187 protein-coding genes, 8 tRNA genes, 2 rRNA genes and 2 riboswitches (1 of these 199 cut by a window edge) are annotated in these 230,686 nt (G+C 52.1%); of the genes, 123 read left to right on the top strand and 74 right to left on the bottom strand.

What is annotated here, in order from left to right:
- The 5 genes from ACQ9LF_RS00985 to ACQ9LF_RS00965 form a co-directional block, all read right to left on the bottom strand.
- A protein-coding gene (locus ACQ9LF_RS00985; protein ID WP_462487490.1) for a family 43 glycosylhydrolase crosses the window boundary here: on the bottom strand, positions 1-1,859 show its 5' portion. It extends 100 nt beyond the left edge of the window; only the first 1,859 of its 1,959 coding nucleotides appear in the window; the start codon lies at positions 1,857-1,859; its stop codon lies beyond the left edge, outside the window.
- Between the two features lie 169 nt (positions 1,860-2,028).
- Positions 2,029-2,583 carry an N-acetyltransferase family protein gene (locus ACQ9LF_RS00980; RefSeq protein WP_462487489.1) on the bottom strand — a complete coding sequence of 185 codons (555 nt, stop codon included), beginning with the start codon at positions 2,581-2,583 and terminating at the stop codon, positions 2,029-2,031.
- 343 nt (positions 2,584-2,926) lie between these two features.
- On the bottom strand, positions 2,927-3,079 hold the full coding sequence (locus ACQ9LF_RS00975) for a hypothetical protein (protein ID WP_462487488.1): 153 nt from the start codon (positions 3,077-3,079) through the stop codon (positions 2,927-2,929).
- Between the two features lie 7 nt (positions 3,080-3,086).
- The gene (locus ACQ9LF_RS00970; RefSeq protein WP_462487487.1) at positions 3,087-3,572 is read right to left on the bottom strand and encodes a hypothetical protein; all 486 of its coding nucleotides are present in this window, start codon (positions 3,570-3,572) and stop codon (positions 3,087-3,089) included.
- A 103-nt stretch (positions 3,573-3,675) separates the two neighbouring features.
- On the bottom strand, positions 3,676-4,965 hold the full coding sequence (locus ACQ9LF_RS00965; protein WP_462487486.1) for a lactate racemase domain-containing protein: 1,290 nt from the start codon (positions 4,963-4,965) through the stop codon (positions 3,676-3,678).
- 296 nt (positions 4,966-5,261) lie between these two features.
- Between ACQ9LF_RS00965 and ACQ9LF_RS00960 the strand changes: the two genes are divergently transcribed.
- On the top strand, positions 5,262-8,261 hold the full coding sequence (locus tag ACQ9LF_RS00960; protein WP_462487485.1) for a GH92 family glycosyl hydrolase: 3,000 nt from the start codon (positions 5,262-5,264) through the stop codon (positions 8,259-8,261).
- An 86-nt stretch (positions 8,262-8,347) separates the two neighbouring features.
- Here the strand turns inward: ACQ9LF_RS00960 and ACQ9LF_RS00955 are convergent.
- From ACQ9LF_RS00955 to iorA, 7 genes are all read right to left on the bottom strand, one after another.
- Positions 8,348-8,420: transfer RNA gene (locus tag ACQ9LF_RS00955), tRNA-Arg, on the bottom strand.
- A 65-nt stretch (positions 8,421-8,485) separates the two neighbouring features.
- Positions 8,486-9,793 (bottom strand): TRAP transporter large permease, encoded by a 1,308-nt coding sequence (locus ACQ9LF_RS00950; RefSeq protein ID WP_462487484.1) that lies wholly within the window; start codon positions 9,791-9,793, stop codon positions 8,486-8,488.
- Positions 9,790-10,299, bottom strand: a complete 510-nt coding sequence (locus ACQ9LF_RS00945) for a TRAP transporter small permease (RefSeq protein WP_462487483.1) — start codon at positions 10,297-10,299, stop codon at positions 9,790-9,792. Before ACQ9LF_RS00945 ends, ACQ9LF_RS00950 begins: the two co-directional genes overlap by 4 nt.
- 3 nt (positions 10,300-10,302) lie before the next feature.
- Entirely contained in the window at positions 10,303-11,367 is a 1,065-nt protein-coding gene (locus ACQ9LF_RS00940) for a TRAP transporter substrate-binding protein (RefSeq protein WP_462487482.1), read from the bottom strand.
- Positions 11,368-11,392: 25 nt separating this feature from the next.
- Positions 11,393-12,682 carry a phenylacetate--CoA ligase family protein gene (locus ACQ9LF_RS00935; protein ID WP_462487481.1) on the bottom strand — a complete coding sequence of 430 codons (1,290 nt, stop codon included), beginning with the start codon at positions 12,680-12,682 and terminating at the stop codon, positions 11,393-11,395.
- Entirely contained in the window at positions 12,679-13,260 is a 582-nt protein-coding gene (locus tag ACQ9LF_RS00930) for an indolepyruvate oxidoreductase subunit beta (RefSeq protein WP_462487480.1), read from the bottom strand. Before ACQ9LF_RS00930 ends, ACQ9LF_RS00935 begins: the two co-directional genes overlap by 4 nt.
- 2 nt (positions 13,261-13,262) lie before the next feature.
- A complete protein-coding gene (iorA, locus tag ACQ9LF_RS00925; RefSeq protein ID WP_462487479.1) occupies positions 13,263-15,020 on the bottom strand; it encodes an indolepyruvate ferredoxin oxidoreductase subunit alpha in 1,758 nt (585 codons plus the stop codon).
- A gap of 319 nt (positions 15,021-15,339) precedes the next feature.
- On the opposite strand from iorA, the gene ACQ9LF_RS00920 reads away from it, so the two are divergent.
- Entirely contained in the window at positions 15,340-16,632 is a 1,293-nt protein-coding gene (locus ACQ9LF_RS00920; RefSeq protein ID WP_462487478.1) for a 3-deoxy-D-manno-octulosonic acid transferase, read from the top strand.
- Positions 16,633-16,656: 24 nt separating this feature from the next.
- Here ACQ9LF_RS00920 and ACQ9LF_RS00915 read toward each other — a convergent pair whose 3' ends face one another.
- The 10 genes from ACQ9LF_RS00915 to ACQ9LF_RS00870 form a co-directional block, all read right to left on the bottom strand.
- Complete coding sequence (locus tag ACQ9LF_RS00915) at positions 16,657-17,841, bottom strand: glycosyltransferase family 4 protein (protein WP_462487477.1); 1,185 nt, start codon at positions 17,839-17,841, stop codon at positions 16,657-16,659.
- 4 nt (positions 17,842-17,845) lie between these two features.
- Complete coding sequence (gene truA, locus ACQ9LF_RS00910; protein ID WP_462487476.1) at positions 17,846-18,586, bottom strand: tRNA pseudouridine(38-40) synthase TruA; 741 nt, start codon at positions 18,584-18,586, stop codon at positions 17,846-17,848.
- Positions 18,587-18,649: 63 nt separating this feature from the next.
- Positions 18,650-19,654 (bottom strand): aspartate-semialdehyde dehydrogenase, encoded by a 1,005-nt coding sequence (locus ACQ9LF_RS00905; RefSeq protein ID WP_462487475.1) that lies wholly within the window; start codon positions 19,652-19,654, stop codon positions 18,650-18,652.
- Between the two features lie 178 nt (positions 19,655-19,832).
- A complete protein-coding gene (locus tag ACQ9LF_RS00900; RefSeq protein ID WP_462487474.1) occupies positions 19,833-20,162 on the bottom strand; it encodes a HepT-like ribonuclease domain-containing protein in 330 nt (109 codons plus the stop codon).
- Positions 20,159-20,449, bottom strand: coding sequence for a nucleotidyltransferase family protein (locus ACQ9LF_RS00895; RefSeq protein ID WP_462487473.1), 291 nt, complete (start codon positions 20,447-20,449; stop codon positions 20,159-20,161). Before ACQ9LF_RS00895 ends, ACQ9LF_RS00900 begins: the two co-directional genes overlap by 4 nt.
- Positions 20,450-20,547: 98 nt before the next feature.
- A complete protein-coding gene (locus ACQ9LF_RS00890) occupies positions 20,548-20,928 on the bottom strand; it encodes a RidA family protein (RefSeq protein WP_462487472.1) in 381 nt (126 codons plus the stop codon).
- A gap of 93 nt (positions 20,929-21,021) precedes the next feature.
- Positions 21,022-22,158 carry a phospho-N-acetylmuramoyl-pentapeptide-transferase gene (mraY, locus tag ACQ9LF_RS00885; protein ID WP_462487471.1) on the bottom strand — a complete coding sequence of 379 codons (1,137 nt, stop codon included), beginning with the start codon at positions 22,156-22,158 and terminating at the stop codon, positions 21,022-21,024.
- Between the two features lie 90 nt (positions 22,159-22,248).
- On the bottom strand, positions 22,249-23,625 hold the full coding sequence (locus ACQ9LF_RS00880; RefSeq protein WP_462487470.1) for a UDP-N-acetylmuramoyl-tripeptide--D-alanyl-D-alanine ligase: 1,377 nt from the start codon (positions 23,623-23,625) through the stop codon (positions 22,249-22,251).
- Positions 23,626-23,628: 3 nt separating this feature from the next.
- The gene (locus ACQ9LF_RS00875; RefSeq protein WP_462487469.1) at positions 23,629-24,558 is read right to left on the bottom strand and encodes an aldo/keto reductase; all 930 of its coding nucleotides are present in this window, start codon (positions 24,556-24,558) and stop codon (positions 23,629-23,631) included.
- Between the two features lie 23 nt (positions 24,559-24,581).
- Complete coding sequence (locus ACQ9LF_RS00870; protein ID WP_462487468.1) at positions 24,582-26,030, bottom strand: UDP-N-acetylmuramoyl-L-alanyl-D-glutamate--2,6-diaminopimelate ligase; 1,449 nt, start codon at positions 26,028-26,030, stop codon at positions 24,582-24,584.
- A gap of 204 nt (positions 26,031-26,234) precedes the next feature.
- Between ACQ9LF_RS00870 and ACQ9LF_RS00865 the strand changes: the two genes are divergently transcribed.
- The gene (locus ACQ9LF_RS00865) at positions 26,235-27,743 is read left to right on the top strand and encodes a transglutaminase-like domain-containing protein (RefSeq protein WP_462487467.1); all 1,509 of its coding nucleotides are present in this window, start codon (positions 26,235-26,237) and stop codon (positions 27,741-27,743) included.
- Entirely contained in the window at positions 27,740-28,162 is a 423-nt protein-coding gene (locus ACQ9LF_RS00860) for a CGGC domain-containing protein (protein ID WP_462487466.1), read from the top strand. The genes ACQ9LF_RS00865 and ACQ9LF_RS00860 overlap by 4 nt, the downstream gene beginning before the upstream one ends.
- Positions 28,163-28,169: 7 nt before the next feature.
- Here the strand turns inward: ACQ9LF_RS00860 and ACQ9LF_RS00855 are convergent, their stop codons facing one another.
- Complete coding sequence (locus tag ACQ9LF_RS00855; RefSeq protein WP_462487465.1) at positions 28,170-29,234, bottom strand: DUF4056 domain-containing protein; 1,065 nt, start codon at positions 29,232-29,234, stop codon at positions 28,170-28,172.
- A gap of 331 nt (positions 29,235-29,565) precedes the next feature.
- On the opposite strand from ACQ9LF_RS00855, the gene priA reads away from it, so the two are divergent.
- From priA to ACQ9LF_RS00830, 5 genes are all read left to right on the top strand, one after another.
- Positions 29,566-31,923 (top strand): replication restart helicase PriA, encoded by a 2,358-nt coding sequence (priA, locus tag ACQ9LF_RS00850; protein WP_462487464.1) that lies wholly within the window; start codon positions 29,566-29,568, stop codon positions 31,921-31,923.
- Positions 31,924-31,969: 46 nt separating this feature from the next.
- Positions 31,970-32,044, top strand: a tRNA-Pro gene (locus ACQ9LF_RS00845).
- 103 nt (positions 32,045-32,147) lie between these two features.
- On the top strand, positions 32,148-33,176 hold the full coding sequence (locus ACQ9LF_RS00840; RefSeq protein ID WP_462487463.1) for a LacI family DNA-binding transcriptional regulator: 1,029 nt from the start codon (positions 32,148-32,150) through the stop codon (positions 33,174-33,176).
- A 171-nt stretch (positions 33,177-33,347) separates the two neighbouring features.
- A complete protein-coding gene (locus ACQ9LF_RS00835; protein WP_462487462.1) occupies positions 33,348-33,992 on the top strand; it encodes a response regulator in 645 nt (214 codons plus the stop codon).
- Between the two features lie 510 nt (positions 33,993-34,502).
- The gene (locus tag ACQ9LF_RS00830) at positions 34,503-36,566 is read left to right on the top strand and encodes a PAS domain-containing hybrid sensor histidine kinase/response regulator (RefSeq protein ID WP_462487461.1); all 2,064 of its coding nucleotides are present in this window, start codon (positions 34,503-34,505) and stop codon (positions 36,564-36,566) included.
- Between the two features lie 21 nt (positions 36,567-36,587).
- Here the strand turns inward: ACQ9LF_RS00830 and ACQ9LF_RS00825 are convergent, their stop codons facing one another.
- The 15 genes from ACQ9LF_RS00825 to ACQ9LF_RS00755 form a co-directional block, all read right to left on the bottom strand.
- Complete coding sequence (locus ACQ9LF_RS00825) at positions 36,588-37,745, bottom strand: hypothetical protein (protein ID WP_462487460.1); 1,158 nt, start codon at positions 37,743-37,745, stop codon at positions 36,588-36,590.
- Positions 37,746-37,757: 12 nt separating this feature from the next.
- A complete protein-coding gene (locus ACQ9LF_RS00820; RefSeq protein WP_462487459.1) occupies positions 37,758-39,302 on the bottom strand; it encodes an Hsp70 family protein in 1,545 nt (514 codons plus the stop codon).
- A gap of 27 nt (positions 39,303-39,329) precedes the next feature.
- Positions 39,330-40,592, bottom strand: a complete 1,263-nt coding sequence (grpE, locus tag ACQ9LF_RS00815; RefSeq protein ID WP_462487458.1) for a nucleotide exchange factor GrpE — start codon at positions 40,590-40,592, stop codon at positions 39,330-39,332.
- A gap of 236 nt (positions 40,593-40,828) precedes the next feature.
- Positions 40,829-42,703, bottom strand: coding sequence for a tetratricopeptide repeat protein (locus ACQ9LF_RS00810; protein WP_462487457.1), 1,875 nt, complete (start codon positions 42,701-42,703; stop codon positions 40,829-40,831).
- Between the two features lie 76 nt (positions 42,704-42,779).
- The gene (locus ACQ9LF_RS00805; protein WP_462487456.1) at positions 42,780-43,412 is read right to left on the bottom strand and encodes a V-type ATP synthase subunit D; all 633 of its coding nucleotides are present in this window, start codon (positions 43,410-43,412) and stop codon (positions 42,780-42,782) included.
- A 3-nt stretch (positions 43,413-43,415) separates the two neighbouring features.
- A complete protein-coding gene (locus ACQ9LF_RS00800; protein WP_462487455.1) occupies positions 43,416-44,828 on the bottom strand; it encodes a V-type ATP synthase subunit B in 1,413 nt (470 codons plus the stop codon).
- Positions 44,829-44,845: 17 nt separating this feature from the next.
- A complete protein-coding gene (locus tag ACQ9LF_RS00795; protein WP_462487454.1) occupies positions 44,846-46,642 on the bottom strand; it encodes a V-type ATP synthase subunit A in 1,797 nt (598 codons plus the stop codon).
- Positions 46,643-46,733: 91 nt separating this feature from the next.
- Positions 46,734-47,051, bottom strand: a complete 318-nt coding sequence (locus ACQ9LF_RS00790) for a V-type ATP synthase subunit F (protein ID WP_462487453.1) — start codon at positions 47,049-47,051, stop codon at positions 46,734-46,736.
- 61 nt (positions 47,052-47,112) lie between these two features.
- On the bottom strand, positions 47,113-48,156 hold the full coding sequence (locus ACQ9LF_RS00785) for a V-type ATPase subunit (RefSeq protein WP_462487452.1): 1,044 nt from the start codon (positions 48,154-48,156) through the stop codon (positions 47,113-47,115).
- Between the two features lie 20 nt (positions 48,157-48,176).
- On the bottom strand, positions 48,177-48,767 hold the full coding sequence (locus tag ACQ9LF_RS00780) for a V-type ATP synthase subunit E (protein WP_462487451.1): 591 nt from the start codon (positions 48,765-48,767) through the stop codon (positions 48,177-48,179).
- Positions 48,768-48,803: 36 nt separating this feature from the next.
- Positions 48,804-49,301, bottom strand: a complete 498-nt coding sequence (locus ACQ9LF_RS00775; protein WP_462487450.1) for a V-type ATP synthase subunit K — start codon at positions 49,299-49,301, stop codon at positions 48,804-48,806.
- Between the two features lie 86 nt (positions 49,302-49,387).
- On the bottom strand, positions 49,388-51,361 hold the full coding sequence (locus ACQ9LF_RS00770) for a V-type ATP synthase subunit I (protein ID WP_462487449.1): 1,974 nt from the start codon (positions 51,359-51,361) through the stop codon (positions 49,388-49,390).
- 112 nt (positions 51,362-51,473) lie between these two features.
- Entirely contained in the window at positions 51,474-51,779 is a 306-nt protein-coding gene (locus ACQ9LF_RS00765; protein ID WP_462487448.1) for a hypothetical protein, read from the bottom strand.
- 138 nt (positions 51,780-51,917) lie between these two features.
- Positions 51,918-52,616: a cytidylate kinase-like family protein gene (locus ACQ9LF_RS00760; protein WP_462487447.1), complete on the bottom strand. Its 699-nt coding sequence runs from the start codon at positions 52,614-52,616 to the stop codon at positions 51,918-51,920.
- 115 nt (positions 52,617-52,731) lie between these two features.
- Positions 52,732-53,196: an NUDIX domain-containing protein gene (locus ACQ9LF_RS00755; RefSeq protein WP_462487446.1), complete on the bottom strand. Its 465-nt coding sequence runs from the start codon at positions 53,194-53,196 to the stop codon at positions 52,732-52,734.
- A gap of 125 nt (positions 53,197-53,321) precedes the next feature.
- Between ACQ9LF_RS00755 and waaC the strand changes: the two genes are divergently transcribed.
- Positions 53,322-54,365: a lipopolysaccharide heptosyltransferase I gene (gene waaC, locus ACQ9LF_RS00750; protein ID WP_462487445.1), complete on the top strand. Its 1,044-nt coding sequence runs from the start codon at positions 53,322-53,324 to the stop codon at positions 54,363-54,365.
- Positions 54,335-54,949, top strand: coding sequence for a DUF2062 domain-containing protein (locus ACQ9LF_RS00745; protein WP_462487444.1), 615 nt, complete (start codon positions 54,335-54,337; stop codon positions 54,947-54,949). The genes waaC and ACQ9LF_RS00745 overlap by 31 nt, the downstream gene beginning before the upstream one ends.
- A gap of 175 nt (positions 54,950-55,124) precedes the next feature.
- Here the strand turns inward: ACQ9LF_RS00745 and ACQ9LF_RS00740 are convergent, their stop codons facing one another.
- Complete coding sequence (locus tag ACQ9LF_RS00740) at positions 55,125-55,577, bottom strand: Clp protease N-terminal domain-containing protein (RefSeq protein WP_462487443.1); 453 nt, start codon at positions 55,575-55,577, stop codon at positions 55,125-55,127.
- A 304-nt stretch (positions 55,578-55,881) separates the two neighbouring features.
- Between ACQ9LF_RS00740 and tsaD the strand changes: the two genes are divergently transcribed.
- From tsaD to ACQ9LF_RS00480, 52 genes are all read left to right on the top strand, one after another.
- Positions 55,882-56,901 (top strand): tRNA (adenosine(37)-N6)-threonylcarbamoyltransferase complex transferase subunit TsaD, encoded by a 1,020-nt coding sequence (tsaD, locus tag ACQ9LF_RS00735; RefSeq protein ID WP_462487442.1) that lies wholly within the window; start codon positions 55,882-55,884, stop codon positions 56,899-56,901.
- Between the two features lie 403 nt (positions 56,902-57,304).
- Positions 57,305-59,290 (top strand): alpha-L-arabinofuranosidase C-terminal domain-containing protein, encoded by a 1,986-nt coding sequence (locus tag ACQ9LF_RS00730; RefSeq protein WP_462487441.1) that lies wholly within the window; start codon positions 57,305-57,307, stop codon positions 59,288-59,290.
- A 102-nt stretch (positions 59,291-59,392) separates the two neighbouring features.
- The gene (larB, locus tag ACQ9LF_RS00725; protein WP_462487440.1) at positions 59,393-60,163 is read left to right on the top strand and encodes a nickel pincer cofactor biosynthesis protein LarB; all 771 of its coding nucleotides are present in this window, start codon (positions 59,393-59,395) and stop codon (positions 60,161-60,163) included.
- Between the two features lie 163 nt (positions 60,164-60,326).
- Positions 60,327-61,196, top strand: a complete 870-nt coding sequence (locus tag ACQ9LF_RS00720) for an NAD(P)H-hydrate dehydratase (protein ID WP_462487439.1) — start codon at positions 60,327-60,329, stop codon at positions 61,194-61,196.
- Positions 61,197-61,551: 355 nt separating this feature from the next.
- Entirely contained in the window at positions 61,552-63,789 is a 2,238-nt protein-coding gene (locus tag ACQ9LF_RS00715) for a HEAT repeat domain-containing protein (RefSeq protein WP_462487438.1), read from the top strand.
- 338 nt (positions 63,790-64,127) lie between these two features.
- Positions 64,128-64,200, top strand: a tRNA-Thr gene (locus ACQ9LF_RS00710).
- Between the two features lie 130 nt (positions 64,201-64,330).
- Positions 64,331-65,557, top strand: coding sequence for an elongation factor Tu (gene tuf, locus ACQ9LF_RS00705; RefSeq protein ID WP_462487437.1), 1,227 nt, complete (start codon positions 64,331-64,333; stop codon positions 65,555-65,557).
- 103 nt (positions 65,558-65,660) lie between these two features.
- Positions 65,661-65,828 carry a 50S ribosomal protein L33 gene (gene rpmG, locus ACQ9LF_RS00700; protein ID WP_462487436.1) on the top strand — a complete coding sequence of 56 codons (168 nt, stop codon included), beginning with the start codon at positions 65,661-65,663 and terminating at the stop codon, positions 65,826-65,828.
- A 44-nt stretch (positions 65,829-65,872) separates the two neighbouring features.
- Positions 65,873-65,945 (top strand) — tRNA-Trp (locus ACQ9LF_RS00695).
- A gap of 92 nt (positions 65,946-66,037) precedes the next feature.
- Positions 66,038-66,424 (top strand): preprotein translocase subunit SecE, encoded by a 387-nt coding sequence (secE, locus tag ACQ9LF_RS00690; RefSeq protein ID WP_462487435.1) that lies wholly within the window; start codon positions 66,038-66,040, stop codon positions 66,422-66,424.
- Positions 66,425-66,459: 35 nt separating this feature from the next.
- Positions 66,460-66,999, top strand: a complete 540-nt coding sequence (gene nusG / locus ACQ9LF_RS00685) for a transcription termination/antitermination protein NusG (protein ID WP_462487434.1) — start codon at positions 66,460-66,462, stop codon at positions 66,997-66,999.
- A 121-nt stretch (positions 67,000-67,120) separates the two neighbouring features.
- Positions 67,121-67,546, top strand: a complete 426-nt coding sequence (gene rplK / locus ACQ9LF_RS00680) for a 50S ribosomal protein L11 (RefSeq protein WP_462487433.1) — start codon at positions 67,121-67,123, stop codon at positions 67,544-67,546.
- A 147-nt stretch (positions 67,547-67,693) separates the two neighbouring features.
- Positions 67,694-68,374 carry a 50S ribosomal protein L1 gene (gene rplA / locus ACQ9LF_RS00675; protein ID WP_462487432.1) on the top strand — a complete coding sequence of 227 codons (681 nt, stop codon included), beginning with the start codon at positions 67,694-67,696 and terminating at the stop codon, positions 68,372-68,374.
- A gap of 47 nt (positions 68,375-68,421) precedes the next feature.
- Positions 68,422-68,952 (top strand): 50S ribosomal protein L10, encoded by a 531-nt coding sequence (gene rplJ, locus ACQ9LF_RS00670; protein WP_462487431.1) that lies wholly within the window; start codon positions 68,422-68,424, stop codon positions 68,950-68,952.
- A 128-nt stretch (positions 68,953-69,080) separates the two neighbouring features.
- Positions 69,081-69,482, top strand: coding sequence for a 50S ribosomal protein L7/L12 (rplL, locus tag ACQ9LF_RS00665; RefSeq protein ID WP_462487430.1), 402 nt, complete (start codon positions 69,081-69,083; stop codon positions 69,480-69,482).
- 246 nt (positions 69,483-69,728) lie between these two features.
- Positions 69,729-73,496 carry a DNA-directed RNA polymerase subunit beta gene (gene rpoB / locus ACQ9LF_RS00660; RefSeq protein WP_462487429.1) on the top strand — a complete coding sequence of 1,256 codons (3,768 nt, stop codon included), beginning with the start codon at positions 69,729-69,731 and terminating at the stop codon, positions 73,494-73,496.
- 149 nt (positions 73,497-73,645) lie between these two features.
- Positions 73,646-77,914, top strand: a complete 4,269-nt coding sequence (gene rpoC / locus ACQ9LF_RS00655) for a DNA-directed RNA polymerase subunit beta' (RefSeq protein ID WP_462487428.1) — start codon at positions 73,646-73,648, stop codon at positions 77,912-77,914.
- A gap of 59 nt (positions 77,915-77,973) precedes the next feature.
- Complete coding sequence (rpsL, locus tag ACQ9LF_RS00650) at positions 77,974-78,342, top strand: 30S ribosomal protein S12 (protein WP_462487427.1); 369 nt, start codon at positions 77,974-77,976, stop codon at positions 78,340-78,342.
- Positions 78,343-78,429: 87 nt separating this feature from the next.
- Positions 78,430-78,909 carry a 30S ribosomal protein S7 gene (rpsG, locus tag ACQ9LF_RS00645; RefSeq protein ID WP_462487426.1) on the top strand — a complete coding sequence of 160 codons (480 nt, stop codon included), beginning with the start codon at positions 78,430-78,432 and terminating at the stop codon, positions 78,907-78,909.
- Between the two features lie 174 nt (positions 78,910-79,083).
- Positions 79,084-81,168: an elongation factor G gene (fusA, locus tag ACQ9LF_RS00640; RefSeq protein ID WP_462487425.1), complete on the top strand. Its 2,085-nt coding sequence runs from the start codon at positions 79,084-79,086 to the stop codon at positions 81,166-81,168.
- A gap of 438 nt (positions 81,169-81,606) precedes the next feature.
- Positions 81,607-81,918: a 30S ribosomal protein S10 gene (gene rpsJ, locus ACQ9LF_RS00635; protein ID WP_462487424.1), complete on the top strand. Its 312-nt coding sequence runs from the start codon at positions 81,607-81,609 to the stop codon at positions 81,916-81,918.
- 80 nt (positions 81,919-81,998) lie between these two features.
- The gene (rplC, locus tag ACQ9LF_RS00630; protein ID WP_462487423.1) at positions 81,999-82,646 is read left to right on the top strand and encodes a 50S ribosomal protein L3; all 648 of its coding nucleotides are present in this window, start codon (positions 81,999-82,001) and stop codon (positions 82,644-82,646) included.
- Positions 82,647-82,676: 30 nt separating this feature from the next.
- A complete protein-coding gene (gene rplD, locus ACQ9LF_RS00625; RefSeq protein WP_462487422.1) occupies positions 82,677-83,306 on the top strand; it encodes a 50S ribosomal protein L4 in 630 nt (209 codons plus the stop codon).
- 24 nt (positions 83,307-83,330) lie between these two features.
- A complete protein-coding gene (rplW, locus tag ACQ9LF_RS00620; protein WP_462487421.1) occupies positions 83,331-83,609 on the top strand; it encodes a 50S ribosomal protein L23 in 279 nt (92 codons plus the stop codon).
- Between the two features lie 39 nt (positions 83,610-83,648).
- Complete coding sequence (rplB, locus tag ACQ9LF_RS00615; protein WP_462487420.1) at positions 83,649-84,503, top strand: 50S ribosomal protein L2; 855 nt, start codon at positions 83,649-83,651, stop codon at positions 84,501-84,503.
- A 50-nt stretch (positions 84,504-84,553) separates the two neighbouring features.
- A complete protein-coding gene (gene rpsS, locus ACQ9LF_RS00610; RefSeq protein WP_462487419.1) occupies positions 84,554-84,832 on the top strand; it encodes a 30S ribosomal protein S19 in 279 nt (92 codons plus the stop codon).
- A 68-nt stretch (positions 84,833-84,900) separates the two neighbouring features.
- A complete protein-coding gene (gene rplV, locus ACQ9LF_RS00605) occupies positions 84,901-85,449 on the top strand; it encodes a 50S ribosomal protein L22 (RefSeq protein ID WP_462487418.1) in 549 nt (182 codons plus the stop codon).
- A gap of 20 nt (positions 85,450-85,469) precedes the next feature.
- Positions 85,470-86,270: a 30S ribosomal protein S3 gene (gene rpsC / locus ACQ9LF_RS00600; protein WP_462487417.1), complete on the top strand. Its 801-nt coding sequence runs from the start codon at positions 85,470-85,472 to the stop codon at positions 86,268-86,270.
- Between the two features lie 32 nt (positions 86,271-86,302).
- On the top strand, positions 86,303-86,725 hold the full coding sequence (gene rplP, locus ACQ9LF_RS00595) for a 50S ribosomal protein L16 (RefSeq protein ID WP_462487416.1): 423 nt from the start codon (positions 86,303-86,305) through the stop codon (positions 86,723-86,725).
- A gap of 12 nt (positions 86,726-86,737) precedes the next feature.
- Entirely contained in the window at positions 86,738-86,932 is a 195-nt protein-coding gene (gene rpmC, locus ACQ9LF_RS00590) for a 50S ribosomal protein L29 (protein ID WP_462487415.1), read from the top strand.
- A 58-nt stretch (positions 86,933-86,990) separates the two neighbouring features.
- The gene (gene rpsQ / locus ACQ9LF_RS00585) at positions 86,991-87,251 is read left to right on the top strand and encodes a 30S ribosomal protein S17 (RefSeq protein ID WP_462487414.1); all 261 of its coding nucleotides are present in this window, start codon (positions 86,991-86,993) and stop codon (positions 87,249-87,251) included.
- A gap of 10 nt (positions 87,252-87,261) precedes the next feature.
- Positions 87,262-87,651, top strand: a complete 390-nt coding sequence (gene rplN, locus ACQ9LF_RS00580; protein WP_462487413.1) for a 50S ribosomal protein L14 — start codon at positions 87,262-87,264, stop codon at positions 87,649-87,651.
- Between the two features lie 28 nt (positions 87,652-87,679).
- Positions 87,680-88,009 (top strand): 50S ribosomal protein L24, encoded by a 330-nt coding sequence (rplX, locus tag ACQ9LF_RS00575; RefSeq protein ID WP_462487715.1) that lies wholly within the window; start codon positions 87,680-87,682, stop codon positions 88,007-88,009.
- A 14-nt stretch (positions 88,010-88,023) separates the two neighbouring features.
- Positions 88,024-88,563, top strand: coding sequence for a 50S ribosomal protein L5 (gene rplE, locus ACQ9LF_RS00570; protein ID WP_462487412.1), 540 nt, complete (start codon positions 88,024-88,026; stop codon positions 88,561-88,563).
- 34 nt (positions 88,564-88,597) lie between these two features.
- Positions 88,598-88,783 (top strand): type Z 30S ribosomal protein S14, encoded by a 186-nt coding sequence (locus ACQ9LF_RS00565; protein WP_462487411.1) that lies wholly within the window; start codon positions 88,598-88,600, stop codon positions 88,781-88,783.
- A 45-nt stretch (positions 88,784-88,828) separates the two neighbouring features.
- Positions 88,829-89,227: a 30S ribosomal protein S8 gene (rpsH, locus tag ACQ9LF_RS00560; protein WP_462487410.1), complete on the top strand. Its 399-nt coding sequence runs from the start codon at positions 88,829-88,831 to the stop codon at positions 89,225-89,227.
- Complete coding sequence (gene rplF / locus ACQ9LF_RS00555; RefSeq protein WP_462487409.1) at positions 89,228-89,800, top strand: 50S ribosomal protein L6; 573 nt, start codon at positions 89,228-89,230, stop codon at positions 89,798-89,800.
- 70 nt (positions 89,801-89,870) lie between these two features.
- Positions 89,871-90,236: a 50S ribosomal protein L18 gene (rplR, locus tag ACQ9LF_RS00550; protein WP_462487408.1), complete on the top strand. Its 366-nt coding sequence runs from the start codon at positions 89,871-89,873 to the stop codon at positions 90,234-90,236.
- Positions 90,237-90,285: 49 nt separating this feature from the next.
- Positions 90,286-90,792, top strand: coding sequence for a 30S ribosomal protein S5 (gene rpsE / locus ACQ9LF_RS00545; RefSeq protein ID WP_462487407.1), 507 nt, complete (start codon positions 90,286-90,288; stop codon positions 90,790-90,792).
- Between the two features lie 20 nt (positions 90,793-90,812).
- Positions 90,813-91,262: a 50S ribosomal protein L15 gene (gene rplO / locus ACQ9LF_RS00540; RefSeq protein ID WP_462487406.1), complete on the top strand. Its 450-nt coding sequence runs from the start codon at positions 90,813-90,815 to the stop codon at positions 91,260-91,262.
- Positions 91,263-91,288: 26 nt separating this feature from the next.
- Positions 91,289-92,626: a preprotein translocase subunit SecY gene (secY, locus tag ACQ9LF_RS00535; RefSeq protein ID WP_462487405.1), complete on the top strand. Its 1,338-nt coding sequence runs from the start codon at positions 91,289-91,291 to the stop codon at positions 92,624-92,626.
- Positions 92,623-93,273 (top strand): adenylate kinase, encoded by a 651-nt coding sequence (locus ACQ9LF_RS00530; RefSeq protein ID WP_462487404.1) that lies wholly within the window; start codon positions 92,623-92,625, stop codon positions 93,271-93,273. Before secY ends, ACQ9LF_RS00530 begins: the two co-directional genes overlap by 4 nt.
- Before the next feature lie 10 nt (positions 93,274-93,283).
- Entirely contained in the window at positions 93,284-94,087 is an 804-nt protein-coding gene (map, locus tag ACQ9LF_RS00525; protein WP_462487403.1) for a type I methionyl aminopeptidase, read from the top strand.
- 8 nt (positions 94,088-94,095) lie between these two features.
- Positions 94,096-94,311 carry a translation initiation factor IF-1 gene (gene infA, locus ACQ9LF_RS00520; RefSeq protein ID WP_462487402.1) on the top strand — a complete coding sequence of 72 codons (216 nt, stop codon included), beginning with the start codon at positions 94,096-94,098 and terminating at the stop codon, positions 94,309-94,311.
- A gap of 28 nt (positions 94,312-94,339) precedes the next feature.
- Positions 94,340-94,456 (top strand): 50S ribosomal protein L36, encoded by a 117-nt coding sequence (gene rpmJ, locus ACQ9LF_RS00515; protein ID WP_462487401.1) that lies wholly within the window; start codon positions 94,340-94,342, stop codon positions 94,454-94,456.
- A 34-nt stretch (positions 94,457-94,490) separates the two neighbouring features.
- A complete protein-coding gene (rpsM, locus tag ACQ9LF_RS00510) occupies positions 94,491-94,874 on the top strand; it encodes a 30S ribosomal protein S13 (RefSeq protein ID WP_462487400.1) in 384 nt (127 codons plus the stop codon).
- A gap of 144 nt (positions 94,875-95,018) precedes the next feature.
- A complete protein-coding gene (gene rpsK, locus ACQ9LF_RS00505) occupies positions 95,019-95,399 on the top strand; it encodes a 30S ribosomal protein S11 (protein WP_462487399.1) in 381 nt (126 codons plus the stop codon).
- 46 nt (positions 95,400-95,445) lie between these two features.
- On the top strand, positions 95,446-96,078 hold the full coding sequence (gene rpsD / locus ACQ9LF_RS00500; RefSeq protein WP_462487398.1) for a 30S ribosomal protein S4: 633 nt from the start codon (positions 95,446-95,448) through the stop codon (positions 96,076-96,078).
- 113 nt (positions 96,079-96,191) lie between these two features.
- On the top strand, positions 96,192-97,190 hold the full coding sequence (locus tag ACQ9LF_RS00495) for a DNA-directed RNA polymerase subunit alpha (protein WP_462487397.1): 999 nt from the start codon (positions 96,192-96,194) through the stop codon (positions 97,188-97,190).
- Between the two features lie 45 nt (positions 97,191-97,235).
- Positions 97,236-97,697 (top strand): 50S ribosomal protein L17, encoded by a 462-nt coding sequence (gene rplQ / locus ACQ9LF_RS00490; RefSeq protein ID WP_462487396.1) that lies wholly within the window; start codon positions 97,236-97,238, stop codon positions 97,695-97,697.
- Positions 97,698-97,840: 143 nt separating this feature from the next.
- A complete protein-coding gene (locus ACQ9LF_RS00485) occupies positions 97,841-98,263 on the top strand; it encodes an HIT family protein (protein ID WP_462487395.1) in 423 nt (140 codons plus the stop codon).
- 54 nt (positions 98,264-98,317) lie between these two features.
- Positions 98,318-98,391, top strand: a tRNA-Met gene (locus ACQ9LF_RS00480).
- 440 nt (positions 98,392-98,831) lie between these two features.
- Here ACQ9LF_RS00480 and ACQ9LF_RS00475 read toward each other — a convergent pair.
- Positions 98,832-99,704 (bottom strand): trypsin-like serine peptidase, encoded by an 873-nt coding sequence (locus ACQ9LF_RS00475; protein ID WP_462487394.1) that lies wholly within the window; start codon positions 99,702-99,704, stop codon positions 98,832-98,834.
- 182 nt (positions 99,705-99,886) lie between these two features.
- Here ACQ9LF_RS00475 and ACQ9LF_RS00470 point away from each other — a divergent pair, with 182 nt between their 5' ends.
- Positions 99,887-100,765: an FHA domain-containing protein gene (locus ACQ9LF_RS00470; RefSeq protein ID WP_462487393.1), complete on the top strand. Its 879-nt coding sequence runs from the start codon at positions 99,887-99,889 to the stop codon at positions 100,763-100,765.
- 22 nt (positions 100,766-100,787) lie between these two features.
- Here the strand turns inward: ACQ9LF_RS00470 and ACQ9LF_RS00465 are convergent, their stop codons facing one another.
- Positions 100,788-101,345 (bottom strand): nucleoside deaminase, encoded by a 558-nt coding sequence (locus ACQ9LF_RS00465; protein WP_462487392.1) that lies wholly within the window; start codon positions 101,343-101,345, stop codon positions 100,788-100,790.
- A gap of 119 nt (positions 101,346-101,464) precedes the next feature.
- Complete coding sequence (locus tag ACQ9LF_RS00460) at positions 101,465-102,517, bottom strand: glycoside hydrolase family 5 protein (protein WP_462487391.1); 1,053 nt, start codon at positions 102,515-102,517, stop codon at positions 101,465-101,467.
- A gap of 428 nt (positions 102,518-102,945) precedes the next feature.
- Between ACQ9LF_RS00460 and ACQ9LF_RS00455 the strand changes: the two genes are divergently transcribed.
- On the top strand, positions 102,946-104,898 hold the full coding sequence (locus ACQ9LF_RS00455) for a sodium:solute symporter family transporter (RefSeq protein ID WP_462487390.1): 1,953 nt from the start codon (positions 102,946-102,948) through the stop codon (positions 104,896-104,898).
- Between the two features lie 35 nt (positions 104,899-104,933).
- Here ACQ9LF_RS00455 and ACQ9LF_RS00450 read toward each other — a convergent pair whose 3' ends face one another.
- The 5 genes from ACQ9LF_RS00450 to ACQ9LF_RS00430 all read right to left on the bottom strand — a co-directional run bounded on the left by ACQ9LF_RS00450 (position 104,934) and on the right by ACQ9LF_RS00430 (position 110,242).
- Positions 104,934-105,725, bottom strand: a complete 792-nt coding sequence (locus ACQ9LF_RS00450; protein WP_462487389.1) for a DUF1559 family PulG-like putative transporter — start codon at positions 105,723-105,725, stop codon at positions 104,934-104,936.
- Entirely contained in the window at positions 105,722-106,801 is a 1,080-nt protein-coding gene (locus ACQ9LF_RS00445) for a hypothetical protein (RefSeq protein ID WP_462487388.1), read from the bottom strand. The genes ACQ9LF_RS00450 and ACQ9LF_RS00445 overlap by 4 nt, the downstream gene beginning before the upstream one ends.
- A gap of 87 nt (positions 106,802-106,888) precedes the next feature.
- Complete coding sequence (locus ACQ9LF_RS00440; protein ID WP_462487387.1) at positions 106,889-107,716, bottom strand: PEP-CTERM sorting domain-containing protein; 828 nt, start codon at positions 107,714-107,716, stop codon at positions 106,889-106,891.
- 30 nt (positions 107,717-107,746) lie between these two features.
- The gene (locus ACQ9LF_RS00435; RefSeq protein ID WP_462487386.1) at positions 107,747-108,373 is read right to left on the bottom strand and encodes a PEP-CTERM sorting domain-containing protein; all 627 of its coding nucleotides are present in this window, start codon (positions 108,371-108,373) and stop codon (positions 107,747-107,749) included.
- A gap of 428 nt (positions 108,374-108,801) precedes the next feature.
- A riboswitch (cobalamin riboswitch) is annotated at positions 108,802-109,010 on the bottom strand.
- An 86-nt stretch (positions 109,011-109,096) separates the two neighbouring features.
- Positions 109,097-110,242 (bottom strand): GntR family transcriptional regulator, encoded by a 1,146-nt coding sequence (locus ACQ9LF_RS00430; RefSeq protein ID WP_462487385.1) that lies wholly within the window; start codon positions 110,240-110,242, stop codon positions 109,097-109,099.
- 673 nt (positions 110,243-110,915) lie between these two features.
- Between ACQ9LF_RS00430 and ACQ9LF_RS00425 the strand changes: the two genes are divergently transcribed.
- Both ACQ9LF_RS00425 and ACQ9LF_RS00420 read left to right on the top strand, forming a co-directional pair.
- Entirely contained in the window at positions 110,916-113,030 is a 2,115-nt protein-coding gene (locus tag ACQ9LF_RS00425) for a carbohydrate-binding protein (protein WP_462487384.1), read from the top strand.
- A gap of 353 nt (positions 113,031-113,383) precedes the next feature.
- A complete protein-coding gene (locus ACQ9LF_RS00420) occupies positions 113,384-116,887 on the top strand; it encodes a glycosyl hydrolase family 28-related protein (RefSeq protein WP_462487383.1) in 3,504 nt (1,167 codons plus the stop codon).
- A gap of 20 nt (positions 116,888-116,907) precedes the next feature.
- Here the strand turns inward: ACQ9LF_RS00420 and ACQ9LF_RS00415 are convergent, their stop codons facing one another.
- The 3 genes from ACQ9LF_RS00415 to ACQ9LF_RS00405 form a co-directional block, all read right to left on the bottom strand.
- Entirely contained in the window at positions 116,908-117,543 is a 636-nt protein-coding gene (locus tag ACQ9LF_RS00415; protein ID WP_462487714.1) for an HNH endonuclease, read from the bottom strand.
- A 210-nt stretch (positions 117,544-117,753) separates the two neighbouring features.
- Positions 117,754-117,960, bottom strand: coding sequence for a cold-shock protein (locus ACQ9LF_RS00410; RefSeq protein ID WP_462487382.1), 207 nt, complete (start codon positions 117,958-117,960; stop codon positions 117,754-117,756).
- 74 nt (positions 117,961-118,034) lie between these two features.
- Complete coding sequence (locus ACQ9LF_RS00405) at positions 118,035-118,337, bottom strand: HU family DNA-binding protein (RefSeq protein ID WP_462487381.1); 303 nt, start codon at positions 118,335-118,337, stop codon at positions 118,035-118,037.
- A gap of 656 nt (positions 118,338-118,993) precedes the next feature.
- Between ACQ9LF_RS00405 and lepB (ACQ9LF_RS00400) the strand changes: the two genes are divergently transcribed.
- The 3 genes from lepB (ACQ9LF_RS00400) to ACQ9LF_RS00390 all read left to right on the top strand — a co-directional run bounded on the left by lepB (ACQ9LF_RS00400) (position 118,994) and on the right by ACQ9LF_RS00390 (position 122,469).
- Entirely contained in the window at positions 118,994-120,601 is a 1,608-nt protein-coding gene (gene lepB / locus ACQ9LF_RS00400) for a signal peptidase I (protein WP_462487380.1), read from the top strand.
- Positions 120,602-120,605: 4 nt separating this feature from the next.
- The gene (gene lepB, locus ACQ9LF_RS00395; RefSeq protein WP_462487379.1) at positions 120,606-122,120 is read left to right on the top strand and encodes a signal peptidase I; all 1,515 of its coding nucleotides are present in this window, start codon (positions 120,606-120,608) and stop codon (positions 122,118-122,120) included.
- Between the two features lie 263 nt (positions 122,121-122,383).
- Positions 122,384-122,469, top strand: a tRNA-Leu gene (locus tag ACQ9LF_RS00390).
- 47 nt (positions 122,470-122,516) lie between these two features.
- Here ACQ9LF_RS00390 and ACQ9LF_RS00385 read toward each other — a convergent pair.
- Positions 122,517-124,004 (bottom strand): sigma-54-dependent transcriptional regulator, encoded by a 1,488-nt coding sequence (locus ACQ9LF_RS00385; RefSeq protein WP_462487378.1) that lies wholly within the window; start codon positions 124,002-124,004, stop codon positions 122,517-122,519.
- Positions 124,005-124,325: 321 nt separating this feature from the next.
- Between ACQ9LF_RS00385 and ACQ9LF_RS00380 the strand changes: the two genes are divergently transcribed.
- The 8 genes from ACQ9LF_RS00380 (at position 124,326) to ACQ9LF_RS00345 (ending at position 137,727) form a co-directional block, all read left to right on the top strand.
- A complete protein-coding gene (locus tag ACQ9LF_RS00380) occupies positions 124,326-127,550 on the top strand; it encodes a BadF/BadG/BcrA/BcrD ATPase family protein (RefSeq protein WP_462487377.1) in 3,225 nt (1,074 codons plus the stop codon).
- The gene (locus ACQ9LF_RS00375) at positions 127,447-128,817 is read left to right on the top strand and encodes a hypothetical protein (RefSeq protein WP_462487376.1); all 1,371 of its coding nucleotides are present in this window, start codon (positions 127,447-127,449) and stop codon (positions 128,815-128,817) included. The genes ACQ9LF_RS00380 and ACQ9LF_RS00375 overlap by 104 nt, the downstream gene beginning before the upstream one ends.
- Before the next feature lie 435 nt (positions 128,818-129,252).
- Positions 129,253-129,513 carry a hypothetical protein gene (locus tag ACQ9LF_RS00370; RefSeq protein WP_462487375.1) on the top strand — a complete coding sequence of 87 codons (261 nt, stop codon included), beginning with the start codon at positions 129,253-129,255 and terminating at the stop codon, positions 129,511-129,513.
- Positions 129,514-129,573: 60 nt separating this feature from the next.
- Complete coding sequence (locus ACQ9LF_RS00365) at positions 129,574-130,119, top strand: hypothetical protein (protein WP_462487374.1); 546 nt, start codon at positions 129,574-129,576, stop codon at positions 130,117-130,119.
- A gap of 2 nt (positions 130,120-130,121) precedes the next feature.
- Positions 130,122-131,195: an alpha/beta hydrolase gene (locus ACQ9LF_RS00360; RefSeq protein WP_462487373.1), complete on the top strand. Its 1,074-nt coding sequence runs from the start codon at positions 130,122-130,124 to the stop codon at positions 131,193-131,195.
- A 12-nt stretch (positions 131,196-131,207) separates the two neighbouring features.
- On the top strand, positions 131,208-131,510 hold the full coding sequence (locus ACQ9LF_RS00355; protein WP_462487372.1) for a hypothetical protein: 303 nt from the start codon (positions 131,208-131,210) through the stop codon (positions 131,508-131,510).
- 15 nt (positions 131,511-131,525) lie between these two features.
- Complete coding sequence (locus ACQ9LF_RS00350; protein WP_462487371.1) at positions 131,526-134,921, top strand: acyl-[ACP]--phospholipid O-acyltransferase; 3,396 nt, start codon at positions 131,526-131,528, stop codon at positions 134,919-134,921.
- Positions 134,922-134,934: 13 nt separating this feature from the next.
- Positions 134,935-137,727 carry a DUF2339 domain-containing protein gene (locus tag ACQ9LF_RS00345; RefSeq protein WP_462487370.1) on the top strand — a complete coding sequence of 931 codons (2,793 nt, stop codon included), beginning with the start codon at positions 134,935-134,937 and terminating at the stop codon, positions 137,725-137,727.
- A 102-nt stretch (positions 137,728-137,829) separates the two neighbouring features.
- On the opposite strand, the gene ACQ9LF_RS00340 is transcribed toward ACQ9LF_RS00345, so the two are convergent.
- The 3 genes from ACQ9LF_RS00340 to miaA form a co-directional block, all read right to left on the bottom strand.
- The gene (locus tag ACQ9LF_RS00340) at positions 137,830-139,092 is read right to left on the bottom strand and encodes a PP2C family protein-serine/threonine phosphatase (protein ID WP_462487369.1); all 1,263 of its coding nucleotides are present in this window, start codon (positions 139,090-139,092) and stop codon (positions 137,830-137,832) included.
- 438 nt (positions 139,093-139,530) lie between these two features.
- Entirely contained in the window at positions 139,531-140,697 is a 1,167-nt protein-coding gene (locus tag ACQ9LF_RS00335) for a phosphodiester glycosidase family protein (protein WP_462487368.1), read from the bottom strand.
- A 22-nt stretch (positions 140,698-140,719) separates the two neighbouring features.
- On the bottom strand, positions 140,720-141,670 hold the full coding sequence (gene miaA, locus ACQ9LF_RS00330; protein ID WP_462487367.1) for a tRNA (adenosine(37)-N6)-dimethylallyltransferase MiaA: 951 nt from the start codon (positions 141,668-141,670) through the stop codon (positions 140,720-140,722).
- A 241-nt stretch (positions 141,671-141,911) separates the two neighbouring features.
- Between miaA and ACQ9LF_RS00325 the strand changes: the two genes are divergently transcribed.
- The 10 genes from ACQ9LF_RS00325 (at position 141,912) to ACQ9LF_RS00280 (ending at position 158,183) form a co-directional block, all read left to right on the top strand.
- Positions 141,912-142,802, top strand: a complete 891-nt coding sequence (locus tag ACQ9LF_RS00325) for a polyprenyl synthetase family protein (RefSeq protein WP_462487366.1) — start codon at positions 141,912-141,914, stop codon at positions 142,800-142,802.
- A 49-nt stretch (positions 142,803-142,851) separates the two neighbouring features.
- Positions 142,852-143,736, top strand: coding sequence for a metallophosphoesterase (locus ACQ9LF_RS00320; RefSeq protein WP_462487365.1), 885 nt, complete (start codon positions 142,852-142,854; stop codon positions 143,734-143,736).
- Between the two features lie 6 nt (positions 143,737-143,742).
- Positions 143,743-145,680: a 1-deoxy-D-xylulose-5-phosphate synthase gene (gene dxs, locus ACQ9LF_RS00315; RefSeq protein ID WP_462487364.1), complete on the top strand. Its 1,938-nt coding sequence runs from the start codon at positions 143,743-143,745 to the stop codon at positions 145,678-145,680.
- Between the two features lie 266 nt (positions 145,681-145,946).
- Positions 145,947-146,798 carry an NAD(+)/NADH kinase gene (locus ACQ9LF_RS00310; RefSeq protein ID WP_462487363.1) on the top strand — a complete coding sequence of 284 codons (852 nt, stop codon included), beginning with the start codon at positions 145,947-145,949 and terminating at the stop codon, positions 146,796-146,798.
- 56 nt (positions 146,799-146,854) lie between these two features.
- A complete protein-coding gene (locus ACQ9LF_RS00305) occupies positions 146,855-148,198 on the top strand; it encodes a hypothetical protein (RefSeq protein ID WP_462487362.1) in 1,344 nt (447 codons plus the stop codon).
- A 49-nt stretch (positions 148,199-148,247) separates the two neighbouring features.
- Positions 148,248-150,227, top strand: coding sequence for an ATP-dependent DNA helicase (locus ACQ9LF_RS00300; protein WP_462487361.1), 1,980 nt, complete (start codon positions 148,248-148,250; stop codon positions 150,225-150,227).
- Positions 150,228-150,369: 142 nt separating this feature from the next.
- Positions 150,370-153,300, top strand: coding sequence for a glycoside hydrolase family 2 TIM barrel-domain containing protein (locus ACQ9LF_RS00295; protein WP_462487360.1), 2,931 nt, complete (start codon positions 150,370-150,372; stop codon positions 153,298-153,300).
- A gap of 172 nt (positions 153,301-153,472) precedes the next feature.
- Complete coding sequence (gene metH / locus ACQ9LF_RS00290) at positions 153,473-156,841, top strand: methionine synthase (protein WP_462487359.1); 3,369 nt, start codon at positions 153,473-153,475, stop codon at positions 156,839-156,841.
- 12 nt (positions 156,842-156,853) lie between these two features.
- Positions 156,854-157,015 carry a rubredoxin gene (gene rd, locus ACQ9LF_RS00285; RefSeq protein WP_462487358.1) on the top strand — a complete coding sequence of 54 codons (162 nt, stop codon included), beginning with the start codon at positions 156,854-156,856 and terminating at the stop codon, positions 157,013-157,015.
- A gap of 100 nt (positions 157,016-157,115) precedes the next feature.
- Entirely contained in the window at positions 157,116-158,183 is a 1,068-nt protein-coding gene (locus tag ACQ9LF_RS00280) for a glycosyltransferase family protein (RefSeq protein WP_462487357.1), read from the top strand.
- Between the two features lie 324 nt (positions 158,184-158,507).
- On the opposite strand, the gene ACQ9LF_RS00275 is transcribed toward ACQ9LF_RS00280, so the two are convergent.
- Together ACQ9LF_RS00275 and ACQ9LF_RS00270 are read right to left on the bottom strand one after the other, a co-directional pair.
- Positions 158,508-159,950 (bottom strand): discoidin domain-containing protein, encoded by a 1,443-nt coding sequence (locus tag ACQ9LF_RS00275; protein WP_462487356.1) that lies wholly within the window; start codon positions 159,948-159,950, stop codon positions 158,508-158,510.
- 85 nt (positions 159,951-160,035) lie between these two features.
- On the bottom strand, positions 160,036-160,686 hold the full coding sequence (locus tag ACQ9LF_RS00270) for a hypothetical protein (protein WP_462487355.1): 651 nt from the start codon (positions 160,684-160,686) through the stop codon (positions 160,036-160,038).
- 785 nt (positions 160,687-161,471) lie between these two features.
- Here ACQ9LF_RS00270 and ACQ9LF_RS00265 point away from each other — a divergent pair.
- A complete protein-coding gene (locus tag ACQ9LF_RS00265) occupies positions 161,472-162,848 on the top strand; it encodes a hypothetical protein (RefSeq protein ID WP_462487354.1) in 1,377 nt (458 codons plus the stop codon).
- 272 nt (positions 162,849-163,120) lie between these two features.
- Here ACQ9LF_RS00265 and ACQ9LF_RS00260 read toward each other — a convergent pair whose 3' ends face one another.
- Complete coding sequence (locus tag ACQ9LF_RS00260; protein WP_462487353.1) at positions 163,121-163,840, bottom strand: superoxide dismutase; 720 nt, start codon at positions 163,838-163,840, stop codon at positions 163,121-163,123.
- Positions 163,841-164,128: 288 nt separating this feature from the next.
- A riboswitch (cobalamin riboswitch) is annotated at positions 164,129-164,330 on the top strand.
- 167 nt (positions 164,331-164,497) lie between these two features.
- Here ACQ9LF_RS00260 and ACQ9LF_RS00255 point away from each other — a divergent pair.
- The 15 genes from ACQ9LF_RS00255 (at position 164,498) to rrf (ending at position 180,148) form a co-directional block, all read left to right on the top strand.
- On the top strand, positions 164,498-166,669 hold the full coding sequence (locus tag ACQ9LF_RS00255) for a ribonucleoside triphosphate reductase (RefSeq protein ID WP_462487352.1): 2,172 nt from the start codon (positions 164,498-164,500) through the stop codon (positions 166,667-166,669).
- A complete protein-coding gene (locus ACQ9LF_RS00250; protein ID WP_462487351.1) occupies positions 166,666-167,274 on the top strand; it encodes an anaerobic ribonucleoside-triphosphate reductase activating protein in 609 nt (202 codons plus the stop codon). The genes ACQ9LF_RS00255 and ACQ9LF_RS00250 overlap by 4 nt, the downstream gene beginning before the upstream one ends.
- Positions 167,275-167,305: 31 nt before the next feature.
- Positions 167,306-167,872 (top strand): dCTP deaminase, encoded by a 567-nt coding sequence (gene dcd, locus ACQ9LF_RS00245; RefSeq protein ID WP_462487350.1) that lies wholly within the window; start codon positions 167,306-167,308, stop codon positions 167,870-167,872.
- Positions 167,873-168,127: 255 nt separating this feature from the next.
- Positions 168,128-169,105, top strand: a complete 978-nt coding sequence (locus ACQ9LF_RS00240; protein WP_462487349.1) for a bifunctional riboflavin kinase/FAD synthetase — start codon at positions 168,128-168,130, stop codon at positions 169,103-169,105.
- A 54-nt stretch (positions 169,106-169,159) separates the two neighbouring features.
- Positions 169,160-169,639, top strand: a complete 480-nt coding sequence (locus ACQ9LF_RS00235; protein ID WP_462487348.1) for an NfeD family protein — start codon at positions 169,160-169,162, stop codon at positions 169,637-169,639.
- Positions 169,636-170,598, top strand: a complete 963-nt coding sequence (locus ACQ9LF_RS00230) for an SPFH domain-containing protein (protein WP_462487347.1) — start codon at positions 169,636-169,638, stop codon at positions 170,596-170,598. The genes ACQ9LF_RS00235 and ACQ9LF_RS00230 overlap by 4 nt, the downstream gene beginning before the upstream one ends.
- A gap of 386 nt (positions 170,599-170,984) precedes the next feature.
- A complete protein-coding gene (locus tag ACQ9LF_RS00225) occupies positions 170,985-171,662 on the top strand; it encodes a hypothetical protein (RefSeq protein WP_462487346.1) in 678 nt (225 codons plus the stop codon).
- Between the two features lie 393 nt (positions 171,663-172,055).
- Positions 172,056-172,697: a hypothetical protein gene (locus ACQ9LF_RS00220; protein WP_462487345.1), complete on the top strand. Its 642-nt coding sequence runs from the start codon at positions 172,056-172,058 to the stop codon at positions 172,695-172,697.
- A gap of 341 nt (positions 172,698-173,038) precedes the next feature.
- A complete protein-coding gene (locus ACQ9LF_RS00215; RefSeq protein ID WP_462487344.1) occupies positions 173,039-173,728 on the top strand; it encodes a hypothetical protein in 690 nt (229 codons plus the stop codon).
- A 304-nt stretch (positions 173,729-174,032) separates the two neighbouring features.
- Positions 174,033-174,704, top strand: a complete 672-nt coding sequence (locus ACQ9LF_RS00210; RefSeq protein ID WP_462487343.1) for a hypothetical protein — start codon at positions 174,033-174,035, stop codon at positions 174,702-174,704.
- 310 nt (positions 174,705-175,014) lie between these two features.
- Complete coding sequence (locus ACQ9LF_RS00205) at positions 175,015-175,722, top strand: hypothetical protein (protein ID WP_462487342.1); 708 nt, start codon at positions 175,015-175,017, stop codon at positions 175,720-175,722.
- Positions 175,723-176,544: 822 nt separating this feature from the next.
- Positions 176,545-176,618: transfer RNA gene (locus ACQ9LF_RS00200), tRNA-Ile, on the top strand.
- Between the two features lie 64 nt (positions 176,619-176,682).
- Positions 176,683-176,755, top strand: a tRNA-Ala gene (locus ACQ9LF_RS00195).
- Positions 176,756-176,992: 237 nt separating this feature from the next.
- Positions 176,993-179,927, top strand: a 23S ribosomal RNA gene (locus ACQ9LF_RS00190).
- Between the two features lie 113 nt (positions 179,928-180,040).
- A 5S ribosomal RNA gene (gene rrf, locus ACQ9LF_RS00185) occupies positions 180,041-180,148 on the top strand.
- A 455-nt stretch (positions 180,149-180,603) separates the two neighbouring features.
- Here the strand turns inward: rrf and ACQ9LF_RS00180 are convergent.
- Positions 180,604-181,605 (bottom strand): DUF547 domain-containing protein, encoded by a 1,002-nt coding sequence (locus tag ACQ9LF_RS00180; RefSeq protein WP_462487341.1) that lies wholly within the window; start codon positions 181,603-181,605, stop codon positions 180,604-180,606.
- Between the two features lie 441 nt (positions 181,606-182,046).
- Here ACQ9LF_RS00180 and ACQ9LF_RS00175 point away from each other — a divergent pair, with 441 nt between their 5' ends.
- From ACQ9LF_RS00175 to ACQ9LF_RS00135, 9 genes are all read left to right on the top strand, one after another.
- Positions 182,047-183,189 carry a hypothetical protein gene (locus ACQ9LF_RS00175; RefSeq protein ID WP_462487340.1) on the top strand — a complete coding sequence of 381 codons (1,143 nt, stop codon included), beginning with the start codon at positions 182,047-182,049 and terminating at the stop codon, positions 183,187-183,189.
- An 87-nt stretch (positions 183,190-183,276) separates the two neighbouring features.
- Positions 183,277-185,064: an ABC transporter substrate-binding protein gene (locus ACQ9LF_RS00170; RefSeq protein WP_462487339.1), complete on the top strand. Its 1,788-nt coding sequence runs from the start codon at positions 183,277-183,279 to the stop codon at positions 185,062-185,064.
- Between the two features lies 1 nt (position 185,065).
- Positions 185,066-186,883 (top strand): ABC transporter substrate-binding protein, encoded by a 1,818-nt coding sequence (locus tag ACQ9LF_RS00165; protein ID WP_462487338.1) that lies wholly within the window; start codon positions 185,066-185,068, stop codon positions 186,881-186,883.
- Positions 186,880-188,040: an ABC transporter permease gene (locus ACQ9LF_RS00160; protein WP_462487337.1), complete on the top strand. Its 1,161-nt coding sequence runs from the start codon at positions 186,880-186,882 to the stop codon at positions 188,038-188,040. The genes ACQ9LF_RS00165 and ACQ9LF_RS00160 overlap by 4 nt, the downstream gene beginning before the upstream one ends.
- Before the next feature lie 62 nt (positions 188,041-188,102).
- Positions 188,103-189,086: an ABC transporter permease gene (locus tag ACQ9LF_RS00155; RefSeq protein ID WP_462487336.1), complete on the top strand. Its 984-nt coding sequence runs from the start codon at positions 188,103-188,105 to the stop codon at positions 189,084-189,086.
- Positions 189,087-189,090: 4 nt separating this feature from the next.
- A complete protein-coding gene (locus ACQ9LF_RS00150; RefSeq protein WP_462487335.1) occupies positions 189,091-190,083 on the top strand; it encodes an ABC transporter ATP-binding protein in 993 nt (330 codons plus the stop codon).
- 29 nt (positions 190,084-190,112) lie between these two features.
- Positions 190,113-191,096 carry an ABC transporter ATP-binding protein gene (locus ACQ9LF_RS00145; RefSeq protein ID WP_462487334.1) on the top strand — a complete coding sequence of 328 codons (984 nt, stop codon included), beginning with the start codon at positions 190,113-190,115 and terminating at the stop codon, positions 191,094-191,096.
- Positions 191,097-191,176: 80 nt separating this feature from the next.
- Positions 191,177-191,548 (top strand): STAS domain-containing protein, encoded by a 372-nt coding sequence (locus ACQ9LF_RS00140; RefSeq protein WP_462487333.1) that lies wholly within the window; start codon positions 191,177-191,179, stop codon positions 191,546-191,548.
- A gap of 48 nt (positions 191,549-191,596) precedes the next feature.
- Complete coding sequence (locus ACQ9LF_RS00135; RefSeq protein ID WP_462487332.1) at positions 191,597-192,046, top strand: ACT domain-containing protein; 450 nt, start codon at positions 191,597-191,599, stop codon at positions 192,044-192,046.
- Between the two features lie 79 nt (positions 192,047-192,125).
- Here ACQ9LF_RS00135 and ACQ9LF_RS00130 read toward each other — a convergent pair whose 3' ends face one another.
- The 8 genes from ACQ9LF_RS00130 to ACQ9LF_RS00095 all read right to left on the bottom strand — a co-directional run bounded on the left by ACQ9LF_RS00130 (position 192,126) and on the right by ACQ9LF_RS00095 (position 206,711).
- Positions 192,126-192,923: a biotin--[acetyl-CoA-carboxylase] ligase gene (locus tag ACQ9LF_RS00130; protein WP_462487331.1), complete on the bottom strand. Its 798-nt coding sequence runs from the start codon at positions 192,921-192,923 to the stop codon at positions 192,126-192,128.
- A gap of 21 nt (positions 192,924-192,944) precedes the next feature.
- The gene (gene nadC, locus ACQ9LF_RS00125; RefSeq protein ID WP_462487330.1) at positions 192,945-193,838 is read right to left on the bottom strand and encodes a carboxylating nicotinate-nucleotide diphosphorylase; all 894 of its coding nucleotides are present in this window, start codon (positions 193,836-193,838) and stop codon (positions 192,945-192,947) included.
- 3 nt (positions 193,839-193,841) lie between these two features.
- Entirely contained in the window at positions 193,842-195,890 is a 2,049-nt protein-coding gene (gene uvrB / locus ACQ9LF_RS00120) for an excinuclease ABC subunit UvrB (protein WP_462487329.1), read from the bottom strand.
- Positions 195,891-196,163: 273 nt separating this feature from the next.
- Complete coding sequence (locus tag ACQ9LF_RS00115) at positions 196,164-199,751, bottom strand: glycosyl hydrolase (RefSeq protein ID WP_462487328.1); 3,588 nt, start codon at positions 199,749-199,751, stop codon at positions 196,164-196,166.
- A gap of 410 nt (positions 199,752-200,161) precedes the next feature.
- Complete coding sequence (locus ACQ9LF_RS00110) at positions 200,162-202,141, bottom strand: LamG-like jellyroll fold domain-containing protein (protein ID WP_462487327.1); 1,980 nt, start codon at positions 202,139-202,141, stop codon at positions 200,162-200,164.
- 32 nt (positions 202,142-202,173) lie between these two features.
- Entirely contained in the window at positions 202,174-204,924 is a 2,751-nt protein-coding gene (locus ACQ9LF_RS00105; protein WP_462487326.1) for a glycoside hydrolase family 76 protein, read from the bottom strand.
- A gap of 156 nt (positions 204,925-205,080) precedes the next feature.
- Positions 205,081-206,385, bottom strand: coding sequence for an MFS transporter (locus ACQ9LF_RS00100; protein ID WP_462487325.1), 1,305 nt, complete (start codon positions 206,383-206,385; stop codon positions 205,081-205,083).
- A gap of 116 nt (positions 206,386-206,501) precedes the next feature.
- Positions 206,502-206,711 carry a hypothetical protein gene (locus tag ACQ9LF_RS00095; protein WP_462487324.1) on the bottom strand — a complete coding sequence of 70 codons (210 nt, stop codon included), beginning with the start codon at positions 206,709-206,711 and terminating at the stop codon, positions 206,502-206,504.
- Between the two features lie 136 nt (positions 206,712-206,847).
- Here ACQ9LF_RS00095 and ACQ9LF_RS00090 point away from each other — a divergent pair, with 136 nt between their 5' ends.
- Entirely contained in the window at positions 206,848-208,203 is a 1,356-nt protein-coding gene (locus ACQ9LF_RS00090; protein WP_462487323.1) for an excinuclease ABC subunit UvrC, read from the top strand.
- Between the two features lie 272 nt (positions 208,204-208,475).
- Here the strand turns inward: ACQ9LF_RS00090 and ACQ9LF_RS00085 are convergent, their stop codons facing one another.
- Complete coding sequence (locus tag ACQ9LF_RS00085) at positions 208,476-209,429, bottom strand: 1-phosphofructokinase family hexose kinase (RefSeq protein ID WP_462487322.1); 954 nt, start codon at positions 209,427-209,429, stop codon at positions 208,476-208,478.
- A gap of 234 nt (positions 209,430-209,663) precedes the next feature.
- On the opposite strand from ACQ9LF_RS00085, the gene ACQ9LF_RS00080 reads away from it, so the two are divergent.
- The gene (locus ACQ9LF_RS00080; protein WP_462487321.1) at positions 209,664-212,261 is read left to right on the top strand and encodes a C10 family peptidase; all 2,598 of its coding nucleotides are present in this window, start codon (positions 209,664-209,666) and stop codon (positions 212,259-212,261) included.
- On the opposite strand, the gene ACQ9LF_RS00075 is transcribed toward ACQ9LF_RS00080, so the two are convergent.
- Positions 212,262-213,743 carry a sulfatase gene (locus ACQ9LF_RS00075; RefSeq protein ID WP_462487320.1) on the bottom strand — a complete coding sequence of 494 codons (1,482 nt, stop codon included), beginning with the start codon at positions 213,741-213,743 and terminating at the stop codon, positions 212,262-212,264.
- Positions 213,744-213,899: 156 nt separating this feature from the next.
- On the opposite strand from ACQ9LF_RS00075, the gene ACQ9LF_RS00070 reads away from it, so the two are divergent.
- Genes ACQ9LF_RS00070 through tsaE form a run of 5 tightly spaced genes read left to right on the top strand, consistent with a single transcriptional unit; the run spans position 213,900 to position 218,208 of the window.
- On the top strand, positions 213,900-214,850 hold the full coding sequence (locus ACQ9LF_RS00070; protein ID WP_462487319.1) for a lysophospholipid acyltransferase family protein: 951 nt from the start codon (positions 213,900-213,902) through the stop codon (positions 214,848-214,850).
- A 58-nt stretch (positions 214,851-214,908) separates the two neighbouring features.
- Positions 214,909-216,306, top strand: coding sequence for an argininosuccinate lyase (gene argH / locus ACQ9LF_RS00065; protein ID WP_462487318.1), 1,398 nt, complete (start codon positions 214,909-214,911; stop codon positions 216,304-216,306).
- Between the two features lie 60 nt (positions 216,307-216,366).
- Positions 216,367-216,726: a four helix bundle protein gene (locus ACQ9LF_RS00060; protein WP_462487317.1), complete on the top strand. Its 360-nt coding sequence runs from the start codon at positions 216,367-216,369 to the stop codon at positions 216,724-216,726.
- A gap of 20 nt (positions 216,727-216,746) precedes the next feature.
- Positions 216,747-217,664 carry a thiamine-phosphate kinase gene (thiL, locus tag ACQ9LF_RS00055; protein ID WP_462487316.1) on the top strand — a complete coding sequence of 306 codons (918 nt, stop codon included), beginning with the start codon at positions 216,747-216,749 and terminating at the stop codon, positions 217,662-217,664.
- A 52-nt stretch (positions 217,665-217,716) separates the two neighbouring features.
- On the top strand, positions 217,717-218,208 hold the full coding sequence (gene tsaE, locus ACQ9LF_RS00050; RefSeq protein WP_462487315.1) for a tRNA (adenosine(37)-N6)-threonylcarbamoyltransferase complex ATPase subunit type 1 TsaE: 492 nt from the start codon (positions 217,717-217,719) through the stop codon (positions 218,206-218,208).
- 89 nt (positions 218,209-218,297) lie between these two features.
- Here tsaE and ACQ9LF_RS00045 read toward each other — a convergent pair whose 3' ends face one another.
- From ACQ9LF_RS00045 to ACQ9LF_RS00030, 4 genes are all read right to left on the bottom strand, one after another.
- The gene (locus tag ACQ9LF_RS00045; RefSeq protein WP_462487314.1) at positions 218,298-219,326 is read right to left on the bottom strand and encodes a hypothetical protein; all 1,029 of its coding nucleotides are present in this window, start codon (positions 219,324-219,326) and stop codon (positions 218,298-218,300) included.
- A 4-nt stretch (positions 219,327-219,330) separates the two neighbouring features.
- Positions 219,331-219,849: a hypothetical protein gene (locus tag ACQ9LF_RS00040; protein WP_462487313.1), complete on the bottom strand. Its 519-nt coding sequence runs from the start codon at positions 219,847-219,849 to the stop codon at positions 219,331-219,333.
- Positions 219,846-220,382 (bottom strand): RNA polymerase sigma factor, encoded by a 537-nt coding sequence (locus ACQ9LF_RS00035; protein ID WP_462487312.1) that lies wholly within the window; start codon positions 220,380-220,382, stop codon positions 219,846-219,848. The genes ACQ9LF_RS00040 and ACQ9LF_RS00035 overlap by 4 nt, the downstream gene beginning before the upstream one ends.
- Positions 220,383-220,471: 89 nt before the next feature.
- Positions 220,472-220,849 (bottom strand): hypothetical protein, encoded by a 378-nt coding sequence (locus tag ACQ9LF_RS00030; protein ID WP_462487311.1) that lies wholly within the window; start codon positions 220,847-220,849, stop codon positions 220,472-220,474.
- 275 nt (positions 220,850-221,124) lie between these two features.
- On the opposite strand from ACQ9LF_RS00030, the gene ACQ9LF_RS00025 reads away from it, so the two are divergent.
- Complete coding sequence (locus tag ACQ9LF_RS00025) at positions 221,125-222,894, top strand: ASKHA domain-containing protein (protein ID WP_462487310.1); 1,770 nt, start codon at positions 221,125-221,127, stop codon at positions 222,892-222,894.
- Positions 222,895-222,997: 103 nt separating this feature from the next.
- Here ACQ9LF_RS00025 and ACQ9LF_RS00020 read toward each other — a convergent pair whose 3' ends face one another.
- A complete protein-coding gene (locus ACQ9LF_RS00020; protein ID WP_462487309.1) occupies positions 222,998-223,963 on the bottom strand; it encodes a hypothetical protein in 966 nt (321 codons plus the stop codon).
- 385 nt (positions 223,964-224,348) lie between these two features.
- Here ACQ9LF_RS00020 and ACQ9LF_RS00015 point away from each other — a divergent pair, with 385 nt between their 5' ends.
- Together ACQ9LF_RS00015 and ACQ9LF_RS00010 are read left to right on the top strand one after the other, a co-directional pair.
- A complete protein-coding gene (locus ACQ9LF_RS00015; protein ID WP_462487713.1) occupies positions 224,349-227,054 on the top strand; it encodes a glycoside hydrolase family 2 protein in 2,706 nt (901 codons plus the stop codon).
- A 112-nt stretch (positions 227,055-227,166) separates the two neighbouring features.
- Positions 227,167-228,423 (top strand): hypothetical protein, encoded by a 1,257-nt coding sequence (locus tag ACQ9LF_RS00010; RefSeq protein WP_462487308.1) that lies wholly within the window; start codon positions 227,167-227,169, stop codon positions 228,421-228,423.
- 82 nt (positions 228,424-228,505) lie between these two features.
- On the opposite strand, the gene ACQ9LF_RS00005 is transcribed toward ACQ9LF_RS00010, so the two are convergent.
- On the bottom strand, positions 228,506-230,641 hold the full coding sequence (locus ACQ9LF_RS00005; protein WP_462487307.1) for a LamG domain-containing protein: 2,136 nt from the start codon (positions 230,639-230,641) through the stop codon (positions 228,506-228,508).
- Positions 230,642-230,686 lie beyond the last annotated feature (45 nt).

Genomic DNA, 230,686 nt, shown 5'->3' with positions numbered 1-230,686 from the left:
AGGGGGGTGGCGGTCAGCCAGGCATCAGCCAAAGTCAGCAAGTCCCTCTGGCCTACCTCGTTATCCCGGTCGAAGTCCGACCGCAGATGATCTCCCAGCCAGACCGGTCCGACGCCGGTGTCGGTCTGCATAATGGGCCTGATGGCGTCCCCGTCATAACTGATTTTTTCGATTGCCACCGAACGGGATCCGGAATAGGGGCCGCTGTCCAGCCGCTTGTTCCATCGGTGATATACGATATACCACTCATCCAATGCGCCATTGTACATCAAGGAATGATGCCCCGGCCCCTTAAACCAGCCCTGACTGGACAGGATTTTGCCGCGGTAAGTCCACGGGCCGATCGGTGTGCTTGAGGTGCAGTAATGGACGGAGTATGTGTCGTTATTCCAGCTTCCATGGCTGTAGGACAGATAATAGACTCCCCTGCGATAGTGCATAAAGACGCCTTCGGTGAAGTAGGGCGGGTTGGTTACGGGAATCTCGCGGGCCAGGCTCATCATGTCGGCATTGAGTTCAAACACCCGCAGCCGTGAACCTGCACTGCCGCCGGCGTATAAATATGAAATACCCGTGGCCGGATCGGTGAAGACCATTGGATCAATGGCTTCAAAATTTGCGGCGTTATTGTCCGACAGCAGTGCCGAGCCTTTGTCGGTGAAGGGGCCGATGGGCGACAGCCCGGTTGCCACGCCAATATGGGAGGGTTTTGGGCCGACAGAGTAGTAGAAATAGTACCGTCCATTTTTGCGGACCATGGCCGGTGCCCAGGCATGTTTGCCGGCGGGAATCCAGGGAATCTGGTCGAAATTCAAAATCGCACTATACGACTGCCAGTTCACCAGATTCGACGAGGAATAAGCGTAAAAGCGGCGGTAATGTCCGCTGGTCGGATAAATCCAGGCCTTATCGTCAACCAGCAGAATATGCGGGTCAGCGGCGTCCATAATAGGATTGTTGTCTTTTGAGGGCTTGGGCATCATCAGAAACTGGCTGACCGGCAGTGCTGTATCGGAAATTCGGACTTCATCGATGTATCCATAGGCACGGTCGGTACGAACACCGTTGTACATGCCTCTTGCGACCGACCAGGCCCCGGTGTGCCAGTCGGTGCCGCCGGCAGTGCCTCTGGTCAATGCACGATTGGGGCTGCCGCTGAGGGTCATATCGGTTTGAGCCACCAGAAGCGGATCGGTTCCGGCACTGATGTCGGCCAGATAAAGCTTCAGCACTGCTCCGTCATTCACGGCGGCGATATAATACCAGTGTCCTGTTTTCCCATCCGGATCCGTACTCCAATCAAAGCCGCAGATCATGCCCGCAGGTGAAGCGGCCCGATGCACATAACCGCTGACATCTACAAAGACGATGGCCACGCTCTGATCCGGACAGATCTGTAGATACAGGGCAGCCAGCTTGGAATCGGACGCAGCAACCCCTTTGGCGTCACGTCCGACGATGGTACGGTATCCGCCGTTTTCGGGCTTGAAAAAGGCCTCGATGGTGAACTGGGAAGGGGTGACGGCTTCGATATCGATGCCCGATGGATTGCTGCCGGGGCCCTGAGATGTTGTTTTGGAGCGTGTCTGCAGGGAAGGGGCAGAGCCTGTATTCTTAATACTGTATGCATTGAGGGCAGAAGTCTGACAGACCGGATTGTACGCGGTTTGGCTTGTGTAACGAAATCCTTCCTGCCCGTCGGCGGTGCCTGGGTCCAGGTGGTTGCCATGGCCCGAACTGTCGGCAGCGCCAAAAGGCTTGGTAATGACGCCGCCGTGCGGTCCTTGTTCGAAACGCCAGTATGCGAGGGTGGCTGCCTGGGCCTGGATGAAGCAAAATCCAGCAATCCAACAAACCATCCAGGACACAAGGATATTAGATTTTCTCAATACTGGCCTGTTCGGCATAAAAACCCCGGCTTATACAGTAAATTGACTCCATAATACGCATAGAAACAGGATTTGTCCTGTCCCAATAGGTATTATACAAAATGGGGTATATGAGGGCCACACGAAATTTTCCGAGAGGCTATTTGACGAATTTATACATCAAAATCGCGTCGATAAACTGGCCATCTGCGGATCGGGTGGCTTTGGTCAGGCGAGCTTCTTCCTGAAAGCCTGTTTTTTCATACAGCAGGCGGGCAATCCGGTTGTCGGCCGGCACAGTCAGTGTCAGCATCTCGAGGGTTGGATGGTTCCTTGCCCAGCCGATCAGAGAGTACATCAGTGCACTGCCGATACCCTGGCCGCGGTACTCTGCCAGGACACTGACGCCCACCCGGCCTGAGTAGGTACCGGCCGCTTGTCGATCACAGGAAATCTCAGCGATGCCGACAACCTTGTCATCCAGCCATGCCGTCAGCAGCAAGCCGTTGTTGGCGGTTTGATAGCGATTCAGCCGCCGCCACAGGGCATCCATGGTAAAGGACTCCGGCGATTCATCATAAACCGCCAGCATCTCGGTGTCCTGTGCAAAAACGGCGGCAAAGAACTCCATCACCTCCGCGGTATCCTGGCCAACCGCTGGACGGACCAAGAGGACCTCGCCATTTTTCAATATGTGGGTTCGACTGTTTGCCATAGCTGTATTCTTGATTGTGCTGTTCATCGTTCTTTTTCCCGTAAAAGAGAAAGGCCTTTCAGAACTGTCCTGCTCTGAAAGGCCTTTTAGTGTTTAACTACTTTATTGTCCTGATATCAGAGCGGTTTTCTCCCGTAAGAAATAGCCAGTACCGAAGCAAGTACCAGCGCCTTGGAGCGCAGGATCATTGCCGCGGCCTTGCCGCTTTGTGCTCTGAACAAATTGGAACAATATGCACGATTCATAATCTATCTAATTATGTCGGAAAACCAGGTGTCAAGTCAAACAAAATTTCCAAAAATAGGTGCAGGTGTTAAAATAGGGAAATCGAGCCTGGCGTCTATTACTGTCCGTTACCTAAATGGCTTGAGTTCCGGTGTTCTTTATCATCGAACAATACTGTTTCTATGGCACCCAGCAGGAAAATCAGGTACCCGAATAATTCGGTGATTTCCTCGATGACACGTTTGTAATCGCGGTGGTAGTCGTTACCCATGACTAATTCAAGGAACCGACCGTGTCCAACTAATTGAGCGATTAAGGCGATAACGATAAAGCCTGCCCACAAAACTCCAAATGGTGCTGTGCGAACAAAATAATCCGACCTGCGGGCCAAGGGTAGCTTGATGACGCCAGCCATAGAATACGGCAAACCCCAGCAGACATGCTGCAGGGATTTCCCATTGGATAACCGGGATTTGATCAAAAATGCCGTCCATTTCACGGATTGCAGCAATAGCAGAGATAATGCTGAACTGCGTAAACAGGCATCGCATCGGGCGTTCTTTCCATGCTCCGATGCCGAAGATAATTGCCGCTTGTCCCATCAGGGCTAACTGTAGCCATTCGATGGGGCCATTCTCCGAGAAAAGTACAAAATCTCCCGGCTCCAGCAGGTGCGGCAAAGATGCCAAACCGGCCAGCATCCCAAGGGTATAAAAAGAAAACCGTGCAAGCGTCTGCACGGCTAATCTATGTTTATTGGGCATATTGGTGTTCCTTACATAATATAGATTGCCCTATTTAATAGAAAATGAACACGCTGTCAAGAGGTGAGGTTGATAATGAGGAAGTGGTTGCGGTTATGCTATATCAGGAATGTCTTTTGATGGCGATTTTGTTGGCGCCATCGACGACCAGGATTCGGACGTGAGGATTGTCCTGAATCCATGCGTCCACGAGGTGCTGGGGGTGGTGTGTCGGGTGCATGTGGGCAGCGAGAATTTGGTTGTCGGTCAATTCGGAATAGACCCATAGCCTTTGTAATCGCTGGATGAGTTTAGCGAAACGATAGGGTTTGTGGCTGAACAATTTATACCGGCCCTGAACCGCTTGATATATCTGATCGAAAGGCAAGGTCAGCAGGTTCCAGAAATGCTCCATGGAATTGGCGGGACCGATGCCGTGACGGCAGGCGGAGCAGAACAGGATTTGGCCGCCGTCCATAACGGCCTGTTCAGTCAGTTCGAGGGCACGCTGGGCGATATACAGATCCATATCATTGGGATGGCCGCCGGGGCTGACAATCAGTCGTTCGACAGGATGGATCAGGTGCAGATTGAATTGGTCTGCTTGGGCGAAGGCTTTGGCGCAGACCTGGCGGATTGGCCCCAAAGCCGCCCATTGAATGGCCCCATGTGAACTGATGATTGTCAGTGCATCCACAGGCCTTGCCTGTACGATCAGCTCCATGGCCTCGATTTGGTCGGCAGCCAGGGGTTGATTTTGCTGTGCAGGGTCGGGGTGATAGGGATGGGCACAAAACCTGCTGGCGGCATCCAGCGACAGGCTGTGATTGCCGCGTGCGGTTTCCTCGTCGCACAGGCCTGGCACAAAATTCTTGACCGGATTGGAATAGCCTGCAAAGTAATGTGGTTTTACGTCACTGAGGACGAGAAATATCTCTGTGTCCTGGATGGCGGCATTGCAGCGGACGACAGTGCCGCGCTGCGTGGTGCCGATGTCGAGAAAGTCTGCGTGCTGGCAGTCATGGACCATGATGTCGCAGGAGAATAGGCCGGCGGTCTGGCATATCCGACGAAGCTGGTCACACAAGCCCAGATTGCCCTGAGTCCGAGCCGGATGGGTGCCCGTACACAGGATGAAACGGATGGAAGCGGCCTTGTGGAGCAGCGGGGCAAGGGCGGTGAGACAATCGACGATCGGCAGATCGCGTGTCGCATCCGGCAGCAGAATGCAAAGCCTGCGGTTGTGTATGCGATTCTGAAACGAGATGGAATAGCTCTGGATTGCTGCCGACAAGAGTTCCTGATTCCGGCCGGGGTGAGTGTGCTGTCTGCGGGGAACAATCCAACCCGCACAATTTTGATCGGGTATGTTCAGCGGCAGTGTGGTCTGCCCATAATGAAGCTCTGTTTGCATCTGCGATTTACTCCGGATACCGAGGATTATGAATTCAAATGATATCGGGTCTTTCTTCGGCAGGCAATGAAATTAAGCATCGGATGTTACAAAAGGGGGGCATTGGGTACAATAATACCATTTACGAAAAGGGTTTATCTGTTAGAATCGTAAAAAATGGAATGGATGCCAAGTCCATCGGGTTCAATTATCCTATCCTACAAATAGAAGCTCAGTCACATGACAGGTAAAGCGTTAAATTGCATGAAACACAGAGCAATAGAACAGAGAATTCATAGAATTGCGAGGAAATCAAGATGACAAGCCAACATTTTCGAAACGCAGCAGTACTGGTCCTGGCGGTGGCGTTTGCTTTGGCCGGCAGACCCGTTTGGGGCCAATCCGCCGACACCGTCGTTCAAGAAGCTGCCAAAGCCTATCCGCTTGCGGCCAAAGTCAATCCCTTGATTGGCACTGGCGGCCACGGTCACACCTATCCGGGTGCCTGTGTGCCGTTTGGGATGGTGCAGCTTAGTCCCGATACCGGAACCGACGGCTGGGACTGGTGCTCGGGCTATCATTACAGTGATCACTCCATCATGGGATTCAGTCATACCCATTTGGACGGAACAGGCTGTGCCGACCTGGGCGATTTTTTGTTTATGCCGACCACCGGGGAACTGCAGTTTGAACCCGGTTCCAAGCGGAATCCCGACGAAGGATACCGCTCGCGGTTTTCGCATGAGCAGGAACAGGCCTGTGCAGGCTACTACGGTGTTTATCTGAAAGATTATGATATCGCTGTGAAGTTGACCGCGACCCGCAGAGTGGGTGTCCATCAGTATACTTTCCCCGCCACTCAAGAGGCAAATGTGATTATGGACCTGGGCCATGCCATCGGCGGCTCGACAATTCGTGAAAGCAGGGCACAGATCGTCGGCGACCGTGAAGTCCGCGGCTATGTTCGCAAAAGCGGCTGGTCTCCGGATCGGTTTCTGTATTTTGTCGCGAGGTTCTCACAGCCGTTTGTCAAGAGCGGTATTGTCGTCAATCACAAACTCGATGAATCCGCCAAACAGGCCGAAGGCAAAGACATCCAGTGCTATGTCCGCTTCGATACTACCCGGCAGCGTGTTGTGGTAGTCAAGGTAGCGCTTTCGGCAGTCAGCTGGGAGGGGGCGGCGAAGAACATGGATGCCGAATGTCCCGGCTGGGATTTCCAGCAGGTGTGCAATGGGGCCATGGAAAGCTGGAACAGACAGTTGTCCAAGATTACGGTGGATGGCGGCCCGGCAGCCAATCAGACGGTCTTTTATACAGCATTGTATCACAGCTGTCTGGCGCCGAATTTGTTTACCGATGTGGACGGCCAGTATCGCGGCATGGACAAGAAAATCCACAAAGCCGAGAATTTTGAAAATTACACGGTGTTTTCTCTGTGGGATACGTTTCGGGCCGCTCATCCGCTGTTTACCCTGATCGAACAAAAACGGACCAACGATTTTATTAATTCCCTGCTGGGCAAATATGAACAGCGGGGTATTCTGCCGTTCTGGGAACTGGCTTCCGACGAAACCTGGTGTATGATTGGGTATCACTCGATTCCGGTGATCGCCGACGCCTATGCCAAAGGGCTTCGCGGTTACGATGTGAAGAAGGCCTTTACTGCCATGAAGCACAGTGCCATGCAGGACCACCAGGGTCTGGATGAATATAAACAGCTCGGATATATTTCGCTGAGCGACGATTCGCAGTCGGTTTCCCGGACGGCGGAATATGCCTATGATGACTGGTGTATTGCCCTGATGGCCAAAGAGCTGGGCAGCCAGGAGGATTATGACTTGTTCACGCGTCGATCACAGCAGTATCGAAATCTGTTTGATCGATCGGTGGGATTTATTCGGGGCAAGACGAGAGACGGAGCCTGGAAGGCGGACTTTAACCCCGACCATTTGCCTGCGGACGGGGCCAGTGAATACACCGAAGGCAATTCATGGCATTATACCTGGTTTGCACCGCACGATGTCGAAGGTCTGATCGAGCTGATGTACGGCGATGCGGCATTTATCAAAAAAATGGATGAACTGTTTGTCCGGCAGGGACGGGAACATGCCGATGTCAGCGGCCTGATTGGTCAATATGCCCACGGTAACGAACCCTGTCACAATTATGCCTATTTATATGTCTATGCCGGCGTTCCCTGGAAGACGCAGGAAAAGGTGTCTCAAATCGTCAGGAGCCTTTACACCGACAAACCGGACGGTCTGTGCGGCAATAACGACTGCGGTCAGATGTCGGCCTGGTATGTCTTTAGTGCGTTGGGTTTCTATCCGGTCTGCCCCGGCCAGCCGATGTATGTGTTTGGTACGCCGCTGTTTCCGTCTGCTGTGCTGAATCTTGAAAATGGCAAGACCTTCAAGGTGATTGCCGAAGGTGTCTCCGATAAGAATATCTATATTCAGTCTGCCACGCTGAACGGCAAAGCGTACACCAAGACCTATATCCAGCATGCCGATATTATCCAGGGTGGTACACTGGTCTTGACGATGGGGTCAGAGCCGAATAAGCAATGGGGCTCGGATAAGGCGGACCGGCCGTATTCCGTTCCGGGCAAACGGCTGACACTGATGCCGTATCCGGCCGGTTCTCAGCAGGTCTTCCTTGATACCATGACGGTTGAATTCAAGTGCGATGATGAAGGTGCCCGAATGTATTATACCGTCGATGGCAGTGAGCCGGATGTCTCCTCATTGCTTTATACTAAACCGATTGAAGTGAATCAGACAACAACCATCAAAGTCCGGGCATTCAAAGACGGATGCTGGCCCAGCAGTGTACTCAGTACGACGCTGACTAAAAAGACCCTGAATCCTGCTGTTGAAGTCAGCGGTCTTGAGAATGGTTTAAATTATGTTCTTTATGTCGGCAATTTCCGCCGGACGACGGAGTTTGCCAAATCGGAACCGAAAGAACGCGGCCAGTGTGCCAGCTTTGATCTCGCTGTTGCCAAACGCGGCGATGGATTTGGATTGGAATTTACGGGTTTTTACTATGCTCCGGAGGATGGTTTCTACCAATTCTGGACACGGTCTGACGACGGCAGCCGCCTGTTTGTCGGTTCGGAACTGGTGGTTGACAGCGATGGCCCGCATAGCGCCCAGTTTGCCAGCGGCTTTATTGCGTTGAAAAAAGGATACCACCCTATCAAGGTGCTGTATTTTGAAGGTTCGGTGGATGAAGTTCTGGAAGTCTATGTTACCCGCCCCGGCGGTCAGCGTGAACTGATCCAAAGCAAAGACCTGTTTCGCCAGAAATAATTAAACCGGCTATTTATTATGATCCTGCGAGAAGCGTGCTGACACGTTTCCCGCAGGATTTTTTGTTGGTCAGCAAATAAAAATCACGTCCCCGACAGGAGTCGAACCTGTAACCTTTGGCTCCGGAGGCCAACGCGCTATCCATTGCGCTACGGGGACTGCACAAGCCCAGTATTATCTCTGATATCGCGAATTTGTCCAGTCTTTTTTGCTGTGGGATTGTGTTATCGCAATAATCCCGGCAGCCAGGTGATAACCTGGGGAAAGAGTAACAGCAGGCAGATGCAGAGGATATAGGCCGGGACGAAAAGGCAGACTCCTTTAAAGACATCTTTCATCGGGATTTCTTTGGCGGAGCCGGCCACGACAAAGGTTGTTGCTCCCACCGGGGGAGTAATTGCCCCCAAAGTGGTAATAACGGTTATGGTTACACCAAACCACAGAGGGTCATAGCCCAATTTGTCCACCACCAGCGGATAAAAGATAGGCAGTGTTACTAATAGCATAGCCAGGGCATCCATAATTGTTCCGCCGAGAACATAAAGAGCAAAGATGATAAGCAGGATCATCGCTTTGGGTACCGGTAAATCTCCAATGTTGGATGCCAGTGCATGGGGGATGCCGGTTTTGGTGAGAAATTTGCCGAAAATCATGGCCCCTGCGACGATGGTGATGACCATGCATGAGGCCTTGAGTGTATCGCGAATGGCGTTGAGAAAATTCTTCCAGGACAGCTTTCTCTGGAGCAATCCAAGGACAATAGCGAGAAAAGCTCCGGCGGCGCCGGCTTCAGCGGCGGTAAAATAGCCGAAAAACAGGCCCAGAATGACCAGTAAAAACAAAAGGATGGTTTCGTATGCGCCTGCAAGCGAGATGATTCGGTCTTTCCAGCTGGCTTTGGGGCCGGTGGGACCCCAGGCCGGGCACAATAGACAGATGACGATGACGGTGGCCATCAGGAGCACTGTCAGCAGCAATCCTGCCCCAATGCCTCCGTAAAAGAGTTTTTCAATGGATTGTTCGGTGGACAGGCCAATGATAATCAATACGACGCTGGGGGGGATGACCACGCCCAGCGTTGAACCGCTGGCCACAGCACCGGCAGAGAGCCTGGGGTTGTAGCCGAACTTTTTCATCTCCGGCAGGGCGACGGTGGACATCGTGGCCGCGGTGGCGGTGTTGGAGCCGCAGATGGTGGCGAAGGCCGAGCAGGCGGCGATGGTTGCCATGGCCAGACCGCCGCGAATATGGCCGACCCAGTTATAGGCGGCGTGATAGAGTTTTTCATTGACGCCGGAGTAAAAGACAATCTGCCCCATCAGGGTAAACAGAGGGATCACCGTCAGGCCGTACATGGAGAAGGTGGTCCAGAGGGTCTGTCCGGTCATGTGGGCGGCAGCATCAACACTGCTGAGAGCGGCATAGCCGAGAAAACCAACGACCGCCATTGCAAAACCGACGGGGGCTCCCATCAGAAACAGACTCAGCAGCAGGGCGGCGATGCCGAGGATGCCTATCGAGGTATCGGTCATGGCTGCTGCTCCTGTCCTGAGGCAAGCCCTTTGAGCAGTTCGACCAGAAAGACAAACGCCAGCAGGGCAAATCCCGCGGCGACGCCATAGGTAAACGGATAGTAAATCATACGCAGGGTTTCGGTGACTTCGCCGGTCCTGCAGAGCGTGTTGGCGATTTTGCAGACCTGCCAGCAGGCCAGAATCGAAAACGCCATGCACATCAGACGGTTGATTATGTCCAGAAGTTGTTGGATTCGCTGCGGGAACAGGTTGGTCAGAATATCCACCGCCAGGTGGTCTTTTTTGCTCTGGGTGTAACCCAGGGCGCAAGCGACGACCAGCGAGCCGAATAGCCCCATCAATTCAAAGACTCCCGGCAGGGGTTTGCAGTGGGGCAGTTTTCGCATGACGATGTCGATGCAGGTCATCAGCATCATTGCCATGAGAAACACTGCGGCGATAGCCATCAGAAGCTTTTGCAGCAGCAGTTCCAGTCGTGTCAGAAAAGGCAGGATCCCGGTCATCGTTTAATGCTGCGAAAAGGTTGCGATGGATGCTTTGAGATCATCAATGATTTCTTCCGCGGGAAGCCCGGCAGCTTTGGCCTGTTTAATCCAGTCATCTACATTGGATTCCAGCAGAGCATTCCACTGGGCCTTTTCTTCGTCAGACAGCTCAATGACTTCGACGTTCTGTTCGGCTTTGGACCAGTCGATGGATTCCTTCACATGAGCGTCCATGTATTCCCCGGTCCAAAGGCACTGTTCAACGGCCAGTTCCTCAAAGACTGTTTTGACGTCCTGGGGCAGGGCGTCCCATTTTTTCTGATTCATGACGACAGCAAACGGATAGATATTGGTTTCGGTCAAGGTGATGTATTTGCATAATTCGGCGAATTTGAAATCCTTCATCACTTCGACGGAAGAAAAGAGTCCCTGAACGACGCCTTTTTGCAGGGCTTCGGGTGTGGACGACATCGGCATCCCAACCTGGTTGGCGCCCCATGCCTTGAGAATCTGGGCTGCTTCCCCGCTGGCACGCAGGTCCATGCCTTTGATATCGGCCAGGGTGCGGACAGGCTTTTTGGACATGATATTGGTCGGAGCGGTGGTGAACATGGTCAGCACTTTGACATCCGCAAATTCTTTGGGCTGATATTTACTGTACAGATCCCACAGGGCCTGGCTGCCGACTTTGGCACTGGGGATTCCCAGCGGCAAAGCGGCGGCGTTGGTCACCATAAAGCGTCCGGGCTGGTAGGCCATACACAAGCAGCCGATATCAGCCTGACCGCTGATGACGCCATCCATCATTTCCTTGGCATCCAGCAGCGAACCGCCGGGGAAGGTCTGGATGGCCACTTTGCCATGGGTGCGTTTTTCGACCTCGGTTTTCCAGCGTTCCATCTGGACGCATGGGAATGTCGGAGCCGGCGGGAAATTGGCATAGGTCAGCTTGATTACCTCGGAGGAGGGCGTCTTTGCAGAGTCGGCAGGAGCCTGCGTTTCTGACTGCGGCTGGGTTTTCCTGCAGCCGGCGTACAACAGTGCCAATATGACAGCCAATGTCATCATGAGCGATTGCTTTTTCATATTTATGCCTCCTTTAAAGTATGGGTTAGCGGATCGTGCCGTCTTTATCCTTGTAAAAGACGCGTTTGGCCTTGCCTTCCTGACGCGGCAGGGCACCAATGGGATAGACATCACCCCGCGGGCTGAAGCCCAGGGCTTCTTTGAGCACTTTTTCGACCATATAGCCAGTGACCGTGGATGCAGCCTCGACGTTGATAACCACATCCTGAATGCCGTCTTTATCTTCGATGATAATCTGATAATTGGACCCGACACCGGGAATCTGCATCAGGGCCTGCTCGACCTGTTTGGGGAAGAAGTTGACCCCCTTGATGATGAGCATGTCGTCAACCCGCCCGGTAATCGGATTCAGACGGACATGGGTGCGTCCGCAGGCACAGCGCTGCCGACTTTTGACACTGGTCAGGTCGCCGGTGCGGAATCGAATGACCGGCAGAGCCTGTCGGGTCAGTGATGTGATGACCAGTTCACCTTCCTGGCCATCGGGGACGGGGGTTTCGGTCTGCGGCTGGAGGATTTCGAGGATGTAATGATCTTCCCAGACGTGGATGCCGTCATGGGCGGAGCAGTCCATCCCGAGTGTGCCGACGCCGCCGGTTTCGGTCATGCCGTAGATGTCAAACACATCGATGCCCAGTCCGCTTCGCATCTTGGTCTTGAGCGAATCGGAAAAGATTTCGGCGCCAAAGATGCCGATTTCCAGTTTGGGCAGGCGTTCTTTCATCTCCTGGAGGACTTCCATGATGCGGATGCCGTAGCTGACCACGCCGGTCAGGACACGTGTGCCGAAATCCCTGGCCAGGCGAATCTGGCGGGCGGTATTGCCTGCCCCGGCAGGGATGACAAACAGCCCCGCAGCGCGGGCACCGTGATACATCCCGAAACCGCCGTTGAACAGTCCGAAGGACGGGGTAATCTGAGTCGGGTCGCCGGCTCGGGCCCCGGCCATACGGTAACAGCGAGCCATGCATTCGCCCCATTGTGCCAGGTCGGCCTGCGTATAGGGCATAACGACGGGTGTGCCCGTGGAGCCGCTGGACATGTGCATTTCGGCCAGCGTGTCGGCTGCAACACAGCACATGCCCAGGGGGTAGTGGACCCGAAAGGATTCCTTATTCATCATCGGCAGCTTGCCGATGTCCTCGACACCGCGGATATCCTCCGGGTGAACCCCGCGGGTCTGGAATGCAGCTCGGAGAACGGGGTTTTGCGTATAGACGTACCGGGCAATCGTTTTCAGCCGTTCGGACTGCATCGCCCGAAGCTGATCCAGGGATGCGGTTTCGAGTTCCGGCTGAAAAAACAATCCGCTCATACCATTTTTCTCCCTTCCTCAAAGGCCTTGAGGTTCAAGTCGACATATTGTGATTTGACACACGCACTGATGGCTTTGTGCCAGGCTTCCAGCGGTAAATCCAGCCCGGTTGAGAGGGCACCAAGCAGCACCACATTGGCTGTGCGAATATTGCCCAGTTCCACGGCTTTTTTGGAGGCATCAAAATAAATCAGCCTCGGGTACTGGTCGCGGAGTTTCTGTTCCACGTTGTCCGGATACTTGGCAGCCCCCATGGATACGGTGACGGGAATAATCTGCTGAGCATTGACGACGGCCAGTGCCCCCGGTGCCAGATAATCCGCGTAACGCAGGCCTTCGGCCTGTTCGAGGGCACACAGCACCTGGGCGGTTCCTTTGGCGATGATGGGGCTGTAGACCGTTTTGCCGTACCGAATCTGGCCAATGACCGAACCGCCTCGCTGGGCCATGCCGTGTACTTCATTGGTTTTGACATCAAAGCCGGCATTCATCGCCGTCTGGGCGATAATTTCGCTGGCCAGCAGGATGCCCTGCCCGCCGACGCCGGCCAATACCACACTGACTATCTGTGAGCTCATCGCTATTTTTTCTCCTCGGAAAGATTGACAATTGCCTCAAACGGACAGACCTGCTGGCACAAACCACAGCCGTAGCAGAGATGCTGGTTGATGACGGGTTTTTTGCCGGCGCCGTCAATGGCGGGGCAGCCCAGTTTCAAACAGGCCCTGCACGCCTTGCATTTATCTTCGAGGATGGTGCGTATCCCGCCGACGCGCTTGCCTTCCCAGAGCGGACAGGCCGCCCGGGAGACGATCAATGACGGCTCAGGGGTATCCAGTTCCCGTGCCAGGACTTCCTGGGTTGCTTTGGTCTGATAGGGATTGACGGTAAAGACCCGCTTGATGCCGCAGGCCCGGGCAATGTCTTCAATGGAAGCTTCTATCGTCGGTTCCCCCATCAGGGTCCTTCCGGTGCCGGGATTGTCCTGGTGGCCGGTCATGGCCGTGGTGCGGTTGTCCACCACAATCAGCGTGGATGAGCCTCGGTTGTAGGCGATATCCAGCAGGCCGGTGATGCCGGAATGGAAGAAGGTCGAATCGCCGACCATGCCGACGACCTTGCGTTTCTCGCCGGCCTTGTCCAGACCCTGGGCCATCGAAATACCGCCGCCCATGCACAGGATGATATCCAGTCGATTGAGCGGCTTAAAGGTGCCCAGGCTGTAGCAGCCGATGTCGCCGGTGACGATGACATCGTGTTTGCCCAGCGCGTAGAAGATGCCGCGATGCGGACACCCCGGGCACAGTACCGGCGGACGGGCCGGCAGGTCTTTGGCGTATTTGGGTTCAGGAATGGGAGCGATTGTCCGGCCTTCCATGTTGGCCCGACAGGCCTCCAGCGTGGTGATGGATAGTTCACCGATGTTGGGAATCACATCGTGTCCCCTGCACGCAATGCCCAGAGCCTTGACGTGTTCTTCGAGGAAATCGTCCAGCTCTTCGACAATCAGCAGGTCTTTGACGCCGGCGGCAAACTGTTTGAACAGCTCATCCGGATAGGGATAGGCAAAGCCCAGCTTCAGCACAGAGGCTTCCGGCCAGACCTCGCGGACATAGTGATAAACGACGCTGTGGGTGATAATACCCAGCGATTTGTCTCGCCATTCGATGCGATTGGCCTTGGATTGGACTGCAGCGGCCTGCAGGTCGTGGAGGCGTTTCTCGACGGTCTTGCGCATTTCTCTGGCCCACAGCGGCACGGGCACAAAACGAGCCGGGTTTTTCTCCAGTCCAATCGTTCGCGGATTGGTTTGCCGCGGACTGAACTTGACAATACTGCGGGAATGACTGACCCGTGTGGTAGTGCGTAAAATCACAGGGGTCTTGAATTGTTCGGACAGTTCGATGCCCAGTTTTACAAAATCGAGGGCTTCCTGACTGTCGGCCGGCTCCAGCACGGGAATCTTGGCAAACCTGGCATAGTTTCGGGTATCCTGTTCGTTTTGAGACGAATGCATCCCCGGATCATCGGCTACGACAATCACCATGCCGCCTTCAACCCCCAGATAACTAAGGGTCATTAACGGGTCGGCAGCCACATTGAGGCCGACGTGTTTCATCGTCACAATGGTTCTTGCCCCGGCACACGATGCTGCTGCGGCTACCTCGAATGCCACTTTTTCATTGGGTGACCACTCGCAATAAATATCTGATTTATACTGCACCGCATTCTCGAGAATTTCTGTTGACGGGGTTCCCGGATACCCCGTGGCCACAGTGACTCCCGCTTCGTAAGCACCGCGGGCGATGGCCTGATTTCCACTTAATAAATGACTCAATGGACTTACCTCCGCTACGGGTCATTCCTGTTGTCTCAATGGCGACAATACAAAGCCATTATGTACCTATAAGAAGAAACAATTGTACTAAAAACTCTTGTGGAATAAAAGCTCTTTATTCACATTTATTATTCGATACGATGTATCTTTAATTGTAGAAGGCAGTTCGATTGTGCAGACACGTTACGGATAAACAAGGGATTTCCCCGTGATTATTTGGCTTTCATTCTTGCATTTTCCGGGTATAGTTTTGCTTTTACAAATCGTGTCTGGACCGGTATGATAACGCCGGACTGGAGTTGCGTTTTAAGGAATGAAAATGGTGAGTTTCTTAATTAATATCGCGTATTTTATCGGGCTTATTTTGTATAGCCCGGTGATTCTGTATCGTATGATTGCCCAGAAGCGTTATCGGTACGGCTGGGCTCAGCGTCTGGGCAGGATATATCGCAAATACCCCGACAGGAAATGCATCTGGATTCATGCTGTCAGTGTCGGCGAAGTGAATGCCACGCGGACGCTGGTGGAAGGTCTCAAGGCTGCTTTGCCGGACTATGAAATGGTGATGAGTGCCACAACTGACACAGGACTTGCCCGGGCTTGTACCCTGTACGATAAGCAGCATTCGGTGTTTTATTTTCCATTCGATTTGTCGTGGATTATGAAGCGGGCTTTTGACAATCTCCATCCGGATATTATTCTTTTGATGGAGCTGGAGGTCTGGCCCAATCTGGTCGCTGTGGCGGAACAGCGCAAGGTTCCAGTGGTTGTAGTCAATGGTCGGATAAGCGATAAAAGCTTTCCAAAATATCTGAAAATTCGCAAGCTACTTGCCCCCATGTTCCGCAAGGTATCCCTCGTGCTGGCTCAGACGCAGGAATATGCCTCGCGATTTATTGCCCTGGGGTGTAATCCGGAACGGGTGATTGTGACCAGCTCGCTGAAATATGATACTGCCCAGACAGAGGGTGTCGTGGCCGGGGCGGACAGACTGGCTGAGCAGATTCGTCTGGGGACAGACCGATTGTGGACGCTGGGCGGGACTGGGCCGGGAGAAGAACAGATCGCCCTGGAGGTTTTTGCCCGTCTCAAGAAAGAGGCGTCGTTTGAGGATTTGCGGCTGGCGATTGTACCCCGCAAGCCGGAGCGGTTTAATGAGGTGGCCAATCTGATTGAGCAATCCGGGTTTACATTTATCCGTTACAGCCGGCTCAAAGAACATAATGGCATCGCGGACATCAAGCCGATGATTATTCTGGGCGATACGATGGGTGATCTCAAGAGATTCTATGGGCTTTCGACGCTGGTCTTTGTGGGGCGATCCCTGTGTCCATTGGGCGGGTCGGATATGATGGAACCGGTTGCACTTGGTAAATGCACGATGTTTGGACCGCACACGTTCAATTTCAGGCAAACCGTGGAGGTCCTTCTGGCCGGCAATGGTGCCCTGGAAGTACAGGATGCCGAACAATTGTATGATATCACACGCAAGTGTCTGACCAATCCCGATTTTGCCGCAGCGATTGCTGCCGCAGGACAAAAAATCATCCGTCAAAATCAGGGTGCAACGCAAAAGAGTGTTCATGCCATCCTGTCGCTGATTCAGTCGTGACGGAGGATGTTCTGCAGGCAGATATTATCGGCCGGACATAAGCTGCTGATACACGGCTTCGATGGTATTGACCATAGTTTCGGGAGCAAATTTCTCGATAACGCTGTGTTGGCCGTTTTGACCAAGACGCTGTCGCAGGGAAGGAGCTTCAATCAGTTTTGCACAGGCCTCCACCAGACCGTCAATGTCCTGAGGCTCAATCAGGAAGCCGGTGGAAGGATTGACCACTTCTTTGGCACCGTCGATATCGAAACTGACCACCGGTTTGGCACACAGCATTGCCTGGGGCAGGACTCGGGCCAGCCCTTCCCGCAGTGAACAATGTACCAGAATATCCGAAGCGTGAATAGCCAAGGGAATCTGTTCAGGCTGGAGCAGGCCGGTCAATTTTATGCGATAGCCCAGACTGGCCATGCGGATTTGCTTTTTGATGCGTTCGGTCAGGGCGCCATCGCCAACAAACAGCCAGCAGCAGTCTTTGTATCGAGCTGCCAGCCGTTTGGCGGATTCGATGATATACTCATGGCCCTTCAGTTCGGCCAGCCGGGCAACGGTGATGATGACGATGGCCTGATCACTGATGCCGTATTTGCGGCGGAAAGCCTTGATGTCTTCCTCGGCTGGTTTTTGCAGAAAAGCATCTTCATCAATCGCCGAATAGGCGGTGGTGTAAGGCTTGTTGCGACCGATGCCGGCGGCACGCGATTTTTCGGTCATGACATTGGCGACGGTGATAAAGGCATCGGTGCATTGGGCGGCGGATTGTTCTGCCAGGATATAGATACGATTGAGCAGACGGCTTTGGTAGTCATGAAAGGCCAGTCCGTGAATCGTGTGAACGATATAGGGTTTTCGGGGGCCAGACCCCAGTTGGCCTTTGAGGGCGTGTCCCGCCCAGCGGCCCAGAATGCCTGCTTTGGCCGAATGTGTATGAATGATATCGGGCTGAAGTTTTCGCAGCAGGCTTTTAAGCTGCAGATAGGTCAGGATGTCCTTGCCCGGCAGGATAGCCCGCCGCATGGAATCCAGGACGATGACTTCATAGCCGGCGTCCTGGGTCCAGTTAAACAGCCCTCCCTCCGGTCCCAGCGCCGGACCGGTGATGAGTGTGACCTCATGGCCTCGCTGAGCCAGCAGGCGGCAGGTGATCAGGGTGTTCTCCTGTGCACCACCCAGAACGAGTCGGGTTATAATGTGTACAATTCGCATACGCTTAGTAATAAATTTCCATTAAACATAAACCGCAGGCCGGGGCGATGGGGCCTGCCTGGGCCCGGTTTTGAGCGGCCAGAATCCGATGCATATCCGCTGGGGTCCATCGCCCGCGGCCGACTTCGACCAGCGTGCCGACGATATTGCGTACCATATTGTACAGGAATCCGTCGGCCTGGACATCGAAATAAATGAATTCACCTTCGCATTGGACGTTACATCTCAGGATCGTTCGCACGGAACTGAGCCGCTGGTCGCCGGCAGAGGCAAACGACTTGAAATCATGTGTTCCGACCAGCACTGCGGCGGCCTCAGCCATGGCGGCCACATCGAGCAGTCCGGGACGATGCCAGCAATAGCGGATGCGCAGCACAGGCCGAATCGGGCCGGTATAAAGGGTATAACGATAGATTTTGCTTTGGGTGTCGCTGATGGGATCAAAGGACTCTGGTACCTCCACCGCCTGAAGAATGGCGATGTCGTCCGGCAGCAGATCATTTAATGCCCGCACCAGATTTTCGGTTGGAACGGGACTGTCGATGGTAAATGCCGCAACCTGTCCCAGCGCGTGAACGCCCGCATCCGTGCGCGAGGAACCCTGCAGCTCGACGGTGATGCCGGTCAGTTTTTCGATAGCCTGACAAAGGGTACCCTGAATCGTCGGCATTCCGGGCTGAGCAGCCCAGCCGTGGTAGCCGGTCCCATCGTATTGGATTACCAGTTTGATTTTGCGTATGGCCATATCGTTGCACAAAGAAAAGGCCGGGACAAGCCCGGCCTTTGAATTGCTCTGATGACTGTTGGGTTACAGCAGCTTTTCCGCAATCTGGATGGCATTCAATGCCGCCCCTTTGCGAATCTGGTCGCCGGATACCCAGAGATTGATTCCGCGATTGTCCGGAATCGATTCATCCTGACGGATGCGGCCAACATAGATGTCGTCCTTGCCTGCCGCATCGATTGCCGGCATCGGGAAGCGATTCTTCTCCCGATCATCGATGATGCTGACACCCGGAGCGGTGCTCAGCAGGTCTTTGACCTGCTCAGGCGTAATCGGATCGGTGAATTCCAGATTGATGCTTTCGCTGTGTGCCCGCAGAACCGGCACCCGCACGCAGGTCGCGGTGATGGCAATGCTCTGGCAATTGAAAATCTTGCGTGTTTCCTTGACCATCTTGACTTCTTCTTCATTATACCCGTTGGGGCCGATCTTGGAGTCGTGGCAGTACAGGTTGAAGGCCAGCTGATATTTGAGGTTCTTGGTTGTTACGGGTTTGCCGGCCAGCACTTCCTTGGCTTGTTCAATCAGCTCCAGCATCGCCGATTGCCCGGCACCGCTGGCGGCCTGATAGGTGCTGACGACCATGCGTTTGATGGGATTGGCTTTATGCAGCGGCCACATCGGGACATTGGCAATAATGGTCGAGCAATTGGGATTGGCGATAATTCCTTTATGTTTTTTAATCATTTCCGGATTGACTTCGGGAATCACCAGCGGCACTTCCGGGTCCATCCGAAAAGCCGAGGAGTTATCGATGACCACCGCACCCGCCTTGGCCGCCGCAGGGGCGAAATCTTTGCTGCGCTGACCGCCCGCTGAAAACAGGGCAATGTCGATACCCTTAAAGCTGTTTTCGGTAAGCAGTTCAACCTTATATGTATTACCCTTGAATGTGATGGTCTTGCCGACAGACCGTTCGCTGGCTAAGCAGACCAGCTTGTCCACCGGAAAGTTCCGCTGTTCAAGGATATTTAAAAATTCCTGTCCGACTGCGCCGGTTACACCGGCAATCGCAACTTTCGCACCCATTTTGGTGTACTCCAAAAAAAGTTAGGTTTCTTACCATATTTCCAAAGCGAGTTACTATACTGGTTTCGGTTGGAAAATGCAAGGCGGACGAATAGTTTTTATTAAAGGATATAGCCCGTAAGAAAATACATGTATATATTGGGGAAACCTTGAGTTATGATGCTTGCTGCTTGACAGCTTATTTCATTATCTCAGCAATTGTTTTTTTTAAGATAGGCAATTCTTTGTTTAAAATAGTCCAGACTCGTTCAATATCCACGCCAAGATAATCATGCACAAGGATATTACGAAAGCCGGCAATTTTATACCAGTCGATAGAGGGATGATTTTCTTTTGTTTTATCCGAGAGTCGTTGCGTGGATTCGGCCATAACCTGCAAATTTCGCAATACTCCATCCTGAACCAGAGTTGAGCTTAGAAACGCATCTTTTGTCATTCCAGCCGTATAGGATTCGATCCGGCCAATACACTCGGAGATGTGAATTAAATAGAGCCGATCATCTTTCATAACGGCTTGGCTTCCTGTATGACTTTACTGCGAATGTACCAGTGAAGCCCTTGCTCGGTAACAATATCTACTTTTCTTTGCAGTAAAGCCTGCAAATCCATCGAAAGCCCACCTAAATCAAATAAGCTTCTTCCCTCCTCCAGATCAACCAGAAAATCAATATCGCTGTCGGCATCGGCCTCCCCCCGAGCCACTGAACCAAATACTCTGACATTAAAAGCCCCATATTGGGCGGCTAAAGTCAGAATCTGATTCCGTTGTTGTTGTAGCAAATCAGCAATTCCCATGATTTTCTATCCATATACAGTCTTGATATGCTCAATATTATATCCAAAACCTTACGATTTGTAAAGAAGGGCACTTAGAGCATATCTGTTTTATGCAATTATTTCATTGCAATGACCTGGATTTCGACACGGGCGCCGAGGGGTAGGGCGGCGACTTGAAAAGTACTGCGAGCGGGGTAGGGTTCGCTGAAGAATGTCTTATACACTTCATTGACCTGGGCAAAATCGCCTATATCAGTAAGAAAAATCTGGACTTGTACGACATTCTGGAGGGTCAATTCTGCCGCGGTGAGCAGGGCGGTGATGTTTTTGAGGACCTGCTGGGTCTGTTCTTTGATGCCGCCATAAACCAATTGTCCAGTGGTCGGGTCAAGCCCAAGCTGGCCGGAGGCAAAAAACAGATTATTAGCCATGACGGCCTGGCTATAGGGGCCGACGGCTTTGGGGGCCGATTGCGATACAATCACTTTTTTTTCCATAGCATTTCTCCTGTAAAGTCTGTGCGCAGTATGCAGTATCTTGGGATAGCTTTAGTCAGACGTCAAGAGAAAACCGGCTTGTCGGATTCGGAATTACCGGAGTTTCAGGGTTCCTAATGCAATTACGGCAAAGGCGATAGACAGCAGCCAGAATCGGACCACCACCTGGGGTTCGGACCACCCGGCCAGGTGAAAATGATGATGGATTGGAGCACATCGGAAGATGCGTTTACCGCCGGTGTAGCGGAAATACCACACCTGCATCATGACGCTGGCCATTTCCATCATAAATACGCCGCCGATGACCAGCAGCAGAATTTCGTTGCGGGTGACAATCGCTCCATAGCCCAACGCCGCTCCCAAGGGCAAAGAGCCGACATCGCCCATAAACACGGAAGCCGGATGGCAATTGTACCACAAAAAGCCCAGAATCGCGCCGGTCAAAGCCCCGAAGAAGATACATAATTCTCCCGATTGGGGGATATGGGGCAGCAGCAGATAGCTGGCCCAGCTAATCTGGCTGGTCCGGCCCATCATTTCTGAGGCGATATAGCAGAGGATGACCAAGGTCGTCGAAGCAACCCCCAGGCAGCCGGATGCCAGCCCATCCATGCCATCGGTCAGGTTGACGGCGTTGCTGGTGGCGGAGATATACAGGATACTGATAATGACAAATATCCAGGTGGCCAGGGGGATGCCGTACTTATAGAACGGCAGCCATAGCATCTTGGCGTCTTCGATATTCCGGAAATCGGAATAGAGAAAATAGGCAACAAGCATGGAGCCGCCGAATTGAAATACCAGTTTTTCCCACGGTTTGAGGCCGTCGCGGCTGTGCTGGCGGGTTTTGCTGGTCAGTTTCAGCCAGTCGTCGGCCCCGCCCACCCCGCCAAACCAGATTAAAATAAACAACGCCTTGTGGATAAAGGGGTTATTCAGTTTTGCCCAGAGTATCGTAGCGGCAGCGATTGCCGTCAGGATAATAATACCGCCCATGGTGGGGGTGTTGGCTCGTTCCCGCATCAATTCATTCAAGGCTGCATGGTGGAATTCCGGTCGGTCGCCGATTTTCATTCGCATCAGCCAGCGAATGGTTCTGGGGGCCATCAGCACTGCGATGGCAAACGCGGTTATGGCGGCCAGAATTGCCCGAAACAGCACATCATCCCAGGCATAAAAACCCACATAGGTCAACAGCTCTTTATAGTGAGAACAAAGATGGTAAATCAATGGATTGGTCCTTTTTTATAATCATATCGGGTTATCATTCAATGTTGGATCCTCTTGACCGTACCTGTGATACTCTCTGCCGATATGGTTTCAGATAAAAAGTTTCCTTAATTGTTCAACCGCTTTTTCCATTCCCGCCGATCGGGAACCCTTGACTAATACTATATCGGCAGGCCGGATAAACTCGTGCAGATTATCGCAAAGCAATTGCGTATCTGAGAAGGATTTGCACCGTGCCGGATTAAGGCCGGCTTGAGTGGCACCGGCAATAATATCGGACGCAAACGGGCCTGCTGCTGCAAGAAATTGGACTCCGCCCTGGACAGCTTTCTGGCCCAGTTCGTAGTGAAATTTCTGAGATGCCGGTCCCAGTTCCGCCATGCACCCGGCCACGAAGACGGCTCGTCGGTGATCGATTTGTGACAAGGTACTCAGACAGTCGAGGGCATTGTCCATCGAGGCCGGATTGGCATTATAGCAGTCCACAATGACTTTGATGGGGCCTATGGTCTCAATATTCATTCGCATGGCAACCGGCTCAATGTCCTTAATGGCATCTGCAAAGTCCGATAACGACAGTCCCAGGGTTTTGCAGATCGCCCAGGCAGCCAGGGTATTCATCAGGTTGGCTCGACTCGGCATAGGCACTTTGATCGGCAGGCCTTCGATGGTTAATTCACCCCAGTTGCCCTGCGTTTTAAGGTTTTGCCCCTGGAAATCACAGGCCGGCCCCGTCCCAAACATCAAAAAGGGACGGTTGAGGCTCATGGTGTAGCAGATGATTTCCGGCTGATCCCCGTTGACAATAAACAGTCCGCCCGGCGTCAGTCCCTCACTGATGGATAGCTTTTCGCGGATGATGTGATCAACCGATCCAAAGCCTTCCAGGTGTGCTGCGGCGACACAGGTGACTATGGCAATATCCGGACGGGCGATGCGTGTGAGGTATCCGATTTCGCCGGGATGATTGGTTCCCAGCTCCAGCAGCAGGATCTGATGTTCGGGTCTGGCGGACAAAATAGTCAATGGCAGGCCAATATGATTATTAAAACTCTTGGTGGCCTGATGACAGGGGAAGAATTTACTCAACACGTGATGGGTAATATGCCGTGTGGTGGTTTTGCCGGCCGAACCCGTAATGGCGATGACTTTGGCCGGCAATTGGTTGCGATACCATGCTGCCAGTTGACCTAAGGCCTTAATCGTGTCGTCAACGATTAACAGGCGGTCTTTTTGGGCCGGCGGCAAGTCGATGTCTTGCTGTACCACCGCACAGGCCGCGCCCTTGTCAAAGGCCTGACCCACATAATGATGCCCGTCGAAATTGGGCCCGGAGATGGCAAAAAAACACTCTCCGGGGCGAATGGTTCGTGTATCCGTACAGATGGCGTTGATGGTGGTATCGACGCTGCGATCTGAACTGCTGCGGGCATTTAAAACAGTCTTAAGCGATGAAAAGGTAATCATGGATTATACCGTCTGCTTGTGTGGAATTGATGGCGTGGCAGTGCGACGGGGTGTTGCCCGAACTCTCGCGGCGAAATCGTCCATTTCCGCGATGCTTTCAAAGCCTACGGTCATCACATCCACGCAGTCAAGATGCAATACAAAGTCGATGGATTTGTTTTTTTTCTCTTCGTCGTTGCGGAATCTGCCTTCGCCCATGATTTTCATTCCGACGACGCCTTTGCCGTTCTGGTGGGCCAATTGAAGGACAGGAACGACTTTATCCGGCGTGTCATCCATGGACTGGCCGTAGGGATTGATGCGTGTATGAATCGAATCGACCCATGGTTCAATGGCAGCGAGCTTGAGGGCGTCCAGTGAGTGGCATGATACCCCATGAGCCCGAATAAGGCCTTTTTTCTTCAGAGCGGCCATAAGGTTCATCTGCTTTTCAAATTTCGTGGTCCAGGCCTTGTCGGTCATGCAGTGAATCAGCAGCAAGTCGATATAGTCGGTTTGGATTTCCTTTAAAAACCGCTCAACCACCACATCGGCGTCCGGACGCTCGGTTTCCGGGATGCCATTGGGCATAAACCAGATTTTGGTTACCAGGGAATATTTCTCACGTTTAATGCCTTTTAAAGCAGGGACTACATAGGGATGACTGCCATACAGGTCGGCCATATCATACCATCGCACGCCGCGTTCATAACTGGTGCGGATGAGCTTCTCAAATTCTTCTTTACCCAGCCGGGTCTGATTGGACTGGCGATTGAATCCTCGCATACCAGTCCCCAGACCCACCCGGCTGAATTTCAGGCCGGTCTTGCCCAGAGGGACGATCTCATAGGGGTCAAACGTGCTGTCTGATGGGGTTGCATGGGACTTGGAGCACCCCAGCAGCAGGCCCCCGGCTACGGCCAGTCCGCCCTGGATAAATTGTCGTCTTTGCATATTCATCATAACCCCTTGGGGATTTATAAAATCAGATTTAATAATTCCTCTGCCGTTTCCTGATCGCTGAAATGGCTTTTGGTAGTACCAATGATTTGATACGTTTCGTGGCCTTTTCCGGCAATTAAAATTATATCTTCGCGTTTGGCGTTGGAAATAGCAAGTCCAATTGCTTTTTTTCGGTCAGGTTCTACTAACACTTTGTTTGTAGATAGACTTGAAAAACCAGCCAGAATATCCTGAATAATCTGATTGGGATCTTCAGTTCGTGGATTATCACTGGTAACAATCACCAGATCACTGAGTTTTTCGGCCACCGCCGCCATGCGAGGGCGTTTGGTTTTGTCGCGGTCGCCGCCGCAGCCGAAGACGGTGATTAACTTCTTTTTGCACAATGGCTTAAGCGTGTTTAATACATTCCATAGGGCGTCGTCAGTATGGGCGTAATCGACAAATACGCTGATGCCGGCTTTTTGTGCGGCTTGGCTTTGTACCGGTTCCAGTCGGCCGGGGACGTTTTTCAGTGCTGATAAGCCCTTTGCGATGGTTCCCAGATCAAACCCTGCCGCCAGACAAAGCCCCGCGGCGGCAAGATGATTGCTGATGTTGTGCCGGCCGGGCAGGGGAGTAAACACTTTTTCTTTATAGTTGTTAAACACTATCGAAAATTCACTGCCTGCGGTATTCATCGATTCAATTTCAGCATAGATATCGGCAGGCTCCTGAACGGAATACCATAGTGTGCGAACACGACATTTCTCGGCAATCTTTTGGGAATATTCGGACTGGGCATTCAAAATAGCGATGGCATGAGTCGGTAAATCAGTGAACAGTTTTGTTTTGGCGGCCAGATACTGATCCATGGTCTTGTGGTAATCCAGATGATCCCCAGTGAGATTGGTAAATGCCGCGGCGGTAAAATGAATGCCAGCCAGTCGTTTCTGATCGAGAGCATGGCTGCTGGCCTCAATCATCATAAATTTGGCGCCGTCGTTCACCATCTCTCTGGCGGCCTGGGCGATGGTAATCGGGTCGGGTGTGGTCATCACGGATTCCGCGGAATGCCGTCCGGTGGAGGTGATTATGGTGCCAATGAGTCCGGATTTAAACCCTGCCTGCTCGATGACGGAGCGGACTAAAAAGCTGGTTGTGGTTTTGCCATTAGTCCCTGTTACAGCTAAGTTTACAAGCTTTGCATTGGGGTCTCCCTGGGCGGCCTGTGCTAATAATCCCAAGGCATGAGCGCTATCGGTTACCAGGACGACTTTGGCCTGTTTGCAATCGAGTGCCTTTTGGCAGACGATGTATTCGGCCCCATTTTGAATGGCTTGGGGGATGAAGTGATGTCCGTCCACATGGGTTCCCGGGACGGCCACAAATACATCTCCGGGGGTAATCTGGCGGGAATCCGAACATACCCGGATGCGTTGCTTTGAAGCTGTCAAAATAGCCAAAAGCTGCGTCAATGTCATTATTATTGTCCTTAAACAATAGTATTTGTGAAATAATTGGGTTACTCTATAGTCTATCTGAGTGGGGATGGACTTTCATTTGCCCCACATGCCATAGTACGGTATAATGGCCTAAGCTAGTTTGTTTTCAATACTAATAAGTAATAGCAATATTTTCGGCGTTTTGAATCGTAGAACCTGAGAAAAATAGGAAAGGATGTCCGGATGAACAGGTGCTTCACTATTTTAACTGTCTTGGCAAGCCTGGTCAGCGGTTCATATTTGTTTGCTGCCACCGAAGAAGTAGAATACATGGCGATCCTGATGGATGGTAAAAAGATCGGCCATGCAATCCATACCCGTCGGGTTGAAGCCTCTCGCGTAACAACGATTGAACAGATGAATCTGTTGATCGGCAGGGGGGCGGCAGCCATTCAGTTTACCGGTATCGAGACCAGTGTCGAAAATACCGCCGGCAAACCCGTGGCTTTCGAGATGGTGCAAAATATCAGTGGAATGGAGCAGCGGCGAAAAGGCACGATCAATTCTGGCAAAGTCAAGATGACCATTCAAAATGGCCCGTCTATGGAGCAAAAGGTGTTTGCCTATCCGCAGGGGGCGTTGATGGCTGAGGGGATGCGGCTGCTGCAGCTGCAAATGGGGCTGCAGCCGGGGCTGAAATATGAGACCCGGATATTCCGTCCGGATATGGATCAGGCATTGCCGGCTCAAGTTGAGGTGGGGCCTAAAACGCGGGTCGATTTGTTCGGCAGGGTGTTGGATTTGACCGAAGTCAAAGTCAGTATGCAGGTTGGTGAGCAGGTGATTGCTGTGACCAGTTATGTGGATGAGACGATGAAGGCTCTCAAAAGCATCGTGCCGATGATGGGGATGCAGCTGGAGATGATAGCCTGTGATAAGGCGTTCGCGTTGAGCCAGGATAGTGTGGTGGATTTTCTGGATAAGTTATGCGTGGTCAGTCCCGTGGCACTGACGGACAGGGATTTAGACGGTCCGATTATCTATGAACTCACTGCTACGACAGACAAGCCTCTGATTCTGCCTACGACCAGCACGCAGACGGTGAAAGAGATTGCCCCCGGGCGTTTCCAGGTTACGATTCAGCCGGTCAAGCCTCAAGATGGGGTCAAGTATCCTTCAGAGAGCAAAGATGCCCAAATCAGGAAAATGATGGATCCGGCCGAGTATCTGCAGTCCAAAGATGCAAAGATTCTGGACCTGGTCAAGTATGCTGTAACCAGTACGGATGATGCGGCCAAGGCGGTTTTCCAGATTGAAAATTTTGTGAAGGGCTACATCACCAAAAAAGATCTGTCGGTGGGTTATGCCTCGGCAGCGGAAGTTGCCCAGACCCGCCAGGGCGATTGTTCGGAACATGCTGTTCTTGCCGCGGCGATGTGTCGGGCCGTGGGGATTCCCGCCCGTGTGGTTTGCGGTGTGGTGTATGTCGAGGCCCTCGGTGACAAGAAGAATGTATTTGGCGGCCACATGTGGGCCGAGGCGTATATCGGCGATACATGGATTCCGCTGGATCCGACGCGGGCGCCTCATGGTTTTTCAGCCGGACATATTGCCCTGGCCTGCGGCAATGGCGAGCCGATGGATTTTTTCTCGATGGTCAATACGCTGGGCTGTTTCAAGATTGATAAAGTCGTTTTGCCCTCGCAGGCAGCTCGTCCTGCTGCCAGCCAGCCCCAGCCAGGTGTCCAATGATAGACCTTGCCTCCAAAGAGTACCTGGTTATTGTCCAGTGTGAGATTGTCAAACAGCGCTGTCCGGGGTATTTATGCGAGAAGGCCTGGCATGAGCGGACGGGTGGATTTGCTGTGTATCCCAAAGATCGATCGTACCGTGTGATTCATCTGACCTGCGGCGGGTGCTGCGGGAGGGGGCTGCATCGCAAATTGACACTGCTGAAGCGTACCCTCAAGAAAAAGGAAAATATCGACAAAGACAAAATCATTGTCCAGCTTTCTTCCTGCATCACCAAAGACAATTATCATGCTCCGCCCTGTCCGCATCGGGATTATATCCGGGCGCTGGTGTCCAAAATCGGAATCGATTATCTGGAAGATACCGTCATCAGCAAGACCGCTCAGGGGCGTCGTGAAGCAGGGATTTATTCCTGCTAACTGTGGTTTATAACCGGGGCACGTCAACCTCGGGACCGTATTTTTCTTTGGCTTGCTCCCGGATATACTGAAGGATGACCGGGAAATCGCTTTCGGGATACAGACGGGTTCCGGTTCCGTCTGGATAGATGATGGCCAGAATCGGAATGCGTTCTTTTTCTGAGGGTTTCATGTCCACTTCAAACGCGAAACCCCATTGGGATGCAAAATTCAGATTCGGCACCGGATACGACAGCGGTTCGGTTTCGGTACAAATACCGGGAATCAGCCACGGCGTGATAAAACCATCGTCTTGCCCGGTGTCGAAATTTCTCTTGTTCATCCGGATCAGAAAATAGAAGTCGTTGTGAAACCATTTTTTCCTGACGGTTCGTTCGGCCAGTTCTGCCACGGCTGCAGGCTGCACGCAAAGCTCCTGCATCTGGCGATTAATCAGGTTGGTTAATGCCGTATCAAAATCCTGGTGAGTATCTTCGAGGGCCTGAGCGGCAAGCCGTATTCCCAGCAGGTCTGAATAGGTGTCTTCCCACGAAAACGAAGACGGATGTTCCGGCAGAAAGGCAACCGAGGCAAAACCAAACCAGGTGACTATTTCGTGCCAGACGGTGCTGGTATGTGCCAGATACTGTGCCAGTCGGATGGATACGGAGTCAACCATGGGTTTTTTCTGGTCCGGGCTGAGAGTGGCCCACTGTTCCGGATAGTGGATAGTAATGGTGTAAATGGAAGGCTCGATCATCTGAAATGAGAAACCAGACTGGCCTTCCGTCAAATGGTGGTGTACGATGTCATGGAGATAGCGGGTCCGATCGGCAGACTCGCGCAGGTGGGCGATATCGATAAAGCCGCCGCGGCAGGTATAAACCATCCCATTGTGTTCGGACCAGCCGCTGTTGTATTGATGGTGTCCCAATTGATCCGGCTCTGGAAAATTCATCCCGAGCGGGCAGCCAAAAAATGCTCCTACCCGCTGGCTGAGTTGAGGGGTTGTGCGGCATCCTGTGATGGCCGGACCTGCAGCCGCCAGGAGTAGAATCAGATAAAACCTTGTGTTAAAACAGAGTAAAGGCATTCGCGGCTCGCTGAGACTCCAAATCCTTCTTGTTGTATTGGCAATGGATTTCGGATATTATACTTTCAGATATGAAAACGCTGCAAATCAACCTGTGGGCACCGTTGTCCACGGCTTATTGGCGATACGTTTCATTCTAAATGTATCCATCTAAATGAAATACAGAGTATTGTCAAGCGTGATTTCGGTCTCGTATCATAATATGCTTTATACTGAGCTGAGGTGAAATTGTCCGCCTGAGGCGCGGCTAAGTACGGTTTCCATGTGTTCTGTAGCTATTTTCGCGGCACACTGATACTGGTTAAGGATAAATCCTGATTGCTGGGTACAGATGAAAAAGACGATCACACAAAGTTTATTCGAAGAGATGAATCGAGCAGAATTGCCGCCGGGGCATGTGATTCGTGTGGCTGTGGATACGGGGGCCGATAGCGAATTCGATTACCTGCTGCCGGAGAACCTGGGGATGGTGATGGAAGGGCAGCGGGTCGAGGTCCCGTTTGGCAAGCATAACAAACGGGTTCCGGCCTTTGTGCTGGGTGTGCTGACCGATGCGGAAGCGATCCATAAGGCCAGGCAGTTTCATCTCAAACAGGTGCAGAAAATTATAGATGCGGCGCCGTTATTGGATAGCCAGTTGATGTCGCTGGCTCGCTGGATTGCGGAGTATTATGTCTGTCCGCTGGGTCAGGTTCTGGCCTCGATCATTCCGGCGGCGGTCAAACACGATGCCGGGGCAAAGACCGAGCAATTTATTTACTTATCCGCACAAGCGGGTCAGGTTGGTGCCCAGGTCAAAAGCACCAAGCAGCGTGCGATTCTCGAGATTCTGCAAACGCTGGAGGCCTTTGATGAATCACGGGGGGTGGAAAAAAAATCCCTGTTGCGTCAGGGCCAGTGCGGGCCAGTGCCGCTTAAACAGCTCATTCGCAGAGGTCTTGTCTGTGTTGCGGCGCGTCGGGTGATTGGGGCACTGCCTGCGGTTCCTCAGGCACTGATGTCGGGCAGCAGGCCGGTGGTTCTCAACGCCGGCCAGCAGCGGGCTGTGGAGCATTTGACAGCGCAGCTTCAATCGAATACGTTTGGCGTAACACTGCTGCATGGGGTTACTGACAGCGGCAAAACGGAGGTGTATATTCGCGCTATCGAGGTCTGTCTGCGGCAGGGTAAACAGGCCATCGTGCTGCTGCCTGAAATTGCCCTGACGGCTCAGATGGTGGAGCGGTTTCGGCAGCGGTTTGAAAAAGTGGCTGTGCTGCATTCCGGCCTGAATCAATCGCAGCGCAATGCCCAGTGGCAAATGATTAAAAGCGGCGATGCCGATGTGGTAATCGGTGCCCGGTCGGCGATTTTTGCACCGCTGTCGAAGGTCGGGCTGATTGTTGTTGATGAAGAGCACGAACCGGGTTACAAGCAGGACACCGTGCCGCGTTATCATGGCCGCGATGTGGCGATCAAGCGGGCCCAGCTGGCCGGTGCGCATTGCCTTCTGGGTTCGGCGACCCCGTCGCTTGAAACCTTGTCCAATTGCCGGACAAAACCGTTTTATACCCTGATGGAGCTGCCCGAACGTGTGACCGGGATGCCGATGCCGGAAATGAAGCTGGTGGATATGACGCTGGCGTTTCAGGGAAGGGGGCAAAAAGGTCCGCATATCCTGAGTCCTCTGCTTATTGAGCAGCTTGAAAAGACGCTGGATCAAGGCCAGCAGGCGATTTTGCTGCTGAACCGTCGGGGATACAGCAATTTTGTCTATTGCCCAAGCTGTCGTCATACCCTGCACTGTATGAATTGCGATGTGACACTGACATTTCACAAGCGTGCTCATCTGGACAAGACCGAGGATACTGCTGTGGGGACGCATATTCAGGGCGGCTATGCGATATGCCATTATTGTTTGTCCAAGACGATGGTCCCCAAAAAATGTCCGCTCTGTCAGCATACGATGACCATGATTGGGCTGGGTTCTCAGCGACTGGAGGAAGAATTGCTGGCGTGCCTGCCGCAGGCCCGGATCAAACGTGTGGACAGTGACTCCATGAACGGGCAGGATTATTACAGCGTGCTCGATGAGTTTGCCGCAGGCAAGATTGACATTCTGACCGGCACCCAGATGCTGGCCAAAGGGCTGCATTTTCCGAATGTGACGCTGGTGGGTATTGTCAGTGCGGATACAGCTCTGACGTTGCCGGATTTTCGAGCCAATGAACGGACGTTCCAGCTTATCAGCCAGGTGGCCGGTCGGGCGGGGCGGGGGGATAAACCGGGGCTGGTGATTGTGCAGACCTATCTGCCGGATGCCCCCGTGATACGCTATGCGCTGCGCTATGATTTTCAAGGGTTTGTAAAAGAGGAGCTTGAACATCGAAAAATGTGTTATCTGCCGCCATTCTGGAGGATGGGGATAATTCATATCAGAGATACGGTTTACGATCGTCTCGAAGCGGCTGCCCGGGTGCTTCGAGAACGGATTGACGCGACTATCCAGCGTTTGGGCCTGGAAATCCGGCTTCGGGGTCCGATGCCGGCCACGATCAGCCGGATTCAGCGGTTTCACCGGTTCCAGATTATCCTTCAGGCCCCCACGGCGGGGGATTTACAGCGGCTTTTTGCGGATTTACGTACGCAGGCGGCTATCCGTCCGGCGGTGCAGATTTATTATGATGTGGACCCAATTCACGTTTTGTAGCTTGCTTTTTTTGGAAAAGTGTGTATAGTAATCAACTTTCACAGCCCGGAGAATAGCTCAGCTTGGCTAGAGCGCTGCGTTCGGGACGCAGAGGTCGCAGGTTCAAATCCTGTTTCTCCGAGTACCGGTAAGGCCGGTTTTGCATAGTGTATGCTCGATGGGGTCGGACACCAGACAGCTTTTGTTGCATTGTGCGCGAAATCTATCAGGCGGGAGAATGAGCTATGAGGATCGTTGATATCGCAGCCGCAGCAGGAGTGTCCCCTTCCACCGTATCACGCGTTATTCATGGCGGTAAACATATTTCCCCTGCTACCGCAGAACTGGTTCGACACATCATCAGGCAAATGGGATATTGTCCCGGTTCGAGCTGGAAGGTATCCAATCCGTCATCTGGTACTCCATGCCTTGAGGTATTGCCTCGAAGGCAAGTTCTGGTACTGAGCTTTTCCTGTCAGTCCTGGCTGGATTCGATCTGTTGTCTGGATAACCTTAATTGCCTGTCTGCAGCGATGGAGCATCAGGGACTGGGTATGAATTTTCTGCATTGGCCGAATAGGTGCTGTTTGCCGTCGGATCTATGCGAGCATACGGATGGGTTTGTTTTGCTGCAGGGACCGCCGTCTTTGCCATTATGGCGTCAGATTCATTCCAAGCCTGTGGTTTCGCTGTTTAGCCATTCGACAACTCCCGGCGATCACATTCTCGTGGGGCATTATCAGGCCGGGCATCTGGCTGGCGAGTATTTCTGCCAAAAGGGAGTGAAACGGGTTGTGTTGATGACGCCGGCGGATCCACCTGTGTATGCCAGGCAGCAGGCGGAGGGACTTCAGATTGTGTGTCGGCAGGAGCAAATGCCGTTTGAAGAATGTCTTCTTGTCCCTCCGGCACAAGAGATTCCGCTGGGTCCTGTCGCAGCTGAATGTATGGTGGTGCAGGCGATGGAAAAGCTGATGGAAGAGACTTCTTTTCCGATGGGAGTCTTTATGCCTTCCTGCAGCCTGACTGCTTTGGCCTATCGTTATCTCCAGACCCGGGGGATTGTGCCGGGCAAAGAGGTGCGGTTTATTTGTCTGGGGTATCAGATTCCCGCGATATTAGGATTGTCTCCCAGGCCGGCGTATATCGACATTGGTTTGCCGGAGATTGCAGAAAAAATTGCCCAGTTGTTGATTTTACGGATAAAAAACCCTCACATTGGTCGTGCGTTGCAGATTTCTGTTCGACCCCATATCGTGCCTGACGAAAATTGATGTAAGTCTATATTTAGAATAGACATAAAGTGTTGTGGGTTAACCTGTCAAGTCATCTGGATTGCCCCTGTGTTTCTCTTTTTTGCCGTTTCTTTGAAAAATAGGTTTGCCTATGTTGCTATTTGGGATTATCATTGATAAATAATAATAACATTATCGAGGTCAAAAACGATGATGAAAGTACTCTTAGTTGATGATCATGAGATAATGCGGGAAGGTATTTGTGCCCTGCTTAGGAAGCACGATGATTTGGAGGTGGTTGGTCAGGCAGCAGATGGGCGTATGGCGTTGGAGCTGGTCAATCAACTCAAGCCTGATGTGGTGATTATGGACATCGGCATGCCGAATCTCAACGGGATCGAGGCAACCCGGCAAATGGTGATGGAGCATCCGCATATCAAAGTGATGGCGCTATCAACACATTCCGACGGTGCGATTGTAGCTAAAATGATTAAAGCCGGCGCGACAGGTTATATGCTGAAGGAGTCTGCTTTCTCCGAGCTGATGGACGGTTTGCGTACGATGGCTGATGGCAAGACCTATCTGTGCACCAAAATTGCCAAGGTTGTGTTTGCAGATTACATCAATCTGTTGACCAATCCCAAGGCCGATACCCCGGACGGCCTGACCAGCCGGGAGCGCGAAGTGCTGCAATTGGTTGCCGAAGGGCATACCACCAAAGAAATCGCCCGCGTGCTTCATCTCAGTCCCAAGACGGTGGATTCCCATCGTGAGCATATTATGGAAAAACTCGGCATTCGGAATGTGGCGGGACTGACTAAATATGCAATCCGGGAAGGGTTAACGGGCGTCTGAGACGCATTTGTTAGTGAAGTTAATTTTGTGTTAGAAATAAAATAACCAGCGTCTTGCCGGTTATGAAAAGGAAGGTTTTTTCACGCCTAAGTTGCGGTGAGTGCCCATTTGCAGGATTTTTTAGGGGGATTTCTGGATAAAAAATCCGTATTTTCCCGATTAAGGCCTGAAGCAGATTCTGCCGATAGACTGTTTTATGAATTCGAATCGATCAGGCCTGTCAGGTAAGGCCGACTGAGTTGACTTTGAAATCTCCTTTTTGAGGTTTACAGTTTACGTTCGTGTGGATCGGAGCCGGCTTAAATAACCGGCTCGGTCTGCTTGTGTTTGTACTGTGCTAATGTCCTTGTCGGTCCAGGCAGATGTGAATCATCTCGATTCAGGGCTTCCAGGCTAATGATGATTCGGGATGCGACCACCGATCGAGTTTCTGTGCTTTCCGGAATTGACGAGATTGTGTGGCCGTCCAGAACCTGTACCAGAAACCTGTGTCTCAGGAGTCATGCAACAATGGGTCAACAGCCAATTAGTGAAAAAGACTGTACAGACAACAACAGCCTTGCGGCGGTGCTGGAAGAGAATCTTCAGCTCAAACGAAGACTCCATCAGCTCCAGCAGGAATTTTTTACTATTTTTGATTCCGTTCCGGCGATGATTTGGTACCGTGACCGGACCGGAAGGATTCTTCGTGCCAACCGCTGTGCTGCAGCATCGGTCGGGATGACCGTTCAGGATTTGAGCGGGAAAAATTATTATGAACTGTTTCCAGAGGGGGCGGACAAGGCCCTTGAAAAAGACCTTCGGGTGATTCTCACCGGCCAGCCGATCCGCGGGGCGGTACGGCAATACGAGACGGCACAGGGACAGGTCCGGTGGGCTTTGGCGGACCGAATTCCCTATTATGATGAGCAGGGCAATATTGCCGGAGTGATGGTTTTTGCTCAGGACATTACCGAACGCAAACTGGCCGAAGAATCCCTGCTCAAGGCCAAGAATGAAATCGAGAAGGCCAATCAGCAGCTTCGGGCCGCGGCCGAGAAATCCGCTATTCTGGCCGAAGAGGCGATGCTGGCCAATCGGGCCAAAAGCGATTTTCTGGCCAATATGAGTCATGAGCTGCGAACGCCGATGAATGCCATTATCGGATTTGCTGAAATCCTCCTGTCGGAATCCTTATCCGAAGAGCAGAATCATTATGTCAGAACCATTCATCGCTCTGCGAAAAATCTGCTGGAATTGATCAACGATATTCTGGATTTTTCAAAGATTGAAGCTGGCAAGCTCCATATCGAAATTGAAGCCTGCAAGGTGGATGAAATCCTGGCAGAGATTCGTGATCTGCTTGAAATGACTGCGGTCAAGAAGGGGCTTGAGCTGTGCATTGACAAAGATGGATCGGTTCCAGATACATTTTTCTGCGACCCGATGCGTCTGCGGCAATGTCTGCTGAACCTGTTGAGCAATGCCATCAAATTTACGGACCGCGGACGTGTTCGCTTATCGGTTTCAATTCGTGAAATCTCCGGACAGAAACGCATCTGTTTTGCGGTGGAGGATACCGGAATCGGTATTCCGCTGGATCGCCAGAAAACCCTGTTCGAGTCGTTTGTGCAGGCGGATGCGAAAACCGATCGCAAATATGGCGGAACCGGCCTTGGCCTGGCCATTACCAAACGTCTGTGCAGCCTGCTGGGCGGTTATGTCCAATTGCACAGCCAGCCGGGGCAGGGATCTGTTTTTACGATTGTACTGCCGTTTGCGGCCAGTCAGCAGGACATGCTCAATGCCATTCAGCAGAACAACCACAGCAAGGTATCCCCCCAGCGATCCAGGCGGACTCGTGATGTGAAACTTCTGGTGATTGAAGATAAGATTCCCAGTCAGCTGGCGATGAATCTGATTCTCCGCCGACAGGGGATTGATGTTCGGGTGGTTCCCTCGGAGCCGCAGCGGATTCAGCGTGCCCTGGAAGACCGACCTGACCTGATTTTGCTGGATATGCAAATCACTCATTCGGATCCCATTGAGCTGGTTCATTCCTTTCAGCGGCAGGGCGTTACGGCCCCGGTGATTGCATTGACAGACGAGAACTCCGACGTGGCGCATCTGCAATTCAAAGCTGCCGGCTGCAGGGAATGTCTGGTCAAGCCCGTGACTCGTATCGAACTGTTCCAGACGATTCAGCACTATGCTTCGCATGCCCATCCAGATCCCTGTCGGCCGGACAACGCCGATATCGTGGCTTCGGGGCTGGCATCGGAACTGTCCACCGAATTGAATGCGCTGCTGAACAAATTGCCTGAATTGCTGCAGGTTATTCCCGAACTGCTCAATCAGTCCGATCGACAGACTCTCAAGCGTGTGGCCCATCTTCTGGCTGAAATCGGGTCTGCGGCTTCTTTGGCCGAGTTAACCGAGAGAGCGACGGTGCTGGATAACATCATTGATGCCGATGTTCCGGATAAGGCCGCAATCGATCAAATCATTGAAGACATCAAAGCGGTCTGCAGGCAGACAGATTCGCAGGATGGGGTAGAGATGCTCAACCTGTCGGAAGCGGATAAACCTCGCTAATCCGGCGGTTTGTGTACCGGCCTAACCTTCTTGGCAGGCCTTGCTTTCGGTCAGTAAGCGGGTGCGGACTTCGGTCAGGTAGGACAGCATTTTGTCGGCCTGCTGGCGGATTTTGGCATCGGGATGATTGACTCGACTGTTCCATTTGCGGTATTCTTCAGTCAGTCGCTTGAGTATTTCGTCCACAGGCAGGGTTGGGTCAATTCCCAATACACATGCCGGATCCGGATTTTCCTGGGCTTCCAGAGGCAGATATTTCTGGTAAATGGCCTGAAATCGGTCGGGGGGCAATTCCAGATGATCCGACAGACGCTTGAGCCAGTCCTGAAGCTGGCGGCGGACCGGCTGTGCAGCGGCGGCAATTTTGACACATATTTCCATCAGGCCAAATCGAAAATTCGTGTCGGCTCGCTGAAGCAGAATTTCGCAGGCCTTCTCCGCAGCCTGTTCCGGTGTGTCCGAGGGGATGATTTTGTGCACATCAATCGTAAAATTGGCCGTCGCATGATTGACGCAGGAATGGATCCAGTTTTCGATCAGGGTCTGCTGTTGGGAATTGGGCTGATTTCCCGCGGCCTGATGGAGCAGGATATACCCGCTGGCCAGAAGCTGCTCAATTCGTTTTTCAAAATCCAGATATCCTTCTGCGGCGGCAACAAAGTAGCTCAGAGTGGTTTTGGCCACAGCCAGTTCCCGTCCTGTTCCGACCTGGCTGATGCGGGTGGTGAATTGCAACAGACGCTGGCCGCGTTTGGGGAATCGCAGCACATCGCATCGCAGCTCCAGCACGGTTCTCCATTGCGGCAGAATGGCATCGCGTCCGGGGATGATTCCATTGTGCGTCTGGAAATAAAATTCCATCCCTTCGGTCCGCCGCATATTCGGTTGGGTACAAAAAATCCGAAGCGGTTCCAGCAGCCCTTCGGTGATATCCGTAATCTCCACCGAGACATTCGTATCGCACGCATCGCAGGGGGTGGTAATCCGCCCCCGCATGGCCACCGTGAAGACATCCATATCTGTGCCATCGACACATTTGCCCAGCAGTTCCACCTGCGTTTCAAAATGATAGGGGTCGAGTCTTTTCAAACCGGGCAGAAGGCTGCGCAGCCGCGGAATGCCCCATATCAGGGATGCGGTAATCGTCGCAGTCAGAATGATAATCGCCGCGGTATTCATAGTGCATGCCGACTATTGAACCTTCATATTTTGCAGGGCCTGGGCCTGCTGATGAACATGACTCTGCGATAATTCTCCGTCTTTGCCGACGCAAAATTCCACTTCGAGCTTTCGGCCGGATTCCTGATCTTCAAATTCGCAATGCATACGCTGGTTGGTGTCGTAGCTGTATTCCACCCGAATGGGCCTGCCTGCAGGACGCCCGCCGGGCAGTTCAAAAATCTCAGTGGCAATCTTGTTGACAAAGTCGGGGTCTTCGTCTTCGCCCTGGGTAATCATCACCTGCAGTTCGGTCTGATTGTCCGCCATCGTATAAAATGTCTGGGTGGTCGAACAGGGCAGAGGCGTGTTTTTCTTGAGCAGAATGGTATTGCGAACCACATGCCGACCGGTCTGTTCATCCAGCGGTGCACAGATTGTCCCATAGCTGTGATTGCAGACATCTCTGAGCTTGACATCCCGCAGACCGCCGGCAATGCCCTGGGGCACGGCTTCGGGTTTCTCTCGCAGCATGGTCAGGCCGGCATGAATCGAAGCCCCGAGGGCGACGCATTCATCGACATTGACCGCCACTTCCGGAGCAAAGCCGAATTTCTCGGTTAATCGCCGCTGAACCATGGGAATCCGGGTCGATCCGCCGACCAGCAGAATCTTATGGATATCCTTGGGTTTGGATTGGGCCTCATCCAGGGCCACATCAATCAGCATCTCCGTGCGGGCAATCAGCGGCTCTATGGCTTTTTCAAATTGGTCGCGTGTGATTTCAATGCGGACGCTGCCATTGGCTCCATACAGTACTTTCTTGGCACTATTCCGGCGTGACAGGGTCTTTTTGACATCTTCCGCCTCGTCTTCAAATTTGGCCATATCCTGGTCGTTTTGAATCAGCTTGGTGCCGCACTGCTTCTGATATTCCTGTTCGAACAGTTCGATAATTTTGTGGTCAAAATCGATGCCGCCCAGGGCATGGTCGCCCTGGCTGCACAAGATTTTCATATTTTTCCCGTTGACGTCCAGAATGGTAACATCAAAGGTACCGCCGCCCAGATCATACACCAGAACGCGTCCGCTGATATCGTGGCTGGCGGCATAAAACAAGGCTGCCGCTACGGGTTCATTGACAATCCCGATGACGTTCAGCCCGGCCAGTGTGCCGGCATCCATGGTTGCTTTGCGGCGGGTTTCGTCAAAGTGAGCAGGAACAGAGATGACCACATCGGTAATAGGCCCATGTTCCTTTTCGGCATCTTGCTTGAGTTTTTTCAAAATCAGGCTGGAGATTTCCTGCGGCGTCCAGGTATGGTTGTCGATCACTTTGGTCCAGTCGGTTCCCATATGGCGTTTGACAAAACGCACGGCCCGATCGCTGTTGATCTGCCGACTATTGATGGCTTCGATTCCGACTCGCACGCCCCCTTCGTCCTCATCAAAATACACGGCCGAGGCCGTAATACGCTCGCCTTCACTGTTGGGGATTATTTCCGGGCGACCGATAGGATTCAGTATCGCAATCGCTGAGAATGTGGTTCCAAGGTCGATTCCAACAAATTTTGTCATGAGTACACTCCAGTATTGTCAGCCAGGCTATTCAAACAGCTTGACCTGGGCACACCGTACAATTTTCACTTCTTCATCACTAATCAGATATTGATACCCTGGCCGCAGAACACGTGCGATAGTGCCGCTGCGTTCCGGCTGGGAATTGGGTTCTTTGTCATGAATGGCCTCGGCGTAGCGTTCAAGGCCCTTGTAATCGGCCCCGATGTCCGGTTCGAATTGTTCTACGCCGCTGGATTCCAGTGCAAATGTCAATTCATCTCGAATTTCCTCCAGGGATTGAATCTCTTTGTTCTGTTGTCGGGCAATCCGAATACGGTCAGAAATGTTATCAATGCAGCGAATGATACGAAGGCAGAAACGGCGAATCAGCATCCAGTCATAACCGTCCTGCAGCTTTTTCATCTGATCCTGCTGTTTGGCGGCAAACTGGCGAATGGCCGAGACTTCTTCCGTGAGTTCCGATAAGCTGTTCAACACCGGCTCGGTGGTCATCATCAGCGATTCGGCCGACAATGCGTCCCGCTGGGGAGCTGCTGTTGCCAAACCGGATGAATGAGTGGATAACCCGGCCGTTTTACGTGCAGAGCGAATGGATTCAAAATAACCGACGCTTTGCGGAGAAGCCAGCGTTTCGGAGTCCGGCGAGGGGGCATTCTCCGGGCTGATTTCAAGCTTGGGGGTGTCTGCCGTCGGAGAAGGCAGCGTCTTGGTCGTTTTTAAAGGCTCAGCAGTTTTTTGCGATTTGGACACTGGAGTTGGGTCAGCAGGGGGGGCATCCTGTTCCTCTGTTTTGCCAGGCAAGACCAGCTTGACAAGCCAAACCAGGGCAATGGCGATCAAGATTAATATCCCCGCTCCCAGGCAAACCGAGGAAGCGACAATGATCATTTCCCGCGTTTCACGATCGCGGCGGAACTGATCAACCTTATCCTGCCAACCCGGCCCATACATGACCTCGGCCAGCTCTTCAGGAACCGTTTTGCTGCCGTTGGCCAAATGAACCATATCAATGGCAAGCTGCTTATCCTGATTTTGTTCGAGCTGCCGCTGTATTTCCGGTCCCCCATAAATGCCCTGGCCCCAGGGGGTATCATTTTTCTGTTCCGGCTTGAGGGCATTCCATTGCTGATAACTCTGGAGATACTGGTCTGTTTTATCCTGTATCTGGCTTTGCCAGATGCGGATTTGTTCCTGCTGGCGAGCCTGGTTGCTTAAGACAGACCAAAGCCCCACCGCCCCCGGCACGGCAAGCAAAATCGCCCAAATCAGCAATCCTTTTTTACTCATAGGCTATCTTCAGAGTATTTCAGCTCAAATGGCTTTAATGTCTTTTGAGATTACACGGTATCTGTAAAAAGCTTACGTAACGCCAATATATCGGTCAAATCAAGCGTGAGGATAAGAAGGATATTTGGTCAAAAAAGAACGCTGGTGGGCAGGACAGCCGTCCCGGAGCAATATAAGGTCCGATAACTGAAACAGGTCAATCTTTCTAAAACCCTGCGTTATCGGACATGCAAGGCCTATTCCGAAGCGGGCAGGGTATTTAGAAGCTTTTGGGCTTGTTCGGCCCAGAGTGTCCCGGGATGTTGGGTGGTCAGTTGGTTTAGCAAAGCACGGGCCTCGCTCAGAGCTGCCTTTTTGGCATCGGATTGGTTTTGCGTATTTTTCCAGATGCTGATTTTAATAACACCCATTTCATACAGGGCCTGAATCGCAGCATCAGATGTGGGGAATGTCTCGGTAATCTCCTTTAATTTCTGGAATTTTAATGCGCTATCCGGGACAATCAAGGCCTGGGCTAACAGGACATTGTCGCGTAAAGGGTCGGAGATATCGGTTGCCGCCAGCAAAGAGACCAGTTTGCCGTCATAGTCAAGACGATAGGGGTTCAACATCACAAATTCTGCAAGACGCTGTTTGGATTGGGGGGTTGTCCCCTGATTTTCACGGCTGATTAACAGACGCAATCGTTTCAGGCGGAACGTTAAATCCCGCAGTTTCGAGGCTGTCATAATGGTTTTGGCCGGCTGATTAAACGCACTAAACAGACCCGAAGGGGGGCTGGCCGGCTGGCTCTCATTTTTCTGAATTTCTGATGCGATTAAGGAAATGGCTACATCACATAGTTCTTCGGCCTTGTCGAATTTTCCTCGCCCCGCCTCGTGCATGGCAATGCGCCAGCGGGCTTCGAGGGCCTCCGGACTGGACGGGAAGGCGTCATAGAGCTTCTGCCAGATCAGGATGTTTTCATAATACGGATAATCGCTGTAAAAACGCAGGATTTCAGTTTGCCCGAACTGGCGAATATTGGGGGACATTTCCAGCAGTAACGCCTTATTGTATAAGACGATAGGCATCCGAGCGCTTTTGGGCCATTTATCGATAAACCGTTCATATTGTCGAAGCAGCATCTGGCGTTTAGACTGGTACAAAAACGCTTCCGGCAGCTTTTTCTGGATCCACTGTGGCCAGTTTCCATAGACCAGCTGATTTTGGATATCGGTCTTTAGTTTCTCACGCAATTGCAGGGATTCGGCAGGGTAGAAATGGCCCTGAAGCCAGCTTCGAGTGGAGTCATCCTGCATGATTTCATCGAGGGTTTCCGTTAGCGAATGGTCACGGAATTCATCGACTTCCTCAGGGCTTGATCCGGCGACATAAAGCTGATAATCCAGCTCTGAAAATCCGATTTTGTCGTAAAACAGCCATGAGGCCAGTGCCAGCAGCAGCAGGCTGGTCAACCAAACGCCTCCGGGTTTATAGCGGTTGTAATGTCCGATAATCAGAATCACGGCCGCCATAAAGAGGCCCGTCAGCCAGGCATACAGCCAGGGGGCATAAGAAAAGCCCCAGCGAATGGGATCAACGCTTTGATAGCCTCCCCAAATGGCCCAGTAGGCCACCTGCGGTGCCATACATAAGGCCACGGAAATGAATCGGGAGCGGAATCGCAGCGGTCTGCATGCTACGGCAATACAGCTTACCAGCAGAAATACCCCAAACAATCCGAGTCGGGATACCAGCATCACCGACAGAATCATGGGGATACTGTAGCGAAAACTCAAAAGCTGGCTGGTGAGAACCGGTACGGTAGCCTGAATACCCATCAGGATGCCCAGGACTACGATTTGCCATGGATATTCGTAGATGCTCAAGGGCAAATCGACAAACCGCCCGATATTCCAGAATTCAGGTCGGAAAAGCCCCAGCAAACTAACGGATAATTCCTCGCCAATCAACAACCTGCTCCAAAAAAAGCAGGTTGCCAGATAGACAGCGATGGACAGCCCCCAACACAAGTGCACATTGGTGTGACTGTAGTGCAAAGCAGGCCCGGCCGTCATAAACGACTTCGACGGGACGATCTGAGGTTTACTTGAACCGTTTTCTGCCATTACAGTAAAAAGCCGGTTTTGAGGACCGGCTTTGTCTTTTTGAGTTATTTAGGCCGACGGATGCCAGCCGACTGGATCAGGCACTTTCACCGCGAATCATGGCGGCTATTTTCATCAGGCGACTGATATTATCGCGTTCGGCCTCGCTGAGTTTACGATAAATAAATTTAATCTGTTCACCCAGTTCCGGAATAACAACATGTTCCAGCACATTGACGCGACGACGGGTACTCATCAGTTCCGTTGCCAGCAGCTGGGCCTGTTTTTCTTTTTCGGCCAGTTCCATCAGGCTGTCAAAGGCCCGGTTCAGCGCTCGCAGAGCGATATCCAGCTCGCCGCTGGTGCTGCCGAAACCATAGGCTATGATATCGCCTTCGAGCTGCTTGGTCAATAGGGGGACCCGAACGCTCATAATGCTGGCGAAGGAGAGGGCCAGACTGAATTTCGCCGTAGGGACTTCCATAGCCGCTCGAATCTGCTCCGGTTCCATGGTGGCCCGAGCCATCATAAAGCGGCGTGTGGTTTCCAGCAGTTCCTGCTCGACTTTTTGTCGCAATCCCTTCAAAGCTCGGGCGATATTGACCAGTTGGCGGCAAATTTCATCGCGTTTCTGACTGAGCAGTTTATGGCCGCGGACCGCCAGGGCCTGACGACGACGCAGGCCCAGCAATTCCATACGTGTTGCATTGACCGTCTGATTTGATGCCATGGATTAGGACTCCACCGCAGCGGTTTGCTCGGACTTCTTCTGACGGAATCGGGGCATATATTTCTCGATCAGTTTGCTGTCGATACGCTTGAGTTCAACGTTGTCAAACATACTGAGCAATTCCCATCCCAGGTCCAGGGTTTGCTCAATGGTACGATTTTCATAATACCCCTGCGAAATATACCGCCGTTCGAACTGGTTGGCGAAGGTCATAAATTTCTGGTCTTCCGCCGATAATGCGGCCTCGCCCAGAATCGTCGCCAGTTCCTGTGCTTCTTTACCGCGGGCATACGCCGCATAAAGCTGGTTATACAGGTCGGCATGATCCTCGCGGGTTTTGTTTGGCCCAATCCCCTTGTCTTTCAGACGCGACAGGCTCGGCAAGCAATCCACCGGCGGGGCGACGGCCTTACGGTGCAGCGAGCGGCCCAGAATAATCTGGCCTTCGGTAATGTAGCCGGTCAAATCCGGTACGGGGTGGGTCTTGTCGTCTTCCGGCATGGTCAGCACAGGGACCATGGTAATCGAGCCTTTTTTGCCTTTAATGCGGCCGGCCCGTTCATAAATCGTGGCCAGGTCGGTATACAAATACCCCGGATACCCGCGACGGCCAGGTACTTCCTTGCGGGCAGCGCTGATTTCACGCAGCGCTTCGCAGTAGTTGGTCATATCGTTGAGGACCACCAGCACGTGCATATCTTCCTCGAAGGCCAGATACTCGGCACAGGTCAGGGCAACGCGCGGCGTGGCGATACGTTCAATGGCCGGGTCGTTGGCCAGATTGATAAACAGCACGGCACGCTCAATAGCCCCGGTGTTGGTCAGGTCATTAATGAAAAACTGAGCGGCTTCAAACGTGATTCCCATGGCCGCAAATACCACGGCGAACTGTTCCCCCTTGCCGCGGACAGTGGCCTGACGGCAAAGCTGAGCAGTGATTTCATCGTGAGGCAGGCCGGAGCCTGAAAACACCGGCAGCTTCTGGCCGCGGACCAGCGGGTTTAAGCCGTCGATCGTGCTGATGCCGGTCTGGATGAATTCGTTCGGATAGTCGCGGGCATAGGGATTAATCGGGTTGCCGTTGATATTGAGTTTCTTTTTGGGCAGGATGGCCGGGCCATTGTCCTTGGGCACACCGACACCGCTGAAGACACGTCCCAGCATTTCTCGGGAAACCGACAATTCCATCGGTTTGCCCAGAAAACGGACGGTGGTTTGGCTGACATTGATGCCTTCGGTGCCTTCAAAGACCTGGACCAGAACCTTGTCGTTCTGGACCTGCAAAATCTGGCCGTGACGTACCGTACCGTCGCCCAGTTCAATATCCACAATATGTCCGTATTTGGCCATCTCGACGCCTTCAACCAGCATCAGCGGCCCGTAAATTTCAGAAACCGTTTTATATTCTTTTAGCATAGCTTACTCCCGCAGGGTCATTGAATTGATGCGGCTGATTCAACGGCAGAACCGCCATAAAGGCTTTTGATCTGCTGGTCAATTTTATCTTTGATTGCGTGTATTTTCTCTTTTTCAGCATAGTCGATATATTTGCAGCGAGCGATATCTTCCCGAACCGACAGCTTGAAGATATCGGCCGGATCCACGCCGTTTTCGATGGCTGTCAGACCCTGCTGATGGAAATGCAGAATCAGCGAGATCATATCGTACTGCTTGTCGATGGGGGTGTAGGTATCGACCTTGTGGAACGCGTTCTGGTGCAGGAAATCTTCGCGGATGCTTTTGGCGGTTTCCAGGGTCATCCGTTCATTGGGACCGATGGACTCGGCACCGACCAGGCGAACGATTTCAATCAACTGGGATTCCCGTTCCAGCAGTTCCACGGCCTGCTGCATCATCTCTGCAAAATGCTGGCCCTTGGCGGCATCTTCAAAGCAGCCGGGCATATATTGCTTATAAAACGAATAACTGGTCAGCCAGTCGATGGCAGGGAAGTGACGCTGCTGGGCCAGACGGGCCATCAATGACCAGAACACCTTGACCACATGCAGGGTTGCCTGAACCACCGAGTCGGACAGGTCGCCGCCGGGCGGGCTGACGGCCCCGATAATCGACAGGGCCCCTTCCCGCTGCGGACCGCCCAGACACACCACGCGGCCGGCACGTTCATAGAAGGATGCGATACGAGCACCCAGGTAGGCCGGATAACCTTCTTCGGCGGGCATTTCTTCCAGACGCGTGGAGATTTCACGCATGGCTTCGGCCCAGCGGCTGGTACTGTCGGCCATCAGCGCCACCGAATATCCCATATCGCGGAAATACTCGGCCAGTGTGATGCCTGTATAAACCGAGGCCTCACGAGCCGCCACAGGCATATCGGAGGTATTGGCCAGCAGCACCACCCGCTTCATCAGCGGTTCACCGCTGTGCGGGTCTTTCAGTTCGGGGAATTCCTTGAGCACGTCCGTCATTTCGTTGCCGCGTTCGCCGCAGCCGACATAGACGACCACATCCGCATCGACCCATTTGGCCAGCTGGTGCTGAACGACGGTCTTACCGGTACCGAACGGTCCGGGTACACAGGCCGTGCCGCCCTTGGCAATCGGGAAGAACGCATCGATTACACGCTGACCGGTTGTCAGAATCTCGTTGGGATTTAACCGCTGATGAACCCGACGCGGCTGGCGCACGGGCCATTTCTGCATCAGCTTCAGTTCGCTCTTGCCGTCCTTGCCGTTGACATAGCCAATGACTTCATCGACCGTGAAATCGCCTTCCTTGAGGCCTTCCAGCGTGCCGGCAATACCCGGGGGGACCATAATTTTATGCAGGACCAGCGTGGTTTCCTGGACTTCACCGATGATATCTCCGGCAGCAACCTGGGCACCATTCTGGGCGACGGGCTTAAAATGCCATTTGACATCCCGACGCAAACCGGGAATGGCGCTGCCGCGAAGAATAAAGCTGCCCTGCTCCCTGGCCAGCGCATCCAGGGGACGCTGAATGCCATCATAAATACTGGAAATCAACCCCGGCCCCAGTTCCACACTCAGCGGGGCGCCGGTATTGACGACTTTTTCGCCTGGCCCAATACCCACCGTATCTTCATATACCTGGATACTGGCCCGGTCTCCGTGCAATTCCACGATTTCGCCGATCAGGTTGTCGTTACCGACGCGGACGACGTCATACATTCGCGCGCCAAGCATGCCTTCGGCCACCACGACCGGCCCGGCGACTTTAATGATTTTTCCGTTTTGTGCCTCGGCCATTTGTCTAACCTTATGAGTGAATAATTTACCGTTTATCGTTCTTTATCAGGGTCGGAAAACGCCCTCAAGCAGGCGAATTCCGCATAGAGCATTAGTGCAGAATATCGATACCCGTTGCGACTTTCAGCAGCCGGCCCAGGGATTCGGTCGCCACCCCCGACGGTTCGGTGGTGAACGGCACAATCACGACACAGGGCGTTGCTTTTTTCTGAGTGGTATCAAATACAGCCTGAGCATGGCCGGCGATATTTTCGGCGACGACGACCAGGGAGTATTTCTGTTTCAATATCTGTTGGGCTGTCTGAGCGACCTTCTCAGCCTCGGGTTCGGTCGCAAAGGTATCCAGACCCAGTGCCGAAAACGGCATCACAAAATCTGCACTTCCCAAGACAGCTACTTTTCCATCCATACTGTTTTTACTCGTTCTGGAGTGAGCCGCGGCCCACTCGTGATTCGTTCTGTTTTAGTGATTATCCGTGCCAGGTACCAAGCCGATCCAGAATCAGTTTGGCCGACAGCGAATTCTTCTTTCCCATCAAAACCATCCGCACGGCACGTATTTCGGCTTCCTTCATCAGACAGTAAGCGATGACCGGCTGCGGACCGGCGGCAATCTCCCGGGTGCTTTTCAAAAAGCCCATCAGGTAATCCTCACACTGCTGCTCCAGTTTCAGAAAAGACTGTTCTGAACGCAGATAACGCACGCTTTCTTCCACCACATCATAATAGGGGGTCGCAAAAAACAGACTGCCAAGAGATTCATACGGCGCCGACAGCCCCTGAATGAATTTATCCATATCCACAAAACCGCCGGGGAAGAAGAAATCCCGTTCCTCTCGTTGGGCGACTTTAAGCCGCAGCAGCGTGCGCAGGTTATACAAATCCACCTGGATCCGGGACAATGATAAAAGGAAGATGTTGTTAAGCTCCGTGGCCCGTTGGATGCGCCACAGGTACTCCGCCCGGTCGATGCCGTAATCAATCCGGCGTATGTCCTTGTTCTCGTAGTACCCCAAAATGGCTGCCTCGACGGCGTCCTGCAGGTACTCCGGCAGACGTTCATAATTTTCCTGCTGGAGAATATCCTCGAATTCCTCAGCCGGGACGCTGCCTTCATTGCTGTAATCCAGGCCCAGCGGTTTTTCCATCACCAGCCGGCGGATCGCCAGACGCATATTGGCATAGTCTTCCCTCGCCCGCAGCAACTGGACCAGCGATTCATCCAGCATCAGGTCTGCAAACATCGCCCGCACGGCCGTCCGCCGCTCCATGAGCATCTGTTCAATCTGGACGTCGGAGCTGTTGGCTGCAATGGCATATTCGGTGGCACTGAGCTGCTCGGCGGCGGCATTGAAATCCGGCGCGTTGGCCATATCCGACAGCAGCCCGCGCGACAGCATGGACAATTCCATCGCCCGCACCCGGGCCGTGGGATACATATAGTCCCAGTTCTCTGTCCCGACCGGCGGATACCGGTAAAAATCACTGATTGTCAAATCCTCTTGAAGGCTCATTGTGTTTTCGCTTGCCCCGATTATTTGAATAATTCGGCGGTTAACTGCATTTCCATCGCATCACGAAGCTGGGCCACCAGTACGTCCACGCTGGCATTGATCCGAACCTTGCCGCTGGACAGAATGAAGCCGCCGGAGATATCTTCCCGAGTCGGGCTCAGACGTAAATGCCCTTTGCCCTGTCCGGCCAGTTCTCCATTGATGCGGTTGAGAAAGTCCTGGTTAATCCGGCTTTCGTGACGGCCGACGATGACTTCTTCCTGGCCGGTCTGAACCGACTTGTGAAGCAGTCGCTTCATCAGCTCCAGATACTCCCCGTCGGGCATCTGCTCAATGCGCTGCTTGACCCGTGCAAAAAGCTCATCCAGAACCTGAGCCTTGGCGGCCAGCAGTTCGCGGGCATTCTGCATTCGGGCGGCGGCCAGCATGCGGGCCAGCTTGTCCTGACCTGCGGCCTCGGCAGCCTTGCGGGTTTCCTCCGCAAAGATGCCCAGTTCCTGGTCCAGCCGCTGTTTTTCCTTGTCGGCAGCCTCCCGGGCGGCGGCCAGGATCTTGTCCGCCTCGGCCTTAGCCTGCGATATGATCTTTTGTACTACCTGTTCGGCGTTCATAATAGACCTTGTATTAAAGGGCAGATGGATTCGTGATTAGGCGCCGACTTTGATGCCCAGCATCAGCGTCAGCAGCGAAATCAGGAAGCCCAGAATCGCGTACAGCTCGATCATGGCGGCAAACACGACACCGGCCTTGAACGCCAGTTCCGGACGTTTGGCGGCCATCATGATACCCGCGGCACCGGTTCTGCCCTGGTGAATGGCGCTGAGCATGCCCGCAACCGCGACCGGCAGACAGGCGGCCAGAATCTGAAGACCCTGAGCCCACGTCACGGCATACACGGCATCAAATCCGGCGAAGATATTGAGCTTAATCATCACAAACAGCCCAACGACAAAGCCGTAAATACCCTGGGTACTGGGCAGTACGACCAGCAGCATCAGAATACCATACCGTTCGGGTTTTTCGCTCAGAACCGCAGTCGCGCTTTTACTGGCTACGCCAAGACCTATGGAAGAGCCGATACCAGACAGAAACACCGCTATTGCCATACCTGTTAACGCGAATACCAAACCCATGCTTTCCAACATACTCTAAATCCTTTCTTCTTTTATAAGCTCGTGTATATCTTTGCTTGTCTGTTTAATTTTTATCCGCCCTCGACGGATCGATCGTTTTATTTAACCTGAATATGCTTATACTCTTTATGCAGCGGGGCAAAGTCGCGGCCGCCGCCAACGAAAAATTTCGGGAAAAACTCCACAAACTGCAACCGCATCGTATGGACAAACGCGCCCAGTACCGACAGGGCTACATTAAACAAATGTCCACCCACAAACACGACCGCTCCCAGCAGCCAGCCGACATAGGGCACATCGGCGACCAGCTTGACTAAGACATTGATTGCCATTCCAAAACCCGAACCGACCATACCAAGCGCCATCAGACGGGCATAGCTAAGAACGTCGCCCATATAAAAGACGGTGCTGAACAGCTGATATACTCCCAGTCCAATTCGACCGCCCCAGCCAATCCCGCGGGCAGTGAACAGTAAAATTGCCACCGACGTGCAAATTGCGATAATACCGCACGGTTTTGCTAAAAACGCCGGCAACATACCTCCTTTGGAAAGTCCCAGGCACAGCAGGGCGTTCAGATGGATAATCCAGGTCAACTGATCCCAGATGGCTGCGGCAATATCTTTTTTCGCCAGGTTAGCAAAGAAAGCGATAAACAAACCAAACTGAATTTGAAGATACCCAATACCCAACGACAGCAGGAAGAAGGTCATCGGCTGTGTCATCGGGTCAAAGAGCATCAGTTTTTCACGAATACCGTTTAACACGGTTCTTAAAGCCTGTCCTTCCGGGATCAGCGAGGTGATGGAATCCCCAAACCAGCTTCCGGTAATGGCCCCGGCCAGTGTCGTGGTGATACCGCAGACCAAAAGCATCCACAACATCTTTTTGTCACCCTGAGCCTTCCAGACGGCCCAGGCTAATATGGCAACCAGAATCAGGCCATAGCCGCCATCGGCCATGCATAATCCAAAGAATATTGCGAAAAACGGAGCCAGAAACACCGTTGGGTCTATCGAAGAGGGGATTGGCATGCCATACAGCCGTGTGACCGTTTCAAACGGACGGACATACTTGGCATTTTCAATTTCTACCGGGATTTCTTCCCCCTCGGCTGGTTCAATCGGAGCAATATCGGCACCGTCAAACGGCTCAAGCAGTTTGACTAATTGCGGATAATCTTTCTTTTTTACCCAGCCTTCAAAGAAAATGGTTGAATCGGTTGCCGGAGCGGTGGATTGAGTCTGTTTGCGAACCAGAAAATTATGATAATGATCTGCCAGAATTTCCAATTTCAGTCGTTCGGTTGCGATTTCTGTTGCGGTTTTAAAGGCATCTGCCAGTTGGTGTTCGATTTCAGTGATGCGGTGTTGACGCTGGGTAATATTGTCTGCGATGGTCCCTTTAAGCCCCTCGAAGCTGGCGGGTTCAAATTCAAAGGACCGCAGCGCTTTCTGCACATCCTGGGCGACTTCTTTCATACAGAAGACCAGGCAGGGTTGCGCGGTAATGCTGCCGCCGACGGTCTGAACAGCCGCCTGGAATTCTTCAAGTTTTGCGACCGCTCCAGCACAATGCTGTCGGGGCAATATCCCGATGAAGCAGGTCGCGGTTTCCAGGGAGCCGAGCTGTTCGACAGGGGTTTGTAACTCCTTCCAGGGAGAGAGTTTCTGAATTTCTGAATGAAGCGAATCCAGTTGGCTCTGAAATTTATCAATCGCATTCTGTGTGCGTTCGGCTTTATCCAGTAAAATTAAGGCCGAAGACCCCAGCACGATTTCAGTATAGGTCTTTTTATCGATTTCAATCAGAGGTCGCAGGGCCGAACGTCCATCCTTTTGTGTGGCAAAAGGCTTTAAAAACGCAATGGCCTTATCCAGCCGGGCCACCAGGTCTTCAATGTCCTTGGGCCGCTTGGTTTCCATTTCCAGTTCGGGCCATTCTTTGCTGACCATGGCCCGTTCCGCATTGAGAATTTCGATGATGCCGGCATCCTGCAGGACAGACACTATTTGTCCCGCCTGGCTGCGGTGTGCCGCAATCATCACTTTTTGCATGGGGGCTATCGCCATTGTCTATCCCCGTCGTAACCTCGATTCATTTCGAAAACAGGGAATAACCCCTGTTTTATCAATCATTTACGTTGTGCTGTGTGCCGGAATTACAGAATCACAGAAAGTGGTGTTAATTCCACAGCGAGGCCAAAACCTTCCCGGCCAGCTCGTCAATCTTGCTTCGACTGGTGCTCAGCAGAGCATCGCGCTGCTTTTTGCCTTCGGCGGCCAGAGCTTCGACTTCTTTGCGGCCTTGCTGCTGGGCCGCATCGACGGCCTGCTGGATGGCTTTTAGGCGTTGCTCCTGAGCCTGGCGAAGCATATCCGACCGCTGTCGTCTGGTTTGGTCGGCAAGCTCGGTCGCATCCCGTTTGGCTTTGTCCACGATCTCTTTGGCTTGCTGTTCAGCTTCTTTTATTTGTTTGATTAGTTCCATTCCCTAAATCCGGCTTTAATGACTTTTTCCAGACTAAACCTTTTGTTGTTCAAAAAAGAACATTATAGGCTTCGTTGAATACAAGTCCACAAAAAATCACAAATTTATTGTTCAATTTTGCGACAAATTTGTCGCCCGTTATTTCTTCGGGGCCTGTTTTGGAATCAGATTCTTTTGTTCCATAGCGAACAAGACCAGCTCGACCAATTGTTCCTTGCTAAAGACGGAGTTATCGACCAAAAGGTTAAAGGCGGGCAGGCGAGAATTCTGCTTTTCATACATTTCGCGCAGATATTGCCGCTGGCTGTCGATTTCATCAATCCGTGCAGAGGCTTGCTCTTTGCTTAATTGTTCCCGCAGGCAGACCCGGGCGATACGCCATTCCTTGGGTGCCTCAATACGTATGCTCAGACCATTTTCAAGATCTGCTGTGGCTGCCGTGCCGCCCTGTCCGATAATCACGGCATGGCCTTCAAATGCAACGGTGCGCACCATAGCAGTAATGCTTTTGCGAATTTCATAGCCGTCGGGGATATTACTTTTGAGCAAGCCCCGCAGGAAATCTTTGAGCAGACTGGGCTTTGCGACCCGTTCTTTTTCGAGGATTTCCTCGGCCAGGCCGATATCCTGGGCAAGTTGTTTGAGCAATTCTTTATGGTAGAGCTTCCACTTTTTTTCGTCGCAGCGTTCATTGAGCCGTTCGATGAGCAAATTGGCAAACTCCAGCCCGTCGCAGCCGTATTGACGGGAAACGGTAACATAGGGACCGGGTTCTTTCTTTTTGACAATGTCGTCGAGATGTTCCCGGAGATAGGCAGAAATTGATGGCTTATCCATAAGCATATTCCCAATAAGGACCTCTACGTTTGCCTCGACTGCAAAGCAGGCTTTCTACTGAATCGCGTAAAGACTACCGGTTTTTACTGTTATTGTCAATAGAATCTTGCCGGATTTATTTGGGGTTTTCCGGGTGTACGGACAGGAGTTTTTGAGTGGCTATGGCAACGATGTCAGCATGGTCAAAAGCCATCTCCGGCAATTGCCGGACAGCAAACCAGTCTGCCTGATGGGCATCGTCGCCGGCACAGGGCCGCTGGTCGGTCTGACTGATTCCCCAATAGACGACCGTTAGCAGTCTTCCGCGGGGGTCTCTGCCGATGGTGCCGATCGTACAAAGCTGCTGCAAATCGATTCCAACGAGACCTGTTTCCTCTTTTAATTCGCGTGCCGCTGCGTCGTGCAGTTCCTCGTCCAGTTCCAGAAATCCGCCGGGCAAGGCCCATTTTCCCCGAAAAGGCTCGCGTCCCCGCTGAATGAGCAAAATCTCCCAGCCCTGCGGTCTTTGCCGAAAAACGGCCGCATCGACAGTAACCATCGGGCGGGGCCAATCATAGATATAGGTTCCTTTCACAGCCATCGCATTCTCCACAATCGTTGTTTTGTCTTATTGTTGTTCCAATTTCAAAGAAATACAACTGTTGTCTTTACATTTTTATTGGTTATCGTTTACAATACGACCCTTTTAATAAGATAATGTGACACATGGCACAACAAACAGACTATCGGAATATTTTGATCATTAAACCGTCAGCGCTGGGCGATCTGGTATTTGCTCTGCCGGCCCTGGCCACACTGCGTGCGTCATTTCCCCAGGCCCGGATCAGTTGGCTGGTTCGAAATGAGTTTGCACCACTGCTGGAGTGCGTAAGGGGGCTGGATGAAATGGTCCTGTTTGACCGCAAGCTGCTCGGACAATGGTTGTATTCCAGACAGGCCTTCGCGGAATTCAGGTCTTTTTTGAAACGGCTGCGCAAGAGTCGGTTTGATTTGGTTGTGGATCTGCAGGGGTTGTTTCGTACGGCTTTTTTTGCCTGGCAGACCGGATGTCCTCGGCGGTTTGGGATGAGCCAGACCCGGGAAGGGGCATCGCTTTTTTATACCCGTCGAGTGTTGCCGCCGGAGACGTCCATCCATCTGGTGGATTATTATAACAAGATTGTGTCGGAAGCGGGGGCTGGGGTTGTTCGTACAGACTATCCGATAGTCCCGCCAGCCCAGGCGGTCGAGTCGGTCCGGGGCAAGCTGGCTGCTGCGGGGCTGGCTGATAAGTCCTATGCTGTGCTGATTTTAGGGTCTGCCCATGTCAGTAAATGCTGGCCGGTGGAACGATTTGCAGCCACAGCCCGGAGGCTGGCTGCGGAATACGGATTTGCGATAGTTGCAGCCGGCTCCAGGTCGGAACAATCGCTGGCTCAGGCCGTACAACAGAAAGCACAGATGCCGATGGTGTCGCTGGCCGGACAAACTTCAATCCCGGAACTGGTGGCGTTGCTCAAAGGAGCTGGACTGGTCTTATCCAACGATACCGGTCCGGGCCATATTGCTGCGGCGATGGACGTGCCGACGGTAATCATTTTTGGACATACCAATCCCGCACGGGTGGGGCCGTATGGCAAACCCGGCTGGGTGGCGGCAGTGAATGCCTTTGGAAGAGGGCCGGCGATTGAAAATCATGACCCGGCTTACTGCATTACTCAGGTGACCGAATCGATGGTGTGGGACGCGATAAACAGGGTGTTACCATAGCGATGCAAAAATCCAAAATCAAACTTCGAAGCAGACCTTTTCTGCAGCAGTTATTTCGTCCCGCGGTTCGATTTGTGAAGTTCCGCATTCTGCATGTGGACGATACCCCGGATCGGATTGCGCGGGGTGTGGCGATTGGTCTGGTGGTGGCGTTCAGTCCGTTTCTGGGTTTTCACATGATCATTGCGCTGTCTATCGCGACCCTGCTGAAAGCCAACAAGGCCCTGGCGGTTGCGATGGTCTGGCTGAGCAATCCACTGACGCTGCTGCCGGTGTATCTGCCGTCGTATCTGCTGGGGCGTCTGTTGGTCGGCTGGGCGCACCCGGCCTCGAGGATTGACCCGGCCCAGGTGGACGATTTGCTGTCGAGCATCTTTTCACTCAATGCCTTTATGACGCGTGCTCATACGGCAGCATTCTGGCAGGAGGTGGCCAAGGTTTTCGGCAAGATTGGGCTGGAGGTGACCGTCGGCGGTTTTGTGCTGGGTATGCTGGCGGCGATGTTGGGGTATGTTGCAACCTATCAGCTGGTCGTTCGGTATCGGGCAGTCAAAGGCAAGCGGCGTTTTCGACAGAATCAGTAAGCGATTGACACAGACAAAGGGAAAATCATGTTTTTATTCACACCCAAATCGGTTTTGATACTGCTTATTGTGACCGCCATTATTGTGTATTTCTATTCACGAAAAAAATAAGCCCTTTGACCCCGTGTGGGGTAAAGGGCTTGGGCATTATTTTGTCCGGCCAAACCAGGACGGCTCAATATCCGTCGCGATTGAGCACATGCAGCACACTTTTACGGACCTCCTCGAGTTTAAGTCCCATATTCCGCAGGACCTGTGCGCCGGTGCCTTCATTTTCATACAGCAGCCCCAGCAGCAAATGTTCAGAGCCGATGGTCGAATGTTTCAGATAGCGGGCTTCCTGAACCGCATCTTTCAACACATTTTGTGAATGTCGGGTAAAGGGCAGGGTTTCATAATTGCCGTCTTCCGGGCCGGAGCCGTGTCGGACCAATTGTTTGACTTGTTCTTTGACATGCGGCAGATCCACATTGAGCTGGCTGAGGACACTGGCAGCACAGCCATCTTTGACTTCAATGAGACCCAACAGAATATGTTCGGTTCCGATGTGGTCATGACGTAATTTTTGTGCTTCCTGGCGAGCTCGTTCCAAAACGCTTTGTGCATGTTCTGAGTAGTGTTCAAACATGAATTCTCTCCTATAATTGCTGGATGCGTTACTTTTTCCCCGTCAGGGAACTAAAATTTTATACTCGTTTTGTCTGATTTTGTTCGAGGTCAGTCAGACGGTCTTGACCACGCCGTTCAGTCGGGCGGGAATGTACCACGGCAGGGGGGCTTTGTCCACTTGATTTGAAAATTTTTTGCCGGACCTGAAAAAAAGAAGTTTTTGACCACAAAATTGCATCTATCGGTCTTTTTTTGTATGATGCGTATCTGAACAGAAATAACATAATATTGATAAGCAATATCCGGCACAGAAAATGGATAAAATGGTAACGATATTAGGCATAGAGACCAGTTGCGACGAAACCGCCGCAGCGGTGGTTCGCAACGGCAAAGAAATCCTGTCCTCGGTGGTGGCCTCACAGGTCAAGTTGCATGAAAAATACGGCGGTGTCGTGCCGGAAATCGCATCGCGGGCGCATCTGGAAAAGATTCTGCCGGTGGTGCGCGAGGCCATGGAACAAGCCCACGTCGGCCCGGAAGACCTGTCGGCGGTGGCGATTGCCAATCAGCCGGGACTGGCAATTGCCCTGATGGTAGGGGTCACTGCGGCCAAGACGCTGGCCTTTGGCTGGAATAAGCCGCTGGTGGCGATTAATCATCTCCACGCCCACCTGCAATCCGCCCTGATATCGGCAGAACACATCCAATTACCCGCAGTGGCCCTGATTGTGTCCGGCGGACATACCAGCCTGTATGAGGCCCAGTCTGCCCTGGAGCTGAAGCTGCTGGGGTCAACCATAGACGACGCGGCAGGCGAGGCCTTCGATAAGGTGGCAACGATCCTGAACCTGCCGTACCCGGGCGGCCCGAATATCGAAAAGACCGCCCGACAGGGTAATCCCAGGGCGATTGATTTTCCGCGGTCGCTGCTGGATGGCCAGTCGCTGGATTTCTCGTTTAGCGGGCTTAAGACCGCTGTGCTGTATTATTGTCAGGGACAGGATATGAGCGGTCAGAACCGCGTTGCCACGATGAGTCCGCAGGAAATCGCCGACGTTGCCGCCTCGTTTCAGCAGGCGGTGATCGACACGCTTGTTATCAAGACCCGCCGGGCCGCCAAACAGATTGGTGCCAAGACCGTCCTGATGGGCGGGGGAGTGGCAGCTAACTCGACCCTGCGTGAGGCGATGCAGCAGATGTGCGACAAACACCGCCTGACCCTGCTGGTGGCTCCCAAGCCCTTATGCACTGACAACGCGGCCATGGTGGCCTCGCTGGCCTATTACAAATACCAGGCCGGGCAGTTCGCAGGCCTCGACCTCGAACCTCTGGCAACCAGTTAAACGATAGTCCCCGTAAACCCGGTGCAAAGGCAGAGTTTTGTTGCACCTTTTTCACAGGTTTTGCAAAAATGCCAACGATAGACAGGGAGTGTAGCTTGGCATCGTTGATGAGGATGGATTATTATGATAATAATCCATAGATGCCAAGGCGTTTTGGCGTCGTTGAGAGATTGAGCTGAAAATCCAACGATGCCAAAAAGCCCAACGGTGCCAACCTTTACTCCCCCCCCTAAAACGTGGCATCTTTGCCAAAAGTCGTTCCGTTTTCACAATAAACTCGGGCTGTAAGGGTTCCGCTGGAACGGATGTTTCTGGTTTAGGATGGACATGGAAGGGCAAATGCAGTATAGTACAGTACAGTTTATGGATAGATTACCTAACGCATAGATTCAGGGAGTTTACTATGAAACATGGAGTCATTCTGTCGGGTTTAGTGGGGATATTTATTCTGTTTTCTGCGGCTGGCATCTGTCAGACCACCTTTACCATTTCCGCAGACAAGCCCGGCCCGCAGATTTCCCCGACGATGTGGGGGATTTTCTTTGAGGACATCAATTTCAACGGCGACGGCGGCCTGTATGCTGAGCTGGTGAAAAATCGCTCGTTCGAATTTCCCAAGACGATGATGGGCTGGCGACCGATTCAGGGCGGACAAGCGGCAGGCAAATGGACTATTGCCGAAGGCCAGGACCCGCTGAATGCGGCGAATCCGAACTATCTGCGTCTGGACGTCCAGAATCCCGGTGAAGGTTTCGGTATGGCGAATGAAGGCTTCCGTGGTATAGGGATTAACAAGGGAGACAAATACTACTTTTCGGTGTTTGCCCGCTCTGCTTCGGGGATGTCGCTGAAGGTGGAAGTGGTTGCCGCCGACGGCAGAAAGCTGCTGGAAGGGACCCTCGACAATATTACCGGCGGCTGGAAGAATTATCACTGCCTGATGACGGCAACCGAGACCGATGCCAAAGCGACTTTGAACCTGCTGGCAACGAAGGCCGGGACGGTGGATTTGGATATGATTTCGCTGTTTCCGGAGAATTCAGCACAACAGATGGCGGGTCGGCCTGTGCCGGGACTTCGCAAGGATGTGGTTGCGATGCTGGCAGCCCTGAAGCCCGGGATTTTCCGTTTCCCCGGCGGATGCATTGTGGAAGGACGCGACCTGGACACTCGCTATCAGTGGAAAAACACCATCGGTGATATCAACGAACGCAAGCTGATTATCAACCGCTGGAATACCGAATTCAAGCATCGCCCGACGCCGGATTATTTTCAATCGTTTGGGCTGGGTTTCTATGAATATTTTCTGCTCAGCGAGCAAATCGGGGCCGAGCCGCTGCCGATTCTGAATTGTGGTATGGCCTGCCAGTTCAACACGGGTCAGCTTGTTCCGATGGACCAGCTTCAGCCCTATGTGCAGGATGCACTGGATTTGATCGAGTTTGCCAATGGCCCGACCGATAGTGAATGGGGCAAAAAGCGGGCGGCGATGGGACACCCCGAACCGTTCAAGATGAAGTATCTGGGCGTGGGCAATGAGCAGTGGGGGCCGCAGTATGTCGAGCGGTATAAGGTTTTTGCCAAGGCCCTCAAAGAGAAATATCCTGAAATTCAACTGATTGCTGCCACCGGCTCTGATCCGGCGATTTTTCCCAATGGCGATAATGAGGTGAAGTATTTGTGGGGACAGTGGCGTCTGCTTAAGCCGGATATTGTGGATGAGCATTTCTATCGCAAGCATACCTGGTTTTCCGAGAATGCCTCCCGGTATGACAGCTACGCCCGCCATGAGCCCAAGGTCTTTGTGGGTGAGTATGCCGCGATGAGCCACGGCGTCGGCAATCCGGACAATCGCAATAATCTGGAATGCGCCCTGGCCGAAGCGGCCTTTATGACCGGGCTGGAACGCAATGCCGATGTGGTGGTGATGACGGCCTATGCTCCGCTGGCGGGGCATCTGGATGCCTGGCAGTGGAAACCCAATTTAATCTGGTTTGACAATCTGACGGTGTACGGCACACCCAACTATTATGTGCAGAAGCTGTTCAGCACCAATCGCGGCGATAGTGTGATGCCGGTTAAGCTGGATTCGACCGAAGGCACGCTGTTTGTCACGGCCTGTCGGGATAAAGCTGCTGGCCAGGTGATTATCAAGGTGGTCAATATTGCCGGCCAGCCGATGGAAGCAACGGTCGATTTGCAGGGTGTCGGGCTTGTTGACAGTCAGGGTCAGGTGACGGTTCTGGCCGGTCAGCCGGCGGATGAAAACTCCGTTGAGGCTCCGACCAAAGTTGCGCCCGTCAGCGACACCATGACCCATGCCGGGTCCAGGTTCACCTATACCTTCAAGCCCTATTCTTTGACAGTGCTGCGGCTGACAGTCAAATAGCCGCTATCGGATTATTCGTTTAACGATTGACGATTGGCGCTGGCCGAGGTACGATTGATGTCAAATCAATCAGAACTCGAATAGCGTTAATCGTCTTTTTTTATGGATCGCAAGCAGCTTGCACAGATATTGGAAGATGTCAAGGCCGGACGGCTGGATGTTCATGCGGCGGTGGAGATGCTCCGTCATTTGCCGTATGAGCCGATGGGATTTGCCTGTCTGGATCATCATCGTCAGATTCGCTGTGGATTTCCGGAAGTGATTTACTGTCCGGGCAAGACGCCCGAACAGACGGCCCGGATTTTCGAGACACTGGCCAAAAAGGGTAACAATATCATCGCCACCCGTGCCCAGCGGTCGTTTTATGACCAGGTGCAGTCGGCGACGACGCTGTCCCTGCGATATGAACCTGCCGCACGGATGATTATCCTCGAACAGGCTCCCCTGCAGACCACGACCGGCTATATTGCGATTGTTACGGCCGGTACGGCGGATTTGCCCGTGGCGGCGGAGGCCGAGTGGACTGCCCGGATGCTGGGCCAGCAGGTTAAGACGATATGTGATGTGGGAGTGGCGGGGCTGCATCGGCTGCTGGAGCATATCCCGACATTGCAGCAGGCGGCGGTGGTGATTGTGATTGCCGGGATGGAAGGGGCGCTGGCCAGTGTGGTTGGCGGCCTGGTCGATTGCCCGGTGATTGCAGTGCCTACCAGCGTGGGCTATGGGGCAAGCTTCGACGGTCTGGCAGCACTGCTGGCCATGCTCAACAGTTGTGCCTCCGGTGTGACCGTCGTCAATATCGACAACGGCTTCGGCGCTGCGTACTCCGCCAGTTTGATTAACATGAAAATCGAAAGGACGCTGAGTCGATAAAAACCACAGATTTCCCAGATTGCGCACAAGACAAAGTTTACACTCTCTTTATTGTTCGTAATTCATGGATTATGTGGGGGCCGAAAGCGATTTGGCAAGATAGACGTGTCTGGCAATGAACGGCAATAACCGGCAAGAGTAACCGCCCAGGGACACCATGTTTATGCAGAAAATCACAGCAATTCCAAAATTAACTCCCCGGCCTGCGGATGGGCATAAGGGGCTGTTTGGCAAGATTCTGATTGTTGGTGGGGCAGTGGGGTTTTCGGGGGCGGCGGCCCTGGCGGGCAGGGCGGCCCTGCGCAGCGGGGCGGGTCTGGTGCGGGTGGCTGTGCCGGAGCCGATTCTGCCGGTGGTGGCTTCGCTGGAACCCTGCTATACGACGATTCCGCTGGCAGCGGATGTGGATGGGCGAATAGCCTCCGAAGCGGCGGGAGTCGTTCTTCGACAGGCTGGACAAAATGACGTGACGGCCTTTGGTCCGGGGGCAGGGCTTGCGCCGGGGGTGTCGGATGTCCTGGGGGAACTTATGCAAATGGATAATCTACGTCTGGTTGTGGATGCAGACGGTCTCAATACGTTGGCTGGACTGGGTAAAAGCTGGGTGCAGAAGAAAAAGGCATCGATGATTTTGACTCCGCACCCCGGCGAGATGGCCCGGCTGTGGAAATCCCTGTTCCGCACGGCAATGCCGGCCTGTCGGACAGAGCAGGCAGTCGCGGTTGCCGATGTAACCAGCAGTATCGTTGTTCTAAAAGGGGCTGGGACAGTGGTAACTGATGGCAAGCAAGTCTATATCAATACCACCGGTAATCCCGGGATGGCGACGGCGGGGGCGGGCGATGTGCTGACGGGGGTGATAGCGGCCCTGGCCGGACAGGGACTCAATGATTTCGATGCAGCCGTTCTGGGGGTGTATCTACATGGCCTGGCGGGGGACATTGCAGTGCAGGATATCGGGCAAGTCAGCCTGATAGCGACCGATTTGATTGAGGGGTTGCCCAAAGCATTCCTGAAAACAGAGCGGTCTTGACCATAAAATCGTGCTGGGTCTGTTTTTTCAGCAACAAAAGCCCATGGGGAATAGTCTAATTGAGTGTGTAAATGTGGCGGCAGTACGATTTGGATAAGAACAAACGGCATTTCAAGCAGTAGAAGTACACAGGGAAAATCTGTGTATAAACGCCGAATCCAAGCGTATTCGTCCCCAATCCCTCTGCATACTGCAATTTCTTGCAGTAATTGTTTGACGGGGTTAAACCCTTGACATAATATGTACGATTTACGGCGTCAGCCAGCAAAAGATAAAGCGGCTGATGCCGGCGTATGTGAGAGTGATAGAAGTTGTTTTGTTGCAATGATTTAATATTCTAAAGCAGGAGAATCCTTTGCAGGGCTGTAAAGGTCTGATAATCAGGATGTGCTTGCTGGCAGGCTTGATCTGCTCGGCTGGTTTTGCGCAAACCACCGAGGAAGATTTGTTTGTGGATAATCTCAACGAAGTGATTGTCGAGAATGAAAATGCCCGGCAATTACGAATTTACAGTGATGCCCTGATGCAGGGTGTCAGCGATACGATCCGCCTGGATGCGGCGATGGGGCTGCTGATTCGCAAAGACAAGGAATCTCGCGATGTGCTGATTGAGGCTCTCGGGGCCAAAGACAATATCCCGGCGCGGATGGCGGTTTGTCGGGCGTTGATTAAGGGACGCAGTCTTGGTGCAGCGGTGGGGTCGCTGGACATGTTTTTAGTCCCGTTGATCGATACATTGAAAAGTACCGACGTTGCGCTGGCTCGTCTGGGGGCTGAGGCATTGCTGGTGTATCGGTTTGACCAGGTGGGCACCCCGCTGTTCGATCTGGTCCGTTCGACGACGGCCGAGAAGCAGGCCCGCCTGAGCGGGATTTATGCCCTTCAGCTTCGGACCGAACCCGAAGCCCTGCGGTATTTGATTCAACTGCTCGACGACACCGACCCCGAAATTGTACGCGGGGCGGAGCTGGCGCTGCAGGAAGTATTTGGCGTGCCGGTGGGGACAGGAAAACAGGTCTGGGAGAAAATCCTTCAGGAAATCAATCAGAAAGATCCCGCGGATATTCGTCGGGAACGTCTGCTTCGTCAAGAAACCCGTCTGCGTGAGGTTCAGGCCGAGCGTGACCGCTGGCAGAGATTGTACCTGACTGCCCTTGATAAGGAGTTTGAGCTGGTAGAAGCAGCGGCCAAGACCCCGTATTTACTGGATAAGCTGAGTTCGGATTTACCCGCGATTCGCCTGTGGGCTTTGGATAAAGTCCAGCGATTTCAAACCGATGCTGCGGCAGGATTACGTGACAGGCTCTTGCAGATGTTGGCCGATGAAAACCGTCAGGTTAGGCTTGCCACTGCGAAAGTCTGGAGTACGATGAGTGCCCTGAATCCTGCAGAAAGGCTGATGGAAAGGTATAAAGAGGAGACGGATCCACAAGTGGCTGTGGCGCTTTTTGAAGCCCTCGGTGAAGCCTGCTTTTTTGCCTTTTCGCCGGGTTCAAAAGTGGTATTGTCGCCGGAATTCAAGACCCAGACGATGCTGATTGCCGATAGTTATGCCTCTAAAGATGATCCGGAAATGGCTAAAAAAGGCGCAGAAGTCTTGCGTAAGCTGCTGGAATTGGATGGTTTGACGCCCAAGGAGGCAACGAAATATCTGGAGACCATTAAGAATCGATATTTGCAGGAGACGGACAAAAAGGGTCCGGTTCGCGGGGATTTGCTGGCCATTATGGCACGGCTTTGCAATCAAGGGAGTCAAAAGGCAATAGCAGTCAAACTGTATCGACAAATATTTGAGGATGTATTACGCAATCACGACGAAAATAGTCTTGTTCGGCAGGCTGCAGCGGCGGGAATGGTCAGTGTGGATCCCACGGCAGCGATGAAGTTATTCCGCGAATTGAATATCAATACTGATAATAGCCCGACGGTGCGATTGATCGTGATTAATCAGGCCGGTCAGAATGGGACTATTGAAGATTTGGCATGGTTGACCGGCCAGTTGGGTTTGAATGGTGAGGGGGAATTGGCATGGACAGCAATCGTCGAGATTCTAAAACGGCAGGATGCAAAGGTGATTGCGGAGTGGTCGGATCGTCTTGCGCAGAATCCTTCCGTCGGGGACCAGATACGGGAGGTGCTGGAGTTGGCCGAGCAGAAAGCTGAGGCACAGAAGGAAGGGGATTTGTTGTGCGATTTGCAGGTTCGACTGCTGAAATGGCATCTTGGCAAAGGGTCTTATGAACATGTCGCTGCCTATCGCGAGAAACTGCTGCTCAATACTATGGCCAACAATGACATTAAAAAGGATGCGATTGTTCAAACTAATGCCTATGCAGTAGAAGCCTATCTTCAATTGCGACAATATTCAAAAACTGCCGATGTGGTCAGTGGGATGTTGCGTGATAATACGTTGAACGATAAATCTGAAATAGTGGACATGATAAATTCCTATTTTGTCTCTGAAAAGATTGCAACTGACGATAAATCCAGTTTGTTGAATTCTCTGCTGGAGATATCCATTACTTCACGGCAACGATGGTGGCAAGACAGGTTGGAACAATGGCGGGGGCTGATCGCTTTAAAGTCGACTTAATCGGTCCGTTAAGCAGTGTGCAGCACGTCGAATATGATTTTTGTCTTGTGGATAAGATATAGAGGGAATGTGTGGTCTATTGTTAGTTGAGTTATGTTGTCTGGTATTAGGGGTATAAGAGGGTAAAAAATTAATAATTTTTGGTTTTTTTGTGATTTTTCTGATTGCAGTTCGGCGTTGAGGTTTATATACTCTTTCCTTTACTATAGAGGCGGCACAGGGAGTCCCTGTTTTCATGATTGCGGTCTACCGAGGCGGCAGGGAGGACGGTGTCGTTATTTGGCTGGTTGTCGGCGGCAGACTGAAGCCTGCCGGTCAACTCACAATGGATGTGAATTGCTGCTGTAGCTCAGTCGGTAGAGCGCGTCCTTGGTAAGGACGAGGTCATGGGTTCAAATCCCATCAGCAGCTAAAGTAAATTGGCGTGTCTGGGCGGCTCTGTGAGGCCATGACGAGGTCGCTCAGAATAACGAGAAACGTAAACAGCGAATATATTAGAACATTGTAACCAGAACCAGGAATATCAGGAGGTTATTAACAGATGGCTAAAGACGTATTTGTAAGAAAGAAACCTCACGTAAACGTCGGAACAATCGGTCACGTGGACCATGGTAAGACGACTCTGACTGCTGCGATCACGAAGGTGGCCAGCCTGATGGGTTTGTCGAAGTTTAAATCTTATGATGATATCGCCAAGGCGTCCGAATCTCAGGGCCGCCGCGATGATTCGAAGATTTTGACGATTGCGACAGCTCACGTGGAATATGAATCCGACACGCGTCACTATGCACACGTCGATTGCCCCGGTCACGCCGACTATGTGAAGAACATGATTACCGGTGCTGCCCAGATGGACGGTGCGATTCTGGTGATCAGTGCTTACGATGGTCCGATGCCTCAGACCCGTGAACACATCCTGCTGGCCCGTCAGGTGAACGTGCCCAAGATTGTGGTCTTCCTGAACAAAGTCGATTTGGTTGATGATCCGGAACTGATTGACCTGGTTGAAATGGAAGTTCGTGACTTGTTGAACAAGTATAATTTCCCCGGCGACGAGACCCCGATTGTCCGCGGTTCGGCCGTGAAGGCGATGAAGGCAGAGTCAGCCGATGATCCGGCCTGCGAGCCCCTTAAGCAGCTCTTGAAGGTTTTGGATGAATATGTTCCGGTTCCGGAGCGTGAAGTTGACAAGCCCTTCCTGATGCCGATTGAAGACGTGTTCAGCATCAAAGGCCGCGGTACTGTGGGTACGGGTCGTATCGAACGCGGCGTGGTGAAAGTGGGCGACGAAGTTGAAATCATTGGTCTGGTGGAAGAGACCCGCAAGACGACCGTGACCGGTGTTGAGATGTTCAACAAGACGCTGAATGAAGGTCAGGCCGGTGATAACGTCGGCGTGCTTCTGCGTGGCGTTGAAAAGAAAGACCTCGAACGCGGTATGGTTCTTGCCAAACCCGGTTCGATTACACCGCACACCAAGTTTGTCGGTGAAGTGTATGTGCTGACCAAGGAAGAGGGTGGTCGTCATACCCCGTTCTTCCCGGGCTATCGTCCGCAGTTCTTCTTCCGGACGACCGACGTTACCGGTTCGATTACCGCCATTCGTAGCCGTGAAGGCAAGGCCGCCGAAATGTGTATGCCCGGCGACAACATCGAAATGGAAGTGGAAATCGGTTCCAAGATCGCGATGGAAGAAGGTCTTCGGTTTGCAATTCGCGAAGGCGGCAGAACTGTCGGCGCCGGCGTTGTGACCAAGATTCTTGCATAATTGAACGACAAGACCCTGGGGCGTCGAGAGTCTCGACGCCCCATTTTATCCCTTTCGGGACATGTGGACCGTGCGGGATAGTCTTTTAGAGAGGCATAGCATAATGGCAAAGATGCAAAAACGAGAATGGGTGTGGCTTGAGTGCAAAGACTGCGGCGATCGCAATTATCGCACGCCGGTCAATGTGCAGGGCGGCACGCCGAAGATCGAGCTGGTAAAATACTGCAAACGCGAACGGAAACGAACCGTTCATAAGATCCGCAGGAAGTAACCGCATCACCGTGCGATTCCGGTAACGAAGTGGTTATCGGATATAGGTCAGTAGCTCAATTGGCAGAGCAGCGGTCTCCAAAACCGCAGGTTGGGGGTTCGACTCCCTCCTGACCTGGTGAGACAGTTGAGCTGCCATCTGGGGATTTGCAGCAGATGGGCTGGATTCGGCTGAAACGGAACAAAAACGGTTAAGGGTAGAATACGACGATGAAGAATCTGAATATATACAAGCGCGGTCAGGCGAAAAATACACGTCTGTGGACGGGGATATCCGCGTTTGTGATCTGCGCTTATGGATGTTTTGTGCTTCACCAGAAACTGGCGACACTGAATAATATTTGGGTGGAGACACTGATTCCATTTGGGCTTTGTGCCGTATTGGGGGGGACGATTGCCTGGCTGATGAATAAGCCCTCGGTCGCGGACTTTCTGATTTCTTCGGAAGGGGAGATCAAGAAAGTCAGCTGGTCCACCCGCAAAGAGCTTATCAGTTCCACCACGGTGGTGATTGTTGTGATGCTGGCAATCTCGATTTTCCTGTATCTGGTGGATATGGGATTTGTTTGGACGTTTGATAAGATCGGGCTTTATTAATCGGAACGATCCCTGCAGGAACGCCAAGGAATATTATGTATTGGTACGTATTACGAGTTGCATCCAATAAGGAAGAACAGGTTCGGGATACTCTGGCCCGCAAAATGGAAGTGGACGGGATCAAGAGTGTGGGGCGGATCATGGTGCCCACCGAGCAGATCAAGCGCATTCGCGGCGGCAAGCAGCGTGTGATCAAGCGGAAGCTGTATCCGGGCTATGTATTTATGGAATTGGAACCCAAAGAGGACGGCAAGATTCCGGATGATGTCTGGTTTATCATCAAGGAAACCGGCGGTGTGGGTGATTTCATCGGTACCGAAGGAATTCCGACTCCGATGCGCGATACCGATGTGGCCAAGATGCTTAAGGAGGCCGAAAAGCCTGAAGATGCGCCCAATATCAAGGTGGAATTTGCCAAGGGGGATGTGGTCAAAATTCGTGAGGGGGCGTTTGAGAATTTTGAAGGGGTTGTGGATTCGATTGATACCGAGCGTGGTGTGGTGCGAGTCATAGTTACCATATTTGGCCGCAGTACCCCGCTGGATATTGAATACTGGCAAATAGAGAAAGTATAACCTGCCCCACGGATAGAAAGGTTTTACAAGCCCGGAAGCAGGGGCGGGTTAGGCGGCAGTGTTTCGCCGGAATAAACGAAACAATTAAGTTTGATTCAGAATAAAGAAGTAAGGACCTACTATGGCCAAAGAACTGGTAAAAGTGATTAAGCTGCAGGCACCCGGCGGCAAGGCAACGCCGGCGCCTCCGATCGGCCCTGCGCTGGGTCAGCACGGTGTCAACATCGGTCAGTTTGTATCTCAGTTTAATGAGCGTACCCGTGAGTTGAACGGAACGGTCGTTCCGGTTGAAATTTCCGTTTACAGCGACCGGAGCTTTGAGTTCATCGTAAAAAGCCCGCCGGCGTCGGTACTTCTGAAAATGGAAGCCGGGATTGCCCAGGGCAGCGGTGTACCCAACAAGGAAAAAGTTGGCAAGGTGACCAAGGCTCAGATTCGCAAGATTGCCCAGACCAAGTTTCAGGATTTGAATGCCTATGATCTGGACCATGCGGATCGGATTATCATGGGGACCGCCCGCAGTATGGGCATTGATGTGGTGGATTAACCGAATGTAAAGAGGATTCCGTGTCGGCCGACAGCCCCGTAAAGGCTTGGGTCTGACTGTGCCGGCACAGAATCCTGGTAAACAAATACGCTCACCACGGCGAAACAGTGGAAGCGAAATAAACCGTAATGATTCGCGAGGATAATCATGCAGAAACGAAGCAAGCGTTATACTAACGATGCGAAAAAGGCGGTGCAGGAGCCGTTGAGCCTGCCCCAGGCCGTCAAAAAACTCAAGTCATTTGCGACCACCAAATTTGATCAGTCGGTGGATATTGCTATCCATCTGGGGATTGACTCCAAGATGGCTGACCAGGGGATTCGCGGAGCCATCAGTCTGCCTCATGGTATCGGCAAGGCCCGCCGTGTGATTGCCTTCTGTGAAGACAGTGAAGCCGAAGCCGCCAAAAAGGCCGGTGCCATTGATGCCGGTGCCGATGAGCTGATCAAGAAAGTCAGCGACGGCTGGACGGACTTCGATGTCGCGATTGCATCCCCGAAAATCATGGGCAAAGCCGGCAAACTGGGTAAGGTGCTGGGGCCTCAGGGCAAAATGCCATCTCCGAAAAATGGGACTGTGACCGCGGATGTCATTACTGCGATCAAGGAGTTTGCGGCTGGCAAGGTTGAATTCCGCAATGATGCCGGCGGCAATGTGCATGCGGTGGTCGGCAAGCTGAGTTTTGAAGAAGCCAAGTTGGCCGAGAATATTCAGGCTTTTATTGACCATATCAAACGGATGCGGCCTTCGTCGGTCAAAGGGGCGTATATCAAGAAGATCAGCCTTTCGGCGACCATGAGCCCCGCCGTCCTGCTGGAAAACGTATAAATTCAGACAACCCGGCCATTGGCCTATTCTCAATAAAGAGGTGAACTATGAGTTATGCAGTAAAAGGATTAGTTCAGAACGAATATACCAAGCGATTTCACGGTGTGAATTCGTTTATCGTGCTTCAGACCATCGGCATCAACGGCATTGACAATAACAAGATGCGCGGCGATCTGAAGAAAAAAGGCGTGAAGATGATGGTTGTCAAAAACAGCCTGATGCGTCGTGCCCTGGAATCGCTGGGACATCCCAAAGGCGGTCAGTTATTTGACAGCGGTCCCTGTACGGTTGCTTTTGGCGGGGACAGCATTGTCGATGTCGCCAAAACGCTGGAAACGTGGCTTCAGAAGAATAAGATGCTGACCATTAAAGGCGCGTATGTTGAAGGCGAGGTTCTGAATGCTGCGGCGACCAAGGGATTGTCCAAGATGCCGACCCGGGCGGAACTGCAGGCCCGAATTGTTCAGATTACCAAGACGCCCGGTGCTACCATCGCCGGCTGTCTGGCGGGTCCTGGCAGTGTTATCGCCGGCTGCGTGAAAACGCTGATCGAAAAGAAAGAGAAAGAAGCGGCATAATATCCCTTTACAGAAGTATCCAAACAGAAATTGAATGCGGTTATCGAGGTTGTCCCGCAGCAGCGGGTTAAAAGGGACGGCGGAGTCCCCACTACCCCGAAACCATAGACCTACAGGAGTAAGTGAAAATGTCTCGTGAGTTTAGCGAACAAATCAAACAGTTGGGCGACCAGATTGTTGCCTTGACCCTGATGCAGGCCAAAGAACTGGCTGACTATCTCAAAGAAGTGCATGGTATCGAACCGGCAGCCGGCGGTGCCGTGATGGTTGCTGGCCCGGCCGCTGCAGGAGGCGGTGAGGCTGCCGCTGCTGCGGAAAAGACCAGCTTTACGGTTATTTTGAAGACCGCAGGCGACAAGAAGATTCAGGTCATTAAAGAAGTCCGCGCATTGACCAATCTGGGGCTGAAGGAAGCCAAGGATCTGGTTGATGGTGCTCCCAAGCCGGTCAAGGAAAATGTCAGCAAAGAAGAAGCCGAAGCCGCCAAGAAACAGTTGGAAGAGGCCGGTGCAGTGGTTGAAATTCAGTAAATCCAGAGTACTTTGATTCGGTTTGAAACGTTGTAGTGAGGCGAATAGAATTGGCCTTGGAATGGTTTTCAAAACCGGTTGAAAAAAAATTGAACATGTAATGAATCCTGCGGCAGGCGAACCTTGAAAACAAGGTTCGCCTGGCCGAAAGGATTTTGTTTGTTGATGCAATAATATCGGACGTGATGACTCCAGCTTTATGTGGAGTCATATATCAAGGCAATAAAGCCAACGGAGAGTTGTCGAATGACATCATTAAACATCCGTCATTTTCGTAATTTCGGCAAAATTGGCGATGCAGTTGAGGTTCCGAACCTGATTGAGGTTCAGCTTGCCAGTTACGAGCGGTTCCTGCAACAGGATCAGCCGTGGGATGCCCGCCCTAACAAGGGCCTGGAGGCCTTATTCCGTGAAGTGTTCCCGATTGTCAGCTATGACAAGACGATGGAACTGGAATATTTGGGCTATGAATTGGAGCCACCGCGTTATAGTATCGAACAATGCCGGGAATTGCGGTTGACCTACGGGTATCCGCTGAAGGTGCATTGTCGGCTGAAGCGAAAGGATATGGAAGATATCGCAGAGCAGGCCATCTATCTGGGAGAGATTCCGGTGATGATTGGCGGCGGCGAGTTTATAATTAACGGGGCCGAGCGTGTGATCGTGAATCAGCTGCACCGCAGCCCCGGCGTGGATTTTGTGATTGACAGCAAAGACGGCGACCGGATTCTGCATGGGGCCAGGATTATTCCCGAACGCGGCAGCTGGATTGAGATGTCGGTCACTCGCAAAGATGTCCTGGTGATTCGTATTGATCAATCCAGCAAGATTCCTGCCACGACGTTTTTGCGTGCGATGAGTCCGGACTATGGGCGGACGGATGTGCTGCTGCGGCTGTTTTACCCGACCCAGAGCGTCAAGACCAAAAAGCTGGAGCCGACGATGTGGGCGGTTGGCCCGATTGTGGATACTGAAACCGGTGAAATTCTGGTGGAAGCGGGTGCCCAGCTGGGAGATGCGGTGGGCCGGATTCAGGCCAGCGGACTGGACAGTGTGGAGGTGATTACTGAAGTTGGCGACGCCCTGATTTTGAATACCCTTGCCGACGACGGCTGCGAGGGCCACGAAGAGGCGCTGATGAAGATTTATGCCCGGCTGCGTCCCGGCAACCCGGCTAACCTCGAAAAAGCCAAGCTGTTGTTCGAAGAGAAATTTTACGACCTGAACCGGTATCGTCTGGGGGCGGTTGGGCGGTTTAGATTGAACCGCAAATTCGGGCTGAATGTGAATGAAAACGAAATGTCGCTGAAGCCTGAAGATTTTCTTTATACGATGAAATATATTCTGGGGCTGCGCAATAACCAGGGCGATCTGGATGATATCGATCATTTGGGCAATCGCCGTCTGCGTACGATTGATGAGCTGGCTGCTGCGGAAATCCGCAAGGGATTACTGAAGCTTCGCCGGACAGTCCAGGAGCGGATGAGCTCCAAAAGCCCCGACGAAGTGGCTCGGATTGCCGACCTGGTCAACAGCAAGAGTGTCTCGTCCAGCATCGAATTTTTCTTTGGTCGCGGCGAGCTGAGCCAGGTTGTGGACCAGACAAACTCGTTAAGTCAGTTGACCCATGAACGTCGTTTGAGTGCTTTGGGGCCTGGCGGTTTGAACCGCAAGCGTGCCGGCTTTGAAGTTCGCGACGTCCATATCAGCCATTATGGGCGTGTCTGCCCGATTGAGACGCCGGAAGGCACCAATATTGGTCTGATTGTGTCGTTGGGGATATTCTCCAAGGTGGATGAATATGGTTTTCTGGTCACGCCGTACCGGAAGGTCAAAGATAAAAAAGTGCTCGATGAAATTGTGTATATGCGAGCCGACGAGGAAATGAAGTCGGTTTTTGCTCCGCCGAGCATGATTGATCCGGCCACACAGACCCTGCGTGACGGGATGGTGCTGGCCCGGAAAAACGGCGAACTGACCCAGGTTGACAGTTCGGAAGTGCAGTATGTGGACGTATCCCCCAAGCAGATGGTGGGTGTTTCTGCAGCGCTGATTCCGTTTTTGGAGCATGATGATGCCAACCGCGCTCTGATGGGGTCCAACATGCAGCGTCAATCGGTTCCGCTGCTTAAGACGGAAATTCCGCTGGTGGGAACGGGAATGGAAGAACCGGTTGCCCGCAATTCCAGCATGGTGGTTCGGGCTCGCAAAGATGGGACTGTAACCGCGGTTGATGCCACGCACATTGTGATCGACGGTGCGGATGAATATGAACTGCTGAAATTTAAAGGTCTTAACGAACGGACCTGTCTGAATCAGACGCCGATTGTGACGCTGGGCCAGAAGGTCAAGAAGGGCCAGGTGATTGCCGACGGCGGTGCCAGTCAGAACGGCGTTCTGGCTCTGGGGCGCAATGTGCTGGTGGCGTTTGTGCCGTTTGACGGGTATAACTTTGAAGATGCTATTTTGATCAGTGAAAGGCTCGTCAAGGACGATGTCTTCACCAGTATTCATATTGACGAATTCAGCGTGGAAGTGCGTGAAACCAAGCTGGGTCGCGAAGAATTTACACGGGATATCCCCAACGTCAGCGAAAAGGCGCTGCGGAATCTGGATGAGAACGGTATCGTGCGGGAGGGGACCCGCGTGGCCCCGGGCGATATCCTGGTCGGCAAGGTCTCGCCCAAGAGCAAGACGGAACTGACCCCGGAAGAAAAACTGCTGCATGCGATTTTCGGCCGGGCCGGCGAAGATGTCAAGAACGATTCGCTGGAAGTGCCCAGCGGCTATGAAGGTGTGGTGATCAAAACCCGCCGCTTCATGCGGAAGGGGGCCGGCACCGAAGAACAGCGCAAGGCCTATAAAGATCAGATCAAGAAATACGAACAGGAAATGATTGTCAAAGAATGCACCCTGTTCAAAGATATGATGGCGCAGATTCACAATGAGCTGGGCCTGGATGTAGTTGACCCCAATACCCGCCAAAAGGTTGGTGCCAGCGATGATATCGCCGTGATTTACGAACAGATCGAAACGTTCGATATCAACTGGGTTAAGCCGGCCCAGATGCGTGAGGCGGCTCAGAAGATCGTTGATTTGTTCTGGCCGCGGCTTCTTCAGCTTCAGGACGAAAAGAAGCGTGAACTGGAACGGATGAAGCATGGTGACGAACTGCCCAGCGGGGTACTGGAAATGGTCAAGGTCTATATTGCGACCAAACGGACCCTGTCGGTTGGCGATAAGATGGCGGGTCGTCACGGTAACAAAGGTGTTATTGCCAAGATTATGCCCGAAGAGGATATGCCGTTCCTGGAAGACGGGACGCCGGTGGATATCTGTCTGAATCCGCTGGGTGTACCCAGCCGTATGAACGTCGGTCAGATTCTGGAAACACACCTGGGCTGGGCAGCCAAAGTGCTGGGCTTTAATGCCATTACGCCGGTGTTTGACGGGGCCACTGAAGAAGACATCATCAATCTGACGCGTGAAGCCAATGAGCATGTGGCCAGACGGATGAAGGAACTGGAAGCCCAAAAACAGGTTCCTCCGGCCAAAGAAATCTTCGCCCAGGTTCCGCTGGACAGCCTCAAGTCGCGGATTTACGACGGGCGTACCGGCGAGCCCTTTGATCAGAATGTTACGGTTGGCTATATGTATATGTTGAAACTGCACCACCTTGTGGATGACAAGATTCACGCTCGCTCGACAGGGCCCTATAGTCTGATCACCCAGCAGCCGCTGGGCGGCAAGGCCCGTACCGGTGGTCAGCGTTTTGGGGAAATGGAAGTGTGGGCGCTGGAAGCCTACGGCGCTGCCTATACGCTGCAGGAATTGCTGACGGTCAAGAGCGATGACATTGAAGGCCGCACCAAGATTTACGAGTCGATGGTTAAAGGCACCAATACGCTGGAGGCCGGCACTCCGATTTCGTTTGATGTGTTGTGTAATGAAATTCGGGGTCTGGGTTTGAACATCCAGCTGGAAAAGAAACGAGTTGGCATGCCTCAGCTGTAAATGCGGCTGTCTGGTGAGTGGAAAAAAGAAGACGTGCATCCCATGTGTTTCAGCCGGGCCAGAGCCTGGAAGGTCTGACATGTTGGCAGGCCGCCACAGCTCCGGCAGATGAAATTAAGGGAATACAATAGATTGGAGTTGGTCCTGATATGGTGGAATCGATTTACGATCGAATAAATGATTACGGTTCGGTGAAGATTACGCTGGCAAGCCCCAATGATATTCGCAGTTGGTCATTTGGCGAGGTCAAGAAGCCAGAAACGATTAACTATCGAACGTATCGTCCGGAAAAGGACGGGTTGTTCTGTGAGCGTATCTTTGGCCCGGAACGCGACTGGGAGTGCGCCTGCGGCAAATACAAAGGCACCAAATTTAAAGGGATTATTTGTGATCGCTGCGGTGTGAAAGTGACCCACAGCCGTGTCCGTCGGAAACGCATGGGGCACATCAATCTGGCCGCTCCGGTGGTGCATATCTGGTTTTTTAAGGCGATGCCCAGCCGTCTGAGCACCCTGCTTGGGATGAAGACCTCGGATATCGAAAAGATCGTTTATTTCCAGGATTACGTTGTGGTCGATCCCGGCCAGAGTCCGCTGAAGCTGCGGCAACTGCTGACGGAAGATGAATACCGCGAGGCAATCAACAAATATGGTCCTTGTTTTAAGGCCTCGATGGGCGCGGAGGCGATCAAAGAACTGCTCAGCAAGCTGGATCTGAATTCGCTGGCGGTTGAGCTTCGAACCCAGATTACCGAGACCAGCAGCAAGCAGAAAATCAAAGACCTCAGCAAACGGCTCAAACTGGTCAACAGCATCCGGAACAGTGAAAACAAGGCTGAATGGATGGTTCAGGATGTAATTCCGGTGATTCCGCCGGATTTACGGCCTCTGGTGATGCTGGAAAGCGGCAATTTCGCCACCAGCGATCTGAACGACCTGTATCGCCGGATCATCAACCGTAACAATCGTCTCAAGAAGCTGATAGACCTAAATGCCCCGGAAGTCATTATCCGCAACGAAAAGCGCATGCTCCAGCAGGCGGTGGATTCGCTGTTTGATAATGGTCGTTGCCGTCGTCCGGTTCTGGGCAGCAATAACCGCCCCCTCAAGAGCCTGACAGATATGATCAAAGGCAAGCAGGGGCGTTTCCGCGAAAACCTGCTGGGCAAGCGTGTGGACTATTCCGCCCGGTCGGTTATTGTTGTGGGGCCACACCTGAAATTGTATCAGTGCGGTCTGCCCAAGCGCATCGCACTGGAACTGTTCCAGCCGTTTATTATTCGCAAGCTCAAAGACCGTGGCTATGCTGATACCATCAAGAGTGCCAAGCGGATGCTGGAGCGGCGGGAAGAACACGTCTGGGATATCCTGGAAGAAGTGATTCATCAGCACCCGGTGCTGTTGAACCGTGCTCCGACCCTGCACCGAATGGGTATTCAGGCATTTGAACCGGTGCTGGTGGAAGGGAATGCGATCATGCTGCATCCGCTGGTCTGTCATGGCTTTAATGCCGACTTTGACGGTGACCAAATGGCTGTTCACCTGCCGCTGAGCATTGAAGCGCAGGTTGAGACGCATACCCTGATTCTGGCGACCAACAACATTTTCTCGCCGGCCAGCGGTTCACCCATGCTGGGACCGTCCCAGGATATGGTTCTGGGTAATTTTTATATTACGCATATTGCCGACAAGCAGCCGGGTGAAGGAATGGTGTTCCGCGATATCAATGAAGCGATTACCGCGCTGGATATGGGTAAGGTTGCCATTCATGCCAAAGTCAAGGTCCGGATTCCCGAAGGCAAGAAGGTGCTGGGTGAAAACGGGGTTGAAAAAGGCCCTGTGATTACGACCACGCCAGGCCGGTGTTTGTTTAATGATATTCTCGATGCACGGATGCCGTTCTATAACATGACCCTCGACAAGAAGAAGCTGGGGAATGTCATCCAGGATTGTTATGAATATGCCGGCGCCAAGGCCACCCTGGAGCTGCTGGATAACATGAAGGAACTGGGCTTTAAGCGGGCGACGCTGTCGGGGATGAGTTTTGGTCTGATTGACCTGCGAATTCCGCCGGAAAAACATAGTATTATCGAGATGACCCAGAAAAAGTGCGACAAGATCGTCAAGAATTTCCAGATGGGTGTGTTGACCGAAGGCGAACGCTACAATCAGATTATCGATGCCTGGACCCATGCCCGTGTGGCCGTGACCAACGCGATGATGAACGCGATGAAAAATGATACCCGCAACGGCAAGCCCTATCTGAACCCCATCTGGGTGATGAGGCATTCAGGGGCCCGCGGCAGTATCGACCAGATTCAGCAGTTGGCGGGTATGCGTGCGTTGATGGCCAAGCCCAGCGGTGAAATTATTGAAACGCCCATTAAATCGAACTTCCGCGAAGGCCTCAATGTGCTGGAGTATTTCAGTTCGACACACGGTGCCCGCAAGGGACTGGCCGATACGGCATTGAAGACGGCAGACTCCGGTTATCTGACTCGTAAACTGGCGGATGTTGCTCAAAATGTGATGATCAGCGAGCAGGACTGCGGTACCCTGCAGGGGATTACCAAGAGCACTGTGTACAAGGGCGAGACCGTTGATATTGCTCTGAAAAATCTGATTGTCGGCAGAACGGCCCGAGACAATATCCGCAATCCGATTACCGATGAGATGATTGTTCGTGAAAACGAAGTGATTACTCCGGAAGCAGCGGATAAGATCGAGCAGCTCGGACTGGATGCCATTCGTGTCCGCAGTCCGCTGACCTGCGAGAGCAAGGTTGGCGTCTGTGCCAAATGTTACGGTTGGGACCTGAGTACCGGCATGATGGCCGAAGAAGGCCTGGCCGCCGGGATTATTGCGGCTCAATCCATCGGCGAACCCGGTACACAGTTAACCATGAGAACGTTCCATACCGGCGGTATTGCTGCGGTATCGCTGATCGAAACCGATCAGAAGGCAACCCGTGACGGTGTGGTGAAATATATCGAATTAAATGTTGTCGAAGCCGACCATCAGGGAACACTGCAGCGAATTGCACTGCGACGCAATGGTGAAATGGCTCTGGTGGATGACAAAGGACGTGAACTGGAACGGTTCAAAGTACCCTATGGCGGGATCGTGGTGGTCGAAGACGGCCAAAAGGTCAAACGCGGCGACCGGCTGTACGCCTGGGACCCGCACCGCGTTCCTATTCTGGCGGAAGTTCCGGGTTTTGTTCGTCTGGTGGATGTTATCGAAGGCGAGACTATGCGTGTGGACGAAGAGCGCAAGGGTCAGCGTGGTCGACCGGTGGTCATCGAACACAAAGGCGACAAACATCCGCAGGTCATTATCGAAGACGGCGAAGGCAAAATTCTGGATGTTCACTATCTGCCGGCCAAGGCCCGTATTGAAGTGGACGAAGGACAACAGGTTAGTGCCGGTGCACTGCTGGCCCGGTTGCCCCGCGGCGGAGGCGGCACACAGGACATTACCGGCGGTCTGCCGCGTGTGACCGAAATCTTTGAGGCACGCAAGCCCAAAGATCCGGCTGCGATGGCGGAAATTTCCGGTATCGTCGAGCTTAAGAGTGATAAACGCCGCGGCAAGATGACGATTATCGTTCGTAATGAAAGCGGTATGGAAAAGGAACATCACGTGCCGCGTGACCGCCACCTGAACTTCCATACCGGAGACCGAGTGGAAGCGGGAGATGCGCTGACCGATGGGCCGCTGGTGCCGCACGATATTTTGCGAATTAAGGGAGAAGAAGCCCTGCAGCGGTATCTGCTTCGCGAAATTCAGAATGTCTATCGTGCCCAGAGTGTGACGATTAACGATAAGCATGTTGAGATTATTCTGTCTCAGATGATGAATAAGGTGGAAATTGAAACGGTCGGCGATAGCCAGTTCCTGCCCGGTGAGGTGGTGGATAAACTGGATTTCCGTAAAGCAAATGCGGAACTGTCCAACAGCCTGCGGATCAGTGAGCCGGGGGATACGGACCTGAAAGTCGGCCAGCTGGTGACCAAGGAACAGCTCGAAGCGGCCAATGAAAAGGTCGAGATGTTGGGTGGAACCCCTGCCAAAGGCAAGAAGCCCAGACCTGCAACGGCAACAACGCTGCTGTTGGGTATCACCAAGGCCTCACTGCAGTCGGACAGCTTTATTTCAGCGGCCAGCTTCCAGGAAACAACAAAAGTCTTGACGGAAGCGGCATTGTCAGGTAAAATCGATGATTTGCTGGGTTTGAAAGAAAATGTCATTCTGGGACACTTGATTCCGGCCGGCACGGCGTTCAAGAAATATTTGGATGCCAGGGTCAAGCACTTGGGCGAACCTCCGGTGCCCAAGCAGCTTGAAGAATTGCGTCAGGCCAAGGAAGCCGAGGCCGCTGCAGATAAGGCGGTGAAAGCGGCGCTGGGGCTTGAATAGGATGGCAAAAGTGTATAACTTGTTTATTTGCAAGCGCTTAACAAAGGTTTGGAGAATTTATGCCGACAATTAATCAGTTAGTTCGTAATGGCCGTAAACAGACGGGCAAAAAAAGAGTTTCGGATATTTCCGGAAGCCCCCAAAAGCGCGGCGTGTGTCTGATTGTCAGAACTCAGACCCCCAAAAAGCCCAACTCGGCGTTACGAAAAATCGCCCGTGTGCGATTAACCAATGGGACCGAAGTGACCGCTTACATTCCGGGTATCGATCACAACCTGCAGGAACACAGTACGGTGATGATACGTGGTGGTCGTGTGCGTGACCTGCCAGGCGTTCGTTATCATATTGTTCGCGGAACGCTGGATACCGCCGGTGTCAACGGACGCAAACAAGGCCGCAGTAAGTATGGCGCCAAAAAAGGTAAGTAAGGATTTGTTCTGTATTCGATGATATGGATACAGATAAGCCATAAAATAGAGCCTGTGAAACCTTAACTACGATAGCAAGGTGTTTGAATGGGAAGAAAAAAATTTGTAGAAGCAGATAGTCGATATTTAATGCCGGATCACCGGTATCAGAGCAAGCTGGTATCGAAATTTATCAATTGCATGATGTGGGACGGCAAGAAGAGCCGTTCACAGCAGGTGTTTTATGAGGCGATGGATATCATTGCCAAGCAAGTCACTGACAATACGCCAATCGAAGTGTTTGAGACGGCCATTGAGAACGTCAAGCCGATGCTGGAAGTTCGCAGCAAGCGTGTCGGTGGTGCCAGTTATCAGGTTCCAATGCAGGTGCGTCCCAAGCGTCAACAGTCGCTGGCTTTTCGCTGGATTCTGGCGGCGGCCCGCGGCAAGAAAGGCAAGCCGATGGCACAGCGTCTGGCTTCCGAACTGCTGGATGCATTCAAGCGTGAAGGCGCTGCAATGACCACACGGGAGAATGTCCACCGTATGGCCGAAGCCAATAAGGCCTTTGCGCATTTTGCCTGGTAATCAAGGGTTTGAAAAATCCTGCCACGGTCGGCATCAGCAACCGTGGCAGTTTTTTATATAGAGACAGCCAGTCCGACCTAGACATGCGAGTCATCGTATGTCGGCTGCGGGCACGGCTGTTTTCGTTTTATTGCGGCAAGAGGATTATCCCGTATTTCAATCACTGAATGACTTATGGCAGAGGATCTGACAAAGGTAAGAAACATTGGCATCATGGCCCACATCGACGCGGGCAAGACCACCGTTTCGGAACGCATTCTGTACTTTAGCGGCAAGACATATAAAATCGGTGAAGTACATGACGGTACGGCCGTGATGGATTATCTGGAAGAAGAACAGCAGCGAGGGATTACAATCACCTCGGCTGCAACCAAATGTCCGTGGAAAGGATACGATGTCAATCTGATTGACACTCCCGGCCATGTGGATTTTACCGCCGAAGTCGAGCGATCATTACGAGTGCTGGATGGGGCGATTGCGGTGTTTGATGCGTCCGAAGGGGTGCAGGCTCAATCGGAAACCGTCTGGCGCCAGGGGCAGAAGTATCATCTGTCCTGTCTGATCTTTATCAACAAGATGGACAAAATCGGTGCTGATTTTGAGATGTGCATGAAAAGCATCCGAGAGAAGCTGGTGGCCCATCCGGTTGCGGTGCAGTTGCCCATCGGACAGGAATCGTCTTTTCAGGGGATGGTGGATCTCATTACCATGAAGGCGGTTTATTTCAAGCAGGAAGAGAAGGCGGCCAGCTTCTGGGAGGAGGAGATTCCGGCGGAATGGGCCTCTCAGGCGGCTGACTTGCGCCATACGATGCTCGAGGCTGTTGCTGAGTTTGATGAAGAATTGCTGGACCTGTATCTGCATGACAAGCCCATTCCGGAAGAGGTGATTCGCAGGGCGATTCGCAAGGGGACGGTAGCCAATAAAATCAATCCGGTTTTGGTTGGGTCTGCGCTGAAGAATATGGGGGTTCGACGGTTGCTGGATGCGGTGGTCTATTATCTGCCGTCGCCGCTGGATCGCCCGCCAGCGGTGGGATTTAAGGGGGGGAACAAGAATCAGCAGATTGAAGTGGTCTGTGATCCTCATAAACCACTGGTTGCTTTGGCGTTTAAGGTGGTCAGCGATAAACACGGGGATTTATATTTTCTGCGAATCTATCAGGGAACCTTGTCCAAGGGTGTCCGCGTTTATAACCCCAATCGCAAAACCAAGGAAAATATCACACGATTGTTTCACATGCACGCTGCGGACAGATTTCTTATCGACAGTGCCGGGGCGGGCGATATTGTGGCTGCCCTTGGCTTGAAAGATACCTTGACTGGCGACACCCTGTGTGACAGCAAGGAAGATATCATGCTGGAGACGATTACCTTCCCGGAGACGGTGATCAGTATGTCAATTGAACCGGTTTCGGCGGCCGAACGGAACAAACTGGGCGAGGCGTTGAATACCCTTCGCAAAGAAGATCCGACGTTCAAATATAAGTATGATGCCGAAACAGGGCAAACGATTATTAGCGGTATGGGAGAATTGCATTTAGAGATTCTCCAGAATAGATTAATCCGAGACCTCGGGGTCAAAGTACGGGTTGGTAAGCCCCGTGTTGCGTACAAAGAAGCGATTCTCAAAGCGGCAGAGGGTGAAGGCAAGTTTATCCGTCAAACAGGTGGGCGTGGTCAATACGGCCATGTTGTCATTCGGATTGAGCCATTATTTGCCGAGGATGGTCATTACGCTAAAGAAAATGAATTTGAAAATGCGATCATTGGTGGTTCAATACCCAAGGAATATATTCCCGCTATCGAAAATGGAGTGATGGAGGGTCTAAGCAGCGGCAGTCTTGCAGGGTATCCTGTTGTCGGTGTGAAGGTAACGCTGCTGGATGGCTCGTTTCATACGGTGGATTCCTCTGAACTTGCCTTTGAACAAGCTGCGATTATTGCATTACGGGATTTACTGCCGAAGGCTGATCCGGTAATACTGGAGCCAGTAATGCGGGTACAAGTGATTGTGCCTGAGCAGTATTTTGGTGCAGTGCAGGGTAATTTGGTGTCCAAACGTGGTGAAATCACCAATTCCCATGTCCATGGTGGGGTGCGGGTTATCGATGCCAAGGTTCCCCTGGGTGAGATGTTTGGGTATTCCAGCCAGATTCGCAGTGCAACGGCGGGGCGTGGCACCTTTACGATGGAGCCGTTAAACTATGAACGTGTGCCACAGCAAGTTTCTGAAAAAATTCTTATGGGAAGCTATTGACAAAGCAGCTGGACTATAGTATAGTCCCCGTTTCCGGCCGAGCGAGCACGATGATAATGGATTCTGTGCGATTCGAGTTGGGCTGTCATCTCAGAGCGAGATTTTAAGGACGGCAATGAATGCCCGAAAGGGCAAAAGAGCCAAAATAGTCCTGCATAACGACTTACAGCAAGTGGTGTGCAGCAGGTACCACGACTGATTTTGGCATTCCGGTGGTTTTATAGACCTGCCGGAAATATTGAAGGTAAGGCGAATCTGATGCCTTTCCTGCCTATTAAAAAAAGAAAAAAAGGAAGCGATCCAGAGCACGATTCAGTCTGATTCTATCTGGATAGAAAAATCCTGTTTTTTTCTTGTGTTTTTTGTGTGAAATTGTTATTCTTCTAAACTTTCTATATTTTGGTAGTAGATACTGTAAGTACAGATTAAGGGTTAACCATGACGGAAACCGAACGCATCAGAATAAGAATGGAAGCCTATGATCACAGGGCTTTGGACAGCTCGGCCAAGGAGATTGTCGAGCAGGCCCGTCGTACCAACGCACGGGTGAGTGGTCCAGTTCCGCTGCCGACACGTATCGAACGTTATACGGTATTGCGGAGTCCTCATATCGACAAAAAGTCGCGTGAACAGTTCGAAATGAGGACGCACAAGCGTTTGATTGACATTTATGATGCGAATGCCCGCACGGTCGAGGCTCTCAACAGGCTGGTCGTCCCCGCGGGTGTTTTTGTTAAGATTAAAGCGTAGTCCGATAATCAGGCCGTGCTTAATCGTAATTTTGGATAAAAATCGGGAACAGTAAGAGTAGGACTCGAAGGAAATAGACCATGGTAATGTTGCTGGGAAAAAAGATCGGCATGACACAGGTGTATGATGATGCCGGTCGCATGACAGCGGTGACGGTGATTCAGGCTGGTCCCTGCACTGTGATGCAGGTAAAAAAGCCGGAAACCGATGGATACACTGCAATACAGCTCGGATTTGATGACAAAAAGCCTTGTCGGGTACGCAAACCTGAAGAAGGGCATGCCAAAAAGGCCAATACGGTGGCCAAACGGTTTGTGCGGGAATGGCGGATGGACGGCGAAGAGCCGAAATTTAATCCCGGCGATCAGGTGGATGTGAACCTCTTTGAGGGGGTAACCTATGTCGACGTGACCGGTACCAGTAAAGGTAAAGGCTACCAGGGTGTGATGAAGCGTCATGGCTTTGGTGGTTTTCCGGCCTCACACGGTACAGAACGTAAGCACCGGGCCGGCGGTTCTATTGCCAGCCATGCCACCAACCGCGGTAACAGCGGTAAGCCCAAACGCGGCAAACGGATGAGCGGCCGGATGGGGAATGAACGGGTAACCGTGAAAAATCATAAACTGATTTCTATCGATCCGGAGAATCACCTGCTGGTGGTTAAGGGGAATATTCCCGGTGCCAACGGCAGCTATGTAGAAGTCCGGACAGCGAAAACGAAAAAGTAAGATGGCAGCAGATTCCGACTGGAACATAATATGATTGACATTGCAGTATATAATCGAGATGGTAAAGAAGTCGAAAGCCTGAAGGTGGACGAAAGCGTGTTTGGTGGTGTGGTTCGTCATGCCCTGATCAAGCAGGCGGTGGTGATGTATCAGGCCAACAAGCGGATTGGTACCGCTGCAACCAAGCAGAAAAGTCTGGTCGAAGGGTCGACCCGCAAGCTGTATAAACAGAAGGGGACCGGTAATGCCCGTATGGGTCAGGTTCGGACGCCCTCGCGAGTCGGCGGCGGTGTCGCATTCGGCAAAAAGATGCGTGATTTCAGCAAAGATATGCCCAAAAAGCAGCGTCGCCTGGCCTGCGATTCGGCGATTCTGGCCAAGCTGCAGGGGGGGCATGTCGTGGTGGTTGATGAGCTGAATTTTGACGCTCCCAAAACCAAAGAGTTTGCCCGTGTGCTGGGGAATTTAAAGATTAATCGCAGCTGCCTGGTTGCCGTCAAGGATCGCAATGAGAATTTGATCAAATCGGTTCGGAACGTCCCGAAGGTGGAACTGATGCAGGTTGCGGACTTGAATGCGGGAAGCATATGCAACCGGGTCAAGATGCTGTTTACCAAAGACGCATTTTTGACGCTGTTAAACCGGGAACAAAATAATTAATTTCGTACGCAGGTGGTATCCAAGATGAACGAATACAATGTAATAGTCAGGCCGATTGTGACCGAGCAGGGGATGCATTTTGCCAATGCCAAAAATGCCTATTCCTTTGAGGTGCACAAGGATGCCAACAAGATTCAGATACGGGATGCGGTTGAAAAGCTGTATAACGTTAAAGTGCTGAATGTCCGCACGGCCAATGTCAGAGGCAAAGTTCGCCGCAGAGGTCGGTTTTTCGGAACGACACGGAGCTGGAAAAAGGCCGTGGTGGTTCTGCATAAAGACAACCGAATCGATTTGTTCTAAAGATAACGCGAATCTAAAGCAGGAAATTGAGAAAAGATTATGGCAATCAAGATTTATAAACCCACGAGCAACGGACGGCGTAACTCCTCCGTGATCGATTACAAGGCGGTCCTGACGAACACCGAGCCGGAGAAGAGCTTGTGTGTGCGTATCAAAAAAAGCGGCGGCCGGAATCATCATGGCGTTACAACCGTTCGGTTCCGCGGCGGCGGCTATCGACGAATCTATCGCATTATTGATTTCCGTCGTGATAAAGATGGTGTCGTCGGCAAGGTCATGAGCATCGAATATGATCCCAACCGCAACTGCTTTATTTCGCTGATTCAATACAGTGACGGCGAGAAGCGGTATATCCTGGCTCCTGAAGGTCTCAAGCCGGGCATGACGGTGGAAAGCGGTGTCAATATTGAAGCCAAAGTCGGAAATTGTCTTCCGCTGTATGCCATCCCGGTTGGTGTGGAAATTCACAATATCGAAATGAATGCCGGTCAGGGCGGCAAGCTGGTTCGTACTGCCGGCGGGGTTGCCCGCCTGATGGCTAAAGAAGGCGATTGGGCTACGGTTGTTCTTCCCAGCGGTGAAATGCGTGTTATCCGCAAGGAATGCCGTGCGACCATTGGCCAGCTGAGCAACTCGGATTATCAGAATGTCAGCATCGGCAAGGCAGGCCGTTCACGTCATATGGGGATCCGTCCCCATGTCCGCGGCAAGGCACAGAACCCTGTGTCTCACCCGATGGGCGGTGGTGAAGGTCGATCCAATGGCGGTCGTCATCCCTGTTCTCCGACCGGTGTTCCGGCCAAGGGCGGCAAGACGCGGAATCCCAGAAAGGTTTCGAATAATCGCATCATTCGCCGTCGCAAGAACAATCGCGGAATTCAGCTGGTTCTCTAACGTCAAATAGCAAGAGCAGAAATTCTTAGGAAATAGATAGAGGAAAGTCAATGGGACGTTCTCAGAAAAAAGGGCCTTTTGTGGATGAAAAGCTGTATCTGAAAGTCCAGAAACAGATACAGAGCGGCAAAAAAGAACCGATTAAAACATGGGCCCGCGCCTGCACCATTATTCCGGAGTTTGTGGGATATACCTTTATGGTTCACAACGGCAAGATGTTCCACAAAGTATTTATTACGGAAGATATGGTAGGACATAAGCTTGGTGAATTTTCGCTGACTCGCACCTTCCGCGGACATTCAGGCAATAAGGCGGAAGCCAAGGCGTAAAGCGTCATCGACGGAGAAATCAAGGCTAATCAGCTAATCATGGCTGAGCGTTTAGAGGTTAAATAACGATGTTAAGTTCGAAGAAATTTACAAAACTGGCACAGCAGCGAAGCGTAAGCGTACAAACACTGGCCGATCATCTGGTTCGCGGCGGGATGGATAAGGATGCGGCGGTGGCAGCCGTGAAGAACTGGCAGAAAGGTCTATTTACGCCCAAGCCCGGCAAGCAGGATGTGGAACGTCTGGCGAGTGCACTGGGTGTGCATGTCAACGAGATTTCCGAATGGAAGTCCTCTTACAATTATGCCCCGATGTCGCCCCGCAAGGTTCGCCTGGTGACCTCCTTGATTCGCGGTCGTGATGTGCAGGATGCGATTGACATCCTGACCTTCACGCGTAAACGGGCTGCCGAAGCGGTGTGCAAGACACTCAAGGCTGCGATTGCCAATGCAGATGAAAGCGAAGCAGATATGGATAACCTGGTGGTTTCAGAAGTTCGGGTCGATGGGGCCGGCAGACGCATCGGCACCAAGGGATTCAGAGCCAAAGACCGCGGTCGGGCCCATGCGATTCGCAAAGAAGCCAGTCATATACATGTTACAGTCTCAGAATTTTAATTCATAATAACGGGTAATATATGGGTCAGAAGACATCACCAGTCGGGTTCAGAACGGGCATAACGCTCGGATGGCAGAGTACATGGTTTGCACCAAAAGCCAACTACGGCGAGTTTCTTATTGAAGATTATAAGATTCGCGAGTTTGTTGACAAGAAGTTCAATCGACAGCCGCCTTATGCAGCGGTTTCCAAGACGGAAATTGCCCGGACCCGTAACGAGGTGAAAATTACGCTGCATACCGCTCGTCCGGGTATGGTCATTGGTCCCCGCGGCGCCGAAGTGGATAAACTTCGCGAGGAGCTGGAAAATCTCATTGATCGCAAAGTCAGTGTCAATGTCATCGAAATCAAGGAACCCGCTCTGGATTCCAAATTGGTTGCCGAAGGGATTTCGGAGCAGTTAAAGAAGCGTGCTTCATTCCGCCGTGTGATGAAAATGGCTTGTGAGAATGCCATGAATGCCGGGGCCAAGGGAGTGAAGATTATTATCAGCGGTCGTTTGGGCGGTGCTGAAATCGCTCGCAGCGAAGCCCAGAAAATGGGTTCTATTCCGCTGCAGACCCTGGATGCCAATGTGGATTACGGTGTGGCCACCGCGGTGACTACCTATGGCAGTATCGGGATTAAGGTGTGGATTTACAAAGGCAAATTTGGTGAAGAACTGACACCGGTATCGCGGCCTGCAGAGCGTCGTCGCCCGCAGCGGACCAAGAGTCGCAAGAGTCGTCAGGATGTCGCATCCACCCGCACTCCCGCAGGCCAGGAAGAAACCGACTTTGCGGATACCGGCGATCAGGAACAGAGCACAGAAAACAGCTAATCGCAACACAGATACGATAGAGGGAAGTAGTTATGGCTTTAATGCCCAAAAGAGTAAAATATCGCAAACAAATGCGCGGCAGGATGCGCGGCAATGCGTGTCGATGCAATTATGTTGCCTTCGGAGAATACGGCCTGCAGGCAGTGGAAGGCAGCTGGATTACCGGCCGGCAAATTGAGGCTGGTCGTATCGCAGCGACCCATTTTTTGCATCGTGAAGGCAAAGTGTATATTCGGATATTCCCCAACCATTCCTATACGGCCAAGCCCCTCGAAACCCGTATGGGTAAGGGTAAAGCCGAAGTCGAAGGCTGGGTGGCCCGAGTCAAACCCGGAACCGTGATGTTTGAAATCGGCGGCGTGGATGAGCAGGTAGCCAAGCTTGCATTGCTCCGCGTGGCGCACAAGATGCCTATTAAATGCCGTCTGGTTACTCGGCGGCATGCGCTCGGATAAGAAAGGAATACTATGAAGTCTTCGCAAATCCGCGATCTGAGAAACGATGAACGCCAGGAAAAGCTCCAGGAGCTCAACCGGAAGCTGTACGAGCTTCGCTGTCAGGCGGTGACAGAGAATCTTCCCAACCGTCACGCGATTCGCAATATTCGCAGGGACATTGCCCGCATCAAGACGTTTATCCGGCAGGATCAAATTAAAGGTTGAAAGACAACTAACTCATTTCGCCTAAGTGCTGGCGGACCAGGTGATACAAAGGTTGAACATGGAAAAAGAAAAAGTCAAAACACAACGTGCCGTGGTCATCGGCAAAAGCACCGACAAGACCATTAAGGTTCAGATTGATTTCCTGGCGCGTCATCCGAAATATGGAAAGTATCTTCGTCGTCGAACACGGCTGGCCGTTCATGATCCCAAGAACCTGGCCGGGGTTGGCGATGTGGTGGAAATTACAGAGTGCAGGCCCATCAGCAAGAATAAAAGCTGGCGTCTGCTGAACGTGGTTCAAAAGGCTGTCGTAGAATAAAGGGTGAGCCGTGATACAGCAAGAAACAATGTTGGAAATCGCCGATAACAGCGGTGTTAAAGAAGCGCAGTGTATTCGCGTTCTCGGCAAGAGCAGCGCACGAAAAGGCAAATATACCCGGGTTACCGCAACAGTCGGTGATATCGTCTGTGTGGCAATCAAGAAGTACCTGCCAAGCTGTCAGTTGGATCGGAAGAAAGTGTATAAATGCGTTATTGTCCGCACGAAATTCCCGGTACGCCGGCCCGACGGCAGCTATGTCCGCTTTGATACCAATGCAGCGGTCATTATCGATGCGGAAAAGAATCCGATTGGAACACGTATTTTCGGTGCGGTGCCGAGAGAGCTGCGTGACAAGAACTTTATGAAAATTATTTCGCTGGCCAGTGAAGTAGTCTAAGGCCTCTGTCAGGATATCAGATATGGCAATGCATGTTAAAAAAGGCGATACAGTACAAGTGATTTCCGGAGACAGTCGGGGTGTAACCGGTAAAATCCTGCGGGTAATTCCAGACAAAGGTCGTGTGGTCGTGGAAGGGGTGAACCTGGCTTACAAGCATGTTCGACCCTCCCAAAAGAATCCGCAGGGTGGCCGTATTCGTGTGGAAAAACCCATTCACATCAGCAATGTCCTGCCGCTGGACCCCAAAACCGGCAAAGGCACGCGGGTTCGCATGGCGGTGGATGGCAAAGCCAAGAAACGTGTCTCCAAGGCCGGCAACGAAATCAGTGTTGTGACCAAGGCAAAGAAAAAGTAACGAGAAGGTAAACTATGGCTCGCTTAAAAGATTTATATAAAAGCAAGATAGCCGCATCTCTTAAAGAGAAGTATGGCTATTCAACCGTGATGGCGGTTCCCCGGCTTCAGAAGATTGTTGTTTCCATGGGTTTGGGCAAGGCCATCCAGGACAAAAAGTATCTGGACCTTGCGATCAAAGACCTGACGACGATAACCGGCCAGAAGCCCCAGGTGTGTAAAGCCAAAAAGAGCGTGTCGAATTTCAAGGTACGCGAAGGCGACAAGACCGGTCTGAAGGTGACGCTCCGCAAGGATCGTATGTACGAGTTCCTGGATCGCCTGATCAACCTTGCGATTCCGCGAGTCAAGGACTTTCGCGGGTTGAACCCCAATGGTTTTGATGGCATGGGAAACTATTCGATGGGGCTGGATGAACAAAGCGTTTTTCCGGAAATTGACCCGGCCAAGATTGAACATCAGCAGGGGATGAACATTACCTTTGTGACCAGTGCGAAAACAAATGAGGAAGGCCGGGAACTGCTGCGGTTGTTTGGAATGCCGTTCAAGTCCTGATCCGGAAATTAAGAGACGATAATTGGAGTAAAGTATGGCAACCAAGGCATGGGTAAACAAAGCCGCAAAGAAACCAAAATATAAAAGCCGCGCCTATACACGCTGTCAGATTTGCGGGCGTGCCCGGGCGGTATACAGAAAATTCAAAATCTGCCGCGTCTGCTTCCGCAAGATGGCAAACGAAGGCAAGATACCTGGCGTTAAAAAGGCCAGCTGGTAACCCAAAACATTAACCTAACAGTAACAACCGTTTGGAGTAGATTGAATGAGTCTGAGTGATCCGATTGCGGATATGCTGACAAGAATCCGGAATGCCGGCAGAGTCGGCCGTCAGGAAGTCAAAGTGCCCAGCAGCAAGGTCTGCCTGGGAGTTGCTTCCGTGTTGAAAGAGGAAGGCTTCATCAGCGATTTTGACCGGATTGATGACGGGAAGCAGGGTTTGCTGCGAATTCGCCTGAAATATGCACCCAGCGGCGATCATCTGATCAGCGAGATCAAGCGGGTTAGCAAGCCCGGTCGCAGAATCTACTGCAGCGTGGATGAGTTGCCCAAAGTGCTTGGTGGGCTGGGAATATCGATTGTGTCCACCAGCAAAGGAATCTTAAGCAATAGAGGATGCCGCAGAGAAAACGTCGGCGGCGAAATTATTTGTACGGTGAGCTAAATGAGTCGCATAGGAAAAAAACCAATACTGGTTCCGGCTGGCGTCAAGATTGAACACAGCGGGACATCGTTCAAGGCTACCGGCCCCAAGGGAACATTGCAGATGACCCTGCATCCGGATATTGCAGTCCGTGTTGAAAACAACCAGATTGTCGTATCCAATGACGACGTGAATAATCGTCAGAAAAAGGCGTTGCATGGGACCACCCGGGCACTGATCCAGAACATGATCATTGGCGTGACCAAAGGGTATCAGCGTGACATGCAGATTTTCGGTACCGGCTATAACGTCAAAGAGCAGGGCGGCAAACTGATTCTGGCCGTCGGGTACTGCAATACGGTGGAAGTGCCGATTCCCAAGAGTGTCAAGGTGGAAATTAAGGTGGCGGCGACCAAGGGAAATGAAACTCCGGCGGTCTTTACCGTCAGCAGTGCCGACAAGCATGCTCTCGGACAGTTTACGGCGAATGTGCGTCGTGTACGTCCTCCTGAGCCATATCAGGGCAAGGGTATTCGTTATGCGGATGAGCATGTGGTTCGCAAAGAAGGCAAGGCACTGGCTTCCGGTGGGTAAGCCACGGGTACAGATGACAGGAGTGATTCACGGCCTGACAGCCGCTTGAAATAATAGAGGAAATATTGATATGCTCAGAGATCGAATTCAACATACAAAAATCCGGCGTAACTGGCGGTCCCGGTCAAAAGTATTTGGTATGCCCGAGCGTCCGCGTCTGGTGGTTTTTCGTTCCAGCCGGCACATTTACGCTCAGATTATTGATGATGTTGCTGGAGTAACCCTGGCCTCGGCAAGCACCCTGGCCAAAGGGGTTAAGGAAACGCTTAAAAAAACCGGGAATAAAGATGCCGCCGCCGCAGTCGGGTCGGCACTGGCCAAACGTGCGATGGAAGTCGGCATCAAGGCAGTGTGTTTTGACCGGAACGGATATAAGTATCATGGACGTGTGAAGTCCCTGGCCGATGCGGCTCGCAAGGCGGGACTGGCGTTTTAATCGGATGAAAAATAAACCATAGACAGGTTTTTGATAACGGAGAGCAAAGTTGGCTGAGGAAGCAATCAGAACAGAAATGCACGGCGAGCAGCCGCTGGAAGAGACAGTGGTTAAGGTCTATCGTAACGCCAAGGTTGTCAAAGGCGGCAGACGCTTCAGCTTCGCGGCTCTGGTCGTAGTCGGGGATCGTAATGGAACCGTTGGGTATGGCTATGCCAAGGCGAATGAAGTGCCCCCGGCCGTAGAAAAGGCGATCAAAGACGCCAAGAAGAATCTGAAGAAAATAACCGTGGTGAATGATACCCTGCCGCATGAGGTCCGAGGCAAATGCCGTGCGACGGATATCATTATGCTGCCGGCCGGACCGGGAACCGGTGTGATTGCCGGGTCCAGCGCCCGAGCGATGCTGGAATTGGCTGGCATCCGCAATGTGCTGACCAAGGTGTACGGCAGTCGTTCGCCCAAAAATGTAGTGAAAGCAGTTATGGCCGGACTGGTCAAGCTCCAGAACAAAGAAACAATCGAAGCTCTTCGTGGCGTACAGATTGAAGCTTAAAAAAGGACGTGAGTGCGATTATGTATATGCATGAAATTACTGCAATAGCCGGAGCGCATAAGAAACGCAAACGGGTTGGACGCGGCAAAGGCAGCGGACATGGAAAGACCTGCGGACGCGGTCACAAAGGCGACAGAAGCCGTTCCGGATTCTCTCTGCCGCTGACGTACGAAGGTGGACAGATGCCCCTGTTCCGTCGCCTGCCCAAGCGTGGGTTTAACAATGCCAATTTTACGACACGTTATGAAGTGGTGAATGTATCGCAGCTGGAACGAGTGTTTGAAGATGGTGCGGTGGTGGGCGTTCAGGAATTGTATGTTGCCGGGCTGCTCGACAGCCAGACCAGCCGCGTGAAGATCCTGGGCGATGGCGAATTGACCAAAAAATTAAACGTATCGGCCCATAAGTTCAGCAAGAGTGCCGAGCAAAAAATATCCGGCTGCGGTGGTACGATTAAAGTCGTAGCCTGAGAATCATAACGGAAAAGGATTTTCAGATGCTGGGAACATTTATCAATATCTTCAAGATACCGGATCTCAGGAACAAGATTTTGTTCACGGTGGCTTTGCTGTGCATTTATCGAATCGGTTTCTATATCCCGGTTCCGGGTTTTAATCAGCTCGCCACGGAAGCCCAACAGGAGGGGGATAGTCCTCTGAGTCGAGCGACGGATTATCTGGAAATGTTTACCGGCGGCACGCTGAGCCGAAGCAGTCTGTTTGGCCTTGGCATTATGCCGTATATCTCGTCATCCATTATTCTGATGCTGCTGGGCGAGGTTATTCCCTCCCTTCGCAAGCTCAGGCAGGAGGGGGCGACCGGCTACAAAAAAATCCAGGAATATACCCGCTATCTGACGGTGCCCCTGTGTGTCCTTCAGGCGATGATGTATATGCGAATGTCGTCTTTGGATATTTTTACGGGCATGAAAACGCAGGCGATCCTGATGGGCATTGTCGGCATGACGGCCGGCACGATGTTTCTGATGTGGCTGGGGGAACAAATTGATGAGTACGGCATCGGAAACGGGATCAGTCTGTTGATTATGGCCGGCATTCTGGCTCGTTTTCCCAAGGCCGTTATTGATGTCTGGAAGAACACCACGTTCCAAATCGGCGGATCGCCCAGCCAGTATGGGCCGGGTACCATTATCTTTCTGATTGCGGCATTTATTTTTGTGGTTGCCGGCGCTATTTTGATTACCCAGGGCCAGCGGCGAATTCCGATTCAGCAAGCCAAGCAGATGCGCGGGCACCGCATGTATGGTGGTCAGCGTCATTACCTGCCGCTGCGGGTCAACCACGGCGGTGTAATGCCCATTATCTTTGCCTCCAGCTTGATGATGTTTCCACAGATCATTTTGGGACAGATTATGAACCATTTCCCCAATCTGTTTACCAATACCTTGTATAATGCGTTTAACCCGACCGCGTATACATACAATGTGGTCTATATTATTATGATTTTTGTCTTTGCGTTTTTCTGGACAACCGTCCAGTTCCAGCCCAAAGACATGGCCAAAAATCTTCGTGATCGCGGCAGCTTTATTCCCGGTCTTCGTCCGGGCCAGCGGACAGCGGAATATCTTGAAACGGTGATGATTCGGATCACGTTCTTTGGGGCGGCGTTTCTTGCGATTATCGCCGTCATTCCGAGTGTGGTTTCGGGGATGCTGGGTGTCAATTATATCGTTACGTCCTATCTGGGCGGTACGGGGTTGTTGATTGTCGTCAGTGTGTCGCTGGATCTTGTCCAGCGGATCGAAGCGAACCTCTTGATGCGCAACTATGAAGGCTTTACGGATGCTGGGCGAATCAAAGGAGCATACCGATGAGACTGATTCTGCTCGGACCTCCCGGTGCCGGCAAGGGTACCCAGTGCAAACGCATCATTGACAAGTATAAGATAGCTCATTTGTCCAGCGGTGATATTCTTCGTGCGGAGCGGGCTGCGGGAAGTGAATTGGGTAAAAAGGCCCAAAGTTATATGGATTCCGGAGCGCTGGTTCCGGATGATTTGATCATTGATATGATGGTCAAAGCCATGACCGGTGCATCGAAAGGGTATGTCCTGGACGGCTTTCCTCGCACGACGGTTCAGGCCGAAGGGCTGGATAAGGCTCTGGCCAAAGCTGGCGAAAAGATTAATGCGATTGTGAATCTGATTGTGGACGACGCGTTGATTCTGCCGCGGATGACCGGCCGGCGCAGTTGTCCCAAGTGTGGAGCGGTGTACCATATTCAAACCCTTAAGCCCAAAATCGAAGGCAAATGTGACAAGGGATGTGGGGATTTGGTCCAGCGTGCCGATGATACGCCTGAAGTAGTGGGCAATCGGTTAAAAACGTATCACCAGCAAACGGCTGCCGTGGTGGGGTATTATCAATCCAAAGGCGCCACCATTCTGGACATTGATGCGGCACAGGAAATTGATCAGGTGACCCAGGCAATTTTCCAGAAGCTGGATACACTGAAGAAATAGGTCGTTGCTCATGGCGATAACGCTGCGAAGCAGCCGTGAAATAGAAATGATTCGCAAGGCCTGTGTGGTGGTTGCGAAGGTTCTTTTAAAATTGCAGGAATATGCCAGGCCGGGTATGTCTACCGCCCAACTGGATGAGCTGGCTCTGGAAATGACTGCGGCCGCGGGTGCAAAGGCCCTGTTTAAAGGGGTTCCTTGCCCGTATGGCGGCAGGGCGTTTCCGGGTGCGATTTGTGCCTCGCTCAATGAGCAGCTTGTTCATGGGATTCCCTCGCCGAAAGTGATTTTGCGGCAGGGTGATATCCTCAGTGTGGATTTCGGCGTCAAGCTGGATGGGTATTGCGGCGATGCGGCAGTGACTTTCGGGATCGGTGCGATTACTCCGCAAAAGCAGAGGCTGATTGATACGACCCGAAGGATGCTCGATATTGCCATCGAACAGTCTGCTCCGGGTGTCAAATGGAGTACCGTCGCTGCCCAAATGGAAGAGTGTGCCCGGAAGGCCGGATTTTCAGTTGTTCGAGATTTCGTCGGGCATGGGATCGGCACCGAAATGCATGAGGATCCCAAGGTTCCTAATTTTGTCAGCAAGGACCTGCTGCGGCACGATATTCTGCTTCAGGAAGGCATGGTCCTGGCGGTTGAACCGATGGTGAATGCCGGGAAATATGCCGTGCGTACCCTGTCGGATGGATGGACGGTAGTGACCAGCGATGGGAGCTGTTCGGCTCATTATGAGCATACCATTGCTATAACCAAACATGGTTGTGACGTTTTAACCGACGCCACAGAAGTCTATAAGACCAGTAATTAAAAGGTATTATGTCGAAAGAAGATGCTATCAGGCTCGAGGCCAAGGTGATTGATGCTTTGCCCAACGCGATGTTCCGGGTGGAGCTGGAAAACGGCCATCGAATCCTGGCGCATGTGTCTGGAAAAATGCGAATGCATTTTATTCGTATTCTCCCGGGTGATAAGGTCACAGTTGAAATGAGTCCTTATGATTTGACCCGAGGACGAATTATTTTAAGAAGCTAATTGATACTGATGGAACTACGGTGAGATTATGAAAGTACGAAGCTCCGTAAAACGAATTTGCGAAAACTGTAAACTGATTCGGCGTAAAGGCGTCCTGCGGGTGATATGCTCAACCAATCCGCGTCATAAGCAGCGCCAGGGCTGATTGTTGGAAAACCCTTAGAAACTCAGGAGATGATATGCCTCGTATTGTTGGTGTGGATATACCGAATGATAAGCCCGCTTGGGTATCGCTGGCTTATATCCATGGGATCGGCTACTTTTTAGCCAAAAAGATTCTCAAGGAAGCAAACATTGACCCCCAGGTTCGTGCAGGAAAGCTGACCGAAGACGAAGTCAGCCGTATCAGTCAGATTATCGACCGGGATTATCTCGTCGAGGGTCAGTTGCGGCGTCAGGTGGCTCAGGATATCGCGCGGCTGCGTGAAATCAACTGCTACCGGGGCATCCGTCATAAACGGGGACTTCCAGTCCGCGGCCAGCAGACTCAGAGTAATGCCAGAACCCGTAAGGGCAAACGCAAAACTGTGGCCGGAAAGAAAAGCGTCAAGGAAATGCGTTAGTAGTTTGGCTGCCTGAGGCCTGGCTGTTCAGCCGGGCCGGATGAGCAGGGCCGAAGACTGCGTGTTCGATGGAGCCGGTACAGAGGTACAAAATAAACGGCGAACAAATCAAACAAACGAAAACGATTTGGGATTGCAAGCGAAATGGCTAAAGGCGTTAAAAAGAAAGTTAAAAAGAGTGTTGTTCGTGGTATCGTTCATATTAAGGCAAGTTTCAATAACACTCTGATATCGATTACCGATGCAGATGGTGCGGCGATCTGTCAGGATTCCGGCGGATCGGTTGGCTTTAAAGGCTCACGCAAGAGTACTCCTTTTGCGGCTCAGAAAGCTGCCGAGAAATGTGCGAAAAATGCGATGCGTGTCGGACTTCGGGAGGTGGAAATTCGTGTCAAGGGTCCTGGTGCCGGCCGCGAATCTGCCATTTCCGCCATCCAGCAGGCTGGCCTTCGGATTTCGTCCATCGAAGACGTAACCCCGATACCGCACAATGGATGCAGGCCTCCGAAACGCCGCAGAGTATAAACACGATTATAAACGTAACAGATTAAGATAAGGAATACGAGCGAATATGGGACGTTATCTTCAACCGTCATGCCGGCTTTGCCGTCGAGAAGGAATGAAACTGCTGCTGAAGGGTACCCGGTGCGAAACCGCCAAGTGTGCCATTGAAAAGCGTCAGAAAAGTATGGCTCCCGGCCAGCACGGCTGGCGGAAAGGCCGTGGCAGTGATTATGCGGTTCGGCTCCGTGAAAAACAGAAGCTCAAACGCTACTATGGCCTGCTTGATACGCAGTTTATGAAATTCTTCGACATGGCTCTCAAGGGGAAAGGCGACACCGGTAAGCGTCTGCTGGAACTGCTTGAACGCCGGTTGGACAATGTGGTTTATAAACTGAACTTTGCTCCATCCCGCAAAGCCGCCCGTATATTGATTTCGCATGGTCATATTTATTTGAATGGCCGTCGCGTGGATATTCCCAGCATTTTGGTTAAAGTCGGCGACAAGATTACACTGAAGAATTCCGAAAAGACCCGCAAGCTGGTCAAGGCTCAGCTCGAAAGCAATCCCAATTATGCCGTGCAGGGGTGGCTTCAGTTTGATGCATCCAAGCCCATGGCGACGGTTGTCGCGCTGCCGACTCGGGATGATGTCCAGCTGGCGGTAGAAGAACAGCTCGTTGTTGAATTCTGTTCACGATAAGTGTTAATGTAATAGAGAGAAAGTCACAGCGGACGGATACCGGATAGCGTATTGGATTTTGCCTGCCTTTTCAATCGCTGAGAACATCTGTCCTTGTGGGAGGCTAAGAAATTATGAGAATAACCTGGAGAGGTTTGGAACTACCGACTCGTATTGTTCGTGACGAACAGGTTTCCAACGATCGGTATGGAAAATTTGTTGTGGAACCGTTTGAACGCGGTTTCGGGACGACTATCGGCAATAGTCTTCGCCGTGTGCTATTGTCTTCGCTGGAAGGCTGTGCCGTCGAGTGGATTAAAATTGCGGGTGCCGACCATGAATTTACCACCCTCAAAGGCGTGATGGAAGACGTTACCGATATCGTTCTGAATGTCAAGCAGATTATTGTCCGGATGCAGGGCGATGCCCCCCGAACCGTCAAGCTGTCTGCAGACAAGGTCGGCCCGGTTACAGCCGGGATGATTCAATGCGATTCGTCGGTTGAGATTCTCAATCCTGATCTGGTGATTGCCACGCTGACTGAGGATGTCAAGTTTGAGATGGAGCTGGGCATCGGCATCGGTCGCGGATACTCAACCGCTGCGGAAAGGATCGCCCAGAAGGATCGGTTTGACCAGCAGTTGGGGCTGATTGAAGTGGATGCGATTTATTCACCGGTTCTGCGAGTGCGGTATAAAACGGAAGATACCCGTGTTGGCCAGAGAACAAACTACGATAAGCTGATTCTGGAAATCTGGACCGATGGGACTGTCGCCCCGCAAATTGCTTTGGTGGAAGCATCCAAGATTTTGCGGAAATACATTAATCCGTTTGTGCAGTATTCCGAGCTTGAAGAAGAAACGGTCGAACAGGAAGCGGCTGCAACGGAAACGGGCAAGGCGGCTGTCGATGAAGAGCTGGCTGCCAAGTTGGCCATGCCGATTGAACAGTTGAACTTGACGGTTCGGTCCAGCAACTGTCTGGAATCCAACAATATCCAAACTGTGGGCCAGTTGGTCAGCATGGCCGAAGCGGATCTGCTGAAGATTCGCAGCTTCGGCAAAACAAGCCTGCGTGAAGTCCGACAGAAACTCGCAGACCTGGGCTTGTCACTTGGAATGCAGGTCCATTAACATAAGATTAAGTAGAAGCTAACCGTAAATTAAGGGTAATTGAATATGCGTCATTTAAGAGCCAGAAGACGTCTGAATCGGACCAGTGAACACCGCAAAGCGATGTTGCGTAATATGACGGCGTCGCTGTTTGAACACGGAACCATTTCGACGACGATTCAAAAAGCCAAGGAAGTGCAGCGTTTTGCCGAAAAATTGATTACCACAGCCAAGGCAGGGACCTTACATGCTCGTCGTCAGGCAATTGCCACGCTGAATAATCGTGCTATCTATGTCGAGGAAGATGGCCAGAATGTCCGCAAGGGCACCGTCATCGGCAAGCTGTTCAGCGATATTGCTCCGCAGTATCTGGATCGTCCCGGAGGCTATACTCGTATTATCAAGTTGCCCAAGACTCGTTTGGGTGATAATGGCCAGTTGGTTCTGCTGCAGTTAGTCGGCCAGGAAAAGAAAGACGAAGCACCGGCCCCCGAGAAAAAGGCCAAGAAAGCCCAAAAGGCTGAGTAGCCCCTTATCCCGGTATTCAAAGCCCGATGAACTGGTTTTCATCGGGCTTTTTTTATTGGGCTGGCCGATTGATAGTGATAAAATCATGTTCGGTGATAGTCAGAATAAGATTGGCATGACATTAATTCTGGAGATTCAATCCCATGATGCAGACAGATTGTATTTTTTGTAAAATTGTGGCTGGGCAGATCCCTTGTTACAAAGTCTTTGAAAATGACGGTGCATTAGCATTTCTTGACATTGGTCCCATTAGTACCGGGCACACGCTGCTGATTCCCAAGACCCATGTGGACCGCATCGATCAATGCCCACCGGAGCTTTTGGCTAAGATAGTCCAAGTCTTGCCGATGCTTGCCAAGGCTGTTGCCACGGCGGTGGATGCTCCGGCTTTTAACATCCTTTGCAATAACGGTTCCGCGGCTGGACAGGTTGTCAGGCACCTGCATTTTCACATTATTCCGCGACACGAAAAAGACGGCGTATTGACTCAGTGGCCGGCCTTTAAATATCCCGAAGGCCAAGCCGCAATGCTGTGTCAAAAAATGATTGAAAACTTGAAAAAATAACCGACAAAGGGTTGCGTATTCGTGGGTTCTGTGTTACATTAATACATTCCTGAACGCGGGGTAGAGCAGTCTGGTAGCTCGTCGGGCTCATAACCCGGAGGTCAGTGGTTCGAATCCACTCCCCGCCAATGCATAAATCACGTAGGGACAAGTGGTTATGCTTGTCCCTTTTTTGTGCGCCAACTCGCCTTTGGCCGGACCTGCTCATCAATCTCATCTTGTGTTATTGTAAGCAAAGTGGATAATCCAGCTCTTGAGGATTGAGAAATTCATGCATACAGAGTCAAAATGGTCTGCCCCCTTATAATTGTGCCATTGATAAGCTTAAGATTGCTCTGTAACTGAGCCCGGAATTACAGGAAAATTCGGATGAAGAAAAATCGGTTTACAGAAGAGCAGATTATGCGGATCTTGCGGCTGGCCTGGGTGGCGGACATAGGGCACCTCTTTCACAGATTGTCCACCCCGGCCCAGATGAGACTTGTGTTGCGGCCAAGTCCAGCGATATCAATTCCTGATCTGTTCGCGATTGCAGAAGTATCCTGGTCGATTGGGGCAGGACATTGACTTATTGTGAAAAGGTATTCATTTGGCGGATCATGTCTGCAATGATGTCCCGGTTGACACTGATACGCGGCCCTGCGGTGCCTGAGGTAAACAGCCCAGCCAGATACCACTGGCCTGAGGTGTCTTGAATAAACCACGGTGCTCCGGAATTGCCCTCATTGCCGCAGGCCTCATAGCGAATATAATCGCCTTTATCGACAGGGTCATATCCGAAGACCAGCATCGGCATGGTTTTTTTATAGAGCACAGCTCCAGCGATGATATTGCGTCCCCAGTGCAGTGTCCCTGGTGCGCGAATCCGCTGGATCTGCTTGCGTTCGGTTTCGGTGCATTCCCCCCAGGGTTTGGGATAGCGTTCTATCTTGCCGAAAGAACCGATAGTAACCACTTTCCCGACTTCATCGAATTGATTGTACAACGGGATGGGTTTCCCAATCCTGGCGTCAATCATGATATTCGGGTCAGCAGGGCTGGTCATGATGACCCGGCATACCATAATATCGCGTGTATGATCATGGCGTTCATCCACAATAATATAGTCTCTGTCCGGAAGCCCATGCCCATGTCGTTTGAGTTTATAATTTACCGGCCATTGGGGATGACTGCCTTGGATAATCTGTTTCCAGTGGGCCGCGGTGATAATATAGTTGGGTGCAATAACCGTCGCAGTGGCAAACCATTGTTGTGACAGTGGCCATTCGATACCCACAAGACTTTCCACGGGTGGGTGCGGAGAAAACCCCTTTGGGCCGCTGGTGATAAAGCTGATATCATTGGGGTCAGTGCCAAGGATTTCATTTGGCTGATACTGAAGTCCGGTTGCTGTGCAAGACATTAGCAGTAACGAAAAACAAAGGTATTTTCTGGTGGACATCGTTTATCCTGTTCATTGACAAATAGAGTACGGTAGTCGGCTGTTGATGTTTCATAGCGTATTATATCTTTAGGATTCAAAAAGCAAAGAGCAATGGGCAAGTTGACTTTTTTTTTACAGGGGATTACAATAATGAGGTTGAGACTGACGTGATTAGACACCGGGGGGGTGGGAGAACAGGTATGCGGCTATTTGTAAGTCTTGGTGGCAGCTCGATTAACGAATTGAAATTCGACCGTGGACCAATTTATATTGGCCGACAGACCGGCAGTCAGGTTTTTCTCCCTGATGCGAAGGTGTCCCGTCAGCATGCGGTGATTTACACCACCCGAGATGGAACCTGGATTATTGAAGATCTGGGATCCGCCAACAAAACCTATCTGAATCAGACGGCAATTCATAAAAGTGAACTGAAAAATGCCGATACAATTCAAATTGCCGATTTTATCATCCGGGTCAGCCTCGAAGAGGATGATGTTGATGTCAACAAGATCACCCAAATGGAAGACACCGTGGTGGGGGATCAAATTCGCAAAGACTTGCATACCGTGGAACGTAATGCAGATGCTGGCGACGCTCCTCCAATTAAATTTCCTGCCAAACGCATCAAACAATTTTGCCAGGCAATGGATAAAATCACATCCGCAAAAGGCTTACAGCAATTGTATGTGACATTGAGCGACTTGCTGTTAGGGCAATTTCAGGCGGCAAATGTCTGGATTGGGTTGAGTAAAATTCCGAATGGGCCGATGGAAGTGCAGGGCGGACGGAAGATTAATACCGAAATTCTGCAGCGTGCTGATCTGGCAATCCCGGCCAGCCTCAATGAGGTTCAGGAAAAACATATTCCACTGCTGGTTCACCAGCTTCCCAAGCAGATTACCAATCGTGGGATACGGTCCGTGATTATCTCGCCGATTATATTTGAAAACAACTGTTTTGGAGTGGTTTATCTGGAGAACTCAATTGAGCATTCTCATTATACTCTGGCAGAGCTGGATTACCTGCTGATCATTACGACGTTTATCGGGTGTTATATCTCAAAAATGGATAAGCGATAAAGAGGTGTATCTTTCATCTATATTAGTATCGCGTGCCTCCTTGTGCATGGTAGCGCGATAAAATCGCTGCGGCCTGGGGGCGAAGAATGTCGCAGGTGGTTTCGATGCCTCGTTTTTGGAGTTCGTTAATCCAGTTAACTGGTTTTGCTCCTTCATCAAAGCCGATGGCCTCGGCATCCTCCCCGCGGGCACCACAAACCAGCGATTTGACCCCAGACCAGGGAATCGCCCCCAGACACATCGCACAGGGCTGACAACTGGTAATAAGCTGATAGGTTCCCCGACTGCCCAGGTCGTGTGTGTCCAGAGCTTTTTGAGCCAGGGCGATGGCGACCATTTCTGCATGGGCGAGGCTGCATTTGCCGGGTACTACAAGGTTCACGCCTGCGGAGATGAGAGTGCCGCTGGAGTGGTCAAAAATAGCGGCACCGAAGGGACCTCCTGTCTGATGCTCGACATTTAGTGAAGACAGGGTGATTGCCAGCTTCATTCGATGTTCAAGGTCAGCAAAAACCTTGGGTTCTCCGGCAAGAAAGGCCCCGACCCAATCGGGCAATGTCAGCATAAAGGAGTATGTCATATCTGCTTTGTTTGTAAAGAGTTATGATTTAAATGAATCCGGACCTAAATAACCAGGTTCCCTGTGCTTAGCGTAGCATGAAAACCGGATGTGTACAACAGGGATTTTCCGGGCAACGGTTAGTATTTCTGAAGAAGTTCCAGCATTTTTCGGTCGAGTTTATGCCCGTGGAAATCCTCATACTGGACATCTTCCCGCCCGCTGTCAAGGATTCCAAACTCGCCGCGGAAATTCCATAAAGCCCATCCCAAATTGGCTTTCCGATAATTCTTCAGGCAATCTTCCATCCAGCTTAATGTGACCTCGTGCGGGGTTTTATTGTACGAACCCCATTCGCCAACCATGGCCCCCACGCCAGTGGCCTTAAAATCTGCCCAGGGTTTGACATGGCGCTGCCAGAGGATAGAAGCGTCCATATCTTTTTGCGGCCAGGTGGGCAAAGGCCAGCTTTGGGAATCCACCCAATTCGCCTTGTAATGCGTCAAAGTCATCGGTTGGTAGCCGCGTGTGGCCTGGGCGATTTTGAGGTCAACCAGTTCTTTACAGGGTTTGTTGCCCCAGTCAAGGCCGTCAATGATAATAAGACGGTTTGGGTCTTCTTTTCGGATAGCCTCCACAAGCATGTGAATGACCGCGGCATGGGTATTGGGGTCAACACCGGCTGGCTCGTTGAGCAGGTTAAAGCTTAAGTTTTTGTTGGGTATATCTTTATAGCGTTTTGCAAACGCTGCCCAATGCATCGCACAAACCTTCTGGGCCTCTGGATCGGTCCAGAGACTTTTGGCTTCCGGGGGATTGGCGACGGTATAGCCGGGTGCACGATGAAAATTGATGCATACATGGATGTTGTATTGCTGTCCCCAGGCAACGGCCTGGTCGATTTCTTTGAGCACCTTTTCGTTTAGTTTTGTCCAATCATTATCTACAATCCATTGGCGATAGTCCATTGGGAGGCGGACAAAGTTAAAACCCAGCTCTGAAATCCAGCGAAAATCCTCTTGCTCAAAGGGTTTCTCCTGCCAGTTTTGCATGAATTTATTGAGCAAATTGAAGCCTCTCCAGCGGGGCAAGTTGTCCCATGAGGCCTCGGGCAGTGCGGTGGCATGGATGTCAGTTGTGCACAAAAAGAGAATTATCAATACTGATAAGGCAAAGGCTCCTGTTTTGAACATCTCGAATCTCCTTTTAGATGTTTTGTTATCGCACGAATTGCTGGATTTGTGCTTTCTTTATTTATAACGTCTGATGGATCCGGAAAATAACAGATGAAAAAGAATGATATGACCTAAAATCAGACAAATCAATACCGGAAAATCAAAAGTGCCGACTTTTTGTCTTGCAATAGGTTCGCTGGAAATATACAAATGCATATAAGATACAACTGTTTTCATATAACAATATATTGTAAAAACATATTGGGGTGAATTGGGGAAATGTACCGTTAAAGTGTTGTCCTGATATCGACGAGGCTTTCGTCAGCCAGGTTTTGATTGTGCAGGTTTGAAAAGGAATAAAGCCAAAAGACCTCAGGTAGCGATGGGGGGGCAATGTGATACAGGTCCGCGATCAGCGAAATGAAGCCTAAGAATAAAGGGATTGTATGCAGACTCTCTCCACGGGAGATTATTGGTTTATTGCAGTATATCTTGTTGGGCTGATTGGAATTAGCCTGTATCTGAAAAAGCGGGCATCGTCCAGCGTGGAGAATTATTTGATTGGGGGGCGGCAGTTACCCTGGTGGGCGCTGGGGGTGTCCGGCATGGCCAGTTTTTTTGATATGACCGGGACGATGATTATTGTTTCGTTTTTATATATGCTCGGGCCGCGCGGGCTGTATATTGAATTTCGCGGTGGAGCGGTCCTGGTGCTGGCAGTGATGATGCTGTGGACAGGCAAGTGGCATCGCCGTTCAGGGGTGTTGACCCATGCGGAGTGGATGATTTACCGGTTTGGAGATACGTTTGGGGGGCGTTTTGCGCGGCTTGCGGCGGCAGTGGCGGCGATTGCCTCGGCAGTGGGGCTGATTGCTTATCTGATCAAAGGGGCCGGGCTGTTTTTGTCGCTGTATATTCCGTTTTCACCGCTGGTCTGCGCCATGCTCATGATTGGTGTAGCAACGCTTTATACCCTGATATCCGGTTTTTATGGTGTCGTTTATATAGACCTGTTTCAGTCGGTCCTGATTCTGACGGCAGTGGTGGTGGTTTCTGTGATGACGGTGATGAAAATCTCCAGTTCTGACCAGCTTGCAACACTGGCCTATGAAGTGACTGGCCAGAAGGACTGGATGAGCTCCTCCTGCAGTTGGCTGACGACGATGCCCAGGGGCTATGAGCAGTATCGCTATCTGATGGCGTTTGCATTGGTGTACCTGCTGCGGAATGTCTTTTTCGGTTTGGGAACCGGCGGCGAACCCCGCTATTTCGGTGCCCGCAGTGATAAGGAATGCTGCAAGCTGACATTTTTCTGGATATGTTTGATGATGATTCGATGGCCGATGATGATGGCGTTTGCAGTCCTGGGGCTGTATATGATCAAGGATCTATTTCCCAATCAGACGGTGCTGGCGGAGGCAGCCGCTCTGATTAAGGCGCATGATGCATCCCTTGCCAAACCCCAATGGGAAGATTTCATTGCCGGGATGATTCATTCCCCGAGGGCTTATTCTCCGGAGTTGATGGAAGGGCTGCAGCAGCTTTTGGGAGAAGACTGGGCAACCAAACTGCAGTTATTGAGCTTTGACGGGACAATTAATCCGGAACGAATTGTCCCGGCGGTTATTTTGTACAGCATCCCGGTGGGATTGCGGGGTATTATTATCGTTGCCCTGGTGGCGGCGGGGCTATCGACTTTTGGTTCGATTGTGATTATGGCGGTGGGATTTTTTGCCAGGGATGTGTACCAGGGACAGATTCACCCCAAAGCGACACATCAAGAACTGATTTTTGTGAGCTGGCTGTTCGGGGCCGGACTGGTTGCGGTTAGTTTCCTGTTTGGCTACTCGGTCAAGAATATCAATGATATCTGGGACTGGTTTATTATGGCGCTGGGCGGAGGGCTGATGATGCCGACGATTTTGCGATTTTACTGGTGGCGGTTTAATGGCGGCGGGTTTGCCATCGGGACGATTGTCGGGATTCTGGCGGCGATTTTACAGCGACTGTATATGCCGGAGATGGATCCGAGGCTTCAGTTCGTGGTTATGGCCTCGATTGGCCTGATAGCCTCGGTTGTCGGGGCGTATCTAACAGAGCCGACGGATCGGGCGGTACTGGAGCATTTCTACCGCACCACTCGTCCGTTTGGGCTATGGCGACCATTCCGGGAACTGCTGGCCCCGGAGGTGCGTGTCAAAATGGCACTGGAGCACAAACGGGATGTCCGGGCCTTGCCATTTGCACTGGGCTGGCAGATTACGCTGTTTCTGCTGCCGATGCAACTGCTGATTAAGAGCTACCAGGCGTTCGGGATTACGCTGGTCATTTTTGGGGTGTCGCTGGCCGGCTTGTATTTCACCTGGCTGCGGCATATCGGGGAACAAGCGGACAAGTAATCTATATGGCTTGTGAGGCGTGCGAACGGAACAGCTTATTTCAAGTCATACAGACTGTTGTCTGGTGAGAGAAATCCAATCTGGATGCGATTACAGGCATTGTATGCATCCAGTGTCTGTCGGCCAATCGGATCGGTATTGTTGTATAACGTGCTCCAGGGCTGGGCGTGCCCGTCGCAGAACGCGACGTTCGTTTTGCCGCGATGGCGAAATCCCTGGGTGCCTGCGACTCGGCCCGGGTCACTGAAGCTGGCATCGCGCGGGTTGGAAAAAGGAGCCCGCATAAACTTGTTTGCACCGGAACTGAATTCACCATCTCCAAAAAGGGCTGTTCGTGCAGGGCTGGCAACCTCGGTCGTTCGAGCGGAATTGACTGGGGTGATAGTCTCATTCATTCCGATATAGCTGGTGTTATAATTATAGCCGGTGTAAGGGTCTGCAAACCAGTTGTCCTCACGTTTGAATACGGGGCACTGCTGCACTTTTTCCGTGGTATGAGCCATCCATAACAGGCCCGGCTCTACGCATTCGACGGCAGGATTCTGCCCCCAGTCCTTCCAGGTTGTGAAATCCCAACAGTAATAATAGCGTATCTGACGGATTTTCACCGTGTAATACGCCAACGGGTAATGGTCCTTGTATAGACTGGCGTACTGATGAGCAGCGATCGCCATTTGCCGGAGATTATTGAGACAATAGACGCTCTGGGCCTGTTGGCGGGCTGCCCGCAATGACGGCAGAACAATCAAAAGCATGCCGGCTATCACGGCCATCACTGTCAGCAGTTCGATCAGTGTAAATGCGCGATTCCGGACTGACGATTTCATCGCTGACAATCCCATGTACATTCCAGCCAGTGACAGGCCATGGTTGCCAAATCGTCCAGAGAGGTTGATTGATTCCATCGCAACGCCAGCAAGTGGAGATCATGCAGATTGACTGTACAATCCTGGTTCAGGTCACCTTTGGGAAACGGATGTTTCCAGTCTCCACAGGCACTGACATCGGAAACGGCATCGATGTCCGCGGAACCGCCGCCAGGTTTGTCGTCGATGCGCACATAGCGAATCCACTTCAGTCCGGTTTCTGGATCTTGGGGGAGCGTTTCAAACAGACCGATATCATACCCCGTTCCGCCGGCGGAATGGCCGTAATATCGGCACTGTTGGGCCAGAGAAAACCCGTCAAAGCTGGCAAAAGACAATGATGGGTCCAGGGGAAATGTCGGATTAGTCGGTTTGCCCCACCACTGATTCCAGAGGCCCAGATCAGGGTCTGGATGATTGGGGTCATATATCCGTCCGAGTGTGGGGGCAAACGCATCACAGAAGGGGCCATCAGGATCATGACTGCTAAGCCGGATAAAATGTGTGTTGCCGGCCATAAATTCCGGATCGGTTGTGAAGCTGTACCATGTCTGCCCATCCTGGCTGACGGATACAATTCCCGGTTCGGTAAAGCCCGCCGGCCCGATAGTCGTCAGGTCCGGATTTCCATTGCTCCAGCCGGCTCCGCTTCCAATAACCTGGAAGGAGTTACCAAAGACGATGAAATCAATACCGTAGGGATTGTTCAGGTCATCGCGAACGGGATGGTTGAAGGCCAGGATGAGATATCCTTTTTCGCCCAGGAATGTCAGTTCGTGTGCACGGAAAGCCGGATAGATTGGGTTGACTGGCACCGGTTTATCTTCGGGAATGTACCAGTCGTCGCCGGTGGTATCGACTGTTGGCCGGCCGAGGGCGTTATAGGGATTGTTGAAGGTCTGGCCGGACAACCAGTCTTTTGCCGAGCCGACCGGAAAATAGTCAATGACCTCCACTGCAAAATCGTTGGCATCAAAGACATAATCGGCATATCCATCAGCCTGACAAATGGATACCGGCAGCAGTAAAATTGCCATACTTCCAAATAAAGCAACAGATTTCATGGGTCCTCCGAAAACGAATGCCGCGGACCCGATTTCAAGGTCCGCGGCGGTGTTGATGAGTTAACGTTTTTTTCTGATCAGCAGTCCACCCAGGCCCAGCAGCAGTATCTCTGCAGGCTCCGGGACCACATGGACAACGCCGATCCCAAGACCCGCAGGCAGTCTGAAATCAAAGCCTCCGGTGCCGGTTGTCAGCCAGTTATCCAGAATCGGATTACCGAGGCTGTCGAGAAAAGAACCGTTGCCGGGGATATCCACCAACCGCACATACTGAATATTGCTGAGGTTGATTAGTCCTGCCGTTACCCAATAATGGTTAAGCAGATCATCCAAATCAAAAGGGGTTCCATAGCCGGCAGCATGTTTTCCGGCTAGATTATATACATTGGTCATGTCGTACCCGGCAAACGCTCCACTGCCGGCCAAAGCGGCGGTATTGGTCGATATCGATGGGAATCGTGCAAAATGGATTCCATCTGTCGATACTTCGACATAGGCCAGTTCGGCAAACAGCCCGTTGGCACCACCGAATGTAAATCCATTTTCGAAAACGGCAAAGTCGGCACCAATATCGTTTCGGATGCCGGTTGGAAAAGTGACGGTGATATACCCGGGTGAGTCGCCGTTGGCAATTTGACCGGCATCGAGATCGCCCAGACAGTTATAACCTGTGGTTGAAATGGCAGTGCTGCCGCGAGGTGCAAAATAGGTTTTTTCGGCTACAATCTTGTTTGCCCATTCAATAAATAAGGGGCTGTCCTTTGGTATAGCGGCATCGATAGGATGAGTTGTGTCCGTCGGGCCTGAATAAACGCCTGCATACAAGACTGTATTCAGAGCCAAAACGGTGATAAACAAGCTGCTCCATGGTGAAACAAACTTCAACATAAAAATCTCCTGATAAGCGAAAGTGTTAGATTAGCGTTTTTTCAATAGTAGTCCGCCCAGGCCCAGCAACAGCAAGGTTGCCGGCTCGGGGATGTTTGCAAACGGCACATTCAGCGGGTAGTCGTCCCACGTTTTTCCATCGGGATAGTTGCCAAACCATAGGATTGCGTTAATTCCATACAGGTATCCGTTCTGAAGCAATTGCTCGTTATAACCGGCCATATTCGCATCCCATTGTCCCAGTTTTGTCCAGTCACTGCTTATGGCACCCCACAGGGCATACGGATCGGGGGTACTGGCCAGGTTCCAGCTGCCTTCTTCGGTGTGTCGATGAAATTCGGTCCCATCAAAGTAGGCAATGTTGTACAGAAAGGCGCCGCCATAACCCGAGGTGACGGTAAAAATGCCAGCATTGTGAAATGCGTTGAGCATGTCGGATTCATACGCCGTGCCGTCCCAGCGAAAACCAAAAGCATGAGATTCGGTGTGATATGGTCCGCCCATAAAATTCCAGTCCACCACCAGCAGGGTTTCATGGATACCGCTGCCTGCCCAGGCGTCCACCTCAATCCAGGCATTTTGGAAAAAATAAGGAGTAGCTGTTGACAGGCTGCCGAGATACAATACGATCAAAATACAAGATAGATTTTTCATCATGAGTCTCCTCAAGTCGTTTGATTTCATTTTAGTTTAATCATATTGAAACGATGTTGCCGTAAGGGATATCGAACATACTCCTTTCCGACGCCGTATTTTGTTGCTCTTTTGGCCCCGATGCGGACAGACCGACTCTGTTGTATTGTGAATTCACGAGTTTTTGATACAATGAAAAGGGTCAAAAAAACCTTCGGGTCTCTTCAGGGCGTTGGTGCTACAACTGCCGGCGCCTTTGATTATTCAGTTATAGTGTTCCGGGGTCATTCAACGGTGCTTTATCCCGATTTGACCGGGCTGTACCGATAAAATAAAAAACCGCTGTTCGTATGCAGAGAACAACGGTTATAATGAATTTCAGCCATATTCCTTGCGGTTCTGACAAACCGGAGGAACAGTGATTCATTGCTGTTCTTGACGCGAGAACACAATTCTAATTTCCTTACACGCACAGATGTTCTGACTGTCGTTCTGCCGGACAGCGCCTTCCCATCGGTTAAGACAGTGGCACAGGCTGCCGGGTTCCCGGACAAAGCCGGGATGAACGATCACAGCGGCGCGACCGTTGCGGATTTTCACCGCATTCCCTTTGCGTATAATACATCCTGGATTGTTAAAGAGCGGGCATAGAATAGCACTGAGAATCTATCCCGTCAACGGGAAAATGAAAAGAGCACAATAGCGTTATTGGCTGTACTGATTTAATCGTATTATGCTGAGGAGCACTTATTTACTGCCGCAGGATTGCCGGATAATCAGTTCGGTCTTAACCATGATGTCGCGTGCGGGTGTCTGGCTGTGTTCGATTCGGTCAATCATGGTTCGGACGGATTCGTGAGCCAGAGCCTCGGCCGGCTGGCGAATGGTCGTCAGCGGAACCGGCAGCAGTTTATTCATCGGCAGGTCGTCAAACCCGACGATTCGAACATCTTGGGGGACTTTAAGCCCATGACGCAGACAATACAGCATGACGTCGGCAGCGGTGGAATCATTTACACAGACAAATGCCTCCGTTTTCCCGGATTTGACCAGCTCGAGTATGTTTTGCCCCTCGATACAGTTGCCTTCCAGCAGGCGTTTGCTGTCGAAGCTGTGAAACTGGCGGGGCTGGACGTGTAGGCCCTGTTCTTCCATGGCTGCTCGAAAGCCCCGCATGCGGTCGTTAATTGCGGTGGTCAGGGCTGGGCCGCAGACAAAATCAATTTTTCTGCATCCGAGTTTGAGCAGGTGATTCGTCAATACCAGGGAAGATTGTTCATTATTAATGCCAACGATATCGTACTTGCTGCGATGATAACTGTCGCTAATGTCGCGATCCAGCAGAACCAGCGCAATTCCGGCCTTGTCAAATGCATTGGCCAATTCTTCATTGATGGACATTTTGTCCGACACTTCCAGGGGGGTAAAAAAGACCCCGGCGACATGTGAGTCAATGAGCCGCTGGGCGATTTTTTTAGAGTATTCAATGTAGTCTGTATCTTTATACTCTGGTATATCATTCAGCAACAGGGAGTAACCATGCTGGCTGGCCACTTTCAATATTTCCGGTACCATTACACCGAAGATCGTGGTCATGGTATCTGTGTGGGGGCGGATCTGCCAGTGAACCAGAATACCAAAGGTTTTGTGCTCATGAACGGCGGCTTGTTTGACAAAAGTGCCTTGTCCCTGGTGGCGAACAATCAATCCTTTTTCCTGAATATCACGCATCGCTCTGCTGATGGTTGGGCGAGAGGTTTTAAAAAATTCTGCAAGTTCATTTTCTGTCGGGAGTTTTTGGCCGGGTTTATAGACGCCTTTGAGAATATCACTGCAAATCTTATCATAAATCGTCTTATGTTTGATTGACCGTTGTGGCTGTTTGGAATCCATAGAGGAGATGCTCCCGAAGAAAGCACGCGTGGTACTGGTTATTGAATCAGGTTGTTTTTAATGTCCTTGAGCACTTGTAATCACTTTATATATAACATTTAAGCGTCCATTGTATCAATGCATCTGATTTTATCAATTATAAGTATTGACATATTTGCTACAGAAGCTGTTGTTTTTGCAAGGATTTTGAGGTCTTCCATTTCTCATCTCATAAAACAAGTCCGAGAAAATAATACTATGTCAATGGCAAAACAACAAAAAACAGGCTTTTCAGTGCGTCTTTAACTTCTTTTTATCGTGTCTTAAAAAGAGTATAAGTCTTTGTTCTATATAGACATATATGATATTTGCTGAGAGTGTTGATGGTTTTGAAAGAACGAAATGTAAATACAAACTTTAATTTAATTGAGTTTTTCTGTAATATATGTATTGACATATTGCGATACAGACAATAGAATATGGGTATCGTGGAGGTGTGTTGTGACGAGATTTGTCAAAGACAGCAATGCGATCATCAAGACATATCGGGCCGGCCTTGGAAGGCGGGGGGAACGGCTTGGTACAGGGATCATGTTTGGCCTGCCTTGTGTGAAACCCATTCCCAATGCGTTGGATGCCGCAGTATGCGCGGCCGTTCTATATTAACCATTACCAGGTTTAGGAGAAGTATGGGATGAAAAACAAAAACCAAAAGCAATGTAAAACATGGGACTTGATTGAAAGGGTGGTCAGTATGAAACAAGCGGGGATGATCGTTCTTTTGTGTTGTCTGACAATGTCAGTTCAGGCAATCGATGTTCACTGGCAGCCGCCGGCGGATCCAAACCGGATTGCGGGGACTCCTGAATTATGGTCCAAAGGTGTAAACTGGTCCACAGGTATTGCCCCTAATGCTGCCGATCAGGTCGTTTGGATGGCAACCGCCAACAGCGCTCCGTGTCTGCTGGATAGTGGTACCTGGCAAATCAACCAGCTTAAGCTGGGCGAAGGCGGCGATCAGAGCAATAACGGCCATCTGATTGTTAAAGGCATCCTCGATACCAATCTGTCGGGAAACTGGCAGGGGATAGGAGCCTGGGGCAACCAGGTCGGAGTGCTTGAAATTGATGGCGGCCAGTTTAACACCTATCGCGGAGGCCATATGTGGATTGGCAACCAGGGTTATGGGACCGTCATCATCCGAAATGGCGGTCAGTTGAATGTCGGCATCGGTGGTGATGCCCAGATAGGGCATGGTTGGGACGGCACCACTGGTGTGGGGCGAACCTTTATTTATGATGGCCTTTTGACTGTCAATAACTGGACCACAGGTTCGGTCCACCCCAACACGCCTTCTTTTATTGATATTAGCCGCGGGACTCTGAGCATTCAGGGATATCGCATTTCTCCCGGCTGGAACGATGGCGCTGCGGTTGACCGTATGGCTGAGCAGGGACGAATTACCGGCTTCCGGGAAGCCAAATTTGATAAAAAAATCAATATCGATAATCCGGGTACAGACCGTCAGAATGATGTGATTAACAATGTTGTCATTAAGTGGAACGGCAGCCGGACCCTGGTGACAGCGATTCATCCCCAGCAGCCGGTGCCATATTTTAATGATATCGTAGTGGCAGGAGACATTGAATTTGCATGGAACAATTGGGATCCCAACATGCCTGGCGATCCGATTTCAGTGGATATCTGGTTGGGTACCGAGCCCAATAAGCTCAGTCCCCACTATGCCAAAGTCGTTTCTGCGATGGATGTGACCGGACAAGCCCGTTCTTCCAAAGTGATTAAACTCACCGCCCCCGGTCAATATTTCTGGCAGGTGGATACGACCAATGGCCCGGGTTCCTTTCACGAGGGCGATCTGTTCTGGTTTGAAGTGGTTTCTTACAGAGCTCCGGAACTCAAGGGGGCTGACAGCGTTATTACCACTTTGGATCTGCTGCCGGCGACGATATCCGGAACCGTTGACACGTTTGGTACACCGTTGACGGGGGTGGACTTTGCTCTGCTGGCTGATGATATCCATTTCCCGGCAGGGGCCCATGTCGAATTAACCAATACAACGACTAATCTGCAGAACCCGACGGCCATGCTGACAGCCGACAAGCCGGGGATTTATAAAGTCAAACTGACCATTACCGATGGCATGACCACCATTGAAAAACTAATTGAAGTCTATATTTATGCTGATGCCTGTCAGGCCAAGAAGGATTCTCCCAGCGGCTGGGCGGCCAATTATTATGATCGTGACGGTGATTGCGATGTGGATGTGGCGGATTTTGCCGTGTTTGCACGCGAATGGCTCAATGACACCACGATGAAGGCACAGGAAACCCGGCCCAGAAACGTTGTGTATATTCCTCAGAGTGCCTTTGATAACCGGATAGAAGCCGAATCTGTCAATCCGGATGCGGTTTCCAATGCTCCGGTTACCGATGAAAACGGTGTTCGGATTGTCAATGAAGGCGGGGCCAGCGGCGGCGGCAAGGCCCTGGGCTGGACTGGTAACGGCACATGGGCCGAATATCAGATCACAGTGCCTGCGGCCGGTGTGTATGATGTTGTGTACAGTATTTGCACCCCTCAGACCACGACTGTCCTGAATTTCGGTGACGGAACTACCGTGAACCTTTATGGCTCGGTGGGGCCTCTGCCCAGCTTCGGCGGATGGGGCAACTATGGCATCTCCATGCAGAAGGGGGCGTTGTTGTTCCCGGCAGCCGGAACCTATACGGTTCGAATTACCTGGACGAATGAAGCCAATCTTGACTGGTTTACGCTGCTCAAACAATAAAGGCAGCCAGGCCAGATCGCATCAAATTACTCTCCGCTGCGCCGGTGCTCCCGGCGCAGCGGATGTCTTGAAATCAACGATATGGCGGTATTCGTAACACGTCACTTGATCAGACACAGCGGTGAAAGACAGGCATAATCAAAGAGTGCCCGAACAGAGATACCCAACGGGTATGCTTCTTCCGCAACGGCCACAGGCCGTTTAATGCCACGTGTACTCACGGGGTTATGTGACCCGACGCAGCCGCGGTAAAAGAGATAGTGATGGAACCTGGCGGCCCAAAGCTCTTTTGCCGCGACCAAACGGGGAATTTCAAATAGAATCAGTATCAACGTTTTTTGACCGGGATCACGATGCAAATACGCCAGAGAGGACCTAAAAACATCAATCAGATTGTTGTGATCTGTATGCTTTTCAGTACCGGGACCGTGTTCCTGCAGGCGGCAACGACCACGACCTGGAATCCTGCGGCCAATCCTGCCGGCTCAGGACGCTGGGTTGAAAAAGCCAACTGGCCCGGCACCATTCCCGACGGGGGACCGCAGGGAGACTACAAATGTGTATTCAATGTCAACGGTGCCAGAGAATGTCTGATTGATACGGTCATCACCGTATCCCAGGTTGTGCAGGGAGATAACGGCCCCGGCGGTGTGGTGCGAATTGTCAATGGCGGCAATCTGACCGCGGGCTGTATTCCCTCTGGCGGGACCAACTGGACTGGCGTTGGTTACAATCGAAACGCTACGATGATTATCGAAGCCGGCGGTGTGCTGTCCTGTCCGGACCACCTCTGGGTGGGGTTGATTTCTCCAGCGGTTGGGACACTGATTATTGAAGGAGGCACGGTAAACGTCCAGGGGATGTTCGGGGCCGGCTGGAATTCGACAGGAATAGGTTATGTCAAAGTCAACGCCGGCCTGCTGAATCTCAACGGCTGGCATGACAGCCAGTCCATTGGGATTGGCTCGAATATGGATATTGAGCAAGGAACCGTTCAGATTTCCGGCGACAGAACCACCAGCATTCTGGCGATGATTGCAGACAAGAGAATCACGGCCTATGGCGGCAAGGGCAAGGTGGTTTATGATTACAATATCATCACCCCCGGAAAAACAACCCTGAGAGCGCTGCCTCCGGTGACAGGTGATTTGAACCAGGATTTCGGTGTGGACCTCGCCGATTTGGCGATATTAGCCGATAGCTGGCTGAATGAGGACTGTGCCGGCATCGCCAATCTGGATACGATATGCAGAGTGGATCTTGGGGATTTCAATATACTGGCGGGCAACTGGCTGGGTGGAATGGTGACGGATTGGCACATTGCCCAGACGGAATTTCCGACCGATGACGGGATTGTGACTCCGTTTTATGCCAATCATTGGGGTATCGTGGGTGATGGCCAGACCGATGTGACCGAGGCGATTCAAAAAGCGATGGTGGCTCTGAGCAATCTGAGCGGCGGAACCCTGTTTTTGCCGTCCGGCAGATACAAAGTATGCGGTAATCTGACTATTCCCTCGGGTGTCATTCTTCGCGGTGACTGGCAGATTCCGGACCCTGCCGGCCCTGTTACAGGTACGATCCTGATGGCCTATGCTGGCCGTGGGCAAAATGACGATGAGGGGGCTCCCTTCATTGGTCTGAGCAATTGTGCCGGCGTCAAAGGGCTGACTATCTGGTATCCCGAACAGACGGCTGACCAGATTCAGCCATATCCGCCTGCCATTCGCCGCCTGGACGGCAGCAATCACACTGTCGAAAATGTAACCTTTGTCAATGCCTATATCGGTTTCAGCTCCTACGAAAATCGTCACATTACCGCCAGCCCGTTCCTGCGTCACATTTACGGCACTCCCCTGAAGACCGGTATTGAATTGGACTGCCTGGCGGATGTGGGCCGAATTGAAACGGTCCATTTTTCACCGGATTACTGGGCACATTCAGGCCTTCCCAATGCACCAACTGACAACCGACATGCCCAGTGGCTCTATGGAAACGCCACAGGCATTGTTTTGGGCCGCATCGACTGGTCTTATGCCGCGTATGTCACCGTAGAAGGTTATTATCAGGGCCTGCTGCTGCATCCTTCACGTAATCAGGACGATTCCGGCAGTGTGCCGAATGGCCAGTGTTATGCCTTTGATCTGAAACACTGCCGAACCGGTGTATATGTCGAGGCAATCGCTTCGGTAGGCTTTATGTTTACCCGATTCAACATCGACCAGGTGCAAACGGGCCTGCATTTTGCGACTACCGCCAATGGTCAGGCTCTGCTGCATACCTGTCAGATCAATGCATTGAACTATGCCTTGGATAACATTGGTTCCGCAAAGATACAGGCGATAAACTGCACGTTCCGGGAAGGCGAAATCAGGGCCGATGGGGGATATTTGTCTATCATCAATTCCGACTTAACGGATGCTGCAGGATCCCACATCACGGTTAATGCTGCCGTCCGGGGGGTAACCCTGCAGGGCAATCGGTTTTCCCGGCCCGCTCAGATTACAGACAACACCGCTTATCCGGTTTTGGTTGACCCTGCACCCGTGACAGTCACTCCCTTGCCGGCGTATGATTTCAAAAAGCCCGCACAGGCTCATACTGCTGCCAAACCCGTGCTGTATGTGGTGACAGAGCCTCCGTACCATGCCCCGGCGGACCTGTCTTCGGATGCCACGCCGGCATTTCAGGCGGCCTTGAATGATGCCGGTGCCAATGGCGGCGGTATTGTGTTTGTCCCCGGCGGAGATTATCGTCTGGATGGGACGCTGATAGTACCCACCGGGGTGGAACTGCGAGGTATCCATGATCTGGCCTTCAGTCCCAGTGCCCGCGGCAGTGTGCTCAATACCTATTACGGCAAATATGATGAGAATGGCACGCCATTTATCCAAATCCAGCCGCACGCCGGAATTCGCGGTCTGACGATTCACCATGCGGGTCAGATTTACGATTTCGCTGATCCTGTGAATTACGGCATGACGCCTTATCCGTATATGATTCGCGGACTTGGAGAAGAAGTGTACGTGATCAGCATTGCTGCCACCATTCCATGGCAATTACTGGATCTGGCGACCTATCCATGTGACCGCCATTATGTTGACTGTGTTGTGGGGACTGCGTTGAAAACCGGCGTCCATGTTGGGGGCGGTGCAAAGGATGGACGGATTCAAAATTGCCAGTTCAATCCCTCGGCCTATGTCTTCCAGCGTTCCTTGTATCCAAGTATCCCCTCCAGCGGTGATATTGGTGGGGTATATCAGATTGCCTGGCGACAGGCCATTCCCTATCTGATTGGACATGTCAGCGGTCAGGTGCTGCATCAAAACTTTGTCTTTGGCGGGTGGCGAGGTGCCAATCTGGTGAACGAAAATGGTCATGGTCCTTCCGGATATTGTCTGGGGCTGGGAATTGATCAATGCACGACTTCGATTTGCGTGGATGATGTTGGCGACGATGGACTGGATATGATTAATTCGCAGATTGTTACCGTCGATTACACACATGGCAGCTATCTCGAAACCAATCTGCCCGCGGATGATACCTTCCGGATGTTTGGGACCTGCTGCTGGGGCGGCAGTGAAAAAGGCATTCGCATCCACCGCGGCCATGTGGAATTGCAGTTATGCCAGATTGACAGTTGGGGCTGGGTGGTCGATACGACTTATACTATCGGTTCAGGTGGAAACCTGCGAACCATCGGCAGCAATATGACTCAGGACGTTGATACACTCATTCAGCTTGACCCCAACGGGACCATTGAGGTAATCGCCAATATGATCAAGATTGCCAGTTCGGGAATGCCGATTGACAATGGATCCAACTTAAAATCGCGAGGCAATCTTCGGATTCGCTAACCTCAATCGGCAGGGCGTCATCAGGTCAATTCCACAGACCAGTACGCATGGTCGAGGAATTGCTTCCAGCTTTTATAGCGTTCATGGCTTAGATGAATATGCAGGACAGGATTGCGTTTTGGCTTGACAGGTTTTTGAATGAGAGTCATATGGGCCTGTTCAGGGGTACGTCCGCCTTTCTTGGCGTTACATTTGGTGCAGGCACAGACGATATTTTCCCAGGCATTGCCGCCGCCGAGTGTTCGCGGCACCACGTGATCCAGTGACAGTTCACTGGTGGGGAATTTCTTGCCGCAGTACTGGCATCGGTTGCCGTCACGGGCAAAAATATTGCGACGATTGAATTTGACGGTTTGTCGAGGCAGCCTGTCGTAAAACAGCAATCGGATCACCCGCGGCACAGCAATATCAAAATTGACTGCCGAAACCCAGTCGTATTTGTGGGCTTCAAAGGTCTGTCGATAAGAGGATAATTCCCGCCAGGAATTGAAGTCATAATTTTCCCACGTCCCATCGTCACAGGACACAATCTCCGCCAGCTCCCGGACAACCAGGGACAATGCCCGGCGGAGTCCTATGACCCGGAAGGCCATATAGTGCTTATTTAAAACAAGCACTTGTGAGTCCAGAATTTGGCTTGATTGTGCTGAAAACATGCCAAGCTCCGATATCCCATAACGGTCGATCGATTCGACCCACCAAGTACCATACCACATAGGATACACTTGAGCAAGTGGCAAATCAGCACAAACGCGGTGAATTGTATGTTAATTTGAACCCAAAATGGATGTAAATAGTGTAAAAATAAGAATTGGGTACAAAATCTCCCCAGATTTCTTGCACGACGCGGAAATCAATCCCAATATTTAGGGTCTGATTTTCTTGACGTTTTGAGCTCGCGGCCCTTTTTCGCCGCTGACAATATCAAATAAGACTCGCTCTCCCTCGTCGAGACAGCGAATGGCCGGGTCGGCGAAGCTGGTGTAATGAACAAAAATGTCCTCACCCTTTTCATTGAGAACAAAGCCATACCCCTTCTTCTTATCATACCATTTGACCGTACCTTCAGCCATGGTCCTCTCCACTAAACAATAAACAAGACATAATTTAGATAAAATTGATCCGAAAAGATCGGGTGAAATACCTGTTATTCTGTTACTTTTTCGTCCGGACAGAGTTTTTCTTTCATCAGCCGGCCCATTTTGAATTTGACGCTGCGTTTGGATGGGACTTGAACCCGTTCCAGTGTTTTGGGGTTTTGGGCCACGCGACTGGAACGCGTGCGGGTCTCGAAGATTCCGAAATCGCGGAATTCGAGGCGATTGTCCTGAGCCAGTTCCCCGACGATTTCGTCAAGGAAAGACTGGATGATGCGCTTGACCAGAACACGCTTGGCCTGCGAGGTCTCAGCAATCCGGTCAATTAACTCTTTTTTGGTGATGGTTGCCATTCGGATACCCTCACGAAGTATAAACCTGAGATTAATAATATAAACAATAGCAATAAATTGAAGGCGTATCCGCCAAAGAGCCTTTTGGGCTAAAAACCTAACCTGTGAATAAAATATATATAATATCTTTATTTGGCCAGACGGAAAAACCCGAAGCTTTAATGGGTTGATAATTCACTTTTATAACCGCTTCCGCCTGCACCTGATAATCCTATTTTTGGATATACCCGACTGATTTAGGGCATTCTCGCATCCGGCATCGCAACGAATCGAGCCTGTTTTATGGGGGCTTTATGACTTCTGCGACACCTGACGCAAATCACTATACAGAATAGACTTCGAACCGGCAAGCAATTTTTTGGAAAAAATTTTATCGATTTGGATATCGGCTGTCGGGAGTGTTTTAGGGGGCCGTTTTGAGTATGAATTTGGGTAAAAGGGGAGGGCGGTCGTTATTGGGAACTATTATTTTGACTGGGATTTGTACAAAATGAAACAGAATGACTTGACCATCTGTGGTCGGAATAGGATAATGTTCTGTTCTATCTGTATTTTGCAGATTTTTCGTTTAGGCGGACGATGTCGTTGTCGGCAGGGAGAAGTTGTCCCAGTCCGGTGCCGTCGTAGCTGAGCAAAAGTGATATGCGGATGAGCCTATGGAAAAAAACGTCCGGAAATATATCGTCAGCGGCAATGCGAAAGTCGATGCGGTCTATCATAATTTGGAATGGATAATCACGGCACTGGCCGGGACGCTGGTGTTTATTGTCTTTGTCATGCAGGTCTATCGTATTCCCACCGGCAGTATGGCCGAAACGCTTCGCGGTTCCCATTTCCGTTTGCGTTGTTCGGAATGCGGCTATCGTTATGATTATGAGTTTTATCCCAGCGGCTACAAGATGGCGGAGAATACTGTTCCACGTCAGGATTTGCCGGTCATCCCGCTGTTTCCACGCTGTCCCAGTTGCGGCTGGTATGAAGACAGCGGCCAGCCCAGCAAGGTTGATGGCCAGTTTTATACTGCGGACGGCAAGCCTGCTCCCAAACGTGCCGTCTCACGCGGCGACCAGATTTTTGTACTGAAATGTATTTACCAGTTTTTTGAGCCCAAACGCTGGGATGTCATTGTCTTTAAAAATCCGATTCAGCCGGAGATCAACTATATCAAACGTCTGATAGGGCTGCCCGGGGAGCGAGTGGAGATTATCGATGGTGATATTTATATCAACGACCAGATTGCCCGCAAGCCTGCCAAAGTCCAGGAAGAACTCTGGATGCCGATTTACAATAATGATTACCAGCCTGTCCGTACGGAGGGGACACGTTTTAATGGTCGGCGTTGGGAGCAACCGTTTGAACCGGTGGATCAGGGCTGGAGTCTGAATGCCGATGGACCGATGGTCTTCTCTCTGACCGGGGGCGACCGGAATGCGATGCGGGCCCTGCGATACAATCCGGCCAAGGGCAATGATTTTAAGGCCGTTTATGGCTATGACCCCTCGCAGCTGATACCCGCGATGGCCGTGTGCAGTGACCTGATGCTGTCTTATTATGTTGCTGTTGGGGCCGACAGCGGGATGGGGGTGGTTCTCGGCAAATATGGCATCCGTTACCAGGGCCTGGTGGATTCCAGCGGTCAAATGACGATCAGCCGAATCGGGTCCGATGGCACCAAAGAGCAATTGGCTGCCGGAGCCGTTCGTTCAGCAACTGCAGATCCCTGGGTATTGCTGCGATTTGCAAACGTCGATCATAAACTCATTCTCGAATATGGTGCCGATACACTGGAGTATGACCTGGGTGTAGGGCGAGACGATGCGGGGACGAACCGCCAGGCCAGCCCGACTGCCGAGATTATCGGTTATGGCCATGCTCAGCTTCGACATATCAAGCTCATGCGGGATATTTACTACACCGGTGCTGAAGACAAACGTGTGATGCGGGCGTATGAAGGCAAGCCGCTGGACCTGCAAAAGGATGAGTTTTTCGTTTGCGGCGACAACAGCCCCAACAGTTATGATGCCCGCATGTGGAAAGAGCCGACCCGGGCCAATCCCGGACGGACTTACCGTGACGGGATTGTGCCGCGAGATTATCTTGTGGGCAAGGCATTTTTTGTTCATTTCCCGGGCAATTGGCGATTTGAACGGCAGGGCTGGCGTATCATCCCGTATCTGGACGGTCCGCCGGAACCGGATGGAATGAAAATCATTTACGGCAGCGACCGTTTTTCTGCAAAACCATCAAACCCGAGGAATCCGTAATCGTATGGATGAAATCGAGCAGCAGCAACAGCAGACTGAGCCGTCCCAGCAGGAATATGTCCCCCGGCGAAGTGCGACACTGGAAGGAATAATCAACACCCTGGAATGGCTGTTGGTGGCGCTGATTCTGGCGTTGGTCTTTCGAGCTTTTGGGGTCGAGGCTTTTCAGATACCCACCGGCAGTATGGCCGAAACCCTTAAGGGGGCACACTATCACCTTCGCTGTATGCGTTGCGGCTATCCTTATGATGTCGGAGGAGATACCTCGCTGTACAATCGACCGCAGTGCTCCAGTTGCGGGTATTATCAGCCCGCTACGGCCCTTGGACGCCAGCAGAATGGCGACCGTATATTTGTCCTCAAGAGTATATACCAGTATGTGCCGCCACGGCGCTGGGATGTCGTCGTGTTCAAAAACCCGACCAATCCGGCGATTAATTATATTAAACGGTTGATTGCCCTGCCCGGCGAGACGGTTCAGTTGATTGACGGAGATGTGTTCATCAACGGCCAGATCCAGCGCAAGCCCGCCAAAGTTCAGCAGGAACTCTGGATGCCGATTTATGATAATGATTATCAGCCGTTTGGTGCTGCTGCCGGGCCGGCCGGTCAGACCGCTGCGGCCGATGCCCTCAATCGGATATGGCGGCAGCCCTTTGAAAACGAGCCGAATACCGACAGCCGATGGAGCCTGAATGCCAACGGTCCGGCAGTGTTTAGTCTGGATGAGGACAACACGCGGGACCACTGGCTGCTGTATAACAGCGATGTCGGCAATGATTTTCATTCCACCTATGCCTATAACAGCGACATGCTGCGGCGAGGACAGCCTGTCTGCAGCGACCTGATGATGCGGTTTTATGTCCGCCCGGAATCCAGCGGCTGCGTGGGAGCATCACTCGAAAAATATGGTGTGCATTATATTGGGCGAGTTGATTTTGCTGGTATGCTCATTCTCCAGCGGCGGCAGGGGACACGAATCGACGAATTGGCTCGCATGCCGATACGTCCCGCCTCCAATGACCGGCTGATGATTTTCGAATTTGCCAACGTGGACCATCGATTGGTATTGCGGTATGGCGAAAATCGACTGAGTTTCGACCTGCCGGTCAGGCTCGCACCCAAACGAAACGCATCCGCACAGCCGCAAGTCCGTCTCCTTGGCCGGGGACGGATACAGATCAGTCACCTGGGATTATTCCGCGATACCTATTATATCTCCCAGGCGACACTGCGAGCTAATGAGCGAGATCCATTCAAGCTGGAAAAAGACGAATTTTTCGTCTGTGGCGACAACAGTCCTAACAGCCTCGATGCCCGGCTCTGGTCGGAAGAAGGCAAGGGGATTACCAACCAGCCGGCCTACCGGATGGGTGTTGTGCCAATGGAGTATATGCTGGGCAAGGCGTTTTTGGTGTACTGGTCGGATGCTTACAGTCCGATGCCCAATATGCTGCCAGTGATTCCCAATATTGACCGGATCAAAGTTATCTTCGGCGGCTCTGATGAGGTGTATTGAATGGACTTCTGGGGCTTGCCCGGGATTGTTTGATCCGTTGGTTCTTCTTGAGATGAAGTCGCAGGCTGATAGTGCGAGGATAGGATTTGTATTGAAGTATTCTGAGGTTGCCTGAGCAGGCTGGATGGCGGCGAATAAATATAAATAAAGCTGTAAAATATCGCAAATCAGTTCAGGCTTTGGGTAAATCCTCCGCTTTTGGTTGGATTTTTGATAAAAACACTTGACGGCCAGTACGAAATGGCTATGATAGCTTTTCCTTTGCGGATGTGGCGGAATTGGCAGACGCGCAGGCTTCAGGTGCCTGTGGGCTTAAATGCTCGTGGAGGTTCAACTCCTCTCATCCGCATTCCTTTTTTTTGGAATGCTATCCAATTCAACTGACACGCTAAATTATCACGTCTGCTCGATTCGTTTTTTGGCGGTGCGCCAGTCGATACCTGTAATCCGGGCGACATCCTGATAGGATGGATATTTTGTGTACAGCCATTTGCAATACTGGTTTAACAGCTCATCCGCGGAATAATTCGCCTGCTGAACCCCATTGAGAAAGCTCTGAATCTGTGTCGATGGCTTAGGGACCTGCGGCTGGTAGTCTTCCTTGAGAATGACCCGGCGGATGCACTGGGCCAGCTCGCGGACATTACCCGGCCACGAGTAGTCTTTGCCCAGTCGTTTCTGAATTACATCCAGCACCTTCTCGGTCAGCTCCGGAATATCCTGTCCAGTGATAAGGACACTGAAATGTTTGACCAGCTCAGTCAGTTCGTCGGGATTTTCCTCGATCCGCTGGGCCAGACTGGGCATTTGAATACAGTCGGCGCAGAGTCGGTAATAAAAATCCTCCCGAAATGCCCCTGTGCGTCGCAGTTCTTCCGTTGGCCGATTGGTTGCCGCCAGGACACGCCCAAAGAACCGCCTCGGTTTGTGGCTGCCGACTGGGGTAAAGGTTCGTTCTTCAAGTACTTTGAGGAGCTTGACCTGGACATAGGGGGCGACTTCGCTGATTTCATCCAGAAAAATTGTCCCGTGAGGCCTGCACAGGCCGAATAAGCCGTCGTGATCAGTAACCGCTCCGGTAAATGCCCCTCGGGTATGGCCGAATAGCTCACTTTCCAGCAGTGTTGGAGCGTATTGACTGAGATTGGCGGCAACAAACAGGTTTGTAAAGCTGTATTGGAAGGCATTGGCGGCGGTGTCAAAAGGAATCCAGCCGCTTTTGCCGATGGCTGCTGCGGCTGCACCTTTACCCGAGCCGGTGGGGCCTTCAATTAAGGTCGCAAAATCCTCCATTTTATCCCAAAGATACCGCTCATAGCCGCGGATATCCTGTGTGAAGATATTATTCCATAAATCCATGCGAAGCTTGCGCATGGAGGCACTTTGTCCGACCAGGCCGTGATTGATAAAATAAAATGCCCGCCGGATCTGGTAAAATAGGGCAAATGAACGAGCCTGTTGCGGCGGTGTGAATCCCCGCGCCGCGAGATGCTCAAATGTTTTGGCGGCAAACGATACCGGCAGCGATTTTTCAGGATTTTTTTCTTGTTTGCGAATAAGGGTGTCAAAATCCAGAGCAAATCGATGGAATATCTCAAATAAAAAGACATATTTCATCAATTCCCGATCTTCTGGATTAAAATGGTCGATGGAGGCGGCTTGTCCCGAAATCTGGTGGTCCAGCTCGGCCAGCTTGCTGTGGACCTTATGAATCACGGCAGGCACAATCTGCGGCCACGACAGGCCTTTGGTATCGTTTTCGGTCAGCCCCACGATTTGCCGGTCCAGGAATTCTCGCTTTTCGCTGAATGGATTGGTATAGGACGCATCGGCGATCGTCTGAAAAAACACCCGGTTGGCCTGAGATATCTTGATATATTTCATACATTAAATGTATATTTGATATTCATAAAATGCAATCTAAAAATTTCTTTCTGGCTGTATTTAACCGTGGGAGTTGTAGTATGTCTATAAATATTAAGGAATTATGATTATTCCGCTTGCTGGCACGTGATTTGATAAACCTATTCATCGTGGCAACAAGACGAGTTGGTAGAGAAGACGGAGAATAGGCTTGTCATTTTTAAATATGCAACATTATTCCAGTTGTATCTGGAAGTTTTGGATGCGGTTTTGTATGATAACGCCAATTAAGACCCAACAGAACGACGTGACCCCATTATTGTGGTCTATGGAAGGTGCCTTATGATTCAATCGAGGGTAGAAAACGGATTATTTGCAGGATTCGATATTGGCAGCGAGGCCGTTCATTACGCCGTGCTGAACTGCCGGCAGGAAGTTGTTTATTCCCCGACGCCGATTAAGCATTTCGCCAATCCCATTGCTGCCCTCCGGCAGGCCTGGCAGGATATCTGTGCTCAGATGGAACCGAGCCGGATTATCAACACCGCCTTTACCGGCAGCGGGGCACTCTTATTGAAGGATGCGATTGCGGGGATCACGTTTGATTATGAAAGTGTGGCCATTCCGTATGGGGCGACAGTGATTGCCCCCCAGACGGCGTATATCTTTCATATCGGCGCCAAGGATGCCTATTTCTTTCATCTGAAGACTATTCAGGGCCGGATGACGATAATCGAATGCCGTCCCAGCAGCAAGTGCGGCGGAGGCTCCGGAACCCTGCTGGCCAAACAATGCAAACGGCTTTTGGATGCTGAAGTAGGGGAGCAGGAAGAATCCAACCCGCAGGCCCGATATGCTCGGATGTATGCCCTGGCCGAAGAAAAAGCCCGCCAGGCCCAGGCCCCCAGCGAATTTCTGGCCCGATGCGGGATTGTGATTCAGTCTGACTTGATTCACAAGCAAAACGAAGGTGTCCATAAAGAAGACAATCTCGCCGGTTTGTTCCGAACCACGGCACGCAATTACATGATAGACGTCTTGGGCAATCGCCAGCTGATTCCGCAGCAGGCCATCGGAACCGGTGGGGTCTTCCATAATTTGCTGATTAAGGCTGAACTGGAAAAGGCTATTGGCCTGACGATTCAGCGGCCCGAGTATTTTGAAAATATCGGGGCAATCGGCATTGCCCGCAAAGGCATGGACGCATTGCAATACTATGTGCTGGACGTCAAGGATCTGGATGCGGTTGCCGAACAGGGCCGTAATCGCCGCAGTTTTGCCCCGGCGCTGAGTTCCCATCTGCATCTGATTCACGAAGTCTCTCCCGCTGCCGATCAGCCGATTGCCTCGGGAACCGAAGTGGTTATCGGTATTGATGGCGGCAGTACTACGACCAAATGTGCAATGGTTCGGCTTGACGGTACGCTGCTGGATAAATTGTATATCAAGACCAACGGTGACCCGGAACATTCGCTGAAAGAGGTTCTGCGTTATCTGAGCCGGCACCGTGACCGCGTCATTGTGCGGGGCATCGGCGCCACAGGCTCGGCCCGAAAACTCTACGAAAAGCTTCTGCTTAGCCGCAAGAAGGCTGACCAGATTCGCCAACAGGGCAAGATTCCCGCGGATCGCATTACCGACGAGATTACCTGTCATGCCCTCGGTGTCCGTCACTACGACAAGCGTGTTGATACGATTTTTGAAATCGGCGGCCAGGACATGAAATATACGGTCTTCAACAAAGACGGCAGTGTCCGCGATGCCAAGATGAATTTCAGTTGTCAGGCCGGCTGCGGCCAGACGCTCGAGAACATGGCCGATTTAATTGGTCTGGATGTTCGAACGACCCTGCAGGAGTATGCCCTGCGGGCCACGCGGGTTCCGATTATTGATTCGACCTGCGGGGTATTCATGGAAATGGATGAGACTCGGCTGATTTCCGAAGGCTTTACCAAGGAAGAAATCGCCGCCGCAATCGTTCGCGGGACCGCGGCCAGTTATTATCATAAATTCGTCGGCGGAGCCCAGAACACCGGCTTGGTCTGTTCAGCTCAGGGCGGGCCGGCACTGGGTAAGGCGTTTCTGGCGGCGCTGGCACAGGTGGCCAACAAGGAGATCTATGCCTATCCGCACCGTGAAATATTCGGGGCCTGGGGGGCGGCGCTGGATGTGCTGTCTCATATTCATCAGATGAGCCGGAACGGTGTTGCCTGTGATACGGCGTTTCGCGGATGGGACCTGGTGACAATGGAATTCTGCAAATCGCGTCGGAAATGCAAAGAGGTTGTGGACCGAAGCTGCGATATGCGGGATTGTGTTCTGGATGTATTTTCCATTGATAATGAAACAATTCTCAGCGGCGGATTCTGCCCCAAAGGCAATTCGGAAAACCGTGAAAAACCGCGAACCAATTATGTCGATGTCTTTCATTCGATTTTCGACACACATTTCCGCCGATATGGTCTTCTGCTGGCTGATCTTGACGGCAAATCCGCCCCGGATAAAACCGTGGGTATCCGCCGGGCGACGTCAACCATTGCCGAAAAAGGCATCTGGTCTGCGGCGCTGCTGGCTCGGCTCGGTTTTGTGCCGGTGGCGTCCCCGGTCAGCAATCCAGCGATTGCCCGGCAGGGTGTGGACCATTCCAAGACCGATTTCTGCATTGCCCGCAAGCTGGTGACCGGCCACGCTATGCTGCTGATGAATCATCCCGGGATTCGCTATCAGTTTAACCCGACTTTTGTCGAGCATTTTCAGAAGGACAGTATTTCGCTGAAATACTGCATCTACACAGAATCCGAGGCGTTTATTCTGAACGATGACTTGTCGATAGACCCGCAAAAACAGTTTAGTCCGGTGTTGCAGTTCAACAGCGGTCCTATCCTGGTGGAAAATATCGACAAGGACCTGCGCAGCAAAGGTTATCGGTTCTCGCGGCGTCAGATCCGCGACGCCATTGAAGCTGCTGACGCCGCGGAAAAAGCATTTCTTGAAGACCTCTACGCTCGCGGCGACAGCTTTCTTGAAAAAACCAAAGATCGTATCGCTTATCTGGGCATTGGACGGGATTATGTGGTGCTGGACCCGGAAGCCAGTTCCTATGCCGGGGCCATGTTTTCGCAGACACGAGGGCTGGATTTTATCCCGCAGATTTTCCTGCGGCATCGTTTTGCGGCCCTGAGCCAGGACTTGAAACAGACCGAATACTGGTGCGAAAGCATTGACATTTTGCGTGCCCACCGGTATGTGGCGTCGCGGTCGGGATTATATCCGATTCGTCTGATGAATTTCGGCTGCGGCCCGGACAGCATGAAAATCTATCAGGAAGAACGCATTCATCTGGCTGACGGCAAGCCGATGCTGACATTGTTAACCGATGCACAGACCAACAATGCCCCGTTCCTAACCCGAACCGAAGCCTTTGAGCGTGTGGTGCATTGCCATTATCTTAAGGAGCATGGACATGACCGAAATAACGACCCCCAATTGCATCGCAGGACGGACATGGTTGATCCCCTTCATGGGAATCGGCAGCCGCGTCGCGGCAGCGTGCCTGCGTCATTTTAATATTGAAGCCATTGTGCTGCCGACTAATACCCGGCAAGGTTATGAACTTGCCCGCAAGCATATTCACACCGAAGTCTGCCACCCCCTCAAGGGTGTGGTAGGCGACTTGCTGGGATTTTTAGCCCAGGAAACACAGCGTTATGGCCGGGAGGCGGTCACAAGCCGCTATGTGTTTATCCTGCCGACAACCGATGGCCCATGCCGTTTTGGCAAATATCGGGAGACGGTGCGTTTTTTTCTTGATGATGAAGGGTATGCGGATTTGCCCATCGCCGGCCCGACGACCCAAACCGATTACCTGGATATCCTCAGCGGCAAATATACTGCTGCCGATCAAATAAGGATACAAAAGCTGCTGCTGCGGGGACTGATTGCCAGCGACCTGCTGGATGATATTACGCTTCGCTACCGGCCGTATTGTCCCAAAGACCAGATCGAACAGCTCAAGGAGTCCCGACTGACGGAATTGGAACAATGTCTCGTGCGGGGCTGCGATGTCAGGGAGCTGGTTGTCTGGGGACAGGAGACGGTTCGTCAGTTCAGCCGATTTCAAACTGGCGAGCGTTTCCCGCTGGTGCTTTATTCCGGCGAGATTTATATGCGGATGCATGACCCCTTCACCCATAACGTGATTGAAAAACTCGAAGAGAATCGTCTCGAAGTCGTCCGCTGTTCCATGATCGAGTGGGTTGATTATATCAACTGTGCCAATCTGCTGCAAACGCGTCGTCGTATCACAACAGCTCTCAAGACATTCGATTGGCGTGACGTTGTCGGCGGTCTTGCTGTCTGGACCAAACTCACGTTCAAATACGCCTATATCCGACATGTCCGCAATCGGATCTCGGAGCCTTTCCATGAGGTTCTTGAAGGCAGGCATCCATTCCCGCCGATGATGACCCTGCTCAAGACCATTGAAAATGCCGGGGAATTCCACAGTGCCATCAGCGGCGAATCTATCCTCGGAGTGGGTATGGTCTATGTCCTCCTGCACGGCCTGTCCGGCGGGCACGGACGCGGCATCTCTGGCATCTTCCATGTCGGGCCGTTTACCTGCATGCACGAAGGTGTCGTCACCGCCAAAAGCGAAGGCATGATCCGCCGGTGGAGAAAACAGCACCCGGATATCGTTTTTCCGGTGATTGATGCCTACTTTGGCGACTCTCCCAATCCCAATCTGGACGCCGAAATCGCTATCTTCCGCGAACAGTGCTACCAGAAGCAGCACTTTGCCGCTCAGCGGCCGGAAGTGGCCTCCGTCGGCTAACCCCCGCGGCGTGATTGTTCATACAGATGTGTCTCAAGGCCGGGGCCTGTGTCCCGGCCTTTTTTTGTGGATACAAATTAGATATACAATTGTAGTCTGTTGAGTATGCAATCATTGTATGTTTAAACTTTTTCTCTCCGGCGTGCTCCTTTTTCTGTGTAATCGTAATTCATTTAAATATATAGCCTTATGGTGATTCTGTGTCCTGGCACGTTGTTTGTTCATATCCTTTCACAGAGATGAAAAAGTCAAGAATACAGGAAAAGAAAACAAGAAAGGATGTGTAAAATGACGTGGACATGGTTGACCGTATTGAGCATGGTACTGATTGGAATGATCATGGCTATCGGAATCGCAACAGAGACGACACGCATGCAGAATAGGAAGATGGTTCGGTCTTAAAAGCAGATATATGAATCAATCCCGGCTGGGAGGATGAAAATGAAAACAGCACATGTCAAAAAAAGATTTCATTCAGGTCTCTTTCTCATCGTTGGCACGATGTTCTGCGGCTGCTCTCAGGATTTTATCGAACAAACAGAATATCAAATCAGGAAATGCAAAGAAGATGAAATTGCACCCCATTATCAAAAAGACCAAAACAGCGAATACTGGGATTGCAGCCCATCGAAAGGTGATGGAGGATTCAAAAAGATACAGATTGATTCCGGTCGATTCCCATCCATTCATCCATAAATCAATCATTGTTCATACCTGCGTGTTTGGGTCACAGTGAGATAAAAAAAGGGTTACAGCATGAAAAAGACGATGGCAGCAGGTCTATTTACGGTGTTGGTGATGATTGCCGCCTGTTCAGTGAATAAGGTCATACAGGCTCAGGACAAGAAATCGGTCAAACCACTGCGGGTGGGGGTGTACGATTCCCGTTGTGTTGCGGTGGTCTGTTTCTCTTGCGAATGGTGGAATGCCCAGGTCCGCGAAAAGAGGAAAGAGATGGAGGCAGCAAAGGCGGCAGGGGATGAGCAGAAAGTCAAGGAGCTTGAACAATGGGGCATCCAGAATCAGCAAAAGGCACATCTGATGGGCTTTGGCACTGCCCCGGTCAAACCATGGCTTGCTCCCGTGGAAAAGGAATTGGCGACAGTAGCTCAGCAGGCCGGAGTCGATATTATTGTCAGCAAATGGCAGATTGATTATCAGGTCGATGGTGCCCAGTGCGTGGATGTTACCGATGCGATTGTGGCCCTGTATAAACCCAGCAAAAAAACATTGAAAACAGTTGAGGCGATCAAAAAGACAAAACCGATTTCCGAAGAAGAAATCTTGAAAATGAAGGATTAATCGTGGTAACCATAGACCATTCAACTAAGATATTGGATATGCAGGATAAACAGACAATCCAAACCATAATAGGCTGGCTGGCCGAAACACCTGTGCCGGCGTATCCCGAACCCATTCAACGTTATTTTGACCATTACGGACTGGACTGGTTTGATGTCCGGCACCGCTTCGGGTGGTTTTCCAGCCGCGGACTGAAACTGGCTGGGCATCTCTGGATGCCATCAGCCTGCAAAGACCTCGTCATCGTTTTACACGGCTATATGAATCACACCGGCCAGATGAAGCATCTGATTGCCGGCCTGCTGGACGATGGCTTTGCGGTGGGGTCATTTGACCTGCCCGGACACGGACTGAGTGAAGGAAATCAGGCGCCAGCAGGAGCGTTAAAGGATTATACCCGGGCCTTACGGGACTTTGTAAAGGAAATCAAGCAGATACTGGATGCTGAATCATGCATGCTCAGGCCCCGGGGATTGCGGGCGGGACTGAGTTTCTATTCGGCCCCCGGCCAGCCCCCGGCCGATTCGCCTGTGAAAGTCCATTTTGTCGGATTCAGCACCGGGGCCACGGTGGGCCTTGACAGCCTGATTTCCGGGCCGGACGATCCGTTTGACAAAGTCGTCCTCGCCGCCCCCCTGATCCGCTGGCGGGGCTATACCCTCTCCAAGGCAACGTATGCCTTTTACCGGACGTTTACGGATCGGGTCCCGCGCCTGCCCCAGGCCAATTCCTCCGACCATGACTTTCTCTATTTTAACAGATATTGCGACCCCCTCCACATCCCCGTCGTCTCGCTTGATTGGGTCAAGTCGATTTTTGACTGGAACGACCACTTTACACGCATCCAGCCCGGCCCAAAAGCGCTGTTTATTTTGCAGGGAGATAGAGACACCACCGTGGATTGGCGGTATAATACCCACTTGCTGCGGGACAAATTCCCCGCCGCACAAATAGAGATCCTCCCGGCCGCAAAGCATGAGTTGTTTAATGAGGTTGCGGTATTACGGGATCAATGTATCGCAAAGGTGATTCACTATTTATCCAGTGAACCCGGAAATGCATGCAGGAGTCGTTAAATGATATCTATAATGCTGCTGGCGGTTCTCATTTTTCTTGGTATGATCTTTTTTACGATCCGCCATTGGGCCCGAAGTACAGTGTATTTCAAAGGTGCTTTTGTTTGCTGGCTGCTGGCTTTCTGGGGCTATATAGTCTGGGGTGTAGCTCAAATTGAAGGCTCTTGTTCTTCTACAGCCTGTATTGGTTATCTGTTTATCGGCACTTTTGCGACGTGGTTTTCCTGTGCGGTCTGGTGTGTGGTTTGGCTGTCTGGTTTTTTGTGTGTAAAAATAGTCAATAGAGTATCAAACAATCATCACTGTTCGGGATGAAGCGAACTTGAAATCATGAAAACAGAATCGTCCAAAATTGGTAATACATTCGGCTATATGAATACCACGCAGTTTCTCGGCGCGGCCAACGATAACCTGTTCAAAGGGCTGATGATTTTCTTATTAATCGGCAAACTCGGACAGGACAAGGCCTCTCAGGTCAGCTCGACCGCCGCGATGCTGTTTGTCATTCCGTTTTTACTGTTTACCCCGTTTGCCGGCGTCCTGGCCGACCGCTTCAGCAAAAGCCGGATTATCGTGCTGGTCAAGTTTGCCGAAATCGTGCTGATGGGGCTGGGCTGCCTGGCATTCTGGATGTCCAACACGGTCTTTTGTTATACCGTGCTGTTTTTGATGTGCACCCAGAGTGCCTTCTTTGGCCCAAGCAAATACGGCATCATCCCCGAGCTGGCCGCCCCGCAGCATTTGTCGCGGGCCAACGCCTACCTGGAAGGTATGACCTATCTGGCTATCGTGCTGGGCATGGCCGCCGCACCCGCACTGGCCCAGCTTACCGGCGAAAATTATCCCATGGCCGGCATCGGCTGTGTCGCTGTGGCTGTCGCGGGAACCCTTACCGCTTTACTGATCCGCAAAACCCCCGCCGGCGGACGATCCGGCAGTTCCCATCCGCTGTTTTTCGTGGAGGTCTGGCGAACCCTGCGGCTGGTCCGGCAGGATGTCGATCTGCTGGCATCGGTTTTCGCTGCGGCGGTTTTCATGTTTCTGGCCGGCTTTGCCCAGATTAATCTGATTCCGTATGGTATTGAGGTTTGCCAGTACAATGCGATCCAAAGCGGTTATCTGTTTGTGATTGCTGCCATCGGCATCGGCATCGGCTCCCTTTGGGCGGGCAGATTGTCGGGCCGGAGTCTGGAGGCCGGCATCATTCCCCTGGGAGCGTTGTTGTTTTCCATCGGTACGATATGGCTGGCTGCCGGCCCCTCCAAAATCTGGATTTTCGTTGCCATCTTTCTGATGGGCACCGGTGCCGGCTTATACATCGTCCCGGTCCAGACCTTTATCCAGATTCGAGCTGACCGTGCCCTGTTGGGACGTATTATCGCCGCCTCCAACTCGCTGGGCTGGGTGGGGGTTGCGCTGGCCTCGGGCGTTGTGAGCCTGCTGGCCGGAATGCTCAACATGTCCGCTGCATCTCTGTTTATCGTCCTGTCGTGTCTGGGAATCCTGACGTTTCTGGTAACCTTGTATTACCTGCGGGAATATGTCTTTCGTTTCGTCCTGTCGATTCCCATTCGCATGATCTATCGATTGCGTGTCTTCGGCGAAGAACATCTGCCCATCGAAGGGGGGGCGCTGCTGGTGTCCAACCATGTCTCGTGGATGGATGGGCTGGTTCTCAGCGCTGTCCAGCATCGGCGCATCCGCTTCCTTGTGGATCGCCCCATCTACGAAAGCCGCCGTCTGCACTGGTTTTTCCGCTTTATCAAGGCCATTCCCATCAGTGCCGCCGACGGCCCGCGCCAGCTTGTCGAATCCCTCAACAAGGCCCGCCAGGCCATTGAAGACGGTTACCTCGTATGCATTTTTGCTGAAGGTTATCTGACCCGCACGGGCCATCTGGGATCGTTCCGGCCCGGCCTGGAGCGCATTATCAAAGCCACCGATTGCTCCGTCATCCCCGTTTATTTGGACGGCCTGTGGGACTCCATTACCAGTTATCGTTACGGCAAGCTGTTTTGTCGCAGGCCCCGCCTGCTTGAATACCCCGTCAGCGTGCATTTTGGTGTTCCCATGCCCGCCGATTCCACCGCCCGCAAGATTCGTCAGGCGGTTCTGGAATTATCCTGTGACTGGCTTGAATCCCGCAAATATCATCGCCTGTCGCTGGCCCAGACCTTTGTCAAAGTTGCCCGCCGCAATTGGAAACGGCTCTGTATGACCGACACCACCGGTAAGAAGCTGACCTACGGCCAGGCCCTGATTGCCGTAATCCTCTTGGCCGAACGCTGCCGGAGTATTCTCAAAAATCAGCAGAACATCGGTATCCTGATGCCGCCCAGTGTTGGCGGGGCAATTGCCAATGTTGCCATAGGTTTGCTGCGAAAGACGGCAGTCAACCTGAACTATACCGTTGCTCAGTCGGACCGTCAGACGGCAATTGACGAATGCGGTATTCGAACGGTGATTACGTCGCGGGCATTCCTTGAAAAACTGGATTTGCCTGCCGAAGATCCCAAATATGTTTTTCTCGAAGACCTCACTGCCGGCATCACCCGTCGTGACAAACGGAATGCTGTTTTGAAGGCCATTCTGATTCCCGCCCGCTGGATGGGCGGATTCCGAAAAGTTGATCCTGACCAGACCGCTGCGATTTTGTATTCCTCGGGCAGCTCCACTCGTCCCAAAGGCGTCATGCTCAGTCAGCATAATCTGCTGTCCAATATGGAAGCGGTGCGAATGATCTTTAAATTCGACAGGACGGTTCGTCTGTGCGGGATTCTGCCGTTTTTCCATTCCTTCGGCCTCAATACCGCCATGTGGCTGCCGATTCTGTCGGAGGTCTCGGTCCATTTTGTCCCCAATCCGCTCGATGGCCGGCTGGTTGGTCAGACCGTCAGCCAGTATCAATGCACGATGCTGTTCGGTACGCCGACGTTTTTGCTGACCTACCTCCGTCGCTGCGAACGCGAAGATTTCCGCAGCATTCAGCATTTTATCGTCGGGGCTGAAAAGATGAAACAGTCACTGGCCGACAGCTTCGAAAATTATTTCGGTATCCGTCCACTCGAAGGTTATGGTGCTACGGAATTATCACCGCTGGTGTCGGTCAATGTGCCGGATGTGGAAATAGACGGCTGTCGCCAGCAGGGTACACAAGCCGGTTCTGTTGGCAGACCGATCCCCGGCCTGGCTACCCGTGTGATCGATCCCGATACCGGGCAGCCGGTCGAGCCGGGGCGGCAGGGGGTTCTGTGGGTTAAAGGGGCCAGCGTCATGAAGGGTTATCTTAACGCCCCCGACAAGACCGCCGAAGTCATTCAGGACGGCTGGTATAACACCGGCGATATCGTAACGATCGACGACGAGGGCTTTATTACGATTACCGACCGCCTTGGCCGCTTCAGCAAAATCGGCGGCGAGATGATTTCCCATACAGCCATTGAGGAAGTCTGTCAGAAGGAACTCCAGATTCAGGACCGTGCCGTGGCCGTAACCAGTATTCCGGATGAGAAAAAAGGTGAACAGATTGTGGTCTTATATGTCCAGTCGATGGTCGATGGCCAGCACCTGTGGGATATCCTGTGTCGAGGCAATTTGCCAAATCTGGCCAAACCCAGACGGGACAACCTGATTGCAGTCGATTCTATCCCTACACTTGGCTCCGGTAAGCTGGACATCCGCAAAATCCGAACTATCGCAATTGATTACAAACAAGTCAAAGTATAAAGGAAAACGCAAGATGCCGTTTGAGGGACTGATGATTTTGTTTGGACTGTGTTTTGCTCTCCTTGGACCGATTGGATTTATGATTGCTTTAGTCTGCCTGGGCAGGCTCGGCACCCTCAGCCGGGAATTGGAAAACCTCAAAGCCCAACTCCGGGGTCTGGGTGTTCGTCAGGATAATCCGCCCTCCTCATCTCCGCCTCCGTCCATCCCTGTTGAGCCGGTTTTGCCGCCGATTGGGCCTGTGACTATCCAGCCGGCTCCCCAACAAGACACATCCCCGGTTCCAGCCGAGCCAGAGACAATCCATATTCGCATTCAGCAGTATGCAAAACCGCAACCTCAGCCGGCAGCCGAGCCGATGATGCCTGTGGCCCCCGGGCCTGCAGAACCGCAGCAGGTTATTCGCAAAGAGCTGGAACAGCAGATCGGTACCCAGTGGATTCTGGTTGCCGGCATTGTCTGTGTCATTGCTGCTGTGGGTTTTAGCCTTAAGCATGCTATCGATAAAGCCTGGCTGGGACCCTGGGCCCGCGTCAGTGCCGTCGCCGCGGGCGGAATCGTGGCCTTTGTAATTGGTGAAATCACTCGCCGCCGAGGCTATGAAGTCGTAGCCAAAGGGGTCAGCGCCATGGGCTTTGCCCTGCTCTATGCCGCCGTGTTTTGGGCCTACCGGGGATATCACCTGGTTGACAGCATCCCGGCCTTTGCCGCTGCAATTGTCATCACCTTTGCAGCCATGGCCTATGCGGTCCTGCTTAATGAAGTGCTGGTGGCCATACTGTCGCTGCTGGGCGGTTTTGCCACACCGCTGTTTCTGTCCACGGGCCAGAACCTGCCGCATCATCTGTTCGGCTATGTGCTGATACTGAGTCTGGGTGCAACGGGCTGTGCCTTTTTCCGCCGCTGGCGTGCGGTGAACCTGCTGGCATTTGTTGGCACTTTCCTGCTGTATATCCTGTGGTTCGAAAAATTCACCCGGCCCATCTTGAGCTTTACTCAAGCCCATCCCAGCCGCCTGCTGATTGCCGGGCTATGGCTGGGTGCATTCTTTGTGGTGTATCTGGTCATGCCGCTGCTGTATGGCTGGGTCAAACAAACCGTCACGCGAGGCGAAGACCTCCTGCTGCCCTGTGCAGCCGGGACCATCACCTTTTATTACCTGTGGACAATGCTCGAAAAATTGTTCCGCCCGGAACTGGCCCTTTGTACCGCAGCCCTGGGTACGGCCTATTGGGTCGCCGCGGTCATTTCCCGGACTCGCTGCAAACAGGATCAAAACGTATGGTCAGCGATGGGCATCGCCGGTACCGCATTTCTGACCGCAGCCCTGCCTCTGTATTTGAAGACCTATGCCCTCGTCATCGGCTGGACGGTCGAATCCTTGATTCTCATTGCCGCCGGGATTTTCTATGCTGGTGTCTGGATGCAGGGTATGGGATTGCTGGCGATGGGATTAAGTCTGGTCGGACTGTTCTTTCTGCCATCGCAGGATATCTCGTTCACTCCCGTCTTCAACGGTATCTTTGGGACATGGCTGTGTGCAGCCGCCGGGATTCTGGCCAGCCATATCGTCTATCGCCGTAATGCATCCCGAAAGCCCGAGTATCCCACCCTGAGTGACATTGTCTTCATCATTGCTGTTGTCGTTTTTATCACTGCCTGCGGGCTGGAATGGAATGCCTATTGCGACAAGACCTTCAGCGATGCACAGGCCAGCGAATTGTTCACCAAAGGCTTGCTGTGTATTGTGGTTTTCTTTAGCATTGTTCTTACGCTGGGCGGCCTGATCTATCAGAGTACCTTGATTTGCGGAGCCGGGTTGATCGTATTGGCAGCAAGTGTAGCCGGCCTGCTGGCAATCTTCGGCCATGCCGGCGACTATCGCCCCATCCTCAATGCCCATTTCGGCACATGGCTGTGCGTGGGGCTGGGTGCCGCGATTCAGCATCTGCTTTATCGCTATTGGAAAACCCCCGATCCCGACCGCTACGCCTTGCAATCGCAATGGCTCTATATCATCGCCGCCTCCGTGCTGTTGGGCACCGGGGTTCTCGAATGGCATCGCTACTGGAGCCATCAGGAAATTACGGACTTACTGCTTGACACACGAACCCTGCAGGCATTTCTGCTGGCAGCAGCTGTCTTTATTATTGCCGTCGTATCCCGTCCCGTCTGTCCGGCCGGTCTGATATGCAGATCAGCTGCGGTTCTGGTTGCCGTCGTTGGCGTCATTGCTGCTATCGCCAATCTTGATACACTGTATTACACACCATTTCGGTTTGTATGGAACGGCTCATTTGCCGTACAGGCGGCCGTGGTTGCAGCCCTCTTCATCGCCGCCATACAGTTTCGAAAACACCATCGCATCGAAGGACTTGCCCCCACATGGTACCAGTGTTTCGGCCTGGCCGGAGTGGTTACTCTCTGGGCGATTCTCAGCGAACAGGTATTTGTTTATTGGTATTGCCTGGACCAGTATGGCCCTGGATTGCTCAATTGGAAGTTCAAGGCCCACATGAGCCTGTCGCTGCTGTGGGCGGCCTATGGTGCGGTTCTGCTGATGGTGGGCTTTAACCGCCGGATTGCTCTGCTGCGATTTATGGCCCTGGGCCTGTTCGGAATCCTGCTGGCCAAGATATTCCTGCTGGATATGAGTGAAGTCAAGAGCATCTACCGTATCACGGCCTTTTTCGCCACAGGTCTGACACTGGTCGGCGTGTCCTATTTCTATCAATATCTCCGTAAGCAGGGGTTCTTTGACCGCCATGCGGAAGCTCCCGTTGCCGGGCCGACCGAGAAATCGTAAACACAAGATCGTAAAGTAGTCCAGAGAGTTGATCCTGCCTTGCTGAGCCGCAATGCGGAAAAGACAATCAACGTGTGTCCGCTGTTTTTGATTTGGCGTCGATTACTCGATCTTGCGAATGGCCAGAACACTGGTGTCATCAAACTGACTGGCCAGCCCCACAAACCGTCGTCGATACCCGAGGATGGTATGCACCAGCTGTGCCGCTGACGATTCGCGATACAAATCCAAGACAGTCAACAGGCGTTCCTTGCCCCACATCTTGCCTTCAAAGTTGACCGCATCAATCAGACCATCGGTGTACAACAGCAGGCAGTCATTTTTGTTAAACGGCAGTGTTTCTGTTTCATATTGGGCATTCTCCATCAACCCCATGACCAGTCCGCCTTTTTCAAGGTTTTGCACAGGCTTTCCCGCCGGCAGCAGCAGGCCTGGTTCATGCCCGCAGTTGCAGTAGGTAATAGTGCAGGCCCGAATATCAATACAAGCCAGAAACAGGGTAATAAATTCTCCGTTTCGGCATTCTCGGCAGGCCACAAGGTTGAGCTTCTGGATAATTTCCCGCATTTCATGCCGCCCATAGCCGCCGTCAGCATAGGCCCGCATTGCCCCGCGGAACATACTCATCATAATCGCTGCCGGCACTCCCTTGCCAATGACGTCGGCAATTGACACAATAATACGGTGGTCGTCGATAGCAAAGAAATCGTACAGGTCGCCGCCGATTTCATAGCAGGGCTTATAGATGGCCGCCAGGTCCAGTCCACACATACAGGGGGCTTTCTCGGGAATCATCCGCCGCTGGACAGCGGCGGCCAAGTCCATTTGCTGCTTCATTTTGGCGCCCTCCAGAGCCTCTGCAAACAGCCGGGCGTTGGTGATAGCGGTGGCACACTGGCTGGCCACCAGTCTTGCCACGCGGATTGCCTGACGGTTAAACCGGTTGGGTTCGGGGCTGTACAGCCTGAGTACCCCCAGCGGCTTGCCTTTAAACGTCATAGCCACAGTAAGCTGGCTGATAAGGCCCTCTTTAATAGTGGCTTCGCGATAACGAACCCGCGGGTCAATCCGCATATCATCCAGCACGACTGCCCGTCCAGAAAACGCCTCTTTGATGACCGGCTCATCCAGAGTAACCGGGCCTTTATTGCGGTATGCTTCACTGAGGCCATAGGTGCTGCGCATTTTCAGATCGCCGGTATTGTCGTCCAGCAGCCGGATGGAACAGGCGGTGGTATTGGTTACTTTTACCGCCGCCTCGGCCAGTCGATCCAAGACCTCCTGCAGCTCGAAATTGCCTGCCGCAAGAGTACTAATCTGATATATCTGGTCCGATAATTTCAGTTTTTTCTGTCGCTTTGCCATAAATTTTATTCCTCTTTGACGGCTCCATCCGTCAGGGGAAAAGCCTTCCCGCCTTATTATAATGACAAATCGATTCTTTTACAGGGATTTTTGGATAGAGGATTGTTTTTTCTATGTCAAAAATTGGGTTGTATGAATCCGACAGACATTTTTCTGTCAGTACCGGCACGACGTTGTTGATGGACGGGCCGATATGCGATCCATTGGATTTGTTTTGTGAAAAAAGAGACAATAAAGAGACGGAAAAAGAGCGATTGGTTCCTGATGGAAGCTGAGTATAATTTAGACAAATGAGTGATTACCACTATGAAATTGGCTTCGTTTGGTAAAAATGAAAGTGTAAAAATGAAAGGTTGTCGGTATAGAAAGGAGAGAGTTTGCTTGGGGAAGTGCAAATACACAGATTATTTACTGTAATAATATAATTATTTATAGGATTTATCTGTCTTTCTTTGAGGTGCGGAGCAGGACCAGGCCATTGGCAACACGGCGTTCGCGACCGTCGGAGGGGGAGTTGACGACTTTGCCGCCCAGCCAGAGGGTGGAAGAGCCGCCGCCGTCGAGATTCATTGCTTCGGTACATCCGAGTTCGAGCATCAGGGCGGCCAGTTCGTCGCAGGTCATACCATCCGAAAGCTTTTCCTGTCGTCCATCGACCACGACCCAAAAGAACCATTGATCGTTCCAGCCGAGGGCGGTGCGGGGGTGACGGGTGGTATCGTTATGTTTGGGACATTTCCCGGCGGTTACGAGGACAGGGTGGCCGGCAATGGCGGTTTGGACATTTCGCAAATCCGGGTCGGTTTTGATGGATAATACCATTCGGCTGCCCTCGGCCAGCGGGGGGACGGTGGGCCAGAGTTTGGGGCCGATGGATAGCACCATCTTGCCGGGCTCAATAGGCGTGTTGGGCTGCTGGATTTTGGTGAGGGTGACGGTGTAGTCCAGTCCAGGCTTGAGCGGCAGCGTAGGACTGTTGGTGGCCGGTTCGAGTACCAGCTCCACGCCATCGGTGGTTCGGGTGGATGGGCCGAAGGCGGGAGTGAATAGGACGGCCTTGTCGGCGGCGCGTTCCTGGTTGAGACCGAATGTCCAGTTCAATCCTTTGGGTTCGCTGACGGTCAGGCGAGAAGATACATTGCCGATACGCGGCTGGCCATCCGGGGTGAGCCAAAAGCTCAGACCGGTGGGAGCACTGACAATCTCACCATTGACGATGTGCAGGCCTTCGGGGTCGCCCTGATAAGGCCCGACCTTAATGACAAAAAAGTCCCCATTGATGGCGGCCAGAGGTTTGCCCCATTCGGGCGGCAGGGCTTCAAGCTGTTTGCGGACGGTTTCAAGATCGACAATGGTTTGTTTGGCCAGAGTCGAGACGAAACGAAAATCTTCCCGCGTGCGGTCAATCTTGACGATGTGAATGGCCCAGGGTACCTGGCCGATACGGCGGTGGATGTATTCAATGCCCGGCTCAACCTCAGGCCACTGGGGTTCAGTCTGGGACTGTGGATTCAGATTAAATGGATTGAGTGCGGGGGCGGCGAAGGCAGTCAGGCTGATGCACAGCAGGGTAATGAGTGCTGTATGATGCAGTGTTAGGGGCATCGGGAATCTCCTTGTCTTGCGGTTAGTCTGATGCGGCCAGGGTGTCGAGGGCTTTGTTCAGAATCCATGTTTCATCCGCGTCGGCGGGGATATCAATCCAGTGGATGTTGCGGAAGGTTTTAAACCAGGTCCGCTGGGCCTTGGCGAGTTTGCGGGTGTTGATTTTGATTTGTTCGATAGCCTCATCGAAGCCCAGCTTGCCTTCGAGATGCGCGATGATTTCGGCATAGCCGATGGCGACACGGGCCTGGGGACTGAGGGGTTGCGGTTCGGCCAGCAGGGATTTGACTTCGTCGAGAAGGCCTTTTTCGACCATAAGCTTGACACGCAGATTAATGCGTTTACTTTCGAGCTCTTTGTCTCTGCGCAGGCCGATGACGAACCAGTCGTCGGCAGCAGGGGTGGACCATTGCTGCTGGAGAGCGGAGATGGGCTTGCCGGTCAGTTCCCAGACTTCCAATGCCCGGATAATGCGTTTTTCGTCGTTGGGGTGGATGCGAGAGGCCGCTTCAGGATCCACCGTGGCCAGCTGTTTGTGTAACGCGGGCAGGCCCAGAGTGGCAATGTCGTGACGGAGTCGGTTACGAATGGACGAATCTGAAGGCGGGGCCTCAAACAGGCCATGGAGCAGGGCTTTGATGTACATGGCGGTGCCGCCGGAGGCGATGACCGTCTTGTTGCGGGACTGGATATCCCCGATGGCCTTTTGGGTTAGTTCCAGAAAGCGGTCCACACTAAAGGATTCACTTGGTTCGACGACGTCGATGAGGTGATAGGGGATTTGTTGGCGGCGCTGGGTATTCGGCTTTGCGGTACCAATATCCATCCTGCGATAGACCTTCATCGAATCGACGCTGATGATTTCGGCATTGAGCCGTCCGGCCAGGTCGAAGGCCAGAGTTCCTTTGCCAACGGCGGTGACGCCGAGAATTAATATTTTGGATTTATTATATCTTTTGTTTATTTCGGACACATTCGCACCCAAAAAAGAGGAAAAACTCACAGAAATCGCTCTTGAATGTCTTCTGTATTTTGTTGTGTGCATTATAAAGGAAATCGATATAATAGGAACTGTTTTTTGAGGAAATCAAGAGTCCTGTGGACTATAATCATTCTGCGGCGGCCAGGCGGACAAGTGGTTACCGCGGCTGTAGTTAACCTGAGCTGGCAGGTTACGGGATTGGCGAAGACTTTGAGCCAGATGGAACAATTGGATGCGGCAAGTGGACTTTACGACAGAATTGAAAGAGAAAGCGGCTCTGACTGACCGGGTGCTGGAGCAGGTGCTGGCCGACCAGACGGGGATTCCGTCTCGTCTGAAAGAGGCGATGCGGTATATGCTGTTCAGTCCGGGCAAGAAGGTCCGCTCGGCGATGGTGCTGTGGTGCTGTGAGATTGTAAGCGGGCAGGTGAATCCGTCGGCGATGATTGGGGCGGCAGCGATTGAGATGGTGCACACGTATTCGCTGATTCATGATGATTTGCCGGCGATGGACGATGATGATATGCGGCGGGGGCAGCCGAGCTGTCATAAACAGTTTGATGAGGCAACAGCGATTCTGGCTGGAGATGGTCTGCTGACGCTGGCGTTTGAGATATTGAGCACGCAGGTTGCAGATCCCTGTGCGGCTCTGAAGATGGTTCGGACGCTGTCTCAGGCGGCGGGGCCGGCAGGGATGGTGGCCGGGCAGATGGAAGACCTGATGGCTGAACATGTCGCCGGGACGATGGAGCTGCTGCGGCAGATTCATATGAATAAAACGGCGAGGATGTTTGCTGCTGCGGCGGGACTGGGGGCAATAGCCGGTCATGCCAGCGAGGCACAACTTGAGGCGCTGCTGGAATATGGGCTGAAGATGGGGTTGTGTTTTCAGGTTGCCGATGATATTCTCGATGTGACGATGGAAAGCGAACAACTGGGAAAGACTGCGGGTAAAGACCAGCAGCAGGGCAAGCTGACGTATCCGGCACTGGTTGGCCTGGATGAGTCACAGCGGATTGCCGAGGCTCTGACCATTGAGGCGGTGGATGCCCTGCGGATTTTTGGTCCGGAGGCGGATATTTTGCGGCACTTGGCTCAACGCCTGCTGCATCGGAATAAATAGGCCGTAACAGATGCGTATGTGGACGATATGCCCGGCAGGGATGGGTTTTATGATGATGGCAGCAGCTGCGATGCTTGGTGGATGTGCAAGTACGGCCAGGCCGGTGCGTTTTGCTGTGGTAGCTGATGTGCAGTATGCCGACAAAGATACTGCGATGGGACGATATTATCGTGCTGGGATTGAGGGATTGAGCCGGTTTGTTGAAGCGGCCAACAAGCACTCGCCCGATTTTGCCATTCAGATTGGCGATATCATCGATGGCGGGGACCATGCCGCCGAAGAGATGGATCAGGTGCTGGCAGTGTATGACCGGCTGGTGTGCAGGCATTATCATGTGGTGGGTAATCATGATTTTAACGGGCTTGCACGCGCGGCGGTGCTGTCGAGGCTGAAGCTGGATAGTGCCTTTTACAGTTTCGAGGTGCGGGGTGTCCGGTTTATCGTATTGGATATGCTGGATTTGGGTGTGCAGGGCGGATGGGCCAAAGACAGCGAGGCGTATCGCAGGTCTGAAGCGATGCTGAATGAGCTGGCTGCCTGCGGGCAAGGGAATGCTCAGGCGTATAACGGCGGTGTCGGCCAGGGTCAGTTAGCGTGGCTGGATGCGGAACTGTCGGCGGCGCATCAGAAAAAACAGGATGTGGTCGTCTTTGGTCATTTACCCCTGCTGCCGGAAACAGACAAGCATATCGCGTGGAATGCGGCAGCGATTCGGGAGGTCCTGGAGCGGTACGGCTGTGTGCGGGCATATATCGGCGGACATGATCATGCCGGCGGGTATGTCCGTCAGCAGGGTATTCATTACCTGACGCTGCCGGCGATGGTGGATGACCCGGCCGGGAGGACCTGGGCGATGATGAGCCTGTATCCGGACAGGCTGGAGATAAGCGGTTCCGGACGGATAGAGAATCAGGTATTGGTATTTAATCCATAGAGAACGATGGCGAAATTATTAGATACAATATACGGGCCGCAGGATATTAAGTCTCTTACGGCGGAACAACTCAATCAGCTTGCAGATGAGATGCGGGAGTTGATTACCGTGTCAGTCAGCCGGACAGGGGGGCATCTGGCCAGCAATTTGGGTGTGGTGGAATTGACGATCGCACTGCATTATGTGTTTGATTTTGCCAAAGACCGCCTGCTGTGGGATGTGGGGCATCAATGTTATGCTCACAAGATTCTGACCGGCCGCAAGGATAAGTTTGACCAGCTTCGTCAGGAAGCTGGCCTGAGCGGTTTTCCCAGTCCGGCGGAAAGCCCCTACGATGTATTTTCGGTGGGGCATGCAGGCACATCGATTTCAACGGCACTGGGGATGGCACTGGGAGCGCAATACAAAAACAGCGATGAAAAGATTGTGGCGCTGGTGGGCGATGCCAGTATCGTCAATGGGCTTTCGTTTGAGGCACTGAATAATATCGGGCTGGTCAAGCGTCAGATGCTGGTGGTGCTGAATGATAATTCAATGGCGATTGATGTAACCCAGGGTGCGGTGGCGAAATTTCTATCGGGGATTCGGCTGAGCCATACGTATGAGGATATTCGCAAGACAACCAGCCGGATTCTGGAGCATCTGCCGGTGTTCGGACGGACGATGGAGGGGGCACTGGAGAATTTCAAGAAGACCCTGCGGATGGCGATATCACCGAGCCGCTTATTTGAAAGTCTGAATATTCCGTATTTCGGTCCGGTGGATGGGCATGATATCCGGTCGCTGATTGATTTGTTTACAGCGATCAAGGAGCTGGACCGACCGGTGATTTTGCATGTCTATACGAAGAAGGGCAAGGGCTTTACGCCTGCCGATACCAACCCCCGCAAGTATCACAGCACAGGACCGTTTGAATTGAACGGTGAGGCGGGTGTCAGTGTTGTGCCTGGCAAGCGTTCTTTTACTGAGGCATTCGGAGATGCACTGGCGTCGCTGGGGACGCGGGATGATAAAGTGATTGCGATTACTGCGGCGATGCCGGATGGGACAGGCTTAAACAAATTCCGCAAGAGTTTTCCGGCCCGATATATTGATGTGGGAATTGCTGAAAGTGTTGCCGTGGATATTGCTGCAGGGCTGGCCAAGCAGGGGTTCAAGCCGTTTGTGTGTATTTATTCGACATTTCTGCAGCGCAGCATCGATCAGATTTTTCAGGAGGCATCCTTGCAGAATCTGCCGGTGGTGTTCTGTATCGACCGGGCAGGTGTTGTCGGCAGCGATGGGCCGACGCATCACGGGATGCTGGATATCGGTTTTATGCGGATGCTGCCGAATGTGGAAGTGCTGTGTCCGGCCGATGAACAGGATTTGAAGCTGGCGGTGGAATATGCGGCGGAGGCGGCGTGTCCGATTGCGATACGGTATCCGAAGGAAGACCTTGCCGAAGGCGGGCTGGCTGCAGAGCTGGCGGTGCCGTATCATCGTGGTAAAAGCATTTTTGTGCGGCGCAGCGAGAATGCCCGGATTGCTCTTGTTGCAGTGGGGCCGTTACTGGCTGAGGCGCTCAGGGCGTCAGACATGCTCAGAGAACAGGGAATTGAAACGGATGTGGTCAGCGTTCGTTTCGCCAAGCCGGTGGATAACGCTATTATTGAGCTGTTTGCACAAGATAAAACACTGATTATTGCCGAAGACCATAATCTAAGCTGCGGATTTGGTTCGGCGATACTGGAACAAGCCGTGTGCATGGCAACGGCATCGGATGATACCGTGATGCAAAAGGCGATTGGCCGGACGGTACTGCTGGCCGGGCCGGATGGATTTATTCCTGTTGCGGCGAGGAATCGTCAACTGGCCTGGATTGGCCTGACTGCCGAGCGGATGGTGGAGGCAGCCAGGAGAATTGTTGTTGGCGAATCGGTGTCAAGTACACGCCAGGGTTGATGAGATGTTATGGGTTGTTCATTTTTCGGGGCCATTGCAGCGAGGGTAATAATGTCCAGCCTAGGCACAACCAAACGCCGGGAGCTAAATGGGGATAGGCCTGAGCAAACCGGAATCGCGATATGTACTATTAAACTGGTGAAAAAAGGCCAAATTAGGATATGAATCTGGCCGAAATTGATAAGAAGAAGTGCTTTTGAGATGCGTTTTGCAATTTAGATTTTGAGCAATAAAAGGTATAAAATACCATTATTTAGCAGATAAAAATGGCTCAACCGAGGTTAATTGTATTTGCAGACCCAAAGCGTCCACAAGCTGCTGAAGCATTGGAGCAATTTCTGGCATTTGTTGCCGGCAAAGCGCAAGTACTTGCGAATTGCCTGGATGCAGGCTGTCCCTCTGACCATCTGCATCAAGCGGATTTTGCGGTGGTATTCGGCGGAGATGGGACGATTCTTGGTGCGGCACGGCTGTTATGTGAGAGCGAAGTACCGGTAATTGGTGTGAATGTGGGCAAGTTGGGGTTTCTGGCGGAATTCAGCCTTAAGGAACTGGAAAGTCAATTTGAACGCATTATTCATGATCCATCCTTGATTGAAAAGCGAATGGTGCTGCGCTGCGGGCTGTATCGGGAGGGTCAATGTATTTCCACCGGCAAAGCGGTCAATGATGTGGTGTTCAGTGCCGGTGCTCCGTTTAACATGATTGAACTGAAGGTGGAAGTGGATGGGCAGGCTCTGGTAAGCTGTATTGGTGACGGGATGATTCTTTCAACACCCACGGGTTCTACAGCGTATAATACCTCTGCGGGCGGTCCGATTCTGGCGGCGAATCTGTCGGCGATTGTCTTGACGCCGGTGTGTCCGCATTCGCTGAGTTTTCGGCCCATTGTGATCGATGCCGACAGCCGGGTTGAGATTTGTCCGGTCAAAGTCAATGAAAACACGACCCTGCTGATGGATGGCCATGTCCAGCATCGGCTGATTGCCAATGACACCATCGTGGTAGAGAAAAACGAAGGCAAGTTTCTGGTTGTCAATAATCCCATGCGGACGCAATGGGACACGCTGGCATCCAAATTGAAATGGGCGGATAAGCCCAAATATTCAACGCCCTGAATTGTTGAGATGATAGAAACAAAACAATACGCCTGTATGCGGATTGGAGGTATGTCATGAAACGGACTTATATGGTATTGATTATGCTGGCAATCAGCGGTGTGATTGCCGCTGCGGTGGATAATCCGGCGACCCGCCCTCCGGGAGGGTCTGCGACCAGTGTACCCAGTGCCGGTCGAAACAGTCTGATTCCCAATCCCCGCTCGTCAACGAATTATTCCAGCAATGATGTGGTGACGGGCAATGTCGGGGGGGGGCGGCATTTTCGGGGATCTGTGCCCTACAATTCCTCGTATTATGTGCAGGGGGCATCCCGGTCTTCGGTGGATGATTTTTTACGTCGGTCGGCGAGTTCTCGTTCAGTGACCGCGGGTGGCTATCAGCCGTATTATGATCCGCGTCTGGCAGTGGGGTCTCAGGTTCGTCAGCAGGCCAGCGGCAAAGCCATGGTGAATCCTTACACGCCGGCGAATCTGCCTCAGACCAACAATACTCCGTTCAGCCTGCAGCCTCGTCCGATTTCCTCGCGGACGGATGATTTGTCCGTGGTGTTAAAACAGCAAATGCAAAAAAGAATGCAGGATGATGTATCCAAAATCACTGACGACCTGAACGCCATGGCCAAGGAGGCCCGCAAGAGTCTGGATCCGGAACTGGAGAAACTCAAGCAGGAAATGCAGCGGGACAAGCCGCCGTCAGAACAGGAACTGAATGAGAATCGCTATCTGACGATTCGTGACCAGATTCTTGATGAGCTTCAAAAAGAGCAGGAGAAAGCTGAGCAGTCAAAGTCGGAGGATCAGGAGAAGGCTCAATCTGAGGTGGACTCGGGAAGAGGCGACAGTCAGCAGACTCCGCCTAAAGTGGATGGTTCCGGGCTGCTCAAAGAGCATAAGACCTTTGCCAACCTGGCCCAGGCCAAGGCGAGCCAATATATCGATGCCGGGATGCAGTTGATTCAGCAGGGCAAATATTATAAAGCTGCAGACAGTTTTTCCATGGCGGCAATCTGGCAGCCGGACAACGGGCTGGTCTATGCCGGACAATCCTGGGCGTTATTCAATGCCGGGGAATTTATGAGCAGTGCCTATTATCTGGGACGGGCGATTGAACTGAACCCGAAGCTGGCCGAGCGGAAAATTGCCTTGACGATGCTGACGTCGGATCGGGATGTCTATGAAAACCGTCTGCTGGAAGTCTCGGAATGGCAAAAGCGAAGCAATAGCGGTGAGCTGGCATTTTTGATGGCCTATTTCTACTGGCAGGATGGCAAGGTATCGCAGGCTCAGGAGTCTATGCAGACAGCTCTGGCTTTACTCCCGCAAGAGCCTGCAGTCAAAATCCTTGCTGGGATAATCGGTGTCCAGGCAGAGACGCAACAGACGCCTGTGGTTCAGTAATCGTTGAATCCGGGATAAACCATTGTTGAGAAACCAGTAAGGACTACGGGTGATAGCATTTTTGCCGAATCAGGGATTGGATGCGGAGACACTGCTGGGCGAAGGCGGCCTTGTAGCAGGTGTGTGGAGCAGTTTTGAGAGTCGTCCTGAGCAGATTGAAATGGCTTGCAGGGTGCAGCAGGCACTTCGAGAAGGCAAGCGGCTGGCGGTCGAGGCCGGGACGGGGGTAGGCAAGAGCTTTGCTTATCTGGCCGGGGCGATTGATCAGGCTCTTCGAAAAAACGGCCCGGTGATTATCAGTACCTATACCATCAATCTGCAGCACCAGCTGATCCAAAAAGATATTCCGTTTCTGGCGGATTTGCTGGAACAGGGATTTAGCTATCGGCTGGCGATGGGGCGGAATCATTATCTGTGCCGTCGGCGTCTGGAATATGCCCGTCGACGCCAGAGGTCGCTGTTTGATGATGGGGGGGCAGAGCTTGCCAAAATTGAGGAGTGGGCACACACAACCGAAGAAGGGGTTCTGAATGAGCTGGATTTTCTGCCGTCGCCGGCGGTTTGGCAGGCCGTTCAAAGCGAGCATGGCAACTGTCGCGGCCGCAAGTGCAAGCATTTTTCGGGATGTTTTTATCAGCGGGCACGCCGTAAACTGGAAACGGCTGACATTATTGTCGTCAATCACGCTCTGCTGTTCAGCGATTTGGTGATCAAGGCCGAGGGAGCGTCGGGGCTGCTGCCGGAGTTCAAGCAGGTGATACTTGACGAAGCTCATACCGTCGAGCATGTGGCCGAAGATCAGTTTGGTATCCGCATTCATCAGCCATCGGTCTTATATTTTTTGGATAATCTGTATAATCCGCGCAAGGGCCGAGGGCTGCTGGTTCAGGTCAACGGGGCTGAGGATTGCCAGGCGGCAGTGCGGCATTGTGTCACCGCGACACGACTGTTTTTTACGCAGATTGCGGCCTGGCTTAAAAAAAAGCCCGACAGCTCCACGGCCCGCTGTGAGCCGGGATTCGTGCAGGATAATCTGTCGGCGGAGGTTCGGAGGCTGCGTTTGGCGATCCAGAAGCTGGCCAAATCACTCGATGAGGAGGATGATGAACGCTTTGAATTGCAGCAGGCGGGGATGCGGTGTCTGGAACTGGAGCAGGAATTAACCGAAGTGATGGCTCAGGGGCGGGAAGGTTTTGTGTATTGGGTGGAAAACGATACCAGCCGCGCCGGGCGAATTACGCTGCGCAGTGCCCCGATTGATACGGCGCCGTTTATTCGGGGGACGCTGTTCGAGCCGTGTGAGGCCGTGGTGGTGACCAGTGCGACGCTCAGTTGCGGCCCGCAGGATGAACAATTTGATTATTTTGCCTCCCGGATTGGTATGGAGAACTATGAGTCGCTGCGGGTGGGGTCGCCGTTTGATTATCAGCGTCAGGTGCGGCTCTATCTTCAGGCGGATATGCCCGACCCCAACGATACCACCTTTATTGAGCGGGCTGTGGCGGCGATTCAGAAATACCTGATCCAGAGCGATGGCCGGGCGTTTGTGCTGTTTACCAGTTTTCAGATGCTCCAGCAGGTGGTCGAGCGGCTGCGCGGCTGGATGGCCGATCAGAATATGGAAATGCTGGTACAGGGGGAAGGACTGGACCGTATTCGTCTGCTGGAACTGTTCAAACAGGATGTCCGCAGTGTGTTATTCGGGACCGAAAGTTTCTGGCAGGGCGTGGATGTGCCGGGCGAGAGCCTGTCTAATGTGATTATCGTTCGGCTGCCGTTTGCAGTGCCCAGCCATCCGCTGATTGAAGGACGGATCGAGGCCATTAAGGCCAAAGGCGGCAATCCATTTTACAGTTATCAACTGCCGATGGCGATTATCAAATTCAAGCAGGGCTTCGGCAGACTGATTCGCAACAAGACGGATACGGGGATGGTAGTGGTGCTGGACAGCCGGCTGGTGACCAAGCCCTATGGGCGGCTGTTTCTGGATGCCATCCCGGCGTGTCAGGTTGAAATTACCCGTGGGTAAGCGGGAGGAAATAATCTTGTTCCTGTGGCAGGATTTCCGTTAGAATGCCCACTGTTTTGTACAGCCTGTGATCCTTTAAACCATTTAATGAATAAGGTTGGATTACTCTTTTTTTGACTTACTGGACAACAGGAGTATTGCGATGACAGCCAAAAACAATATTGCATGTTATATGATTGTAGGGGCCGGGATTCTGGCTTGGGTGCTGGGGGGATGTGGGGTATTCAAGACGGATGTATCAGCTGTTTATGATAACGGCCAACACAGTAAACCAGTCTTCGAGGATCGGGCATTGGATTCGGACTGGCGTTTTTTACGTGCCGATGTACCGGGTGCGGAACGTCCGGAATTTGATGATTCGGGATGGCGTATCCTTGATGTGCCGCATGACTGGAGCATCGAGGATTTGCCGCCGCTGGAAACAACCGTTCCTGAATATCCGGCTGTACGGGGGGTATGGCGTTTCCATAAGGGGGATCATGCCGACTGGAAAAATGCTGACTGGGATGACAGCGATTGGCAGCAGGTGACGCTGCCGGATACCTGGGAACATCACTCTGATTATACCCAGGATAACGTGTATGGCTGGTACCGTCGGCAGCTTGACATTCCAGAGCCGTGCAAAGGCAAAGATTTTGATTTATTGCTGGGCCGCATTGATGATGTGGATGAGGTCTGGTTTAATGGTTATCGCCTTGGCGGGACGGGGGCCTTTCCGCCGGACTACCAGACGGCCTGGAATATCGAGCGGCGCTATCGTGTTCCGGCGTCACTGGTGCGGGGAGATGGTTCGGATATCCTTGCGGTTCGCATCTTTGATGGCAATGGCGAAGGCGGCATCTATGCGGCGGGAGCGAAAACAGTCCGCATCGGTCCGTTTGATACGAACCAAAGTGCCAGCGGCCATTTCACAGGCTATACAGTTGGTGGTATTGGCTGGTACCGCAAACACTTCACCGTGACTGAAGTCGGCAAACGCACAGCCGTATGCTTTGATGGCGTCTATATGAATGCCGAACTCTGGATAAATGGCCACCGGCTTGGGGAACATCCTTACGGCTATACGAGTTTTGAATTCGATTTGACATCCTATCTGAATCCGCCCGGACAGGATAATGTACTTGCTGTGCGTGTTCGGAACGAAGGCAGAAACAGCCGGTGGTATTCCGGTTCGGGGATTTATCGGCATGTATGGCTTGCCATCAATCACCCGATTTACATACCGAGGTGGGGTGTGTTTGTCACTACGCCTGAAATCTCCAAAGATAAGGCTGTGGTGAAGATTGCATGTGAGGTAATGAATACCGACAGCATGGATCATGATGCTCAAGTGCGGGTCCGCCTGCGGGATACTCAGGGCAAATCGGTTGGATCGGCGGAATGTTCATTACATCTGCCAGTCCATCAGCGCAGCATCGCGGAGCAGACGATTGTAATAACCAAGCCGGAACTGTGGTCGCCCGATTCGCCAGGACTTTATGCTGCCGATGTCGAAATCATTGTCGCCGGGCAAATGACGGATGCGGTATCCACGCGATTCGGTATCCGTAAGATTGAGGTGGATGCCCAGCACGGTTTTCGGCTCAATGGCCAGGCACTCAAGCTCAGGGGCGGCTGTCTTCACCATGACAACGGCCCGCTTGGCGCAGCGGCGATTGACCGGGCGGAAGAACGCCGTGTGGAATTGATGAAGGCCAACGGCTACAATGCAGTCCGGACCAGCCACAATCCGCCCTCGACGGCATTTCTGAATGCCTGCGATCGGCTCGGTCTGCTGGTTATTGACGAGGCGTTTGATCAGTGGAATGAAATGAAGGAAGGCAATCAGCAGGACTATCACCGATTTTTCAGGGATTGGTCCGAGCGGGATATTGCCTCGATGGTCCGGCGGGATCGCAATCATCCGTCGGTGATTATGTGGTCTATCGGCAATGAAATTCCCGAGCAATTCCGTGATGCGGCGACGGCCAGGCGTTTGCGGGAAGCGGTCCTGTCGCATGATTCGACTCGCCCGATCACTCAGGCCATCTGCAACGACTGGGGTACTGTGACGCGGAACTGGGACACCCTGTCCGATCCGGCGTTTGTGCATCTGGATGTTGGCGGCTACAATTATCTGCCGCAGCGATATGAGTCCGACCATGCACGTCACCCGAACCGTGTGATTCTGGGGACAGAATCCTATCCCAAAGATGCCTTTGACTACTGGTCGCTTGTGGAAAAACATCCTTATGTTATCGGTGATTTCGTCTGGGCGGCTATGGACTATCTGGGCGAAGCCGGGATTGGTCACAGTGTTCTGAGCAATCAAACCGACAGCTTTTTTATGAGTTGGCCCTGGTATAATGCCTGGTGCGGTGACCTTGATGTGTGCGGATTTAAAAAGCCTCAGTCCTTCTACCGCGATGTCGTGTGGCGGCGCAGTCCGATTGAAATGATGGTGCATTCGCCGATTCCGGCAGGACTTACGGAAAAAGTCAGCGGCTGGGGGTGGCCGGATGAATTGCAAAGCTGGACGTGGCCGGGCCAGGAAGGCAGGCCGCTGCAGGTCTCGGTGTACTCACGATGTGAGCAAGTCCGGCTCGAACTTAATGGCAGGGTCATCGGCGAAAAAACCATATCTGCTCAGAGCAGGCTGACAGCCCGGTTCGAGGTGCCCTATGCCCCGGGCGAACTGCGGGCACTGGGTATCAGCGGGGGAAAAGTCATAGCGCAGACCACGCTCAAGACCAGCGGAACGCCGAAGAAATTGAGACTGGTTGCCGACCGAACAATCATTCGCGCCAATCGCAATGACCTGAGCTTTGTGACTGTTGAGGTGGTCGATGCCGACGGCCAGCGTGTGCCGAATGCGGAAGTACTGGTGTCCTTTTCTGTTGACGGTGTCGGAGAACTGGCTGCCCAGGCAAGCGGTGTACCGAATGATCCGGCCAGTTTTCGGCTGCCGGGGCGCAAAACCTATCAAGGGCGTTGTCTGGCAATCCTTCGTCCGACAGGAGCCGCAGGCGATATTCGGCTGCGAGCAGAGGCGGAAGGGATAGAATCTGCCACCCTGACGGTTCAGGCACAGTAACAGGCAATTTAACGATGTTATGGCGGCTGATTTTCCAGAATGACAAGACATAACACGACACCGTAAGCCGAGTTGGGTTGATAGCATGAACTCCGTATGATGGGCTCTGGAAGAATAACACAGAGGTGTGCATCTGTCTGCGATGGGTTGGATCTGTTATGGAAAGGATAAGATGGGATTTCGTGATCATAGACTGCTGATTTTTGATGGTGCCTGCGGAACCAATCTGCAGATGATGAACCTGCCCGAATCCGTGTGGGATGGACATAAAGGGTGCAATGAATACCTGAACCTCTCGGCGCCGGATCAGATTGTCCAGCTGCATCGGTCGTTTGTGGAGGCTGGGGCGATGGTTCTGGAAACCAATACCTTTGGTGCCTCAAAAATCGTGCTGGGTGAGTATGGGCTGGAAAACAAGGTCGAGGCAATTAATACTGCTGCTGTGGAAAATGCCCGCCAAGCGATTGGGGATAAAAAGAATGTCTATATTGCCGGTTCGGTGGGGCCGGGGACAAAACTGGCCAGCCTGGGGCATTTGTCTGTCGAGGCTCTGACGGAGGCCTTGCGCCAGCAGATTCAGGTTCTGGTTCAGGCCGGCGTGGATGCGATTATTCTGGAAACCTGTCAGGATTTGCTTCAGGCGAAGACAGCGGTCATCACTTGTGTTGAGATTCTGGAGCAGTTGGGGCGGGATATTCCGATTCTGCTTTCGGTGACGATGGAGCAGCAGGGGACTATGCTGCTGGGGACGGATATCGCGGCGGTGGTTGCGACGATGGAGCCGTTTCCGCTGTTTTCACTGGGATTGAACTGTGCGACCGGACCGGCGGATATGGAGTCGCATATTCGCTATTTGAGCCATTCTTGGCACGGACGGATTTCGTGCATTCCGAATCAGGGGCTTCCGGAAATTATCGAAGGCCGGACGGTGTACCCTCTGAAGCCAAAGGCCTTTGCCGAGATCATGCGTCAGTTTATCGAAACACTGGGGGTTAGCGTTGTGGGCGGATGCTGCGGCACCACAGCGGAGCATATTCGCTGCCTGTCGGATACGGTAGCGTCGCTGATGCCGGCAGCGAGAGAGGTTGTTGTGAAGCCTTCGGTTTCCAGCCTCTATCAGGCCATTGAAATACGTCAGGACATTCCGCCGCTGCTGATTGGCGAACGCTGCAATACCAACGGCTCCAAAGAATTTCGCCAGATGCTTCTGGCCGAGGATTTTGACGGCTGTCTGAAGGTGGCGCTGGATCAGGAGTCGCAGGGGGCCCAGGTGCTGGATGTGTGTACGGCTTATGCGGGCCGGGATGAGAAAGCCGACTTGATTCATCTGTTCAAGTTGCTGATTCCTGCGGTGAAAGTGCCGCTGATGATTGACTCCACACAGGCCGATTGTGTCGCGGCGATTTTGAAGCTGTATCCCGGGCGGTGCATTATCAATTCCATCAATCTCGAAGACGGCGGGGCCAATCTGCACAGGATTTGTACGCTGGCTAAAAAATACGGGGCTGCGGTGATTGCTCTGACGATCAACAAAAAAGGGATGGCCATGACCGCCGATGAAAAAGTCGAGACCGCGGCCCAGATTTATCATCTTGCCGTGAATGAACACGGGCTGCGTCCCGGAGATTTATTGTTCGATCCGCTGACGTTTACCATCGGCTCCGGCGATGAGACCCTCAAAGACGCGGCGATTCAAACACTCACCGCGATCCGTCGCATCAAAACGCAATTGCCCGGCGTCCATACCCTGCTGGGGGTCAGCAATATTTCGTTTGGGCTTCGGCCTGCGGCCCGCAAAATCCTCAACTCGGTCTTTTTGCATGAAGCTGTCCAGGCTGGGCTGGATGCGGCGATTATTGATATCGCCAAAGTCATTCCGCTGGCCCAGATTGGCCAGCAAGACCGGGACGTCTGTCTGGATTTGATTTACAACCGCCAATCGGTGGCAGACAAAACGCCGCTGCTGGCATTCATTCATTATTTTGAGGCTCAGGGCGACCCAAAACAGCAGGTTCAGGAAACCCGGGAAACCGCATCCGAAAAACTCATGCATCAGATGATTGTCAAAGGCAATAAAGACGGGCTGGAGGATGTGTTGACGATTCTGCTGCAGCGTTATGGGCCGCTGGAAATCATCAATACCATTCTGGTTCCGGCCATGCGCTATGTGGGGGAACTGTTCGGGCGGGGAGAAATTCTGCTGCCGTTTGTTCTGCAGTCGGCTGAGGTGATGAAACGCAGCGTAGCGTTTCTTGAACCATATATGGATAAGGCCGAGCAGTCGGCAAAACTGAAAATCCTTCTGGCGACAGTGCAGGGAGACGTTCATGATATCGGCAAGAATTTAGTGGATATCATTCTGACCAACAACGGCTATCGCGTCTATAATCTGGGGATTAACGTCCCGGCGGAGACCATTATAGAAAAAGCCCGGGAATATGCAGTGGATATGATAGGACTTTCCGGGCTGCTGGTCAAGTCGGCTATTGTTATGCAGGAAAGCATGGCCCAGTATCGGCAGGCGAAACTCAACGTTCCGATTCTGCTGGGGGGGGCGGCTCTGACGCAGAAATTTGTCGCCGAATCGTGTGTGCCGCAATATGACTATCCGGTTGTCTATTGCCGGGACGCCTTTGCCGGCTTAAAAGCGGTGCGGGATTTTGAACAGGGGAAATTAACCTCGACGGTGTATGAATCCAGTACTCCCAGGGCGGCCAGTGTCCCCGGCCCGAAGTCGATTGAGATTGACAAGACCAATCCGGTGCCTTTGGCACCATTTCTGGGACAGCGATATGTGACAGATATTGACCCGGCCCGCATCTATCCGTATGTGAACGAACAAGCCCTGTTCCGAGGCCGATGGGGATATCGTCGGGGGAAGATGTCTGCCCAGGAGTATCAAACCCTGATTCAGGAGACTGTCATCCCGATTTACGAAAAGCTCAAACAACGTGGTATTGACGAACAACTGATTCAGCCTCAGGTAACCTATGGCTATTTTAAATGCTACAGTCAGGGCAACTCGCTGTTGGTTGAGGATTGCGGCCGGCAGTATGAATTCTGTTTCCCGCGGCAGGAATTTGCACCTCATCTATGCATTGCCGATTTTTATAAATCCAAGGACCAGGGCAGCGACATTACGGGATTTTTTGTTGTTACGGTGGGACCTCGCATCGGACAAATGGCCAAAGCATTGTTCGAAAAAGATGCCTATCATGATTATTTGATGCTGCACGGTTTTGGTGTCGAAGTGACTGATGCGCTGGCGGAATACTGGCACGAGGTGATGCGGCAGGAACTGGGGATCGCCCAGCAGCGTCCCAAAGACACCGCCGGGTTTGCCACGCAGCAATATCAGGGCAGCCGATACGGTTTTGGCTATCCATCGTGTCCGGATCTGGGAGCGCATGAGTTGGTGTTTAAGCTGCTCAGGCCGGAAGCGATTGGGGTGACACTGACGGAGAATATGGAGATGGTACCCGAGCAGACGACCTCGGCGATTATTGCCCACCATCCGCAGGCGAAATATTTTGCAGTCTAAGGGAGGCTGGTTATGAAGAAGTATATCTGTGTCAATTGCGGCTATATTTACGATCCCGAGAATGGCGATCCAATGAGCAATATTCCTCCCGGCACGGCCTTTGAGGATTTGCCGTCGGATTGGAAATGCCCGATGTGCTATCTTGAAAAAGAATCCTTCGATCCTCTGGATTAGAAGGGGCTTATGAATTTCGGTGGAAACAGAGCCGTAATTGCGGTAAAATGTCCGCCTGATGTGTAACACAAGATTAGATAGCTGACGGGAGCAGGGCATCATGGTAAAGATTTTATTTGGTGTAGCCGGGGAGGGATTTGGCCATAGCAGTCGTTCAGAATTGATTGGCCGATGGTTTCTGGAACGCGGACACGATGTGATGTTTGCCGCCTCGGGCAAATCCCTAGCATATCTGGCTCCGCTGTTTCCGGGACGAGTTCAGGAGGTCTATGGGCTGCATTTTGTGATCAAAGACGGGCAGATTCAGCCCATCTCCACGCTGGTGGATAATATTGTTCAGTATCGCAAGGGATTTCTGACCAATCGTCGGCTGTTCAGCAGGGCGGTAGCGGATTTTGTCCCCGACCTGGTGATTTCAGATTTTGAGCCGTTTAGTGCCTGGTGGGCATTCCGTCATCGAATACCCTGTGTGTTTGTAGATAATGAGCATCTGCTGACGCTGGCCAAACTCGAACAGGTTCCGGGACGGATGGATCGCCTCAAGGCCAGGGTTGTTACCCGCGGTTATCACACCCGTGCAAAGGCGTATGTGATTATGAATTTTTTCAAGGCTCCTCTCAAGTCCACAAGAGCGGTGTTTGCCAACCCGGTTATTCGCAAGCAGGTGATAAACCTCAAGGTGGATACGAAACCTCATATTACGGTTTATTCAACCGACTCCAAGCCGGAAACCCGACAGAAACTGATTTCAGTATTCAGTCGGTTTCCTTCTCATCCGTTTTATATTTATGGTTTTCCGACCGAGGATCAGGACCGAAACTGCACCTTCAAAAAAATCAGCACGATGGGATTTTTAACCGATCTGGCGACGGGTGCCGGTGTGGTAGCCTCGGCGGGCTTGTCGCTGCTCAGTGAGTGTTTGTATCTCAAAAAAAAGATGCTGATGGTCCCGGTTCAGGGGCAGTTCGAGCAGAAAGTCAACGCTGTCTATGCCCAACGTCTTGGGGTTGCCCATCAGGCCAACCAAATCGATGCCGACAATCTCCGTTGTTTTCTGGATGCCCTCGAACAGCCTTTTTCGACCGACGAACGGATTTTATGGCCGGATAATGCGGCTTATTTTGCTATCCTGGCTCAGACGCTGGCCGGCATCGGCTTTGATGTATAGGGTTCCTCTAAAAATTCATTTTGACGGACAAACGACTCTTTTTGTTGCCGGCGGCGTCAGGCAAAAGCCGCTTTATTATCCAAATAAAGCTAATTTGTCTTCCCGGCGAACAAAAATCTTCTCTTTACCGCTCAAAAGCAATTAGAGCCACCCTATAATCGATCTCTACCAGGGGCAGGGACAATAAGGCGGTAACCACGGTCTATTGGCGGGAAGGATGATCAGAGAGGCTTGCCGCGAATCAAACCCATTTCTTTGCGGACGATTTCATGCGTTGAGGTTCATTGTGTCCAGATGGTATTGTGTTCAGGATTGAACAGGCTGTTATTCGTTCATGCGGTACACGCGGACATAATCGACTTCCATCTGTTGCGGAAATACCGCGGTGATGCACGAGGCATCCGGTTCAGTACATCCGACATAGTAGCCTCCCACGGCGACGTTCAGCAGGATATGAAAACGCTGGTCAAAGGGGGCTGGGTAGGGACCATTCGCACTCCACCACGAGGTCTGGGTGCAATACAGATTTCCATCTACATACCATCGCATTCGAGTCGGTGTCCATTCGAGTGTATAGACGTGAAACTCTTTGGAAAAGTCCATGCCAGGCGGGCTGTAGGTGCATCCCGCAGACACATTATTGGGATACTGACCACCGAAGTGAAGAGTTCCGTGAATGGATGAGGTTGGATATTTGGTTTCCATGACATCGATTTCGCCGTGAGCGGCCCAGTGGAGGTAAGGCTCACCGTAGGTATTGCCTGTGGGCATTAACCAGAAGGCAGGCCATATTCCTCCGCCGCCCGGAACCTTGATGCGGGCTTCCAGTTTTCCATACATAAAATCCTGCAGGCCGGCACTGCGTATCCGTGCAGAAGTGTATTTCCGATTGTCGTAATTTTCCCGGCGGGCTACCAGATACAGCTTGCCGTCCTGTACATACACATTCTGGGGCCGTGCGGTATAATATTGGAATTCACCGTTACCCCAGCCCCATAATCCATAATCAAAAGGAGCGTCATTACCGGTGCCAGTCATGCATTCCCAATTGGCGGTTTTCAATTGGGTGCCGTCAAACTCATCTGACCAGATCAGGTTCCACTGGCCGGCAGCCAGGCAGTCATCATGGGTTTTAACGAATACTTCACGAATGGAAAATCCGTAGCCAGTGGCAGGCTGCAGGCAATGGATTCGAATGTATTGCGCTGCCGTTGACGCAAAGGTGATATCGTCGAAATTGCCATCACCGTCGGTGTTGCTGTAGGCTGTTGTCCAGGCCACCCCATCCGGTGACACATCGATGGTGTATTTCGATGCAAAGGCTTCTTGCCAATAGATTTGGAGTCCACGGATAGTACGTATCTGCCCCATATCCAATTGAAGCCATTGATTGTCCAGAAAGGCACTGGCCCATCGCGTTGCCAGGGTGCCGTCGATGGTATGGGCTGCCGAATACCCGGCATCTTCAACGCTGGAGGCAGTTGCAGTGATTGGACTGCAGTAAAAGATCTGCCATTGGGATGCAAGGTCTGCTACATCGTCGAATGTTACGCAACAGTCTCCTGTTGTGTCCCCCGGACATCGAGGTGCGTTACATGTGAGCCAGCTTTCGGCAAGAATCAGCAGGTCGGACATATCCACCCAGCCGTCCCGGTTGAAATCCTCTTTAATTGCAGCCTGCAGAGATGTGCATAAAGTCAAAAAAAGAACCACCAGGAACACCCCTTTTCTGTCAACAGAATCTGCCCGCACTGTATTACAGTTCATACACGGCCCGTCGCTTTTTAGACTTTATTCGAAGACAGGGATGATCCCCACAGCTTCATCCCTGTCTTTACATCTTTTGATTGTATTATTTGCGTCGTTTGAGTACCAGGACGCCAAATCCCAGAGTGGCTATGGTGGCTGGTTCCGGCACGATGGTCACCCGGGCTGCTGCGGCTTCACCGGCAGGGTCGGCCACCAAACCCCGGAGCATAAATCCAACCTGAGTGACAGGGTTGGCAATGGTATCTACGGTCAGGGAAATAGTCCCGCTGCCGGGGGTAAGATTGGCGACAGCAATATTGATAGTGGCCCAGCCGGCATCCGGATTTAAGACTTTAATAAACGCCTGGGCGTTATAACCTGCCGGCAGTGTATTGATCCCTACGGTATAATTGAATGTGACCAGTTGCCCTGCAAGGCCGCTCCACTCCTGATAGAAGTTGGCTTCCATATCCTTATTGCCTGAGCCATCCGGATTGACCCAGTACCCATCGGTTGGGTTGTAGCAGTTTGTGTTCGGTGCCAGAGTCAGCACCCCAGCGCCGTCAAAGCCGGCCCGCAGATCGGCTATCCCCCAGGGACTGCCCCATAAGTAGCCGCCGCCATTGGCAGGTGTTTCAAAAACGTTCATCCATCCGTTCCATGCAGCTGCCGGGTCTGCTCCATTAACGACCAGGTCTGCCTGAGCAACTCCCATGAGGCAAAGAATCGCACACACTACCCATACATTTTTCATTTTTGGTTCCTCCAGATTAATGATAAACCCGATAGAGTATTGTGACAGATAGCAAGCTTTTTACATGATATTTTGAAGGAATAACAACACAGCGGGCACAAAAGGGAAACATCCTGCTTATCCCGGAGCGGCAGGTGCTGACATAAAAATGATGTTGCTCATTTTTCCTCACTCTCCCTGGAAGACAAGCTGCTGAGGTCATTTTCGCAACGTACTTCCATTGCACATCGTAAAGAATTTGAACTGATGAGTCAAGGAGATTCCTGGAATTGTGCCAATAGGCAAACCCGGGAGGTTGTCTACCCAACGGGGATGAATAGTCCGCCAGTAAAAGAAGCAAGTAGTTGATGCTACTATACTTAGCCGCGACGAAACGGGACATTCCAGGCAGGATCGGTATATGGCTTGTTTAAACACTGATAGGATTCCCATATCAAAACGAAAAGACTGTAATTCGAAAATGATCAAAAAGAACTAAAAATGGTGAGACTAATCTACTCTTGCTCTTGGGTGTCAGTATTGAAATATGGACCTATACTCTATCCTCTTAAGGGAATATAGAGGCCGTTCTGACTTCGGTGGGAATTTGTCTTGCCCTTGTCTGACCGAATCGATATATTGATTAATGGCTTTAAGAGATTCTGTAATCACCTGTACCCCATATACGGATTGCATGTAAACGTATTGAACAGAACACGGATACAGCCCAGCAACCGGGGATCGCACTTGACCTGAGGTAGTGGCTGAGTAAACAATCACAATACTATCTGATTGAGGAGGTTGCGATGCGTATGAAAAAGGTGGCGATTTTCTTCATGGTGATGGCGGTGGCTGGCATGGCCAGTGCGGTACCGGTGAGGAACAATGCAGGTTTTGATGTCAGTGCAGCCGGCTGGAATGCGGCTGGGGGAGGAGGGGCATGGGTGCCCGCCCATGTTCCGACAGGCGGCAATCCCGGCGGGTATCTGACCCTTCAATCGGCCAATAATACCTGGTCTGTCTGGTATCAGGTTATTAACGAGGATTTGGCTGTCTGGGGGATATCCCCGGGTACGGAGATTGTCATCAAGGCGGATATGATCGATCTGGGCACCCTCGGTAATAATGCGGTAGGGGGCCTGAAGGTTGAATCATGGAGTACCGCCCTTCTGAGTGAAGGTGCAAGTCAATTCACTGTGACCAATACCTGGGCACCGTATTCGTTTAACTATACGATTCACCCAGAGGCTCAAAGTGTCAAGCTGGTGTTCACCAACGTTAATTATAACGGACGTGGAACAGCGAGATTTGGCTTTGATAATGCTCAGATTTGTTTTCCCAACGACATGACTCCGGCTTTATTTCCCATCCCGACGGTCGGGAATACTGGTGTAGCGCCGGCTTCAGATATCCTCAGCTGGACCAATCCGGCGCCATTAAAGAATCCAACTGACATCATTCGATGCGATGTGTGGTTCAGAGAAAGCGCCACACCGCTTGCCGATCCGAACCTGGTTGCCAGCCAGCCCGGTGTGAGCAAAATCGTAGTCAATGAGCCGGTAAGTTCCGTTGATTTATCTTCTAAAGGGATAACCCTTTTGCAGGATCATTACTATTACTGGAAGGTGGATGTTATCGATCCGAATAACGGTGGCACTCCTATTGTGATTGATGGATTCACCTGGTCATTTAAAACCGGGGATGCTCCTCCAGTGGCAAATGCGGGTCTGGATCAGTATGTCTGGCTGAGTATGGATGATGGGACTCCGGTTGACGGGAAGGTGACATTTACTTTAACGGGCGATTACACTGACGACCAGAAAAGTCCTGTGACGACACTCTGGGCTTTAGATGAAATTCAGACTCAGACCGATCCGGCAACACAGGTCCTGATTGCAAATCCGGATCAAAAGGTAACCCCTGTTACGATCGATGGTACCGGGTGGTTTTTCTTCCACTTTACAGCGACGGATGCCGCCGGTTCCAGCATGGATACGGTTAACGTCGGAGTCTATGTCGATGCCTGTGCGGCGGCGATGGCAGATCCGTCAGATATTCCGGCGGCATATCCGAACGGATATGGGGATCTCAATGGTGATTGCCAGATTAATATGAATGATTTTGTAATTATGGCAGCAACCTGGCTGGATTGTTTGAGTGCCAAGCTGGGCTGTCTCCCATAATTGCTATACCTGTTGGGTATAATCGGACGCCGGAGGGGTATTCTTGTCAGACTGAGGCGGGGGATGTTGCCGCCGTTAACCAAGCAGGACAGTCCGCAGCAGACTCGTCCGGCGTCTTCTCTATCTGGAACGAAGGCCGCTGCCTGATTGATAAAACTCCGTCAAGCACCGATGCGGTCACTGATTCTGCGTTCTGCGGCGAATCATTTCACCGGTCTGGTACGATAATACGGCTATTGAATCTTGCCTGACTGCGATATCAATAGTGTCACTTAAGCCGGTAAATTTTTTTCTGCAAAGTCCCAATTCAGCAATTTGGCAATTACCGCCGCGACATGATCGGCCCGCCGATTCTGATAATCCAGATAATACGCATGTTCCCACACATCAATCGTCAGCAGGGGCTTGGCACCCTGTGTCAGCGGTGTTTCGGCATTGGGTGTTTTGACGATCTTCAGCCGTCCGTTATCGGAGACCAGCCATGCCCACCCGCTGGCAAACTGCGTGACCGCGGCCTCCGCAAGCGCCTTGGTGCACGCTTCGACGCTGCCGAAGTCAGCCTCAATTTTGGACCGCAGCCTGGCCGGAACCTCGCAGCCGCCGGGTTTGAGGCTCTTCCAGTAAAAAGTATGATTCCATGTCTGTGCAGCATTGTTGAACAGTCCGCTTGCCTCAGCCTTGCCGGCCGTTTCACGCACGATCTGTTCCAGCGGCATCTTCGCATACGGCGTATTTTCGATCAGTCGATTCAGATTGTTCAAGTATCCCCGGTGATGCTTATCATAATGAAAATTCAGTGTGCGGGCCGAAATCACCGGCTCCAAAGCATCCTCGGCAAACGGCAAAGGCTCCAGCACAAACGGTACTGTGGCCGCTTCACCTCCAGCCGCGATCCCTCCGCCTGCAGCCATCACGGCACCGGCGGTGACGGATGCAGCAATAAATTCACGACGATTCAGCTCAGATTTGAATTGTTTTTCATTCTTGTCCATAGTTTTCTCCTGATAACCGGGGTTTAGTGTATAGGTATTCCTGATTATACGCGTTTGATACCCTGGAGGCAAGCAAGTTGGGCCTTTCAGACGAAATTCCCGGGTTGTTTATCCTATGTTATTGCGGCTGATATTATTGTGGCAAAGGCCGGCTGGCGATGTCTGTCGAATTGGGGCGGGGGACTCTTGCTGTAAACAAGATGATTTTCATCGTATTACCCATTCACGTGATGGACACAAATTATTATCTTCGGCAAAAAAGAGTTGACAACAGACCTCCCCCACAATATATATGGCCTCGCTGTTGGTTCATCCCCCATTAGGGGGGTGTCGCAAGAGGGAATCCGGTGTAAGTCCGGAACTGCCCCGCAGCGGTAATCAGGAACGAAAGCCTCAAGAGCACTGTCTTTTTTAAGATGGGAAGCCTGGTGAGTAGGGATGTATAGTGATGCCTGAGAGTCCGAAGACCTGCCAATAGTCCGCTTGTTGCGGTTGACAATTTTGCTTTCGCGGGAAAGGCAAGTGAGATCGATAGGCCAGGGTAGTTTGATTCGGCTGTAGAGGTGCATTTCTTTTTTTTCCCCGAAGCTGTTGTCTGGATACAGGCAGTTCGTCTGTCTGCACAATGACTTGTTTTTCAAATTGTTCAAGGAGTGAATGATGCATACAGCTACACAACAGCAGCACAATCAGACTATTGCAGTGTCTTTGAATTTTGACAAAAACACCTTTACTCACATACGAAAACGGGATGGGCGGCAGGTTCCCTTTGATGTATCTAAAATTGAAGGGGCGATTTTGAAAGCCGGTCGAGCTACCGGAGAATTTGACGGAGCGATTGCGGCTCAATTGGCTCGGCGGGTTTTAAATCTGGCTCACATGACATTATGTTCTTCGTCGCTGGATGTGGAACAAGTTCAGGATGTTGTTGAAGAGGTGCTTTTGACAAGTCCTTTCAAGAAAACGGCCAAAGCTTACATTTTGTATCGTGACCAGCATGCTCGAATTCGGGAATTTGTTCAGAAGGCGGAAGTGGATATGATTGATCATTATTTGGAGCGTCTGGACTGGAAGGTTCAGGAAAACAGCAACATGTCGTATTCGCTCCAGGGGCTGAATAATTACATTTCCAGCGAGATCAGCCAGGCCTATTGGCTTAATAAAATTTATACGGCGGATATCCGACAAGCACACCAGGAGGGGGACTTTCATATTCACGATCTTGGCCTTCTCAGTGCGTATTGTGTGGGGTGGGACTTGCGGGATTTACTGTGTAGTGGTTTCAAGGGAGTCTCTGGAAAATCGGAAAGCCGTCCGGCCAGACATTTTCGCACTGCACTGGGACAGATGGTCAACTTTTTTTATACTCTACAGGGGGAAGCGGCGGGTGCTCAGGCCTTTTCCAGTGTCGATACCCTGCTGGCTCCGTTTATTCGACATGATCGATTAAATTATGTGGACGTGAAACAGGCAATTCAGGAATTTATTTTTAACATTAACATTCCAACACGGGTTGGTTTTCAGACGCCGTTTACCAATATCACTCTGGATTTACAGCCGCCTTCCACTTTAGCCAACCAGCCTGTAGTTATCGGAGGACAGCTCCAAAACAGCGTTTACGGCGACTATCAGGAAGAAATGCATGTCTTCAATCGCGCCTTCCTGGAGGTTATGGGGCAAGGGGATGCCAAAGGACGAGTATTTACGTTTCCGATCCCGACCTATAATATTACCAAGGATTTCAACTGGGATGCCCCCGCATTGGAACCCCTGTGGGAGGTCACGGCCAGATACGGCATTCCGTATTTTGCGAATTTTGTGAATTCTGAAATGTCGCCGGAGGATGCACGGTCAATGTGTTGCCGCCTGCGTCTGGATCTGCGTCATTTGGAAAAACGCGGCGGGGGATTATTTGGTGCCAACCCCTTGACCGGTTCCATTGGTGTGGTAACGCTCAATCTGCCAAGACTGGGGTATCTTGCCAAAACCGAAGCGGATTTTATGGCACGGCTGGAAACCCTGATGAAAAAAGCGTATGTGAGCCTGGAAACCAAACGTCTTTTGCTGGAGCAGTTTACCGATAAAAATCTTTACCCATATACACGCTATTATTTACGAAGCGTCAAGTCCCATTATGGGCAATACTGGCATAATCATTTCTCCACCATTGGGATTGTCGGGATGAATGAAGCGTGTCTGAATTTACTGGGCAAAGATATTGGTACTTCGGAAGGAAGAGACTTTGCTTTGCGTGTCATGGATAAAATGCGGGAACAGTTATTGGGTTTCCAGAAAGACAGCGGCAACATGTATAATCTGGAAGCCACCCCCGCCGAAGGGACCTCCTATCGTCTTGCCAGACTGGACAGAGACCGCTATCCGGGAATTCGCTCGGCCCAGCCTGAGTCCAGTGACCCATCGCGGAACAAGCCGTTTTATTCTAATTCCACACAGTTGCCTGTGTACTATTCCCGTGATATATGGCAGACCCTTGAATTACAGGATGATCTCCAGGCCAAATATACCGGCGGCACTGTGCTGCATATTTTCCTCGGGGAGTCCGTTGCGGATCCGAAGGCATTAAAGGCGTTCATTCGCAAAATCTGCTGCAATTATCGATTGCCCTACTTTACCATTTCTCCGACATTTAGCGTCTGTCCTGAGCATGGCTATTTGCGGGGACGACAGCAACAGTGTCCCCACTGTGGTCAAAAAACGGAGATTTATGCCCGCGTGGTGGGTTATCTGCGTCCGGTGGACCAGTGGAATGAGGGAAAACAGGCAGAGTTTGAATTGCGTCAGCCGTATCAGGTCGAGGGGCTTGGATGAAAGTGGGTGGATTTCAGCCTTTGTCGTTGAGTGACTATCCGGGGCATGTCTCAGCCATTATCTTTACCCAGGGATGTAACTTTCGATGTCCCTTCTGTCACAATAGTGCCTTGCTGGGGACCGAGACAACAGGTCCCTTTGATGGAGCTGCGGCAATCCAAATGCTTGCCGAGCGAAAACGGTTGTTGGATGGTGTTGTGATCAGTGGCGGAGAACCAACCATTCACCCCGATTTGCCGGAATTTATCCGGAGTATTCGGAGTCTGGGGTTGCTTGTCAAATTGGATACCAATGGCAGCCATCCATCCCTGTTAAAACAGCTTCTGAAAGACAAGTTGCTGGACTATGTGGCCATGGATATCAAGGCTCCTTGGGCCAAATACCCGATGCTGACGGGAGGGTTTACCGGGATAGAAGACATTCAGTGCAGCCTGAATTTAATTGTTCAAAGCGGCGTAGCATCAGAATTCCGTACGACGGTTGTGCCCGGCCTGCTGACTCCGGAGGATGTTGAACAGATTCGACGTGAGATGCCTGTCGGTGCAGTCCACAAAACACAGGATTTTATTGCCGACTATGCATTGGACCCGGCATTACGAAAATAAACAAAGAAATAATCTATTTCAGGAGAAACGAATGAGTATTTGTCCGGATACATGGATAAAAAAAAAGGTATTGGAATGCGGTTTGATTGAACCGTTTGAAGCAACCCAGGTTCGTTCATTTCAGGGGCGAACGGTGATTTCCTATGGACTGTCGTCGTTTGGCTACGACATCCGGGTGTCCCGTCATTTCCGTATTTTCACCAATGTTCACGGGACTGTGGTGGATCCCAAAGCCTTTGATTCAAGAGGTCTTGTCGATGTGGACAGTGATGTCTGTCTGATACCGCCGAATAGTTTCGTTCTGGCATTGAGCGTGGAGACCTTTCGTATCCCCCGGAATGTCATGACGATTTGTGTTGGCAAATCGACGTATGCTCGCTGTGGTATTATTGTCAATGTGACTCCTTTTGAGCCGGGATGGGAAGGCCGGGCGGTATTGGAAATATCCAACACGACGCCATTGCCAGCCAAAGTGTATGCAGGCGAAGGATTGGCCCAGGTTCTCTTTTTTGAATCGGAAACCCCGTGCGAGATTTCTTATGCGGACAGAAAGGGAAAATATCAGAATCAGACGGAAATTCGTTTGCCCTGTGTGTGATGTCCGGATGCCATAACGCGATGAGCTTCTGACCAGATGGATGTGTGTTGACGTCTTTTGTTGATCTCGTAAGTCGTTGAAAAGACATAACTAAGCCGGATTGGCTACGGGTCGTAAACTCATTTTGGAAGACAGTATCCGCCTAAAACGAGTCGGGGGGATTCTGTTGGTTTTTGGTTTACGGCGCGCGAAAATGCGGATATGATGAGGGGGAAAACAGGTTTTCAAATACTCATCTGAAAGCAGAGAACGGCGATGCGAGTTTTTGATTCGACACAATTGGAACAGCTCCGGCGGGGGGGGGCGGTCAGTATTGGCAATTTTGACGGCCTCCACCTGGGACATCAGGACATTTTGCGGGCGTGCCGGGAGATGTGCCCGGCTGGGCCAGTGACGGTAATGACCTTTGAGCCACACCCGGCGGCGATATTGCATCCCGAAAAGGCCCCTGGTGTACTAAGCCCGTTACCAATGAAAATCAAGCTGTTGGAACAGGCCGGCGTGGACCAGCTTGTGGTGATTACCGACAGCCTGCGTCTTCTGAATCTGTCGCCAAAGGATTTCGTCGATGAATTCCTGATGAAGACCGTAGGGCCGAAGGCCGTGGTCGAAGGACCGAATTTCAATTTCGGCTATGGACGCAGCGGCAACGTGCAAGTGCTGTGTCAACTTGGGCAAAGCTGGGGATTTGAGGTGGTCGAGGTTCCCTATCGAGAAATTCATCTCGATTCCGACCGGCGCTCGGTGGTCTGTTCGAGTACCCTGGTTCGCCGCCTGCTGGAAAAAGGCCAGGTGCAGGAAGCGGCAAGCATTCTGGGCAGACGATACCGGTTAATTGGCAAAACCATTCCGGGTCGCGGCGTGGGCCGGGAGCTGGGATTTCCCACGGCCAACATACACCCGGAAAAGCAGATCCTCCCAGACGAAGGGGTCTATGCGGGATTTGTCGTAGTCGGGGAGTCGCTGGAGGATGTCTGCGTAGGCGGACATCGTCGCCCCAGTGCATTCAGTCTGGGCCGGGCAAAGACATTCCTGAGCGATTATCCGCTGCTTATCGAGGCCCATATTCTGGAACCCAAAGTCGAGAATCTCTACGGCAAATACCTCGCAATGGAGTTTGTGGAGCGGATACGCGGCCAGCAGCGATTCGAGAGCAAAGAGGCTTTAATCGACCAAATTCATCTCGATTGTAAAAAATGTATGGACATTCTGGAAAAACGGGCTACAGTTTGAGTCTATATAACAGCACGAGGTTGCTGTATCACTGTTAAAATTGGAGGTATTGCCGTGGACTGGAATGAATTTCTCAAGGCGGAATATATCTGGGCAATGATCGGCGTGTTTTTGCTGATTATGGAGTTGTTTATTCCGGGATTATTCGTTTTTTTCTTTGGCATTGGAGCGCTGGCTGTGGGGATTCTCTGTGTGTTGGTGGATATTGGCATTAATACCCAGCTGCTGCTATTTATTGCGATTTCCGTGGTGCTGATGCTGGTGCTGCGGAACTGGCTCAAGGGCGTATTTCTGGGTTTCACTCGCAGCAGGCAGGATGCGTCGCAGAATTTGTCGGATTTTGTCGGCGAGAAGGTCACCGTGACGGCGGCAATTAATCCGCTGGTTCCGGGTACTGTCGAACTGCACGGGACCCCGTGGAAGGCCCGGGCGGATCGCGCCATTGCCGTTGGGACTGTGGTGGAAATTATTGGAAATGACAACTTAACATTAATCGTCAAACCTGCGAGGATGCAGGAAGGAGAAAACAAATGAATGAGATGCTGATTCTGGCGGCTCGCGGCCCGATTGAACCACTGACGGTCATTATTATTGCAATTCTGGTATTTGTCCTGATTACCTTTATCAAGACGATACGCATTGTCCCCCAGCGTGAGGCCTACATTGTGGAACGTTTGGGTAAATATTCAGCCACACTGGAAGCAGGCTTCCACATCCTGATCCCGTTTATTGACCGTGTTGCATATAAGCATACACTCAAGGAACAGGCCCTCGATGTCAGACCCCAGGTGTGTATCACCAAGGATAACATTGCCGTGGAAGTGGATGGTATCCTGTATCTGCAGGTGGTTGACCCCAAAAAGGCATCTTACGGCATTGACAACTATATGTTTGCCTCGATTCAGATTGCCCAGACGACCATGCGTTCGGTGATGGGCAAGCTCGAACTTGATAAAACATTTGAGGAACGCGATGTCATTAACAGTGCCATTGTGGCTGCTGTCGATAAGGCCTCTGATCCCTGGGGTGTGAAAGTAACGCGGTACGAAGTCAAGAATATCTATCCGCCCCAGAGTATCAAAGACGCGATGGAAAAGCAGATGCGTGCTGAACGCGAGAAGCGAGCGGTCATTGCCCAGTCCGAGGGTGAACGGCAGGCCAAGATCAACCGGGCCGACGGCGACAAGCAGGAAATGATTTACCAGTCGGAAGGTGAAAAGCAGAAACGTATCAATGAGGCCGAAGGCCGGGCGGCGGAGATTGAGAAAATCGCCATGGCGACGGCCACGGGTATCCGTGAAATCGCCAAGGCCATCAACGAGCAGGGCGGAGCCGAGGCTGTGAAGTTGCGTGTCGCCGAGCAGTACCTCAATGAATTCGGCAAGCTGGCTCAGACGAATAATACTATGATTATTCCCACCAACTTATCGGATATTGCGGGAATGATTAAGACCGCCACAGCGGTATTTTCACAGAATAAGCCTTCGGCATAGTGATTTACCGGCCATTTAGCCGCAGCCGCCGATAAGCCATGACCCGTACAGCAGGCAGGGGCCACAGTGTCCTTGCCTGCTTTTTTTCATGCGGGCGATCTATGCACATCTCAAATGGGCAAAAAAACGATTTCCAAGCCCCCTAAGGCACGCAAAAATTAAGCCCGGGAAACTACTGATTGAAAATTAATGGGTTTTTCTGATATGCCTTGTAACTATCTATATTTTATGGGTTTATGACTCTTTTTCCGGCGATTGAGCCAGCCAAAACAACTACTCAAAGGACATGTTGCAATATTGTGTGGACTTTGGCTGAATCCGACAGGTAAAATATTCAGTATGAATGCGTGTAGAGTCGTAAAGTATTCAATTGGAAGGGAGAATATATGACACTGAAAAAAAATATGATTGTGGGGATAATGTTAGCGCTGGCAGGTTTGGCGAGTGCTGCAGTGACGTTGTGGGGTGAGGGAACTTTAACATCTGCAAACGGCGATCTTATAGCTACGGGTGTTTGGGATACAGGTACAGGAGGAACATCCCTTTATTGGAAGGTGTCACATGATGATTCAGCTGCAGGCCCTGCTTACTGGCATTACGAGTATATCCTGACTGTTCCGACGGAACCCCAAGCTAAATCTATCAGCCACATGATTCTGCAGGTTTCTACTGATCTTGAAGCGTGGGAGATTGTTAATGTAAGCCATGCTTTTCAGGTTAATGATCCCACACAATACGTCAAGGATGGCAGTAATCCTTATATGCCAGACTCGGGAATATATGGCCTTAAGTTTGATCTCGAAGGTGAAAAACTTACAACATTTGTATTAGATTTTTACAGTAATAGAAACCCCATGATGGGAGATTTCTATGCAAAAGATGGGACAACAAAAGTAGACAACGAGCAGATATGGAACACAGTTTACAATAGCGGATTTGGGAATCTAACAGGTGAGAAGATTGGTGTGCCGGACACATCAGTGATTCCTGCCCCCGGTGCAATTCTGCTGGCGGCTATGGGAACAGGGCTGGTGGGTTATCTGAGGCGTCGGACGGTGATTTAAGTCCAATTATCGAATCTCTTTTGAAGCCGCGGGATGGAGTGATCCCGCGGCTTTTTTTTATGTGCTCAACGTGACTCTGTAGGGGTATTTGTTAGCGTCGGATTCATTTTCCCAGAAAATTCAACGGCAGCTCTTCCATCACAACTTGGCAGTATTCGGAGAAGAAATAAGTTTTGTACAGGAATTGTTAAGAGTTGTTAATATGCAGAAAATAGCAATTTCTGTCAGAACTTTTCAAACACCGCAAATGTAGTTGACTTTATCTAATTCAAAAACAGACATTAATCAGTTTCAGATATTTTCTGAATACTGTTGACAATATAGGACCTGTAAGATACAAGAGTAAAATATTAAGGATGAAGCACGGAGAAAACTTGTTTAGGAGAAACAACCATGAGTACGAAACATTTGACAGCTATTCTGACATTAACCATCCTGGCCGGTGCGGTTTACGCTGCCCCAACCACAGTTAAGGCTATCGCCGATGGCGCCCCCCTAAGCCCGGCGTATGAATTCAAGGTTACCAGCGGTTCGCTTGGCATTTACACCGTCGGACAGAATTTCAGAACATTCTGTATGGAAGCCGGCGAAACATTCGCCAACGGGGTAACCTATTATGCGGTCATCAATACCGCAGCGGTTAAAGGCGGTACCGGCACCTCGGACCCGCTGGATCCGCGTACGGCTTATCTGTACACGCGGTATATGGCCGGAGCCTATGGCTACGATTTTAACACAGAAAATGCGCTGCAGGAAGTCATTCATTACATTGAAGGCGAACGTGCGGCGCTGTCGGTGAGTAATCCCTGGTCGGCCCAGGCAGCGGCCCTGTATGCAGAGGCCAACGCCAGCGGATGGACGACGATCGGCAATGTCCGGGTGGTGAATCTGTGGACCAGCTATGACCCGCAGACAAAAACCTACAGCGGTTTTGCCCAGGATCAACTGGTTCTGGTTCCCGCACCGGGAGCGTTGCTGCTGGCCTCTATTGGTATGGCTGTGGTTGGCGGTTTAAGACGCCGTCAATCTGTGTAACGACAGAATATAGTATAATCAAGTAAGGCCGAGAACGTCATCAGTTCCCGGCCTTTTTTATTGACTTTACAAAACAGGCCCTACAATCGCTACAGATGTTACATCTCTCCTGTATTTCCTGGATTGTGGATAAATAACTGAGTTCCGGACCTTGTACCAGAACTCATTTTTTCTTATAGTAAGCTCACTGAGTATCGATGCGGTCCGGGAGACATTTTGCCGCCGCATCAGAGCCATTCGACCTGGGGGTTGGATTTGACTCAATTGTAGCTTTGGGATTTGAAGGGTAACGCCGGTAGGTGTTATCAGTCTAAACCTTAAACAGTGCTGGGGGATTTACGATGAACAAGAATGTGATTGCGTGTTTACTGCTGGCCGCGGTTGGGGCTGTCCCGTGTCTGGCTGCCGAGACATTAACCATTTCCAACGTCAATTACGCCGATTACTCGAAAATTATCGGCATCCAAAGTGACCTCTATACCGGTCTGGCCTATGTGGGCGCCTTGAAGCTGACCACTGAGCAAGGCGATCTGTTTGGTTTCTGCATCGATTTGTACGACCATTCTAATACGGGCGTGTTTGAAGTGTCCACCCTTGAAAATGCCCCGCGTAGCACCAATAACCCGAATGGCCCGATGACTGCGGCCAAGGCCGATCATATCCGCCGGCTGTATGATGTGGCGTATTATGACATTGTGCTGCCGGAACTGGAAAAGACCCCGTCGGCTGCCAATAAAGACATTACCGCTGCGTTTCAATTGTCGGTGTGGAATCTGATTTTTGATAACGACCTGTCCATCAGCAATGGGGCCGGAAGTTTTTATACGACTTCCAGCGGAGCGTTTATCACCTATGCCAACACCTGGATGGGGCAGTTGGCCGATGCCCAGCTGGCGTCGGTGGGGGCGCTGCTCAATGACCAGTATCAGGACTATGCGATTGCCGTTCCCGTCCCGGCCCCGGGTGCACTGCTGCTTGCCTCGATGGGCATGACGCTGGTTGGATATCTCCGGCGAGGAGGGAAGCTGTAATTGCCTATACAGGCTGTACAGTCGATACAGAACACACTTTTTAATGCAGGGAAACAGGAATTGCTGGTGCAGTCAACTTGATTTTTGAGCCGTTTTTTCATACACTGACAGATACATAATGAAGTATTGCTTTGTGATTCACCCAGGATGGGGGTTGTGATTTTCAGGACAGCACAAATACTTTGTATGACATGATTCAGATGAGTGTTTCATCTGTTATGGAATGATCCGGCGGTCGGATTGTTGTTTTGAACTTTACCCTGGTCAGGGTAAGCGAATACGGTTTTAATTGAGGGGAATGAAGATGAAAACAAAATTGATGATGGTGGCGGCTCTTTTGTCATTGACGGCTCTGCCGGCGATGGCGGCGGTGAATCTCAAGATGCTCAACGACAGCACACCGGCGTACACGATGCAGGTTCTGGAACAGATCGGGGATATTAAGCCAGGCGTGTATGTCTCGATTTGCATTGAGAAGGATGAAACGTTTACTCCGGGTGTTTCGTATTATGGAGTCATGAACGAGAATTATGAAGCCAAGTTAGGCGGCAATGTCTGGTCTGGCGAAATTGGCAAGAGTGCTGTGGTTGCTTCCGATGGAGCAGATCAGCTGGATTATAGTTCCGCCTGGCTGTTCACCCAGTTCGTTACCAAAAATCCAGACTATCAGAATCAGGCTGCTCTTCAGAATGCGATTCATTACATCGAAGCGGAAAATACGGCCCTGACGAACATCCAGATTGGTTCCGCTGGTTGGAATCCGAACAAGAATCTGTGGCAGAAATATGTGGAAGATGCCCTGGCTTCAGGTGCCAACAGCTATGGTGGAGTTCGCGTTTTGAATCTGTGGACCGATGCGGCTCATACTAAATTTGCCCAGGATCAGATCGTGTATGTCCCGGCTCCGGGAGCGATTGTTCTGGCCTCAATGGGCATGGCATTTGTTGGCTACCTGAGACGTCGCCAATCTATCTAAGACATCCAAAAAATCATAAAATCGGTTTATCGCAAGCCGCGGGATATAAAAATCCGCGGCTTTTTTTGTTAATTTTTGTTTAATATTTACCACTCCCTCGTTTGTAAGTCTCTATTTCGATTGAACTTACATTTTTATGGTCCAATAATAAGTACTTCTACGGATTGTTTTTTTGGTTGGGAATTTCCATAATAAGCTGTATGGGTCGTAACGTGTGTAGCGATATGGACTCTCGTGAGGGGAGAAATCCTGCCTGAATAGGAGGGTTTCTCCAAAGTAGAGAATACTGTTTTTGGAAAGGAGAATCGAAATGGAGAAGAAATTGTGTATTGTCCTCGGCCTTGCGGCCATCCTCGCCTGTTCGGTTATGGCGGAGGTGACACAGATTTATGTTGTACCAGGGTATGGAATTTATCAGTCAGGACAGGGAGGAGAATTTACTTTTAAGCCAATTAATTGGAACCCTCTGCCCTATTATGCTGGTGTGGCAAAAAACCAAGGTTATGAAAATACGTTCCAGACGTTCTGTGTTGAAAAAGCTGAGACCATATTATCTAATACCACATATGATGTGGTGATCAGCGATGCAGCAGTGTATGGGGGGACCGATACCTCAGATCCGCTTTCAAAAGGGGCAGCGTTTCTGTATCATGAATTCCAAAAAGGTACGCTATCAGGTTACAACTACAATGGTACAGAGGCTGAACGTGAGGCCTCTGCTCTTGATTTGCAGAATGCCATCTGGGCGCTTGAAGACGAGGGGGGGTATATAACCGCAGCATATGCGGCATTACTCCAAAGCGAATTTGGTGCAGGTACCACTATAGATGATTGGAACGATGATAACAATGGTGCTTATGCGGTTAGAGTTATGAATATATGGGTGGCAGGTCATATTGGAGATCCTCAATATAAAGTACAAGATGCCTTGGTCTGTATTCCCGCCCCGGGAGCGATTCTGCTGGCTTCGATGGGGATGGGGCTGGTGGGCTGGCTGAGACGGCGTCAGGTCCTGTAAGTTGTCGGTATGTAAACGATTAATACGCGTTCAAAGCCGCGGAATGGATGTCCGCGGCTTTTTCATTTAATTGATTCTGTTGTTCATCAAGAGCATCAGAAATAAAGGTCGTCGGTTGATGGAATAAAGTGTCTGTGGTCTTTCAAACGGTCTGAATAAAATAGAGCTGTTCGTACTCGTTTGCATGAATGATAAACGCAAAAAGGCTGGGAACGAAATGATGGGGGATGGAGCTGGGGCAAACGGGCCAGACAGGCTAAAAGAGAGCAACTTGATCTGATTCGGCCAAGCGTCGTTTTAGGAAGAGTGCGGGTTCTTGTAAATCGATAAAAAACGCAGCCCATTTGACAGCTGGGCTATTGCAGACGAAAAAGAGAATTTTTGTGGGTTGTGTAAATGCCTATGTATCAATATGTTACGGTGGAAGTAAAATTTTTGATAAATTTTTGCAAAAAAGCCCTTGACGAAAAGTCTATTCTGAGTAAACTTAGTCTTCTCGTTAGCGGTAACAGAGCTGACGGGTGAAGTAATGACGTCCCGCGAAACACAGTAAGGGAGTGGTTTCGCAAGGCCGACACGAAGGTGTCTGGCGGAACAATAAAGGACGATTTTCGGATTGAAAAAAATCCTGAAAAAAATGAAATTTTTATCTTGACTGCTCGGCGGTGAGTAAGTAAACTCCCGAACTCTCAGCAATGTCGCTGACCCGCAAGAGCAGCGACATTTTTTGTTGCTCTTTGAACAAGTGGATAGATGGTTGAGTCTTGAGAGCCGACTGGTCGGTACGACAGCGGTGTTCGAGTCAGATACGGCTGTATGGTCGGGCTCGTAGCTCAGCTGGTGAGAGCGCACGCCTGATAAGCGTGAGGTCGGAAGTTCGAATCTTCCCGGGCCCATTTACGAATGGCGGTTGCGTAGCGAGGCAGATGGCAGTTTGCAGCGTGCAATCGCACAAGGCTCGGGGACGTAGCTCAGTTGGGAGAGCGCCGGCTTTGCAAGCCAGAGGTCGTGGGTCCGAATCCCATCGTCTCCACTGGAAACCATTATAAAACTAGGATTGATCTTTCGATTCCGGGTTAAACCGGATTTAAAAGATAATGTTCTTTGACAAGTGAATAGCGGATGCGATCGTGGGATGTGAAATGACAATTATTGATCAGCATTATTGTCATTACTTCACATACTACAATAAGCGCTTATTATTTTGCCAAACCTATGCACAACAGACGCTATGTCTGTTAGCGGCGACCAGTCAGTCTTCGATTGATATGGTCAAGTTACTAAGGGTGTATGGGGAATGTCTAGGTGTCGAGAGGCGATGAAGGACGTGGTAGACTGCGATAAGCCCGGGGCAGGTGTCAAACAACCGTTAATCCCGGGATGTCCGAATGGGGAAACCTGGCGGGAGCGGGCAACCGAATCCCGTCATCCACGGATGAATGCATAGTCCGTGAGAAGCGAACGCAGGGAACTGAAACATCTAAGTACCTGCAGGAAAGTAAATCAACCGAGACTCCGTTAGTAGCGGCGAGCGAAAGCGGACCAGCCCAAACCAGGCTTCGGCCTGGGGTTGCGGGCGTCACATAAGCAGGATAACGACCAGTGGAACGATCTGGAAAGTTCGACCATAGAAGGTGATAGTCCTGTACGCGAAAGTTGAAGTCCTGTGTGGCGTACCAGAGTAGCATGGAGCTCGTGAAACTCCGTGCGAAGCCGGGGGGCCCACCCTCCAAGGCTAAGTACTACTCGATATCCGATAGTGAACCAGTAAGGCGACTGAACGATGAAAAGTACCCCTACTAGGGGAGTTAAAAGTACCTGAAACCATACACTTACAAGCTGTGGAAGGCCTATATCAGCTTCGGCTGAAATGGCTGCCCGCGTGCCTTTTGCATAATGAGCCGGCGAGTTATCCTTTGTGGCAAGGTTAAGCACTTCAGGTGCGGAGCCGTAGCGAAAGCGAGTCTGAATAGGGCGTTAAGTCGTAAGGGATAGACGCGAAACCACGTGATCAACCCATGGCCAGGTGGAAGGGGATGTAAAAATCCCTGGACGACCGAACCCAGGAACGTTGAAAAGTTGCGGGATGAGCTGTGGGGAGGAGTAAAAGTCTAATCAAACGTGGAGATATCTCGTTCTCTCCGAAATAACTCTAGGGTTAGCCTCGAGTCATACTTTACGGGGGTAGAGCTACTGATTGGAAATAGGGGTCCACCAGACTACCTGTTCCTACCAAACTCCGAATACCGTAAAGCCTATCTCGGGAGTCAGTCTACGAGTGATAACATTCGTGGTCGAGAGGGAAAGAACCCAGACCGTCAGCTAAGGTCCCGGATTTTCGCTAAGTTTAGTATAAGGAAGTCCAATTGCTGTGACAATCAGGATGTTGGCTTAGAAGCAGCCACCATTTAAAAAGTGCGTAATAGCTTACTGATCAAGCAGTTGGGTGCCGATAATGAACGGGGATAAGCGAAAAACCGAAGCTGCGGGTGTTTTGGATACTGGGTTCAACATCTTACGGGGTGTTGAATCTGGTATCCGAACGCGGTAGGAGAGCGTAGCAAACAGCGTCGAAGCAGTACGGAAACGAGCTGTGGAGCGTTTGCTAGTGATTATGCCGGCATGAGTAACGATAAAACGGGTGAGAATCCCGTTCGCCGAAAACCTAAGGTTTCCTGGGGAAGGTAAATCCGCCCAGGGTTAGTCGGCCCCTTAGTCAAGGCTGAAAGGCGTAGACGATGGACAGCAGGTTAATATTCCTGCACCACGTTGGCGGACGAAAAACGTGACGCATCTTTTAGGGTTATCCCATGACTAGTCGTGTGGGTTCCGCAAGGTCGAGGACGATTACGATTCCGAAGTAACCGGCGAAGGTGCCAAGAAATAACGTTTGTAGGTTGATGTCAGCGTGACCGTACTAAAACTGACACAGGTAGGTGAGGAGAATATCCTAAGGCGCTCGAGAGAACGGTCTTTAAGGAACTAGGCAATTTGACCCCGTAAGTTCGCGATAAGGGGTCCCTCCATGACATTTAGTAATAGATGTTGATGAGGGCGCAGTGAAGTGGCTCTAGCGACTGTTTATCAAAAACACAGTTCTCTGCTAACACGTACAGTGGATGTATAGAGAATGACGCCTGCTCGGTGCCGGAAGGTCAAGGGGATGGGTTAGCCGCAAGGCGAAGCTCCTAACTGAAGCCCCGGTAAACGGCGGCCGTAACTATGACGGTCCTAAGGTAGCGAAATTCCTTGTCGGGTAAGTTCCGACGTGCATGAACGGCGTAACGACTGGAGTAGTGTCTCAAAGACCGACTCGGTGAAATTGTAGATGTGGTGAAGATACCACGTACCCGCGGCAAGACGGAAAGACCCCATGAACCTTTACTGTAGCCTGGTATTGACGCCTGATATATCATGCGTAGGATAGGTGGGAGGCTGTGAAGCGGAGCTCTCGGGCTTCGTGGAGCCAACGTTGAAATACCACCCTTGCTATATTAGTCGCCTAACCGTAGTCCGTGAATCCGGATACGGGACAGTGCTTGGTGGGCAGTTTGACTGGGGCGGTCTCCTCCAAAAGAGTAACGGAGGAGTTCAAAGGTACCCTCAGCGTGGTTGGCAATCACGCGACGAGCGTAAAGGTATAAGGGTGCTTAACTGTGAGACGTATATGTCGATCAGATGCGAAAGCAGGACTTAGTGATCCGGTGGTCCCGTGTGGAAGGGCCATCGCTCATCAGATAAAAGGTACTCTGGGGATAACAGGCTGATCGCCACCGAGCGTTCATAGCGGCGTGGCGGTTTGGCACCTCGATGTCGGCTCATCACATCCTGGGGCTGAAGGCGGTCCCAAGGGTTCGGCTGTTCGCCGATTAAAGTGGTACGCGAGCTGGGTTCAGACCGATGTGAATCAGGTCGGTCCCTATCTGCCGTGGGCGCAGGAATCTTGAGGAGATATTTTCTTAGTACGAGAGGATTAGAAAGTACTGACCTCTGGTGTACCGGCTGTAGCGCTAGCTGCACCGCCGGGTAGCTATGTCGGGAACGGATAACCGCTGAAAGCATCTAAGCGGGAAGCCTACTCCAAGATAAGGATTCCATGAACTATGTTCGAGAGAGCCCAGTTAGAATAACTGGTTGATAGGCCGGGTGTGTAAGTGGCGAAATCCATTCAGCTTACCGGTACTAACGCTCGATTACTTGACCATATCAATCCAAGATTGGCGCTGACGCCGCCATAGATTGGCATTCAATAACGCTGGTCGTATCCGCTATTATTTTCTTGGTCCAGAGAATTTCAGCGAAAGCTGATTCACGAACTCCTGGTGACCATACGTACGGGAAAACGCCTGATCCCATTCCGAACTCAGAAGCTAAGACCGTCCGGCCGATGATAGTCCTTCGGGGCGAAAGTAGGTGATTGCCAGGATATATGAGCCTCGTTGCTTAACAGCAGCGAGGCTCTCCTTTTGCGCAATATAAAAGTCGATATGGAATATCTGTATGGCTACAATAAAAGCAGTATTGATGCTTCTTACAGGGATGTTTATACCCAACGGATAAGATTATTACGTGACGGCCACAGGCCATTCTATTCGCGCGTACTCACGGGTAACGTTACCTCTACGCAGCCGTATTGATAGAGAGCTTGCTAAAAGCTGTCGCCCCGATAAATGTTCAAGTACAATCAGTCTAACTTGGGGGCTATTCGAAAAAATAGGCAATTATAGTTGGGCTGTTTTGTCCTGTCGGAATCGTGTATGCAATCCCCGTATTGGACCCAACCGGCCGGTTTACAGGGTGATATGTATTGACCAATGAAGAGGCAATAGGTGTTTATTCTTCCAGCGATAGACAATCGGGTTTTCAACCTGGCCGGCGTTATTATTGCGACGCGGTGAACTCGTTAAGCTCCCACTCAAATTTTTTGAATTTCAAGATCACGTCGTTGTTTTCAAGGAAGGATTTGTCTGTATCGCTGACGAAAAACACCATAAAATTCAGCCAGGCTTTCTCATCGGGCTTGCGCTGTCTGAATTTTTTGATTTCAGCATATTTGGATTTCAGAAATAATTCACGGTGGATATTGAATAAATTGGAGATATAAACCGTTTTCGTATCGGTATCTATTGTTAGTCCATGGGGGGATGCGAGGAATTTTTTGACCTGGTCATCGAGCTGATCGGACAGCGTCTCGGCGCGGTAAGGTTCCTTTCGCAACACGGCACCACCGCGGGTGGCGTTAGATAACGCAAAACAGATGCGAGGGTCCTTGAATCGCTGAAGGAGCAGTTCCTGTTCGATTTCCTGCAGGTTATATTGAAAGCCCTGAATTTCGAAATAATTTTTTGTCCAGGGGTCGGAAATCTGCATGATGCTGTTGTTGGGGTACAGGATCATATACCATTTGGGTTGGATCGGGTAATTGTCAATGATTAATTTCAGGGTGCATAAATTGTAGGTATTGATCCAAAAGGCCTGTTTCTCTGCATCATTCATCGCCATAATCTGGACAGGATGGACTCTTTTCAGATAGGATAGAATATTATTTAGGTCAGACCTTTTACGTCGCAAAAGCGAATAGTTCACTTCGCCTTTGTCGTTGACATACTGGCCGTAAATGATTTCGCAGGCCTTGTACAGTTCTGGCAGCGGAGACTGGCCAGGTAAGATCATATCGTCCTGTTCTTCGGATACGATGTTCGTATTGGATTGATTGGGGTCAGAAATGGCGGCTTTATCCGGTTCCGGAGCACTGGCACCGGCCGGATTGTTTGGATCGATGGTTTTAGGTGGGTTGTTCTGTGCGGCCTCAGAACGGACATATCGGATAGGATATGCTAAGAGAACGCATAAAAACAGGATAATGCCGATTTTTTTAACCATTAATATGTCTTTCCAGCAACATACAATTGTAGATAAAGGATTAATTTATTTATCAGAAATTTTATAATTGTAAATTAAGCACATCCAGAATAATTGTACACTATCATATTAAACAAGGTTCACTTTTAAAAGTAAATATAGGGATTTCGGTCGAATTCTTAATCGTCTAAATCGTGCCTGTAAATAACAAGAATAGCTGTAAATTTGGGGAGTGAATCCGCTTCTAATTGATATGTCAATCAGAAAAAATATTATCAGACCGGATTTTATTTATCTTGTTGTCTTGTCGTGATTTGCCTTGACAGGTCCGGGTGGGCGGAGTATCTTGACGCAAAGTTTTTTGATTTTTTTGACCGCAAATCCAGGTTCAGTTGAGGTCTATGAAAAGCCGCAAGTCCGGCAATTTTTGAATGCCATAGATCGAATGATAAAGGGTATTTTATGATTAAAAGTATATCATGTTTGTCCTGTATAGTGCTTCTATCTGTCAGTCTTGTTGCGATGGCGGTTGATACCAGCAAAGTTGAACAAGTCCGCACACAATTTATCCAGTCTAATACCCAGCCGGATAAGGCGGCAGAACAAATCATCGATGAATTCTGGCGGAAAAGTCTTGATTCCATGATGTTGATTGAAGATACCAGTGAAATTGTGAAGTTGCGGTCAGACCTGGTCAAGCAGAAAGGGGATAAAGACCTGAGCTTATATGCATCCACTTACATCAAAATTGCAGATACTCACTTGAAGTCGGCACTGGAAGCAATCGCCGGGTGGGATAATAATGATGCCAAGAAGCTGCGGGTCGAACGGAATTTCATGATTTTGATAGCCGAGCTGGGCCGTATGGAATTGGCGGATCTGGCACTGACACGTTTGAATCATGACGACAGGATGGTTCGTTATTGGGCGGTGCGAGCAGTGACCAGCCCGCGCATTGTCAGTCAGTTGATTTCCGATATTACCCGGGATGAGAAGCTGACCTTACAGATAGTCAACTCGCTGAGTGAGTACCTCAAACGGTATGATGATGCGATCGTGCTGCCTTATATTGCGGAATTTGCTGCGGGTATCAAGGATGCCTCCGGATACAGTCTTCTGCTGGCGATTGCGGATAAGCGTATTGATGCGTATATGAAATGGACTGTCACCGATGAAGCAGCAGATGCTGGAATCCTGAAAACCATCGGAGGCCTGGTATTCGAGACGGCTTCGGCGACGACCCGCCAGGAACTGCTTGGCCGTTTTGGACAGCTTTATTCCTGTGTGGTTCAGCGTTACCTGCTTGGGACGCATCTGCCCGCGGCAACGCGAGATCAGCTGGTGACTGTAATTTGCGAGGTCGAAGCAGGTGTGATGGAAAAAATGCTTCCTGGCTCAACCAACCGGTTCCGGAATGAACTGCAGCGGGCTCAGCCGATCGATAAAGTGTATGAAGCCCTGTTTGGCAGCTCGGGCAAGGCCGGAGAAATTTCGACCCGGATGAATTTTGATTATGGCAAAGACAGCAGCGGCAAGAGTCTTGTCTCACCGCGTCCTCTTCCTGCTCCGCCGGCGGTTTCCTCCCAGCCATCCGCCCAACCATAACACAATTGAACACGATCAATGCGCGTATCCTGGCTGTACCATCGCGACAAGAAGAGCATTTGCAGTTGCCCGGTTTGGGTTGCCTTGATGGGTATTCTTGCGGGTGTTGGAGGATCCTTGTCTGTTTCGGGGTGTAAAGACCATGCTGACAGTGCCCAGGACCACAGTATTGTATTGCAGCAGCGTCTTCGGGCATATGTGCAGACCCTGGATCCGATGAATGTTCGGGATACGACCGGGACCTGCGTGGCCTCGGACATTTTTGATACGTTGTATGATTATCACTATCTGAAACGTCCTTATGAAATTGTTCCCCAGTTGGCCGCGGCGATGCCGACGATTTCTGAGGATGGCACCTGTTATACGATTCCTCTTCGCAAGGATGTGTATTTCCACGATGATCCGTGTTTTCCCGATGGCAAAGGCAGGCTTCTGAAGGCAGAGGATGTGGTCTATGCATTCAAACGGATAGCGGATATCAAGACCCGATCGGTGAGCTGGTGGATTCTGGATCGGCGCATTGTGGGGCTGGATGACTTCCGGGAATATACCAAGACCTGCCAAAAGGGCCAGGTGGATTATGACCGTCCTGTCGAAGGTCTGCAGGCGCTGGATGACACCACGCTGCAAATCAAATTGAACAAACCCTGGCCTCAGCTGGTGTTTTGGCTGACTTATATTGCCACGGCCCCGGTGGCCCGTGAAGCCGTGGAATATTACGGTGATGAGATTGGATTTCATCCGGTTGGGACTGGAGCATTTAAAGTGGATCGATGGCTGGCGGGTGCGTATGTGGAGGCCTCCCGGCATCCGCGTTATTATGACCGTTATCCGACCGAAGGCGGGCCGGGTGACCAGGAGGCCGGATTGCTGGAGGATGCGGGCAAACCACTGCCGTTTGTGGACAAGGTCATTTGGCGCATTGTGGTGGAAGACCAGCCCCGGTGGCGGTTGTTTCTGAAGGGGTATCTGGATATGGTTGGGGTTCCCAAGGATAATTTCGGACAGGTTTTCACATCGGGGGTGAGTCTGAACGAGGAGTTTACCCAGCGGCAGATTCGCATGACGGAGTTTGATGAGCCGGGAACGTTCTGGGTGGCATTTAATATGCAAGACCCGGTGCTCAAAGACAATAAGCCCTTGCGGCAGGCGATTAGCTTCAGCATTGACCGAAAAAAATATATTGAGATTTTTTTTGACGGCAGGGCGCATGAGGCCTTTGGTTTTATTCCGCCGGTGATGCCGGGTTATGACCCCAATATTGTAGCGATTTCCAATTCCCGTTATGATCTGGTTGCGGCACATCGTTGTCTTGAGGATGCCAAACGGGTTGCCGGCGGTAAAATTCCCCGTCTTCGGATTGCCATTGGCGGTACAGATTCAACCAACCGCCAGATGTGTCAGTATATGCAGCGATGCATCGAATCTATCGGTCTGGATGCGGAAATCGAGTTATATGACTGGCCGACATTCCTGGAAAAGATGCGCAAGGGAGATTTGCAGCTGTTAATTACCGGCTGGTCGGCGGATTATCCGGATGTGGAAAGCTTCCTGCAGCTATTTTACAGCAAGAATATTCCTTATCCCAACGAGTTTCATTACTCCAATCCGAAGTATGATGCCATTTTTGAAAGAATATCCGTGATGCCGGACTGTCCGGAGCGGACGGCCTTATACCAGGAAGCTCAGCGGATTATCAATGACGACCTGCCTTGTGCATTTACCCTGCATCGAGCCAGCTTTATAATGTGTCATGACTGGATTCGCAATGTCAAACCCAACTCTTATAAGAATGAGATGGCCGGGTGGGGGATGACCAAATATTACCGGATTGACCCAGCCAAACGCGAAGCGTATAAGAAGAAATATCGGTGACATGAGACAGACCAAGGCCTATTTGATTTTCTGTGGTATTCTGGCAGCGGTGTGGGGCTGCCAGAAGCGCAAGAGCTCTGCAGAAGGTGAGATGGTGATTTGCCGTCCAATGATCAGCAAGGTGCAGACGCTGGACCCGACCAATACCCGCGATATTTATTCAGCGATGGTGGTCTCCCAGATCTGTGAGCAGCTTTATGTATATCATTATCTGAAGCGCCCCTATCAACTGATTCCTCTGCTGGCCGAGTCCATGCCGGACATCAGTGATGACGGAAAGACCTACACCATTCGCATCAAGCAGGGGGTACGTTTTCAGGATGATCCCTGTTTTCCCGACGGCAAGGGCAGAGAGCTCAAGGCGTCGGATTTTGTGTATGCGTTCAAACGCCTGGCCAATGCCAGATATGCCAGCCAGAACTGGAGCATATTTGACGACCGCATTGTGGGACTGAATGAATTTCGTGACTATTCCAAGGGGTTCAAGAAGGAATGGGATGTGGATTATTCGCGTCCCGTGGAGGGGGTTCAGGCTCTGGATGATTATACCTTGCAACTGAAGCTGACGCGTCCCTGGCCGCAGATTCTGGAGCTGGCCTTGAATGATTATTGTACATCGCCGGTGCCGTTTGAGGCTGTTCAGTATTATGGAGTCGATATTGTATCGCACCCGGTCGGCACGGGGCCTTATCGGCTGAAGACCTGGCAGCGCAGTTCGTATATTGAGCTTGAAAAAAATCCCAACTGGCGAGGGGAATTGTATCCGTCGGAAGGCGAACCGGAAGATGAGGAGAATGGCTTGCTGGCCGATGCAGGCAAGCCGGTGCCGTTTGCCGATCGGATTATCTTCCGGATTATTGAAGAAGATCAGCCCAACTGGCTGTTGTTTATGCGGGGCAGGCTGGATGTGATGTATATTCCCAAGGATCATTTTGATAAAGTGATGATGCCTGATAAAAAGCGATTGTCGTCGTTTATGCAGGACCAGCAAATCCAACTGACGATATTTAATGATCCTTCGACCTTCTGGGTTGGGTTTAACATGAAGGACCCGATTTTGGGTCCGAATCTTCCGCTTCGCAAGGCGATCAGTCGGGCGATTGACCGGCAGAAATACATCGACATTCTTTTCAATGGCAGAGTCCAGGTGGCTCATGGGCTGGTTTCACCGGGGCTGAATTCATACGACCCGAATATAGCAGATTACGGCTATTCCAAATTTGATTTAAACGAGGCCCGTGCCCTGTTGAAGGAAGCTGAGACGATTCACGGCGGGCCAATTCCCAAGCTGGTTCTGGCGATGCCGGGTACGGATACGCTGCCCAAGCAGATGGGCCAGCTCCTCCAGCGGATGCTGGAGCAGGCGGGGATTCAGATTCAGGTGGATTATATGGATTTTCCGACCTATATGGAAAAACAGAACAAGGGGCAGTGCCAGATGTTTATCAGCGGCGTTTCGGCCAGTTGTCCGGATGCCATGGATTTTCTGGAGATGTTTGCAAGCAAGTACTTTGCACCGGGCAGCAATAAATTCTTTTATTCCAATCCTGAGTTTGATGCTCTTTATGAACAGGTGGCGGTGATGCAGGATTCCCCGGAGCGGCTGGCATTGTACCGCAAACTGGAGCATATGATTCTCAAAGACTATCCGGCGGCATTTATGACGCACCGTATTACTTTTTACCTGGGGCATGACTGGTATAAAAACTTCAAGCCCTTTGTTTTCGGGTATGGCGTGCTCAAGTACCACCGGGTGGATGTCGAGCAGAGAGACCGATTTTTCAACAGGATTCATTCCTCAAAACAGGAGGGACAATGACCGCCTTTATTATACGCAGACTGCTGTATATGTTCCCCATTGTATTGGGGGTATTGCTGGTCACCTTTACGCTGTTTACGCTGATCGGAGGCGATATTTCCCAGCAGATTGCCGGTAAAAATGCCGATGCCGAAACGATTGCCGAGATTCGGCATGAATACGGCCTGGATAAGCCGCTGTTTGTTGGATTGAAATCACTTGAAGGAGATGATTGGGAAGCGGCCAAAGACGCGACTATTCAGCAATTGCAGGCTGTAGAAGATAAAAAAGCCGTTGAAAAGAGTACCGAAAAACAAAAAGTTGAACCGGTTAAAATTACTGCCGAGCAGGCAAAAAAACAATGGCTATGGACTACGTTCAAGGGACGTCTTGCGGGGGGACACCTGATTCAGGCAGCTCAGATGCTGGATTTTGACAGCCAATTTTATGCTCATTTTGCCAAAGCTTTGACATTTGATTTTGGCCGGGCGATGGACCGGGAACGCATCAGTGCTAAAATTCTGCGGGGGATTGGGCCGTCGCTGATGCTGACGACGCCGATGTTTATCGGTGAAATCATTGCCGCGGTCAGCCTGGCGCTGATTATTGCCTACGTGCGGGGAACGATATGGGATATTACCGCGGTGGTGCTTTGCGTGGCGGGAATGAGCATTCCCTATTTGAGTTTTATTATTTTCGGGCAGTATTTCTTTGCCTATAAGCTGGACTGGTTTCCGATTATTTATCTGCCGGAAGAGCCGATGATCAAAAGTGTCGGGCTGCCGATTCTGATTGGGATTGTGGCTTCACTTGGTGGGGAGCTTCGATTTTATCGGACGATTATGCTCGATGAGATGCGCAATGATTATGTCCGCACTGCTTTTGCCAAAGGGCTTTCAACGACGCGGGTTCTATTCAAGCATGTGCTCAAAAATGCGATGATTCCCATTATCACCAATGTGGTGCTGACAATCCCGCATCTGATTCTCGGGTCATTTCTGCTGGAGCGTTTTTTCGGAATTCCCGGATTGGGCTATCTGATGATTGAGGCAATCGGAGCTCGCGATTTCTTTGTCATTAATGCGATGACCTTTATTTTTTCGCTGCTGATTGTGATATTTACCCTGCTTGCAGACATCTGTTATGCGTTGGTGGATCCGCGAATCAGCTTGAAATAAGGTCAAAGGCACAAGGAACAAGATAGCCCGTAGGGCCAGGATAGATCACAGGTTAAAACAAAATGACAGAAATAACGACACAAAATGAGTTGACGCAGCCGAGAGGGTATTGGTCCGATGCGATTCGCCGCCTTCGCAAGCGGAAGCTGGCGATGGTGTGCTTCTGGATTGTGGCTGTCTATGCGGGACTGGCTGCCTTTATCTGGGTTGGCGAAATTCTGGTCACGCACTGGGGCTGGAAGATACCGCTTGTTCAATGGAATGAGCATGTTGGACCCAGTTATCAGAAGCCTTTGTCTGCCTACGAATTTGTCCCCGAAATGAAGACAGAAAGTCAGCAGGGCTGGTGCCTGCTGGGCACAGATTTTATGGGACAATCCACGTTTCGAAAAACGCTCTATGGGGCTAAAACGGCGATGATGGTTGCTTTCTGCGCGTCGATGATCAGTATTTTGATCGGTGTGCCGCTGGGAGCGCTGGCGGGGTATTACCGGGGCTGGGTGGATGATGCGATTGTGTGGTTTTATACCACGCTGGGGACAATCCCATATATCCTGCTGCTGATGGCGTTTGCAGTCGTGCTGCGGGGAGCTCATATCGGCCCCTGGGAGCTGCGGGGCTCGGTGTCGGTCTATCTGGCGATTGGGTTGACCAGTTGGGTGGGATTGTGCCGGCTGATTCGCGGCGAAATTATTAAACGCAAGGAAAGTGAATATGTACTGGCGGCCCGGGCGATGGGGTGTTCGGATTTTCGTATTCTGTTTTTCCACCTGCTGCCCAATGTGTTTCATATCATTCTGATTAACTTTTCGCTGCGGTTTGTCAGTTTTATCCATGCCGAGGTGATTTTGAGCTTCCTGGGGCTGGGCGAGACAGATAAGCCCAGTTGGGGGGCGATGATTGATGCAGCGCGTACGGAACTGGCGCGCGATGTCTGGTGGGAAATGGCCGCCGCGACGGTTGCGATTTTTATTATCTCGCTGGCACTGAATATTTTCAGCGATGCCCTGCGGGATTGTCTGGACCCGAAATTAAGGATGGATTAATCCGATGAGTGAACACGAGATATTGCTGTCGGTGCAGAATCTTTCGACGCATTTTTTCACGCAGCAGGGTATTGCCAAAGCAGTTCAGGATGTCAGTTTTGATATTCCGGCCGGGCATATGACAGCGCTGGTGGGGGAAAGCGGCTGCGGAAAAAGCGTGACGTCGCTGTCGATTCTGCGGCTGATTCCGGACCCGCCGGGAAAGATTATTGGCGGAAAAATCATCTTTAAAGGTCAGAATTTGCTCGAATTGAGCGAACATCGGATGCGTGCGATACGCGGCAATGATATTGCGATGATTTTCCAGGAGCCAATGACTAGTTTGAATCCGGTGTTTACCATCGGCAACCAGATTGTCGAGGTGATTAGTCTGCATCAGGGTATCAAGGGCAAGGCGGCATGGGATATGGCCGTAGATATGCTGACTAAGGTGGGGATTGCCGACCCGGCCCGACGTGTGCAGGAATATCCGCACCAGCTTTCCGGCGGCATGCGGCAGCGGGCGATGATTGCGATGGCGCTGTCGTGCTCGCCGAGACTGCTGATTGCCGATGAGCCGACGACGGCCCTGGATGTGACAATTCAGGCCCAGATTCTGGAATTGCTTAAGACACTGCAAAAAGAAAACCGGATGAGTATTCTGCTGATTACCCATGACCTTGGCGTGGTGGCTGAGACGGCCCAGACGGTGGTGGTGATGTATGCGTCCAGGGTTGTGGAAAAAGCGGATGTGCATAGCCTGTTTGGTTCTCCGCGGCATCCTTATACCCAGGGGCTGCTGCGGTCTCTGCCGCGGCTGGGGCAGCGGCGCAAGCGGCTGGACGTCATCGGCGGGTCCGTTCCCAATCCGGTGGCGTTTCCCGGCGGCTGCAAATTTCATCCACGTTGTCCGATTGGGGCAAAGGATCCGCATTGCCAGGCGTGTGAACCGCCTTTGCAGGAAGTCCAGCCGGGCCATACCGTGGCCTGCTGGTATGCCCAAGGCTATCGACGATAACCGGCTGATTCTGTAAGAAAGGATAGTGTATGCCGGACCAAAACATAGTACTGGAAGTCAAAGATCTCAAAACCCATTTCCCGATTCGCAAGGGGGTGCTGAACAGGACGGTTGGCTTTGTGAAAGCGGTGGATGGGGTTTCGTTTTCTGTCCAGCGAGGATCGACGCTGGGATTGGTAGGGGAAAGCGGCTGCGGCAAGACAACGGTTGGCCGGACACTGCTGCGGCTGATACCCGCGACCTCGGGCCAGGTGATATTTGATGGGCAGGATGTGTTGGGCTGTCCGAGGGGGCAAATGAAATCGCTGCGCCGCCGGATGCAGATGATGTTTCAGGACCCATACGGCTCATTGAATCCCCGTATGACGGTGGCGGATATCGTCGGCGAAGGATTGACGGTGCATGGGATTGCCCGCGGCAAGCAGTGGCGGAGCCGGGTCGCTGAAATTCTGGAGCAGGTCGGCTTGTCGCAGCGGTATGCAGACCGGTTTCCCCATGAATTTTCCGGCGGACAGCGGCAGCGGATTGGTATTGCCCGTGCTTTGGCGGTCAATCCTGACTTTATCGTCTGTGATGAACCGGTTAGTGCCCTGGATGTCTCGATTCAGTCGCAGATTGTCAACCTGCTGCAGGATTTGCAGGACCAACTGGGGCTGACGTATCTATTTATCGCTCATGATCTGGCGGTGGTGGAGCATATTAGCGAATGGATAGCTGTGATGTATCTGGGGCGGATCGTGGAATATGCCCGCCGGGATGAGCTTTACAGCAACCCGATTCATCCTTATACAAAATCTCTGCTTAGTGCTATACCTCACCCGGAACCCCAAAAAAAGCGTACCCGAATAGTCCTCAAAGGGGAAGTGCCAAGCCCGGCCAGGCCCCCCAAAGGGTGCCATTTTCATCCTCGCTGTCCGTGGGCCGAAGAGTCTTGCAAGACCTGTGATCAGGTGTTGGAAGTCAAAGCAGCACAGCATCTTGCCGCCTGCTGGAAAGCCGACAAAATCGGCTGACAATTCACAGACAAGGGGTCTGTTCATTGACTTTCAAAGGTGATTGTGGTATCCTGATTTGCATCAGGAGAACGAAATTGATGGAACATAAACAAATTATGGAGCTTGAAACACGGGGCGAGGTGCTGGTGGTCCGATTTGACGCCCCGGCCATTGGAGCTGCAACGAATCTGGAACAATTAGGCCATGAGCTCCGTGATATTATCGTGCAAAGACAGCCCACCAAAATGATCATTGATTTTACTCGTGTTTCATTTTTCAGTTCCCAGATGCTGGGGCTGCTGGTGGATGTGTGGCGGCGGCTCAAGGACTGCGGAGGGGCCGTGGTCATCAGCGGCATCAATCCAAATTTGACGCGTGTATTCCGGATTACCAGTCTGGATAAAGTATTTGATTTTTATCCCGATACCGATACGGCTCTGAAGGCCCTGGCCCGGCCTGCAGAAGGCTGACGGCGATTGGGTCATAATGAACCATGATGGGCTTGAAAGGGTACAACAGTGCATTTGGATACACAATTCTCGATTTTTATGGTCAATAAACCCGGAGTCCTGGCCCGTGTTCTGAACACCCTGGCAGTGGCCAAAATCAATATTGTTGCCATGACAATGATGGATTCTGCTGAACACGGCGTTATGCGTCTGGTGGGATCTTCGCATCAGCGTGTGCGTGAGGTGCTGACCCAGCTCAATATGCAATTTAGCGAGACCGATGTGCTGTGCGTGAATTTGCCCAATAAGGCCGGGGCTTTGGCGGATATTACGGCCAAGCTGGCGTCGGCTCATATCAATATTGCGTATGCCTATGTGACCGCCGGTGCCAGGGGAGGCCGGACTACCGGGATTCTCAAGGTTGCAGATGTCAAAAAGGCGATGAAAGTGCTGCAGGGCGATGCTGAGGTGCAGCATAAAGAGGACTCCGTCCGGCGAGCTCCGTCCTGCCGACGATAGGTTTCGAATTGCTTTCCGTTTGATACATATCTGAAAAGGAAGACTCCTTTGGCCAGGGGCTTCCTTTTTCTTTTTTGAATCAGGGGGTTTTCAGAATGCTGCTGTGGGCTGCCGAGAAGACTCGAATTGGGCCGTCTTCGAGCTGCACAATCAGCCCTTCGGTTGGATCAATCCCGATGCAGGTGCCGCGATAAAGTCTGCCATCGCTTTCCAGTTCGATGCGTGTTCCAATCTGCCGGTTATATTTGCACCAGTGCTGAAGCAGGCTGTCGGGGTTGGTTTCTGCTGCCGTAATCCAGGCTTCCAGTTGTTCCAGCAGGCAGCGTATCAATCGATTGCGATCTATCGAATGTCCTGTTTCGATGTCGAGACTGGTTGCGGAAAGCAGGTCTGCGGTTTCGGCAAAAGTCCGGCGGCTTTGGTGGACATTGATTCCGATACCGATGACCGACCAGACCTGGTCTCTGATTTTGCGGGATTCGACGAGGATGCCGGCGGTTTTTCGATCTGCCAACAGGATATCATTAGGCCACTTGATGGTCGAGTGCAGACCGCAGATGGTTGTGATCGCCTCCACGACGGCTACCGGCGCTGCCAGTGTCAACGGGGGGGCTGCAGTGGTATGCCGCATGACGACGGAACACAGAATGCTTTGGCCCCGCGAACTGAGCCAGGTTCGCCCCCGACGTCCTCGCCCGGCGGTCTGCTGTTCAGCCAGAACGCACAGGCCGTCGCAATCGGCCCGGGCAAGCTGCTGCCAGGCAATGTCGTTGGTGCTTTCGGTGCAGTCCAGAATCACGATGGGTTTGCCGAGCCTGCGGGTACCCAGCCCCAGCCGGATTCGATCGCTATCGAGTTGGTCAAGTATGGCTGTCAAACCGCGAACCGGTAATCAGGTTTATCGATCCAGGCCGATGTCGGCAGCGACTGCGGAGTGTGTAATTGCGCCGATGGCAATGCGATCCACGCCGCAGGAGGCAATCGCCAGCACATTGTTCAGGGTGACCCCGCCGCTGGCCTCCAGCAGAGGTTTTTTACCGCACATGTGATTACGCATTTCGACGGCGTGCTTAAGCTGCCACTGGCCCATGTTGTCCAGCAGAATCACATCAATCCCGGGAATCGTCAAAACACGGTCGAGCTGATTATCCACGTGGTCCACTTCGACAACAACATATTTGACTTTTGGATTTTCAATGGCCTGCTGGACCATCTTGTGCAGTCTGGGTTCAAATTTCTCGCCCAGCTCCGTCCAGTGGTTGTCCTTGAACATGACGGCTTCGCCGAGGTTCATGCGGTGGTTGTAGCCGCCGCCGCACCGGACCGCATATTTTTCCAGTTCCCGCCAGCCGGGAATGGTTTTTCGTGTATCATAGATTTTCGCCTTGGTACCGCGGACGGCGTTGACAAATTTCCAGGTCATTGTGCTGATGCCGCACAGCCGCTGCAGGAAATTCAGCACGACACGCTCGGCCGACAGCATCGATCGAACCGGTCCTTCAATGACGCCGAGCCGATTGGCGACATTGGCCCGATGTCCGTCTTCGATCAGAACGCGCAGTTTGAGCCGCTCATCATATAGCTTCAGGACGTGCTTGATCAGTTCCATGCCGCAGACGACGATTTCCTCGCGTGTGACAATGTAGGCCCTGTCCATTCGATCTTCGGGGATGCTGATTTCGCTGGTCGGATCCCCATCGCCGAAGTCTTCTTCAACGGCCATCCGTATCAGCGGCAATACTTTTTCGATGTCGAGCGGTTTGATGGCTCTTCGTGTTGCACGTTCTCCCATGTGTTACCTCTTTCTGGTCTTCATCGACCTGTTTTTCTTTGGGCTGTTCTCCATCGCTGCCGAGGCAGCGGCATTGTTTTGAATGGCCGGCATTCCCTTGAGTTCCTGAATGCGGTCACGCAGCATGGCGGCCCGTTCAAAATCCAGCTTTTCCGCGGCCTCAAACATCTGGCGTTCCAGTTCGGCCAGCATTTCAGTCTGGTCAAATTCCGTTTCGTCAAGCAAAATGGCTTCACGGGCGCGTTTCCGGGCTGCAAGTTCATCCGACAGGCCTTTTTGTATCTCTTTGCGTATGGTCTGAGGGGTAATCCCGTGCTGCTGATTGTACGCTAATTGAATTGTACGCCGTCGAGCCGTTTCGTCAATGGCTTTTTTCATCGATGGCGTTATCTTGTCGGCATAGAGAAATACGGTCGCATTGACATTCCGGGCGGTGCGGCCGATGGTCTGAATAAGCGAGGTTTCACTCCGCAGGAAACCTTCTTTGTCTGCATCCAGAATCGCCACCAGCGACACTTCCGGCAAATCCAGCCCTTCACGCAGAAGGTTGATTCCCACCAAAACGTCAAATTCACCTTTCCGCAGATCACGCAGGATGTCAACCCGAGCCAGAGTTTCGATTTCACTGTGCAGATACCGGCAGCGGATTCCTTTGCTGGTCAGAAAAGAAGATAAATCTTCCGCCAGCCGTTTGGTCAGCGTGGTAACCAGAACCCGTTCTTTGGCCTGAATGCGTTTTTGTATCTCGCCCATGAGGTGCTGAATCTGGTCAGAGGCTGGATAGACAAAAATTTCAGGGTCAACCAGACCCGTCGGTCGAATAATCTGCTCGACGACATGTTCTTTGCACAAGTCCAGTTCGAACGGTCCCGGTGTTGCCGACACAAACACAACGTGTTTCCAGCGTTCATAGAATTCTTCGAACCGCAGCGGGCGGTTGTCCATTGCACTGGGCAGCCGGAAACCGTGGTCCACCAGCACCTGTTTTCGATTGTGATCGCCGGCAAACATCCCGCGAAGCTGGGGAATCGTTACGTGAGATTCGTCGATAAACAACAGGAAATCATCCGGCAGATAATCAATCAGGGTGTAAGGGCGGGAGCCGGGTTTAAGGCCTGCCATATGGCGGGCGTAGTTTTCGATGCCGCTGCAGTAGCCTACTTCGCGAATCATCTCCAGGTCATACAGCGTGCGGGCTTCTAAACGCTGGGCTTCCAGCAATTTACCCTCATGCCGCAATTGCAGCAGTCGTTCCTTGAGTTCCTGTTCAATGCTCTGACAGGCTGATTCAATGCGATCGGCAGGCATGATATAGTGTTTGGCCGGATAGATAAAAATCTGATGCTCTTGGGCCAGGATTTCAGAGGAGACGGGATTGATATAACTGAGCTTTTCAATCTGGTCGCCAAAAAATTCAATTCGCACGGCATACGATTCATACGAGGGCCACAGTTCCACCACATCGCCGCGAACACGAAACTTACTGCGGCTGAAATCGATGTCGTTGCGGTCGTACTGCAAATCTGCCAGTCGGCCCAGCAGCTCATTTCGTACGACCTCGTCACCCAGGCGGAGGCTGATGACACTGGCCTTGTAGTCTTCGGGGGAACCCAGTCCAAAAATGCAGGATACGCTGGCGACAATGATGACATCCTTCCGGCTCATCAGGCTGGTTGTTGCTGACAGCCGCAGTCGGTCCAGTTCATCATTGCGTGCGGCATCTTTTTCGATATAGATGTCCCGCTGGGGGATATACGCTTCCGGCTGGTAATAATCGTAATAGCTGACAAAATACTCGACGGCGTTATCCGGGAATAACTGACGGAATTCTTCGTAGAGCTGGGCAGCCAGGGTTTTATTATGCGAAATCACCAGCGCAGGGCGATTGAGCTTTGCGATGACATGGGCCATCGTAAAGGTCTTGCCGCTGCCAGTGACGCCCAGCAGGGTTTGAAAGGGATTTCCCTGCTCAAGCCAGCTGGTCAGTTTGTCTATTGCCTGGGGCTGATCGCCCTGCGGTTTAAACTCACTGTTTATTTTGAAATCACTCATAGGTCCGGAGTATTGATTCAAAAACAGCTATTATAGCATACTCAGAGCAAAATTGATACCCCTTTCTGGTCGGAATCTGGAGACTGCAGAGGATAAAGAACCAGGCGGTTGCGCGGAATTAACTATTTGATTAGAAAGGACTTATGAATTGCAGGGCGTGGATGTGCGGCATGGCCCTAAATCAAACCGGAGAGCTTGCCTTGGCAAGACTCTCCGGTCAAAAGAACCAGACAATGGATTGGCTGGGTCGAGATTCGGTTTTAGCCGACTGGCTTATTGGGCCGGGTCGATTTCGGTCTGCCGGCCTGCTCGTACATACACCGGCCCGAGCAATCCCGACGGCAGCAGGGGGTCGTTTTTGGTCCAGTGTTTCCATGTGGTAAAGGTCAGACGCTCGGGTACGGGGCGAGCCTTTCCTTCGATGAACCAGTCTGGCCAGGCCTTCAGCGGCTTGCCTTTCCACTGGCAATCGTCCGGATATTGTTCGTCGCCGATTAGCCGATTGACCCACAGGTTGGTCACGCGAATCTCCAGTGTGTTGTCGCCGGCGTTAACCGCATCGGTGATATCCACCCGATACGGATTGCACCACAGCACACCCAGGTTTTGCCCATTGACAAGGACTTCAGCCATGATGCAGACTTCGCCGAGGTCAAGCCGAATGCGGTCTGCCGATTTGACAAAATCCGATGGCAGAGTCAGTATTGTCCGATAGGTTGCGGTACCCGAGTAATATTTGATGCCGGGATCCGCATGCTGAGTCCACGAAATCAGTGAGGGCAATTCAATTTTAGCCGGAGCGTTCCACCCGGGAGTAAATTCCACCGTCCAGGGCTGATCTAATACAATTGGCTTGGGTAATGCATCTACGGTTAAGGTCTTGTTGTTTCCGGTAGAGGTCTGCAGGATATACTGACCATTATCCCATGTCACCATTTTCACGGTCTTATTCTGTGCAGTCAATTCAGGCATCCAAGCGGCTGGCTGCCAGTGCTGCGGCGGCAACACCACATCGCTGTTTTCGGGGACATTGAGTGTGCCGGGTTCGCCATTTAGAGTATATCGCACCAGCATCCGTTTGGGCACCAGATAGGCGGGGTCGGTCCCCGCAAAATTATTAGTTGCCCGGATTTTCAAAACATTGTCCTTCACGGCCACGGCAGTCTTGGCGGTCACGTCAACGACCTTGCGTTCCGGCAGCCAAGTCTGGCCTTTCGGCAGGACACCATAACCGGCCATGAGAATCCGCAAGGGCCGACCGGCTGGGCTTCCCGCCGGGGGCAGTATCAGCCGCTGATTTTCGCCAATCTCGGCCCGGGCGGCTTTGCCGTCGTATTCATATTCAACATACAGGGTCTTGACGACATTCGGCACAGGATCTCCGGCCAGACTATTGGAAGCCAGGATATCCAGCTTGTTATCCTGTACACGTTTGGCCAGCTCTGCGGTCACATCGACCATATCCTCTCCATCACAGCTAACCACACCATAGAGGGCCTCGACAATTTCCAGTTTCTGGACAGGTCTGGGCAGCAATTGAGCAATCGTAACCGGTGTGTTTTGCTGCAATCCGGCCACGGTGACCATGTCGCGGCTGACGGGCTTGCGGAACACCACAAATAGCGACCCCGCAGGCCCCAGCGGCAGGGTCACGCGGGTACCCTGTGGATCAGCACGCCACAGGCCTGCCAGGCTAATCTCGCCGGTGACCGGATTCCATAATTCCGGCTGCCTGCCACTGATGCGGAAGAAGACCTCGGTCATACGCGACGAATCATCCTGATGTGAGACGAAATAAATATCGGCGTCGTTGCTGGTTCGATGGATAAATGTGATGGGGACTTTGGTGTCCGATGCGATACAATCGGCGGCGATATTCATCTGCTGCAGAGTCTGGAGGGGCTTGCGTCCCCAGATGATGCGGCCTTTGCCGAAACGCCGTTCACCGGCGGTAGCCGGGGTGGAAGCTCCCCAGACTTCGTCGGCTATTTTCTTGACAGTCGCATCACAGTCCGGATAACCCGCCAGACTGGGTGACAGCTCCGGCTTGGGTGCAAGCACTATGGCACCATCACTAACCAGAGCCCGAATCTTCTCGGCCAGTTTGGGTGTCATAAAACGGGTCTGCGGCAAGACCAGCAGCCGATAACGCATTCCATCTGGCAGGGCGATCATACCGTTGTCCACAGTCAGCTTGTCAATCAAATCGGTACCGCACATATCAAAATCGTATCCGGCCGCCCGCAGTTCGCTATCATCAACCGAACCGTTGGGAGCTGCCTCGCCGACAAAGTACAGCACATCCGCTGCAAAATGCCCCTGCTGGAGCAGAAACTGTGACCGGCCAATATATCTCATCCACGCCTTGCCCGGCTCCCACCAGGTGTTGGTTCGTTCAAAATGCGTTCCCCATTGCCCCATGGTCATCCCCGGCAGCACATTCAGCCACGGCTGATGCGCGTACCGGTGGAAGATATAGCGGTTGATGCCCATACACCAGACCTTGTCGCCCAGCATCTTCATTGAGCCGGGATAATTCTGCCAGCGGCCCTGTTCGGGCGAAGAGGTAAATGATTCCGCCCCAACATAGGTCATACCGTGGGTATGGGCCACCGATGCCGCCAGTTTGAGCGTATGATTCATCCCGCCGCCGATCCAGAATTCGCCCATGACGATATCAGCCTTGGCACCCACAGCCATACATTCAAAGGGGCCGTCATACGGTTCCACTGAGCACAGCAGGCCGTGTTGGTGACATTTGTCGGCGAAATAACCATAGTAATTGTCCGCAAACAGGTCGGCAAACGTCCTTCGGAAATCCCACAAAAACCGCTCTGTAACGGCACTGCTGGTTACCACCCGTCCGGTCAGCGTTGGCAGAAACGGAATTAAATCGTATCCGCGACGCTGCTGGAATTCGGCCTGCATCTTTGGCGTCCAGTTGTTGGGGCCGACTTCATAGCTGTCCACCAGCACATTATTGAGCACCTTGCCCGCAAGCGAGCCGAGCTTATCCAATACCGGCTGCACACCCTTGTTCCAATGCACATCCAGCGCCTCGCGGCTAAGCTTGTCGCATTCCAGTCCCAAACCCGATGTCGGGGCAGGGTGATTCGTCTTGCCGGTTGTGGTGTGGCCGATGCGAAGTATCGTCCAGGAACCAGCGGGGACTTTCCAGTCTAATCGACCTGAAACATCCATTTTATCCGTTAAATTCAAAATGTTGTCTTTGGCAATGACTGCATCCAATGGAACGTCTTCGATTTCCGGCTGGAGTCCATAGGGGCTGTCAAATCCGGCTTTTGCCCTGGCGTTTTTAATCCGAAATGTCTTGTTTGCGGGGGTGGGAAATGCCAATACCGCAATATCACGATAAAAATTCAGTTTGGCTTCCGGTTGTGCCAGTCGGATTGAGTTGGTCTCCGGGGACACTTCGGTTTCCGTCCAAACTACTTGCTGCATTGACAGTTCGGGAGTAATCCACGGCCCGCCGCTGCTGGACCACCCGGCGCAGTTATGAAAACACAGCTCAATCCCGACCCGCTGAGCTTCCTTAGCGGCATGAAGTACCAAATCCAGCCATTCCGGGCTTAGATACATAATCTTTCCAGTCGGGATATCCACGCTGCCCTCGTCACCGACATTGAAAATCTGAGCACCACCCAAACCCGCCCGCGCCATCGCCTCAATATCCGCGGTAATCCCCTCGCGGGTAATATTGCCGTTCATCCAGTGCCACCAGGTATGCGGCCTGGCCTTGACAGGCGGGACGTCGAATCCCTGTTCCAGGGCATCGGCCCCCATACTCCAACCGCATACCATTGCGATACACAACAGCCCCCACAAAAGCCTCAGTTTCATAATAATTCTCCTTAATATGGTATCTGTTTGTCTGATTATCCCCGAAAATACTCTAATTCTGCCAAGAGAAGGGATCCGGCAAGCACAAATATGCTCCTTTGCGACAGATGGTGTGAACATCTGCGCAATTGTTGTAATCCTTTTGGGTGTTGACCAGCGTTTTGCATGATTCTTCTATATCATTCTCTTTTTTGGCTGTTTGACAACCTGTTTTTTTAAATTAAGGGGATATTATTGGAAAGGATTTGGATAAAAGCGGCTAAGTAGTTTAATTAAAGCTGTTTATGGAATGAAGTGAGATTCCGTTTTTATTTCTTCATAGAGCGGCTAAAGCCGTCCAGAACCGAGCACATTTAGTAAACGCATCACATGTCTCATCGGTACTCTCCGGCGTCTCAATTTTCATTCGTTTATTCAATCTGCATCAGCCATTCGTCGGCCAGAATCATAAAATCGTCCATATCGACGATGCAATCGCAGGTCAAATCGTAGCTGCAGCCATCGGGTGTCTGCCAGCCCCGGGCCAATGCTGCAAAGTCGGCCAGATCAATGTCGCCGTCTGATTCCACATCGCCGACCAGGACGTCGGCCCGATACAAATTCCGTATTTCCAGGCTGCTCAGGGGACGATGATAGATTCGCACTTCGTCCAGCACGCCTTCAAACAGACTGTTGGTTGTGCTGCCTCCGAGGCGGGCACCCAGCAGGACATTCTCTTCATCCGAAGTTAAAACCGCCTGCGTATTACTTGCATAAGGGGCGACTTCCGCCGTCCCGTCGATATAGAGCACTATTTCATTGACTGACGGTGTTCCGTCATCCTCCAACACTGCCGCAACATGATGCCAGTCACCGTCATTGACTTTACGCTGGGTCTTGATATACCCATTCCAGATTCCCACGGCCAGGGTCCCGTCCGGATCCACCCGGAACATCCATTTCTGTCCGGCCGACGGACTGCCCCAGGTCACAATCGGGCAATCCCGCGTTCCGGTCGTCTTGATCCACGCACTGCAGGTACGTCCGCCGACAACCCCCCGAAAGCCTTTGATTTCAACGTACTCATGGACTCCATCCAGAAACAACCCGCCGCACCGTTTTCCATGCACCCAATTGGAGGTATCCATATTGACGAGTGTTCCGTCGCGGTGATGAGTCGTGGAATCTTCCGCAATCAGGCCGCCGGCATCATTGAATTGCCAGTGTGCCGCAGGTTGGGTCTGTGCCTCAATCATCATCGAAGACACCCGATCATTCCAGCCATCATCCACAAAACAGGAATCATTGGCGGTCTTGACTAAGGCTGCTCCCTGAAAATTGTCGTCGGCAAATAAGGTTACGGTATAACCCGGCGCAACCCGTATCGAGGAAGCATCATTGTCCTTTCCGCCGCCGGCGGCAATCTGGGCCGCGGTATAAGCTCCCACGCGATAACCCGCCGACCAACCGCCATAGTCGCAGTCCTGATGCAGCCGGACCACCTCGCCGCTGTAGGCGACAATCCCCATCGCATCATTGATTGCGTCACCATACTGGGCCACCGGATAGGTCCCGACGTGAGGCAGCATATCATCCAGGAACCACATGAATCCGCCGGCAATGTCATAGGCCGATTTCCACGTACTCATCCTGGCGGCGACTTGAGATGGAGTCTGCCCGTTGGAATAACACCACAGCCCCGGTGTTACTTTCAGACCGCTAAAATAACTGTTCCATGTCCCCGGATTATTTCCCGCACCGCCGGCATAGCATTGCAGGTAAACCCGGTCCACCGCTCCGGGCCGCTGAGCATTGGTGTTGGTATAGACCGACCTCCAGAAGCTGGATCGGGTATAAGGACACAGGGTGATTTTGAAGCCCATGTCATTGAGCATTAACGACAGGGCCACCGTGGAATTGACATCATAATTGCTCTCATCATCATAGCTGACTGCATCAATGGCCGGGATGGTATCACGGATGGTCTTGAAGTTGCGATACAGGATACTGTCAGGTCCGGTGCCCTGAGAAGCGATCAGACTCTCGATGGTTTCAAAATCAGCCACACCCCACGAACCGATGGAAATTTCCACACGGTTGACCGATGTGGTCCCGGTTTTAAATGCCGCCACCTCACCGGGCCATGCCGTTCGCCCCACATACTTGCCGTCATCGACGATCTTCTGGTCGTTGAGTACCAGGTCCCCATCCGGATAGACATGGATCGTCCACAAGATAATTGTGGTAAAACCCGACGAACGAATCATATCCCGGTAGGTACTTGCGTTGTTGTACAAAGGCCCGCCGCTATATAATGCCGAATGGCCTGCATCAGCAGAAGTTCCGCCAAAAAGTCCAATCAGGCTGATGCCCAGCAGCAGGGGGGTATAATATCGATTCACTTGTCTCATCCGTACTCTCCGGCGTCTCAATTTCCATCCGTTTATTCAATCTGCATCAGCCATTCGTCGGCCAGAATCATAAAGTCATCCATATTCACTGCACAGTCGCAGGTGACATCCCCGTCGCAGCTTCCGGCCTTCTGCCAGGATTGTGCAACCGGGGTAAAATCGGCAAAATCCACAATACCGTCCGATGACAAATCGCCAATCAGGGCATCCGCACGATAAATAGCACGAATTTCCGCAGCACTCAAGGCCCTGCTGTAAATCCGCACATCGTCGATGAGCCCTGCATAAAAGCTTTTGGAGGATAAGCCATCGATGCGAGCCCCAATCAGGACATTGGCTGCACGGGATGTAGCGACCGCCTGAGTATTGCTGGCATAAGGGGTAATTTCAGCTTCGCCATCGATATAGAGTTCGATTTCATTAACCGAAGGCGTGTAATCATCTATCAAGACCGCCGCAACATGGTGCCACCGCCCGTCATTAATTTTACGCTGAGTCTTGATGTAGCCGTTCCAGACGCCCACGGCCAGTGTGCCGTCCGGGTCCACCCGGAACATCCATTTCTGGCCGGCCAGCGGGCTGCCCCAGGTGATGATGGGATTATCTTTGGATGCGGTGGTTTTAATCCATGCGCTGCAGGTCCGGCTATGCATCCCGCCGACCCCCTTGAATCCGCCAATTTCCATAGAATCATCGATGCCGTCAAAAGATAGTCCCGTACATCGTCGGCCCGGAACCCAATTGCTGGAATTCATATTCAATAGCGTCCCGTGCCGGCTGAATGTCGAAGCATCTTTGGCTGTCAGACCAGTGCCGTCATTCATCTGCCAATAGCCCGCAGGCTCGTCAATTGCTTCAATCACCAGAGAACTGAGCCGGTCGTTCCATCCGTCATCGACAAAACAGGAATCATCGGCGGTTTTAATCAGTGTCGCCCCCCCGAAATGATCATTGGCGTAAAAGGTAACCCGGTAGCCCGGCTCAATCCGGACCGAGGATGCATCATTATCTTTTCCGCCGGCGGCAGTGATGTCCGCTGCGGTATAGGCTCCCACCCCGAACTTCGCTGACCATCCGGTGTAACTGCAATTCTGATACATCGTAATGGCTGGCACAAGACTGAGTGTAAAAACCTGACTGCTTACTGCTCCGCAGTGATTGGTATAGGTTGCGATATAATCGCCGGCCTGTGCGAATTGAATATTGGATAAGGTAATTTCCCGACTCGAGGCACTGAATCCCGCCGGCCCAGTCCACGACCACATTCCGCCGCTGACCGGTTCTGGACTGAGGGTTACGGTATCTCCGACATCCAGGCTGGCCCAGGCGGTCTGGGCCTGTTGGTTTCCATTCACCGACAGATAGGGTGTTATGGTGGTTGGGCTGCAGCCGATGATTTTCAGCGAACTGGCCCGGTCATTCCATCCAAAATCGGAAAGACACGACACGTTGGCACTTCGAGTCAGCGTCGCTCCCTGAAAATTATCATTCTCATAAAAGACGACCTGATAACCCGACGCAATTGCTGCCGAAGAAATACTGTTGTCGGGGATGCCGCAGGCCTTTAACTGACCCAGCGTATAAGACCCCGTCCCGAATCCCGCCGACCAGCCGCCATAGCTGCAATTCTCAAAAAACATCACAGGATAGGTCGGAGCCGTTCCCCCCGGCGTCTGGGCCAGCTTCCAGAATGAACGCATGACTGAAGCATTATCCAGCAGTTCAGCCGATCCGCCGCCGGTGTTGTACCAGTCTGTGGGATAACGTCCATACGCATCTTTGCAATTCAGATACAAATATTCCAGATAGCCCGCTGCCACATTCAGCCATCGCGGATTGCGATCCACTTCATAAAGCTCAACCATGGCGTTGGTCATATCATGACCACACCACTTGCCGGACTGCCTGAGATTGTGTTGGGTGCCGTTGACAAAGTGTGTTTCCATTGCAGCCGCAAGACGCTGGGCCTCTGTCAGATAGCTGACATCGCCGGTGATTTGGTAGAGTCGAATGGTTGCCTGAAGCGGCGGGGCGGTCTCATAGCCCAGAAATCCCTTGTCAATTCCGCCGCTGCAGTTGATGCTCTGCCAATACAGTCCGGTCACGGAATCCTGAACGCCGGAGGTTCGCAGCCAGTGATACAGCCGCAGACCGTCCACCAAATACTGCTGAATTCCTGTGGCCTGATAAATCATCAGATTGGCCAGACACGTTGGCGCCGTCGAACAGACATTGGCTCCGCAGGTACTGCTTTCATGCCAGCGAATGCCGCCGTTGGGTGTATCGCCGGGGCCGTTCTCGCCGCTCATGCAAAACACCACCACCGCCTTGGCCCGATCCAGATAGGTCGTGTTGCCGGTAATCTCATAGAGTTCCATCAGGGCCAGGGCAATCCAGGCATTGTCATCATAATAGCGGTCGCCGCAATTGTTGGCACTGGCATTGTAGCCTGATTTGCCGTTGGAAGTACACCAATACTGGCTGTGCATCTTGTTGGCCACCGATTCGGCTTCTGCAAGATAGGCGGATGGATTGACCTTGGCCGCAGCGACAAGGGCACTCAAATGAATCCCTTGCCCCCAGGCATATGCGGGAAAGCGTTGGGTTAGCGACTGAGCATACAATCCGCTCGACAGGCGAAAGTCGGTTCGAATCTGGCTTGTGGCTTCCTGCCCCCATTGCTGCAGGGTTATGTCCGACACTGCACAGGCCTTCTCGGCACCCAATCCAGTCAGTATCCATCCGATAACAGCAATCAGGAACAGTCGTATATTACCCATCATACCCCGCAATTCAAAATCTTCTAATGCCACCCCTTGTACATATTGCTGTATAAATTATGCCAACTTAACAGGGAAAATGGAAGCAGGATAAATGTACCAATTGTAGGACAAATACGGCTTTAATGTGGGGTAAAATACGATTAAAATAGCCTGAAATTATAGGTTATGTACACGGCTGATAGGCTTCAGCCGAGTTGTCAGAATCGCGGCCAGCAGGCATACCATGGCGGCGGGGATAAAGGCTGCAAGCCATAGTTTTCGGTCTCCCATGAATCCTCCAAGAATCGGACCTAAAATGCCGCCAATCCCATAGCCGAGAAATACGCGAGGGTAGTTGGCCCCGACGCTATGGGAGCCAAAATAGTCAGCAGTGGCCGCAGGAAACAGGGCAAAGTTGCCCCCGAAGTTAAAGCCAATCAAAGCGGCACCAAGATAAAGTCCCCATTCATACTGGGCAACAGGATAGAACAGCAGCATCATCAGGCTCTGCGAGGCACTCATCAGGATAATCGAGGATTTTCGTCCGAGATGGTCAGAAATGACACCCCAGGCGATGCGTCCGATCGCATTGGTAATCGCATAAAAGAATCCCATCGCTGTATTTGCCATCGCAGCCGCCTGGACGTGATCGATACCGTTGCTGGTGAGGGTATCGACTCCGAAAAGCTTGATTATCCCGATAACCATCAGACCTGACATCGTCCCTGCCGCATACCCGCTCAAAAGTATCCAGTATTGGGGTGTGCGTATCATTTCTGTGATGGACAGTTCCACACTGGCCGACACTTGTTGAGAGGTGCCGTTGGCACTACTGGCAAGCTGTCCGGCAGGGGGATTGACCATAAAAAAAGACCCGATAGGGATTAAAACGGCAAAAATCAATCCGTAAAGTCGAAAGACTTGGTTGACCGTCCAGCCATCGGCATACAGGCCGTCCCAGCCGGGAGTCAGATTAATCCAGTCACCCAGCTTGAAACCGCCGGTCAGCATAATCCACAGCATCGCCCCCAGCCCAAAGCCTGCGACAGCGATTCCGGTGATAGCCCCTTTTTTATCCGGGAACCATTTGACCAGGATGGCAATCGGGTGAACGTAGGCCAGACCGATTCCTGTACCGGACAGGACCCCGACCGACAGCAGCAACAGCCAAAAGTGGGTTCCCGAAAATCCAGCCAGCAGATACCCCGCCGCAAGAATCAATCCGCCAAAACAGATGGCCAGACGCTGACCGAGGGCCTGTTGGAGACGGTTTGCCCCAAACGCCATCGCCAATGCAAAAAAAGCCAGACCAGCCGAAAAGAGAATCTGGGTCTGGAGACGGGAAAAGTCGTAAGGGGCCTTGGTCAATGGCGTTGCAAAGGCTGACCATGCAAAAATGACCCCCAGGCAAACCTGCACACCAATGGCAGCGGCAAGGATTACCCAGCGATTATGGATGCTCTTTGTTTTGTTTACAGACATCTATTCATCACCAGTCAAAAGAATACAAGCCGGATGCACAATAACACGAATCCGAGTTGAAACGCAAAGAGAAATTGGCTTTGTTTGGTGTTTTACGACAATAGGGGGTGAGTCACTTAAGGGTATTGCCGATAGCCGAGGATTCTGGCGGGGAGAAAGAGGATGGTCTGAACAAGTGCGAGCAGGGCCTTGGCTGCAATGGCGATAATTGTAAAGGGGATCGACAACAGCCAGATAATTGGCCAGAGTATCAGCACCAGCAGGGCCAGCGGGGCGCATAACACCGGCAAAATCGACCATAATAGAATTACAATCAAAACTTTCATTGTCGTTTATCTCCACTTTGCAGATTTTAAGCGATTCTGTTTTTAAGACCGCTCTGGATAAGTGGTTTTTCCAAAAATTTAGTATTATTTATGAATACTGATTTTGGAGCAGAGGGGGCTGGTTTGATGGGGGTAAATGCGATACAATCCAGGTATGGCAGAATCCAAACATGACAGGCTGGAACGAATACGGGAGTTGATACGGACGTTTCCGACGGCGCCCGGGTTGTATTTTATGAAGGATGCCAACGACCGGGTGCTGTATATCGGCAAGGCCAAGAATCTGCGCAGCCGGGCGGGGAGTTATTTTCAGCCGTCGGCGAACCTGGCCGAAAGCCGGGGGCCTTGGATTGTGGAGATGATTGACAAGACTGAGACGGTCGATTATCTGCAGACGGCCAGCGAAGTCGATGCGATTTTGCAGGAAGCCCGCCTGATAAAGGATATTCATCCTCCATATAACACGGACCTCAAGGATGCCAAGACGTTTCCCTATATCGAGATTCCCACCCGGCAGGATTTTCCAGGGGTGTATATTACGCGGAATCCCGATGCGAAGAATCGGCTATTTGGGCCGTTTACAGAGGTTCGTGACCTGCGGGCGGTGTTTGTGGTGTTACAGAAGATATTTCGTTTTCGCACTTGCCAGCTCGAGATTTCGGCATCGGATGAGAAACGCCGGTTTTTCCGCCCGTGTATCCTGTATAACATCCGACAGTGTTCGGCGCCGTGTGCGGACAAGATTTCCAAAGAAGATTACAAAAAGAGCATTGCCGAGCTGGTTGTGTTTTTGAAGTCCAAACGCTCGGGAATTCTCAACGATTTCAAGAAGCAGATGGAGGAGGCGGCGGCCCGGCTGGATTTTGAGACGGCGGCGATGTACCGCGACCGAATTCGCCAGATCGAGAATCTCGATAAGCGGGGCACGGCCGACCGGGATGTGCAGCCGGAGGCGTTCCGGACCGACCCGGCCGAGGCGCTGGAGACGCTGCAGGCGATGCTCAAAAGCCAGCGGCCGATACGGATTATCGAGGGCTTTGATATTGCCCATCTGGCCGGGCAGGAGATGGTCGGCTCGATGGTGCAGTTTATCGACGGCAAGCCGTTCAAGGATGGCTACCGGCGATTCAAGATCAAGACGGTGACGGGGGTGGATGATTATGCCTGCCTGCAGGAGGTGGTTGGCAGGCGATACAAGCGGGCGGTCAACGGGGAGGAATTGTGGCCGGACCTGGTGCTGATTGACGGCGGGCTGGGGCAGCTTCACGCAGTGCAGGAAGTGTTTGCAAAGCTGGGGGCGGCGACGCCGAACCTGATGTCGCTGGCCAAGCGCGAGGAAGAGCTGTTCATGGCCGGACGCGATAAGCCCATACGCCTGTCGCGGACGTCGGCGGCATTGAAGCTGCTGCAGTATATCCGTGATGAGGCACATCGGTTCGCCCAGCATTATCACCATCTGCTGCGGAGCAAAAAGATGCTGGAAGAGCCGTAGAAAGTAGAATTGAGAATGAGGCGGAATGCCTTCGGCATAGGAAATTGACCTCAAGCACGGAGGCTTGAGCTACTATAAAAAGACCTCAGACAGAAAGGGTTGAGCTGCTATAAAAAATAGTGCGGAAGCGTGAGCTGCTATAAAATAGCTTTTAAGCAGGGAGGAGTTCTGTTTATCAATTCACGTGTCTTATGGCTCAACATATTTTTTCTGATAGATTTTCTAAAGATGTCCCTACAAAATTGGTTTGCTGTAAGGAGAAGATGCGCAGGTCAAAACTCTGTGATTTCGACTTGCAGCGAGTCTCGGACTGCCGGCCAGGGGGCGGTCGGGATGAGGCCAAACGCGCGGGCGGAGGCGGCTTTAAGGGCGGTCTGGAGGGCCGGGCCGAGGTCGCTGTCTTGTGCGGATTCGGCGATGAAGCCGGCCAGCAGGGTATCGCCGCAGCCGACGGTATTGACGACCCGGGCCGGGGGATTGACGATGCGGCCGGAGCAGGCCTTGTCCTGAGTGACGGCGATGGCTCCCAGGGCCCCGCGGCTGACTAAAACGATGCGAACCTGCCGGCACAGGGTACGGGCGGCCTTGATGATATCCGGCTCTGTATCGGGGATGGATTCGTCCAGCAGTTCCCGCAGTTCGTCGAGATTGGGCTTGATCAGTTCGAGTCCGCCTTGCAGGACGGCTTTTTTCAGGGCCAGGCCGCTGGTGTCCAGAACGATGTCAGCCCCGCGGCTGCGCAGACGGGCGACAATGGACAGGCATTCGTCCAGCAGGACACCCTGCGGCAATGAGCCGGCCAGCGCAACAATGCTGCCGGGCCGGACGAGGGTATCCAGGTCGTCGGCCAGGGACCGCAGCGAGGCGGCGTTAGCCAGCGTATCGGGGGCGCGAAGATGGCTTTCCTGTCCCGAGCGGGTATCGATAAGGGTGATATTGTGGCGGGTGGTGCCGGGGGCGGCGGTCAGGCGAATCTCCACCCGGGGCTTGAGCGGCTCGACGGCGGCCAGCATCTGCGGAAAGTCGGCCTGTCCCCACAAGCCTGCGGCGATACTGGGGATATCCATCCAGGCCAGCGCCGAGGAGATATTCATTGCTTTGCCAGCACAGGTCAGGGTCTGCGAGTCGATTTTCTGATGTTCACCCCAGACAAAACCATCGACCCGGCAGGTGACATCCCATGCAGGGCAGATACCGACGGTAATGATGGGTTTAGGTCCGGCCATAGTTGTCCACCATATTCGTAATCGATTTCACACTTCTTGTTTGCAGAAGACGATGAAATTTGAGCAGAAAAGACCACAATTGACAAGAAAAAAGCGGTTTCAAGAGGCAAAAAGTCGGGTGCCGGCGCTAGGCGTCCAAATTCGATTGAATCGGGATGTGAAATTGGGTATAATTTCATCCGTATCTATGCAGCATATCCAATAAAGAAGGTTTACGATGAAGCGGAGGGTAGTGTGAGACAGATAGGTTTGTTCATAGGATGGGTGTTTTGCTGTGCGGCGTGGGCCGGGCCGGTCGAGCAATCGCAGGTGGAACTTGCGGCCCGAGGGTGGCTCAGACAGAATCCTGCCCCGATGGAACAGTATTTAAGTCAGCAGGCCGGACAGATTAAATCCTATTCAGACGCAGAGGGTCGGATTCTCTATTACATCGTCGAAATGGAACCGCAGGGTTTCGTGGTGTTTTCATCGGATGATGCGATTGAGCCGGTGATTGCCTTCTCGGAGACGGGGCGATTTGCGGATACGCCGGATAATCCGCTGGTGGTTTTGCTGCGGCAGGATATGCAGGAACGTCTTGCGTGTGTGCGTGTGGCGGCATCGGCGGGGGATGACAGCAGCTCAGTGCAGCACAAAGATACACAAACAGCTAATAAGGATTTATGGCAGCAATTGATTGACTCAGCGGCGGCTGCGGCTGAGCAGGGACAGATTCAGGCGGCCGGGATGACCTCGGTCAGTGATGTCCGTGTGGCACCGCTGTTGCAGGTCAAATGGGGACAGGACGAAGTGGACGGGCAGCCCTGTTATAATTATTATACGCCCAATCACTATCCGACGGGCTGCGTGGCGACGGCGATGGCGCAGTTGATGCGGCATTATGCATGGCCGACGGCGGGCATCGGGGTGCATGCGTTCAAGATTCATGTGGATGAGGTTGAGCAGACTTGGAATACCCGGGGCGGCAATGGGGCAGGCGGTCCGTATAACTGGAGCCAGATGCCGTACGATCCGCAGGCCGGGGGGCTGACTGTGACCCAGCGGCAAGCCATTGGGGCATTGTGTTACGATGCAGGCTTATCGGTCGGGATGGGCTACACACCGACCGGTTCGGGTGCCGGCGTAGGGTCGGCCAATGATGCCCTGAAAAATACATTTGGTTACAGCAACAGCATTTTCAGCAACAGCTTTTCGTCCGCCGGAGACGCGGGATTGTGGGGCATGGTGAATGCCGACCTGGATGCAGCGCTGCCGGTGCTGCTGGGAATCAGCGGCCCGGGAGTCGGACATGCCGTCGTGGTCGATGGATACGGCTACAACTCCGGCCTGATGTATCATCATTTGAATATGGGCTGGGGCGGGCTGGACGATGCCTGGTATCAACTGCCGAATTTTACCGCCGGTTATACATTCAATGCGATGACCGACTGCGTCTATAATATTTATGTCAGCGGGACCGGCGAAATCATCAGCGGGCGGATTACCAGCATGGCCGGGCTGCCGCTGGACGGGGTCACGGTAACGGCCTATCAAGGGGCGACTGCGGTCAAGCAGACGACCACCAACAGCCGGGGGATTTTCGCCCTGAAAAATCTGGCTTCCAATGCTTCTTTCCGTCTTTCGGCGGTCAAGAGCGGCTATGCCTTTGCGGATAAAACGGCCTCGACGGGCAAATCGCAGGACTGGAACGCGGCCAGCGGCAACATCTGGGGGATTTCCTTTGTAGCGACCAATGCCACGCCGCCGACGGCCATGGATGCGACGGTGGATTGCACTTCGATGAATCCTGTCACGATTGGGCTTGAGGCCCTGGACGATCACCTGCCTAGCCCGCCGGACAAATTGACGTATATCATTATGTCGCTGCCGGAGCATGGATTTTTGAGTCAGCCGGGCTATGGGGCGATTACGACGGCGCCGTGGCCGCTGGCGGCGGATGCCGACTCGGTGGTCTATACACCGTGTCCCTATTATGGCGGACAGGATATTTTCACCTTCAAGGCCAATGACGGCGGCGTCAGTCCGACCGGCGGAGACTCCAATATCGCCGCGGTAACGCTCAATGTCGATAATACCGTAACCGCCGGATTCGGGGCCGATAGCAATATTGGCACCAATACCATGATTAATACGACCTGTTATGCGGCGCGGTCGCAGGCGCTGTATCTGAAAAGTGATATTGGTGCTTCAAAGTATATTACGGATCTGGCGATTTATTTTACAACCCGGCCGCCGATTACGCTGAAAGAATGGACGATTCGGATGCAGCATACGACGATGTCCTATTACGATGATGTGGTTGCGGATTTTCTGACAACCGGCTGGACGATGGTCTATCAGGGTGATGTGACGGTGACAGCGGAGGGATGGTATAATTTCCATTTTCAGACACCATTTTTGTATGATGGCGTGAAAAACCTGCTGATTGATTTCAGTTTCAGCAATACAGAGGTTTCGTGGGATACGGGGTGGTATTTATTCCATGATGTGCAGGATTCACGGGTTACGACCATTGTGACCGAAAAGGCCCAGCATACCAGTCCGCTGACATGGAATTTCTGGTATAATAATGGTTATTACTATGGCGGCGGATGGCTGCCTTCGATCCAATTGATCGGCACGCTGCCCATTGAAGCCATGGTCGGCGATTTCGATGCAAGCTGCGATGTGAAGCTGCCGGATTTGATGCTGTTATCCGCGGCGTGGATGAGTCAGCAGGGTCAGGCCCATTACAATCCGGCGTGTGATATCTCCGTGCCGAAAAATCAGGCGGTGGACATCGGCGATCTGGCGGTGTTTGCAAATCACTGGATGGATATCTATACGTTCTGATTATTTGGGTGTTTCTTTTTTGGGCTGAGGCGGGACGAACTCCGGCTCATTGCGGGACGGCAGCCACAGGGCCAGTTGTTCCTTGATGGGCCGATATTGTTCGCGCTGGGACAAATTGGTCCATTCGTTGGGATCGGTGGTGTGGTCATACAATTCCTCACTGCCGTCAGAGTAGCGAATATAGCGGTAGCGGGAATCCCGGACGGCGTGGTTATTATAGCGGGCAGTCATCAGGACCGGGTAGTTCCAATCTCTGTCGGGATTGTCCAGCAGCGGTACCAGGCTGCGTCCGTCGATGTCCTTGCGGGCGGGGGTCTCCGCCAGTTCCATCAGCGTGGCGTGGATGTCCAGCAGACTGACGGGTTGGCTGCACCGGCTGCCTTCACTGGTCAGGCCAGGCACAACGACCATCAGCGGTGTGTGCGTGGCTGTCTCCCACAGGGTGTTTTTTTCAAGATGGTCTTTTTCTCCCAGATGAAAACCATGGTCGCCGCACAGGACGATGATGGTGTTGTCTTTATGGGGGCTGGCTTCCAATGCATCCAGGACCTGTCCGACACAGGCATCGGCAAAAGACACACTGGCCATATAGCCCTGAATGGCATTATTCCATAGCCCGTTATTTCGAATGAGGCGAAAGTCCGATCCGCTGGCCAGTCGGCGTCCAGCCATCGGGATATCATCGAGGTCGTCCTGGCGGTAGGCTGGAGGAATGATTTTGTCAAGCGGGTGCATATCGAAATACACTGACGGAACATACCATGGCAAATGCGGCCGGAAAAAGCCGCATGTCAGGAAGAAGGGCTTGTTGTGTTTTTCCTGCAGCAGTTTACCGGCCAGTTGGGCGGTCTTCCAGTCTTCGGTTTTGCTGGCATCAACCTCAATCGGTGCCCAGTCGATGGAGGAGTTATAATAAGCACTGCTGAATTTGCCGTTGAGCCGGTGGGCGTATTGCTTGTCCTTGGCCGGGGTGGGTGTGCCGCAGCGCTGCTGAAACATCACATCCCAGGATTGCGGGTCGGCGAATTTGCCCTGCGGCAGGTGAAACACTTTGCCGCCAGTCAGGGTTTTATAGCCGTTTTTTCGCAAAAATTGCGGCAGGGTAAGACGTTCTTTCAGGTCAGGTTTATCCCGAAAACAGACATTATTATCATAAATGCCGCTGCTGGACGGACGCAGGCCAGTCAAAATGGCCGTCCGTCCTGGGTTGCACTGCGGGGCTGGAGTGTAGGCGTTCTCGAAAACGATGCCCATCTGGGCAAGCCGCATCAGGTTGGGGGTTCTGGCCTGCGGGTGGCCCGCCAACGGCTCGATCCAGGTGTTCAGTTCGTCGATAAATATCATCAGGATATTCATCTTTTTGGATGCGGGCGTGGCGGTAAATCGGCCCAGCATCTGGACATCACGGTCAGACTCCGGCATCGCCGCTGCCAATGCGCCTGCGGCACTCCATTTCAAGAAATTTCTGCGATTCAGGTTCAACGTTATATATCCCTTCACTACGTGTCTATAAATATAGATGTATGCTGGGGATGTAAATAATACGGAAATCTGAGAAAAACGCCAGGATTTTATGGCTTTGGGGTTTGGAAACCGGACTTGACAAAGCCGGATTTGGGGGGATAATGGCCGCCAGCTATGACTCAGGAAAAAAAGAAAAAGAAAAAAGGCAATGTCGTTACGGATTACCTGTTATATCTTTTTGTGCGGGTATTGACGTGCTTGTTTTATTGTTTTCCGGTGGAGGCGAATCTGCGGACGGCCTGCTGGATTGGCCGGATTATGTGGAAACACTATCATCGCGGCCGACAGCGGGCGATGGATAACCTGCGGGCCAGTTTCCCGGACAAAGACGAGGCCTGGCTGGAAGCTACCGGCATGCGGTCGTTTGAGCAGCTCGTGATGATGGTGATGGATGTGCTGTTTACGCCGCGGCTGGTGAAGCTGGAAACCTGGCCGACGATGTTCAGTTTCCGCAACATCGAACGAATCAAGTGGATGATGAAAGAGGAAAAAGGGCTGCTGATGGTGACGGCCCATTACGGCAATTTCGAAATCATCGGCTATTTGATGAGCCTGTACGGCCTGAAGATTTACAGCATTGCCCGGCCGCTGGATAATCCGTTTATCAACCGCTGGCTGATGAGCGTCCGCGAAAGCAAGGGCCAGAAGATTATCTATAAAAAGGGTGCCGCCGAGATGATGGACCAGTTGGCCGCCGACGGGGCGACATTGTGCTTTATCGCCGATCAGGATGCAGGCAAAAAGGGTGTATTTGTCGATTTCTTCGGTCGCAAGGCCAGCACCTACAAGAGCATCGGCCTGGTGGCGATGCAGTATAATCTGCCTATTGTTATTGGTTGTTGCCGGCAGCATTATAAGAAATTCTTCTTCGAGATGGAGCCGACCCGAATTATTTACCCGCACGAATGGGCCGACAAGCCCGACCCGCTGCGGTGGGTGACGCAGGAATACACTAAAGCCATCGAGGATTTCATCCGCAAGGATCCTTCGCAGTATTGGTGGCTGCACCGCCGCTGGAAAACCCGCCCCAAAGAAGAACGCCTTGTTGAGGAAAAGAAATCCTGACTCAGGCGAACATAGATCGATTATCGTTTTGATAGCTTAAGGATTAAAGGATAAAGGTATGACCAAGCAGGAAAAAAGCTGGCAGCATCGGCTGGATGGTTCGATGGATGAGCTGGCGGTGGATTTTGTGGAGTCGCTGTCGTATGACTGGCGGCTGTATCAATATGATATCGTCGGCTCGATAGCCCACGCGCGGATGCTGGCGGCCCAGAAGATAATCACCAAGGCGGAATTTGAGGCGATTGAGGCCGGACTGATCGAGATTTCCGAACAGATCGCCGCTGGCAAGTTTGTCTTCGACAAGACCCAGGAAGATATTCACATGGCCATTGAGTCGGCCCTGATCAAAAAAATCGGCGACCCGGGCCGCAAGCTCCATACCGGCCGCAGCCGCAACGACCAGGTCGCCACCGATATCCGCCTGTGGATGCGGGATGAAATCGAGGCGATCCAGAGCTACATTGTCCAGTTGCAGCAGGCCTTTGTCACACTGGCCGCCAAATACACCGAAGCCATCATGCCGGCCTATACCCATCTGCAGCGGGCCCAGCCGGTCAGTATCGCCGCCTACCTGCTGAGCTTTGTGGAGCAGTTGGCACGGGATTATTCCCGTCTGGCCGACTGTCGCAGGCGGCTCAATGTCTGTCCGCTGGGCAGCGGGGCGGTGGCGGGGACGACCCTGCCGCTGGATCGGCAGCAGACGGCCCGGGACCTGGGCTTTGCTGACATCACTTATAACAGTATCGATGCGGTGGCGGATCGCGATTTCTGTGCGGAGTTTATTTTCTGCGGGTCGCTGATCGCCGCCCACCTGTCGCGGCTGGCGGAGGACTGGATTCTCTATACCGCGTCGGAATTTTCGTTCATCCGTACTGCCGATGCCTATTGCACCAGTTCCAGCATGATGCCGCAGAAGCGCAACCCGGATATGCTGGAGCTGATTCGCGGCAAGACCGGTTCGGTCTATGGTGCCCTGATGGCGATGCTGACGATTCTGAAGGCCCAGCCTTCGACCTACAACCGCGACCTGCAGGAAGACAAGCTGCACGTGTTCAAGGCCGCGGATGTGGTCAGTCAGTGCCTGCGGATGGCCACAGCGATTGTCTCGCATACGACATTCAATACCGAGCGGATTGCCGCCGGGCTGGATCGCGGTTTTCTCGACGCGACGGCCCTGGCCGAGTACCTGGTCCGCAAGGGCATTCCTTTCCGTCAGGCCCATGGCATTGTCGGCGGGCTGGTGGCTCTGTGCGAAAAAGAGGGCAAGGAAAAACTGGCGGATCTGTCGCTGGCCCAGTTCCAGGCCGCCTGTGAGAAAATCGGACAGGATGTCTATCAGACGCTCAACCCGGCAGGGGTGTGCCAATCGTACCAGACCGAAGGCTCCGGCGGCTGTGCCTCGGCGATGTCGCAGGTGAAATACTGGCAGGAACGACTGAAAACAACCAGAACTTAAGAACCAAAGAACCTAAGAACATAAGAACACAAGAACATAAGAATAGCAGAAGGATGAAACATGAATGCACCGGCTAAGAAATTTGAGGATTTATTTGTCTGGCAGAAAGCTCATGAACTGGTGGTGGCCATTTATAAGGCAACACGAGAGTTTCCGAAGTCGGAATGGTATGGTCTTGTCAGTCAAATGCGAAGGGCGGCGATTTCTGTTCCTGCTAACATAGCAGAAGGCTTTAAAAAGAAGACTAAAGCAGATAAGGTCAATTATTTGACGATAGCTTATGGTTCGCTTGAAGAGATGCGTTATTATTTGATATTGTCCAAAGATTTGGCGTATTGTGATACGCTGGAGCTGCAAAAGCAAACACACGAAGTAGGTAAGTTGCTTGGCTTGTATCGTTCAAAGATTGAGAATTCTTAAGTTCTTGGGTTCTTAGGTTCATGAGTACTTTTGTTAAAGAAGACACCATTACCGCCTGGTTTGCCGCTCAAAGCAAAATCGACCCTGCACGCTTTCCCATCGGCATCGGCGACGACATGGCTCAGGTGACACTGGATGGCGGGGCGTCGGTGCTGATTACGACCGATATGCTGCTGGACGGTGTGCATTTTGACCTGCGGACGGCAACGCTGGAGCAGGTCGGCTATAAATCCATGGCCGCAAGCCTGAGTGATTGTGCGGCGATGGCGACGATTCCGTTGTGTGCGGTGTGTGCGGTCGGCCTGCCCAAAGGCTTCGGACAGCAGGAATTAAAGACCCTGCATGCCGGCCTGATTCGGGCAGGGCGGATGTTTGACTGTGAATTGGTCGGCGGGGATATCACCGCCTGGGCCGAGCCATCCCAACGGCTGGCGGTCAATGTGACTATGCTCAGTAAACCCACTGCCTGGCATCCTCCCGTGCGGCGAAATGGGGCAAAGCCGGGTGACTTGATCTGTGTCTCCGGCCCGCTGGGCGGCTCGCTTGCCGGCAAACACCTGTCGTTTGTGCCGCGGGTGCAGTTGGCTTACGAGATGACCAAGCTGGCCCGGATTCATGCGATGATGGATTTGTCCGACGGCCTGAGCACCGACCTGAACCGGATTTGCACGCAAAGCAAAGTGGGGGCGCTGATTGAGGCCGACAGGGTGCCGATCTCCGATGCCGCCCGACAATCCGCCGACCCACTGGCGGCGGCCTTCAACGACGGCGAGGATTTCGAATTGCTCTTTACCGTTGCCCCCGACCAATGGCAAAAATTACAAACCCTCAGCGATATCGTCCGTGTGGGAACCGTGACCGACTCCGGCCGGATGGAATTGCAGCAGCCCGACGGCCGCATCGTCCCGCTGGAGCCAAAAGGCTTTGATCATTTGTGATCAATTCGAGAATGTAAGAATACAGGAATACACGGATACAAGAATAAAAACAATGGAAAAGGTCATTGAAATCATCACACACTCGGCAAAGGATACCATTGAACTGGGCAAAAATCTGGCCTCGGCTCTGCAGGGTGGGGAAGTGGTTGCTCTCATTGGCGACCTGGGCAGCGGCAAGACTCACCTGATTAAAGGCATCGCCATTGGCCTCAACGCCCCCGACCCGACTAAGGTGTGCAGTCCGACCTTTGTATTGGTCAACGAATATAGTGCCAGAGACGGAAACCTGACCCTGTATCATATTGACGCCTACCGCCTTAATAGCCTGCGGGAATTTGAATTGCTGGGCTTTGAGGATTTCTGTCGTCCGGATGCGATTGTCTTAGTTGAATGGGCCGATAAAGTCCTGCCGGCCCTGTCCGGCCTGAACCTGCTGCGAATAGAACTATCCCATGCCGGCCAGGACCAGCGCCGCATCCGCATCGTGAATCCGACGGAACGCATCCAAGCCTGTGTACAGAAATGCGGTTTTGGACCGAGATGAACCAGAGACTATAGAAGGAAAGGACCAGTACACGTTGCCGGGCGGCGATGTGTACCAGTCCTTTTTCTGGGAAGGGGTTTCGGAGGGGGTTAATCCCATTTTACTTTTTCGGATTCCGAAAGCAGTTTTTTGACCCGTTCGTCAACAGCGGCATCTTTGTTGTTTTTAAGTTTTTCCAGTTCGCCTTCGCGATTTTTGACTTCTTTCTGCAATTCTTCCAGCCGCCTTCGCATGTCATCGTACTGCATCTGCATTTTAGCCATAATCAGGTCAAAACGGCGTGAAACCAGAGGGCTGAGTTCGGCAACCAGTTTTTCTTTGTCCTGGCCTTTGGCTTTGCGAATCTGTTTCAATAATTCCTCTGTCAGCCGCTGATTTTCCATATCTTCTTTCAGGATTGCGGCCAGTTTGGGATTATTGCGCTCCGCCTCAATGATGGGGCCATAGCGCCGCATGAGGTCTGCCATTTTGCCGATGTATTCCTCCGGTTTCTTTTCGCGGAGTTCTTTGATTTCCACGGCCTGGATAGGGTAATTCTTCTCCAGCCATGCGATAAATTCATTATGCATCCGTTCGATGCGATCCTTCCAGGGGGTGCCGTAGCCAGGCTGGCCGCCGGGCTGACCAAAACCCTGACCAGGGCCGGGCTGTCCAAACGGCTGAGGTCCCTGGCCGGCGCCGGGCTGACCAAATGGCTGAGGGCCTTGTCCGCGGCCGCCCATGGGGTCTGCTCCCTCGGGACGTCTATCTCTGTCTCTGCCGCCGCGTTCAAATTGCTGTCGCATCTGACGGAAGCGGTTGGTGAATTCCGTGCGAATTTGTTTGCGGAATTCGTCCAGGTTTTCCTTGCGTAATTTTTCAAATTGTTCAGCTTTGGCCGGATCCTGGATACGGATTTGCTCGAGGAACTGATCGATACGCTCATCGGGCAATTGCGGTTCAGGGCGGGCTAATTCTTCGGCCCAGAATTCATCCATCGTGACCGCGGCATTATCCGTATTGACGGCCTCAGCTTGTTTTTGTGCGTCGGCGGGCTTATCGGTTTCGGCCAAACAGACCAGGCACAGCAACCCGCACAGCGACACACATATCAGAATCAGGGGTATTTTACGATTCATTCAATTATCCTTTCCAGAAATCGGTATTGCTGGCGATGATTTCAAGACTTTCAATTTCGGTGGACAGGTTACTGTCGTCTTCAAACCATTTAAGAGGTTTGTCCTGAATGGATTCGACCTGTCCGGCGACAGCTTCGATTTTGGCCATGAGGGTACTAACCGGGTTATCGTCCGAGGTGGTGCTGTCTTCCCAGATGTGGGCTGCAGAAGCCAGGAGATCCGTTGGGGTTTCGGTTTTTTGGTTGCTCAATACGACCCAGCCGACGGTAGCCAGAATCAGGGCCGCAGCGGCTGACAGATAGAAGCGTATCGCAGCGGCAGGACGGATGGTCCGGGCAGGCACAGCCAGACGCCGGCTGACCCGCTGCTTGAGAGCCTCGAGAGATGGGTCGGAGAGCCTGGGCGCAGGCATGGCAGCCAGCATCTCCTGGACTTCCTCAATCTCCTGGGCCATTTGGGCCGCTTCCTGACTGTCCATGAACTGCTCAATCAGGGATTTTAGTTCATTTTTATCTTCTTTCATAAGACACCTCCGACCTGCATGAGTTCCCGGAGTTTTTTCATACCCCGGTGAATCTTGCATAATGTCGTTCCAATGGGTTCGTTTCGCCTTTCGGCGAGTTCCTTAAAGCTTAAATCGGCATAAAACCGCAGCATAATCAGTTCGGCAATATCGGGTTCCAGACGCCCAAGGGCCTGTTGCAGGCGGATTTCCATGTCGTTTTCTTTCTCAGGAGTGGTTTCGACCTGTACGGTTTTGGCTTTCTCGGTGAGCATTTTCCTATGACGGTACTGGTTTCTCAGATGGTCCTTGAATAAATTGCCTGCGATGGTGAAAAGCCAGCTATCGAAGGAACTGCCTTGCCAGGAACCAATTTTCTCAACTAATTTGACAAAGAGCTCGCTTGTTAAGTCCTCGGCAGTATCCCGTGATCCGCTAAGGCGGTAAAAGAATCCAAAGCAACGATTTGCGTACAGATCAATAAGCTCACTAAAAGCCTCCGACTGTCCCGCTTTGCACTTTTCAATCAGGTTGTGTAATTGCTCTGGGTTCATCTTCCGTTTGTCTTCACTGTTTCAGACGGTTGATATTGGAGAAATATTGCATCCAATTAAGAATTTATAAGTCTATGTATTCAAAAGAATTAATGATCTTCTGGCGGATTTGGATCGTCGGAAAATCCAAAGTCTTCAGGGGGTTGCGGGGAGTCTTGGTCGTCATATTTCCAACTATCCGCCTCTTCTATATCATCAATCTCTCTTTTGATGTATTTGAAGATTTTATCCTGGAGGGGGGCCATGCGGCTCTGGAAGGCGTTCATGCGGTCAAAAGCCTGGACAAGCAGGTCGGTTTTTAAGAGCTGCCATTTGGCGATGCATTCTGTCTCTTTTATGTTATTGAAGGGGTCGCACAGGAAAATCCGGCGGCCATCCGGTTCCTGACGATAAAATTCGCAATCTTTACACTGGATCATAAAAGTCTCCAATTGGAATTTTTCTAAAGGGGGTCTTGCAATTTCCATAACATTCTATATACTAATCACCCAAAATGGTTTTGGCAAAATGTTTATGACTTAAGAATTTTTGGAGATTCTGATGGCTAAATCGAGACGCAGACGCAAAATCGGCAGCAAAAAGAGGAAGGCTCGCTGGAAAGTCCGGCACAAAATTACCGGCTAAGGCGTAGTCTAAATTTTGCCTGCGTTTTCGTTTATTGAGAAGCGGGCGTACTATACACAGAAAGTGCAGAAGTTTGTCTTCGGAGGGAAAGTTCTGCACTTTCTTTTCATTTGGCCGTATGGAACATTATGATGTCAGGTTTCTTCCGGAAGGTCGTACCGTGCGGATTCACGCGGGGGCGACGCTGTTTGAAGCGGCAGGACAGGCTGACATCATTTTAGTCAGTCCCTGCGGGGGACGCGGCACCTGCAAGAAATGCCGGGTGCGGCTTGAACCGTCGGGGCAGGAAGTGCTGGCCTGCCAGTATCGCATCCATGAACCTGTGACGGTGACCATTCCCGCGGCCAGCCGATTGTATCATCACCAGATACTCGAAGAGGGGGCCGATAAAGAAATCCAGATTTCGCCAATGTGGCGGAAGGTTTTCATTTCTACCCCCTGCGACAGCTTAGACCTTGTGTGCGACATTCTCCGCAAGCAATACATTCACATTGTGTCCCGGCCGGCGTTTGATTTTTGGGCTGCTGATTTTGGCAAGGGGCTGACGGCGGTTCTGCATTATCATCTCCCGCTCAAGGGGTGGGATATTGTCGCCGTGGAGCCGGGGGATACGGCCGGACTGTTATATGGAGCGGCGGCGGATATCGGCACGACGACAGTGGTCTTGCGGCTGGCGGAGTTGAAGACCGGAAAGATTCTGGCGACGGCGTCGGCGGCCAATCCGCAGCATCAGTGGGGGGATGATGTTATCAGTCGGATAGAACTTGCATCGACTCCTGAGGGGCAGGCACTTTTGCAGAAGGCGATTGTCGATTGTCTGGGGCAGCTTCTGCGACAGGCGGCGGCGATTGCCGATGTGGATATGCGATACGTGTATGAATGTACGGCGGTGGGTAATACGACGATGAATCACCTGCTGCTCAAATGGCCGGTCAGTCAGTTGGGGCAAAGTCCCTATCTGCCGCACAGCGTGGAGGCGTGTACGGTACCGGCGGCGGAGGCCGGGCTGGCGATTCATCCGGCGGGGGTGCTTTTTACGCCGCCCAATATTGCGGGGTTTGTGGGGTCGGATACCTTGGCGGCGGCGGTGGCATCCGACCTGGATACGGAGCATCAGACGACGCTATTGGTGGATATCGGCACCAACGGCGAGCTGGTCTTGTGCCATCAGGGTCGGCTCTATACGGCCAGTTGTGCGGCGGGGCCGGCGCTGGAGGGGGCACGGGTACTGCATGGCAGCCGGGCGATGGCAGGCGCGATTCAGCGGGTGGTGATCAACAGCGATGATATTGATATTGACGTGATTGGGGGCGGGCGTCCTCATTCGATTTGCGGCAGCGGGCTGATTGATGCACTGGCGGTGCTGGTGGAGCTGGGGATTATCGATTCGACGGGGCGGTTTCTGGGCCGGGAAGATGTGGAGGAGGGGAGGTTTTCGGCGAAACTGCGGGACCGCCTGATTGAGCATGCCGGACAACCGGCGTTTGTGTTTGCGGCGGAGTCGGGAAAGCCTGTGGTGGTTTTGACGCAGGGGGATATTCGGCAGCTTCAGTTGGCCAAGGCGGCGATTCGGGCGGGGATTCGGATGCTGGAAATGACGGCCGGGATTACCGAGGACCAGATCGAGAAAGTCCTGTTGGCAGGCGCGTTCGGCAATTACATTCAGAAGTCCAGTGCGGTGACGATTGGCCTTTTGCCGGCGGTGCCGCTGGAGCGGATTCATTTCGTGGGCAATGCCGCCAGCCTGGGGGCGATGGAGATTCTGCTGGATCGCGGTGTGCGGGCCGGGTGCGAGACGCTGGCCCGGCGGATGGAGTATGTGGAACTGGCTACGCGGGCGGAATTTCAGGATATTTACGCTGACTGTTTGGTGTTCGATAAAAAATAACAAAATGACAATTAAGAACCTGAGAACCCAAGAACTCAGGAACTTAAGAATGAAACGGAATGCTTTCGGCATGGAACTTTAGCCTTAAGCACGGAGGTTTGAACTAGGTGAGCCAGTGGTCGATAAAGGCCAGCAGGTCGAGGAGGTTAATTCTGCCGTCGGGGACCAGGTCCCAGCCGCCGTTGAAGCATGCGTCGCCGGCGGTGCTCATCCAGCAGGCCGACAGGCCCGCAAAGTCCAGCAGGTCAAGGGGCCGTGTTTGGTTCATGTCAGCCATGGTCGCATCAATCCAGTCGTTGAACCAGGTGATGTCCTGGGCGATGGTGAAATTGTCATATACGGGGGCAAGCGTACCAACCTCGATTGAGACGCCGATGAGCAGGCCGTCCTGATTATACCATCCGCCGCCGCTGTCGCCGGGGGCTGCGATACCACCCAAGGGATTATATTCCGGAGTATTCGGGGGAGCAAAATCGGAAAACAGTGTATATTCCGGGAACGTGATGCCGTCGCCGAATCTGTCGATAGAGTTCTGGCAGCCGCGGCGCTGGTAGTCCGGCGGGAAGTAGCCGGTTTGGGGTGTGCCGGTGCGGCCGAAACCGATGATGCTGACCGATGAGTCGGGCTTGAGGATTCCGCGAAACCGGACCGCGGGGGAGACGCCGGCGATAGGGGTTTTGAAGTAAAGCAGGGCTATGTCCGGGCCGTAGGCGTCTGCGGTGGAGTCGGGATAGCGGAACCATTTGTCAGCTATGAAAAGCCGGGCCGGGTCTGCAATGTAGCTGGAATCGAGGCTGATAAAGGCTCCGCTGTAGAGAGGGAGGCCTGAGCTGTCGAAGTATTGATGGGCACTGCACAAGGCCCAATGAGGATCGATAACCACTGCGGAGGCTCTGAAATGAAAGGCGTTCTGGTTGATGCAGCCTGCAGCGACGGTACTGGAGAAGTGATTGCCAAAGGTGGTATAGTCTTCATCGCGGGAGCCAGAGTGCCGGGCGATTGCAAAACCATCCTGTGCAGCCGCAACAGCCAGCAATAATCCATATATGAAAACTCTATCCTGATTCATTCACTATCCTTCTCGATCCAAGGGCGACAGGTCTGTGAACGACGGGGTATTCTATAATACCCAAAGAAATGGCCGGGTTCAAGGCAGGGCAATGGGTTAATTGTCCTATGAATGTTACAAATGATGCTCGGAATTATTCCATAATGTGGGGAAAATGCCTTGACAGGGTTGGAGGGATTTCTGACAATACAATCGGAGCTGATTACGTGAAACTCAGCAAGTATGTATTTACATTTCCCATTTCGAAACGAGATGGAAGATTTCGGTGCAGGAAGTGTTCGTTGCCGTGATGTGAACTCTGGATAAGTCAGGATCGGGTATGGATATATCATCTTTTTTAATATCATCGGTTTTGGGTTCATTTCGTTATTTTTTCTCGTTGAAAATGGGCTGGCAGAGGATTGCCGTGCGGATGATTTTATGCGGGGTGTTGTGTACTGCGGCGGTCCGAGCGGAGTTATCGCGGGAGCCGTTTTATCACAAGTCAAATGCGCTAATCCTGCGGTCCAGGGATGTGCATGGCGGGGGGTATGCATGGCAGATGGTTCGGCAGACTCAGGGAGTTACGGGGGCGGATGTGTCGCGGGTGGGTTTCAGGGCGGATGCAGGACTCAAGGCGGTCGTGCCGGGAACCGTGCTCAACAGTCTGGTTTATAATGGGGTATATCCGGAGCCGTATTATGGGCTGAATAATGCCAGAGAAAAGAAGCTGATTCCGGATATAACAGAGGTGGGGAGTGCGTTTTATACCTATTGGTTCCGGACGGAGTTTGAGCTGACGCCGGCGTTTGCGGGCAAGCGGGTGATTTTGCGGTTTGACGGGATTAACTATCGAGCCCAAATCTGGGTCAACGGGCGGGAAGTGGGGGCGATGGCGGGGATGTTTAACCGGGGCTTTTTTGATGTGACGGATGTGGTGAACTACGAGGGGGCTAATGGGCTGGCGGTGCTGGTCAAGCCGGTAGATGTCCTGGGCGGATTCAGCAATAAATTCAAGGAAGTCCGGGCGGTGGGGGAAAACAAAAACGGCGGCGATGGCCAGTTCGGCAAAAACGTGACGATGCTGATGTCGATTGGGTGGGATTTTACGTTTTCGGATGGGATTCGGGATCGCAATACGGGGATCTGGAAGGATATTACGCTGTTTGCGGTAGATGCGGTGGAATTGCGGGATGCGTTTGTCAAGAGTGAATTGTCGGTGCCGGATTTGACACTCTCGCGACAGACGATTTCGGTCGAGGTGATTAATCACAGTCCGATGGTGCAGGCCGGAACGGTGAAGGCCGTGATACCAGAGGCTGGTGTGCGGATTGAAAAGCGGGTGGAACTGGCGGCGGGCGAGAATAAGACTGTCACATTTGGGCCGCAAGAGTATCTGGAGCTGGTGTTTCAGAATCCCAGGTTGTGGTGGCCGATGAACAAGGGCCCCCAGCATCTGTATCGAATGACGCTGACATTTGAGCGGGGCGGCAAGGTATGCGATACGGAGACGGTGCGATTTGCCGTGCGGCATGTCAGCAGTGACCAGAATACGCCCGACCGCAGCCGGCAGTTTTATGTCAACGGCAAGCCCATTTTCCTGCACGGGACCAACTGGATTCCGGAGGCGATGCTGCGGAACAGCGAGGCTCGGACCTATACGGAACTGCGGAATACGCGGCAGGCGGGGATTAATTTTATCCGCTTCTGGGCGGGCGGAATTGTCGAGAGCGATTATTTCTTTGATTTGTGCGATGAGCTGGGGATTCTGGTGTCGATGGAGTTCTGGCAGTCAGGGGATACGGTGCTGCCGGAGGACCGTCAGTTGTATCGGGCCAATGTTGCCGACACGATTAAACTGCTGCGGAATCATCCGTCGCTGGTGTATTATATCTCGGCCAATGAGCGGGATGCCAGGGGGATTGTGCCGATCAAGGATCTGGTGGATTCGCTGGATGGGACGCGGGGCTGGCAGGCAGGATCGGAAATAGACGGGATTCACGACGGCAGCCCGTATAAATATGTAAACCCGATGTTTTATTACGATGACAGTGCGTCCAGCCGGGGCAGCCGGATAAACGGTCTGTGTCCGGAGTATGGGACGCCGTGTCTGCCGACGCTGGATAGTCTGAAGGAGATGATGGACCAGAAGGATATCTGGCCGGTGAACAAGGATGTGTGGGATTATCATGACGGCGGCGGATTCCATGATATGGTGCTGCGGTATGTGCCGGCGATTCAGGAATACGGGCCGGTGGAGACAGCGGAAGAACTGGCGTGGAAGGGGCAGATGGTGGGTGCGGTAGGGTATCGCAGTATCTGGGAATGCTGGACGTATAACCGGCTGGATTGCGGGGATCGGTTCACGACGGGGGTATGGTTCTGGTATCATAACAGTCCGACACGGCAGGTGTGCGGGCGGATGTGGGACTGGTCGCTGGAGCCGACGGCGGCATTGTATTATTCACAGGATGCCCACGAGCCGATTCACGCTCAGTATGATTTCATCAAGAATACGGTGTCGGTGAATAACGAGTTGTATGAGCCGTTCAAAGGAACGGTGTCGATTCGGATTTTTGATCTGAATATGAAGCTGCGGTATGAAAAATCCTGCGAGGTGTATGTGTGCGAGGACCGGGTGGCCAATGATGTAATGGCGGTGGTGCTGCCGGGGGATTTGTCGTCGGTGCATTTTATCCGGCTGGATGTCAGAGACCGCGACGGCAAAGCGGTGGCGGATACGTTTTACTGGCGTTCGACACAAGTCTACAAGGGCAAGAACAGCTATACCGGGCCGTTGTATGGCGGATTTGAGGAGATTGAAAAGCTGCCGGAGGTTGCGCTTTCGGCGAAGGTCAAAAAGCAGGATGGCAAATATGTGGTGAGCCTGAAAAATCCATCGGAGTCGCTGGCGTTTATGATTCAAGTCAAGCTGGCCGATGCCAAGACCAGCAAGCCTGTGCGGCCAACGTTTTACACGGATAATTTTTTCAGTTTGCTGCCGGATGAAGAAAGGACGATTGAAGTTGAACCTTATGATCGCCAGGGAACTGGCTATACGATGATCCTGGATGGGTGGAATGTCAAGCATCAGACGCTGATGATTCACTGAAATGAGAAAGCCTGCGGCAGTCAGGCAGATCATAAAGTCCGGATCGCCGGGGACTGCCTGAGCATATCCAATCAAGAGACAATGACTTGCGGAGAATCATATGGTGTATCGAATGATCAGACTTGTGCTGGGATGGATGATAATTTTGTTTGGTTCGGGAGCAGGGGCTTCTGAAATATCGGTTGCCGCCGGCCAGCCAGGCGGAGCCAGGAGTATTCGGGAATTCGGAGTCCTGCCTTCCAACAGTCCCGCAGTGAATCGGGACAACCTGCAGAAAGCGATTGACTGGGCGTCGCGGTGCGGGGGGGCGCTGTATGTGGAGCCTTCCGAGGAGCCGTATCGCGTGGACGGCGGGCTGGTCTTGAAAGCGAATGTGTCCCTGATTGGTGTGCATGGACCGGTCGGGCGGGGGACTCGGCACCCGGAGAAAATGCAGCCGGTGGGCAGTGTGTTTGCCATTGAGGATGACAAGAATCCATTCATTACCGTAGAACATGCCACCCAGATACGCGGCATTCAGTTCTGGTATCCCAAACAGACGCTTCGGAATCCGGACCAGATTATTGCGTATCCTGCGACGATTCGCTGTTCGCCTTCGAAGGGAGCACAGGGGGTGACGCTGTCGTGCCTGACATTCTATGGAGAATACCTGGCGATGGATTTTAACGGCGGGCGGGGCGGGATTGTCGAGCAGATTTTGTTTGAGCATTGTTACGGCTATCCGCTGGGCGGGGAATTTATCCGGATTGACCATTGCTACGATATACCACGGATTCTGCACTGCCATGTGAATCCGGCCAACCGTCGTATGATTGACGGGGGATACAGTCGGGCGGTCATTGATGCTGTGATTGCCCGCCAGACGTTTACCTACCGGATTGACCATACTGACAATGCGCAGCTGATGGATCTGTTTACATTTGGGACCTATGGCGGGATTTATCTGGGAGCAGCCAGTTACGGTCAGTTGACCAACTTCAATTTCGATTGTGTGAAAGTGGGTATCCTTAAGCTGGGTGACAATACCAAAAATCGCAACTGGCAGATCAGCCAGGGGTCAATTATCGCCAATGCGGGGCAGGATGTGACGGAGATTCACCCCATTATTATCGAAGGGATGGGACACACGGCGATTACGAATGTGGAAGCGTTTTCGGGGTTAAATGGGGCTTTGACGGCGATTGAGCAGTCGCAGGATTATATGCTGGTGCGGGGCCAGGAAAAACTGACGGTGACACTGTTTGGGTGTCGGATGCGGAATTATGCATCGGAGCAGCCTTTTACAGTAACCAATCCCAACGCTGTGATTCGAGCCGTCGGGTGTATCGATAAACATGAAAACCTGTTTGAGTATCCGGCGTCAAAATAGCCAAAGCTCAATTGCAAGAGTCAAAAAAAGAGGGCCTGGCGTTTGCCAGACCCTCTTTTGTGTTTAGCAGGACACTGCCGGCTTAATACGGGAAGGTGCAATGGGTGTCTGCCGGATTATTGCAGTCCAGCCAGCTGTTGGCGATGACTGCAAGGTCATAGAGGTTGATGTAGCAATCCGGTGTTCCGTTGGGGCCGCTCAGGTCGGCTGCCATTCCAAGGCCATCGGCCAGAACGTTTTCACATGTGGGAATGGTCAGGGTTACGGCGATCTGATCGGTCAGATTATAGACCCCATCGGTGGCGTCCAGCCGCAGGACATAGATGCCCGGAACCGTCGGGAAGGTGACGGTGGGATCTTCGGCAGCGGGGTCACTGAAGACAACCGAGGCCGGGTCAACTCCTGTGGGAGTCTGTGCGACTGTCCATGTCAGGCTCAGTGGGGCAGGCATGCCATCGTCAATCATCCGCGTGGCATCCATCTGTACAGGAATCCCCTTGTAAAATACGGTTTGATCGGGTCCGGCGGTGATCAGGGGAGCCTTGTCGCCCTGGGCGGCCAGGGCTAAAATCTCGGCGTCGCTGAGGGCATAGTTGTAAACGCGGATATCATCTACCATGCCGGGCCACAGCCGTTCGGCATCGGCGCGGTTGCCGATCTGCAGGGGCATCGTGCCCGTCCCGAGGGTATAGCCGGAGGGCATATCTGCGGTATTATCCAGAATACCGTCGATGTAAATTTTCATCTGGTGATTGACGCCGTCATAGACACCGACGACATGCTGCCAGGCCGGACGGAAGACCTGACGGACGCTGAAGACTTCACGCTGTGGGCTGCCGGATTGCACGAGATTCCAGCGATTGGCATTGATCTGGAAACGCCAGCCAGCCAGGTCATAGCCGATGAGCATTGGGGTTTGAAGTCCATTCATTTCGCCTTCGACCTTAACCCATGCCGCGACACTCAGACCAGTACGAGTCGAAGCATAATTCGGATCGACATTGCCGAGCGTATTGGGGACTTCCCAATATTGCTGGGCCATGAAGTTCACCGCAGTGGGCGAGATATGGCCGGCAACGAGATTGGGTTCGGCGTTGGCTTTATGGTGGAATATGCCGTCAAAATCGCCGGCGATATCCACGAGCGTATTGGGGTCAGGCAGACTTTCAAAATCCCAGTGCGACAGCATCTTGTCGTCGGCATGGTCCCGGACATGGACGGTAATGGTGTCATTGACGGTGCTATCACCATCAGAGACCTGCATTTGCAGGGTATAAGTGCCCTTGGTGCTGAAGCGGACAACCGGATTCAGCACGGCGGTGTCGGAAAAGGTGACCGAGCCTGGGCCGCTGAGCTTGGACCACTGGACGGTAACATTTTCGGTATCCGGATCAAATACGGTCCCGACCGGCTGAATGGTATCGTTGACATAGATGATAAAGTCGGTTCCGGCATTAATGACCGGGATGCGGTTGAACGTGGCACCGCTCATCTGATAGACGGCGTTGGAAAACATCTTCCACCCCTCCTCGGTGAGGTTATAGGTACCGTCACCTGATCCGCCGGACTCACCGGCTGCAAATGCCAGACGCGGACCGCCGGCGGTCTGGCCTGAACCACTGTAGAATTCGGTTCCAGCTGCCCAGCGTGCAATCCAGACATACGGTGTGCCGGCATCTGCACGATAGGCCACAAGAGTCCCATTGCCGGCGCTGCTTGTGGTAACCGTGGTGGACACTCCCTGAGAGAGCACATCCACCTGATTATTCTGATCAATGGTTACACCCTTGAAAATAGGATCATTTGCCAGGACAACAACCAGATTGGCTGAGGTGTTGGATTCGGTGCCGTTGAGCCATTTCCAGCGGTTATTCCGCCAGAGATACCCGTTCATATTGATCATCGGGGCGGTAATGGAATTCCAGAGTGCAATCTCAGTGGCGTTGCTGGCGTACTGGCCGCTGTCGCCCCACCGACTGATAATAACCAGGTCATAGGTGTTGGCCAAATCGCGTTTGGTCGTATCCATGGTTCGAGGACCTGCCAGCCGATCAACGGTATATCCTTCCGCGGTGAGCCGATCGATAAAACCGGCTTCCCGTGTCAAATTGGGAGGTGATTGTTCTACTGCGTCGGACACCCATAAAATCCTGGTTGCTGATGCGATTGTTGACAGACAAATCAGCATCACTCCAATTTTGACTGTTTTGTTGTTCATCACTTTACCCTTTCCAGTTAAATGTTATAAAGTTTTCACTGTTAC

This window comes from Anaeroglomus insulsum, assembly GCF_050689095.1.
Taxonomy (GTDB): domain Bacteria; phylum Planctomycetota; class Phycisphaerae; order Sedimentisphaerales; family Anaerohalosphaeraceae; genus Anaeroglomus; species Anaeroglomus insulsum.
The sequence above is the reverse complement of the archived record's forward strand: the minus strand, read 5'-3'. Positions and strand labels throughout refer to the sequence as shown.

Excerpts from the sequence above, each read along its gene's own strand:
- ACQ9LF_RS00980 (WP_462487489.1), bottom strand. The coding sequence starts at position 2,583 with ATGGCAAACAGTCGAACCCACATATTGAAAAATGGCGAGGTCCTCTTG.
- ACQ9LF_RS00975 (WP_462487488.1), bottom strand. The coding sequence starts at position 3,079 with ATGGGTAACGACTACCACCGCGATTACAAACGTGTCATCGAGGAAATC.
- ACQ9LF_RS00970 (WP_462487487.1), bottom strand. The coding sequence starts at position 3,572 with ATGCCCAATAAACATAGATTAGCCGTGCAGACGCTTGCACGGTTTTCT.
- ACQ9LF_RS00965 (WP_462487486.1), bottom strand. The coding sequence starts at position 4,965 with ATGCAAACAGAGCTTCATTATGGGCAGACCACACTGCCGCTGAACATA.
- ACQ9LF_RS00960 (WP_462487485.1), top strand. The coding sequence starts at position 5,262 with ATGACAAGCCAACATTTTCGAAACGCAGCAGTACTGGTCCTGGCGGTG.
- ACQ9LF_RS00950 (WP_462487484.1), bottom strand. The coding sequence starts at position 9,793 with ATGACCGATACCTCGATAGGCATCCTCGGCATCGCCGCCCTGCTGCTG.
- ACQ9LF_RS00945 (WP_462487483.1), bottom strand. The coding sequence starts at position 10,299 with ATGACCGGGATCCTGCCTTTTCTGACACGACTGGAACTGCTGCTGCAA.
- ACQ9LF_RS00940 (WP_462487482.1), bottom strand. The coding sequence starts at position 11,367 with ATGAAAAAGCAATCGCTCATGATGACATTGGCTGTCATATTGGCACTG.
- ACQ9LF_RS00935 (WP_462487481.1), bottom strand. The coding sequence starts at position 12,682 with ATGAGCGGATTGTTTTTTCAGCCGGAACTCGAAACCGCATCCCTGGAT.
- ACQ9LF_RS00930 (WP_462487480.1), bottom strand. The coding sequence starts at position 13,260 with ATGAGCTCACAGATAGTCAGTGTGGTATTGGCCGGCGTCGGCGGGCAG.
- ACQ9LF_RS00920 (WP_462487478.1), top strand. The coding sequence starts at position 15,340 with ATGGTGAGTTTCTTAATTAATATCGCGTATTTTATCGGGCTTATTTTG.
- ACQ9LF_RS00915 (WP_462487477.1), bottom strand. The coding sequence starts at position 17,841 with ATGCGAATTGTACACATTATAACCCGACTCGTTCTGGGTGGTGCACAG.
- truA (WP_462487476.1), bottom strand. The coding sequence starts at position 18,586 with ATGGCCATACGCAAAATCAAACTGGTAATCCAATACGATGGGACCGGC.
- ACQ9LF_RS00905 (WP_462487475.1), bottom strand. The coding sequence starts at position 19,654 with ATGGGTGCGAAAGTTGCGATTGCCGGTGTAACCGGCGCAGTCGGACAG.
- ACQ9LF_RS00900 (WP_462487474.1), bottom strand. The coding sequence starts at position 20,162 with ATGAAAGATGATCGGCTCTATTTAATTCACATCTCCGAGTGTATTGGC.
- ACQ9LF_RS00895 (WP_462487473.1), bottom strand. The coding sequence starts at position 20,449 with ATGGGAATTGCTGATTTGCTACAACAACAACGGAATCAGATTCTGACT.
- ACQ9LF_RS00890 (WP_462487472.1), bottom strand. The coding sequence starts at position 20,928 with ATGGAAAAAAAAGTGATTGTATCGCAATCGGCCCCCAAAGCCGTCGGC.
- ACQ9LF_RS00880 (WP_462487470.1), bottom strand. The coding sequence starts at position 23,625 with ATGATTACCTTTTCATCGCTTAAGACTGTTTTAAATGCCCGCAGCAGT.
- ACQ9LF_RS00875 (WP_462487469.1), bottom strand. The coding sequence starts at position 24,558 with ATGCAAAGACGACAATTTATCCAGGGCGGACTGGCCGTAGCCGGGGGC.
- ACQ9LF_RS00870 (WP_462487468.1), bottom strand. The coding sequence starts at position 26,030 with ATGACATTGACGCAGCTTTTGGCTATTTTGACAGCTTCAAAGCAACGC.
- ACQ9LF_RS00865 (WP_462487467.1), top strand. The coding sequence starts at position 26,235 with ATGAACAGGTGCTTCACTATTTTAACTGTCTTGGCAAGCCTGGTCAGC.
- ACQ9LF_RS00860 (WP_462487466.1), top strand. The coding sequence starts at position 27,740 with ATGATAGACCTTGCCTCCAAAGAGTACCTGGTTATTGTCCAGTGTGAG.
- ACQ9LF_RS00855 (WP_462487465.1), bottom strand. The coding sequence starts at position 29,234 with ATGCCTTTACTCTGTTTTAACACAAGGTTTTATCTGATTCTACTCCTG.
- priA (WP_462487464.1), top strand. The coding sequence starts at position 29,566 with ATGAAAAAGACGATCACACAAAGTTTATTCGAAGAGATGAATCGAGCA.
- ACQ9LF_RS00840 (WP_462487463.1), top strand. The coding sequence starts at position 32,148 with ATGAGGATCGTTGATATCGCAGCCGCAGCAGGAGTGTCCCCTTCCACC.
- ACQ9LF_RS00835 (WP_462487462.1), top strand. The coding sequence starts at position 33,348 with ATGATGAAAGTACTCTTAGTTGATGATCATGAGATAATGCGGGAAGGT.
- ACQ9LF_RS00830 (WP_462487461.1), top strand. The coding sequence starts at position 34,503 with ATGGGTCAACAGCCAATTAGTGAAAAAGACTGTACAGACAACAACAGC.
- ACQ9LF_RS00825 (WP_462487460.1), bottom strand. The coding sequence starts at position 37,745 with ATGAATACCGCGGCGATTATCATTCTGACTGCGACGATTACCGCATCC.
- ACQ9LF_RS00820 (WP_462487459.1), bottom strand. The coding sequence starts at position 39,302 with ATGACAAAATTTGTTGGAATCGACCTTGGAACCACATTCTCAGCGATT.
- grpE (WP_462487458.1), bottom strand. The coding sequence starts at position 40,592 with ATGAGTAAAAAAGGATTGCTGATTTGGGCGATTTTGCTTGCCGTGCCG.
- ACQ9LF_RS00810 (WP_462487457.1), bottom strand. The coding sequence starts at position 42,703 with ATGGCAGAAAACGGTTCAAGTAAACCTCAGATCGTCCCGTCGAAGTCG.
- ACQ9LF_RS00805 (WP_462487456.1), bottom strand. The coding sequence starts at position 43,412 with ATGGCATCAAATCAGACGGTCAATGCAACACGTATGGAATTGCTGGGC.
- ACQ9LF_RS00800 (WP_462487455.1), bottom strand. The coding sequence starts at position 44,828 with ATGCTAAAAGAATATAAAACGGTTTCTGAAATTTACGGGCCGCTGATG.
- ACQ9LF_RS00795 (WP_462487454.1), bottom strand. The coding sequence starts at position 46,642 with ATGGCCGAGGCACAAAACGGAAAAATCATTAAAGTCGCCGGGCCGGTC.
- ACQ9LF_RS00790 (WP_462487453.1), bottom strand. The coding sequence starts at position 47,051 with ATGGATGGAAAAGTAGCTGTCTTGGGAAGTGCAGATTTTGTGATGCCG.
- ACQ9LF_RS00785 (WP_462487452.1), bottom strand. The coding sequence starts at position 48,156 with ATGAGCCTTCAAGAGGATTTGACAATCAGTGATTTTTACCGGTATCCG.
- ACQ9LF_RS00780 (WP_462487451.1), bottom strand. The coding sequence starts at position 48,767 with ATGAACGCCGAACAGGTAGTACAAAAGATCATATCGCAGGCTAAGGCC.
- ACQ9LF_RS00775 (WP_462487450.1), bottom strand. The coding sequence starts at position 49,301 with ATGTTGGAAAGCATGGGTTTGGTATTCGCGTTAACAGGTATGGCAATA.
- ACQ9LF_RS00770 (WP_462487449.1), bottom strand. The coding sequence starts at position 51,361 with ATGGCGATAGCCCCCATGCAAAAAGTGATGATTGCGGCACACCGCAGC.
- ACQ9LF_RS00765 (WP_462487448.1), bottom strand. The coding sequence starts at position 51,779 with ATGGAACTAATCAAACAAATAAAAGAAGCTGAACAGCAAGCCAAAGAG.
- ACQ9LF_RS00760 (WP_462487447.1), bottom strand. The coding sequence starts at position 52,616 with ATGGATAAGCCATCAATTTCTGCCTATCTCCGGGAACATCTCGACGAC.
- ACQ9LF_RS00755 (WP_462487446.1), bottom strand. The coding sequence starts at position 53,196 with ATGGCTGTGAAAGGAACCTATATCTATGATTGGCCCCGCCCGATGGTT.
- waaC (WP_462487445.1), top strand. The coding sequence starts at position 53,322 with ATGGCACAACAAACAGACTATCGGAATATTTTGATCATTAAACCGTCA.
- ACQ9LF_RS00740 (WP_462487443.1), bottom strand. The coding sequence starts at position 55,577 with ATGTTTGAACACTACTCAGAACATGCACAAAGCGTTTTGGAACGAGCT.
- tsaD (WP_462487442.1), top strand. The coding sequence starts at position 55,882 with ATGGTAACGATATTAGGCATAGAGACCAGTTGCGACGAAACCGCCGCA.
- ACQ9LF_RS00730 (WP_462487441.1), top strand. The coding sequence starts at position 57,305 with ATGAAACATGGAGTCATTCTGTCGGGTTTAGTGGGGATATTTATTCTG.
- larB (WP_462487440.1), top strand. The coding sequence starts at position 59,393 with ATGGATCGCAAGCAGCTTGCACAGATATTGGAAGATGTCAAGGCCGGA.
- ACQ9LF_RS00720 (WP_462487439.1), top strand. The coding sequence starts at position 60,327 with ATGCAGAAAATCACAGCAATTCCAAAATTAACTCCCCGGCCTGCGGAT.
- tuf (WP_462487437.1), top strand. The coding sequence starts at position 64,331 with ATGGCTAAAGACGTATTTGTAAGAAAGAAACCTCACGTAAACGTCGGA.
- rpmG (WP_462487436.1), top strand. The coding sequence starts at position 65,661 with ATGGCAAAGATGCAAAAACGAGAATGGGTGTGGCTTGAGTGCAAAGAC.
- secE (WP_462487435.1), top strand. The coding sequence starts at position 66,038 with ATGAAGAATCTGAATATATACAAGCGCGGTCAGGCGAAAAATACACGT.
- nusG (WP_462487434.1), top strand. The coding sequence starts at position 66,460 with ATGTATTGGTACGTATTACGAGTTGCATCCAATAAGGAAGAACAGGTT.
- rplK (WP_462487433.1), top strand. The coding sequence starts at position 67,121 with ATGGCCAAAGAACTGGTAAAAGTGATTAAGCTGCAGGCACCCGGCGGC.
- rplA (WP_462487432.1), top strand. The coding sequence starts at position 67,694 with ATGCAGAAACGAAGCAAGCGTTATACTAACGATGCGAAAAAGGCGGTG.
- rplJ (WP_462487431.1), top strand. The coding sequence starts at position 68,422 with ATGAGTTATGCAGTAAAAGGATTAGTTCAGAACGAATATACCAAGCGA.
- rplL (WP_462487430.1), top strand. The coding sequence starts at position 69,081 with ATGTCTCGTGAGTTTAGCGAACAAATCAAACAGTTGGGCGACCAGATT.
- rpoB (WP_462487429.1), top strand. The coding sequence starts at position 69,729 with ATGACATCATTAAACATCCGTCATTTTCGTAATTTCGGCAAAATTGGC.
- rpoC (WP_462487428.1), top strand. The coding sequence starts at position 73,646 with ATGGTGGAATCGATTTACGATCGAATAAATGATTACGGTTCGGTGAAG.
- rpsL (WP_462487427.1), top strand. The coding sequence starts at position 77,974 with ATGCCGACAATTAATCAGTTAGTTCGTAATGGCCGTAAACAGACGGGC.
- rpsG (WP_462487426.1), top strand. The coding sequence starts at position 78,430 with ATGGGAAGAAAAAAATTTGTAGAAGCAGATAGTCGATATTTAATGCCG.
- fusA (WP_462487425.1), top strand. The coding sequence starts at position 79,084 with ATGGCAGAGGATCTGACAAAGGTAAGAAACATTGGCATCATGGCCCAC.
- rpsJ (WP_462487424.1), top strand. The coding sequence starts at position 81,607 with ATGACGGAAACCGAACGCATCAGAATAAGAATGGAAGCCTATGATCAC.
- rplC (WP_462487423.1), top strand. The coding sequence starts at position 81,999 with ATGGTAATGTTGCTGGGAAAAAAGATCGGCATGACACAGGTGTATGAT.
- rplD (WP_462487422.1), top strand. The coding sequence starts at position 82,677 with ATGATTGACATTGCAGTATATAATCGAGATGGTAAAGAAGTCGAAAGC.
- rplW (WP_462487421.1), top strand. The coding sequence starts at position 83,331 with ATGAACGAATACAATGTAATAGTCAGGCCGATTGTGACCGAGCAGGGG.
- rplB (WP_462487420.1), top strand. The coding sequence starts at position 83,649 with ATGGCAATCAAGATTTATAAACCCACGAGCAACGGACGGCGTAACTCC.
- rpsS (WP_462487419.1), top strand. The coding sequence starts at position 84,554 with ATGGGACGTTCTCAGAAAAAAGGGCCTTTTGTGGATGAAAAGCTGTAT.
- rplV (WP_462487418.1), top strand. The coding sequence starts at position 84,901 with ATGTTAAGTTCGAAGAAATTTACAAAACTGGCACAGCAGCGAAGCGTA.
- rpsC (WP_462487417.1), top strand. The coding sequence starts at position 85,470 with ATGGGTCAGAAGACATCACCAGTCGGGTTCAGAACGGGCATAACGCTC.
- rplP (WP_462487416.1), top strand. The coding sequence starts at position 86,303 with ATGGCTTTAATGCCCAAAAGAGTAAAATATCGCAAACAAATGCGCGGC.
- rpmC (WP_462487415.1), top strand. The coding sequence starts at position 86,738 with ATGAAGTCTTCGCAAATCCGCGATCTGAGAAACGATGAACGCCAGGAA.
- rpsQ (WP_462487414.1), top strand. The coding sequence starts at position 86,991 with ATGGAAAAAGAAAAAGTCAAAACACAACGTGCCGTGGTCATCGGCAAA.
- rplX (WP_462487715.1), top strand. The coding sequence starts at position 87,680 with ATGCATGTTAAAAAAGGCGATACAGTACAAGTGATTTCCGGAGACAGT.
- rplE (WP_462487412.1), top strand. The coding sequence starts at position 88,024 with ATGGCTCGCTTAAAAGATTTATATAAAAGCAAGATAGCCGCATCTCTT.
- ACQ9LF_RS00565 (WP_462487411.1), top strand. The coding sequence starts at position 88,598 with ATGGCAACCAAGGCATGGGTAAACAAAGCCGCAAAGAAACCAAAATAT.
- rpsH (WP_462487410.1), top strand. The coding sequence starts at position 88,829 with ATGAGTCTGAGTGATCCGATTGCGGATATGCTGACAAGAATCCGGAAT.
- rplF (WP_462487409.1), top strand. The coding sequence starts at position 89,228 with ATGAGTCGCATAGGAAAAAAACCAATACTGGTTCCGGCTGGCGTCAAG.
- rplR (WP_462487408.1), top strand. The coding sequence starts at position 89,871 with ATGCTCAGAGATCGAATTCAACATACAAAAATCCGGCGTAACTGGCGG.
- rplO (WP_462487406.1), top strand. The coding sequence starts at position 90,813 with ATGTATATGCATGAAATTACTGCAATAGCCGGAGCGCATAAGAAACGC.
- secY (WP_462487405.1), top strand. The coding sequence starts at position 91,289 with ATGCTGGGAACATTTATCAATATCTTCAAGATACCGGATCTCAGGAAC.
- ACQ9LF_RS00530 (WP_462487404.1), top strand. The coding sequence starts at position 92,623 with ATGAGACTGATTCTGCTCGGACCTCCCGGTGCCGGCAAGGGTACCCAG.
- map (WP_462487403.1), top strand. The coding sequence starts at position 93,284 with ATGGCGATAACGCTGCGAAGCAGCCGTGAAATAGAAATGATTCGCAAG.
- infA (WP_462487402.1), top strand. The coding sequence starts at position 94,096 with ATGTCGAAAGAAGATGCTATCAGGCTCGAGGCCAAGGTGATTGATGCT.
- rpmJ (WP_462487401.1), top strand. The coding sequence starts at position 94,340 with ATGAAAGTACGAAGCTCCGTAAAACGAATTTGCGAAAACTGTAAACTG.
- rpsM (WP_462487400.1), top strand. The coding sequence starts at position 94,491 with ATGCCTCGTATTGTTGGTGTGGATATACCGAATGATAAGCCCGCTTGG.
- rpsK (WP_462487399.1), top strand. The coding sequence starts at position 95,019 with ATGGCTAAAGGCGTTAAAAAGAAAGTTAAAAAGAGTGTTGTTCGTGGT.
- rpsD (WP_462487398.1), top strand. The coding sequence starts at position 95,446 with ATGGGACGTTATCTTCAACCGTCATGCCGGCTTTGCCGTCGAGAAGGA.
- ACQ9LF_RS00495 (WP_462487397.1), top strand. The coding sequence starts at position 96,192 with ATGAGAATAACCTGGAGAGGTTTGGAACTACCGACTCGTATTGTTCGT.
- rplQ (WP_462487396.1), top strand. The coding sequence starts at position 97,236 with ATGCGTCATTTAAGAGCCAGAAGACGTCTGAATCGGACCAGTGAACAC.
- ACQ9LF_RS00485 (WP_462487395.1), top strand. The coding sequence starts at position 97,841 with ATGATGCAGACAGATTGTATTTTTTGTAAAATTGTGGCTGGGCAGATC.
- ACQ9LF_RS00475 (WP_462487394.1), bottom strand. The coding sequence starts at position 99,704 with ATGTCCACCAGAAAATACCTTTGTTTTTCGTTACTGCTAATGTCTTGC.
- ACQ9LF_RS00470 (WP_462487393.1), top strand. The coding sequence starts at position 99,887 with ATGCGGCTATTTGTAAGTCTTGGTGGCAGCTCGATTAACGAATTGAAA.
- ACQ9LF_RS00465 (WP_462487392.1), bottom strand. The coding sequence starts at position 101,345 with ATGACATACTCCTTTATGCTGACATTGCCCGATTGGGTCGGGGCCTTT.
- ACQ9LF_RS00460 (WP_462487391.1), bottom strand. The coding sequence starts at position 102,517 with ATGTTCAAAACAGGAGCCTTTGCCTTATCAGTATTGATAATTCTCTTT.
- ACQ9LF_RS00455 (WP_462487390.1), top strand. The coding sequence starts at position 102,946 with ATGCAGACTCTCTCCACGGGAGATTATTGGTTTATTGCAGTATATCTT.
- ACQ9LF_RS00450 (WP_462487389.1), bottom strand. The coding sequence starts at position 105,725 with ATGAAATCGTCAGTCCGGAATCGCGCATTTACACTGATCGAACTGCTG.
- ACQ9LF_RS00445 (WP_462487388.1), bottom strand. The coding sequence starts at position 106,801 with ATGGCAATTTTACTGCTGCCGGTATCCATTTGTCAGGCTGATGGATAT.
- ACQ9LF_RS00440 (WP_462487387.1), bottom strand. The coding sequence starts at position 107,716 with ATGTTGAAGTTTGTTTCACCATGGAGCAGCTTGTTTATCACCGTTTTG.
- ACQ9LF_RS00435 (WP_462487386.1), bottom strand. The coding sequence starts at position 108,373 with ATGATGAAAAATCTATCTTGTATTTTGATCGTATTGTATCTCGGCAGC.
- ACQ9LF_RS00430 (WP_462487385.1), bottom strand. The coding sequence starts at position 110,242 with ATGGATTCCAAACAGCCACAACGGTCAATCAAACATAAGACGATTTAT.
- ACQ9LF_RS00425 (WP_462487384.1), top strand. The coding sequence starts at position 110,916 with ATGAAAAACAAAAACCAAAAGCAATGTAAAACATGGGACTTGATTGAA.
- ACQ9LF_RS00420 (WP_462487383.1), top strand. The coding sequence starts at position 113,384 with ATGCAAATACGCCAGAGAGGACCTAAAAACATCAATCAGATTGTTGTG.
- ACQ9LF_RS00415 (WP_462487714.1), bottom strand. The coding sequence starts at position 117,543 with ATGTTTTCAGCACAATCAAGCCAAATTCTGGACTCACAAGTGCTTGTT.
- ACQ9LF_RS00410 (WP_462487382.1), bottom strand. The coding sequence starts at position 117,960 with ATGGCTGAAGGTACGGTCAAATGGTATGATAAGAAGAAGGGGTATGGC.
- ACQ9LF_RS00405 (WP_462487381.1), bottom strand. The coding sequence starts at position 118,337 with ATGGCAACCATCACCAAAAAAGAGTTAATTGACCGGATTGCTGAGACC.
- lepB (WP_462487380.1), top strand. The coding sequence starts at position 118,994 with ATGGAAAAAAACGTCCGGAAATATATCGTCAGCGGCAATGCGAAAGTC.
- lepB (WP_462487379.1), top strand. The coding sequence starts at position 120,606 with ATGGATGAAATCGAGCAGCAGCAACAGCAGACTGAGCCGTCCCAGCAG.
- ACQ9LF_RS00385 (WP_462487378.1), bottom strand. The coding sequence starts at position 124,004 with ATGAAATATATCAAGATATCTCAGGCCAACCGGGTGTTTTTTCAGACG.
- ACQ9LF_RS00380 (WP_462487377.1), top strand. The coding sequence starts at position 124,326 with ATGATTCAATCGAGGGTAGAAAACGGATTATTTGCAGGATTCGATATT.
- ACQ9LF_RS00375 (WP_462487376.1), top strand. The coding sequence starts at position 127,447 with ATGACCGAAATAACGACCCCCAATTGCATCGCAGGACGGACATGGTTG.
- ACQ9LF_RS00370 (WP_462487375.1), top strand. The coding sequence starts at position 129,253 with ATGAAAATGAAAACAGCACATGTCAAAAAAAGATTTCATTCAGGTCTC.
- ACQ9LF_RS00365 (WP_462487374.1), top strand. The coding sequence starts at position 129,574 with ATGAAAAAGACGATGGCAGCAGGTCTATTTACGGTGTTGGTGATGATT.
- ACQ9LF_RS00355 (WP_462487372.1), top strand. The coding sequence starts at position 131,208 with ATGCTGCTGGCGGTTCTCATTTTTCTTGGTATGATCTTTTTTACGATC.
- ACQ9LF_RS00350 (WP_462487371.1), top strand. The coding sequence starts at position 131,526 with ATGAAAACAGAATCGTCCAAAATTGGTAATACATTCGGCTATATGAAT.
- ACQ9LF_RS00345 (WP_462487370.1), top strand. The coding sequence starts at position 134,935 with ATGCCGTTTGAGGGACTGATGATTTTGTTTGGACTGTGTTTTGCTCTC.
- ACQ9LF_RS00340 (WP_462487369.1), bottom strand. The coding sequence starts at position 139,092 with ATGGCAAAGCGACAGAAAAAACTGAAATTATCGGACCAGATATATCAG.
- ACQ9LF_RS00335 (WP_462487368.1), bottom strand. The coding sequence starts at position 140,697 with ATGCCCCTAACACTGCATCATACAGCACTCATTACCCTGCTGTGCATC.
- ACQ9LF_RS00325 (WP_462487366.1), top strand. The coding sequence starts at position 141,912 with ATGCGGCAAGTGGACTTTACGACAGAATTGAAAGAGAAAGCGGCTCTG.
- ACQ9LF_RS00320 (WP_462487365.1), top strand. The coding sequence starts at position 142,852 with ATGATGATGGCAGCAGCTGCGATGCTTGGTGGATGTGCAAGTACGGCC.
- dxs (WP_462487364.1), top strand. The coding sequence starts at position 143,743 with ATGGCGAAATTATTAGATACAATATACGGGCCGCAGGATATTAAGTCT.
- ACQ9LF_RS00310 (WP_462487363.1), top strand. The coding sequence starts at position 145,947 with ATGGCTCAACCGAGGTTAATTGTATTTGCAGACCCAAAGCGTCCACAA.
- ACQ9LF_RS00305 (WP_462487362.1), top strand. The coding sequence starts at position 146,855 with ATGAAACGGACTTATATGGTATTGATTATGCTGGCAATCAGCGGTGTG.
- ACQ9LF_RS00295 (WP_462487360.1), top strand. The coding sequence starts at position 150,370 with ATGACAGCCAAAAACAATATTGCATGTTATATGATTGTAGGGGCCGGG.
- metH (WP_462487359.1), top strand. The coding sequence starts at position 153,473 with ATGGGATTTCGTGATCATAGACTGCTGATTTTTGATGGTGCCTGCGGA.
- rd (WP_462487358.1), top strand. The coding sequence starts at position 156,854 with ATGAAGAAGTATATCTGTGTCAATTGCGGCTATATTTACGATCCCGAG.
- ACQ9LF_RS00280 (WP_462487357.1), top strand. The coding sequence starts at position 157,116 with ATGGTAAAGATTTTATTTGGTGTAGCCGGGGAGGGATTTGGCCATAGC.
- ACQ9LF_RS00275 (WP_462487356.1), bottom strand. The coding sequence starts at position 159,950 with ATGAACTGTAATACAGTGCGGGCAGATTCTGTTGACAGAAAAGGGGTG.
- ACQ9LF_RS00270 (WP_462487355.1), bottom strand. The coding sequence starts at position 160,686 with ATGAAAAATGTATGGGTAGTGTGTGCGATTCTTTGCCTCATGGGAGTT.
- ACQ9LF_RS00265 (WP_462487354.1), top strand. The coding sequence starts at position 161,472 with ATGCGTATGAAAAAGGTGGCGATTTTCTTCATGGTGATGGCGGTGGCT.
- ACQ9LF_RS00260 (WP_462487353.1), bottom strand. The coding sequence starts at position 163,840 with ATGGACAAGAATGAAAAACAATTCAAATCTGAGCTGAATCGTCGTGAA.
- ACQ9LF_RS00255 (WP_462487352.1), top strand. The coding sequence starts at position 164,498 with ATGATGCATACAGCTACACAACAGCAGCACAATCAGACTATTGCAGTG.
- ACQ9LF_RS00250 (WP_462487351.1), top strand. The coding sequence starts at position 166,666 with ATGAAAGTGGGTGGATTTCAGCCTTTGTCGTTGAGTGACTATCCGGGG.
- dcd (WP_462487350.1), top strand. The coding sequence starts at position 167,306 with ATGAGTATTTGTCCGGATACATGGATAAAAAAAAAGGTATTGGAATGC.
- ACQ9LF_RS00240 (WP_462487349.1), top strand. The coding sequence starts at position 168,128 with ATGCGAGTTTTTGATTCGACACAATTGGAACAGCTCCGGCGGGGGGGG.
- ACQ9LF_RS00230 (WP_462487347.1), top strand. The coding sequence starts at position 169,636 with ATGAATGAGATGCTGATTCTGGCGGCTCGCGGCCCGATTGAACCACTG.
- ACQ9LF_RS00225 (WP_462487346.1), top strand. The coding sequence starts at position 170,985 with ATGACACTGAAAAAAAATATGATTGTGGGGATAATGTTAGCGCTGGCA.
- ACQ9LF_RS00220 (WP_462487345.1), top strand. The coding sequence starts at position 172,056 with ATGAGTACGAAACATTTGACAGCTATTCTGACATTAACCATCCTGGCC.
- ACQ9LF_RS00215 (WP_462487344.1), top strand. The coding sequence starts at position 173,039 with ATGAACAAGAATGTGATTGCGTGTTTACTGCTGGCCGCGGTTGGGGCT.
- ACQ9LF_RS00210 (WP_462487343.1), top strand. The coding sequence starts at position 174,033 with ATGAAAACAAAATTGATGATGGTGGCGGCTCTTTTGTCATTGACGGCT.
- ACQ9LF_RS00205 (WP_462487342.1), top strand. The coding sequence starts at position 175,015 with ATGGAGAAGAAATTGTGTATTGTCCTCGGCCTTGCGGCCATCCTCGCC.
- ACQ9LF_RS00180 (WP_462487341.1), bottom strand. The coding sequence starts at position 181,605 with ATGGTTAAAAAAATCGGCATTATCCTGTTTTTATGCGTTCTCTTAGCA.
- ACQ9LF_RS00175 (WP_462487340.1), top strand. The coding sequence starts at position 182,047 with ATGATTAAAAGTATATCATGTTTGTCCTGTATAGTGCTTCTATCTGTC.
- ACQ9LF_RS00170 (WP_462487339.1), top strand. The coding sequence starts at position 183,277 with ATGGGTATTCTTGCGGGTGTTGGAGGATCCTTGTCTGTTTCGGGGTGT.
- ACQ9LF_RS00165 (WP_462487338.1), top strand. The coding sequence starts at position 185,066 with ATGAGACAGACCAAGGCCTATTTGATTTTCTGTGGTATTCTGGCAGCG.
- ACQ9LF_RS00160 (WP_462487337.1), top strand. The coding sequence starts at position 186,880 with ATGACCGCCTTTATTATACGCAGACTGCTGTATATGTTCCCCATTGTA.
- ACQ9LF_RS00155 (WP_462487336.1), top strand. The coding sequence starts at position 188,103 with ATGACAGAAATAACGACACAAAATGAGTTGACGCAGCCGAGAGGGTAT.
- ACQ9LF_RS00150 (WP_462487335.1), top strand. The coding sequence starts at position 189,091 with ATGAGTGAACACGAGATATTGCTGTCGGTGCAGAATCTTTCGACGCAT.
- ACQ9LF_RS00145 (WP_462487334.1), top strand. The coding sequence starts at position 190,113 with ATGCCGGACCAAAACATAGTACTGGAAGTCAAAGATCTCAAAACCCAT.
- ACQ9LF_RS00140 (WP_462487333.1), top strand. The coding sequence starts at position 191,177 with ATGGAACATAAACAAATTATGGAGCTTGAAACACGGGGCGAGGTGCTG.
- nadC (WP_462487330.1), bottom strand. The coding sequence starts at position 193,838 with ATGGGAGAACGTGCAACACGAAGAGCCATCAAACCGCTCGACATCGAA.
- uvrB (WP_462487329.1), bottom strand. The coding sequence starts at position 195,890 with ATGAGTGATTTCAAAATAAACAGTGAGTTTAAACCGCAGGGCGATCAG.
- ACQ9LF_RS00115 (WP_462487328.1), bottom strand. The coding sequence starts at position 199,751 with ATGAAACTGAGGCTTTTGTGGGGGCTGTTGTGTATCGCAATGGTATGC.
- ACQ9LF_RS00110 (WP_462487327.1), bottom strand. The coding sequence starts at position 202,141 with ATGAGACAAGTGAATCGATATTATACCCCCCTGCTGCTGGGCATCAGC.
- ACQ9LF_RS00105 (WP_462487326.1), bottom strand. The coding sequence starts at position 204,924 with ATGATGGGTAATATACGACTGTTCCTGATTGCTGTTATCGGATGGATA.
- ACQ9LF_RS00100 (WP_462487325.1), bottom strand. The coding sequence starts at position 206,385 with ATGTCTGTAAACAAAACAAAGAGCATCCATAATCGCTGGGTAATCCTT.
- ACQ9LF_RS00095 (WP_462487324.1), bottom strand. The coding sequence starts at position 206,711 with ATGAAAGTTTTGATTGTAATTCTATTATGGTCGATTTTGCCGGTGTTA.
- ACQ9LF_RS00090 (WP_462487323.1), top strand. The coding sequence starts at position 206,848 with ATGCGATACAATCCAGGTATGGCAGAATCCAAACATGACAGGCTGGAA.
- ACQ9LF_RS00085 (WP_462487322.1), bottom strand. The coding sequence starts at position 209,429 with ATGGCCGGACCTAAACCCATCATTACCGTCGGTATCTGCCCTGCATGG.
- ACQ9LF_RS00070 (WP_462487319.1), top strand. The coding sequence starts at position 213,900 with ATGACTCAGGAAAAAAAGAAAAAGAAAAAAGGCAATGTCGTTACGGAT.
- argH (WP_462487318.1), top strand. The coding sequence starts at position 214,909 with ATGACCAAGCAGGAAAAAAGCTGGCAGCATCGGCTGGATGGTTCGATG.
- ACQ9LF_RS00060 (WP_462487317.1), top strand. The coding sequence starts at position 216,367 with ATGAATGCACCGGCTAAGAAATTTGAGGATTTATTTGTCTGGCAGAAA.
- thiL (WP_462487316.1), top strand. The coding sequence starts at position 216,747 with ATGAGTACTTTTGTTAAAGAAGACACCATTACCGCCTGGTTTGCCGCT.
- tsaE (WP_462487315.1), top strand. The coding sequence starts at position 217,717 with ATGGAAAAGGTCATTGAAATCATCACACACTCGGCAAAGGATACCATT.
- ACQ9LF_RS00045 (WP_462487314.1), bottom strand. The coding sequence starts at position 219,326 with ATGAATCGTAAAATACCCCTGATTCTGATATGTGTGTCGCTGTGCGGG.
- ACQ9LF_RS00040 (WP_462487313.1), bottom strand. The coding sequence starts at position 219,849 with ATGAAAGAAGATAAAAATGAACTAAAATCCCTGATTGAGCAGTTCATG.
- ACQ9LF_RS00035 (WP_462487312.1), bottom strand. The coding sequence starts at position 220,382 with ATGAACCCAGAGCAATTACACAACCTGATTGAAAAGTGCAAAGCGGGA.
- ACQ9LF_RS00030 (WP_462487311.1), bottom strand. The coding sequence starts at position 220,849 with ATGGAAATTGCAAGACCCCCTTTAGAAAAATTCCAATTGGAGACTTTT.
- ACQ9LF_RS00025 (WP_462487310.1), top strand. The coding sequence starts at position 221,125 with ATGGAACATTATGATGTCAGGTTTCTTCCGGAAGGTCGTACCGTGCGG.
- ACQ9LF_RS00020 (WP_462487309.1), bottom strand. The coding sequence starts at position 223,963 with ATGAATCAGGATAGAGTTTTCATATATGGATTATTGCTGGCTGTTGCG.
- ACQ9LF_RS00015 (WP_462487713.1), top strand. The coding sequence starts at position 224,349 with ATGGGCTGGCAGAGGATTGCCGTGCGGATGATTTTATGCGGGGTGTTG.
- ACQ9LF_RS00010 (WP_462487308.1), top strand. The coding sequence starts at position 227,167 with ATGATCAGACTTGTGCTGGGATGGATGATAATTTTGTTTGGTTCGGGA.
- ACQ9LF_RS00005 (WP_462487307.1), bottom strand. The coding sequence starts at position 230,641 with ATGAACAACAAAACAGTCAAAATTGGAGTGATGCTGATTTGTCTGTCA.